This window comes from Roseburia sp. AM16-25 (assembly GCF_003473825.1).
Taxonomy (GTDB): Bacteria; Bacillota; Clostridia; order Lachnospirales; family Lachnospiraceae; genus Pararoseburia; species Pararoseburia lenta.
In genome coordinates this window covers 115344-346029 of the sequence record NZ_QUCW01000002.1, presented here as the reverse complement: position 1 = coordinate 346029, position 230686 = coordinate 115344, and the positions used below count along the sequence as shown (strand labels likewise).

At 47.0% G+C, this 230686-nt stretch carries 228 protein-coding genes, 2 tRNA genes, 3 pseudogenes and 1 riboswitch (2 of these 234 only partly in view); of the genes and pseudogenes, 26 read left to right on the top strand and 207 right to left on the bottom strand.

The genetic code is table 11. The annotated features are described in order from the left end of the window. The 12 genes and pseudogenes from DW183_RS05590 to DW183_RS05535 form a co-directional block, all read right to left on the bottom strand. Positions 1-384: the 5' portion of a histidine phosphatase family protein gene (locus DW183_RS05590; protein ID WP_118280999.1), read on the bottom strand. It extends 258 nt beyond the left edge of the window; 384 of the gene's 642 nt are visible here — the first part of the coding sequence; its start codon is at positions 382-384; its stop codon lies off the left edge, out of view. Continuing rightward, positions 357-773, bottom strand: a complete 417-nt coding sequence (locus tag DW183_RS05585) for a bifunctional adenosylcobinamide kinase/adenosylcobinamide-phosphate guanylyltransferase (RefSeq protein ID WP_118280998.1) — start codon at positions 771-773, stop codon at positions 357-359. Before DW183_RS05585 ends, DW183_RS05590 begins: the two co-directional genes overlap by 28 nt. 12 nt (positions 774-785) lie before the next feature. Further along, the gene (locus DW183_RS05580; RefSeq protein ID WP_118280997.1) at positions 786-1553 is read right to left on the bottom strand and encodes an adenosylcobinamide-GDP ribazoletransferase; all 768 of its coding nucleotides are present in this window, start codon (positions 1551-1553) and stop codon (positions 786-788) included. Then, positions 1541-2101 (bottom strand): bifunctional adenosylcobinamide kinase/adenosylcobinamide-phosphate guanylyltransferase, encoded by a 561-nt coding sequence (locus DW183_RS05575; protein WP_118280996.1) that lies wholly within the window; start codon positions 2099-2101, stop codon positions 1541-1543. The genes DW183_RS05580 and DW183_RS05575 overlap by 13 nt, the downstream gene beginning before the upstream one ends. Then, a complete protein-coding gene (gene cobT, locus DW183_RS05570; RefSeq protein ID WP_118280995.1) occupies positions 2098-3189 on the bottom strand; it encodes a nicotinate-nucleotide--dimethylbenzimidazole phosphoribosyltransferase in 1092 nt (363 codons plus the stop codon). Before cobT ends, DW183_RS05575 begins: the two co-directional genes overlap by 4 nt. A 13-nt stretch (positions 3190-3202) precedes the next feature. Then, positions 3203-4729, bottom strand: a complete 1527-nt coding sequence (locus DW183_RS05565) for a cobyric acid synthase (RefSeq protein WP_118280994.1) — start codon at positions 4727-4729, stop codon at positions 3203-3205. Next, positions 4717-5844, bottom strand: a complete 1128-nt coding sequence (locus tag DW183_RS05560) for an ABC transporter ATP-binding protein (RefSeq protein WP_243069518.1) — start codon at positions 5842-5844, stop codon at positions 4717-4719. Before DW183_RS05560 ends, DW183_RS05565 begins: the two co-directional genes overlap by 13 nt. Positions 5845-5857: 13 nt before the next feature. Then, the gene (locus tag DW183_RS05555; RefSeq protein WP_118280993.1) at positions 5858-6862 is read right to left on the bottom strand and encodes a FecCD family ABC transporter permease; all 1005 of its coding nucleotides are present in this window, start codon (positions 6860-6862) and stop codon (positions 5858-5860) included. Between the two features lie 11 nt (positions 6863-6873). Further along, complete coding sequence (locus DW183_RS05550; RefSeq protein ID WP_118280992.1) at positions 6874-8022, bottom strand: ABC transporter substrate-binding protein; 1149 nt, start codon at positions 8020-8022, stop codon at positions 6874-6876. A gap of 13 nt (positions 8023-8035) precedes the next feature. Continuing rightward, positions 8036-8467, bottom strand: coding sequence for a hypothetical protein (locus tag DW183_RS05545; protein ID WP_118280991.1), 432 nt, complete (start codon positions 8465-8467; stop codon positions 8036-8038). Between the two features lie 444 nt (positions 8468-8911). Next, positions 8912-10078: pseudogene (locus DW183_RS05540) on the bottom strand (sirohydrochlorin cobaltochelatase); the annotation flags it as partial. A gap of 217 nt (positions 10079-10295) precedes the next feature. Continuing rightward, a riboswitch (cobalamin riboswitch) is annotated at positions 10296-10502 on the bottom strand. A 33-nt stretch (positions 10503-10535) separates the two neighbouring features. Then, positions 10536-11582 carry an LCP family protein gene (locus DW183_RS05535; RefSeq protein WP_118280989.1) on the bottom strand — a complete coding sequence of 349 codons (1047 nt, stop codon included), beginning with the start codon at positions 11580-11582 and terminating at the stop codon, positions 10536-10538. A gap of 117 nt (positions 11583-11699) precedes the next feature. On the opposite strand from DW183_RS05535, the gene DW183_RS05530 reads away from it, so the two are divergent. Both DW183_RS05530 and pckA read left to right on the top strand, forming a co-directional pair. Then, on the top strand, positions 11700-12545 hold the full coding sequence (locus DW183_RS05530; protein WP_118280988.1) for a YitT family protein: 846 nt from the start codon (positions 11700-11702) through the stop codon (positions 12543-12545). Positions 12546-12699: 154 nt separating this feature from the next. Continuing rightward, complete coding sequence (gene pckA / locus DW183_RS05525; protein WP_118280987.1) at positions 12700-14304, top strand: phosphoenolpyruvate carboxykinase (ATP); 1605 nt, start codon at positions 12700-12702, stop codon at positions 14302-14304. A gap of 108 nt (positions 14305-14412) precedes the next feature. Here pckA and DW183_RS05520 read toward each other — a convergent pair whose 3' ends face one another. The 17 genes from DW183_RS05520 to DW183_RS05435 all read right to left on the bottom strand — a co-directional run bounded on the left by DW183_RS05520 (position 14413) and on the right by DW183_RS05435 (position 29420). Next, positions 14413-15762: an ABC transporter permease gene (locus tag DW183_RS05520; protein WP_118280986.1), complete on the bottom strand. Its 1350-nt coding sequence runs from the start codon at positions 15760-15762 to the stop codon at positions 14413-14415. Beyond that, positions 15759-16469: an ABC transporter ATP-binding protein gene (locus tag DW183_RS05515; protein ID WP_279220138.1), complete on the bottom strand. Its 711-nt coding sequence runs from the start codon at positions 16467-16469 to the stop codon at positions 15759-15761. Before DW183_RS05515 ends, DW183_RS05520 begins: the two co-directional genes overlap by 4 nt. Positions 16470-16487: 18 nt before the next feature. Further along, on the bottom strand, positions 16488-17852 hold the full coding sequence (locus DW183_RS05510) for an efflux RND transporter periplasmic adaptor subunit (RefSeq protein WP_158573026.1): 1365 nt from the start codon (positions 17850-17852) through the stop codon (positions 16488-16490). Between the two features lie 194 nt (positions 17853-18046). Continuing rightward, positions 18047-18463 (bottom strand): ATP synthase F1 subunit epsilon, encoded by a 417-nt coding sequence (gene atpC / locus DW183_RS05505; RefSeq protein ID WP_118280984.1) that lies wholly within the window; start codon positions 18461-18463, stop codon positions 18047-18049. 29 nt (positions 18464-18492) lie between these two features. Continuing rightward, entirely contained in the window at positions 18493-19881 is a 1389-nt protein-coding gene (atpD, locus tag DW183_RS05500) for a F0F1 ATP synthase subunit beta (RefSeq protein WP_118280983.1), read from the bottom strand. Positions 19882-19911: 30 nt separating this feature from the next. Next, a complete protein-coding gene (atpG, locus tag DW183_RS05495; protein WP_118280982.1) occupies positions 19912-20805 on the bottom strand; it encodes an ATP synthase F1 subunit gamma in 894 nt (297 codons plus the stop codon). A gap of 11 nt (positions 20806-20816) precedes the next feature. After that, a complete protein-coding gene (gene atpA, locus DW183_RS05490) occupies positions 20817-22316 on the bottom strand; it encodes a F0F1 ATP synthase subunit alpha (RefSeq protein WP_118280981.1) in 1500 nt (499 codons plus the stop codon). A 5-nt stretch (positions 22317-22321) separates the two neighbouring features. Then, positions 22322-22840, bottom strand: a complete 519-nt coding sequence (atpH, locus tag DW183_RS05485; protein WP_118280980.1) for an ATP synthase F1 subunit delta — start codon at positions 22838-22840, stop codon at positions 22322-22324. After that, on the bottom strand, positions 22818-23270 hold the full coding sequence (gene atpF, locus DW183_RS05480; protein WP_118280979.1) for a F0F1 ATP synthase subunit B: 453 nt from the start codon (positions 23268-23270) through the stop codon (positions 22818-22820). The genes atpH and atpF overlap by 23 nt, the downstream gene beginning before the upstream one ends. Before the next feature lie 24 nt (positions 23271-23294). Next, positions 23295-23525, bottom strand: a complete 231-nt coding sequence (gene atpE / locus DW183_RS05475; RefSeq protein WP_012743658.1) for an ATP synthase F0 subunit C — start codon at positions 23523-23525, stop codon at positions 23295-23297. Positions 23526-23561: 36 nt separating this feature from the next. Continuing rightward, the gene (locus DW183_RS05470) at positions 23562-24248 is read right to left on the bottom strand and encodes a F0F1 ATP synthase subunit A (protein ID WP_118280978.1); all 687 of its coding nucleotides are present in this window, start codon (positions 24246-24248) and stop codon (positions 23562-23564) included. A 96-nt stretch (positions 24249-24344) separates the two neighbouring features. After that, on the bottom strand, positions 24345-24557 hold the full coding sequence (locus DW183_RS05465; protein WP_118280977.1) for a hypothetical protein: 213 nt from the start codon (positions 24555-24557) through the stop codon (positions 24345-24347). Between the two features lie 99 nt (positions 24558-24656). After that, the gene (locus DW183_RS05460; RefSeq protein ID WP_118280976.1) at positions 24657-25604 is read right to left on the bottom strand and encodes a TIGR01212 family radical SAM protein; all 948 of its coding nucleotides are present in this window, start codon (positions 25602-25604) and stop codon (positions 24657-24659) included. A 1-nt stretch (position 25605) separates the two neighbouring features. Beyond that, positions 25606-27372, bottom strand: coding sequence for an arginine--tRNA ligase (gene argS, locus DW183_RS05455; protein WP_118280975.1), 1767 nt, complete (start codon positions 27370-27372; stop codon positions 25606-25608). Between the two features lie 52 nt (positions 27373-27424). Continuing rightward, the gene (locus DW183_RS05450; protein WP_118280974.1) at positions 27425-27919 is read right to left on the bottom strand and encodes a QueT transporter family protein; all 495 of its coding nucleotides are present in this window, start codon (positions 27917-27919) and stop codon (positions 27425-27427) included. A gap of 71 nt (positions 27920-27990) precedes the next feature. After that, on the bottom strand, positions 27991-28479 hold the full coding sequence (locus tag DW183_RS05445) for a VanZ family protein (RefSeq protein ID WP_118280973.1): 489 nt from the start codon (positions 28477-28479) through the stop codon (positions 27991-27993). Positions 28480-28907: 428 nt separating this feature from the next. Further along, positions 28908-29420 (bottom strand): sugar transferase, encoded by a 513-nt coding sequence (locus DW183_RS05435; protein ID WP_256386591.1) that lies wholly within the window; start codon positions 29418-29420, stop codon positions 28908-28910. Between the two features lie 629 nt (positions 29421-30049). On the opposite strand from DW183_RS05435, the gene DW183_RS05430 reads away from it, so the two are divergent. Continuing rightward, the gene (locus DW183_RS05430; RefSeq protein WP_243069537.1) at positions 30050-30382 is read left to right on the top strand and encodes a helix-turn-helix domain-containing protein; all 333 of its coding nucleotides are present in this window, start codon (positions 30050-30052) and stop codon (positions 30380-30382) included. A 52-nt stretch (positions 30383-30434) separates the two neighbouring features. Here DW183_RS05430 and yajC read toward each other — a convergent pair whose 3' ends face one another. The 11 genes from yajC to mtaB form a co-directional block, all read right to left on the bottom strand. Next, positions 30435-30758 (bottom strand): preprotein translocase subunit YajC, encoded by a 324-nt coding sequence (yajC, locus tag DW183_RS05425; protein WP_118280970.1) that lies wholly within the window; start codon positions 30756-30758, stop codon positions 30435-30437. Between the two features lie 119 nt (positions 30759-30877). Further along, positions 30878-32008: a tRNA guanosine(34) transglycosylase Tgt gene (tgt, locus tag DW183_RS05420; RefSeq protein WP_118280969.1), complete on the bottom strand. Its 1131-nt coding sequence runs from the start codon at positions 32006-32008 to the stop codon at positions 30878-30880. A gap of 29 nt (positions 32009-32037) precedes the next feature. Continuing rightward, entirely contained in the window at positions 32038-33135 is a 1098-nt protein-coding gene (gene aroC / locus DW183_RS05415; protein ID WP_118280968.1) for a chorismate synthase, read from the bottom strand. A gap of 72 nt (positions 33136-33207) precedes the next feature. Continuing rightward, positions 33208-34257, bottom strand: coding sequence for a lactonase family protein (locus tag DW183_RS05410; RefSeq protein ID WP_118280967.1), 1050 nt, complete (start codon positions 34255-34257; stop codon positions 33208-33210). A 5-nt stretch (positions 34258-34262) separates the two neighbouring features. Next, positions 34263-35492 carry a peptidase U32 family protein gene (locus DW183_RS05405; RefSeq protein ID WP_118280966.1) on the bottom strand — a complete coding sequence of 410 codons (1230 nt, stop codon included), beginning with the start codon at positions 35490-35492 and terminating at the stop codon, positions 34263-34265. 42 nt (positions 35493-35534) lie between these two features. Beyond that, positions 35535-36176: an O-methyltransferase gene (locus DW183_RS05400; protein ID WP_118280965.1), complete on the bottom strand. Its 642-nt coding sequence runs from the start codon at positions 36174-36176 to the stop codon at positions 35535-35537. Position 36177: 1 nt separating this feature from the next. Continuing rightward, on the bottom strand, positions 36178-37851 hold the full coding sequence (locus DW183_RS05395; RefSeq protein WP_118280964.1) for a ribonuclease J: 1674 nt from the start codon (positions 37849-37851) through the stop codon (positions 36178-36180). Positions 37852-37878: 27 nt separating this feature from the next. After that, positions 37879-38136 carry a DUF1292 domain-containing protein gene (locus tag DW183_RS05390; RefSeq protein WP_118280963.1) on the bottom strand — a complete coding sequence of 86 codons (258 nt, stop codon included), beginning with the start codon at positions 38134-38136 and terminating at the stop codon, positions 37879-37881. Between the two features lie 16 nt (positions 38137-38152). Further along, a complete protein-coding gene (ruvX, locus tag DW183_RS05385) occupies positions 38153-38578 on the bottom strand; it encodes a Holliday junction resolvase RuvX (protein WP_118280962.1) in 426 nt (141 codons plus the stop codon). An 18-nt stretch (positions 38579-38596) separates the two neighbouring features. Further along, positions 38597-38863, bottom strand: a complete 267-nt coding sequence (locus DW183_RS05380) for an IreB family regulatory phosphoprotein (protein WP_118280961.1) — start codon at positions 38861-38863, stop codon at positions 38597-38599. 100 nt (positions 38864-38963) lie between these two features. Next, complete coding sequence (gene mtaB, locus DW183_RS05375) at positions 38964-40352, bottom strand: tRNA (N(6)-L-threonylcarbamoyladenosine(37)-C(2))-methylthiotransferase MtaB (protein WP_118280960.1); 1389 nt, start codon at positions 40350-40352, stop codon at positions 38964-38966. A gap of 116 nt (positions 40353-40468) precedes the next feature. On the opposite strand from mtaB, the gene DW183_RS05370 reads away from it, so the two are divergent. After that, a complete protein-coding gene (locus DW183_RS05370; protein ID WP_118280959.1) occupies positions 40469-40702 on the top strand; it encodes an HPr family phosphocarrier protein in 234 nt (77 codons plus the stop codon). Between the two features lie 50 nt (positions 40703-40752). Here DW183_RS05370 and thiI read toward each other — a convergent pair whose 3' ends face one another. The 18 genes from thiI to DW183_RS05285 all read right to left on the bottom strand — a co-directional run bounded on the left by thiI (position 40753) and on the right by DW183_RS05285 (position 57660). Continuing rightward, the gene (gene thiI / locus DW183_RS05365) at positions 40753-41934 is read right to left on the bottom strand and encodes a tRNA uracil 4-sulfurtransferase ThiI (protein WP_118280958.1); all 1182 of its coding nucleotides are present in this window, start codon (positions 41932-41934) and stop codon (positions 40753-40755) included. A 13-nt stretch (positions 41935-41947) separates the two neighbouring features. Next, positions 41948-43102: a cysteine desulfurase family protein gene (locus tag DW183_RS05360; protein WP_118280957.1), complete on the bottom strand. Its 1155-nt coding sequence runs from the start codon at positions 43100-43102 to the stop codon at positions 41948-41950. 68 nt (positions 43103-43170) lie between these two features. Further along, a complete protein-coding gene (locus DW183_RS05355) occupies positions 43171-43905 on the bottom strand; it encodes an RsmE family RNA methyltransferase (protein WP_118280956.1) in 735 nt (244 codons plus the stop codon). 29 nt (positions 43906-43934) lie between these two features. Further along, positions 43935-44891, bottom strand: coding sequence for a 50S ribosomal protein L11 methyltransferase (gene prmA, locus DW183_RS05350; RefSeq protein WP_118280955.1), 957 nt, complete (start codon positions 44889-44891; stop codon positions 43935-43937). Positions 44892-45029: 138 nt separating this feature from the next. Beyond that, positions 45030-47072: a methyl-accepting chemotaxis protein gene (locus DW183_RS05345; RefSeq protein ID WP_118280954.1), complete on the bottom strand. Its 2043-nt coding sequence runs from the start codon at positions 47070-47072 to the stop codon at positions 45030-45032. Between the two features lie 190 nt (positions 47073-47262). Further along, positions 47263-48609: a glycoside hydrolase family 1 protein gene (locus tag DW183_RS05340; RefSeq protein WP_118280953.1), complete on the bottom strand. Its 1347-nt coding sequence runs from the start codon at positions 48607-48609 to the stop codon at positions 47263-47265. 166 nt (positions 48610-48775) lie between these two features. Beyond that, positions 48776-49231 carry an alpha-L-rhamnosidase-related protein gene (locus DW183_RS05335; protein ID WP_118280952.1) on the bottom strand — a complete coding sequence of 152 codons (456 nt, stop codon included), beginning with the start codon at positions 49229-49231 and terminating at the stop codon, positions 48776-48778. A gap of 59 nt (positions 49232-49290) precedes the next feature. Beyond that, a complete protein-coding gene (locus DW183_RS05330; protein WP_005927564.1) occupies positions 49291-50799 on the bottom strand; it encodes a recombinase family protein in 1509 nt (502 codons plus the stop codon). A gap of 89 nt (positions 50800-50888) precedes the next feature. Then, a complete protein-coding gene (locus DW183_RS12530; protein WP_167541534.1) occupies positions 50889-51065 on the bottom strand; it encodes a hypothetical protein in 177 nt (58 codons plus the stop codon). 133 nt (positions 51066-51198) lie between these two features. Further along, positions 51199-51402, bottom strand: coding sequence for a hypothetical protein (locus DW183_RS05325; RefSeq protein ID WP_044927990.1), 204 nt, complete (start codon positions 51400-51402; stop codon positions 51199-51201). Between the two features lie 508 nt (positions 51403-51910). After that, positions 51911-52333 carry an RNA polymerase sigma factor gene (locus tag DW183_RS05320; RefSeq protein ID WP_009901667.1) on the bottom strand — a complete coding sequence of 141 codons (423 nt, stop codon included), beginning with the start codon at positions 52331-52333 and terminating at the stop codon, positions 51911-51913. Between the two features lie 439 nt (positions 52334-52772). Beyond that, the gene (locus DW183_RS05315) at positions 52773-53234 is read right to left on the bottom strand and encodes a hypothetical protein (RefSeq protein ID WP_081691996.1); all 462 of its coding nucleotides are present in this window, start codon (positions 53232-53234) and stop codon (positions 52773-52775) included. A gap of 7 nt (positions 53235-53241) precedes the next feature. Continuing rightward, positions 53242-54021, bottom strand: coding sequence for an ABC transporter permease (locus DW183_RS05310; RefSeq protein ID WP_117506374.1), 780 nt, complete (start codon positions 54019-54021; stop codon positions 53242-53244). A 2-nt stretch (positions 54022-54023) separates the two neighbouring features. Continuing rightward, on the bottom strand, positions 54024-54809 hold the full coding sequence (locus DW183_RS05305) for an ABC transporter permease (RefSeq protein ID WP_110441872.1): 786 nt from the start codon (positions 54807-54809) through the stop codon (positions 54024-54026). After that, positions 54802-55728, bottom strand: coding sequence for an ABC transporter ATP-binding protein (locus DW183_RS05300; protein WP_117506375.1), 927 nt, complete (start codon positions 55726-55728; stop codon positions 54802-54804). Before DW183_RS05300 ends, DW183_RS05305 begins: the two co-directional genes overlap by 8 nt. Before the next feature lie 135 nt (positions 55729-55863). Beyond that, entirely contained in the window at positions 55864-56781 is a 918-nt protein-coding gene (locus DW183_RS05295; protein WP_117506376.1) for a sensor histidine kinase, read from the bottom strand. Between the two features lie 5 nt (positions 56782-56786). After that, positions 56787-57479 carry a response regulator transcription factor gene (locus DW183_RS05290; protein ID WP_117506377.1) on the bottom strand — a complete coding sequence of 231 codons (693 nt, stop codon included), beginning with the start codon at positions 57477-57479 and terminating at the stop codon, positions 56787-56789. Further along, the gene (locus DW183_RS05285; RefSeq protein ID WP_025543453.1) at positions 57472-57660 is read right to left on the bottom strand and encodes a helix-turn-helix domain-containing protein; all 189 of its coding nucleotides are present in this window, start codon (positions 57658-57660) and stop codon (positions 57472-57474) included. The genes DW183_RS05290 and DW183_RS05285 overlap by 8 nt, the downstream gene beginning before the upstream one ends. A 153-nt stretch (positions 57661-57813) precedes the next feature. Here DW183_RS05285 and DW183_RS05280 point away from each other — a divergent pair, with 153 nt between their 5' ends. Next, entirely contained in the window at positions 57814-58173 is a 360-nt protein-coding gene (locus DW183_RS05280) for a helix-turn-helix transcriptional regulator (protein ID WP_036626676.1), read from the top strand. Between the two features lie 168 nt (positions 58174-58341). Here the strand turns inward: DW183_RS05280 and DW183_RS05275 are convergent, their stop codons facing one another. From DW183_RS05275 to DW183_RS05165, 22 genes and pseudogenes are all read right to left on the bottom strand, one after another. Beyond that, positions 58342-59757 (bottom strand): relaxase/mobilization nuclease domain-containing protein, encoded by a 1416-nt coding sequence (locus DW183_RS05275; RefSeq protein WP_118280951.1) that lies wholly within the window; start codon positions 59755-59757, stop codon positions 58342-58344. Positions 59758-59836: 79 nt separating this feature from the next. Next, positions 59837-60127 carry a CD1845 family protein gene (locus DW183_RS05270; RefSeq protein WP_118280950.1) on the bottom strand — a complete coding sequence of 97 codons (291 nt, stop codon included), beginning with the start codon at positions 60125-60127 and terminating at the stop codon, positions 59837-59839. 175 nt (positions 60128-60302) lie between these two features. Continuing rightward, positions 60303-60644 (bottom strand): plasmid mobilization protein, encoded by a 342-nt coding sequence (locus DW183_RS05265; protein ID WP_118280949.1) that lies wholly within the window; start codon positions 60642-60644, stop codon positions 60303-60305. After that, positions 60644-60826, bottom strand: coding sequence for a DUF4316 domain-containing protein (locus DW183_RS05260; protein ID WP_003500078.1), 183 nt, complete (start codon positions 60824-60826; stop codon positions 60644-60646). Before DW183_RS05260 ends, DW183_RS05265 begins: the two co-directional genes overlap by 1 nt. Before the next feature lie 12 nt (positions 60827-60838). Beyond that, positions 60839-61462 (bottom strand): hypothetical protein, encoded by a 624-nt coding sequence (locus DW183_RS05255; RefSeq protein ID WP_118280948.1) that lies wholly within the window; start codon positions 61460-61462, stop codon positions 60839-60841. A gap of 99 nt (positions 61463-61561) precedes the next feature. After that, positions 61562-61963, bottom strand: a complete 402-nt coding sequence (locus DW183_RS05250; protein ID WP_118280947.1) for a cysteine-rich VLP protein — start codon at positions 61961-61963, stop codon at positions 61562-61564. Further along, the gene (locus DW183_RS05245; protein WP_003500082.1) at positions 61964-62155 is read right to left on the bottom strand and encodes a hypothetical protein; all 192 of its coding nucleotides are present in this window, start codon (positions 62153-62155) and stop codon (positions 61964-61966) included. Positions 62156-62157: 2 nt separating this feature from the next. Then, on the bottom strand, positions 62158-62805 hold the full coding sequence (locus DW183_RS05240) for a DUF4366 domain-containing protein (RefSeq protein WP_118280946.1): 648 nt from the start codon (positions 62803-62805) through the stop codon (positions 62158-62160). Further along, entirely contained in the window at positions 62792-63058 is a 267-nt protein-coding gene (locus tag DW183_RS05235; RefSeq protein ID WP_005927622.1) for a DUF4315 family protein, read from the bottom strand. The genes DW183_RS05240 and DW183_RS05235 overlap by 14 nt, the downstream gene beginning before the upstream one ends. A gap of 22 nt (positions 63059-63080) precedes the next feature. Beyond that, a complete protein-coding gene (locus tag DW183_RS05230) occupies positions 63081-64748 on the bottom strand; it encodes a C40 family peptidase (protein ID WP_118280945.1) in 1668 nt (555 codons plus the stop codon). A 279-nt stretch (positions 64749-65027) separates the two neighbouring features. Next, positions 65028-67457 carry a VirB4-like conjugal transfer ATPase, CD1110 family gene (locus DW183_RS05220; RefSeq protein ID WP_442857934.1) on the bottom strand — a complete coding sequence of 810 codons (2430 nt, stop codon included), beginning with the start codon at positions 67455-67457 and terminating at the stop codon, positions 65028-65030. Next, a complete protein-coding gene (locus DW183_RS05215) occupies positions 67375-67761 on the bottom strand; it encodes a PrgI family protein (protein ID WP_003500106.1) in 387 nt (128 codons plus the stop codon). Before DW183_RS05215 ends, DW183_RS05220 begins: the two co-directional genes overlap by 83 nt. A gap of 44 nt (positions 67762-67805) precedes the next feature. Then, positions 67806-68459: a DUF7007 domain-containing protein gene (locus DW183_RS05210; protein ID WP_015567065.1), complete on the bottom strand. Its 654-nt coding sequence runs from the start codon at positions 68457-68459 to the stop codon at positions 67806-67808. Positions 68460-68468: 9 nt separating this feature from the next. Further along, positions 68469-69110, bottom strand: a complete 642-nt coding sequence (locus tag DW183_RS05205) for a septation protein SpoVG family protein (RefSeq protein WP_158573025.1) — start codon at positions 69108-69110, stop codon at positions 68469-68471. Between the two features lie 42 nt (positions 69111-69152). After that, a complete protein-coding gene (locus DW183_RS05200; protein WP_117762130.1) occupies positions 69153-70019 on the bottom strand; it encodes a VirB6/TrbL-like conjugal transfer protein, CD1112 family in 867 nt (288 codons plus the stop codon). 40 nt (positions 70020-70059) lie between these two features. Continuing rightward, the gene (locus DW183_RS05195; protein WP_016306504.1) at positions 70060-70275 is read right to left on the bottom strand and encodes a Maff2 family mobile element protein; all 216 of its coding nucleotides are present in this window, start codon (positions 70273-70275) and stop codon (positions 70060-70062) included. 89 nt (positions 70276-70364) lie between these two features. Next, a pseudogene (locus DW183_RS05190) lies at positions 70365-71252 on the bottom strand (VirD4-like conjugal transfer protein, CD1115 family); the annotation flags it as partial. Positions 71253-71338: 86 nt separating this feature from the next. Then, positions 71339-71746 carry a hypothetical protein gene (locus DW183_RS05185; protein WP_432633984.1) on the bottom strand — a complete coding sequence of 136 codons (408 nt, stop codon included), beginning with the start codon at positions 71744-71746 and terminating at the stop codon, positions 71339-71341. 35 nt (positions 71747-71781) lie between these two features. Then, complete coding sequence (locus tag DW183_RS05180) at positions 71782-71955, bottom strand: transposon-encoded TnpW family protein (protein WP_425459037.1); 174 nt, start codon at positions 71953-71955, stop codon at positions 71782-71784. Between the two features lie 64 nt (positions 71956-72019). Then, a complete protein-coding gene (locus DW183_RS05175) occupies positions 72020-72883 on the bottom strand; it encodes an ATP-binding protein (RefSeq protein WP_118280943.1) in 864 nt (287 codons plus the stop codon). Then, positions 72880-73614 carry a phage replisome organizer N-terminal domain-containing protein gene (locus DW183_RS05170; RefSeq protein ID WP_118280942.1) on the bottom strand — a complete coding sequence of 245 codons (735 nt, stop codon included), beginning with the start codon at positions 73612-73614 and terminating at the stop codon, positions 72880-72882. The genes DW183_RS05175 and DW183_RS05170 overlap by 4 nt, the downstream gene beginning before the upstream one ends. 113 nt (positions 73615-73727) lie before the next feature. After that, positions 73728-74126, bottom strand: coding sequence for a cysteine-rich VLP domain-containing protein (locus tag DW183_RS05165; RefSeq protein ID WP_118280941.1), 399 nt, complete (start codon positions 74124-74126; stop codon positions 73728-73730). 126 nt (positions 74127-74252) lie between these two features. On the opposite strand from DW183_RS05165, the gene DW183_RS05160 reads away from it, so the two are divergent. Further along, positions 74253-74531, top strand: coding sequence for a type II toxin-antitoxin system RelB/DinJ family antitoxin (locus DW183_RS05160; protein ID WP_005924829.1), 279 nt, complete (start codon positions 74253-74255; stop codon positions 74529-74531). After that, positions 74528-74818, top strand: a complete 291-nt coding sequence (locus DW183_RS05155) for a type II toxin-antitoxin system YafQ family toxin (RefSeq protein ID WP_002596328.1) — start codon at positions 74528-74530, stop codon at positions 74816-74818. The genes DW183_RS05160 and DW183_RS05155 overlap by 4 nt, the downstream gene beginning before the upstream one ends. Positions 74819-74895: 77 nt before the next feature. Here DW183_RS05155 and mobQ read toward each other — a convergent pair whose 3' ends face one another. The 10 genes from mobQ to DW183_RS05105 form a co-directional block, all read right to left on the bottom strand. Then, positions 74896-76341, bottom strand: coding sequence for a MobQ family relaxase (mobQ, locus tag DW183_RS05150; protein WP_118280940.1), 1446 nt, complete (start codon positions 76339-76341; stop codon positions 74896-74898). A 186-nt stretch (positions 76342-76527) separates the two neighbouring features. Beyond that, positions 76528-76818 carry a DUF3847 domain-containing protein gene (locus DW183_RS05145; RefSeq protein WP_118280939.1) on the bottom strand — a complete coding sequence of 97 codons (291 nt, stop codon included), beginning with the start codon at positions 76816-76818 and terminating at the stop codon, positions 76528-76530. Between the two features lie 28 nt (positions 76819-76846). Further along, the gene (locus DW183_RS05140) at positions 76847-77308 is read right to left on the bottom strand and encodes an RNA polymerase sigma factor (protein ID WP_118281357.1); all 462 of its coding nucleotides are present in this window, start codon (positions 77306-77308) and stop codon (positions 76847-76849) included. Between the two features lie 10 nt (positions 77309-77318). Beyond that, positions 77319-77771: an RNA polymerase subunit sigma-24 gene (locus DW183_RS05135; RefSeq protein ID WP_118280938.1), complete on the bottom strand. Its 453-nt coding sequence runs from the start codon at positions 77769-77771 to the stop codon at positions 77319-77321. A 103-nt stretch (positions 77772-77874) separates the two neighbouring features. Further along, on the bottom strand, positions 77875-78288 hold the full coding sequence (locus DW183_RS05130; protein ID WP_007860240.1) for an RNA polymerase sigma factor: 414 nt from the start codon (positions 78286-78288) through the stop codon (positions 77875-77877). Positions 78289-78753: 465 nt separating this feature from the next. Further along, a complete protein-coding gene (locus tag DW183_RS05125) occupies positions 78754-80562 on the bottom strand; it encodes an ABC transporter permease (protein ID WP_118280937.1) in 1809 nt (602 codons plus the stop codon). Then, the gene (locus tag DW183_RS05120; RefSeq protein WP_118280936.1) at positions 80559-81242 is read right to left on the bottom strand and encodes an ABC transporter ATP-binding protein; all 684 of its coding nucleotides are present in this window, start codon (positions 81240-81242) and stop codon (positions 80559-80561) included. Before DW183_RS05120 ends, DW183_RS05125 begins: the two co-directional genes overlap by 4 nt. A 109-nt stretch (positions 81243-81351) precedes the next feature. Continuing rightward, positions 81352-82389, bottom strand: coding sequence for a sensor histidine kinase (locus DW183_RS05115; RefSeq protein ID WP_118280935.1), 1038 nt, complete (start codon positions 82387-82389; stop codon positions 81352-81354). 8 nt (positions 82390-82397) lie between these two features. Continuing rightward, positions 82398-83084 (bottom strand): response regulator transcription factor, encoded by a 687-nt coding sequence (locus DW183_RS05110; RefSeq protein WP_055168398.1) that lies wholly within the window; start codon positions 83082-83084, stop codon positions 82398-82400. Next, positions 83077-83265 carry a helix-turn-helix domain-containing protein gene (locus DW183_RS05105; protein ID WP_117751390.1) on the bottom strand — a complete coding sequence of 63 codons (189 nt, stop codon included), beginning with the start codon at positions 83263-83265 and terminating at the stop codon, positions 83077-83079. The genes DW183_RS05110 and DW183_RS05105 overlap by 8 nt, the downstream gene beginning before the upstream one ends. Before the next feature lie 144 nt (positions 83266-83409). On the opposite strand from DW183_RS05105, the gene DW183_RS05100 reads away from it, so the two are divergent. Then, entirely contained in the window at positions 83410-83778 is a 369-nt protein-coding gene (locus DW183_RS05100; RefSeq protein ID WP_005933665.1) for a helix-turn-helix transcriptional regulator, read from the top strand. A gap of 27 nt (positions 83779-83805) precedes the next feature. Here DW183_RS05100 and DW183_RS05095 read toward each other — a convergent pair whose 3' ends face one another. The 14 genes and pseudogenes from DW183_RS05095 to DW183_RS05030 form a co-directional block, all read right to left on the bottom strand. Beyond that, complete coding sequence (locus DW183_RS05095) at positions 83806-84105, bottom strand: hypothetical protein (protein WP_118280934.1); 300 nt, start codon at positions 84103-84105, stop codon at positions 83806-83808. A 16-nt stretch (positions 84106-84121) separates the two neighbouring features. Beyond that, a complete protein-coding gene (locus DW183_RS05090) occupies positions 84122-84475 on the bottom strand; it encodes a TnpV protein (RefSeq protein ID WP_118280933.1) in 354 nt (117 codons plus the stop codon). Between the two features lie 26 nt (positions 84476-84501). Next, on the bottom strand, positions 84502-86382 hold the full coding sequence (locus DW183_RS05085; RefSeq protein WP_118280932.1) for a recombinase family protein: 1881 nt from the start codon (positions 86380-86382) through the stop codon (positions 84502-84504). A 90-nt stretch (positions 86383-86472) separates the two neighbouring features. Next, positions 86473-87423 (bottom strand): annotated as a pseudogene (locus DW183_RS05080) (type IV secretory system conjugative DNA transfer family protein); the annotation flags it as partial. After that, on the bottom strand, positions 87420-87890 hold the full coding sequence (locus DW183_RS05075) for a PcfB family protein (protein ID WP_012741698.1): 471 nt from the start codon (positions 87888-87890) through the stop codon (positions 87420-87422). The pseudogene DW183_RS05080 and the gene DW183_RS05075, both read right to left, overlap by 4 nt. Positions 87891-87981: 91 nt before the next feature. Then, the gene (locus DW183_RS05070) at positions 87982-89031 is read right to left on the bottom strand and encodes a hypothetical protein (RefSeq protein ID WP_118280931.1); all 1050 of its coding nucleotides are present in this window, start codon (positions 89029-89031) and stop codon (positions 87982-87984) included. A gap of 14 nt (positions 89032-89045) precedes the next feature. Continuing rightward, positions 89046-89759 (bottom strand): antirestriction protein ArdA, encoded by a 714-nt coding sequence (locus DW183_RS05065; RefSeq protein WP_003500154.1) that lies wholly within the window; start codon positions 89757-89759, stop codon positions 89046-89048. A gap of 4 nt (positions 89760-89763) precedes the next feature. Then, on the bottom strand, positions 89764-90849 hold the full coding sequence (locus DW183_RS05060; protein ID WP_055650122.1) for a DNA cytosine methyltransferase: 1086 nt from the start codon (positions 90847-90849) through the stop codon (positions 89764-89766). Further along, positions 90836-91192, bottom strand: a complete 357-nt coding sequence (locus DW183_RS05055) for a DUF7768 domain-containing protein (protein ID WP_003500157.1) — start codon at positions 91190-91192, stop codon at positions 90836-90838. The genes DW183_RS05060 and DW183_RS05055 overlap by 14 nt, the downstream gene beginning before the upstream one ends. Positions 91193-91501: 309 nt before the next feature. Beyond that, the gene (locus DW183_RS05050; RefSeq protein ID WP_330416303.1) at positions 91502-92875 is read right to left on the bottom strand and encodes a ParB/RepB/Spo0J family partition protein; all 1374 of its coding nucleotides are present in this window, start codon (positions 92873-92875) and stop codon (positions 91502-91504) included. A gap of 51 nt (positions 92876-92926) precedes the next feature. Then, positions 92927-95203, bottom strand: a complete 2277-nt coding sequence (locus tag DW183_RS05045; protein WP_118280929.1) for a family 78 glycoside hydrolase catalytic domain — start codon at positions 95201-95203, stop codon at positions 92927-92929. Between the two features lie 60 nt (positions 95204-95263). Continuing rightward, the gene (locus DW183_RS05040; protein WP_118280928.1) at positions 95264-96733 is read right to left on the bottom strand and encodes an MFS transporter; all 1470 of its coding nucleotides are present in this window, start codon (positions 96731-96733) and stop codon (positions 95264-95266) included. A 106-nt stretch (positions 96734-96839) separates the two neighbouring features. Beyond that, positions 96840-98330, bottom strand: a complete 1491-nt coding sequence (locus tag DW183_RS05035; protein WP_118280927.1) for a family 43 glycosylhydrolase — start codon at positions 98328-98330, stop codon at positions 96840-96842. Continuing rightward, positions 98327-99112: an alpha/beta hydrolase gene (locus DW183_RS05030; RefSeq protein WP_118280926.1), complete on the bottom strand. Its 786-nt coding sequence runs from the start codon at positions 99110-99112 to the stop codon at positions 98327-98329. The genes DW183_RS05035 and DW183_RS05030 overlap by 4 nt, the downstream gene beginning before the upstream one ends. A gap of 476 nt (positions 99113-99588) precedes the next feature. Here DW183_RS05030 and DW183_RS05025 point away from each other — a divergent pair, with 476 nt between their 5' ends. Next, a complete protein-coding gene (locus DW183_RS05025; protein ID WP_118280925.1) occupies positions 99589-100848 on the top strand; it encodes an AraC family transcriptional regulator in 1260 nt (419 codons plus the stop codon). Between the two features lie 71 nt (positions 100849-100919). Here DW183_RS05025 and DW183_RS05020 read toward each other — a convergent pair whose 3' ends face one another. From DW183_RS05020 to gpr, 9 genes are all read right to left on the bottom strand, one after another. Next, the gene (locus DW183_RS05020; RefSeq protein WP_118280924.1) at positions 100920-101459 is read right to left on the bottom strand and encodes a histidine phosphatase family protein; all 540 of its coding nucleotides are present in this window, start codon (positions 101457-101459) and stop codon (positions 100920-100922) included. Positions 101460-101536: 77 nt separating this feature from the next. After that, positions 101537-102706: a molecular chaperone DnaJ gene (gene dnaJ, locus DW183_RS05015; RefSeq protein ID WP_118280923.1), complete on the bottom strand. Its 1170-nt coding sequence runs from the start codon at positions 102704-102706 to the stop codon at positions 101537-101539. Positions 102707-102711: 5 nt separating this feature from the next. Further along, a complete protein-coding gene (gene dnaK, locus DW183_RS05010; protein WP_118280922.1) occupies positions 102712-104604 on the bottom strand; it encodes a molecular chaperone DnaK in 1893 nt (630 codons plus the stop codon). Positions 104605-104674: 70 nt separating this feature from the next. Next, complete coding sequence (gene grpE / locus DW183_RS05005; protein WP_118280921.1) at positions 104675-105325, bottom strand: nucleotide exchange factor GrpE; 651 nt, start codon at positions 105323-105325, stop codon at positions 104675-104677. Positions 105326-105345: 20 nt separating this feature from the next. Next, positions 105346-106374, bottom strand: coding sequence for a heat-inducible transcriptional repressor HrcA (gene hrcA, locus DW183_RS05000; protein WP_118280920.1), 1029 nt, complete (start codon positions 106372-106374; stop codon positions 105346-105348). Positions 106375-106576: 202 nt separating this feature from the next. Further along, positions 106577-107779, bottom strand: a complete 1203-nt coding sequence (gene hemW, locus DW183_RS04995) for a radical SAM family heme chaperone HemW (RefSeq protein WP_118280919.1) — start codon at positions 107777-107779, stop codon at positions 106577-106579. A 5-nt stretch (positions 107780-107784) separates the two neighbouring features. Beyond that, positions 107785-109596, bottom strand: a complete 1812-nt coding sequence (gene lepA, locus DW183_RS04990) for a translation elongation factor 4 (RefSeq protein ID WP_118280918.1) — start codon at positions 109594-109596, stop codon at positions 107785-107787. 75 nt (positions 109597-109671) lie between these two features. Continuing rightward, positions 109672-110784, bottom strand: coding sequence for a stage II sporulation protein P (spoIIP, locus tag DW183_RS04985; RefSeq protein WP_243069515.1), 1113 nt, complete (start codon positions 110782-110784; stop codon positions 109672-109674). Between the two features lie 104 nt (positions 110785-110888). Next, on the bottom strand, positions 110889-111794 hold the full coding sequence (gene gpr / locus DW183_RS04980) for a GPR endopeptidase (RefSeq protein ID WP_118280917.1): 906 nt from the start codon (positions 111792-111794) through the stop codon (positions 110889-110891). A gap of 187 nt (positions 111795-111981) precedes the next feature. Here gpr and rpsT point away from each other — a divergent pair, with 187 nt between their 5' ends. After that, positions 111982-112245 carry a 30S ribosomal protein S20 gene (gene rpsT / locus DW183_RS04975; RefSeq protein ID WP_118280916.1) on the top strand — a complete coding sequence of 88 codons (264 nt, stop codon included), beginning with the start codon at positions 111982-111984 and terminating at the stop codon, positions 112243-112245. A 72-nt stretch (positions 112246-112317) separates the two neighbouring features. Here rpsT and holA read toward each other — a convergent pair whose 3' ends face one another. From holA to DW183_RS04955, 4 genes are all read right to left on the bottom strand, one after another. Next, on the bottom strand, positions 112318-113295 hold the full coding sequence (holA, locus tag DW183_RS04970) for a DNA polymerase III subunit delta (protein ID WP_118280915.1): 978 nt from the start codon (positions 113293-113295) through the stop codon (positions 112318-112320). An 81-nt stretch (positions 113296-113376) separates the two neighbouring features. Beyond that, positions 113377-113553, bottom strand: coding sequence for a 30S ribosomal protein S21 (gene rpsU / locus DW183_RS04965; protein ID WP_118280914.1), 177 nt, complete (start codon positions 113551-113553; stop codon positions 113377-113379). Positions 113554-113704: 151 nt separating this feature from the next. Further along, positions 113705-116389 (bottom strand): alanine--tRNA ligase, encoded by a 2685-nt coding sequence (gene alaS, locus DW183_RS04960; RefSeq protein ID WP_118280913.1) that lies wholly within the window; start codon positions 116387-116389, stop codon positions 113705-113707. Between the two features lie 19 nt (positions 116390-116408). Beyond that, positions 116409-116567, bottom strand: a complete 159-nt coding sequence (locus DW183_RS04955; RefSeq protein WP_118280912.1) for a vanadium nitrogenase — start codon at positions 116565-116567, stop codon at positions 116409-116411. A 205-nt stretch (positions 116568-116772) separates the two neighbouring features. On the opposite strand from DW183_RS04955, the gene DW183_RS04950 reads away from it, so the two are divergent. Then, on the top strand, positions 116773-117240 hold the full coding sequence (locus DW183_RS04950) for a MarR family winged helix-turn-helix transcriptional regulator (protein ID WP_118280911.1): 468 nt from the start codon (positions 116773-116775) through the stop codon (positions 117238-117240). Then, positions 117237-118565, top strand: coding sequence for an MATE family efflux transporter (locus DW183_RS04945; protein WP_118280910.1), 1329 nt, complete (start codon positions 117237-117239; stop codon positions 118563-118565). The genes DW183_RS04950 and DW183_RS04945 overlap by 4 nt, the downstream gene beginning before the upstream one ends. Positions 118566-118581: 16 nt before the next feature. Here the strand turns inward: DW183_RS04945 and rnhA are convergent, their stop codons facing one another. The 8 genes from rnhA to DW183_RS04900 all read right to left on the bottom strand — a co-directional run bounded on the left by rnhA (position 118582) and on the right by DW183_RS04900 (position 127479). Further along, positions 118582-119097, bottom strand: coding sequence for a ribonuclease HI (gene rnhA / locus DW183_RS04940; protein WP_118280909.1), 516 nt, complete (start codon positions 119095-119097; stop codon positions 118582-118584). A gap of 11 nt (positions 119098-119108) precedes the next feature. Continuing rightward, positions 119109-119861 (bottom strand): MBL fold metallo-hydrolase, encoded by a 753-nt coding sequence (locus DW183_RS04935; protein ID WP_118280908.1) that lies wholly within the window; start codon positions 119859-119861, stop codon positions 119109-119111. Between the two features lie 19 nt (positions 119862-119880). Then, a complete protein-coding gene (locus DW183_RS04930) occupies positions 119881-121179 on the bottom strand; it encodes an amidohydrolase family protein (RefSeq protein ID WP_118280907.1) in 1299 nt (432 codons plus the stop codon). Between the two features lie 59 nt (positions 121180-121238). After that, positions 121239-122075 (bottom strand): purine-nucleoside phosphorylase, encoded by an 837-nt coding sequence (locus DW183_RS04925; protein WP_118281355.1) that lies wholly within the window; start codon positions 122073-122075, stop codon positions 121239-121241. 117 nt (positions 122076-122192) lie between these two features. Further along, positions 122193-123302 carry a DUF5692 family protein gene (locus tag DW183_RS04920; protein ID WP_118280906.1) on the bottom strand — a complete coding sequence of 370 codons (1110 nt, stop codon included), beginning with the start codon at positions 123300-123302 and terminating at the stop codon, positions 122193-122195. Positions 123303-123841: 539 nt separating this feature from the next. Then, a complete protein-coding gene (spoIVA, locus tag DW183_RS04910) occupies positions 123842-125320 on the bottom strand; it encodes a stage IV sporulation protein A (protein WP_118280904.1) in 1479 nt (492 codons plus the stop codon). 51 nt (positions 125321-125371) lie between these two features. Then, positions 125372-126475 (bottom strand): GGDEF domain-containing protein, encoded by a 1104-nt coding sequence (locus DW183_RS04905; RefSeq protein WP_158573023.1) that lies wholly within the window; start codon positions 126473-126475, stop codon positions 125372-125374. A 74-nt stretch (positions 126476-126549) separates the two neighbouring features. Further along, the gene (locus DW183_RS04900) at positions 126550-127479 is read right to left on the bottom strand and encodes a diacylglycerol/lipid kinase family protein (RefSeq protein WP_118280902.1); all 930 of its coding nucleotides are present in this window, start codon (positions 127477-127479) and stop codon (positions 126550-126552) included. A 126-nt stretch (positions 127480-127605) separates the two neighbouring features. Between DW183_RS04900 and DW183_RS04895 the strand changes: the two genes are divergently transcribed. Then, positions 127606-128886: a chloride channel protein gene (locus DW183_RS04895; protein WP_118280901.1), complete on the top strand. Its 1281-nt coding sequence runs from the start codon at positions 127606-127608 to the stop codon at positions 128884-128886. 16 nt (positions 128887-128902) lie between these two features. On the opposite strand, the gene DW183_RS04890 is transcribed toward DW183_RS04895, so the two are convergent. The 5 genes from DW183_RS04890 to DW183_RS04870 form a co-directional block, all read right to left on the bottom strand. Next, complete coding sequence (locus DW183_RS04890) at positions 128903-131236, bottom strand: alpha-galactosidase (RefSeq protein WP_118280900.1); 2334 nt, start codon at positions 131234-131236, stop codon at positions 128903-128905. Positions 131237-131336: 100 nt separating this feature from the next. Then, a complete protein-coding gene (locus tag DW183_RS04885) occupies positions 131337-132740 on the bottom strand; it encodes a glycoside-pentoside-hexuronide (GPH):cation symporter (RefSeq protein WP_118280899.1) in 1404 nt (467 codons plus the stop codon). A gap of 30 nt (positions 132741-132770) precedes the next feature. After that, positions 132771-134240 carry a DUF6937 domain-containing protein gene (locus DW183_RS04880; protein WP_118280898.1) on the bottom strand — a complete coding sequence of 490 codons (1470 nt, stop codon included), beginning with the start codon at positions 134238-134240 and terminating at the stop codon, positions 132771-132773. A 1-nt stretch (position 134241) separates the two neighbouring features. Next, the gene (locus tag DW183_RS04875; protein WP_118280897.1) at positions 134242-136686 is read right to left on the bottom strand and encodes a glycoside hydrolase family 2 protein; all 2445 of its coding nucleotides are present in this window, start codon (positions 136684-136686) and stop codon (positions 134242-134244) included. A gap of 16 nt (positions 136687-136702) precedes the next feature. After that, on the bottom strand, positions 136703-137260 hold the full coding sequence (locus DW183_RS04870; protein WP_118280896.1) for a TetR/AcrR family transcriptional regulator: 558 nt from the start codon (positions 137258-137260) through the stop codon (positions 136703-136705). A gap of 434 nt (positions 137261-137694) precedes the next feature. On the opposite strand from DW183_RS04870, the gene DW183_RS12730 reads away from it, so the two are divergent. After that, positions 137695-137817 (top strand): hypothetical protein, encoded by a 123-nt coding sequence (locus DW183_RS12730; RefSeq protein ID WP_256386574.1) that lies wholly within the window; start codon positions 137695-137697, stop codon positions 137815-137817. A 340-nt stretch (positions 137818-138157) separates the two neighbouring features. Here DW183_RS12730 and galT read toward each other — a convergent pair whose 3' ends face one another. Both galT and DW183_RS04860 read right to left on the bottom strand, forming a co-directional pair. Beyond that, positions 138158-139660: a UDP-glucose--hexose-1-phosphate uridylyltransferase gene (galT, locus tag DW183_RS04865; RefSeq protein ID WP_118280895.1), complete on the bottom strand. Its 1503-nt coding sequence runs from the start codon at positions 139658-139660 to the stop codon at positions 138158-138160. Between the two features lie 137 nt (positions 139661-139797). Next, entirely contained in the window at positions 139798-140454 is a 657-nt protein-coding gene (locus DW183_RS04860; RefSeq protein WP_118281354.1) for an HAD family hydrolase, read from the bottom strand. A gap of 145 nt (positions 140455-140599) precedes the next feature. On the opposite strand from DW183_RS04860, the gene DW183_RS04855 reads away from it, so the two are divergent. The 3 genes from DW183_RS04855 to DW183_RS04845 all read left to right on the top strand — a co-directional run bounded on the left by DW183_RS04855 (position 140600) and on the right by DW183_RS04845 (position 143113). Beyond that, positions 140600-141046, top strand: a complete 447-nt coding sequence (locus DW183_RS04855; protein ID WP_118280894.1) for a DUF2383 domain-containing protein — start codon at positions 140600-140602, stop codon at positions 141044-141046. Positions 141047-141133: 87 nt separating this feature from the next. Further along, on the top strand, positions 141134-141715 hold the full coding sequence (locus tag DW183_RS04850) for a xanthine phosphoribosyltransferase (protein WP_118280893.1): 582 nt from the start codon (positions 141134-141136) through the stop codon (positions 141713-141715). Positions 141716-141778: 63 nt separating this feature from the next. Continuing rightward, positions 141779-143113, top strand: coding sequence for a uracil-xanthine permease family protein (locus DW183_RS04845; RefSeq protein ID WP_118280892.1), 1335 nt, complete (start codon positions 141779-141781; stop codon positions 143111-143113). Positions 143114-143153: 40 nt separating this feature from the next. On the opposite strand, the gene DW183_RS04840 is transcribed toward DW183_RS04845, so the two are convergent. Both DW183_RS04840 and DW183_RS04835 read right to left on the bottom strand, forming a co-directional pair. After that, positions 143154-144032: a DegV family protein gene (locus tag DW183_RS04840; protein ID WP_118280891.1), complete on the bottom strand. Its 879-nt coding sequence runs from the start codon at positions 144030-144032 to the stop codon at positions 143154-143156. A 230-nt stretch (positions 144033-144262) separates the two neighbouring features. Then, positions 144263-145678, bottom strand: a complete 1416-nt coding sequence (locus tag DW183_RS04835; RefSeq protein WP_158573022.1) for an MFS transporter — start codon at positions 145676-145678, stop codon at positions 144263-144265. Between the two features lie 216 nt (positions 145679-145894). On the opposite strand from DW183_RS04835, the gene DW183_RS04830 reads away from it, so the two are divergent. Then, positions 145895-147235 (top strand): carboxylesterase family protein, encoded by a 1341-nt coding sequence (locus DW183_RS04830; protein ID WP_118280889.1) that lies wholly within the window; start codon positions 145895-145897, stop codon positions 147233-147235. A gap of 25 nt (positions 147236-147260) precedes the next feature. On the opposite strand, the gene DW183_RS04825 is transcribed toward DW183_RS04830, so the two are convergent. The 4 genes from DW183_RS04825 to DW183_RS04810 form a co-directional block, all read right to left on the bottom strand. Then, complete coding sequence (locus tag DW183_RS04825) at positions 147261-148892, bottom strand: tetratricopeptide repeat-containing diguanylate cyclase (protein ID WP_158573021.1); 1632 nt, start codon at positions 148890-148892, stop codon at positions 147261-147263. A 294-nt stretch (positions 148893-149186) separates the two neighbouring features. After that, positions 149187-151376, bottom strand: a complete 2190-nt coding sequence (locus DW183_RS04820) for an ATP-dependent helicase (protein WP_118280887.1) — start codon at positions 151374-151376, stop codon at positions 149187-149189. A 114-nt stretch (positions 151377-151490) separates the two neighbouring features. Beyond that, positions 151491-151721 (bottom strand): polya polymerase, encoded by a 231-nt coding sequence (locus DW183_RS04815; protein ID WP_118280886.1) that lies wholly within the window; start codon positions 151719-151721, stop codon positions 151491-151493. A gap of 144 nt (positions 151722-151865) precedes the next feature. Next, positions 151866-153023 (bottom strand): PucR family transcriptional regulator, encoded by a 1158-nt coding sequence (locus DW183_RS04810; protein ID WP_118280885.1) that lies wholly within the window; start codon positions 153021-153023, stop codon positions 151866-151868. 207 nt (positions 153024-153230) lie between these two features. On the opposite strand from DW183_RS04810, the gene DW183_RS12425 reads away from it, so the two are divergent. After that, positions 153231-153395: a hypothetical protein gene (locus DW183_RS12425; RefSeq protein WP_158573020.1), complete on the top strand. Its 165-nt coding sequence runs from the start codon at positions 153231-153233 to the stop codon at positions 153393-153395. Between the two features lie 77 nt (positions 153396-153472). Here the strand turns inward: DW183_RS12425 and DW183_RS04800 are convergent, their stop codons facing one another. From DW183_RS04800 to DW183_RS04750, 11 genes are all read right to left on the bottom strand, one after another. Beyond that, positions 153473-154453 (bottom strand): diaminopimelate dehydrogenase, encoded by a 981-nt coding sequence (locus tag DW183_RS04800; RefSeq protein WP_118280883.1) that lies wholly within the window; start codon positions 154451-154453, stop codon positions 153473-153475. Positions 154454-154498: 45 nt separating this feature from the next. Then, positions 154499-155185: a 5'-methylthioadenosine/adenosylhomocysteine nucleosidase gene (locus DW183_RS04795; RefSeq protein ID WP_118280882.1), complete on the bottom strand. Its 687-nt coding sequence runs from the start codon at positions 155183-155185 to the stop codon at positions 154499-154501. Positions 155186-155214: 29 nt separating this feature from the next. Beyond that, positions 155215-155673 carry an S-ribosylhomocysteine lyase gene (locus DW183_RS04790; protein WP_118280881.1) on the bottom strand — a complete coding sequence of 153 codons (459 nt, stop codon included), beginning with the start codon at positions 155671-155673 and terminating at the stop codon, positions 155215-155217. A 155-nt stretch (positions 155674-155828) separates the two neighbouring features. Then, entirely contained in the window at positions 155829-156701 is an 873-nt protein-coding gene (locus DW183_RS04785) for an N-acetylmuramoyl-L-alanine amidase (protein WP_118280880.1), read from the bottom strand. A gap of 11 nt (positions 156702-156712) precedes the next feature. Further along, a complete protein-coding gene (locus tag DW183_RS04780; RefSeq protein ID WP_118280879.1) occupies positions 156713-158077 on the bottom strand; it encodes a PFL family protein in 1365 nt (454 codons plus the stop codon). Between the two features lie 11 nt (positions 158078-158088). After that, on the bottom strand, positions 158089-158373 hold the full coding sequence (locus DW183_RS04775; protein WP_118280878.1) for an ACT domain-containing protein: 285 nt from the start codon (positions 158371-158373) through the stop codon (positions 158089-158091). A 90-nt stretch (positions 158374-158463) separates the two neighbouring features. After that, positions 158464-159261 carry an MBL fold metallo-hydrolase gene (locus DW183_RS04770; protein WP_118280877.1) on the bottom strand — a complete coding sequence of 266 codons (798 nt, stop codon included), beginning with the start codon at positions 159259-159261 and terminating at the stop codon, positions 158464-158466. Position 159262: 1 nt separating this feature from the next. After that, positions 159263-161452 (bottom strand): cell division FtsA domain-containing protein, encoded by a 2190-nt coding sequence (locus DW183_RS04765; protein WP_118280876.1) that lies wholly within the window; start codon positions 161450-161452, stop codon positions 159263-159265. Positions 161453-161477: 25 nt separating this feature from the next. After that, positions 161478-162068, bottom strand: coding sequence for a dephospho-CoA kinase (gene coaE, locus DW183_RS04760; protein ID WP_118280875.1), 591 nt, complete (start codon positions 162066-162068; stop codon positions 161478-161480). Positions 162069-162108: 40 nt separating this feature from the next. Next, positions 162109-164871 carry a DNA polymerase I gene (gene polA / locus DW183_RS04755; RefSeq protein WP_118280874.1) on the bottom strand — a complete coding sequence of 921 codons (2763 nt, stop codon included), beginning with the start codon at positions 164869-164871 and terminating at the stop codon, positions 162109-162111. Next, on the bottom strand, positions 164852-166666 hold the full coding sequence (locus DW183_RS04750) for an aminopeptidase P family protein (RefSeq protein ID WP_118280873.1): 1815 nt from the start codon (positions 166664-166666) through the stop codon (positions 164852-164854). Before DW183_RS04750 ends, polA begins: the two co-directional genes overlap by 20 nt. A gap of 362 nt (positions 166667-167028) precedes the next feature. Here DW183_RS04750 and DW183_RS04745 point away from each other — a divergent pair, with 362 nt between their 5' ends. Next, the gene (locus DW183_RS04745) at positions 167029-167805 is read left to right on the top strand and encodes a YdcF family protein (protein WP_118280872.1); all 777 of its coding nucleotides are present in this window, start codon (positions 167029-167031) and stop codon (positions 167803-167805) included. On the opposite strand, the gene coaBC is transcribed toward DW183_RS04745, so the two are convergent. From coaBC to DW183_RS04580, 33 genes are all read right to left on the bottom strand, one after another. Then, positions 167759-168958, bottom strand: a complete 1200-nt coding sequence (gene coaBC / locus DW183_RS04740; RefSeq protein WP_118280871.1) for a bifunctional phosphopantothenoylcysteine decarboxylase/phosphopantothenate--cysteine ligase CoaBC — start codon at positions 168956-168958, stop codon at positions 167759-167761. The genes DW183_RS04745 and coaBC overlap by 47 nt on opposite strands. Positions 168959-169030: 72 nt before the next feature. Next, positions 169031-169423 (bottom strand): aspartate 1-decarboxylase, encoded by a 393-nt coding sequence (gene panD / locus DW183_RS04735; protein ID WP_118280870.1) that lies wholly within the window; start codon positions 169421-169423, stop codon positions 169031-169033. A gap of 13 nt (positions 169424-169436) precedes the next feature. Next, positions 169437-170282, bottom strand: coding sequence for a pantoate--beta-alanine ligase (gene panC / locus DW183_RS04730; RefSeq protein ID WP_118280869.1), 846 nt, complete (start codon positions 170280-170282; stop codon positions 169437-169439). A 20-nt stretch (positions 170283-170302) separates the two neighbouring features. Continuing rightward, positions 170303-171130, bottom strand: coding sequence for a 3-methyl-2-oxobutanoate hydroxymethyltransferase (gene panB / locus DW183_RS04725; protein ID WP_118280868.1), 828 nt, complete (start codon positions 171128-171130; stop codon positions 170303-170305). Then, positions 171105-172070: a Rossmann-like and DUF2520 domain-containing protein gene (locus DW183_RS04720; RefSeq protein WP_256386572.1), complete on the bottom strand. Its 966-nt coding sequence runs from the start codon at positions 172068-172070 to the stop codon at positions 171105-171107. The genes panB and DW183_RS04720 overlap by 26 nt, the downstream gene beginning before the upstream one ends. A 653-nt stretch (positions 172071-172723) precedes the next feature. Beyond that, positions 172724-173146, bottom strand: a complete 423-nt coding sequence (locus DW183_RS04715; protein WP_118280866.1) for a flavodoxin — start codon at positions 173144-173146, stop codon at positions 172724-172726. 39 nt (positions 173147-173185) lie between these two features. Beyond that, positions 173186-173743 carry a DUF3793 family protein gene (locus DW183_RS04710; protein ID WP_243069514.1) on the bottom strand — a complete coding sequence of 186 codons (558 nt, stop codon included), beginning with the start codon at positions 173741-173743 and terminating at the stop codon, positions 173186-173188. Between the two features lie 228 nt (positions 173744-173971). Next, positions 173972-175411, bottom strand: a complete 1440-nt coding sequence (locus tag DW183_RS04705) for an RsmF rRNA methyltransferase first C-terminal domain-containing protein (protein WP_118280865.1) — start codon at positions 175409-175411, stop codon at positions 173972-173974. Between the two features lie 24 nt (positions 175412-175435). Then, positions 175436-175723 (bottom strand): hypothetical protein, encoded by a 288-nt coding sequence (locus DW183_RS04700; protein WP_118280864.1) that lies wholly within the window; start codon positions 175721-175723, stop codon positions 175436-175438. 11 nt (positions 175724-175734) lie between these two features. After that, entirely contained in the window at positions 175735-175986 is a 252-nt protein-coding gene (locus DW183_RS04695) for a helix-turn-helix domain-containing protein (protein ID WP_118280863.1), read from the bottom strand. A gap of 106 nt (positions 175987-176092) precedes the next feature. Then, the gene (locus tag DW183_RS04690) at positions 176093-176863 is read right to left on the bottom strand and encodes an adaptor protein MecA (protein WP_118280862.1); all 771 of its coding nucleotides are present in this window, start codon (positions 176861-176863) and stop codon (positions 176093-176095) included. Between the two features lie 182 nt (positions 176864-177045). Then, a tRNA-Leu gene (locus tag DW183_RS04685) sits at positions 177046-177129 on the bottom strand. A 93-nt stretch (positions 177130-177222) separates the two neighbouring features. Further along, the gene (locus DW183_RS04680) at positions 177223-178491 is read right to left on the bottom strand and encodes a diaminopimelate decarboxylase (protein WP_118280861.1); all 1269 of its coding nucleotides are present in this window, start codon (positions 178489-178491) and stop codon (positions 177223-177225) included. Between the two features lie 107 nt (positions 178492-178598). Beyond that, positions 178599-179759 carry an aromatic amino acid transport family protein gene (locus DW183_RS04675; protein ID WP_158573019.1) on the bottom strand — a complete coding sequence of 387 codons (1161 nt, stop codon included), beginning with the start codon at positions 179757-179759 and terminating at the stop codon, positions 178599-178601. A gap of 79 nt (positions 179760-179838) precedes the next feature. Beyond that, positions 179839-180900, bottom strand: a complete 1062-nt coding sequence (locus tag DW183_RS04670) for a HAMP domain-containing sensor histidine kinase (protein WP_118280859.1) — start codon at positions 180898-180900, stop codon at positions 179839-179841. Then, a complete protein-coding gene (locus DW183_RS04665; RefSeq protein ID WP_118280858.1) occupies positions 180890-181570 on the bottom strand; it encodes a response regulator transcription factor in 681 nt (226 codons plus the stop codon). Before DW183_RS04665 ends, DW183_RS04670 begins: the two co-directional genes overlap by 11 nt. A 5-nt stretch (positions 181571-181575) precedes the next feature. Then, complete coding sequence (locus DW183_RS04660; protein WP_118280857.1) at positions 181576-182088, bottom strand: hypothetical protein; 513 nt, start codon at positions 182086-182088, stop codon at positions 181576-181578. 65 nt (positions 182089-182153) lie between these two features. Next, complete coding sequence (gene pflA, locus DW183_RS04655) at positions 182154-182918, bottom strand: pyruvate formate-lyase-activating protein (protein WP_118280856.1); 765 nt, start codon at positions 182916-182918, stop codon at positions 182154-182156. Positions 182919-183011: 93 nt separating this feature from the next. Next, positions 183012-185264 carry a formate C-acetyltransferase gene (pflB, locus tag DW183_RS04650; RefSeq protein ID WP_118280855.1) on the bottom strand — a complete coding sequence of 751 codons (2253 nt, stop codon included), beginning with the start codon at positions 185262-185264 and terminating at the stop codon, positions 183012-183014. Positions 185265-185493: 229 nt separating this feature from the next. Beyond that, a complete protein-coding gene (locus DW183_RS04645) occupies positions 185494-185958 on the bottom strand; it encodes a SpoVA/SpoVAEb family sporulation membrane protein (RefSeq protein WP_118280854.1) in 465 nt (154 codons plus the stop codon). Between the two features lie 18 nt (positions 185959-185976). Then, a complete protein-coding gene (locus tag DW183_RS04640; RefSeq protein ID WP_158573018.1) occupies positions 185977-186450 on the bottom strand; it encodes a stage V sporulation protein AB in 474 nt (157 codons plus the stop codon). Next, complete coding sequence (locus DW183_RS04635; protein ID WP_118280852.1) at positions 186440-187072, bottom strand: stage V sporulation protein AA; 633 nt, start codon at positions 187070-187072, stop codon at positions 186440-186442. The genes DW183_RS04640 and DW183_RS04635 overlap by 11 nt, the downstream gene beginning before the upstream one ends. A gap of 161 nt (positions 187073-187233) precedes the next feature. Beyond that, entirely contained in the window at positions 187234-188046 is an 813-nt protein-coding gene (locus DW183_RS04630) for a metal ABC transporter permease (protein ID WP_118280851.1), read from the bottom strand. Further along, positions 188046-188873 carry a metal ABC transporter ATP-binding protein gene (locus DW183_RS04625; protein WP_118280850.1) on the bottom strand — a complete coding sequence of 276 codons (828 nt, stop codon included), beginning with the start codon at positions 188871-188873 and terminating at the stop codon, positions 188046-188048. The genes DW183_RS04630 and DW183_RS04625 overlap by 1 nt, the downstream gene beginning before the upstream one ends. A gap of 12 nt (positions 188874-188885) precedes the next feature. After that, positions 188886-189788, bottom strand: coding sequence for a metal ABC transporter substrate-binding protein (locus DW183_RS04620; protein WP_118280849.1), 903 nt, complete (start codon positions 189786-189788; stop codon positions 188886-188888). Beyond that, complete coding sequence (yihA, locus tag DW183_RS04615) at positions 189772-190371, bottom strand: ribosome biogenesis GTP-binding protein YihA/YsxC (protein WP_118280848.1); 600 nt, start codon at positions 190369-190371, stop codon at positions 189772-189774. The genes DW183_RS04620 and yihA overlap by 17 nt, the downstream gene beginning before the upstream one ends. Then, a complete protein-coding gene (gene clpX / locus DW183_RS04610) occupies positions 190371-191705 on the bottom strand; it encodes an ATP-dependent Clp protease ATP-binding subunit ClpX (RefSeq protein WP_118280847.1) in 1335 nt (444 codons plus the stop codon). Before clpX ends, yihA begins: the two co-directional genes overlap by 1 nt. A 67-nt stretch (positions 191706-191772) precedes the next feature. Continuing rightward, positions 191773-192357 carry an ATP-dependent Clp endopeptidase proteolytic subunit ClpP gene (gene clpP / locus DW183_RS04605; RefSeq protein ID WP_118280846.1) on the bottom strand — a complete coding sequence of 195 codons (585 nt, stop codon included), beginning with the start codon at positions 192355-192357 and terminating at the stop codon, positions 191773-191775. 37 nt (positions 192358-192394) lie between these two features. Beyond that, the gene (tig, locus tag DW183_RS04600) at positions 192395-193801 is read right to left on the bottom strand and encodes a trigger factor (RefSeq protein WP_118280845.1); all 1407 of its coding nucleotides are present in this window, start codon (positions 193799-193801) and stop codon (positions 192395-192397) included. Between the two features lie 209 nt (positions 193802-194010). Beyond that, positions 194011-195381, bottom strand: a complete 1371-nt coding sequence (locus DW183_RS04595) for a radical SAM protein (protein ID WP_118280844.1) — start codon at positions 195379-195381, stop codon at positions 194011-194013. 119 nt (positions 195382-195500) lie between these two features. Then, positions 195501-196067: a TetR/AcrR family transcriptional regulator gene (locus DW183_RS04590; protein ID WP_118280843.1), complete on the bottom strand. Its 567-nt coding sequence runs from the start codon at positions 196065-196067 to the stop codon at positions 195501-195503. 88 nt (positions 196068-196155) lie between these two features. Beyond that, complete coding sequence (locus tag DW183_RS04585) at positions 196156-196368, bottom strand: alpha/beta-type small acid-soluble spore protein (protein WP_118280842.1); 213 nt, start codon at positions 196366-196368, stop codon at positions 196156-196158. A 134-nt stretch (positions 196369-196502) separates the two neighbouring features. Then, entirely contained in the window at positions 196503-197060 is a 558-nt protein-coding gene (locus DW183_RS04580; protein ID WP_118280841.1) for a DJ-1 family glyoxalase III, read from the bottom strand. A gap of 94 nt (positions 197061-197154) precedes the next feature. On the opposite strand from DW183_RS04580, the gene DW183_RS04575 reads away from it, so the two are divergent. Further along, on the top strand, positions 197155-197598 hold the full coding sequence (locus DW183_RS04575) for a CYTH domain-containing protein (RefSeq protein WP_118280840.1): 444 nt from the start codon (positions 197155-197157) through the stop codon (positions 197596-197598). A 1-nt stretch (position 197599) separates the two neighbouring features. On the opposite strand, the gene DW183_RS04570 is transcribed toward DW183_RS04575, so the two are convergent. Both DW183_RS04570 and DW183_RS04565 read right to left on the bottom strand, forming a co-directional pair. Beyond that, positions 197600-198208 carry a DUF1653 domain-containing protein gene (locus DW183_RS04570; RefSeq protein ID WP_118280839.1) on the bottom strand — a complete coding sequence of 203 codons (609 nt, stop codon included), beginning with the start codon at positions 198206-198208 and terminating at the stop codon, positions 197600-197602. Positions 198209-198230: 22 nt separating this feature from the next. Further along, entirely contained in the window at positions 198231-199232 is a 1002-nt protein-coding gene (locus DW183_RS04565; protein WP_158573017.1) for a phosphatidylinositol-specific phospholipase C, read from the bottom strand. Between the two features lie 160 nt (positions 199233-199392). On the opposite strand from DW183_RS04565, the gene DW183_RS04560 reads away from it, so the two are divergent. Next, the gene (locus DW183_RS04560; RefSeq protein WP_118280837.1) at positions 199393-199671 is read left to right on the top strand and encodes a hypothetical protein; all 279 of its coding nucleotides are present in this window, start codon (positions 199393-199395) and stop codon (positions 199669-199671) included. Between the two features lie 32 nt (positions 199672-199703). Here DW183_RS04560 and DW183_RS04555 read toward each other — a convergent pair whose 3' ends face one another. Both DW183_RS04555 and DW183_RS04550 read right to left on the bottom strand, forming a co-directional pair. Beyond that, positions 199704-201155, bottom strand: a complete 1452-nt coding sequence (locus DW183_RS04555; protein WP_118280836.1) for a 4Fe-4S dicluster domain-containing protein — start codon at positions 201153-201155, stop codon at positions 199704-199706. A gap of 145 nt (positions 201156-201300) precedes the next feature. Then, entirely contained in the window at positions 201301-203004 is a 1704-nt protein-coding gene (locus tag DW183_RS04550) for a GGDEF domain-containing protein (RefSeq protein WP_118280835.1), read from the bottom strand. A gap of 147 nt (positions 203005-203151) precedes the next feature. Between DW183_RS04550 and DW183_RS04545 the strand changes: the two genes are divergently transcribed. Both DW183_RS04545 and DW183_RS04540 read left to right on the top strand, forming a co-directional pair. After that, on the top strand, positions 203152-204531 hold the full coding sequence (locus DW183_RS04545) for a DUF4832 domain-containing protein (RefSeq protein ID WP_118280834.1): 1380 nt from the start codon (positions 203152-203154) through the stop codon (positions 204529-204531). Between the two features lie 75 nt (positions 204532-204606). Further along, positions 204607-204690 (top strand) — tRNA-Leu (locus DW183_RS04540). Between the two features lie 38 nt (positions 204691-204728). On the opposite strand, the gene DW183_RS04535 is transcribed toward DW183_RS04540, so the two are convergent. From DW183_RS04535 to DW183_RS04515, 5 genes are all read right to left on the bottom strand, one after another. Further along, positions 204729-207392 carry a putative bifunctional diguanylate cyclase/phosphodiesterase gene (locus DW183_RS04535; RefSeq protein ID WP_243069513.1) on the bottom strand — a complete coding sequence of 888 codons (2664 nt, stop codon included), beginning with the start codon at positions 207390-207392 and terminating at the stop codon, positions 204729-204731. A gap of 3 nt (positions 207393-207395) precedes the next feature. After that, on the bottom strand, positions 207396-208895 hold the full coding sequence (locus DW183_RS04530) for a hypothetical protein (protein ID WP_118280833.1): 1500 nt from the start codon (positions 208893-208895) through the stop codon (positions 207396-207398). A gap of 3 nt (positions 208896-208898) precedes the next feature. Beyond that, complete coding sequence (locus tag DW183_RS04525) at positions 208899-209888, bottom strand: AraC family transcriptional regulator (protein WP_118280832.1); 990 nt, start codon at positions 209886-209888, stop codon at positions 208899-208901. Further along, positions 209866-210321, bottom strand: coding sequence for a hypothetical protein (locus DW183_RS04520; protein ID WP_118280831.1), 456 nt, complete (start codon positions 210319-210321; stop codon positions 209866-209868). The genes DW183_RS04525 and DW183_RS04520 overlap by 23 nt, the downstream gene beginning before the upstream one ends. A gap of 167 nt (positions 210322-210488) precedes the next feature. Beyond that, on the bottom strand, positions 210489-211553 hold the full coding sequence (locus DW183_RS04515) for a branched-chain amino acid aminotransferase (protein WP_118280830.1): 1065 nt from the start codon (positions 211551-211553) through the stop codon (positions 210489-210491). A gap of 232 nt (positions 211554-211785) precedes the next feature. On the opposite strand from DW183_RS04515, the gene DW183_RS04510 reads away from it, so the two are divergent. Beyond that, positions 211786-212295 (top strand): flavin reductase family protein, encoded by a 510-nt coding sequence (locus DW183_RS04510; RefSeq protein ID WP_118280829.1) that lies wholly within the window; start codon positions 211786-211788, stop codon positions 212293-212295. Between the two features lie 54 nt (positions 212296-212349). Here DW183_RS04510 and DW183_RS04505 read toward each other — a convergent pair whose 3' ends face one another. The 14 genes from DW183_RS04505 to hisA all read right to left on the bottom strand — a co-directional run bounded on the left by DW183_RS04505 (position 212350) and on the right by hisA (position 228535). Next, complete coding sequence (locus DW183_RS04505) at positions 212350-213828, bottom strand: methyl-accepting chemotaxis protein (protein ID WP_118280828.1); 1479 nt, start codon at positions 213826-213828, stop codon at positions 212350-212352. Between the two features lie 31 nt (positions 213829-213859). Continuing rightward, complete coding sequence (gene aspS / locus DW183_RS04500; protein WP_118280827.1) at positions 213860-215650, bottom strand: aspartate--tRNA ligase; 1791 nt, start codon at positions 215648-215650, stop codon at positions 213860-213862. A gap of 18 nt (positions 215651-215668) precedes the next feature. Further along, complete coding sequence (gene hisS / locus DW183_RS04495) at positions 215669-216931, bottom strand: histidine--tRNA ligase (protein ID WP_118280826.1); 1263 nt, start codon at positions 216929-216931, stop codon at positions 215669-215671. Positions 216932-217027: 96 nt separating this feature from the next. Continuing rightward, the gene (locus DW183_RS04490) at positions 217028-217543 is read right to left on the bottom strand and encodes a GGDEF domain-containing protein (RefSeq protein ID WP_118280825.1); all 516 of its coding nucleotides are present in this window, start codon (positions 217541-217543) and stop codon (positions 217028-217030) included. Between the two features lie 203 nt (positions 217544-217746). After that, positions 217747-217902: a hypothetical protein gene (locus DW183_RS12420; protein ID WP_158573016.1), complete on the bottom strand. Its 156-nt coding sequence runs from the start codon at positions 217900-217902 to the stop codon at positions 217747-217749. 34 nt (positions 217903-217936) lie between these two features. Beyond that, positions 217937-219388, bottom strand: coding sequence for a coproporphyrinogen dehydrogenase HemZ (gene hemZ, locus DW183_RS04480; protein ID WP_118280823.1), 1452 nt, complete (start codon positions 219386-219388; stop codon positions 217937-217939). A 16-nt stretch (positions 219389-219404) separates the two neighbouring features. Beyond that, a complete protein-coding gene (locus tag DW183_RS04475) occupies positions 219405-220037 on the bottom strand; it encodes an MBL fold metallo-hydrolase (protein WP_118280822.1) in 633 nt (210 codons plus the stop codon). Positions 220038-220051: 14 nt separating this feature from the next. Next, positions 220052-222343 (bottom strand): RelA/SpoT family protein, encoded by a 2292-nt coding sequence (locus tag DW183_RS04470; RefSeq protein WP_442969791.1) that lies wholly within the window; start codon positions 222341-222343, stop codon positions 220052-220054. A gap of 153 nt (positions 222344-222496) precedes the next feature. Further along, positions 222497-223342 carry a GNAT family N-acetyltransferase gene (locus tag DW183_RS04465; protein ID WP_118280820.1) on the bottom strand — a complete coding sequence of 282 codons (846 nt, stop codon included), beginning with the start codon at positions 223340-223342 and terminating at the stop codon, positions 222497-222499. Beyond that, positions 223339-224553, bottom strand: coding sequence for an LL-diaminopimelate aminotransferase (locus DW183_RS04460; protein ID WP_118280819.1), 1215 nt, complete (start codon positions 224551-224553; stop codon positions 223339-223341). Before DW183_RS04460 ends, DW183_RS04465 begins: the two co-directional genes overlap by 4 nt. Before the next feature lie 57 nt (positions 224554-224610). Next, positions 224611-225471 carry a diaminopimelate epimerase gene (gene dapF, locus DW183_RS04455; protein ID WP_118280818.1) on the bottom strand — a complete coding sequence of 287 codons (861 nt, stop codon included), beginning with the start codon at positions 225469-225471 and terminating at the stop codon, positions 224611-224613. A 37-nt stretch (positions 225472-225508) separates the two neighbouring features. Continuing rightward, the gene (locus tag DW183_RS04450; RefSeq protein WP_118280817.1) at positions 225509-226990 is read right to left on the bottom strand and encodes a hypothetical protein; all 1482 of its coding nucleotides are present in this window, start codon (positions 226988-226990) and stop codon (positions 225509-225511) included. Further along, positions 226983-227729, bottom strand: a complete 747-nt coding sequence (locus DW183_RS04445) for an ABC transporter ATP-binding protein (protein ID WP_118280816.1) — start codon at positions 227727-227729, stop codon at positions 226983-226985. The genes DW183_RS04450 and DW183_RS04445 overlap by 8 nt, the downstream gene beginning before the upstream one ends. 26 nt (positions 227730-227755) lie before the next feature. After that, a complete protein-coding gene (gene hisA, locus DW183_RS04440; protein WP_118280815.1) occupies positions 227756-228535 on the bottom strand; it encodes a phosphoribosylformimino-5-aminoimidazole carboxamide ribotide isomerase in 780 nt (259 codons plus the stop codon). 196 nt (positions 228536-228731) lie between these two features. On the opposite strand from hisA, the gene guaB reads away from it, so the two are divergent. Beyond that, positions 228732-230192: an IMP dehydrogenase gene (gene guaB, locus DW183_RS04435; protein ID WP_118280814.1), complete on the top strand. Its 1461-nt coding sequence runs from the start codon at positions 228732-228734 to the stop codon at positions 230190-230192. 87 nt (positions 230193-230279) lie between these two features. Here guaB and DW183_RS04430 read toward each other — a convergent pair whose 3' ends face one another. Beyond that, on the bottom strand, positions 230280-230528 hold the full coding sequence (locus tag DW183_RS04430; protein WP_118280813.1) for a hypothetical protein: 249 nt from the start codon (positions 230526-230528) through the stop codon (positions 230280-230282). Between the two features lie 31 nt (positions 230529-230559). Then, positions 230560-230686 carry the 3' portion of a phosphatase PAP2 family protein gene (locus DW183_RS04425; protein ID WP_158573015.1) on the bottom strand. The gene runs 374 nt beyond the window's last position, so only the last 127 of its 501 coding nucleotides appear in the window; its start codon lies beyond the right edge, outside the window; its stop codon occupies positions 230560-230562.

Here is a 230686-nt window from a genome sequence, read left to right as displayed (position 1 = left end):
TTTTCCAAAATCCTTCATGGACTCGCCCCCCGGTATGCTGATCTTTCCGCGGGTCGCCACCCATAAAATATAAGATGGTCTGTTCTTTAATTCGGCATGGTTCTTTCCCTCAAAGACACCCATATCCATCTCGCGCAGACCGTCAACGAGTTCCGATGCCTGTCCCGGATAGATCAGTTCTGCGGTCTGTCTGGTGCGCTTCATTGGGCTGGCATAGACCTTTTCCACGGATGGATACCGCCCCAGGTTCTCTTTGATACCGGCGATCCCCTCCTCGGAAAGTGGCTGGTCTGTCCTGCCGATATAGCGCTTCTCCTTATTTCCTTCTGTTTTTCCATGACGGATCAATACGATCTCTACTTGATTTGTTGTGGTATCTGACATATGATTCTATCCACCCTTTCTGCTTTACTTGCAATCCCGATCAAAAGATTTCCGACCAGATCCCGATAGACGCGGTCTCCTTTTTGCAATGGCACGATGCCATTTCCCACCTCATCGCTGATGATGACAAGATGCCTGCATGCCCTGCAGATCGCCTCTATCCTATCCTGCATCTCATCCATCGTCATGCCCGCCTGCTGCCAGTTCCTGACACACAGATGAAAATGATCCCATAGGATGATATCCTGCGTCTGATCCCCGACCGGCAGTCTGCCATCCTCTGTAAGATCCTTTTCATCCAGACAGACGGCGTTCGGGTACTTTTTTTTGACATATGCACTTTTTCCCTGCGCCCTGCCACCAATGACAAGTTCCAGCCTTCCTTCCATTGCATTCTCCTTTTACTTTAACACAAGATAGATGCCGACCACAATCACGGACCACAATTCTGCCATACAGACAAAATAGCCCGCCAGATCTCCCGTGATTCCGCCAAACTGGCGACGGCTCATAAGATAATAATATAAAAACATCAATAGACAGGCTGCCGTGACCAAAATGCCATTCATACCGCTATAGATAAAAAGTGCGGTCACGACAAGAAGCATCTGTATCACCAGTCCGATGGATACGACCTTTGCACCGGAGGTATCTGCCTCGGTATAAAGGCTGCCCTCCTTTTTTGCTCCCGGAAAATGGATAACGGAAAGCCCACTGAGACAACGGCTGAGAAAAAAGGCAGCACTGACTGCGACCACAGCCTTTGTCCCCTCAATGACAGAAGCAAATCCAAGGGCAAGCAAGAGATATGATAGCAAGTGGATAACGGCAAAGGCACCGATATGAGGATCTTTTAAAATCTCCAGTTTTTTCTCTTTGCCCTGATAGGAACTTAGAGCATCCTTGGTATCCATAAAGCCATCCATATGAAATCCCCCGGTCACAAAGAGCGGCAAAAAAACAGCCAGCGCCACAGAAAGGATCTTTCCCACTCCCAGATAGCCTACCAGATGATACCAGGCGATCTCCAGTCCCCCGATCACAGCACCGATCCAAGGAAAAAAGAGCAGATGGTAGCGCATATCTTCCGATGCCCATACGAAATGCGGCATGGGTATCTTGGAATACATGGAAAAGGCTACGCCTATGGCTTTTGCTATTTTTCGCATATCTGTCCGCCCTCACTTTCCTCCTGCTGGCTCTTTAATGTGACCGGAATACCGACCACCACTTCTATGACTTCATCTGCCATGGCTGCCAATGCCTGATTGATACCCCCCAGTGCCTTGATATAAGATGCCATGGCATCATCATAGTTTTCTCCATCTTCAAAGATATTATTGCTGACGATCACGCCATCTGCAGTCTGCTCTATCAGACTGCCTATATCCTTTAAAATCTTGTCTACCGTTTCTTTTTCATCCCTTATGCCATCTTCCGTAAACATTTCATTTGCCAGAAGATTGGAGACACATTCCAGCATCCAGGCATCCCCCGCATCCAGAGCAATCTCCCCTAAGTCTATCGGCATTTCTATGGTAAGAAAGCCCTTTTCCCTGCGCATGGTCCGATGCTTTTCTACACGCTTTTTCCCTTCTTCGTCAAAGACGCGCATCGTCGCAATATAATGTTTCTTTTCTGCCTCCATTGCAAGCAGACGCTTTTCGGCATATGCCGACTTACCGCTTCCGCTTCCACCAATGACGAATACGATCATATCTTATCTCCGTATCTATGATAAGTCTCTACCCCTGCATCCGAAAAAGAATTAGTCTCATCATAGACCGCCTTTGCCATGGCAAGCATAGGTAACAGCATCATGGCTCCGGTGCCCTCTCCCAGTGCCATATCCGCATAAATGACCGGTGCCAGGGCAAGTTCTTTTATAAGCGCTATCGTTGCCGGCTCCCGGCTGGCATGGGACGCGATCAAAAAGTCTTTACTTCCGGGCAATAACCTTTCTGCTGCCAGGGCGGCTACCATGCTGATCAAACCATCTAAGATCAGCGGGATCTCATAGATGGCTGCTCCCATACAGGCTCCTGCCATGGCTGCAATGTCAAATCCGCCCACTTTGGCTAAGACTTCTGTAGCAGACGCCTGATAAAGATCACATCTTTCGATGGTCTTCTGAATGACCCGGATCTTTTTTTGTAACTTTACATCATCCAGCCCTGCCCCGCGACCTGTCACCTCCTCTGCCTTTTTCTGTAAAAGGGCGGCTGCGACCGCACTGGAAGTCGTCGTATTGCCGATGCCCATTTCCCCGATACAGACATAGTCAAGATTATCGCACTTGCAGGCATAGACCGCATCCAATCCGCATTGCAGAGCCTGCCGCATCTGCGTCTCATCCATCGCCGGCTCTTTGTAAAAGTCTCTTGTGCCGTGGGCTACTTTTTCATCAATGACATTGCAAAGCGTCTCCCTTGTATTGATCCCAACATCATAGACCCGGATCTGACAACCCGCAAGGCTTGCCATACGACCGACCGCCGTCTGCCCTGCGGCAATATTTTTAGCGCAGGTCGCCGTCACTTCCTGTGGGGACTGGCTGATCCCCTCCGCAACAACGCCGTTATCCGCGCAAAAGACAAGTAAGCGTCCCATGTCAAACCTTGGCTCAAGCGTCTTTTGTATAGCGCCTATCTTTGCAAGCATGGGTTCAAACTGTCCCATGCCATCCAAAGGCTTTGCAATGCCATCCCAATGCTCCATGACCTTATGAAAGATGTCATGATCCCAAGACGTCAATTTATACTCTTTTTCTAAGACCTCATCGATCCTTACCTTTTCTGTCTGCATCTTTTCTTTCTCTCTAAATAGCGGCATCCTGTAACATGGCATAGACGGCATCCATATCCATGCTCTTTCTTATGCCCTCTGCCAGCAGATCATACTGACTCTCCTTAAATGACTGATAATCCGTGTCAGCCTCTGCCTGAAGGGTCAATCCCTTTTTCTCTGCCAAAAGCCTGCACAAATCATATGCCACATCCTTATCATCAAAAATACCATGCACATATGTGCCGTAGACATTGTCTCTCTGCCCGCCGTCTCTTTCCTGGCAGACCACATCATTCTTCTGATCCAGATGGCATAAAGGCTTGATGGCATCGACTGCCATGGTCTCTCCCATATGGATCTCATAGCCATGGATCCGGTGAGAAGAAAATCCCGCCAGCGCGCCTTCCGTGATCTCCATACTGCCGCTGGTCTGTGTGCGGACTTTTTCCGGCTTTAAGACTGTCTCCATCGGAAGCAGTTCCAAGCCCCGCAGTCCTTCTGATCCGTCTGCTTTGATGACATTCTCAATCCCCTCCGGATCAGCGATCCTTTGTCCCAGCATCTGATAACCGCCGCAGATGCCAAAGACCGGTCCGTACTGGGCAAATTTCTTGACCGCACTTTCCATGCCGCTTTCCCGCATCCATGCCAGATCTCCCATGGTATTCTTGGTTCCTGGCAAAATGACCATATCCATCTTCTCAATCTCATACGGATCTCGCACATAATGAACGCTGACGCTTGCGATCTGGTCTAAGGCTGAAAAATCTGTGAAATTGGACAGGCGTGGCAGGCGTACAACCCCGATATTGATCAGATCCATGTCCTTTGGTAAAAGGCTCTCTGCTAGGCTGTCCTCGTCATCCAAGGTCACTGACATATAAGGAACGACACCGACCACCGGCACTTCTGCTTTTTCTTCCAGCATAGTAATGCCCGGCTCCAGAATCGTGACATCCCCGCGAAATTTATTGATGACCAGTCCCTTGACCCGCTTCTTTTCTTTCTCAGTCAAAAGCATCATCGTGCCAAGCAACTGGGCAAAGACACCACCCCGGTCGATATCTCCCACCAAAAGTACCGGAGCATCCACCAGATGTGCCAGTCCCATATTGACGATATCGTTTTCTTTCAAATTGATCTCCGCCGGACTTCCGGCACCCTCGATCACGATAATATCCGCCTTTTCTTCCAAACGTCCAAAGGCTGCCACGATATCCGGCACCAGATTTTTTTTGTAAGAAAAATAGTCTCTCGCTTCCATATTGCCAAGGACTTTTCCCGCCACGATGACTTGTGAGCCATGGTCGTTGGTCGGCTTTAGGAGGATAGGATTCATGTCTACGCTCGGCTCTATGCCTGCTGCCTCCGCCTGCATGACCTGGGCGCGCCCCATCTCCAGTCCCTCCTTGGTAATAAAGGAATTGAGTGCCATATTCTGTGACTTAAAGGGAGCTACCCGGTAGCCATCCTGGGCAAAGACACGACAAAGCCCTGCGACCAGTAAACTTTTTCCCGCATTTGACATGGTTCCCTGCACCATAATTACTTTTGCCATGGTTTTTCTCCCTCTCTGATCCATTTGCCCTGCTCTTTTGCATAGGAAAGCAGCTCCTTATTTGCCTGATTGAGTGGTCCAAAAGCATCCAGCGTACAGATGCAATAGTCGCAGTCATCGATCCATTTGCGCGCCTGCGCCATCTGCCGGATCTCGATCGGATAAAAGGCAGGCGTTGTCACAAGCGCACTTGCCAGTGCCTTTGCCGCCTTATACTCGACATCCCCCTCGGATAAGATGCCTGCCGCAAAGGGGATCTGGTCTCGCTGTAAGGTATAGTAGGCTGCAATCCCACTGCCGCCGCCCCCGATCACAAAGACCTTTGGCTCTCCTTTTGCCTTCTGCAAAAACATACTGCCGGATACGACATCATAAGCCTGAGCGCTGACCCCATATAGGCATGCAATGGTATCTCCGCAAAAGATCTCCTCCGGTCTGCCGATCTTTGCTATTGTCTCTCCATCCACACAGGCAACCAGATCTGAAACTTTTTGTGCCAGATCCAGTTCATGCAAAGACATAACGACCGCCAGGTTTTCTTCTTTTACCATATTTCGTATGGACTGCAGGATCTCTAATTTATAATGCATATCCAGATAAGACGTAGGCTCGTCCAAAATCAATATCTTTGGTTCCTGACAGATCGCCCTGGCAAGCATGACGCGCTGTCTTTGTCCGTCGCTGACCTTGGCAAAAAGCCGGTCTGCCACCTCAAGTGCATGCAGACTTTCCAAAGCTTTCTGGACTTTTTCCTCGTCTTCCTTTCCCAATACCCCAAATCTGCCGGTATAGGGATAGCGTCCGGTTGCGACCACATCACGACAGGTCATCAGTTCCGGCGAGATCCGCTCTGTGGTCACCATGGCCATCTGTTTTGCCAGCGCGGCATCTGTATAGGCATCCATCGTCCCCTCGGCCAGATAGACCTGACCTGCGATCGTCTTTAATTGTCTCGTGATACTTTTTAAAAGGGTCGATTTGCCGGATCCATTGGGTCCGATCAAAGTCAGGATCTGTCCCGGGCGCACCCAAAAGTTTACATCTTTTAAGACACTCTTTCCCTCATAACCGACAACCAGATCACTGGCCCGGATGCCTTGCATTTTTTCTTCCATATATACCTCGTTTCTATGCCCGCGCATCCTCTCTTTTGACCATCATGACGATGACGACCGGCACCAAAAGCACAGCCGTCACCGAACTGATACTGATCTCTGTCGGGGCGAACAGGCTTCTGGCAATGCCATCACAAAAAAGGGTCACGGCCGCTCCTCCCAAAAAACAACCCGGGATCAGATAAAGCGGTCTTGCCGTTTTCATCGCCTGCTTGACCAGATGCGGAACGGCAATCCCCACAAAGGAGATAGGTCCCGCAAAGGCTGTCACACAGCCGGACAAAAGGCTGGATAAAAGAATCAAAAGGATGCGGAGCAGACGAATGTTGACGCCCATGTTTCTGGCGTATGCTTCTCCCATCTGATATGCTCCGATCGGTTTTGCCATAAAAAAGGTGGCTAAGACCGTAAGTGTGACTAAGACGACGATCATGCCTACATCCTTCCAGTCCGTACCGGAAAAACTGCCCATAGACCAGTTATGGAGGTTGACGATATTGGAATCTGACGCGAAAGTCACCATAAAGTCTGTGATAGCGGAACAGATATAGCCGATCATAATACCACACACGACCAAAAGCGACATCTTCTGTACGCGCATGGATAAGAGCAGGACAAAGCCCATGGCAAGCAAGGAGCCGATAAAGGCTGCCGCCACCATGCCAAGGGAGGATATCTGCATGCCTCTTTCCAAACACAGGATCATTGCCACGGCAACCAACATTTTCGCTCCGGAAGAAATACCAAGCACATAAGGACCTGCAATAGGATTTTGGAAAAAGGTCTGGAGCAGGAAGCCGGATACCGCCAAGGCTCCTCCCAAAAAGAGAGCCGCCAGAAGGCGGGGCATGCGAATATCCCACACAATATGATAAAAGGTGCCTTCTCTTGTCTGGCGGAGCAATACCTGCCACATCTGCATGCCATCCACCGACACACTGCCGGAAGTGGCATTCCAGATCACCAGCAAAAACAAGGCTATGATAAGACCTGTCATTGTCACGATAAATCGTTTCATCTGTCTTTTCCTCAGTTCAATTTCTTTAAATAGGTCAGGTCTGCATCCGCATCCCCAAGGACATTATGCATGTCCTCCACAAACTCTGCCATACCGGTCGACTCTTGGAAAAAGTTCTTGCCGGTGCAATAGACATTGCCTTTTTTTACGGCGTCAAACTGCGCAAACAGGCTGTTTTTTGCCAAAAGTTCGTCTATGCTTGTGATCTCTCCTTCGATCGCACTGTTGTAGATCAGAATATCTGCACTCTGTGCGGCATTATAAAAATCTTCCATCTGCATATTCATGGTCGAAAGTGCATTTTCTTCCTCGGGAACCACATCTGCCAAAGCATAATTGCCGCCCGCCATGGTGATCATCTGGGTAATGTAATCTCCGGGCTTTCTGACATTGATGGCTCCACTGGAATTGACCGAGAAAAAGGCGACTGTCTTACCGGTATTTGCCTGATCAAGCAGTGGCGTGATCTGTTCCACCTGGCTGTCAAAATAAGCGTTTGCCTCATCCAGAGCATCAAACAAAAGACCATAGAGTTTGATCCACTCCAACCTTCCCAAAGGATGCGTTTCATAGGACGACCGCTCGACCAGCACCGGAATGCCCAGTTCTTCCAGTTTTTCTTTTACTTCCGGTGTGTGATAGATCATGGTATTTTCGATGGCAAGATTGCAGCCTTCATTTAAGATGCACTCATAATCCGGGGCACTGTACTTGCCGGCATAGATCATATTGCCTGCCTCGATCGCCTCTTTTGCCTCTGTGATATACCAGTCCTTTGCCTTGGAGCCGGACAAGCGGATATAAGATATGCAGTCTAACTGACGGATCAGGTCCATGACCGAGGTCGACACCAGATAGGTCTTATCCAGTGGCTGCTGCAAAGCCACGACATCTTCCGGCAGATTCTTTGGTAGGTCTTTGCCCTCCGGCACCAACAGAAAGCGCTGGTCCTCTCCTATGGTGATCAGGGAATAATCTCCATAATATTCCACCTGATACTGGGTCGCATACGCCAGCGTCATCTGACCTGTTTTCTCTAAACTATCAAAGGCTATCTTGTCCGTAGTATCAGACTGACTCTGCACGCCACATGCGCCCAGAGTCAGCATCATAACCACAGCAAGCAGCAAACTGATCCATCTTTTATATCTCAATCTCATCTTGCAACGGTTCCTATTCTTCAATGTCTATTAACGAAAAATTCAAGGTATATTCAATCTCGTGTGGCTGGCTCATAGCCGTCGTATCACCCACAACAGATAATGGCTGATCCAGATCGTCTACCGGTATCGTAAAGGTCGAACCCTCTCCGTCTGCCGCCTCGTTTAAATACTTTTCTCCACCGACCAGCATATAGTCATAATGACTGCTGCTCCAGATGATCGTTGCGGTGATCTTACCGTTCTTGACCGTGATCTGTGTCGGGGAAACGACCGTTGCCCGTCCAGTGCCGCCTTCTAATGTCACTTCCACATTGTAAGTGCCATCCGCCAGGCTATCGTCTTTTTTTGTGCCACATCCCCATAAGGAAAGCAGTAAAAAGACAGATAAGAGAGAGACTGCCAGTCCTTGTTTTATATGTCCTTGTTTTCTCTGTACTTCCATGATGTCTTACTTCCTTATATCAAGTAATGTCTACTGTGGACTTGCAACGCTGACTTTGTGATCGTACCAGGTACCCTTGGTTCCAAGAAGTGCCAGATCAAATTCCTTGTCCAGATATGGTACCGGAACATCAAATCCATTAACTTCTTCGGTAGATCCGTCGCTATAAGTAACGGTATCACTTGTTGGCTGCAATACGTTCTTGCTGTCTTTTTCGGCATCCGCTGCAAGTCCTTCATAAAGGTTTACAATTTTCTTTGAGGTAAGAGAAATATGAATGGTCATCTTACCGTCTTTTACAGTCAACTCGCCCAGATCATTGTTTGCCTCATTGACATGAAACATACTGCTGTCTGTTGTAAACTTTGCCTGATAAGTACCATCTGCAAGTTTTGTTGTACCTTCTGCGTTTGCTGCAAGGTCTACAATAAGGCCAGTAGATGCAATAGCATCCTTTGTATGGTGTACATAAAGCTTTTGAATTGCTTCGATTTCGCCAAGTCCTGAAATCTGACATTCTACAGAATCAAACGCCTTAGAAGCCTCAAACTGGCTCTTCCAAGAATCATCATCATCCCCTGCCATATCGTTATTTGCATGATCTCCGGCTACCACCATCAGTGGGCGAAGGATAACTTTCTTGTAACCTGCTTCCTTTACAGCCTCGATCACGCTTTCACAAGCGGTCTCTTCCGGCTCGCCCTCTACGGTTCCGATAAATACATTATCATAACCAAGGTCTGCCATCTGAGAAGCCATCTGGGAATAAGAGATCTTTGCTGTATGAGAAGTACCATGTCCCATAAATACAAATGCAACGCCGTCTTCCTTTGCAGCCTCTAAAGAATCATACTCAGCCGTCTTTACAGCCTCTGCTGTGATTGCTTCTGCAACTGCCTTCTTGTCAGCATTGACAGTTGCTGTATCCTCTCCAACCTCACCAAGAAGTGGCTCTGCAACCGTTACGGAATCAAACTTATCCTTGTATTCATTTACTGCTTCTACTAACTCATCATACTCTGCACCATGCATAAGGTGTGTCGGCTGAACAACTAAGTTCTTAACGCCATTGTCTACAGCACGCTCTAATGCCTGATCCATATTGTCGATCTTTTCGCCATCTCTTGCCTGCACATGGTTGATGATGATCTGTGCTGTAAAGGCACGTCTTACTGACCAGCCCGGATTTGCCTCTGCGATCGCCTTTTCTACACCACCGATGTCTGCGACACGGCTATCGTTAAAGGATGTACCAAAACTTACAACGAGGATTTCATTCGCGCCGATGTCATCCTGGTTCAAAGGATCATCCTTAGATGCATCCCCGGTATCTCTTCCAAAATAATCCGGATCTGCATTCTCACCACTGACAAGTTCTTTCTGTGCATCTGTCAAAGCATCCCATGCCTTCTTGGCAGCCTCGCACTGCTCGTCTGTCTTGTCTGTTCTCTCCTGCACATAAATGGCATCGATCAGATCTGCAACCTTATCTGCTGCTTCCTGATCGCTTGTGGTATTGTCTGTCTTTGCGGTATCTTTGTTACCACAGCCAGTCATCATACCAAAGGCCAGCATACATACCATCACGAGTGATACTACTTTTTTCTTCATTGTCTTCCTCCTAATTTTTATCGCTTTTCCATAGGTAGGACGCAGGGCATACAGATCTGAAAAAGCGACACTAAAAGAAAAACTCTGTCCTATTAATAATTAAGAACAGAGTAATCATCAAATATTATGTAAACAAATAAATCCGCACACAAAAAGATATGCAACTTGCTTGCGTTACATAAAACAGTACGACCAATTACTCGTGATCCGGAATGACTCCTGTACCAAACAACTGGCAGGTTTCCTGGCTGAAAGATCATCACACGGCTTTTACCTTCCCAATGCAAGGCATCAGTGGCATAAAACAAAAGCCGCACTCCCTAATCACAGTGACGAGATCGTACAGGAATCACACCTGTTTCCCTTTTAACCCTTTCTCAAGCATAAAGATCCTTGGAAGGGCACCAATTATTTCTCTATGAAATTCGATTTATTCTATCACATTCTACCCTGTATTTCAATCCCAAAGTCGCGATCCGTCTCCGTCGCCTGCCCCATAGCCGGTAAAGTCGATCAGACCATCAGAGATCTTCTTGAGGCTGTCCGGTGCCTGATACTCGCTGTCTTCGTAAAGTTCCTGATGCAGTAGCACGACATTGGACTCTAAACTGCAAGGAACAACTGCATCCCCTATGCTGTCGCCAAAGCGGTCTGTAGTCTTGGAAAATGGGAATCCCTTGGTCTCGCCCAGATCGTAATCCATCATATTCTTAGCAAGATAAAGGAGTTGATCCATGTCTATGCTGGTATCGACATCCGGGAAGACACCCGTGATCAAAGATGCCAGTTGTGTCGGACTGGCGCTCTTTGCCTTGGCAATGATCTGGGTCAAAACAGTACGCTGCCGCTCCGTCCGCCTAAAGTCATCGCCTGCGGTAGAACGGATCCTGCAATATGCTGTCGCCTGCACACCATCTAAATGCTGGCTTCCGGCAGAGACCGGATTGGCGTCCTTTCCCACGATGGCTCCGACTTCTCCGATATAGCCACCGTTCATGGCTTCCGCTTCTGCATCGGTCAGTTCGATATCAATGCCATCCACCGCATCGACCGCGGCTACCAGCGCCATAAAATCGACTGCTACATAATCCGTGATGTTCAGATCCAGATTGCGGTTTAACATGGCAAGAGCACTGTCAATGCCGCCATGATTGAAAGCATAATTACATTTGCGGAAGGTCTCCTCGCCATCAACATCCATCAAGGTATCGCGATATACTGAGACCAGTTCCACCTGCTTGGTATAATTATTGATGTTGCAAAGCATGATCGTATCGCTGTTGCCGCTGTCAAAATTGCCGTTGGAACGGTTGTCCACGCCGAAAAAGGCAATGGTCGTATAGCCGTCTAACATGGCATCCGTTTTTTCATCCTTTCCGCTGTTGCCAAGAAAGAGATAGGCGATCAAAAGAGTGATCGCTGCTAAGAGGGCGATCACAATGATCGCGATCCGCTTTTTGTAGGACATTTTCTTCTTTTTCTTTTTGTTTTTTCTCTCTTCCATCCAAACCTCCCGTATCCTGCAATTTTTTCTATAGTTTATCACATCTACTATGGAAAAAAAATGAAAAAGTGTATAAAATATAAGCGTTACATATAGAAAAGGAGTTCTTGATTTACCATGAAATACAAAATACAAAGCCTTATCATGATCACCCTGAGTACCTTTATCATGGCGGTCGGCGTTTACTTTTTTAAATTCCCGGACAATTTCTGTTTTGGCGGTATCACAGGTTTTGCTACCGTGGTCGCCAAAGTCACGCCCATCAGCGCATCCAATTTTACCTTTATCGCCAATACCATCCTGTTAGTCATCGGCTTTATCTTTTTGGGAAAATCCTTTGCCCTAAAGACGACCTATGCCAGTATGCTCTTATCCGTCTTATTGGTCTTTTTTGAAAAATGGATGCCTCTGACAAAGCCCTTATCCAATGAGCCTATGCTGGATCTGATCTTTGCCATTGCCCTTCCCGCCATCGCATCTGCCCTTCTCTTTAATATCGGCGCTTCCAGCGGTGGAACGGATGTGATCGCCATGCTTTTGAAAAAGTATACCAATATGAAAGACATCGGTATCGCCCTTTTTGCCACAGACCTCATCATGATCCTGGTTGCCTGCTTTGTCTTTGATCTAAAGACCGCCCTTTACTCTTTTGTCGGTCTTGCCGTCAAGTCCTTCATGATCGATGACATCATCACCACGATCAACCTGCGCAAATCCATTACCATCGTCTGTGATGACAAGGAGCCGATCTGTAGTTTCATCACCGCTAAACTCAACCGCAGTGCCACCATCACAGAAGGCGTCGGTGCTTATACCAATGGAAAAAAATATATCATCTTTACTTCCCTCTCCCGCACCCAGGCTGTGGAACTGCGAAATTTCATCCACGATCAGGATCTGCAGGCATTTATGTCTGTTTCCAGCACCAGTGAAGTATTTGGAAAGGGTTTCCATTCTCTTTAAGCATCTGCACGTAAAAATGGATTGTTTTTTACGTGCATTTTTCTTGATTTTGTGAGGGATTATTGTATAATATGATGAGGGTACTTTGAAATGTCTATTTTTTAACAAAGTACATCTACTATTTTCAAATCATACAGAAAAGAGGTTAAAAGAAATGGCAGAAATCAATTTAAGCAAGTATGGTATTTCCGGAACCACAGAAATCGTTCACAACCCTTCTTATGAAGAATTATTCAAAGAAGAGACCAAGCCGGAATTGGAAGGTTACGAAAAGGGTCAGGTCAGCGAACTTGGCGCTGTAAACGTAATGACAGGTGTTTACACCGGACGTTCTCCTAAAGACAAATATATCGTTGTTGATGAGAACTCTAAGGACACTGTATGGTGGACAAGCGATGAGTACAAGAACGACAACCATCCAATGGATGAAAAGACATGGGAAGCTGTTAAAGATATCGCTAAGAAGGAACTTTGCAACAAGAGATTATTTGTTGTAGATGCATTCTGCGGTGCCAACAAGGACACCCGTATGGCTATCCGTTTCATCGTTGAGGTTGCTTGGCAGGCTCACTTTGTTACAAATATGTTCATCAAGCCAACCGCTGAAGAATTAGAAAACTTCGAGCCTGATTTCGTTGTTTACAACGCTTCTAAGGCTAAGGTTACAAACTACGAAGAATTAGGACTCAACTCTGAGACATGTGTAGCCTTCAACATCACAAGCCGTGAGCAGGTTATCATCAACACATGGTACGGCGGAGAAATGAAGAAGGGTATGTTCTCTATGATGAACTACTATCTTCCACTTAAGGGCATGGCTTCTATGCATTGCTCAGCAAACACCGACTTAAATGGTGAAAACACTGCTATCTTCTTCGGTCTTTCCGGAACAGGTAAGACAACACTTTCTACCGATCCTAAGCGTCTTTTGATCGGTGATGATGAGCACGGTTGGGATGACAACGGTGTATTCAACTTTGAAGGCGGATGCTATGCAAAAGTTATCAACCTCGACAAGGAATCTGAGCCGGACATCTACAATGCGATCAAGCGTAACGCTCTTCTTGAGAACGTAACACTGGATGCGGATGGAAAGATCGATTTCGCAGACAAGAGCGTTACAGAGAACACTCGTGTTTCTTATCCGATCAACCACATTGAGAACATTGTACGTCCTATCTCTTCTGCTCCTGCAGCAAAGAATGTTATCTTCCTGTCAGCAGATGCATTTGGCGTACTTCCTCCAGTATCTATCCTGACTCCGGAGCAGACACAGTACTACTTCTTATCAGGATTTACTGCAAAACTTGCCGGTACAGAGCGTGGTATCACAGAGCCTACTCCTACATTCTCAGCTTGCTTCGGACAGGCTTTCTTGGAGTTACACCCAACCAAGTATGCAGAAGAACTTGTTAAGAAGATGGAAAAGAGCGGCGCTAAGGCTTATCTTGTAAATACAGGATGGAACGGCACAGGCAAGAGAATCTCTATCAAGGATACTCGTGGTATCATCGATGCTATCTTAAACGGTGACATCAAGGATGCTCCTACAAAGACAATTCCTTACTTCAACTTTGAAGTACCTACAGAACTTCCGGGTGTTGATCCAGCGATCTTAGATCCTAGAGACACATACGCTGATGCTTCTGAATGGGAAGAAAAGGCAAAAGACCTTGCTACAAGATTTAACAAGAACTTTGCTAAATACGAAGGTAACGATGCTGGTAAGGCACTTGTTTCTGCAGGTCCTCAGTTATAATTTCTTTAACCGATCAAATACAGCAAAAAGGATGTAAGCGAAATGCTTACATCCTTTTTTATATGAGGGACGTTCCTTTTGCCATAAGGAGTGTCCCCACTGTGAAATTTATTCGTATCTGAGTGCATCGATCGGCGACATGTTTGCTGCCCTCTTTGCCGGATAATAGCCAAAGACTACACCGATCAGCATAGAGAATACAACCGATATGATAATGGCTGTGATCGATGGACTGACCGTCACATGCAGCATGCTGCCCAATTCCTGCTCGTAAGAAGATACCAGCATACCTGCCACCTGCGACAAAAGAAATCCGTTTAAAATACCGATCACGATACCAATGACACCGCCCATAAGGCAGATCACGACCGCTTCCGTCATAAACTGTCTGCGGATGCTCTTATTCTTGGCGCCCAGCGCCTTTCGGATACCGATCTCTCTGGTTCTTTCCACCACGCTGACCAGCATGATATTCATAACACCGACACCGCCAACGATAAGGGATATGGCAGCGATAACAGAAATGGCGATCGTCAGTACATTTAAGACCTGATCGATCTGTCCCAGTTCCGATGCCATGTCGTAGCATTGCAGTTCAAAGGTACCATTGGCGCTGAAATACTTCTGGTCGAAATAAGTTGCGATATCCTGTGACAAGGCTGTTGCATCTACACCATCTTTTGCCATGATATTAAAAGATTGCAGATCATTCTCCATACCATTCGCCTGATTTGTCTGGGCTGCATAGGTATAAGGGACTAAAATAGGCGTGACCGTATCCTTTTCCGGTGTCTTGGTATCGATTCCACTGCCCTGCTTTCTGGCATCATAATGATAAACGCCAACAACGTAGAACTTCTGTACCGTACCATCCTCATCGGACTGCACCAAGATCTGTCTGCCGATGGGATTCTGTCCGCCCCAGGCATACTTGACATAGAGATCTGATACAAGAGCAGTTGCTTTTGCCTGTTTATTATCCGCGTCACTGATATCACGTCCGGCAATCAAAGTCAACTTGGAGGATGAAAGATAGCCCGGTGTCACTCCGTTGACGGATACTTTCGCACTGCTCTTATCCCCTGTACTGCTGGCAGCAGAAATCAGCATTTCCTCCACAACCACAGCCTCTACCCTATCAGCAAAGTCCGTCTGAAACTCTGACAATCTTTCATATGTCAACTGCTCATCTTTCGTCATTTCCGGATATTGCCAGGCTTCCCACTCTGCATCCGTTTCAAATTCCGGCGTGATCGCACTGACATATGCATAGATCAGATTCGTACCACCAAGTTCGCGCATCGTTGACGCAATCGTTTTTTGCAAAGAGTTTCCGATCGTTGTAATCGTAATCACGGCACTGATGCCAATAATGATACCCAGCATAGTCAAAAAGGAACGCAGTTTGTTGGATTTCAAACTTTCAAAGGAAAGACGTATACTTTCTGTTATATTCATTCCATCTCACCTCCCAGTTCCTTATCTGCGATAATGCGGCCATCTGAAATCGTAATCATCCGCTCTGTTTCATGTGCCAGTTCCTGACTGTGGGTGATGAGCACGATCGTCTTATCCTGTTCCTCATGCAGACGATGGAAAATATCCATGACCAGATGTCCGGTCTTGGAATCCAGCGCTCCCGTCGGTTCATCTGCTAAAAGTATATGGGGATCATTTGCCATAGCACGTGCGATTGCCACACGCTGGTTCTGTCCACCGGACAATTCATTGGGTTTGTGATCCGCTCTTTCTTCCATACCAACCAGTGCCAAAAGTTCCATCGCACGCTCTCTGCGCTGCTTTGGCGGCATGTTGGCATACATGAGCGGAATCTCTACATTGCGCACCGCGCTCATGCGGGGAATCAGGCAAAAGTTCTGAAAGACAAAGCCGATCTCCTGATTGCGGATATCGCTCAGTTCTTCATCCTGTAACTTGCTGATATCCCGTCCGCCCAGAAAATACTGTCCTTCCGTCGGTCGATCCAAAGCACCGATCATGTTCATCAGGGTGGATTTACCGGAACCGGATTCCCCGACGATCGATACAAATTCGCCCTGAAAGACTTTCAGATCGATCCCATGCAGAATCTCCAACTCATTGGGCTCCCCCTCATAATAACGTTTCACGATGCCTTGCATATCAATGACGTTTGTTCTTTCCATAAATACGCCAGCCCCTTTCTAATTTGATGTAGAGAACGTCGTCACTGCGCCATCATCGGAAATTCCAAGATCTGTCTGTTTCTCCGGGAAATACAGATCATAAGATTCTCCTTCCGATACATCATATGGATAATTGATAATGCTGTCTCCTTCCTTTAGGTCATCGGAAGAAACAGCCGTATAATAATCATTAGAGATACCGGTTGTCACAATCACTTTCTTGATCTTATATTTTCCGTCTTTTCCTTCTTTACCAACGAATACATAAGAATTCCCGTCATCGTCTGTTGCGATAGAATCATAAGGAACCGCCAACTGCTCTCCTTCTTCATTCAGCATGATCTCCACATTGACTGACATTCCAAGTAAAAGTGGTGTTCCAGGCTCCAGCGTGATCGTCGCACTGTAGCCGCCGGAAGATGATGAAGATCCATCGCTTCCTGCATTCTTGGAGGCAAAATTGACGACCTTATCTACTGTACCGCTAAAGACCTGATCGCTGCCGATCGCATCCGAAGTGATAGATGCCTTCTGACCCTGTGCCAGTTTCAAAATGTCTTTTTCCTTGATATTGACATTGACCATCAAAGAACTGTCATCCTCAATCCGCATCAAAGATCCGTTGGTCGGAATACTTCCCTTGGATACATTTAACTGGGTGATGACACCTGACTGTTCTGCCACTACGGTCAGATTGTTCAACTGCTGATATAACTTGGTCAGATCGGAAGATCCGGTGTCTGCTGTTGTGCCAGCCGCGTCCTCCAAAGCCTCCTGTGCAGATGCCACGGCTGACTGTGCGGCATCATATTCACTCTGGGCGCTTTGTAAGTTTGCCTGTGCCTGTGCTAAGGCACTTGCCTTTTCCTCGGCTGACTGGTCTGATGATCCCAAAAGATTCTGGATGGTCTGATAATCATTTTGTGCTACTGCGACCGCTGCTGCCTTTGCATTTGCCTGTGCCTGCGCGGTCTCTACGGCACGCTGTGCTTTTTGCTTCGTGCTGTCACTGGCTTTTTTTGCAGCGGAATTCTGCTTTTCCAAGTCTGCAATCTGCTGGCGGATCTGCTCATCATCAAAGGTGCAGAGCACCTGTCCCTTTTCCACATGATCTCCCAGAGATACGTTGAGTTCCTTGATGGCACTGGAAACCTCTGTCGTAACCTCTGTCACGTTGCTACTCTCCACCGTTCCACTGGTACTTACGGAACTTGACATGTCCTGCTTTTGCAGGGTAAATGCCTGTATGCCACTGTCCACCTGCGTGATCTCACTGGCACTCTGTCTCATACGGTGCACAAGAATCCCGATCACGATGGCAATAATCACGATCACTACAATCGCAATCGTTAGTTTCTTATGCTTTTTGATCTTCTCTAACATAGCCCACTCCTTATGTATGAATCTAATTTTGAAAATGCCCCGCATTTCCTATTCTTGTTTTTCATTATAACGTTTTAGAAGTACAAACGAAATATAGAAATCCTTTATTATTTCTTAAATTTTCTTAAGAAATGGGCAAACCAAAAGGGACGCTCCTTGTGTCAAAAGGAACGTCCCTCAAATCATCTGCTATGCTATTTGCCGGCGGTCGCTTTCAGACGAGCCATGGCTCTTGCCAAAGATGCGCGTGAGTGATAATACTCATGGATGCTCTGCTTCTGACGAAGCTGCTCCTCAGCTCTTTCCTTGGCTTCTCTGGCTCTTGCCACGTCGATCTCCTCCGGTCTTTCTGCTGTCTCCACCAAAAGGGTCACACGGTTGTTGACGATCTCAACAAAGCCCATGCCGACAACTGCATATTCCCAGTTCTCACTGCCCTCCGGCTGAAAACGCATCTCGCCATCATCGATCGCGATGACCATGTCCTCATGATGGGCTAAGATTTCCTTTTGTCCATCATATTCCGGCACGATCAAAGAGCGGCATCTGCCCGAATAAAAAACACGGTTTGCAGATATGATCTTTAAATAAAATGTATTACTTGCAGCCATAACATTTCACCTTTCTGCCAGCAGAAAAACTACTGCATTGTCTTTGCTTTTTCAATGACATCCTCGATCGTACCGACATTGAAGAATGCATTCTCCGGATACTCATCCATCTCGCCATCAATGATCGCCTTAAAGCCACGAACGGTCTCTTTCAAAGGCACATAAACACCCTTGACACCGGTAAAGTTCTCTGCTACATGGAATGGCTGAGATAAGAACTTCTGGATCTTTCTGGCACGGAATACCGTAAGTTTATCCTCGTCTGCCAGTTCTTCCATACCAAGGATCGCAATGATATCCTGCAATTCCTTGTACTTCTGTAAGATCTCCTGTACCTTTCTTGCTACCTCATAATGCTCCTCACCGACAATATCCGGCTCCAGAATACGAGAGGTAGATTCCAATGGATCTACGGCAGGATAAATACCTTGCTCTACGATCTTTCTGGAAAGTACGGTCGTTGCATCCAAGTGTGCGAATGTAGTTGCAGGTGCCGGGTCTGTCAAGTCATCTGCCGGTACATAGACCGCCTGCACGGATGTAACGGAACCATTCTTGGTAGATGCGATTCTTTCCTGTAATTCACCCATTTCTGTAGCCAATGTCGGCTGATAACCTACGGCTGACGGCATACGTCCTAAGAGGGCGGATACCTCAGATCCAGCCTGTGTGAAACGGAAGATATTATCAATGAACAAAAGCACATTCTGATGCTTTTCATCACGGAAATACTCTGCCATGGTAAGTCCTGTCTCTGCAACTCTCATACGTGCTCCAGGTGGTTCGTTCATCTGTCCGAACACTAGGGCTGTCTTTTCCAGAACACCAGATTCCTTCATTTCTGTCCAAAGATCGTTACCTTCACGGGAACGCTCTCCAACACCGGTAAAGATAGAATATCCGCCATGCTCGGTTGCGATATTGCTGATCAACTCCTGGATCAGTACCGTCTTACCTACACCGGCGCCACCGAACAGACCGATCTTACCACCCTTTGCATAAGGAGCAAGCAGGTCAATGACCTTGATACCGGTCTCTAAGATCTCCTCTGCCGGGTTCTGTTCTTCAAATGTTGGCGGCTCTCTGTGGATCTCCCATTTTTCGCCACCATCTAACTGCTCGCCACCGTCGATCGTCTCGCCCAAGACATTGAACAAACGTCCCAAGGTCTGCTCGCCAACCGGTGTCTTAATGCCACTGCCTGTAGCAATAACCTCCATATCACGGGAAAGTCCCTCGCTGGATGCTAGCATAATACAGCGGACAGTTTTATTGCCAATATGCTGTGCGACTTCCATCACACACTTCTTGTCACCATTTTGTACTTCAAGTGCGTCTCTGATTGCCGGCAGATCTTCATCCTGAAATTCTACATCGACAACAGGTCCCATCACCTGAACGATTTTTCCTGTCTTCATCAAAAAGCCTCCTTAATCTTAGCTTTTCCCTTATTTTTTACGTTTTCGCTTCTGTGACTTTGCACCAGCGATCACTTCTGTAATTTCTTGTGTAATTGCAGCCTGTCTTGCTCTGTTGTAAAGGATATCCAATTCATGCAGCATATCCTTTGCACTCTTAGATGCTGCTTCCATCGCCATCATACGGGCATTCTGCTCGCAGGAATAGGACTCTACCAGCGCACCATATACGAAGCCAACGACATAGTCAGGAACAATACGATCCATCACTGCCTCAGCAGAAGGACGAAGTGCCAGTTCCTCATGCGGGATATCGATCGGCAACTTCATATTAAAGTCCGTCTTTTTCAGCGGTAAAAGCTGCAGGATCTGGGTTTCTTCCTGCACTGCATTGACCATGGTCGTGTATATGATATAGACCTCATCCAACTTTTCTTCCTGGTACATCTCGATGATCTCTTCGGCAATATTTCTCGCACGGTTCAGCGTTGGATTTTGCACGGTATAATGGAACTGCTTTTCAATTTCAATCCCACGCTGTTCAAAATAATGACGTCCCAGTTCTCCCAGTACGAAAAGTTCGTGGTTTGGATGCGAAAGCAAATGCTCCTCTGCCAGTTTCAAGACATTGTGATTATAGGAACCTGCCAAACCCTTATCCGCCGTGATAACGATATAACCGACCTTTCTTTCTTCCATCGGCTTATCTTCGTTGGACTTAAAGTAGATATCCTCCATGTCCGGAAGATGTCGCAGGATTCGGCTCATTTCCGACTGCAACGTAAAGAAATAGGGTTCCGTATCTGCCAGCATCTTCTTTGCCTTCTTCAACTTGGAAGAAGATATCATATACATGGCATTTGTGATTTTTAATGTATCATTGATACTTTTGATACGATCCTGTATCTCCTTCGTATTTGCCATAACAACACCTACTATCCTACAAATTCTTTTGCTGCATCAAGCATCTTCTCTACCAGTTCCTCATTGATGGCTTTGCTTGTCTCGATCTCCTCGCCAATCTCAGGATGCTTTAAGTCCATAAAGGAAAGAACATCCTTCTGATACTGCTTTACCTGCTTTGTCTCTACGGTATCAAAGAAACCGTGGTTAGCAAGACATAAGGTCATGACCTGCTCATGCAAAGAAAGCGGCTGGCAAAGTGGCTGTTTCAAAAGTTCCATCAAAGCCTTACCATGGGTAAGTTGTGCCTTGGTCGCATCATCCAGATCAGATGCGAACTGGGTAAATACTTCCATTTCACGATACTGTGCCAGATCGATACGGATACTTCCGGATGCCTTCTTCATAGCCTTGGTCTGTGCAGCACCACCAACACGGGATACGGAAAGACCTACATTGACAGCCGGTCTCATACCGGAGTTGAAAAGGTTACTCTCCAAAAAGATCTGTCCATCAGTGATGGAAATAACGTTGGTAGGAATGTATGCAGATACATCGCCTGCCTGTGTCTCGATGATCGGAAGTGCTGTGATAGAACCTCCGCCAAGTTCCTCTGACAAACGACTGCTTCGCTCCAAAAGTCTGGAATGTAAGTAGAATACATCACCCGGATATGCCTCACGTCCCGGAGAACGCTCCAAAAGTAAGGACAAGGCACGGTAAGCCACCGCATGCTTGGAAAGATCATCATATACGATCAGAACATCTTTGCCCTGATGCATGAAATATTCTGCTAATGCTGTTCCGGCATAAGGTGCTACATACTGCAAAGATGCCGGATCACTTGCGGTAGATGAAAGTACGATGGAATAATCCATAGCACCATGTTTTGTCAATGTAGATACGATCTTTGCTACGGTAGATGCTTTCTGACCGATAGCAACATAAATACAGATGACATCTTTCCCCTTCTGGTTGATGATCGTATCGGTTGCGATAGATGTCTTACCGGTCTGACGGTCTCCGATGATAAGTTCACGCTGTCCACGACCGATCGGGAACATGGAATCAATGGAAAGAATACCTGTTTCCATTGGTGTATCAACGGACTTTCTGTCTACGATTCCCGGTGCATCTTCCTCCATCGGACGATAGCCATCTGCCTTGATCTCGCCGTTTCCGTCGATCGGCTCACCCAAAGCATTGACGATTCTTCCGATAAAGGCATCGCCTACAGGAATACCTGCTTTTTTCTTGGTTCTAACAACCTTTGTTCCTTCTTTGATTCCGGTATCTCTGCCAAATAAGATAACGCCGATCTCATTTGCACGGATATCCTGAACCATTCCTTTGACTCCATTATCAAAGATTACGATCTCGCCATACATTGCATGATCAATGCCGTAGATCGTTGCGATCCCGTCGCCTACCCAGATGACTTGACCTGTTTCCTTGCTCTCGTCATCCCAGTTGGCATTTTCGATCTCTTCCTGAATAATGGAGATAATATCTGTTGCACTTATTGCACCCACAGGGGTCACCTCCCGGTTAATTTTCTTTCTAGTTGACGGAGTCTGCCCTCGTAACTTCTGTCAAATTCCTCATGGAAGCCGCGGATCAGATAACCGCCCAAAAGCGACTCATCGACACTCTCCGTCATTTCTATTTTATAATCTGGATACTTCTCTTGTAACAGTTGTTCTGCCTCATAGCGTGTCGCCTCATCCGGCTGGTCTGCAAAAATAATCTGCACCCGCATGATGTGATTCTGCTCATCCCAATACTGGTAATAAGCATCAAAGATCTGACGCATCATATCACAGTTTCCCAGATGGCTCATCATTTTCAGGAAATTGACCATGATCTGCGGGATCTCTTCCAGCGCACATACACGTTCGATGATCTCCTGCTTTTTCTTTTCGTCAATGGTCGGATTTTCCAGAACCTCTAATAGTTCCGGTGTCAAAAAGATGAGTGCATCCGTTTTTTCTACAACCGCACGCTCTACAGACAACTGGTACAAAACTTTTGCATTATTTACTGCTGCCTGCGTCATGAGCATCACCTGTCTTTACAATTTTTCTTGCTGCAATGAGCGCTAACTTCGCAATGTCTGCTTCCGCTGCCTTCGTTGCCTTTTCCTGCTCATTTGCAATATCACTTTTTGCTTTTTCAAGCATGGCATCTGCCTCAACTCTGGTCTTTTCCAAAGTTCTCTCGTGCTCCTTTTGTGCACGGTCTCTTGCCTCCAGAATAATCTGGTCTGCTTCTGTCTTTGCACTCTCCAACTTATCCTGATATTCAGCCTTCAATGCCTTGGCATCTTCCTGCTCTTTTTTCGCATCTGCGAACTGGCTCTTGACCATTTCATCTCTGGCATTGATCACATTCATGACCGGCTGATATAAAAACTTTTTAAAGATAGCATAAAGGACTAACAGATTGACTACCGTCCACAGGATGTTCCATGGATCTATACTCAGCATAACTGTGCCTTCCTTTCGTCTTTATTATTTCAGGAAAAGAATGATCAAAAGTGCGATAACGAAACCGTAAATAGCGGTTGCCTCGGCAAGGGCACATCCTAAAAGAAGTGACTTAGAGATCTTGCTTTCTGCTTCCGGCTGTCTTGCGATCGCATCTACTGCGGAAGATGTTGCCTTACCAATACCAAGACCTGCTCCAATACCTGTTAATACTGCAATACCTGCTCCAATGGCTACTAATAATGTTGATGACATAATGTTTTCTCCTTTTTCTTTCCAATTTTATTTTGTTTATTCGGTTGCTTCCTTTATGAACAACCCGGTCAGGAATACAAATACATACGCTTGTATCAGACCATCAAAAATATCAAAGTAGCAGCTAAACACTGCCGGTACCACTGCCGGTACGACCATCTTTAAGAGTTCCATGATAACAAAGGAACCTAAGACGTTACCAAACAGTCGCATACATAGGGACAATGGCTTGATAAAAAGTTCTAGGATATTGATCGGTAAGACGACCGGCATAGGTTCGGCAAAACTTTTCAGCCAACCTTTCGTACCCTTGGCACGAACGCTGGAAGCCTGGATCAATACGATACTCATCAGTGCCAATGCCGCGGTGACATTCATATCCTTCGTTGGTGGCTTGAATCCCAGAAGTCCTATCAGATTCGCCACACCAATGTAGATGGCTACAGCAGAGAGATACGGAATATATGCTTTTCCCTTCTCTCCTACGGTCTCATCAAAGAAGTCATGTAAGAACTTTACACCAGTCTCCACTACGATCTGCCTGCGTCCGGGGTGTTCTACACTTAAGTTTCTGCCCAAGAGAAAGAACACGATCGCCAGTGCCGCCATGATGATCCATGTAACGACTACAGACTCATAAATGGGGATTCCACCAAAGAGAGGAATGGTAAAGACAGTCTCACAATTCAACTCTTCCATCAGACCATTTACCAGAGCATCCATCTGTATACCTCCTTTCTTAATTTGTAATAATTTTCTTATTTACGATACGATTTTAGTCTTGCAAAAATTTAATGTCAATCATTGATTTTTCGGGCTTTAAAGGACTTTTTCCTGCTTATTTTTCATGTATCTTTCCCCTGTCATTTGGATTTTTCCGTTCTCTTTTTGTGCAAATTGCACATTGTTTTTTTCTTGAAACAAGAGGTGGTCTGGGAAAAAATTTTTTTCGTCAAAAAATTGACAAAAATTTCTCATTTTTTCCACATATTTACTTATATTTTGGCATATACAAAGGTCTGTCTGTGTCATAAAATTTATACACATCCCACCATGTGTCTAAAGTCAGGGACGTTCCTTTTGCCACAAGGAGCGTCCCCTTTGGTCTTTTTTACTGACAGGTAGCCAGATCTAGCGGCTGGCGATTTCACGCTGCAAGGCGTTCCATACGCGCTTCTTGTCCGCACTCCATAAAGGTGCAAGCAGGGTCTTCTTATCCCCATCGCCTGTCATGCGGTGGATAACCATATCTTTTGGCAAAAGACTGATACAATCTGCCACTAAACCAACATACTCTTCCATGCTAAAGACCGGGCATCTTCCTGCCTCATATTCTTTTTCCAGATCTGTCCCCTTTAATATATGAAGTAACTGTAACTTGATCCCATCAGCGCCAGACACTCCCACATAAGAGACCGTCTCCTTCATCATATCTGTGGTCTCGCCCGGCAGTCCTAAGATCACATGCACGATAACTTCCAATCCTCTCTTTTTTAGTCGGCCGACCGCCGCATCATATACAGAAAGCGGATAGCCGCGCCGGATGTATTCCGCCGTCGCCGGGTGGATGGTCTGCAGTCCCAGTTCTACCCATACCGGCTTTTTCGCATTAAGTTCTTCTAACAGATCCAGCACCGCATCATCCAGACAATCCGGCCGGGTAGCCACCGATAGGGCAAGTACATCTTCCGGCTCTATGGCTGCCTCAAAGATCGGGCGCAAATAAGAAACAGGCGCATACGTGCCTGTATACGCCTGAAAATAGGCAATGTACTTGCCTGCTTTATTCTTTTTTTCCACTCTCGCTTTGCCTGCGATCAACTGCTTTTGCACCGCCTGACGTAAGGCACTTTGGTCTGCCTCTGTCAGTATCTCTCCCCGTCTGGTCTTTTGCAGGATCTTTTGCATGTCCAGATGCTCTGCAAAATCGCCACTCCCGGATGCCGAGCAAAAGATACAGCCTCTGGTATCCAAAAGTCCGTCACGGTTGGGGCAGGAACAGCCTGCATCCAAAGAGATCTTGTATGCCTTTGTGCCAAAGGTATGGCGCAGGTACTCATTCAGTGAATAATATTTCATCTTACATTCTTTCCGGTGCAGAAAATCCCAGCAGATCAATACAGATTTCAAGGACTTCCTTGGTCAGTTCCAACAAGCGGATGTAGCCTGCCTGCTTTTTCTCATCTTCCTCCGTCATGATCTTGGTCTCATGGTAGAAGTGATTAAATGCATTGGCAAGATCATAAATGTATGCGCAGATCCTGTGTGGTGCATTTTCTTCGTATGCGCCACGCATAGCACTGTTGAACTTGGCAAGTTCCAGCATCAAAGACTTCTCACTCTCGGATGCTGCGGTCAGGATCTTTGCATCTGCAACCTTTTTGCCACTCTCCTCATACTTGTGCAAAATAGACTTCATACGAACGATCGTGTAAAGGATGTATGGACCTGTGTTACCCTCGAAAGAAGTAAAGCGGTCAATATCGAAAATATAATCCTTAGACGCCTGGTTGGAAAGATCTCCATACTTGATCGCAGAAAGTGCAACGATCTGGGCTGTCTTTCTCGCCTCGTCCTCTTCCATGGTCTTGTTATCCATGATCTTTTCGTACATCTTTTCATTGATCCCAGAAACCAGAGTCTCCAGACGCATAACGCCGCCTTCTCTTGTCTTGAAAGGCTTGCCGTCCTTGCCGTTCATGGTACCAAAACCGATGAACTTGAGTTCTGTCGTATCCGGTACGATACCGGTCTTTCTTGCACAGCGGAATACCTGGACAAAGTGTAACTCCTGACGCTTGTCTGCCAGATAGATCACACTCGCCGGATGATAATCTTCCATACGCCAGATCAACGTAGCAAGATCCGTTGTATCATAAAGGGATGCCCCGTCTGATTTTAAGATCATGCAAGGCGGGATTTCCTTGGTATCGGTGTCTTCCTTAACATCAACAACCAGTGCCCCATCACTGACATAGGCGTAACCATCTTTTTTCATCTTCTCTACCATGTCAGGAATGTATGGCTGTGCATCGGATTCCCCTTTCCACAACTCAAAGGACACATTCAGGTTCTCATAATTCTTTTTCAGATCACTGACTGACACATCTAAAATATGTTTTAAAAGTGCCTGATAGCCGCGATTTCCCTGCTGTAATTCAAAGGTAGCCGTCATGGCTTCCTCTTTGTAAGCAGCATCTTCTTTTGACTTTGCACTGGCGGTCGGATAGATTTCTTCCAACTCGCTGATCGTAAATGGAGGTTCGCTCGGATACTCTCCTGTATAATCTGGATCAAAATAGCAAAGATCCGGCTGGCGCAGACGAAGTTCTGTGATGATAAGTCCCATCTGTAAGCCCCAGTCTCCTAAATGCACATCGCCGATCATATTATCACCCATGAACTTGCCGATGCGCTTCACGCTCTCACCGATCACGGCAGAACGAAGATGTCCGACATGCAGTGGCTTTGCCACATTTGGTCCGCCGTAATCAACGATCACGGTCTTTGGCTCTGCAACCTTATCTACACCTTTTCTGTCATCTTCTGCCATGGCATTGACATAGTCTGTCACATAGCCAGGGGCAAGGATAAGATTCAAAAATCCCGGTGGGCAGGCGATGACACTTTCAAACATCGGGTTATCCTGTAGTTTCTCACTGACCTCTGTAGCGATCGCGATCGGCGCCTTCTTGTATTCCTTGGCTGCCGCCATAGCACCATTACACTGGTATTCACACAGATCCGGTCTGTTTGATAAAGATACTCTGCCATATTTTTCATCGTAGCCACACGCCACGAAAGCATCTGTAATTTCTTTTCGGATCAAATCCAAGATTTCTTTCATATTCTTATCCCTTCCTACTAATTATAAATCCATGTACGAGACAGGTGTCGGATTACTCTTCTGTCTTAAAGATCTTGAAGCGATGTTTCCATAAGGCTTTCTTTAGGATCATGCCCAGAACACAGATAGAAAGCACTTCACCGATGCCGACTGTCAGCATCAGATACCATACCGCATCCTCTAAGCCGTACACATTGCGGAGTACGAGCGGTACAATGATGGTATTAGCGATCACCGGCGGCAAGGTAAAGGCAAACTTGGTCTTTCTTAAAAGATAAGTGCCAATCGCACCGATCAAGGTTGCCAGACTGCCAAATATCACGTCGAGTGCCATGCATCCGGTCAAGATGTTGCTGAGCAAACATCCAACAAAAAGTCCCGGAATCGCTGCCGGCGTAAAGATCGGTAAGATAGTCAGAGCCTCTGAGATCCTTACCTGGATCGCACCGTTTGCGAGTCCAAAGGCACTGATAAAATAAGTCAGTACCACATAAATAGCCGCAATCATTGCGGCCTGGGTCAATCGTAACGCACTTGTTTTTTTCATATGTAATTCTCCTTAGTTTTGTTTTGCGTGTGGATGGTTTCGAACACACGTTGTAAATCCTTATGATTTTATCATAATTTGCGGAGTTTGGAAAGATGATAAATGGTACAAAGTAACAAACATCCCAGCAGACATCCCGCACTATCTAACATGACATCCGTCACTTGCCCGCTCCGTCCCGGGACAAATAGTTGATGGATCTCATCGGTTGCCGCATAGCCTGTCCCAAGGAGCCAGCCCCAAAGTCCATAATGTCTTTTTTCAAAGGATGACAAAGTGGCTGTAAGTAAAATACCAAGAATGGCATACTCCGTCGCATGGGCCATTTTTCGCACCGGGAACTCGATGCTCTCGGCATACTTTGTCCGGTCAATTTCTGACATGGAAGAAAAATCCGGTACTAAGACACTTCCTACCGTCATGCCGACGCGCAGACTTGTCTTGGTCGATTCCGTCGCCGGCTGTGCCGAGAAGGAAAAAATCAGGAGCATCCAGAGGATGGAAAGGATAAGGTATGCAGTTGGTTTATATTTGTGGGATTTTCGTGGGTTGGTATTCATGGTTTGCTTGTGATCTCTTTCGATTATTTTCTATAATTTCAACAGATTCATTATCAATTTTACCATCACATCTTTCTCTTCGGCTTTTGATTCAGCAATCATCAATGTAATTGCTACTAACATTCCATCACTAAGTCTCATTCAATTCTCCATTCACGTCACCATCTGTAAATAGTACAATTTCATTCTTCATCTTTTAGTCCCTCTTACATAATTAAATGTACTTTTTTATCCTTTGATATAATTCATACATCCTATCTATAACCATGAACTCTGACCAGACCATCCACGATATGTGCTACTTCAGGGAACGTGCTATAATCGAGGAAAAATATCGGAATGATCTGATCAAGAAACAAGAATAGCCGTACCATCTGCTACTAGGCATTTGGTATGGCTGTTCTATTTCGTGAGTTCTCTATCAATATTCATATATTTGCATTTATTATCAACCACACATCATCGCTTCCCCGCAACACCACCGGAACCGTCATCAAAATTATCTTGAGATCCAGCATCAGGGAATGATTTTCAATATACATGAGATCCCATTTTAATTTATCTAAAAATTCTGTATGATAATCTCCATGCACCTGCGCATAGCCTGTGAGCCCGGCTGGCACTGTCGCGCGGAAGGTGTACTCCGGCACATCTTCTACAATCTCTGCAATGATCTCCGGTCGTTCCGGACGCGGTCCCACAAAACTCATATCTCCCCTGAAGATATTGATCAGTTGCGGCAATTCATCAATCTTAAATTTACGCAAGACATATCCTACGCGCGTCATGCGTTCATCCTTTTTGCCGGCAATCTGTGGTCCGGATTTTTCCTCCGCTCCCATGATCATGCTGCGAAACTTAATGATCTCAAAATTTCGCATATCTTTCGTACAGCGTGTCTGCCTGTAAAAGACATCTCCCCCATCAGATCCACTACCAATACGATGGCAAAATACAGCACCATATACAGGGGCGGCACAATAGACGTACGGATCAGTTGTATCCCCAATAGGACTGCCACTATGCTCTGTAATGCAATGAGAAAAATATCAATTTTATATATGACTCTTTTCTTTGCTTCCTGCTTCATTTCCTCTTACCTGTTGAATAACTTTCTATACATAACAAATGACGTGTCACAGTTTCCTACGCACGCCACAACTCCAAGATCTATAAAACAAGGGTTGAGCACTCAGTACCCCCCCCCCAGAAATTTTTAAGTTTAGTTTTAATTTTTCTGCTTTTTCATAATCTTTGCTAATACACTTCATAGTTCTCGTTTCACACTATAGTTGTATTTTTTCAATCATACATAACTGGCAATATTATCCATTATTCATTAAGGTTTCTTATAATATACGCCTGTTCGGATATTCATTATACCCTTTATCATCCTTTTGTCTACATTTATTTCGCTATTAGCGATTTAGTATTTCTCTTAGTTTGTTCCTATTTAGAGGTCTACAAAATATGATTAAGATAATTTCTGGAAACGTATGAAATCATTAGTGTTTCCGAAAGTGGGGAACCGAGTAAATTTTATGTAAAGGGGGAATGACCTGTGAATTACATGACATCTGCCACAGAAATCGGACAGCGTATTCGATCCTGTAGAAAGTCCATTGGACTGACACAGGCCGAGATTGCAGAAAAGATGGATCTCTCCATCAATTATGTTTCCGATTTGGAAAACGGAAAGAAGAATATGTCAATACTGACGATGGCAAGTCTTTGCAAATGCTTTGACAAGTCCGCAGATTATTTTTTGTATGGCACGGAAGACAAAAATGCCGGCATAGATATGGAAAAAGTAATCGAATTCGTCTCGACACTTTCCAATCAGCAGTTAGATCATTTACAGACCTATGTAAATTCATTGATCCAATTGAAAAGTGAGGCATAAAAAAGAGGTCAGGATGTTTTTCATCCTGACCTCTTTATACTTTACAAATGTCTTATTTAGATTCTTTTTCTACAGCATCTTCCGGCTTTTCTACTGCTGAGATAGCAGCCTTCTGCATTGGGATACGACAGTTCTTGTTGCTGCCGAACTCAACGATCACAGTATCCTCTGCGATGTCGATGACAACACCATAAAAACCACTTGTGGTAAGAACGGTATCTCCTACAGCAAGGGATGACATCATAGCATTTTTCTGCTTGGTCTCCTTCTGCTGCGGACGGATCATAAAGAAATACATAAATGCAAATAAGATTACGATCCAGATGATTGGCATCAAAGCATTACCGCCTGCTGATGAACTCATTAAAATATTCATGATAAAAATTCCTCCTAATCATGAGACTTTATGCCTCAACTCTATTTATTGTACTAAATCCCTATACATTTCGCAAGGTTTTGTCCATAATTTCCCATCAGTTTATAAAACTTTAATATTTATTCTCCGGCTTCCATGCCCTCTAATTTGCGCTTCTTGTAACCGGCGAAATCTCCGGCATCCAAAGCATCCCTGATCTCTTCCATCATGTGATTGTAGAAATACAGGTTATGCAGCACGCAAAGGCGCATGCCCAGCATTTCTTTTGCTTTCAACAGATGACGGATATAGGCACGGGAGTAGGTACGGCATGCCGGACAGCCACAGCCTTCTTCGATCGGTCGCATGTCCTTTTCATACTTTTGATTAAAGAGGTTTAATTTTCCATGATCGGTATAGACATGACCATGTCTTCCGTTTCTGCTAGGGTAAACACAGTCAAAGAAATCAATGCCTCGCTCTACCCCCTCTAGGATATTCGCCGGAGTTCCGACTCCCATCAGATATGTCGGCTTATCCTGCGGCAGATATGGAACGGTCTCCTCTAAGATATGATACATCTCCTCGTGGCTCTCGCCTACAGCAAGTCCACCAACGGCATAACCATCCAAGTCCATCTCAGCGATACGTTTGGCATGCTCAATACGGATATCCTCATAAATCGCCCCCTGATTGATACCAAAAAGCAACTGGTTCTTATTGATGGTATCTTCCAGACCATTCAGCCTTGCCATCTCTGTCTTGCATCTGGCAAGCCAGCGCGTGGTACGATTAACAGAGTCGGTCACATACTTACGGTCTGCCTTACTGCTTGGGCACTCGTCAAATGCCATTGCAATCGTTGATCCTAAATTGGACTGGATCTGCATACTTTCTTCCGGTCCCATAAAGATCTTATGCCCGTCAATATGTGACTGGAAGTAAACACCTTCTTCCTTGATCTTGCGCAGCCCTCTGAGGGAGAACACCTGAAATCCGCCGGAATCGGTAAGGATCGGACGATCCCATACCATAAACTTATGCAGACCGCCCAGTTCCTTGATTGTCTTATCGCCCGTTCTCACATGCAAATGATAGGTATTGGACAGTTGCACCTGTGTACCGATATCATGCAGATCATCGGTGGATACAGCCCCTTTGATCGCAGCCACCGTTCCTACATTCATAAAAGCCGGTGTCTGAATCGTTCCATGTACGGTCTCCATGACCGCTCTTTTTGCTCTTCCTTCTGTTTTTAAAACTTTGTACATTTTCCTGTTCTTTCTATATATAATAACAATTATTTTTTCTGATAAAAATCAACGATACGATCCATGCGCGCACTCATATTTGAAAAAAGTGCATCGACAAGTGTGATCGCTGCCATACTCTCCACAACCACCACTGCCCGGGGTACGATGACAGGATCATGTCTGCCATGAATCTCAATTGTCTGCTCCTCGCCATGCACATTCACGGTCTTTTGTGGCTGGCTGATCGATGGTGTCGGTTTGACTGCCACACGAAAGATAATCTCATCGCCATCGCTCATGCCACCGAGCACGCCGCCTGCATGATTGGTCTCCTTTTTAACAGTCCCATCCTGCATACAAAAAGCATCGTTATTGACAGATCCATTGTTTGCTGCAACCGCAAAACCATCTCCGATCTCAAAGCCTTTTACCGCTCCGATGGATAGCATTGCCTTCGCCAAAGAGGCATCTAACTTATCAAAAACAGGCTCACCAACGCCTGCCGGCATCCCCTTGACCCGACACTCAATCACACCGCCTGCTGAATCCTGTCTACTGATGCAATCCTCCAGATAAGCCTGCGCTTTCTTTGCAGCCTCAGCATCCGGCATGGCAAGTGGATTTTTCCTGATCTCATCTGCATCAAAAGAAGCGATAGCAACCGGTCCGATTGCCTTTGTATATGCGCACATCTCAACGCCAAGTTCCTCTAAAATCTGTATGGCGATCGCCCCTGCCGCGACCCTGCCAATCGTCTCTCTGCCGCTGGATCTGCCGCCGCCGCGATAATCTCGGATTCCATATTTTTCATAAAAAGTGTAATCCGCATGCCCCGGTCTGAAGATCTCCGCAATATTGGAATAATCCTTGGAATGTTGGTCTGCATTCCTTACCATCATAGAGATCGGCGTTCCTGTTGTCTTTCCCTCAAAAACACCGGATAAGATCTCAATGGCATCTGCTTCCTTTCGCGCCGTCGTAAACTTGGACTGTCCCGGTTTTCTTCTGTCCATAAATTCCTGTATTCTGTTTGTATCCAGCCTCAGTCCTGCCGGAACGCCATCCACGACAACGCCAAGTGCCGCGCCATGGGATTCCCCCCAGGTGCTGATGCGAAATGCTTCACCAAAACTTGATCCAGCCATACGCTTTTATCTCCTATCAATGCCAGATTATCCCATGAAAAGCGAACTCTCCACAGGATAACCAGACGAAAACTATACTAATTTGTGTACCACTATACTATTCGGCTTATCTACCTTAACGGGTGGATTTTTCATCAAAGCACATTTCTTTTCATGATCTACGGTAAAGGTACGGATCTCATTGGAATCATGGTTCAAAGAGACCAGTGTCTTATTGTCAGGCAAAATAGTGATGCACTTCGGATAATCCCCGCTGATCTTGGTCGTTTCCTCAATGGAAATCAGACCATCCTCACCTACGGCAAGGCAGACCACCTCGTTGGCTCCGTCCAAAGATACATACAGATACTTACCATCCGGTGCAAACTCAAGCGCAGAACCGGATGCCAGTGAATCCTCTTTTTCCAGAACGGAGGTCCTCTTGATCTTTTCAAATACCGGTTTGCCTTCACGCAAGTCATAGGTATATATATCAACCATATTAGTTGTCTCTTCCAATACATAGGCAAACTTGCCATCCTTGGAAAAACGGATACGACGCGGTGCACTATTGAATGGGAAACGCAAAATATCATATAAATGCAGTTTGCCCTCTTCATAATCAACCTCATAGATCTTGATCTGGTTGAGTCCCCAATCTACTGCACAAAGATACTTCTCATCCGGTGTCAATTTGGTGCAGGACACTCTCGGATCCATACGCTTTTCTACTGAACTTTTACCGACGCCCTGATGAAAGACACCATCTGCGATACCGGCAATGCTTCCATCCTCATTCAGGCGCATCATGGTCACCTTGCCATCATGAAATCCCGCCAAAAACAGATAGCGGTCATTGGAATCGATTTCTACATAGCAGGCACGCATGCCACCGATCCATGCCTGATTGATCTTGGTCAGATCCCCATTTTCATCAATAGAAAAGGAAGCAACACCCTCATCCTCAATGGAATACAGATATTTGCCGCTGTGTGCAACGGCAATATTGGATGGATTACTGATCGGTGCGACACTGCGCTCTGTCAGTTTTCCCTTTTCCATGTCAATGTCATACACATGAATACCAATACTATTCTCATGCGTATAAGTTCCTACATATGCTACATACTTCTCCTGTGCCATAATCCTTAGTCCTCCTCTTTTCTCCTTAAGATGTCAAACTGATCTAACGGCTGTCCTAAGTCAATCCATAATTTTTGTTTTGGATGCGGTGCGCTCGGCATATCTTCCCCATCCTCATTTACAATACGTCTTACGACTACTTCTATATTATCGCCATTTGGCTTCATAATTTCAATAGTCTCTCCTACAGAAAACTTGTTGCGCTGCTCGATCGCATACAAGCCCTCGGCATTACATTCCCCAACAATGCCAAGATAAGTATATTCCTTAATGTAGGTGTTGCTATCATAGATCTGTGCCTCCTCAGAAGGCTTTCCAAAGAAAAATCCTGTGGTAAACTGGCGGTAAGTACAATTTGAGATCTGCTCCTGATACCATGGCATATTGGCATGGTATTTTTCCTCGGATTCCAGATAATCGTCGATCGCCTTGCGATAGGTTCTCGCAACCGTCGCCACATAAAGGGCTGTCTTCATACGACCTTCGATCTTAAAACTGTCAATCCCCGCATCAATCAGTTCCGGGATATGCTCGATCATGCAAAGATCTTTGGAATTAAAGATATAAGTTCCTCTCTCATTCTCATAGACCGGCAGATACTCGCCCGGCCGCTGTTCCTCTACCACCGCGTATTTCCAGCGGCAAGGATGGGTACAGGCACCACGGTTGGCATCTCGTCCGGTAAAATAATTGCTGAGCAGGCATCTGCCGGAATAGGAAATGCACATAGCCCCATGGATAAAAGTCTCGATCTCCAGATCATCCGGGATATTCTGACGAATTTCCTTGATCTCCTTCAAAGATAACTCCCTCGCTGATACCACACGGGTCGCGCCAAGTCCATGCCAGAATTTGTAAGTGCCATAATTGGTGTTATTGGCCTGGGTACTGATGTGGACATCGATCTCCGGACAGACCTCGCGCGCGATCGTAAAGACCGCCGGATCCGCAATGATGAGTGCATCCGGTTTTAATTCCTTTAATTCTTCAAAGTAGCGGCGCACGCCGGGCAGATCTCCGTTATGTGCCAGGATGTTGGCTGTCACATAAACCTTAACCCCATGCGCATGAGCAAAAGCGATGCCCTCTGCCATGTCTTCTTTTGAAAAATTCTTGGCTTTGGCGCGCAGCCCGTAGACCTCGCCACCGATATATACCGCGTCCGCTCCAAAGATCACGGCTACTTTTAATACTTCCAGACTGCTGGCTGGCACCAGCAACTCAATGTTTCTCATGTATGACTCCAATTTTAAAATTCTATTCTATCCCACTCGTTCTTATTTCATGGTACAGACGGCAAGTCCGTCACCGACCGGCAGGATACTGCATACCAGATCCTCGTCATGCGTCAGGCTGTAAAGATATTCCCGCATCCGCTTATGGATGGTGCGGTTGCGCCGTTCGATCGCATAGTGGGACTCGATCAGATCTCCGTCCTGCAAAACATTGTCCGTCACCAGAACACTGCCGGAATGCATCAGCCTCTTGATCTCCGGCAAAAAAATGGGATACTGTCCCTTGGCTGCATCCATAAAGATAAAATCATAGGAACCTGTCAGGGTCGGCAGAACCTCCTGCGCATCCCCCTCGATCAGATGGATACACTCCTCTTTTTTTGCCCGCGCAAAATTCGCCCGCGCGATCGGTATCCGCGGCGGATAATTCTCGATCGTCGTGATCTGGCAATCGGCGGGATCATATGCCTCCATCAAAAGCGCAGAAAACCCGACTGCCGTACCGACTTCTAGGATCTGCTCAGGACGCAGGGTCTGCATTAAGAACTTCATAAAAGTCTGCGTATCTTTGCGGATGATAGGCACATAGGTTTCCAATGCCTCTTTTTCTATTGCAGCAATATAATCAATCTCCTGACCTTCTAAGGATCTTAGATAGGTCAGGAAACGTTCATCTACTATCATCTTACACTTCCATAATGATCGGCATGATCATCGGACGTCTCTGTGTCTCTTTCCATACGAAATCTCCCAGAGAATCCTTGATCTCGCTCTTGATCTTTGTCCAGTCTGTCACGTTCTTATCCTGCAGGCGATCCATGGTCTCATTCAATACGGCTCTTGCGCTGTCCATGAGATCTTCTGCGCCACGCACATAGACAAATCCACGGGACACGATATCCGGTCCTGCCAGGACACGTCCGCTGCCGGACTCTAAGGTAAGCACTACGATAATGATACCATCCTCTGCTAAATGCTGGCGGTCACGCAATACGATATTGCCGACATCACCAACGCCGAGTCCATCGACCATGATCGCACCTGTGTGCACATGACCTGCCACCTTTGCACTGTTTTCATCCAGTTCCAGAACATCGCCGGAAGATAAGATAAAGATATTGTCCTTATCCATGCCAAGATTTTCTGCGATCTTTGCCTGTGCGATCAGATGCTTGTACTCTCCGTGTACCGGGATCGCATACTTCGGATGTACCAGAGAATAGATCAGTTTGATCTCTTCTTCGCAGGCATGTCCGGAAACATGCACATCCTGGAAGATCACGTTGGCTCCCTTTTTGCAGAGTTCATTGATGACATTGGTTACCGCCTTTTCATTTCCCGGGATCGGATGGGAACTGAAAATGATGGTATCGTTTGGCTTGATGGATACCTTGCGGTGGGTGCCATTTGCCATACGCGACAAAGCTGCCATAGACTCGCCCTGGCTGCCGGTCGTGATCAGTACCGTCTTTTCATCCGGGTAATTCTTTAACATCTCAATATCGACCAAAGTGTTGTCCGGCACCTTCAGATAACCGAGTTCTGATGCCGTGGCAATGATATTGACCATACTGCGTCCTTCCACAACTACCTTTCGGTCAAACTTGTGGGCAATATTGATGATCTGCTGCACACGGTCTACATTGGACGCAAACGTCGCGATGATGATGCGGGAATTTGTGTGTTCCGCAAAAAGCGCCTCAATCGTCTTTCCTACAGTACGCTCTGACTGGGTAAAGCCCTTGCGCTCTGCATTGGTACTATCACACATGAGTGCCAGAACTCCCTTTTTGCCAAGTTCTCCGAAACGCTGCAAGTCGATCGCATCACCATAAACCGGTGTGTAATCCACTTTAAAGTCACCGGTGTGTACCACAATGCCTGCCGGTGAGTAGATAGCAAGTGCCGCTGCATCCTGGATACTATGGTTGGTACGGATAAACTCTACACGGAAATCTCCCAGATTGATATGCTGTCCGTACTTTACGACCTTGCGTTTTACTTTTGTCAAAAGATTGTGCTCTTTTAACTTGTTCTCGATCAGACCATTGGTCAGTTTGGTTGCGTAGATCGGCACATTGAGTTCCTTCATAACATAAGGAATAGCACCGATATGATCCTCGTGACCATGGGTGATAAAGAAACCTTTGACCTTGTCCTCGTTCTCTTTCAGGTAAGAAATGTCAGGGATAACCAAGTCGATTCCCAGCATGTCATCCTCTGGGAATGCAAGTCCGCAATCCACGACAATAATGCTTTCGCCATATTCGAAAGCAGTGATGTTCATTCCAATCTGTTCCAGTCCGCCCAATGGAATGATCTTTAATTTCCCTGTATTCTGTTGTTGTTTTTTGTTCAAAATATACCTCCTGTTGTTTTGTTTTCTTTACATCTCAAAGTCAGTATCTTCCACTAACTCTTGAAAAATCTTTACGACCGCTTCAAACTCCACATCGTCCTCTACCACTTCATAAGTGGAGTCTGTGTCATCTGCTGCAACTTCTTTTAAAATAAAAGCGTCTGTATCTCCCTGACTGTCCTCGGTCACCAGTAAATACTTTTGCTGATTTAAAGTCGTCTCCTCTAACACATAAACAGTAATCTCCTCTGCTGTATCCGGGGCAACTAATGTAATGCTTTCCATATGATCTTCCTTCCACTTATACCTGTAGCGAGTCCAAATAGCCCTGCAAGATCACCATGGCTGCGATCTCGTCTACATATTCTTTCCGATGTTCTCTGCGGATGCCTGTCTCCATCATCGTCTTGTCCGCGGTGACGGTCGACAATCTTTCGTCCCATAGGATAACCTCAAGGTGTGTGCGGTTCTCCAGCATCTCCTTGAAAGCGAGCGTCTCTTCACAACGCTTTCCCTCTGTGCCATTCATATTCTTGGGGTATCCCAACACGATCTTATCTGCCTGATAAGATGCAATTAGCTCATCAATCCTTGCCAAGGTCTTACGAAGTTTACTCGGTTTTTCCCTTCGAATGATCTCAAGACCCTGGGCAGTCAAAAGTAAAGGGTCACTGATAGCGACCCCTACCGTTTTTGTTCCATAATCTAATCCAAGTACTCTACTCAATCTAACGCCTACCGCTTCCTAATGTTCCCATGCTTTTCCTGCGATGTACTCCTTGAGAAGCTCCTCTACGAGTTCGTCGCGTTCTACCTTCATAATGAGACTACGCGCATTCTTATGACTGGTGATGAAAGTCGGATCGCCGGACATGATATAACCTACGATCTGGTTGACCGGATTGTATCCCTTTTCATCCAATGCTTCATAGACAATACGAAGGATCTCCTTAACGGAAGTCGGTGTCTCCTTTTCAACTCTGAAATACTGTGTGTTACTTAAATTCTGCATAATAAATCCGCACCTATCTGCTCTTTTGTTATCAAGCTAATTAACTACATTTTAGTATATTGTAACAAATTTGTAAAGAACTCTGCGTCTTTCCCTTGTATTATTCCCGCAAAAGATAAATATTCTCCGCGATCTGCTCGCCTAAAATACCTTTTTTGATCTGGTTGGAAAGATCCTCATTTGTCGGATAAGCCACGCGGATGTATTCTCTCGTATATCCTGTATAATAGGATCTGCCATCCCACTCCCATGGGGTCTCGAACAGGACTTCTACCTCCCGCCCCACATAGGACTGGCGGTAAGCATGTGACATGACATCTTCCAAGGTCAGCAGGATGTCACTGCGCCTGGCCTTGATCTTCTCATCCACCTGATCCGGCATGACTGCCGCCTTTGTGCCTTTGCGTTTGGAATATTTGAAAATATGCATTTCATAAAAGCCAATATGGTCTACATATTCTTTTGTGGTCTCAAATTCTTCTTCTGTCTCGCCCGGAAATCCCACGATCACATCGGTCGTGATCGCCGGCGCATCAAAATACTTGCGAAGCATGGCACATCCTGCCTCATACTCTGCCGCCGTATATTTGCGGTTCATGCGCTTTAAGGTCGCATCGCATCCACTCTGTAAAGAAAGATGAAAATGCGGGCAGATCTTGTCCACCTTTGCCAGGCGGGACGCAAATGCTTCCGTGATGATCTGCGGCTCCAAAGAGCCCAAACGGATGCGATCAATGCCCTGCACTTTTGCAACCGCTTCAATCAATTCCAATAAGTGATTGTGCTCAAATCCACTGTTATAATTTTCTGTCAGACCATAGGAACTCAGATGGATCCCGGTCAGAACCACTTCGCGGTAGCCGCTTTTTGCAAGCCCTTCCACTTCCTTTACCACGTCCTCGATCGCGCGGCTACGCACACGTCCTCTGGCATAAGGGATGATGCAATAAGAACAGAACTGATTGCAGCCATCCTGCACCTTGATGAAGGCTCTGGTATGTTCGGCAGTCTTATTGACCAGAAAATACTCATAATCCTGCCCATCCTGATTGATGTCCACGCAGTCGACGACCTTTTCTTCCACTGCTACGGTATCTGCCGATTTCTCGGCGCCCTCTGCAAGACTGGTTGGATTTTTGGCTTCAAATTCTGCGATGCGCTCCACCAGATGATTTTTCTGGTTGTTGCCGATGACGATATCCACTGCCAGATCTGCCAAGACTTCTTCTGTGCTTGTCTGCACATAGCAGCCTGCCGCCACGACAATAGCGTGGGGATTTTTCTTTTTTGCCCTGTGGATCATCTGGCGCGACTTGCGGTCTGCCATATTCGTTACCGAACAGGTATTGATCACATACACATCTGCCACATCTGTAAAGGCTACGATCTCATATCCGGCATGCTCCAATAACTCCTGCATCGCGTCCGTCTCATATGCATTTACCTTGCACCCCAAATTGTGAAGCGCGGCTCTTTTTCTTGTTGTCATTGTCCTTTTCCCTGCTAAGATCACCCGTTCCTTTTGTGCATGTTTTTCATTGACTTTTCCCATGCAATGAATTACGATAATCGTATAAAATCAATACATTGAAGGAGGCATATGACATGCAAAAAGTTGTGATTTCTTTAAATTCAATTGATAAAGTTAAATCTTTCGTAAATACGATCAGCCAGTATGATTTCGATTTCGACCTCATCTCCGGCAGATACGTGATCGATGCCAAGTCTATCATGGGTATCTTCAGTTTAGACCTCTCTAAGCCGATCGATCTTACCATCCATACCGATGAAGACACGACAGAAGTTATGGCAGCACTTGAGCCATACATCATCAAATAATTCATTTGACTACTTTTAAAAGCATCCTGCATATAGCAGGATGCTTTTTTCTATGCTTCTACATGGATCGTCTCGACGGTACTGATCGCCTGATCCATCAGATCGTCGATCACATCCGCCAGTTTCTCCTCTGACTTTTTGATCACATTCACATTCGGCTTTGTCACCGGATGCTTTGCCACAAAGATCGTACAGCAATCTTCATACGGCAGGATGGATGTCTCATAAGTACCGATCTTCTCGGACACCTCTACGATCTCCTGCTTGTCAAATCCGATCAGCGGACGATATACCGGCATGGTACACACTTCGTTGGTCGCCATCAAAGACTGCATGGTCTGGGATGCCACCTGTCCGATACTCTCGCCTGTGATCAACCCTAAACAGCCATCTTCTTTTGCAAAATGTTCTGCGATCTTCATCATGTATCTGCGCATAATGATCGTCAATTCCTCATGCGGGCATTTTTCATAGATAGCCAACTGGATATCTGTGAAGTTGACCACATGCAGATCGATTGGACCCGTATAGGCTGAAATCTCCTTTGCCAGATCAACGACCTTTTGCTTTGCACGCTCGGAAGTGTAAGGCGGTGCATGGAAATAAGTCGCATCAATGGCAACACCACGTTTGGAGATCATATAGCCTGCAACCGGACTGTCGATACCACCGGATAAAAGGAGCATTGCCTTTCCGCCTGTGCCGACCGGCATACCGCCCGGTCCCGGGATCTCCTCGGAATAAAAACTGATCTGCTCACGGATTTCCACATAAAGCATCACATTCGGATCGTGCACATCCACGCTCATATCCGGGAACGCATCCAGAATCTTTTCGCCCAAGGCTGCATTGAGTTCCATGGAATCCATCGGATAATTCTTTCTGGCACGACGTGCCTTTACCTTAAAGGTCATGTGCTTATCCGGGTAGATCTGATCCATATAGGAAACAACCTGTTCTGCCAATTTATCAAAGCCCTCGTCCTCGACCATGACAGCCGGACAGATGCCTGTGATACCAAACACATGGCTGAGTGCTTCTATGGTCTCCTCATAATCATAGTCACCTTCGGTTTCCACAAACACACGTCCCTGCTGCTTGTGCACATGAAAAGTGCCATCCACACTGCGCAGAGCATAACAGATCTGGCGCACCAGTGCATCCTCAAAAAGATGGCGGTTCTTGCCCTTGATACCGATCTCTGCATATTTGATCAAAAATGCCTTATACATAATTTTCTCCTTTTTAACTTCTTCTGTATTTTGCCAGCATTGGAACCAGTTCTGCCATAGCCTCCAACGCATAATCAATTTCTTCCTTTGTCGTGTGTACGGAAAAACTGAACCGTACCGTAGACTCCAACAACTCGCGTTTCAATCCGATCGACTGCAAAGTCCTGCTGACCGCCGGCTTGTTGGAAGAACATGCGCTTCCGGCAGAGACATAGATCTCTCTGTCCTCAAGGGCATGCAGGAGCACTTCACTGCGCACACCGGATACGCTGACACTGACGATATGCGGTGCGTTACTGTGATCCTTGTGACCATTGACACTGACGCCGTCAATCTTTTCTACTTCTGCGATAAAATAATCACGCAGACGATACATTTGCATGATCTTGGCATCAAAATTCTGATAGATCTCCATGGCTGCCTGCCCCAGACCTGCGATTGCCGGTACATTTTCCGTACCGGAACGGAGTCCTCTCTCCTGACCACCGCCAAGGATCAATGGATGCACCTTGACCTTATCTCTTACAAATAAAAATCCGCTGCCCTTTGGTCCGTGGATCTTGTGCCCACTGACGGATAAAAGATCGATTCCCATGCGCTTCGGATAAATGCGGAATTTGCCATAAGACTGGATGGCATCCACATGAAAGAGACAGTTTGGATTGGTCTGCTTGATCAGACGCGCCGCTTCCTCCACCGGCTGTACGGCTCCGATCTCATTATTTACATGCATGATGGATACCAGAATGGTATCGCTACACATGGCATCTTTTAGATCCTGTAAGGAAATACAGCCATAAGCATCCACCGGCAGATAAGTAACGGCAAATCCCTGCTCTTCCAAATAGGCAAAAGGATTTGCCACCGAAGGATGTTCGATCGCCGTCGTGATCACATGCATGCCGGATCTTTTATTGGCAAGCGCACTTCCCACGATCGCCAGATTATTACTCTCGCTCCCCCCGGAGGTAAAATAAATTTCTTTTTCATTTACCTTGAGTGTCTGCGCGATCCGTTTTCTTGCTTCTTTTACATAGTTTTCGGCTTCCATACCGCGGTTATGCAGAGAGGATGGATTGCCGTAATCCACCCGGAGCAGGCGCATCATCAGATCTGCTGCTTCCTGTGAGCACTGCGTGGTCGCTGAGTTGTCTAAATATGCTTCCATCTTTTTTCCTATTCTATCATTCTATTACTCTTAGTTTATTCATATACCTGCCAGAATCCACAGGCATTTTATTGCATTTCTGTCGCAAGCATGACCATGGACATGGTCGTGATCGCCGCTGTGTCGGTGCGCAGGATTCTGCTTCCCAAAGAGACGACCTGCATGCAATCTTTTACTGCATCGATCTCTTCTTGTGCAAATCCACCTTCCGGTCCGATCATGATGCTGATCGTCTTTGCATCCCGGATCTTTGTCAGAGCATCTTTTGTCGCCTCCATGCCCTTAGCACATTCATAAGGCACCAGACATAGATCACACTCTTTTGCGTAAGCCATGGCATCACGGTAAGTCATGAAATCATGTACGACCGGGATGCGGCTGCGTTTGGACTGCTTTGCCGCAGATTCTGCGATCGCCTGATAACGTTTGAGGCGCGCAGCCTTTTTCTTGGCATCCAGTTTTACCACACAATATTTCATCTCCACCGGGATGATCTCATAAACACCAAGTTCCACCGCCTTTTCGATCACCGTTTCCATGCGGTCACCCTTTGGCACTGCCTGAAAAAGATAAATACGTTTTTCTAATTCGGTAGATGCCACTTCTTCCAAGACCCGAAGCGTGACCTGTCCTTTGTCCGCCGACTCTATCTGACACAGATAATTGTCGCCCTCATGCGTGCTGACACGAAGCTGCTCTCCCTGGCGCATACGGAGCACCTGTAGCAAATGTCTGGCATCCTCGCCCTCTACCATAAATGTATCATCGATCTTGACCGACTGATCCACAAAAATCTGTTGCATCCTAACTCCTTATTCTCATAACATCGGCTCTATTTACAAGCCGTGATGTTGCGCCATTCTCCCTGCGCATTGCTTTCTACCACCTGTAGTCCTGCCGCAATCAGCGCATCCGCTACTTCCTGCTCCTTGAAATCAATAATACCGGAAGTGATCAGTTTTGCCCCCGGCTTCATGCTTGCTGCCAGTGCCGGAGCCATCGGGATAATGATGTCTGCCAAAATATTGGCTACCACGACATCATACTTTTCCTTTCCCACCTTATCCTGCAATGCCTCATCATCAATGAGATTTCCTACATAAAAATCGCCCAGAGACTTGTCTAAGTGATTGACTGCAAAATTATCATAAGAGGATGCAATGCAATCCTCATCAATATCTGTGCCTACCACATGCTGTGCGCCGAGTTTTAATGCCACGATAGAAAGGATACCACTGCCACATCCTACATCAAGGACTTGATTGCCTTCTTGCAGGTATTTTTGTAACTGGCGAATCACCAGTTGGGTACTCTCGTGCTTTCCCGTACCAAAGGATACGCCCGGATCGATCTCCACAAGTGTCATATCCGATTTGTCCTCCGGCATGTCTTCCCAGGTAGGTTTAATAAAAATATTGCCGATGGAAAAAGAAGAAAAATAGGCTTTCCAGTTGTCACGCCAATCCGCCTCGTCTGAGATTTCAGTCGTGATCGTACCCTCGCCGATCTGGGCATACGTTGACATATCGTCCAAAGCCTGTCTTACTTTTTCCAAGATCTCGGATGCGTCTGCCTCATCTTCTTCCAGATAAAAACTAATGCGTGAAGATCCATCGTCCTCCGGCAGATCCGGTTGCAATTCTTCAAATACACCGCCCTGTCTGTCCGCATCCGGAACCGGGATAAGGTTGTCGATCTCTACACTGGTAATGCCCAGTTCCGATAGCATGGCACAGACCAATTCCTCTGCATCCGTTCTTGTATTTATCGTGTATTTATTCCACCGCATATCTATTCTCCATTTTCTATAACATATAGCCTTGCTAAACTAATGTATTGTACCATGGATTGCCCGTTTTGACAATGCGTGAATACGCGCAAAAAATGCGGTCACCACACCGGGCAACCGCATTTTACTAAAGTTCTTTTATTCTGCTCTACCATGATCCTTAAGATCAAATCTCTTAACCAGTTCCTCCAATGTAGCCGCCTGTGCTGCCAACTCCTGAGAAGTTGCTGATGTCTCCTCGGCAGATGCGGAATTGTCCTCAACGCCCTTGGAAATATCTTCAATGCCGACACGGATCTGCTCCATGCTCTGGTTCTGTGCTTCGTTGTTCTCTGCACTCTTACCGATCATGCCATTGACTTCTTCGACGGCATCCAGTACATCCTGCATAGACTGCACAACATTCTGTGCCAGACTGGAACCACGATCAATCTGCTGCAAGGAGATCTCGATCAGATCCCTGGTATTATTTGCAGCCTTAGAACTGTCATCCGCAAGAGATCCGATCTCAGATGCAACGACTGCAAAACCCTTGCCTGCCTCTCCGGCTCTGGCAGCCTCAATAGAAGCATTGAGTGCCAAAAGGTTGGTCTGGTCTGCAATATCTTCGATCGTCTTGATGATGCTGACAACCTCATTGGATGTCTCCGTGATCTTGTTCATTGCCTCCATCATCTGATTCATCTGTTCTCTGCTATCCTGCATCATATGGGTAACACGGGATGTCTCTGTTGCAGACTTCTGCGCATCCTCGGTATTTTCCTCTACCTGCTGTGATACGGATTCGGTTGTTGCAACAAGTTCCTGCACAGATGCAGCCTGCGTCATAGCACCCTCTGCGATATTCTGTGCAGCCTTGGAAAGTTCATCCGCACCGATAGATACCTGCGTAGAACTGTCAATGATATCTTCGATCATCTGCTCAAAGGATCCTGAGATATGAAGCAGGGCGGTCTTAACCTTTGCAAACTCTCCTGCATAATCATACTTCAAGGTAAACTTCAACTTACCATCTGCCAGTCGATCCAATACCGAAGAAATCTCATCGATGTAATTGATATATTCTTTCAGACGATCTACTGTCTTTTGAATAGAATCTGCAAGTTCCCCGATCTCATTTTCAGATGCGATATCAAGAGTCACATCCAGATTGCCTTCTGCCAGTTCCTGTGCCACATCATTCAAAGCAACGATCGGCTTAGTCAACTGGGTTGCCAGATGACGGATCGTGATGATGATAACGACAATACCTGCAATGACAAGCAACAATACAATGATGATACAACGGATCAGACTTGCAAAATATTCACTTGCCGGTAAGCAGGAAATGGTCAGATAATCGGTCGAACCAATTCTTCCGACATAACCGTATTTGCTCTTTCCATCTGCGGAATAATGTACGGAAGTATCTTTACCTCCCTCAACTGTCTGGATCAAGGTCTTGTCTACATTCAACTCGCTCAAACTCTTCTGCTGGTTGTCCGTGTTCGGATGATAGATCACATTGCCTTCAGAAGTAACCAGAATAACAAATCCATTGTTTCCGATCTTGTATGCCGGTAAAAGTTCATCGATATGATCCAGTGCCACATCCACACCTGCAACACCGATGATATTTTGTCCGCTCTGGTCATATACCGGAGTAGCCGCACTCAGGATCACATTGCCTGTGCTGGCATCTACATATGCATCCGTAAGGATGGTCTTTTCTTCTTCTACTGCCTTATACCATGCACGCTCTGTGATCTCAAAATCACTGCCACTGGTATAGCCGTCTGACTGTGTCAGAACATTGGCATCAATATCGCCGACCCAGACTGCCTGAATGTTGTCACTGTCTGCTGCCGCGGTCTTTTTCATAGTATTGAATACGGTTGCATAACGCTCTGACTCTGTAATATTGGCTCCCGGTCCGGTCTCCTCCAATAAAGTCTGCACATCTGTGTTCAGTGCCATCTGTTCTGCGACCGTCGTGTATTCCTCAAAGAATATCTCCAACTGGTATGCTGCTGCTTTGGATTGCATCTCCAGGTCGTTCTTCTGGGCACTCAGACTGATGTTGCCCACCATAAAGGTAACCACTGCCGCAACGATAACAAATACGATGACTACCTTTGACAAGATACTGACCTGTATCTCCTCCGCGATTCCTCTTTTCCTCTGTTGTTTTTTCTTTTTCATAGGACTCCGTTCCTCCTTTACTTTTTCCATCATAGCACTTTTTCGACATATCACACAAGATTTTTCTGAAAATTATGCATAATTTCTGATTTTCTTTGCCTTTTCGGCAAAATTGTCCTCACCATTTTACACAGGTCGAAAAAAGTCCCCTTGCAGAAATCTGCAAGAGGATTTTTCCTAATGGTATTATTTATTTTGTTGCCATACTTCCAAGAAGATAAAGACTTTCTTTTGCGGTACGCTTCATATTGCTGCGGTCTACTGCGATCAGACCGAACTGCATAGAGAAACCTTTCTGCCACTCAAAGTTATCCATGAGTGACCAGTGCATATAGCCCTTGAGTGGAATACCGTCTGCGATACACTCCTGAAGACCTGCCGTTGCTGTTTTGATATATTCCTGACGTCTGCTGTCGTCAGCGGTTGCAATACCATTTTCTGTGACAATGATGTCTCCCTTGAAATCTTTTGCAACGGCACGCACTACATTGGCGATCGCCTGTGGATAGAACTCATATCCCATCTGGGTCAATTCCACGCCGTCCGGTGTATATTTGTTGCCCTCAGCATCAAAGCACTGTCTGGTGTAAGACTGTGCGCCAAAGAAATCATCATCTGCAATATATGGAAGATAATGACGGAATTCTTCATCCCATTCTTTTGCTGCTGCATCTTCGCCGCCTGCTTCCGGCTGCATATCATGCAAAGATAAAGTGATACCGACCTTGATGTCCGGATATAATTCCTTGATGACCTTCTTGGCTGCCTGATGCGCCTTCATGACCAGAATATCCCCTTGTGGTGTGCACATGGAAACAAAATTATGGATGCCTCTTGGATCCTGCAAGCCAAATGCCTTTGCACATTCCATCATGCCCATCATCATGGTATTCATGCCCTGTCCAAGGTTGAGTCCAACCTGCACATCGCCTTCCTTTGGTGCATCCTGCTTTGGAGCCTCAGCCATTTTCTTCATGGCATCTGCATTTGATGCATCTTTTGCTCCGCCGCCCATGCTGCCCATGTACTTTTTCATGATGGCAGCCAACTGTAAGCGCATGTTTGCCTCGTTGATGGTGCAAATATAGTTAAGTTCGCTTCCCAGACGTTCTACGACATATTTTACATAATTCGCAAAGAGATCAACGACTTCTTCATTTTCCCAGCCGCCCATGGAAATGAGCCATGCCGGAGAAGTAAAGTGATGCATGGTCACGATCGGCTCGATGCCGTTTTCCTTGCAGCAGGCGATGACCTTGCGATAATGCTCGATCTCCTTGTCATCAAACTCGCCTTTCTTTGGCTCGATCCTTGCCCACTCGATGGAAAAACGATATGCCGTCAGCCCTGCTTCTGCCATCATCCTGATGTCTTCTTCATAGCGGTTGTAATGATCGACTGCATCGCCGGATGGCTCGACGAACTGTGAATGTTCTACATTCTCCTGTACCCAGTAATCACTGTGAATATTGTTACCTTCTACCTGGTGTGCTGCGGTAGAAGCACCTACCATAAATCCCTGTGGAAATTTACTCATTTTTTGTATCCTCCTTGTCTGGTAGGGACGTTCCTTTTGCCACATGGAGTGTCCCTTTTGGCTCTTTTATTCTGTTTACAGTATAACGTAAAAGAGCGAATTCCCACGATAGGAAATTCGCTTTTTTGTTATTTTTTTAGATTGATTTTAAGTTTTTTTCCATAAATCACAGATCATATTCCCCAGCAGGAAGCGTCTGCGCCTTGCAGCCTGGCAGGCTCACCTCCGCCGTTGTATTGGGTGGAACAAGAATGTGATAGGCATACGTTCCATCCGCGTACTTTTTCCAAGAGCATCCCACCTTACCGTAGACGCTGTCATAAGTCATACCGGCATGGCTGAAATGTCCGCCCGGCACAGGTGCGATCTTAAAACGATTCTCTCCTGCCATCTTGATACCACACATCTCATCAAATACCCATTCACAGACAGCCCCCTTAGAATAATGATTCAAAGACGCAATACCGCCGCCTTTTCCGTTATCTGAATTTGGACCCTCCCAGTCTTCCCAGATGGTCGTTGCACCTGCCTTTGGCATACAAAGCCATCCTGGTTTTTCCTCGTTTTCTAACAGCCGGTAGGCATACTCCGGATCAATTTTTTCAAGAACATATAAAAACATCGGTGTACAAGGGGTACAAACGAGATAAAATAGAAATGAGGGGCGATAGAGCGGAAATATCAGATTTTCCACTCTATCTGAACACGGTCGCTGGTGGCCTTGATTGTAGAGATCAAACCATCGGCGGCTTTTCTTTTGTCGTCAAAATCTATGCTGTCCCAGTTGTCGAGATAATAGGATAACTTCTTTATCTGCTGGGGAGATATGGTTTCAACGCTCAATTCAGCGATTGCCTTTGAAATGGTCTGGCGTCGGGTGTCCAGTTCTTCAATTTTTTTGTTAGCGTAGGCAAGCAAGGTCGCATTGGCTCCGGTTAGCGTATCCAGCAGCTTTTCAATTTCTGCCTCCACCTGTGCCAGCTCCACTTGATAGGCGGTCAGTTTCGGATTGACTTTTTCCTCTCTGCCGTGGAGTATCTGAAAGTCTTTGAACTTTTCCTGCATGGCCGAGAAAATGAATTGCTCAAATTCTTCTTTGCGGATTTTCCCACAGCCCGGACAGCCTTTGTTTTCCGTCCGTTTGGTACAGCGGAAATATCCGGTGCTATTTGGTACATGGGTGGCTTTCAGAGCATACCCACAATGCCCGCATTTGATTTTTCCAGCCAGCCAAGTGTTCTTCGGTTTCCGTCCCTGCTGGAAGGTGGTATTTGCCATAAGTTTTTTCCGGCATTTCAGCCATGTGTCAGAGGAAATGAGTGCTTCATGGGGAGCGATAACAAGTATCTGGTCTTTTAAGCACCTGTCCTTGTCCTCCTTCACATCCCGCCCCTGATAGAGATAGCAGCCGTTTGTTCCGGCAAAGTCAGAAGCGTCATTGACAATCGCTGCACCCTGACTCTTGAAAAATTCGTACAGCTCCAAATCGGCCTGTGCGTAAACGGGGTTTCTTAAAAGCTGGGAAAGAAATGTACGGAACATGGATTTGCCATAAATTTTTATGTCATGTTCCTCGAAGTATCGGGTAATATCTCCGAAGGAGGTTTCCGGTTCAGCGTACATTTCAAACATCAGCCGAACATGGTCGGCGGCTACGGGGTCGGCAACCATTTTCTTTGTGCGGATACCCTCTACCACAGTAGGCTCTAACTGATAACCGTATGGTGCCTGTCCGCTCATGTGAAAGCCTTTCAGGCACCGTGAATAGTAGGCGTCTGTGACACGCTTCTGAATTGTCTCACGTTCAAGCTGGGCGAATACAATGCAGATATTCAGCATGGCCCGGCCCATCGGGGTCGAAGTATCAAACTTTTCTGTGGATGATACAAACTCCACATCATACTCTTGAAACAGCTCCATCATCGTTGCAAAGTCCAGAATAGAGCGGCTTATACGGTCCAGCTTGTACACGATGACCCGCCGGACCTTTCCTTTGCGGATCTCGCCCAGCAGCTTTTGAAACTCCGGTCTGTCCGTATTCTTACCGGAATAACCTTTGTCCTTAAATACCCGGCAGCTCCCGCCTTTCAATTCATACTTGCAAAAGTCGATCTGACTTTCAATGCTGATACTGTCCTTGCGGTCTACTGACTGTCTTGCGTAAATACAATCTTCTCTGATAAATTCCATATTGGGCTCCTTTCCTTGCTGGAATGGAGCTACCAACCTTACAACTATATTATACCATCAGCAGCCCCGGACAACAATGTTGCGAATGATTAGGGAAACCTGTCCCCATATTTGCTGAACACCTCAAAAAGGCAGCGCTCAATTTCTTTTTTGCGCTGTTCTTTCTCCTTCGGTGGAAGCACCGGCGTGAGGCTTTCCAGCACAATGATCTTCCCTTGAAATGCGACAGACTTTGTTTCTCGTTCATAAGTGACAGCTTGCGTCATTGAAAACCTCCTTTGCGAAAGTGCGTGTATATGCCAGCCTTTCCCGCTTGTCCTGTGGGGAAATGTCAAAAGACGGCACCCAGCAGGTGCCGCCCTTTGAGCTTTCTCCACTTCGGGTCGATGTGACCCGAGGTCAGTAAGGACTGGAATGGTACTTTTCTTTGGCGTCCTCCACGCTGTTGAGGTCAAATACTTCATAAAGCTGTCCCACAACACGGCGAATATCCTTCTTTGAAAATCCGCAGTCCTCCATTGCCATAATGACATAACCACGGCAGGCGTCATTGCTCCATTCGTCCGGTTCCAAGCCGGGGATCATTCCAAACGCATTTCCCATAAAGTGCTCCTTTTTTTGAAAAGATGGGGAGCCACGCCGGATTGGTTGGCCTATCATCAGACAGCATTGCCGGGGGCTCCCCATAGGTTTTCACTTCATTTCAGACACACCGGACGGACATAGGCTTCATGCCCCATAGTATTTCAACTCTCCCCATTCTGATGGCAAGGCGTTCTCATTGCCTGCGACGGCTCACGGCTTGCAAGGCCGCTTCAACGCTCGGACTGTGACTAAACGCAAGTATCCGGGTTCTGCGCCTGTTCCGGTGGAGCCAGCCTTGCCCCACCTATGGCATGGACCTGTTCGCTCGCTCAGTTTTACAAAGACTGTATTCTCTGAAATCCGAGGTCATGGCGGGTCTGTCACACAGCGCGTTCCCCTTCGTATCCGGGTGTCTTTTTATTCGATTTTCAATCTGCATGAGGCTTGTCTGAACCTCGAGCCATTGTGACCCGAAGTGTTTTGCCTCTCATAAGCCATTTCATTTTCCGGCCTAAATCGGTACGCCTTACAAAGAATTTTTCAAAATTTTTTCTAAGCGCCGCAGACCTCGCTCGATTGCGACACGAACCACTTTTTCATGGACGCCCTCTGCCCGGGCAATGTCCTGTTTGGTCATGCCGAGAATGAAATGAGCGTAAATCCGTTTTGCCTGTTTGTCCGGCAGACTGGCAATCGCCGCATGAAGCTCCTGCATGGTCACTTTCCGCTCATACAGTTCATGGGGAGATAAGGCAACAAAGACAGCTTCATGCTCCAGCCCGTCATCCCGATCAAGGGAATAGTAGGCTTTGTGGCGGTATGTACGCAGCCGGTAGGCAGCCTCTTTACGATCAAACTCTTTGAACATTTCTGCAACTTCTTCCGATACTTCCATGAAGCAATCCGATGTATAGAACGGGTAATAGTCCCGCAAATTGATAATAGCCATATTGACCTCCGTTTCGGTTGTTGGTTGACGAGTGACCGAAACGAAGGCGGCGGGGAGCGGCACCGGGGAATGGCTTCGGGCCAACATGACCCGAAGCCGCCCCATAAGAACGCAAAAGCGCCCGGGCGGCATGAAGCCACACGGACGCATGAAATTACACATTCATTTATGTATCGTCTGATTTCACATTCATAACCAGACTGTCCCGGAGGGGGAGTTACGCTTTTTTTAACTGGTGCAGATCATGGATACTGCGAAAAAGAGAAAAGGACACGGCGAAATAACCTCCAATCGGCTACCGTGTCCCTGCAAGTCGTCATTGGTTTGTGTAAACGCAAAGAAACGGCGGCTCTGAAATCAAAGCCGCCGTTTCAAATGGGCGTGTCAAATTGTCTGCTCTACGACGGCTTTTTTTCTTTTGCCGTCGTCCGGCAGAGTATTATTCAATATCTAATTCAATGTTTCCAGTGAAATTCTCACATTCAATGCCGATATAATTTCCACCATCAGGAAGTGTAATTGTGTCACTATAAGTTCCGGTTGTTTCAATCAAAGTTACTGCTTCATCAGATCCAGAAATCCAAAATACTTTTGCAGTACCTTCCGTAATCTCCAAGGTGCAATCAATGGACAGCTCTTTACCGGCTTCTCTCTTTATGGAAGTTCCTCCGAACAAATACTCTGTACCTGAAAAGTTCGCATAATCAGCCGTATAAGTACCTGTATAATCATCAATTCCTTTTTCTTTTTCCCCTTGCAGTGACGCTTTCCCTGTCAGTTCTATGGAACCCGCAGACTGAACAATGTTATTGTAATGATTGAGAATTTCATCTTTTGAACAGCCAGCAAGCATAAAACTTCCCACAAGGACGAATGTTAATGCTAAAACTATTTTCTTCATAAAATCATCACCAGCCTTTCTTTGGTGCTACCTTTTTGGCCTTTTTCTTTGTTTGGGTTGCTTCTCGCTCTTTCATGCACAAAATCAAGATGGCAGAAATAACGACAGCAAGCACAAGACTGCAAGAACAGGTTCCGATATTCCAGTTGACTGCGGTATCATAGCTACGGTAGCCTACCATTCCAAGACTTGCGGTAATCGGATAAAGGTTTGCTAATGTCATATTTCCTGCGGCAAACATCCCTCCATATCCATAGACAAAAGCAATGATTACACCGACTAAAAAGCTGCCTGCCCTCCGACAAGTAAGAGCGATAATCGGCAGAACCGCAAGATATAAAAAGAAATTAACCGCAGTAATCTGCAAGGCTGCTTTTAGAGCTAAGGAAATCTCAAAGCCGGGAAATCCCACAATCATTTCTGCTATGATTGTAAACAGACTGCATATCAGCCCGAAAATAATAGACAATACGCCGCACACAATCAATTTTCCGGTCAACAGTTTCTTAAAAGAGATCGGCACAGTCAGAATATTTTTCAATGTGTCATCCGTCTGCTCACGAGAAATCATATATCCAGCAATTAGGCTGATACACATCGGAAAAATCATGGACATATTGTTTTTGATGACCTGTTCTGTAAGATAGGCAAAATCCCAAACGGAACCATCATTCGCCATAGAGGTAAACAAGGTCAGCAGGACGGATAGCAGCATGAGTGCAACGCCCGCCCAAAGGATATGATACCTTTTCAATTTATAAAATTCTGTTTTTACAATGCGAACCATGTTTATTCCCCCCTCTGCTTATATAATCTGTCAATCAGTAAGAACGAAACGAATGCCATGATCCCAAGAATGAATACAACTTGAAATGTTGAGGGAATTAGCCCTGTCATTTGCTCCAAGTCCATTTTTATTCCATGAGCCGCCATATCTCCCGCACTCCAAAATGTAGTCAGTGGCGTGGGCAGAAGCCATAACATAGTTTTAGGCAGTGTGTCAAACAATGCCGTAGCACTCATGTTCAGAACGCTGTAAAAGACACACAGCAAAATGGAAAAAACATAGGTCTTACTGAAAAAGACAACAAGGACAATCAACGGGAGTGTTCCTGCCGTAATGAAGATCCCCGTTTCAACCGCTAAAAACAATTTATAGCCTATTCCATAAACTTCCAATGTTCCAAATCCGCAAAGAATTGTTGCAATGGTAGAAGCCACACAAAAAACAATTCCAAAGAGAAACAGGACAATAATTTTTGCAAGCACCATTTGCGTGCTGGTTACGGGAATTGTACGCAGATTTTTGAATGTATCGTTGTCGCGTTCCATAAAAAACAGAATAGCGGCAATCACTCCGATAATGCAGGGCAGTAAAAACTGGATACCATATCCCAACACCATGTTAAATAGTCCATCGAAAGCATCTGCCCGATCCGTATATCGCTCCATCATAGAGGGCGTTGTCATCAGATAAGTCAGCGGGATTGGAAACAGGAACGCAGCCAGGATAATCAGCGGAATAAATTTCTTCCGTTTCAATTTCAAAAATTCGCATTTGATTAGTTTAAGCAATTCCTTCGCCCCCTGTCACACGCTTGAAGTAATCTTCAAGACTTTCTTCACAGGTATGTGCTTCTGATACCTCCAATCCGTTTTCTACAAAAGCAGTTACAATTTTCCCCACAGGCAACTCCATATTGTGTAGACGCAGATTGTGGTCGTCTTGTATGGAAAAATGGGTTTCGTGGAAATTGCGTTCCAAAATTCTTGCCGCCTGTGCAGTATCAGAGAGCGTAAACCGGATATGTTTACTGCTTTTTTGCTCCAGCTCAGCAAGGCTTTCTTCTTCCAGCAATGCACCGTGGTCAATAATTCCAATATCGTCAGCCAACAAGGAAATCTCCGAAAGAATGTGACTGGAAATCAAAATGGTTTTTCCTCTTGCGTCGCAAAGCTCCCGAATAAAGGATCGTACTTCTGCAATACCGATGGGATCGAGACCGTTGATCGGCTCATCCAAAATCAAAAGCTCCGGATCGTGCATGACTGCAAGGGCAATCGCCAACCGCTGCTTCATGCCAAGAGAGTATTGCGAAAACAGCTTTTTATCCTTGTAAGGTAGCCCGACTAAATCCAGAGCGTCTTTGATGGCATGATTGTTTGGTACTCCACGCAGGGTAGCAAAGATACGCAGGTTCTCCGTACCGGTCAGATTGGGATAAAAACCAGGGGACTCAATCAAACTGCCAATGCGGGGCAGCAACTTCTTTTCATTTCCTTGCAAAGACTTTCCCCAGATTTTGACCTCACCGGAAGTAGGCTTCGTTAAACCCAACAGCATTTTCATAGTTGTGGTTTTTCCGGCTCCGTTTCTACCCAACAGACCATAAATTCTCCCACGCTTGACATGGATATTTAAGTCAGCCACACTCTTTTGTGAGCCGTATTGCTTTGTCAGATTTTTTGTTTCAATAATATAATTTGAATCCATATTCAAAACCTCCTGTTCTGTAAGGTATTCTATCACGCCAATCTTGCATTAACCTTGCCGCAACCTTGCATTAACCTTGCAATTTGAAATTCGGCTAAAATGACAAGAGTTCCCGCCGTAAGGACGGGAACCCGCTTAAATCTCCAAAGGAAAACGCAACACAAATTCAGTTCCCTTTCCCGGAAAACTTTCAACTGTTATGCTTCCACCCATCTTTTCTACAAGCTGATGGACAATAGAAAGACCAAGTCCGCTGCCTTTTTCAGAGCGTCCTTTATCACACTTATAAAGCCGTTCAAATATGTGTTTCAAATCTTCTTTCTCAATTCCCACTCCATTATCCGCCAGCAACAGCTCCATGCTGTTTTCCTTCTTCGATAGGGAGATTTTAATTTTGTCCGCATGGCTATGAGCGATTACATTTTGAATAAGGTTATTGATGATCCTCATATAGCTATCCATATCCAATCTTACCCGGACAGGCTGTTCAGGAATATCAATGTCATAATCAACCTGTTTATCCTCAAAAATCGGTATCCAGTCGATCAGAATATTTCTTGTCAGCTCTGCGGTCTCAACGCTCTGGATCTCCAAAGCAAACTCGTTGGAATTTAACTTGAACCAGTCAAAGAGTACATCAATGTATTCTTTCAGATCATGGGCTTTCCGTCGGGCGGTTTCAATATAATCATCCCGGTCTTTTCCTGTGACCAGTCCTTTGTGTGTAGCGTCAAGATACCCAAGCAGAGTAGTAAGGGGCGTTCGCACGTCATGGGAAAGGCTTGTCATAAGCTGGCGGTTGGTTTCTTCTGTCTGCCGTACAGTTGAAAGTCTGCTTTCATAGGCCACAACGATCTCATTGATTTCATAGGCAAGAGGTGCTGTCAGTTCATTTGTTGCGGATAGAATACGCCGGTTGCCATTTCCGTTTTTCACATCAACCAGCGCATCGGTCATTTCTGCTATTTGTTTTTTTACGCGCCGAACGAGAACGATGGAGGTCAGCACAGCCAAAACAGCAATCACAATGGACAAGAAAACGATGATTTCCATGCTGGCTACACCTCCTTATTAAACCGGTAGCCAATCCCTTTGACCGTTTGTATATATTTGGGGCTTGAAGGATTGACTTCTAATTTTTTACGAAGCCGACTGATAATCGCCATAATGTTACTGTCATCATAGAAATATTCTTCGCCCCAAACTTCCTCATAAATCTGCTGTTTGGTTAAAATTTTTCCTTGATGCTTTGCACAGTACAGGAGCAGATCAAATTCCTTTGGTGGAAGTTCAAAAGTGCCATTTTCCGTCGTAACAGAACGATTTTCAAGGTCAATTTGCAATCCATCAAAATCCAGTTTTTGCACAGCTCCGGCTTGATGATTAAAACGGGTGTAGCGGCGAATAAGGGACGCAATACGGGCAATCAGTTCGTCCATGTCAAACGGTTTTGTCAGATAATCGTCCGCCCCGGCCCGTAAGCCCCGTACTTTAGAAATGCTGTCATTTTTAGATGTGAACATCAAAATCGGTAAGCTGTACTCCTTGCGAATTTCTTCCAGCGTTTCAAAGCCATCCATACCAGGCATCATCACATCCAGCACCACAAGCTGATACTCCTGCTCTTTTAATTTCTGCAAGCCCTCTTTTCCGGTATTACAAAAATCGGCTGCTATATTTTCCGTTTGTACGCTGCGCTTAATTAAGGCACACAGTTCTCTGTCATCATCTATAATCAGGATTTTATTCATGGTGCAACTCCTTCCCTTGTTTTGTCCTTCCGTCAATCGGCTTTTCTGCGTTCTTTGGGATCAGCCAAACACCAGCCATTTTTACAGCACCGGGGATACGCCCTCCGGCACAATAATAATTTACCCTACGAGGTGTCACGCCCCACTTCTCGGCGGCCTCTTTCAATGTCATATAGTCCATTTCGCACCTCCACAGAGTACATTATAGTTCTTTATCTCGAACAATACAAGTTGGAGGCTGCATATTGATGAAATGAAATACTACCTTGTGTAAAATCTCATTACATTCTCATAACCCGACCCGAAATGTACAATGATATAGGGTGATATGAGAATGAACCAAGATGAAAGAAGGTTTGACTTTCACGGCCTCGGGGCAGCTCTCAAAAGAGCCAGAGAAGAAAAGGGCTGGACACAAGCCTACGTTGCGGAATTAGTAGACCGTGACTCCCGTACCATTATGAATATTGAGAACAAAGGTCAGTATCCCAGCTTCGACCTTTTTGTTAAACTCATTACCATGTTTGACGTTTCAGTTGACCAGTTTATTCATGCGGACGGAGGGGCAAGGTCAAGTTCTTGCAGAAAGCACATTGATGTGCTCCTAAATTCTATGAATGAAAAAGAGCTTGTTGTAATAGAAGCCACAGCCGAGGGCATTAAGAAAGCCAGAGAAACGGAGGTTCCAGAATAAGGGCCTCTGTTTTTTGCGCCATTTTAGGGGCTGTCGCTAAGTGGCAAGCAATGCCTCTGTGGCCACAAGTGGCACAAAGGCGGCTTGTTGGGGCTCGCCCCAAACCCGTATCTTCGGGCCAACATGGCCCGAAGTGTCAGCGTCGCTTTGCTCCTTATTTTCATAACCTTAACGCTCCTTTTCCTGCTTTCTTCCCGGCTCGGTGTAGCCCATCAGAGTGTCAATGTTCGCCTTGATTGTGACGATCTCCTGCATATCCCGTCGTGCCTTCTGGTATTCTCCATAGAGCTGTTTTTTCTTTGCTGTGAGCTTACGGCCTTCTTCCTTCAGCACGTCCATTTTGGGGAGCTTTGCCCCTCTCAGCAGAGAGCGCATTTCCGCTTGTGCAGCCCGGTACAGTTCAAGGTCGGCCTCATGCTCCGCAAGGAATTTCCTGCTGTACTTCGTCGCCTTATACTGCTCAAAGACTGGGCGGGTTTTGGCATACTGAATCGTTGCGGCCTTTAGCCCGGCATTGGTTTTCATGGCCTGTTCTGTCTGCTTGATCTGCTCGGAAATGGCATGGAAACGGTCTGCCGCCTCGGTGGCCTTCTGCGCCAACTGCTCATAATCGGTCAGGCCATTGTCCTGTATATAAGCAAGGGCAGCAGCCATCTGCTTAATGTTAAATACCTTCGCCCAGCGTTCATATCCCGGCCCCTTACCGGCAGCCAGCTTCGCTTGAATATCCACCGCCAGACTGATTTTCCGTTCCGAGTGCCCGGGGCGTTTTTCTTTGCCCTCAATGGCGGCCAGAACATCTTGCAAGTCGTAGCCGTCCCCCAGCGTGGAGGCACGCAGACGGGTGAAGCGTTCCTGCCCTTGCCCGGTCAACCGGAAACTGATACCGCCGCCCCGAACCTTCTTGACTTCATATCCGGCCCGTTTCATCAGAACAAGAAATTCATCCAGATCGGCGGGGCGTTCGGCCAGTGCGGTATCAATGGCAAGGCGCAGTCGGTCCTGATAGGAAAGCGGCCCTTTCCGGTCTTTCTGCCACTCCCCATAGTTCCGATACTTGCCCTTGCTCCGGGGCTTCGGGTTCTCCACGATGGACAGCCCGTTTTCAAGGCACAGCTTGTCAGAGAGCCGCCGAAGGGCGAAGCTGGAGCCCCAAAAGTTTCGGAATTTCCGGGTGCAGTCAAGGGTGGTGGAGTTGTAATAAATGTGACAATGGATGTGCTGCTTATCGGTGTGCGTGGTAACGATAAAAGCGTGCCGCCCCTTTGTCCAGCGCATAGCCAGCTCATAGCCGATACGGTTCGCCTCTTTCGGTGTGATCTCCCCCGGATAGAAGGACTGTCGTATCTGATAGCACAGCACATCATTGGCCTTTTTCTGTTCCCGGCCTGTCATGGCGGCATAGCTGGCCTTTGCCAAAAGGAACTCGTCCGCCACAGTGACCGGATCACATTCATAAGCGGAGATGTGCTTTCCGCTTTCTGTTTTTTCCGGGTTCTTGCCATAGTCCAGACAATCCCGGATAGCCTCAGCAATCGTTTCGCCTTCGCCCGCATGGCGCTGCAACAAAGTTGTGGTAGCCAAAAATCATTCCTCCTTTCCATGAGAAAGGGGCGGCCCATTCAGACCGCCCCGACTTCGGGCCAGTATGGCCCGAGGCTGCTTAACTTGCCAGAAACCGGTACAGAGTGGATTTGCCTCCGTCCAGCGCCCAAAGAAGGGAGCCCGCCGCCGCTTGCAGTCCATACGGCGAAAGAAGGAAGGCAAGAAACAGAAATACAATCCCGCCTATGGGCGTCGGCGTGAAAAAGAGAGCGACACCCAGCACCGTCAGGATCACAGAGGCAATCGTCAGCAGGACGGCACAAATATCAAATAGGAACACCAGCAGAGCCGCCAGAAGGGACAACGCTAAAGCAAAGGGAGCAACCAATATTTTCAGCAGTATCTTCATCTTCAAAACCTCCTTTATCTATCCTTCCTACCTCTATTTTATCATGCTTGCCCGGGGACATAAATGTTGCGAAAGATTAGTAAATCCTGTCCCAAACTTTTGGGTCATACTGGCCCGAAGTGGTAAAAAAAGAGCAGGGCGGCAAGCCCCGCAACGGAAGCCTGCCGCCCTCGTCTTACTTTGCCACCAGCTCGGAAAGCTCCCGCAGCACCTTTGACACCTCGCCCCACAGCTTTTCATAGTCCCGCTTCAATCCGTCGATTTCCTCCGGGTACACGCCGTAGGTATGCGCGTGTACGGCGACCTGATTGAGATTGTTGGAACAGCGTCTTTGCAGAGAGATCAATTCTTTTATGGGCGCAAGGTCAACGTGCAGGATATACCCGTTCAGAGCCATTTTCCGTATATAAGCCCCGGCGTTGGAAATGCCCGCCTCAGCCATCCGTTCATGGATGGCTGCCAGCTCGTCCGGCGTTACCATGACGTGCAGATGGACATTCCGCTTGCGGTTCTCCATCAGCGTTCCAGCTCCCGGCCTTTCCGGCGCTCTTTGGGCTCCTTTACCTTATCAAGCGGTTTTGCGTCCAGCTCCGGGGGCGTGGGTGGGATAGGCGTGTTGTTGGGTACGCCGTCGATCATGTTGCAGTTCTGCTCTGTGGAGAGCTCGGCGGTTTTCAGATAGTTGTCTTTTTCGTGCATGGCGATCCTCCTTTATCGTTCCTCATGGTTTTTATGGCTCCGCCTCTGGCCGGGCTCCTTCGGGGGTTCCTGCCCTCTGGTTCCGTCTTTGAGCCGGGCAGTAATGGATGGGCGCACCCGGTCAGGATTGCCCGGTGCTGGTTTCAGCTCATAATCCTCCATCTGCTTTTCGGTCAGCGGCTTTGCGTAGGTCAGTTCGCCCCATGCCATCAGCCTGCCGTCTGCCACAGGACGCCGCCTGTCATCATCGTAGTTGACGATGGAAAGAGGCTGGTTATCCGGCGGCTTCGGGTAAGTTCCTATGTCCACGGGCCGCTGGGTGGAATAATAGCGGTAAACGCCCTCCGGTCCCAGCTCGGTATGCTTGACCGCCGCATGGTAAAACTGCTGATAGTCGTCCACCCGGCGGTCAAAGTCCCTCTGCGCCCACGCCTGACTGGTTCCATAGCGGCCCCAGTAGTAATCCCGATGGCCGTTTTCCCCCTCGGTAAACTGCCAGGTCGCAAAGGGGCTCGGCGCTCCCGGATTATGCCCCAGCGCAAAGCCGTGTCCGGTTTCAAAGGTGGCAGCTTTCAAAATCACATATCCTTGTACTGTCTCCAAGAGATTCCTCCTTTCTGTGCCTCGGGCCAACATGACCCGAAGTGCTGGATGTTACGAAATAAGAGGGCAGACCGGGGAGGAATGTAATAAGATATTCCCACCCCGGAAACACCCTCAAAAAAGCCCGGAATGTCAAGCCTTTGGAGGCGGCAAATCGTAACAGCCGCCCGGCCTTTTCTCCCGCATTTTCCTCATGCGATCCCGGCTTTTCCGGCGGTTTCCTTCGGCCTTGCAGGCGTCGGAACAGTAAGCTTGACGCCCCTCGGGCAGAAATGCCTTTCCGCAGACCGCACAGGCCCGCAGCTCCGGGGAGATGCCTTCCGTTGTCAGCAACGCTTGAAGCTCCGGGTTAAGGGGCAGGACAGCCTCACGGAAGTAACGGCAGTACGCCCCTGTCCAGCACTTGTGCAGCATATAACAGGCACAGTCCAGAGGAAGGCACAGGCCGCTTTCCCTGTCATAGTTGGCACACATCCCCGTGACCAGAGAACGGATTTTCTTCTTCTCGTCACGGGTCAGCTCCCGGGCGTCCATTTAAGACTTCGGGCCACGATGGCCCGAAGGGCGGGGCTCCACGATCAGCGCCCGGAACTTCTTCCGGCACTGTTTTTTCTTTCCTTTGCACTCCTTGTAATAACGACATCCCTTACAAGGGTCGTCATTGTCCCAGCCGGGGTGCGGTACTTCCTTCATCATTCGTTCAAAAGGGCTGCTTGTAAAATTCATTCTCATTCCTCCGTATCTTCCTCCCACGGCGGGGTATCTTCGTCCTCGGGTTCCTCTGCGATCTCCTCCAGCTCCCCGTCCTCATATTCGCAGTAATCATCTTCCAAATCCGGGGCCTCATGCTTCGGCTTGTAAATCTTGAAATAGTAACCAATCCCACCGCCGGCCAGCACCACCGCACCGATCAGGAGCAGAGAGAGAAGTGGGCTGTCCTTTTTCTCCGGCTCGGGTTCCGGTACTTCCTCCACCGGTTCGGTGGGCTTTGGCTCTGGCTCCGGGGTCACTTCTTTGGGCGGTTCCTTACCCTGTTCGGCAAGAGGCAGAAGGTCGTCTGTGGTAACGGTATTGAGGAAATAGACGTTCTCGCTGGTTTTCTGTTTGTCGATCACCAGATAAAACACGCTCTCATCTGCTGTGGTAATGGTGTAAAACTCTTTACCGTCCTCGTCGGTGGCGTTGTCCACCACGGTTCCCGTCCCGTCCGGGGTAAAGGGGTTCTGTGTTTCCGGCTCCGCTTCGGTTTCCGCCGGGGCGGGAGCTGTCTCCGGCTGCGGCTCGCTGCTCTGGGCGTAGGCCGGGACCGTAAAGATCAGGCAACACAAAAGGCTGGCAGCCATCGCCGCCAGCCTGCGGTATTTAATTTTCTTCATGGGCTGTGTCCTCCTTTTCGGGTGCCTCCGGCTTCGGGTCAGTATGGCCCGAAGCGGTAAGGCTGTTTTTGGGGTCATTCAGAAATGCCATCAGCTGGGCGGGCGTCAGTTTAAGGGAGCGCACCGCCTGCACGATCTGGCTGTTTTCTTCCTCCTGTTTCTGCTTTTCCAGCTCCCGGATTTTGGCCTGCCACTCGGCAGCCTTCTCCCGGGCTTTTTCCAGTTCCTTATCGAGCTTGTCGATTTTGTTCATGCAAGGACTCCTTTCCTCTGGCTCACAAACGCCCGAAGGCATAGAAATGTGTCTGCCAGTAGCTTGAATTGATGTTTGCGTATTGGATGGGCGAACCACAATGGAGCATCATCCCGTCGCCCACATAAATCCCCACATGGGATACAGGGCCGGGGCTGTCATAGGTTCCCGTGAAAAAGATAATGTCGCCGGGCTTTGCCTCGGAGGGGGAAATGATAGCACACTGATTATAAATGCCCTGCGCCGTGGTACGGGGCAGGTTGTGGACGCCGCTGGCCGTGTACACCCAACAGACGAAACCCGAACAGTCAAAGGAGGTGGACGGGCTGGAGCCGCCCCACACATAGGGCCAGCCGATGTACTTTGTGGCTTCTTTCATGAGCGCCGCAAAAGCCGGGTCATCCAGCGCCTCGCCGGGTATCTCATAGCTGGGGCCGGTATCTTCGCCGCCGTTGTAAATCCCTTCCCACAGATAGGGTTTGTTGCCTTTGAGCTGCTGCATAACGGTGTAGATTTCCCGCTGCTGTTCGTTAAGCCTCGGCAGGATCACGGCGGGCAGCGTCTTGTTTGTGAGGGTCACATTGAGAATGTAATACTCATAGGGGACTTCCTCGGTGGTGGTTTCCCCGGTCTCCGGGTCGGTGCTGGTTTCGGTGCGGTAGCGTATCTCAACTTCCTCCGTCAAGGTCAGTTCATACTGTGCCTCGAAAATCTCCCGCAGCTCGTCCTGCACCTGTTCACGGAAATACACATGGTACTTTGCCGAGAGATAGGACGCCAGCTCATAGGGGTTATGGCCGATCTCGTCCACGGAATAGCGGTACTCGTCATAGCCGGGATGGGTGCTTTCGATGTTCGCTACCGTCTGCGCCAGCTCGTTTTCCAGCGCTGTGTAGTCCTCGTCCACCCCCAGCAGGTCCGTATCCTCCGAGGCGTAGGAGGTGCCGGATAACGCATTGGCGAGGCCGCTGCCAAGCGTGGGGAAGATGGAACTTACCGCCGACACAAGAAAACAGAGCAGCAACAGCAGGAGCAGGACCAGCACCGCCACGGGATGACGGGTCACAAACTGCGCCGCCCGACGGGTCGCAGTTCCCGAAGCGGCAGCGGTTTTCTTTGCGGCCTTTGCGCCCTGTTTTGCAGCCGCCTTTGCTTCTTTGGAATACCGGCGTTTCAGTTTCCATTTCTGCTGCACACGGGAAAGCGGATTGCTGGCAAGTTCCGGGTGCTCGGAGGCCATCTTCTGAAAATCCACATTGGCCCGGGCTTTTATGTCCTTCCGTTCCCACTTTGCCACCTTCCGGGCCGGGTGTTCCTGCCAGCGGCGTTTGGCATAGCGGGTCAGTTTCCGGGTTCCGGCCTCTGCGGCCAGCTCGGATTTATGGGTTCCTTCCACACCCACATTTTCATGCTCGACCTCGTGTATCTTGTTGTGGACATAGAACCATGCTTCTGTACGGGCTCCCCGGACTGCCTTTTTTGCAAGCCCCGGCGGCTTCTTCGCTGCCCGTTTTGCCTCGGTCTTGTCCAGTTTCTCCCGGGCCTTTCCCAGCTTTCCCCCGGCGTGTTCCGCTTTTGCCTGTGCTTTCTGGTACTTGTCCTTTTTGCTCCCGGCCTTCTCGGCGGAGCCCTCCGGCTCCTGTGCCTTGCCGGTATCCTGCGGCCCGCCCGCTTCATCTTCCTGCCTCATGCGGTCAGAGGGACGGCTTTTCCGGCTGTCCTCTTGAAACTTGCCGCTTTTGGACTTCGGGCCATCGTGGCCCGAAGGACTGTCCTGCCCGGTATCCTCGTCCTCAAACCGCAGGCGTCGGGATGGTGCGGGGGAAGGCCCTTCCCGTTCAGCCGGTCCGGGGCGATTGCTCCCGGTATCCTCCGTCGGCCCCGGCCTTTGAAAATTCTGTTTGTCCGGTTTCTTTCCGATGATGTATCCCTCCTTTCCAAACCTCGGGCCATCATGGCCCGAAGTGTGTTATGCCCGGTTCATTTCCTGTTTTTTGTCCTCCGGGCGGGTGGTCATAATGGCGTACAGCTCTGTGTTCTGCGGGAAGCGGTCAACAAACGGGATGGTGGTGTTCCCGAAGAACAGCAGCCCTTCGCCGGAATTGGTATGGGTCACATAGGAAAGCTGATGGGGGCTGATCCCAAGCTGTTTGGCTAAAATCTGCCGGTCGCCCTGTGCCTGCGAGAGAAGCACAAGGAAGTCCGAGTTTTCAAAGATGTTCTCGATCTCCGGGCTTGCCAGAAAATCCTTCACGTTCTGCGTTAAAGCACTGGGAACGCACCCTTTTTTTCGCAGCATTTTCCAGATCGCCACACAGTAGCTTGCCGTCAGCCGGTCACGGAGCAGCACATGGAACTCGTCGAAGTAGCACCATGTAGCGATACCACGCAGGAAATTCATAGACACCTGCGAGTTTACCAAGTCCTGCATAATGAGCATGGCAATCGTCCGAAGCCCGGCCCCCAGCTTTTTCAAGTCAAGGCACACAAGGCGGCGGTTCAGGTCCACATTGGTTTCATGGTTGAACACGTTAAGGGAACCCGACACATAGATTTCAAGGGCAGTTGCCAGCCGTACCGCCTCGCCCTCCGGCTGGCAACAGAGCAGGTCATACAGGGTTTGGAGGGTCGGCATTTTGCTTGTTTCTGGGTCCTGCAAGTGTTCCCGGTACATCTGGCGCACACAGCGGTCAATGACGGTACGCTCCACCGGCTGCAAGCCGTCCTTGCCGCCGACGATCAGCTCCATCAGCGACAGGATAAAGTCGGCTTTCAGCGCCATCGGATTTTCCTCGTCGAAGCTCAAATCAATGTCCATCGGATTGATGTGGTGGGGGCTGTCCGGGGCGATCTCGATGACCTGACCGCCCAGCCGCTTGATAAGGGACGAATATTCGCCCATCGGGTCAACCACAATGATCCGGTCACGGGTGGCAAGGAACACGTTCACAAGCTCTCGCTTTGCGGCAAAGGATTTGCCGGAGCCCGGCACGCCGAGGAACAGGCCGTTGGGGTTTTTGAGCTTTTTCCGGTTTGCCATGATGACGTTATGGGAAAGTGCGTTGAGCCCGTAATAGACGGCTTCGCCATCCATGCGGAGCTCCTGCGTCATAAAGGGAACGAAAATGGCCGTGGAGCTGGTCGTCATGCCGCGCTTGATCTCAATGCCGTTATGGCCCAGCGGAAGGCTGGAAAGAAAACCGTCCTCCTGCTGGAAGTCCAGCCGCTTCAAGGTGCAGTTGTATTTCTGGACGATACCGGACACCGTGAACAGGTCATTGTCCAGCTCCCGGCGGGTCGGGGCCATGTTTACCACAAGGAAGGTCAGCAGGAACATTCTTTCATTCCGGCTCTGTAAATCTTCCAGAAGGGTCTTTGCGTCGTTGCTGTACGTTACAAGGTCGGGCGGAAGTATGTCCATGTCGTACCCTGACCGGGCTGCCTTCTTTTGTTCCTCCACCTTCATCTTGTCAATGTCGGAGACTTTGGCCTTGATAGATTTTACGGCGGCGGCCTGATCGACGGTCTGGATATGGAGAGTGATGGTCATTTCCGCATCCATTTCCAAAAGCTCCGCCAGCAGCTTGTCCGAGAGCTCCGAGGCCAAAATCTGCAAGTAGGAGGCGGCACCCCAAGTCGTCCCCACCCGGAACAGACGGCTGAAACGGAAGTCGAAGCTGTCCGGGGCGATAAAGTCTTTGGTGGAAAGCCCGGTTTTGGGGATCATATCCCATGAAAACCGGAAGGGGGAGCCGCTGCCGGGGTGGAGCTGCCCGTGAAGAAGCTCCAGCCGTTCCAGCCCCGAAAGGGAGCGGCACTTGACGCCCAGCTTTTTGAAGTTCCCGCAAATGTCCGCCTCTACACGTTCCAGCCTTGCCCTGGCGGTGGGAAGGTCGTCCACATTCACGCCGAAGGTCAGGAGCTTTGTGCGGACAATGCCGTTGTTGCTTTTGGCGATCTGGTTTTCCAGCATTTCCACATACTCACACCGGACGCTGTTGTAATCGTCATCCTGCATGGGGATGTTCACGCTGTACCGGCTGCCCGGGCGGCTTCGGTGGTTGAGGAAGGAAAGCTGGAACGGAAGGCTGCTGTCAAAGTAGTTGAGGCAGGCGCTCCACCCGTCAAAGATGGCCGCCTGATCTTCGGACTGTGCGAGCTGGTAGTTGATGTCCTCGTATTCAATGGTTTTGGTGTAATAGCGGTCCGCTACCCGGCACACCCCGTCCCGGTACATTTCCCGGTAAGGGAGGGTCTGCTGGGCGGTGGTGGGAATATTCTTTCCTTTCGTGAACAGGCCGGTAAGGCCCTGTTTTTCAGGCTTTCTGCCTGCGGGCTTTCCGGCCCTTCTGCTGTTTCGCAATCGGCTGCGCCTCCTTTCTGGCGCTAAGCAGCGCATAGAAGTTTTCGGTTTTGTAAGGCCGCACACGGGGATAGAGGAACCGGGTGCGGATGATGTTTTTCAGCACTTTTTCCAGCGGCAGACCGTCTCGTTCATACATAGCCAGAAAGAAGAACGGGAGCATGAGGCCGATCATCAGGAACATGGCGGCACTGTTCCCGATACTGCCACGGGAAAACAGGTAAGCCGGGAGGCCCACCGCCGCCGCGCTGGAAAAACAAACAAGCTGGCGCTTCGTCAGATTGAAGGCCAGCTTTGTCTTGATTTTGGAAAGGTCTTTTGGTACTGGTACATAGGCCATTTTGGTACACCTCCTTTATTGCTTCGGGCCAGCATGACCCGAGGTTATCTTGCGGCCTCTTTGGCCGGGGCTGTGCTGCGGGCAGCTTCGGCGGCCTCTCGTCCGCTCTGCCTTGCCCGCCAGTATTCGGGGTGATACTGCCGGATGGACTGATTGAGTTTTTCTTCAAACTGTCCTTTGTCCTTAATGCGGTCAGGGATTTTCCACAGTTTTTTGTCCAGCAGCTCCCGGAGCACCACACTTTCCTGTGCGTCCTCCTCATAGCAGATATAGCCCTTGTCCTTGAAGCCGCATTTTTTGGCCGCTGGGGAGAGAACGGCGGCTACCTCGTTTGCCACCATCGTTCCGCCGTGGCTGGCGGTAGATACCAGAAACACCCCCGGACAGAGGGTTTCACAATTCTGCACCTCGCCCCACGGGGAGCTTTTCGGCGCATGGAACATTCCGCCCGTCCGGCTCCGGTCTGCCTGCATGAGTGCTGCCTTTTCTAAGATGGCTTTCAGTTCCGGGGAAAAATAGGCATATTCCCGAAGGACACGGGCGGCCTCCCCGCCGCAGGCGTTCATCAACAGGGTATAGGCGTCGCTGTCCGCTTTGGTACAGCGGCCCAGCAGTTTTCCGTCGTAATAGCAGGCCGCGTCATAGCCGGTCCGTTTGCGTGGCATGGTTCCCGCCTCCTTTCTGCTTCGTGCCAGCATGGCCCGAGGTCAACGCTCTGCACTGCGGCTGGGCTTTTCCTTCGGAGGCCGCTCTGCCTTTGCCTGTTCGGCAGCCGCTTTTCCGGCTTTGAGTTGGTCGCTGATGGACGCACGCCCCACAGAGCCGCGCTCCGCCATCTGTTCCAACTTTGCCTCATAGGCTTGCAGAACAGCAGTATTGAGCTGTTCCCGGAACTCCTTTGTGACAGGGTAGGCCATATCCCGATAGCCGCCTTTGCCGTCCGGCTGGCTGGGCATCCCAAGAAAGAGGCCCTTGCTGCCCTGTACGATTTTCAGATTTTCCACCACAAAGCAGTCATTGAATTTCACGCTGGCAAAGCCCATGAGATTTTTCACAGGTTCGATGACCCGCACGCTTACATCCAGCTTTATAGGGGCGGCTGGTGTTCCGCCCGCAGTTTTTTCCTGCATGGATTTCTCCTTTCCGGCGGGAACAAGGTTCCCGTCCTTGTAGTCATAGCCTTCCGCCCGGAGTGCCGCCAGCGTGTCCGCCGATACGCACCCGGACAGTTTCAGATCGGTTTCCACCATAAAGCGCATGGTGTCTGCTTTAGAAAATTCTTCGGGGAGCTTTCCGTAGAAAGCCGGGTGCGGCTGTCCGTCCGCACCCTGTTTGTAACGCCGGGGCATACCGCCTCCTTTCCGCTTCGGGTCAGCATGGCCCGAAGTCTCTTAATGGCAGCCGAAGATGGATTTTGCAAGGCTGCCCGTTTTGAACAGGGTAAAACACAGCAGCACCGTATATCCCACGCATCCCCAGATCGCCCCGATGGGGTCGCCGTCGGCGGCGATACTCTGGATCAGCACCGCATAGATGGCAACACAGACTAAGATCAACAGACCTTGAAAGCCCACCGCAAAGAGGGAGCGGAAATAGTTCTGCCCCATGTGTCCGGTTTCCCTGTTGGGGACGGTGGCAAACGGGATAGGCGCTAAACTTGTGAGTAAATAAATTTCAATCATACGGCCATATACGATGACGAAGATCACGATGTTTAAGGCAATCATGGTAAGCTGGATCAGGAAGGATTGTAGCCAGAGTCCGAACAGAGGGCCTAACTCCATCGCTTCAAGCTCTGTCCGCAAACTGTCCAGCACATCCGGCGTGATCTCTGTCCCGTTCTGGATAATGCCCGCTGACTGCTGGATCACATGCTGGCTCACATCAAAGACCGCCAGCACGATATTGAAGGTGTTCGTCAGGATCATCACAGCCACAAAGGTTTTGAACACCCACTTAAAAAACATCCATGTGTCAACTTCATGGAGGTTGTTGCGTTCTATGAGCATCTGTATCAGCTCATAAGTCATTACAAAAGTGAGGATGACTCCGGCGATTGGCAGGATGGCAGTTTCAGAGATCTGTCGTATCATGGAAAAGACCCCGGCGTTCCAGTCCGCCGGGGTCGTGCCTACCTGTGTGGCGATCTCGCCAACGCTCTGATTGACGTTATCGAAAAGGCCGTCCAGATTTCCCATGATACCATCGACGAGCAGACCTTTCAGCCATTCAACGATTGCGTCGATGATAAAGTCCATACATCAGCTCCTTTTCTGGAAAAGGGACAACGGGTGACACTTAGCTGAACAGGCCGGACAGCAGAGGGATAAGCTGAAGGCCGATCAGAACGACACCGCCGCCCGCCATCAGCTGCTTAATGCCCTGGCTTTTTGCCGCAGGGTTGTCCGACCCGTAACCTTCCAGAAGGTTGATGACACCCCACACCGCCAGTCCGGCACCAAGAGCCATGACCAGAATTTTAAGAATGTCGATTGCCTGATTGAAAAATTCCATATACGTTCCTCCATTTTGTTTGTTTGATGGTTTTGGGTACAAAAAAAGCCGCCCACATCGGCGGCGCTTCGGGTCATCATGGCCCGAAGTTACACGAACTCGTCGCTGTCCAGATCATCGAAGTTCAACAGGTCAGCTTCTTCGTCTGTGTCGGAGCCGTCCACTTCGTACACCGTGTATTCGTCCTCCGGCTTTAGTCTCAATGGCCGGTGGCGGAACAGGCTTTCCAAGCGGAAGGCGTTTTTCTTTTTATCAAATTCGGCTGTGTACTTGTAATTCGGGTGCTTTTTCAAGTCATACTTCGGGGACAGGAAGGGCGGGAGTCCCCGAAGCTGCAAGATACATTTATCCCCGGGCATGGTGGTGATCTCGCTGGTGGTCATCAGCTCCCGGCCAAGCCGCTGCATATTCTGGCTGTAACTTTCAGACTGTCCACGGCTTCGGCCCTCGGTCTGCATAGAGATGGTGGCCTTGCCCAGCCAGTTTTCCGAAATATCCTTTAGGGTGGAAGCCTCCCGGCCTCCGAGGAATACGATACTGTCCATGTTGCCCATGATGGTTTCGGAATGGTCTTTGTACAATGCCTTGCACTGGCTCATTGCCTGATAAAAAAGCGTCAGGCTGATCTCACGGGAGCGGATGACGGCCACGATCTTTTCCAGCCCCGGCACCTGTCCGGTGTTGGCTGCCTCGTCCCACAGCACCCGCACATGGTAGGGCAGACGCCCGCCATAGGTGTTATCAGCCCGTTCACACAGAAGGTTGAACATCTGCGAAAAAGCGAGGGCAACCAAAAAGTTGTAGGTGGTGTCCGTGTCGCTGATAAGAAAGAACAGCGCTGATTTTTCATCCCCCAGCTTATCCAGCTCCAGTTCGTCATAAGACATGATCTCCCGAAGTTGGGGAATATCAAAGGGAGCCAGTCTTGCACCGCAGGAAATCAAAATGCTTTTGGCTGTCTTGCCAGAGACAAATTGTCAAGGACTTTTTCATCAAATTCACAAAAAATCCACAAAAAAGGTGCCAGAAGCACCGTATGGCTCCTGACACCTCGTTTGATAGATTACATTTTTCCGTTCAGCAGGTCTTTGCAGAGATACGCATAGTCTGGCAGCTGGTTGATATATGGCTCCCAGCGCCGCTTGATTTCGGCCAATTCCAGCGGATCGGCTGCTTCCAGTGCATGATCGTTGCCTGTCATATATAAAACATCCGTAGCAACATCATCCAAACACCTGCCGCAGAGATCGGCGGCTGATTCGATTCTGATACCGGTATCCACATAGACTGGATTGACGCCAATCGTCAGCCAGACATAGCCTACCTTGTCCGACCAGAGCAGTTCAAAATCAGGGCTTTGCCGCAGATGTTCCGCAAAGACCTCCTTTACTCGCTCAATTTCATGTTTTTCTTTTTCTGTGTAAAGCATTTTCGTATCCTCCTTGACAAAAATTTTGGTGCGTACCATCATCAGTTTAGCACAAGGCGGCTTCGTTTATCAGTCTGTCACATCTGCTGAATTTCATTTTTGAGCATACGCTTGATTTTATCGCTCATGGTTTCTGTGCTGGTATTGCTGAAATGGACATGAACCTTGTAGGTTGTCTTGCCGATTTTCTTTACCATCGCTGGCGTGTTTTTCGGCGCTCTGGACGCAGTAGCGGCGTCTGCCACCTGCATAGTACGGGGTTCTCTGTTCATGGCGCTCCTTTCTCCGAACGGGTCTGTGCCGCCCGGTAAAAAATCAGTCTTGCTTACTGTTTACAATGTCTTTTGCTGTCTGTCGGGTAGCACCGGCATTTTCTTCCCGGAAATTCTTCCCGTCAAAAAGAATCGGCGCACACCGTTCCAAAATACGGTCATAGATACGGGCGTGGGCCAGATCAGGCGGGTTTTTCAGCTCGGACAGTTTCAAGTTTGTTGTGATAATCATGGGCCTGCGGCTGCGGTAGCGGCTGTCGATGACGAAAAACATCTGCTCCATAGCATATTCGGTACTGCGCTCTACTCCCAGATCGTCAATGATAAGTAGGTCATACTCATTAAAGCTGGCGATAAAGTCGGCCCTATCCTCGGAGAACATCCCTGTCAGGCGGTTCAGGATGGTGGGAAAGTTCGTCATCAGCACAGGCACATCCCGGTCAAGCAGGGCGTTGGCGATGCAACCGGCGAAAAAAGACTTGCCGGTTCCCACATCCCCGAACAACAGCAGGCCGGTGTTGTTTTTATATGCCTCCTTCCAGTTCTCCACATAGGCGCGGGCCTTGTCCATCAATGGGTTTTGGCCGTTGTCGTTGGCAAAGGTGTAGTCATAGAGATAGCGGTCTTGCAAGCCCTGTGCCTTTCGGCGTTTGATACGCTCCATGCGGCGCTGCCGTTCTTCAGCAGCCTTGCGCTGTTCCTCGGCCTCCTGCTGGCACTGGCAGATGCAGCGGGGCATGAAGTAGCCTGGTTTTCCAAAGCATGGCACAACGGTCTGCCTCTGGCCGCCGCACTTCTTACAGTGAATGAGGCCGTCTGCCGGGTCTATGTACTCGTCCCCGGCCAGTTCCACACCGGCGGCTGCCTTGTCGATCAGCGCCCGGATTTCTGCGGTAATCTCAATCATACGGTTTCATCTTCCTCTACGCTGTAATCCCGGTTGCGGGTGGGCGGGGCTGCTTTCTTCGCGTCCTCACCGGCCCAGCGCCGGATGGTGGCGGCATGGCTCTGATACCGCTTGCCGGTAGAAGCCATGTACTCGGACAGTTTTTCGATGTACTGTTCCCATACAGCAGGAAAGCTGGCCTGCAAGTTTGCCATTTCCTCGTCCGTCAGGAAAACATTCTGGTAACGGCCATAGGCGCGGGCGGAGCGTCCCTTCTCTATCTCTCTCTTTATCTCTATCTCTTTCTCTAACTCTATCTCTATCTCTGGTGGACGAATGTCGGACAAATGTCCGCCGTTTGTCCGGGGCGCAGAAAGAGCCTTATTTTGGAGCCTCGCAGCCCGCTTTCGCTCAGCCTCGGTAGAGGACTGGCCGATTAAAAGTTCGATGTTGCTCATGTAGAATGTGCCGCTGTCCAGCACCTCCACAAGACCCAGCTTCAAAAAGATTTGCAAGGCTCTCTCCACAGTGCCGATCTGTTGGCGGGTAATGGTGGCGATCATCTGCGCCGTGTAAGGAATGTCCTCGTCAAGCTGGAGCCGTCCGCCATGTTTCAGCGATTTCAGATACAGCTTGAGCAGAATGTTGGAATACAGCACACCATCCTGCATACTTTCCAGCAGCACGATGGAATCATCGTCAAAATAGTTTTCTTTGAGTTTCAGGTAATAATATTTTCGGTTGTCTGACATAGGGTTCCTCCTTGGGGTTTCTCTTGGGATTCTGTACGCATTTTAAGGCCGTTTTATGGGTCGGAGGATAAATCTATCAGCCTGCCTTTGACACCCTCGAAAAAATCCTTGATTTACAAGGGTTTTTCAGCCCCTAAAGCGTGACATTTCTCCCGTTGTTTCCGCTTGCGCTTTGCGGCATTGATCCGCTTCATGCGTGCGGCACATTCCGGGCAGTATTTGGCCCGGTTGGAACCGGGGGTAAACAGCGCCCTACATACGGCGCACCTCTTCGCATTCATCCGGTGGAACAGCGCCGTTTCCAGTTCCTTATCCTGCGGCAATACCGCCGCCCGAAACCACCTGCACAACAGGGAGTAGGAAATAGACTGGACACAGACACATTCCTCCCCATCGTCCAGGGCGATACAGTTTCCGTCGATGTAGTTACAACACTCATGCACCAGCCTCCGCACTCTGCGGTACTGGCGGTAATCCATGACGGGGATAGGTTCAGACTTATTGTTCTTCATAAATGATTTCTTTCATAAAGTTGGTAACCTCCTTAAATGAATTTATTGTTAAATATTCGTGCAAAGTATTGTTTTCTTCGTGCAAATGGCATATACTATAATTGCCAGCAGAAAGGGGTTGATCGTATGGCTGGAAATACCACAAACATCAGTATCCGCATGGACGCAGATTTGAAAGCGCAGGCGGACGCACTGTTTACTGAGCTTGGCATGAACCTGACTACGGCGTTTAACATCTTTGTGCGCCAGTCGCTTCGTGAAGGCGGCATTCCCTTTGAAGTAAGGCTGGAACAGCCGAACAAAGAAACGGTTGCTGCCATGCTGGAAGCGGAAAGGATTGCAAAAGACCCGTCTGTAAAGGGCTACAATGACCTTGACGAGTTATTTGCTGACCTGAAAAGATGAAAGAAACCAAATATACCGTCAAGTACACGACCAGTTTCAAAAAAGACTACAAACGAGCCATCAAGCGTGGCTTGAAGATCGAACTGCTGGAGCAGGTCGTAGCATTGCTGGCAATGGGCGAACCGCTACCGGATAAGAACCGTGACCATGACCTGTCCGGCGATTGGGCAGGCCATCGAGAATGTCATATTCTCCCGGACTGGCTGCTTGTCTACCGCATAGAGGATGATGTTCTGGTGCTGACGCTGGCCCGCACCGGCACACACAGCGACTTGTTCGGCAAATAAACAGTCTGCCGCCGTATGGGGAAACCTGTACGGCGGTTTTTCTGTGTGCAAAAGTATGTCGTGAAACGCGGTAGCCCTTACCGCTCCGACTCCCGGTCGTGAGACTTGTCCCGTTCCTGTCTGGACAGCTGCTCGGCGGTTTTGCGGAGCCGTTCCACTGCTTTCAAATCCTCCCGCATGGATTTCATGGCAAGCGTGTCCGTCTGCTTTCCAGCGGCCAGCTGGTCGATCTCCCGCTGCCATGCCTTCGGGGTGATCCCCTCGCCGCTGTCTTTCAATTCTTTCAGATACCGGGCCGCTGCGTCATACAGAATCAGTTCCCGGCTGTGGCGCTGTTCAAACTGTTCCCGTTTTTCCGGCTTTACTTTGACAAGCTGCTTGTGGATGGACTTGTACTGGTTGTACTGTTCCCACATCTCCCCGCGTTCGGTAAGAATGGCGATCCGGCGCTCAGCCTTGACGATCTTTCCCCGCAGGTCATAGTAACATCTGTTCATATCAGCGATTTTTTCATGAAGCTGCTGCATAGACTGGATGCCGTTTGCCTGCAAAAAGCTGAATAGTGCAGCGCTTTCCTGCAAAGCCCGGATTTTGCCGGTGCGGGTGCGGGGAGCGTTCAACTGCTGCTGGGCCTCCCACAAGGCGGTCAAGCTGCTTTGCTGTGTTTGTGGTTTTTCCGCTTCGGCTTTCGACCAGCGATAAAGCCGAGTAATGCGGGCTTTGATTTCTTTCAGCAGCTTGTTGTCGGCGGCGATCTGCCGGTTTACTTCGCCCTTGTCGGTGCGGATACCGCGCTTTTCCATTTGGCTGGCGGCTGGCCCCAGGTGGACAGAGGGGATTTTATCAATGCCCTGTCGCTTGTAGCTGCGGTGGTCTACCAGGGCAGGCTGACCGGCTGCCTCCAATGCCCGGTTGGTGCAGGCCGCCCATGCCGCCCGCCAAATCTCCACATTCCCTTTGTCGTTCCAGTCGGTGGTGTCCTCCCGGTGGTTCTTCCAGCCGCCTTTCCCGTCCGGGATACGCTGGCCGTTTTCGTCCAGGTCGTATGCCTTGCGGCACTTTGCGCCCCACTGTCCATTTTCTTTCAAAGGCCGGAGCGTCAGCATGATATGGACATGAGGGTTGCCGGTTCCCTTGTCATGGATAGCAAAGTCGGCGCACATTCCTTTGTCTACAAAGTTGTCCTTCACATAGGACCGGACAAGGGCAAGCTGCTGTTCTATGGACAGTTCGCGGGGCAGAGCCGCCTCGATCTCGCGGGCAAGCTGGCTGTCCCTGGCTTTCTCGATCTGCTCCACGCTGTTCCAGAGGGTGGAGCGGTCTGCAAACTCTGGCGGGGCGTGGGCAGGCAGCATGATCTCCGCATGGACAATGCCGCCTTTCCGGGTGTAGTCGTGGGTCATTCCATCCCATTCATTTGTCAGCTTGGTTCCGCTGCGGTAAGCAGCTGCGGCAACAGCAGAACGGCCCGCGCTGCGCTTGATGATACTGACGGGGATATGACAGAAATCTATGGGGAACACCTCCTTTCAGTGAGGGGATAACAGGCTCTGTGGAGCCGGACAAACGCAAAGCGGGTGTCTGGCTGCGCAGAGCGCACAAGGGGTTTGGGGAGCGTAGCGCCCCATCGCGGACGAAGTACGCAACAGCCCCGGCAGGGCGCACGACACCGGCAACGGTGTATAAGTGCGCCCTTGTAAACAAGGGACTTATGGCGTGTCCCCGGATTTTGGCAGGTTTGCAGTCAATTCCGCAGCCCCCGGAAGATGGGACAGGGCAATCAGAAATGTTTTGACCTCCGCGCCGGAAAGGTCGGGAGCCAGCGGGAAAATCCCCTCCAAAATGGCTCCGCGCTCAATCAGGCGGCGGGTGCGAACCCTGCGTTCTTCGTTCCGCTGCTTGTTCTCCAAAATCTTTTTTCGGTTTTCAAGCTGCCGAATCTCCTTCAGGATTTTCTCCCGTTCTTCTTTTTGGGGGTGGGCTGTAATTTTTTCGTTCATGTCAGGCACCTCTTTTCTTCGGAAATACTCATAGATTGACCGTCCATTTCTGTCGAGCAAAGTACCGGCGCAGCCTCCGCAGTGCGGCATGGATGGATTTTCCCGCCTGTGATGGTGTGATACCCTCCATTGCGGCAATATCTTTCACTTTCATACCCAGCATATAGCGGGCGTGGACACGGCGGGCCTGCATAGGCGGCAGGGAGGAAATGGCTTCGTACAATCGCCGTATCAGTTCTTCGTATTCGGCTAATTCTTCTTTTTCTATCAGGTAGTCCTCCGGCGATGGCTGCGCCCAGCCGATGGCGGCATTTTCAATTCCATCGTTACAATCGAGGGAGTAAAACGCCTTATACCGGAACATCTTGCGCTCTCTGGAAGCCTCGGCCCTCTTATCCAGAAGAAACGCTTCGACGATCTCATCGGACACCTCCAAAAAAATGTCCTCTTTGCAAAATGGATAATATTGTTTGAGATTGATGGTCTGCATAGGCACGCCCTCACTCTGTTTGGAAAAGGCCATCATAGCAACGGCGCATATTCCGCAGCCCCCGACGGATGGAAACGCTGACCTTGCTGCTGTGGACGCCCTCTATCCGAGAGATTTCCGGCTGCTTGATACCAGCAATGTAGTAGGCGTGAACACGGCGGGCCTGTGTCGGAGTGGCATGAGCCAGAGCCACCAGCAGAGCTGCAATCAGGTATAGGCGGGTGGTCATTTCTTCTCGTTCCAGCAAAATATCTTCCGGCGATCTGCTGTGTTCCAGTGCGTAATTTTCCAGCCAGCTGTATGCGTCCAGAGAGTAGTAGGCGCTGTGGTAGACTTTCCGACGCTCATAGTTCTCCATCTCCCGCTTGGCCTGATACATCGCTGCCCATACCTCGTCCGTAACATCCACAAACTCGTCATGCCGGTAGTGGGGATACATCCACCGCAGATTGATTGTTTTCATAGGCTTACCTCCTGAAAATTGGAGAGGCGGGCAGCTCGTCCGCTGTCCGCCCCTCGCTGAGATAAGGGAAATGATCCCTTTCACTTGGTAGCCAGAAAACAGGTCATTCGTTAAGCCTGTTCTCAAAGAAATTTATAAATTTTTTTCTGACCGCCTCCACACTTTGATACACAGCCACTTTGGAGCAGCCGCACAGCACACCGATCTCTGCAAGGCTCAGCCCGTCAAGCGCATAGAGCAGGAACCGGCGGCGCTGGGCCTCGGTACAGGTGTCCAGAACAGCCATCAGCTCATGCAGCGTTTCCATGCGGCAAAGGTATTCCTCCGGCGTTTCGCCGTAGACCCCTACACCCTCGGTGGTAATGATGTACTCGTCAAACTCCCGGCCATCCCAATGCCGCCGCTGTTCATGGAACAGGTTCTCCGTTTTGTGATCGGCCCGGTCAAGAAATTCATAGACTTCCAGCGTGACCTCCACAGCCACAGCTTGTCCGTTATAATTGATGGTAACTTCCATCTGCCTTTCCTCCATTCAGATTTTTTGGGTAAATCTGAATGAGGCGGCGGGGCGCGGCTCCGGGGATAAAATTCGGGCCATGCTGACCCGATGTTCCGGCTCCATAGGGACAAAAAAGTGCCCGGACGGCATAAAGCCATACGAGCGTAATGGAGTATATTTTGCTGTTTAGTTACATGGTATAGTGCATACTTCTGACCGCATTGCTCCGCTGCTGGGAACAGGCTTTTTTTAGCTGGTGCAGGTCATGGGTACTATGAAAAGAGGCAAAAATAGACACGGCGGCAATCCTCCTTATATGCCGCCGTGGATTTACACGGTGTTAGGTCGTCGTTATTTTAAGGTAGACGAAAAGAAACGGCGGCTCTGAAAATCAAAGCCGCCGCTTCATAGGCGCGTGAAAATGTGTCTGCTTTACGACGGCTTTTTTTCTTTTGCCGTCGTGCGGCAGATTAACATATGAAACTATAATTCATTGATGGTTGCAGTTATCGACATATTACGAATCCGTTTTGCCGGAGTATACACAGCCGCGATTGCCGCAATCGAGACAAACAAAAGAATGACGCCCAAAGAGGTAATTGGAAACTGCCATAACGCAGATGGAAAATGTCCTGCAATAAGGAAATCATACAGCAGCTTGCTAAGCGGCAAGCCAATAGCACAGCCAACAACGCACCCCAAAACAGCATAAGTGAATGCTTCGCAAGCAATCATTTTTGTCATTTGCCGTTCATCCATTCCTACTGCACGCATAGCCCCGTATTGCTTCATTCTGGTAGACACACTCATGGAAATACTGTTGATGATATTCATTACCGTTACCAGTGCAATAATTGCCAAAAACGCATAAACACAGAAAACAAAAGCCATATAAGTTCCCGTCGTACGCTCGTCGCGTTTATCCCGAAAACTATATGTTTTATCTACGGAATTTTGGATTGCCTGAACATTTTCATCCGTAACATTCCCCGCTGTCTGTATCAGCACAAGAGAATAATCATCATTCCCTGTTAAACGGATAAATGTTTCTCCGGAGGTAATCAATGTGAGTTTTCCGTTTGTCAATCCATCCTCGCTAAAGGGGTCATTTTTTAACAATCCAGCTATGGTAAGGGTTTCATCCCCAATTTGAACAGTGTCGCCGATTTTCCATGTACTGTCCTGATCGGATGTTGCCAAAACAAAGAGACTGTCTCCATAAACTTTGGACAAATCACTCCCCCTTTTCAAAGCACCATCTTTTTTCAGACATTGCAAATCAAAATCATCATAAGAAATCAGGTCGATTGTACCGGAAAATCCGGTATCGCCATCTAATCTGGCAGGAACATCAAACGCACTACGCCGCCCGTAAACCTCTCTCACTCCATCCATTTCACGGATGGATGCAAGCAGTTCCCGAGGAATCGCATTACCGTCAGCACTTGCAATATCAATATCTGATGTGGCAGCTGACTGAGGTATCAAATAATCCACGAAATCGATCATAACGGAAAAGCTCAAAAATAAGATGATGCTAAGTGCAAAAGAACCTGTCATCAGGAATAAATTTTTCTTCCCGGAGACCGCATGGCCGATACCGAGAAGGGCTTCAATCTTTCCGAATCCTGTATACTGGGAATGACGCATTGTTTTTCCGTGGTCTGCATTTCCAGACACCGCTGTGATAGGAGATACCTTCGCGGCATGTTTCGCCGGAGCATTTGCGGCGATCAGTACAGTAATCAGTCCAACAAAGATACCGCAGGCAATGCCAAAAATACTGATACCAAAGAGGGGAATATCAGAAAATTCTTCTCTGACTACAAAGCGCAGTACCGCACACAGCCCCCATGTTGTAACAACCCCTAAAATAAGACCGATGGGTACAGCCGTTTTGCACCAGTTCAATGCCTCCAGACGAACAAACCGAATAATCTGCTGCTTACTCATACCAATGCAACGCATCATTCCAAAAAATTTGGTTCTCTGGGCAACGCTGCTGTTCATACTGCTGGAAATCATCAAAACGCCTGCAACCAAAATCAACAGGAACAGAACAACCGCGACAGAAAGAAGGGTTTGTCCCATTGAACTGCCGAGTAAGTCTCCAATAGAGAAACTTCCATGCTTACCAACCAATCGAGCCTGTTCCATCCGAAAACCCATTTCTGCCATACTGAATACTGCTGTTACCATAAACACAGCAAATACAATGCAAAGCAGCGTCATACGATTTTGTCGGCGGTGAACTTTAGCGGAGATGGGAATGAGACTAAGATAGCTTTTCATTCACGGCACCTCCCAAAATCAGTCAAAGTGCCATCCGATACCTGTAATACCCGGTCTGCCGTTTGCGCAATACTGCGGTTGTGGGTAATCATAATGATGGTCTGCTCGTATTTTTTCGATGTTTCTTTGAGCAATGCTATGACCTCACTGCTGTTTTGTGAGTCCAAATTTCCTGTTGGCTCGTCTGCCAGAATCAGAGAAGGACGGGTAATCAATGCGCGGCCAATCGCCACTCTCTGCTGTTGACCGCCGGAAAGCTGACTGGGTAAATGATTACGACGATCTTTCAAATTCAAAACCGTCAGCAGTTCCTCCAAATATCTCTTATCCGGCTTTTGATAATCCAGCAACAGCGGAAAAATAATATTTTGTTCCACCGTCAACTCCGGGATAAGGTTAAACGCCTGAAAGATAAAGCCGATATTCCTGCGTCGAAATACCGTCAGTTTTCGGTCATTCATGGAAAAAATGTCCTTGCCATCAATCAACACCTTGCCCGAAGTTGGCACATCCAAAGCACCAACCATATTCAGCAGTGTGCTTTTGCCCGAACCAGATTCTCCGACGATTGCCACATATTCTCCCTTAGGAACAGAAAAGCTAACATTCCTAAGCGCTTTTACAGCAGTTTCACCGCTGCCATAGGTCTTACAAATATTCTTGACCTCTAATAAATTCATAGTGCAAACACCTCTTTCTTATGTTCTTGCGATGTAGACAGGTAAGCTTCATTTCCTGTCTACGATTGAAAGAATAGCACTGAAATATTACTGTAACCCTACAATCATCCTACAATTTTGTAGGAATCAGAAAATTTATCGTGAAACTTGTCCCTCTGCCCAATTCACTGTCTACCTCGATTGCTCCTCCATGTGCTTCAATGACTGCTTTCGCAAGCGGAAGGCCGAGACCAATACCCTGTGTATCTTTTGAAAAACGGCTGCGATAAAAACGCTTGAAAATATGGTGTATATCTTCCGGGTGGATACCACATCCATTGTCCTTTACCACAATTTGAATACCTGATGGCAACGCCCTCCATGTAATGCCAATGACATCACCATTTTCCGTATGGTCAAACGCATTTTTCACAATATTGTCGATTGCCTCAGACAACCAATCACGATCACAGAAAAGAGAAAGATGATCTGAGCCAGACAGAATGATTTTCTTCTTTTCCTGTCTGGCTCTATATGCAAAATGCAGTTCAATATCCCGCATCATATCCGCCACATTCTCTGTGGTTTTTTCCAGCACGATGGCACCGGCATCCAGTTTTGTAATCTTGAGCAAGTTTTGCACCAGCGTTTCAATGCGGTCAAGTTCCTGTTCGGATAAATCAGCAAATTCCTTTACCGCACTCAATTCCATATCCCCGTCTTGAAGCAGACCATTATAAATATTCAAAGCAGCCAGCGGTGTTTTCAGTTGGTGGGAAATATCAGAGATTGTATTTTTCAAAAATTCCTTTTCCCGGAGTTCGTTATCTGCGTGAGCATTTAAGACAGCGGCCATAGAATTGACAGTATGAAACAACCGATATAGCTCGCCTTCCTCATCACATTCAATACGGGCATTGTGATCGCCGTCAAGATACGCTTGAAGCTGTGATACCGCCTGTTCCATGACTTGATTTTGCTTTTTGAAATAAGAACAACCCACCGCCAATATCGCTCCTCCTGCCAATACGAAAACAAGCAATAGGAACAAAGAAAACCGCTGATAGCACAACCATAAGAACCCTTGTGTCAACAGAAGGGAGGCCACCCAAATAACGGATACTGCAAGAAACAATTTTTTGATTTCTTTGTTTGCAAATATTTTCATAGGCCACCTCACCCAATCACATTCCATTTGTATCCCATTCCCCGAACTGTCAGGAGCATTTGCGGTTCACTCGGATTATCCTCGATCTTTATACGCAGCCGCCTCATATATACGGTAAGGGTACTGCTGTCAATATAATTCCCATCGCAATCCCATAGCTTATCTAAAATCTGTTCTTTGGTAAGTACCATGTTCGGGTTTCTCATAAATAGACACAGCAACTTATATTCTGCGGCAGTCAAATCCAATAGCTTTCCATTCTTAAACGCCTGCCCTTGCAGCAAAAGCACTTTCATTCCGTTGGATTCCAGTTGTGTATCTGCGGAGCTGAAATCTTTTGCCCGACGAAGCAGTGCATTTACTCTGGATACTAACACTCCCAGCTTAAACGGTTTTGTAATATAATCATCTCCACCAATGTCCAAACCCATGATAATGTTCATTTCTTCATCTGCCGCCGTCAAAAAAATGATGGGGACTTTGGAAACTTGCCGCACCTTTTTGCAAAATTCAAATCCGGTGCCATCCGGCAGGGATACATCAAGCACCAGCAAATCATATTTTCCATCCATCCACAAACTATCTGCTTCTTTGAGGGTTCTGGCAACAACTAATTCAAATCCTTGTTTTTTGAACGCAAAAGAAAGCCCGTTAATCAGGCTCAAATCATCTTCAAGAAGTAATATATTACTCATGCTTTTGCTCCTTTCCTTGTTTTGTCCGGCCATCAAGCGGCTTCTCCGCAGTTTTAGGGAGCAGCCAAACACCGGCCATTTTCACAGCGCCGGGGATACGCCCACCAGCACAATAATAATTTACCCTACGAGGTGTCACGCCCCACTTCTCGGCGGCCTCTTTTAATGTCATATAGTCCATTTCGCACCTCCACAGAGTACATTATAGTTCTCCTTCTCGAACAATGCAAGAAACGGAATGTGAATTATAAACTTCAACCAACCTGCATATAGCAACATTCCACGGGCAAAGTATGAATTATACAATGTAACTGGGTGATGTTATATGGCGAAAGTTGAAGATTGTCCCGGTTTTGAAACCTTCGGCGCAGATGTCAAAGCCGCACGAGAGGCAAAGCGTCTGGCACGAAAAACATTGGCAGAAATGGTTGGGATTGAATGGCGGTATCTTGCCAACATTGAGAATCAAGGTGCGATTCCGAGCCTGCCTGTGATGATCCAGTTGATTAAGGTCTGCGGACTTCCCGTGGAACGGTATTTTAACCCGGAGATCATGCGAGAAGAAAGCGAACAGCGGCAACGGGTCAGCCACAAGCTGAAGCTTTGCCCTGAAGAATACCTGCCGATTATCGAAGGTGCCATAGACGGGGCGCTCAAAATGGAACAGACTGCGAAGCAGAAGGAGGACGCATAATCGCGGCCTCCTTCTGGCGTTTCTATATCAAGTTTCCCGGCACTTTTCCCAAAGTTCCCGGCACCTCTGCTGGATTTCTGCGGTTTCTGTCACAGTCAGGTCACGGTCATTTCCGGTAATCTTATCTTCCAGAAAGTTAGCGTATGTACCCAACAAAGCGTTCCGTAAATCCTCCGGGGTTTTCTGTATTTCGGCGCTGTACCAGTCATTCCGGTGGGGTTCCCATGCCATCAATGTATAACCGTGGCTGGTCTGAACCACCTCATACAGAGGATCATCATCCAGATATGCCTGAAACACTTTCAAAACCTTTTCAAAGGTCAGCACTTCCCGCACCTCCCATTCAGCTGCAAATCAGTTCCCTGATTAAAATTTCCTCAATCTGTGCCGTTAATGTGTTCATCAGCCCCACCCAACGCATAGGATCACAGGCTTTCAGTTCCTCAGTGACACCCGCAGCCTCCATCATGTGAGGCAACATGGTGTCCACGCGCTCCTGCGCTGTCCGATCAATCTCTAACAGGTGCGGATACAGTTTCTCGCTCATCAGCAGTTGGTTGTAGAGAATAGGACGGTGTTCCTTCAGGTAGGACTTTCGCATCCTGCCGTACTTGCCGATAGAAGTTTCCGGCTGCACAGAAAGTTTTAGGTTGGGTATATCATAATCTCCGCAACGAATGTAAGTCAACTTACTCATATTCATTCTCCTTTGCTCCATGATGATTAGACTGCTGCGCTGGTTGCTATGCTACCTTTGTGCGGTTCTTCTTTCGGCAGCTGCCCGACAGTAGAAAAAATACCTTTTTTCATATCCTCAGCCCGGATCAGGGCTTTCTTAGCGTCCATTTCCACTTTTTTCTTCGCCTTGATTTTGTCCTCATACCGTTTCTGTGCGCCGCTGGCTTTCCGCTTCAAATAATTCTGATGAAGTCTGTCCTTGCGTTCTTCTTTTTTTCGCAGTTCTTCCTGTTCCTCCGGGGTTAAAGGAACCGGCTGTAAAGATGGTGGGATATAGCGTCCTAAAAAATTGAAGTAGATTTCAATTTCCTGCGTGGTGTCCTGACTGCCTTTTCGGGCGCGTTCGTGGACAAGGATTTTCTCTACAAACTCGTTGAGCATGGTGTTTGTCAGAGTGTCAAAATTCTCGTACTTATCAATCAGGGCTATAAATTTCTCCGCTGATTTCTGGCTCTGTTCGTAGCCGGTAACAGCCTTTTCCAGCTCCACAATTTCGATCTCAAGTGCGTCCTGCTCTTTGGCATACTGTGCATCAAGCGCCCTATATCGTGCATCCGGCAGTTTGCCGAGGGCGTTGTCCTCATAGATTTTGCAAATCAGTTTTTCCAGTTCTCCGGCTCTCTTTTGAGCAGCGGCCAGACGCCTGCGCTTTTTCGTTATATCGGCATTCTGTTGGGCAACCTGCGTTTCCTGAACGGTGTGAATAAATTCCGTCCGGTCATTTCTGGAATATTCAGCGATAGCCCGGAGCGTGTCGGAAACCAATGTCAGAACAGCACTCTCATTGATACGGTGTTGTGTAGGGCATAGTGTCCCACACGGAACTTTGGTATAATTGGAACAGGTATATTGAGAAATCCGCTTGCCATTGTTGGTGCGGTGGACATACATCTTGCCGCCACAATCGGCACAATAGAGCAAGCCTGTGAGGGGAGCCGCTTCGCCCCAGCCGTTTGGATAACGCCGTACATTGCTGCGGATTTTCTGCACCAAATCAAAGGTCTGCTGGTCGATAATGGCTTCATGGGTATTCTCAAAGATCGTCCACTCGTCCTCAGAAACATAGTGGCTTTTCTTGTCCTTAAAGTGCTTGCGGGTCTTGAAATTGATGGTGTGTCCCAAATACTCTCGTTTTTTCAAAATGTTCACGATGGTAGATGCTCCCCATCCATACGGGTCTTTGACCGGCTTTGAACGGTTCACACCCTCATTGAAGCGGGCAAGGTGTACGACAGGAATTTCAATCCGGTCTGTGGATAGTTTACAAGCAATCTGATAAGGCCCATATCCCTCCAGCGTGAGAGAGAAGATACGGCGTACCACTTCGGCGGCTTCCTCATCTATCAGCCAATGTTCCCGCTTTTCATCCCACAAGTAGCCGTAAATCACGGTGCCTGTCAGGTGCTTGCCGCTCATGCCTTTTGACTTAAACACAGAGCGGATTTTCCGGCTGGTATCACGGGCGTAAAATTCATTCATGATGTTGCGGAACGGGGTAAAATCGTCATCGCCTTTCAGACTGTCCACACCGTCGTTGATGGCAATCAGACGAACGCCTCGCTGCCGCAAAACCTCCATAACTTGACCGACCTTCAGATAGTCGCGTCCTAACCGGCTCATGTCCTTGATGACGATTGCCTCTACACGCCCTGCCTCCACTTCCTCCATCATCGCCAAAAATCCGGGGCGGTCAAAACGGGTGCCTGAGATACCATCATCGGTAAAGTGCGTAGGGTTGGGCAGCCCATTCCGGCGGGCAAAATCCTCTAACATCTGTTTTTGGTTGGATATGGAGTTGCTCTCGCCCTGTAACTCATCGTCCCGGCTCAGGCGCTCGTACAGTGGGGTGATTTTTTCGCTTCTCATAGCTGTACCTCCTGAAACAAAAATGCTCTAAGTGATTGCTTTACTAACCATGACAAAATCATGATTAAGAAGTCACTTAGAGCATATATCACCGCTGGCGAGCTTGTATTTCTTATACTGCCTCACGGCGAAGTGCTGGGGGCTGCGGCGTTCCAGCCCGTCAAACATATAGTCCACCGCGTTTTTGAAGGTTTCGTCATCCTCCCGGACTTCCATGCTGTTTATCATTTCCACCAGCGTATTCATGTTGCGTTCTTCCTCCGGCCCCTCAAAGACGATGTAGGACACAAGGGCGCAGTACAAGAGGGTTTCTGCTTTTGTCCAGAACTCGTCGCCCTCCTTGCCGTCGCCTTTGGTGTTGGCAATCAGGGCGGTAACAAATTTCAAAACATCGCTTTCTGTCTTGATATAGGCCAGCGGATTGTAGTGCATGGATTTTGAAAAGTCGATACTGTTGAACACCCGCACCCTGTATTTCTCCCGTTGCAGAAACTGCCCGCACTGGTCGAGAGTGCCGCCCTTCGGGTCTACCACCACATACGAGGAATGGGCTTGAAGGATCTGCGGAGTCAGCCAGAACCTTGTCTTGCCCGAACCTGACGAGCCGATGACGCAGGCGTTTAGGTTCCGGGCATTGGCGGGTATCTTCGGACGGGTGTTCATGGTAAGGAACTCCGTCCCGGTCAGAATGACATTGTTCTGAAATTTAGGGTCAACAAATGGCTTTATATCTTCCTTTGTTCCAAAGCGGGCGGTGCCGTACTCCGCATCCCGCCGGAATTTTTTCGCCTGCCTGATCTTTGACTGTATCAGCAGATACATCCCAGCCGCACCGGCAAGGCCCACCAGCAGGTCAATACCTCCCAGCCCCGGCCAGTAGGTTTCAAAGGCTTTGGGGAAGGTATCAAGCATCCCCATGAGCTTTGTCCCGAAGTCTGTGCCGGGGGCGATCCGGTAGGCCGTCCCGATTTTGGAGAAGAACCAGAACACAAAGAGGTACGGCAGGTTTGGGAGCACATATTTTCTGATCTTGTCACTCAACGTCCGTCCTTCACCGCCTCTCTGGTCCGCTGCTTTTCCTTTGCCTGCGTCCTGATTTGCTCCGTGAATTTCCGAAGCTGACCGAGGATGGAAGCCTTGTCCTGCTCTTTGTTCAGCACCTTTGCGCTGTACTTCTGGAAGGCCGCCGTGATAGCGTCCGCCTGATTGGCTTTGAAAAACAGCAGGTAATGACCGGGGCTCACTTTATGGAAAGCGTAGTCCACATGGAACTCCTTCGCGATCCGGTCAAAATCCTTTGGAGCTCCCACATAGGGCATGGCACTTTTGCCGCCATAGTGGTTCATCAGCTTTTTCACGCTCTGGCGTCCCTGCGGGGTCAGCGCCTTCCGGTGGTGCTTTTGCAGCGCCCGAACCACCTTGCCAAGAGCGGCAGCCAGCACTTTTCCTGTGAGCTTCGTTGTCCTGATCGAAAGGGCAACCGTTTTTTGGTTTACTTCTTCCTGCATAAAACCTCCTTTCCGTCGGGGTTCCCGCTATCCGGGAGGCCCCCGTACAATCTCGGGGAACAGAAAACCTCGGGCCAATGTGGCCCGAGGCTTACCGCTCGGCATCTCTGCCGGACGGAGCTTTCTTTTCCGGCTCCGTCTGGACTTTTTCGTCCTGTTCCCGCATGGTCTGCAAGATAGAGGGCTTCTTTTGAAGTTGGGAGGGCTTTTCGCCGGACAGCGGCTTGATACATTCCAGACGGTCAGCCGCCCGGATGGCGTTGTCCGTGAGCTGCCTCTGCCATGCGCCCACGCTGGGAGCCCAACGAAAGCCGCTGCTTTTCAGCTCGGCCCGGGTGTCCGCGTCAGGCTTTCCGTCAAAGAACACCTGCAAGCGGTTGTCCTCCCGGTTCATTTCCACACGACCCCCATCGAACTCCCAGCCGGAAAATTCCTGCTGTGCCTGTTTGGAAAGCTGTTCGATACGGGCCTTTACCCGGCGGATCTCCGCATTGTTGTTGGTTAGCTGGTAACTTTCAAAGGGCCTCGGGTCGCTTCGCCAACTTGACGCCATGCTTGCTTTCAGCTTTTCGATTTGGTCCGGCGACAGCAGCGCACAGCCGTCCAGCTTGCCATGCTTGCGGTAATAGGCGTTGACCTCCTTCATAATGAGCTGGGAGCGTTCCAGCCCGTCCAGCTTCTTCTGGAGCTTTTCAATCGCTGCCGGGTCATCGGCGCTGATCCCGCCCATGCCGGTGCTGCGTATCTTATCCAGCAGCCCTTGAATATGCCGCCATTCCTCCATGTTGCTGTCCCGGGCCCGGTTCTGCTTTTCCTTCTTTCCCACCGGGAAATTGGAAGGCCCGGCGATCAGCACAGAGGGAACCCTTGCGTCAATGGCAAAGCCTTGGTTCATGTTTTCGGCCAGCTTGCGGGCGTAGGTGTCTAACAGATGGTCGATCTTCTCATGGTACATGGGGTCCACCCGGGATTTCTGCTTTTCCGCTACGGCGGCGGCCTTGTCCACCATTGCCCGGTATTCCGCCGTTGCGCTCCCTTCCTTGTAGTCGGAAAAGCTGTTCATTTCTTTTGCCCGGCGGGCGGCTCCTTCATTGATAGGGTAATAGTTGATGGTATGCACCTCCTTTATGCTTCGGGCCATGCTGGCCCGAAGTCTTACCGTTCTTCATGGGAAGGCCCCGCCTTGTCCTTTTTCGGAGCGGGTGGGGCTTCTTGAAACCGTTTGAGTGTAGCGAGAATGGAGTGGACAGGCTCGGCCTTTTCAGGATAGGCAAATATCCGGTGTTCCGGCGGAATGTCCTGCGGCCCGTGGTAATACTCCTTGAAGCCCTCCGGGACTGCCGACACATACCCACCGGGAGCGAATACGCCGCCCTCGTTGATACGCACATCCCGCCCGTATGCCTCATAATCGAAGTAGTTCTGAATGTGCTCCGGTATGTCGATAGTCCCAAGCTCGTCGGCGTAAAGACGGCCCAGCCCTTCATCATCGGAAATATCCGGGTAAAAGCGGTAAAGGTCAAGGTTCTGCGTCAGGTTTATCAAATCCTTCACGCTCCTTGTGTGGTTTCCCAAGACAAGAGCGGCTTCAAAGGTTTCCAGTCCGCCCTTATCCCGTACTTCCAGCAGGGCGTGGCCCAGCTCGTTCAGCTCGTCGATGTTCTCACATTCGTAGAGATAATCGTAGAGCCCCAGCACATCACTGTCAAAGCTGGTAAAGAACACTTCGCTGTACCGTTTCCCGTCTATCCCGATTTTGGCAAGGGCGGCCTGCAACTCCTGTGTCGTCATGGGGAAATGTACCGTTGTCCCTACCTCAATCCCCATTAAGGGGTATAGGGCTGTATTGGTTATATAGGCTTCAAACATGGGCTCATTCCTCCTTTCCGGCCCGGTCAGCCAGCACCTCATAAATTCCGGCCATAATGTAATCGGCGCAAGGGAGGGCAATCGCGTTTCCCAGTGCCTTGTAGCGTTGCAGAGGCCGGATCTCCACGCCGTCCGCCCCGTACTTTGTCCAGCCCTCTGGCAGCCCCATCAGCCGTTCGCTTTCCGTTTCCGTCAGAAAACGGATACAGCCGCCCTTCGGGTCGCCCTCATACCAGAAGGCAAAGGGCGTTACATCACTGGCTAAAAGAGTGGGAAAAGGGTCAGTTGGTAATCCGAAGCTGTTTCGGAAGGCCGTTTCTTCCTGCCTTTTTGCCGCTCCCCGCATACGGAAGCACTGAAAGGGGTGGATGACTGGTATCTGCCGCCCTGTTTCAAAAGAAGCTGTTCGATCTCCTTCGGCGGCGGCCCACCCGCCCTCTCCGCAAGGCGGAGGAAGTGGGAGCATTGGACGGGGCTTAAATAGTATGTCTGCGGCACGTCTGCCTCCAAAATCCGCCACGACGAAAATCCGCTGCCTTCGTGCCAGCCTTCGGGAGCCTGCCCAATACTGGGCGTCCATGAGTCGCCAGCACACATCAGGCGTTCCCCCTCGCACCATTCCGGCGTTTCCCCATCTTCCCGAAGGAGGCATTGGAACTTCGGTGTCCGAGAAGGCGGATAAGACGGCTCTAAAGTCCATCCGGTCATTTGTAGAAAACGCTCCCATGACGTTTTCCCAAACAGCGATAGCTGGATATAGGTTATCAGTAGCATCCCTCATTTCCTGTATGATACGAAACGCCTGATAGAACAGGCTTGATTTTGCCCCGGCAAGGCCGGAGCGGTTGCCGATCAGAGAAAGGTTCTGACAGGGGGAACCGAAGGTAATTACATGAACCGGCGGGATTTTCCCGCCGTCCACCTTCGTAATATCCCCCAAATGCACCATGTCGGGAAAGTGCCTTTTGGTTATAGAGATGGGCGCTTTTTCAATCTCACTGGCCCATACCGGACGGATACCGCACCGGGAAGCAGCCAGAGGGAACACGCCAATCCCGTCGAAAAGGCTTCCCAGCTTAATGTCCGGCATGGCCCGGGGTGCCGTGTCCCTTCACGGCAAGCACCCCTTCCAGTGTGGTCGCCGCAATGCCCAGCCGCCCGGCAACCGCAATATCATTTTTTACATCCTCGTCCACAGCGCTGCCGCAGACAATCAGGGTGTGGGAGCGCCGCAGCATATCCCGGCGCATATCAATCCCAGCCTTGTGTTCCTCGGGAACGCTGTCATTCAAAAACAGCGGCAGATACAAGAGCGGGCAGATCGGGGAAAAGCCCGCCTCATAAGCAAGACGGCAGTAGTGGGCCGCCAGCTCCATATCAACATCCGGCTCGCCGCTCCATGCGGCGGTCAGGTATGCTAAAGGTCGTTTCATTGGTTGAGCCTCCATTTCTGTTTTGGTTTAGGGAAAAGCAAGAGTTCGCCCAACCCCTCCGCCCCTTCCCCCGGGAAGGGGAACGGCTCTGGAGAATTTATATCCCCGTCGCTTGACCGGGAAAAAGCATAACCGGGAGAAATCCGTCAAGGGTGCCTCTGGCACCGCCTGCGGCGGCGCTGCCCTTGACTGATTTTCCCGGCTATGCTACGGAATAACTGGCGACGGGGAATCATTTATATCTCCAGAGCTTCGGGGCGCGGGGCAGAGCCCCGCAATCCTCGGGCCATGCTGACCCGAAGTTTGGGCTTACTTTTCCTGTTCGGTTTTCTTCTCCGGCTTTTCATGTTCCTTCTGCTGACCCTTCCAGTCGTCCAGCAGCTTGATGATCTGGTCCTTCATTTCCCTCGGCGTAGTTTCCTTGCCGAAATACTTGCTCAGTTCCGCACCTGTCAAAATCACTTTGTCTACCTCCTTTTTGTCCTCCATCATAATGCCGTCGATCACATCCCCGTTGAGCAGCTTCTTTTCGTCCAGCTCACGCATACGCTTTGCCTGCGCCTGTGAAGGCGAGGACTGCTGGCTGTCAATGGCGACGGCGATATAGTTCTGGTTCTTCTTGCCGATATAGGAAAGCTCCACCGCCGTAGTAAAGCCCAGCTTTTTTTCATCCATCAGCTTCATTAGGTCGGGAACCAACTCATTGAGACGGATATACCGCTGCACCTGCTTGACCGCCATCTTATTGCGCTCGGCCACAATCTCGTTGGAGCGTTTGCCTGCGTCCTTCGGGTCAATCTGGCCCGAAGTGCGGGAGCCCTGGTGCTTGATAGCCTCAAGCTGCATTTTCAAGGCTTTGGCCCGCTCACTGGGGAGGATTTCTTCACGCTGGTTCAGATTATCCTCGACCATCTGGGTGATGGCTTCATCGTCTGTCAGGTTTCGGACGATACAGGGCATATCCGCATACCCGGCAAGCTCGCTGGCTTTCTGGCGGCGGTGGCCGGACACGATCTCATAGCCGCCATCCTCACGGGGACGGACGATAGCGGGCTGGGTCACGCCCTTGTCCTTGACGCTGGACACCATAGCCCGCATTTCTTCATCGTCCCGGACTTCAAAGGGATGGTTTTTGAAGGCGTGGAGCTCGTTCAGCTTGATATAGACGATCTGCTCCTTGCCCCGGCGTGGTGCATCCTGCGGCTTTTCGGATTCCTTCGGAGCGGGAGCGGCCTGTACCGTTGGAGCCGTTTTTTTCTCCGGTTCCTTTTTGACCACCTTTTCCGGTTTCTGTGCAGGAGCTTTGGGCTTCGGGGTTGCGGCCTTGTCCTTATCTGCTTTCGGGGGACGGCCCCGGCGCTTCGGCTGTTCCGGCTCTTTGGGTTTTTCCTCCGCTTTCTTCGGAGCCTCCGGCTGCTTTTCCGGTTTCTCCACTTTTGCCGGGTCAGGCTTTTCCACGCTGGGAGCTGCCGCCCGTCCCTCGACCTTTTTTTCCTTCATAATTTCAGCGAAGTTATAGACGGAAACCTGCGGGTTCTTTACCTCCGGTTCCGTCTTTTTTTCCGGCTCCGGAGAAACGGAAACCTTCTCCGGCTCTTTTGGGGGAGCGGGAGGCGTTTCCTTGCCCGGCCCGCTATCCGTTACCGGCTGTTCCGGCGTTTTTGTGGTTTTATCATCTGCCATAAGCATTTACCTCCTGTTTTTTGGCATGAAAAAAGAGGCTCAACTTTTCAGTCAAGCCCCCGTGGGAAGTTCCTCCTTTCTCCGCCATGATACAAAAATACCGCCCGTAGTCTCGTTTGGGCGGTACTTTGTGTAAGATTGGCAGTCCATTATTAAGTTTTTTATTATGTTCCCTTTGTACACCGTTGCAACAAACGGTGTAGACAAAAAGCCCGTACCAACGCGCCAATGATAATGCTCTAAAGCCTGTATCAGACGTTTTTTTGCATAAACAGTATCCTTCTCATCCAGCAATCCAAAATAGAGGGGTCTTACCAGTCTCGCCTGACGATCCGTATCCAAAGAATACTTTGGCAGGTGTACAAGTTTTTGATAAGTATGTTTGGCGCCGTCACGATATTCCTCATAAAGCGGAATATCCTCTGTTTTTCCCAGATAGGATGCGATCTCTGCCATCAGCCCCATGACGTAGGATAAATATGCCGTTGCCTCCTCCGGACGCGAAGTGGCGAAATCCTTCCAGGTCATCGTCTTGACATCGTTTGGTTCTGCCCACTCCCCATAATGCTGTCCGTAATTGTAGAGATATTTTTTGTCTTTTTCGGACAGACCTGTGTGCTCTGAAATAAAAGGTTCTGTCTTTCCCGTGCGACCGATCATGTACTTTGCATAACGCTTCATATTATCATAGTAATCGCTGATCATGCGATCATCCCCAAACATCTTCCATAGACGATAAGGAATCAGAATACCGGCATCCGACCAACCGACAGATCCATTCATCACACGCATATAAAAATCCGTGCCTCCTTCCGGTGCAATCTGTGGAAAATTGCCGGATTTGTCCTGCCAGTCGCAAAGATCATTTTCGTATTTCAAGGCAAACGGCGCATAGTTTACCATGTAGGAAGCCGTATTGACAAAAATCTGCGCGTCTCCGGACCAGCCATGACGTTCTCTGGTCGGACAATCTGTCGGCAGATCGGCAGAATTATTCTTGAGCGACCAGAGGGTATTTTTGACAAACTGATTTAAAAGCGCATTGGAAGAATCAAAGGTAAAGGTCGTCTCAAAATCGGAATAGACAGCGATTGCCTTAAAATTTGTCGGATCGATCGGACAATCTGCCTCAACTTCTATGTACTGATAACCAAAAATGGCAAAGGTCGTCTTATATTCGTTTCTTCCTTCCTTGCAGAAATATTCCACCTGCTGCAAAGGCGTCTTAAACTCTCCTCTCGCACACTGGATATTCTTCTGGATAAATTCGCCGTCTTTCATCAGTTCCCCAAAACGAAGAAAAATCCGTTGACCGGCCTTGGCATTTTTCACCGTAAAGGCAAGAATTCCAGCGATATTCTGTCCAAAATCCAGCACCTTTTTCCCGGATGGGGTCACGATCAGTTTGGGATTCATCAGCCGCTCCTGCTCGATCAATGGAAAATTGTTGGAAGCCGTCGGCCATATCTTGTGCGATGTCACTTTTGCTTTTTTCCAGACAGCCTTGGCAAAATCTTCCCTTCCGGCATCGTAGATCTCGCCGTCCTTATTGTCTGCAAAACGGATTGGTCCATCCTGCGTCCAGGAAAAAGTGTCGTCTGTTGCAATGACCGCCACTTCTCCATCCTCATAGGTAATTTCTATCTGCGCCAGAAGTTTCGTTTCACTTCCATAATAATTCCGCATACCCCAGGCACCAACAGATCCACGATACCAGCCGTCTGCCAGCATGAAGAAAAGTTCGTTATCTCCTTCTTTCAGTAAATCGGTCACATCCACTGTCTGATACTGAATCCTTTTTCTATAGTCGGTAATGCCCGGTGCAAGGATAAAATCCCCTATCTTTTTTCCATTGATACGCCCCTCATATAGACCACAGGCACTCATATAGGCGCGGGCTTTTTTGATCTTATGACCGTCTTTTACCACAAAACTTCTTTTGAAACAATCCACCGGATAGCGTTCTTTTTTCTTTGGAACATAATCTCCGGTAATCCACTCTGCGCTCCAATCATTTTTTTCTAAGAGTCCCAATTCAAAATGTGCTGTATCTGATGTCTCCGCTTCGTCTTTTTCATCCCAGATTGTGACCTTCCAAAAAACCTCCGAACGGCTTTTTAAATTTGCTCCTCCCCAGGGAATCAGGTGCATTTGCTGGCTTTCAACTTTCCCGGAGTCCCACATCATATCCCCATCCTCATCCCTCGCCAGAATCTGATAGGCACTTTGCTTTGATCCCTCGGAAAAATTCCAACTAAGACGAGGGCACGCATAATCGATACCGATCGGATTTCTCATGTATTCTACTTTTAAGTTTACTGCCTTCATAGACCTTCTCTGCCTCTCTATTTCCTCGTATCCGGTTTTTCTAATTTTTAACAATTTCTATCATTCTGACTTTTTTGCTTCTCTGCGGGCAGCAATCTCATCCTGTTTTTCCTTTAATCCCTTTTCTACGTTGATAAACATAAGCAGTACAAATACAATGACGGAAGTGATCACTTCCAGACCTACAAAGCAAAAAGTAATCATACTTTTCACTGCATCCGGTTGCTGTGCTGCTACTGTCACACCATCTACAAGAGAAGGTGCGATATAACCTGTCTTTGATAAGAGAATGTTGAAAACACCAGTACAGATACCACCGACAGCTACTGTGATAATGGAATAAATCGACATAGCAGCGCCATCAACTCGGAATCCGTTTTTCCACTCCAAGTGATCGTATGTATCAGCCATCAAAGCCATAAAGACGTAAGCGCAAGGCAGCCCACCAATATTTTTAATAAACTGTCCGACCAAGACAATGACCATATTGGTCGGTGCCATCCAGCAAATGGCACTACCCAGACCATAAAGAACAAATCCGGCTGCGGTAAGATTTCTTTTTCCAAATTTCTTAGCCAAAGGCCATACCGCAAAGATACCGATTCCCATCGGAATACCGCCGATCACGGATACCATAGTCTGCGTGATACCATCGTTATAAGTACCAAGGACATAATTGCAATAGTAGACCAATGCAATATTCTTAAGCATAGAACCAATGGTATAGACAAAGAAATAAAGCAAGAGGCAGAACATATAGCGATCTGTCAAAACAGCCTTCATTTGTTGCTTAAAGGTAATGTCGTTTTCTTCTGTGACATCTGCATTTTCTTCCGTGACGCGTTCCTTCGTATGATAATACTCCAGTAAGGTCAGCGGCAAAGCCAGAATCGAAAGGATAGCCGCCATGGCAATCCATTTTTCCTTTACCACGCCCAGTTGCGGCAGTACCAGCATTGGGAAAATCAAAGCGACGATGATGCCCGAAATCATGATGGTTGCAATGTTATTAAACACCGCCAAAACACCCCTCTGCTCCGAATTTCTGGTGGAAAGCGGAACCATCAGATTATGACTCATGTTATAAATGGTAAATGCTAACGAATAAAACAAATTGTATGAGAGCATAACCCAGATAACTTCCAATGTTTCATTGAACTCTGGTACTGTAAAAAGTAAAATACCGGTAATCGGAAGTAATACTGCCGCCAACAAAAGATAGGGTCTTGCCTTTCCCTGCTTTGTCTTGGTATGGTCAATGATATAGCCCATAATAACATTGGTAATGGCATCAATGACTTTCGAGATGATTGGAAATGCCATCAAAAATAAACCGCCCCATACGGTCGTCAGATTCAATACATCCGTATAATAAACATTCAGATAGGATGCTAAAACTGCATTCAGCAACAATGCTCCTGCAGGACCAATTAAATATCCTACCCATTTTTCTTTCTTTTCCATGTCCGGTGATTTGATCCGGCTGTTGAATGCTTTCGCATCCAAAAATTTTGCTCTGATTTCTTTCATTTGTCCCTCTCCTTTTACCCTTCAGAATCCTTTATAGATTCTGCTTTTATAATTCTTGTAATAATGTTTTGCTTATTGTAACTTTTCCCTTCATTTTCCAAAATACTTATCTGGAGAAAGAAAAATCGAGAATGTCACACATAGTATCACCTTTTGTCTTCAGATACAGGGCATGCGTCCCCTTTTCTGTAATCTCAACGGATGCCTTGCACCATTCTACGGATGGTGCAAGCGTCAATTCTCCGAGCGTTTTTGTCTCATCACATACGCTAACACTTCCCTGTCCACGATAAGTTACCGTCAAGGTCACTTTTCCATCGAAAGCAAAGTATTTATATCCCATCACAGCATCATCACATAAATCTGCCACAAAACGTTCATCATCCCGACAAGTCACAAATGGCATACGTCCATTATTTCCCATAACCGGTATATGTCCTTTTTTCCAAATCTTGGCATTGTAGAGATTACAACAGATTGCTGCCGGGTAAGTGCCTTCTGCCGCCAGCGCGCCGTCATTCAACCCTGCGGAGGTCATCTCCACCTGTGGAATACTGCCGTCCGCAAGAATCTCCACTTTTTCCGCACAGCCCTGTCTGCTGTAACAGGTCTTATTGGTATGTCTGTGATAGAAAATATACCACTGCCCCTTAACACATACCAGACTACCATGATCATTGCTTGTCATAGCAAGCCTTTCTGATAATTTTCTTCCTTCAAAGCCAACATCACCGTTAGAGATAATAACACCCCGATAGGTAAAATCACGGTCCGGATATTTACTTGTAGCATAACAGAGTTCATGATTGACCTGAGAAGAATAAATGTAATAATAGGTATCACCTATTTTTCGCATAGATGATGCCTCAAAAAAGGCATGGTCTTCCCACTGTGTTCCCTTTGCATCAAACTGTCCCGGTGCAAGACGTTTGGGCTCGGATATAACGGTGAGCATATCATCTGCAAGTTCAACGACATTTCCTCCCTGAATACCCTGTGGTTCTCTTGCCATCTGCTCCTTAGACTTTTCAAACAATTTTCCTGCCACAAAATGCTTGCAGGTAAAATTCAAAAAGCCATACATACTTTTCGGCATACTTTGTGATCCCGTTCCGATTGCCCAGCCGTAATAGAGATAAATCCTGCCATCGTCATTCAAAAGTCCGGGGTCAAAGGTAATACACCTGTCAAAAGTCGAGCCGTCTGCATTTCTCACCTCTCCATAATACTCGTATTTTCCTGCCGGTGTATCGCAGACTGCCACATGGATTGGTCCCGTAAAGTGTCCGCCACTCATGGCATAATAGAGGTAATATCGTCCATCCTTTCCCTCTACAACATCCGGCGCATACATATACTTATCTTTCTCATTTCTTCCCGGATCCTGATCGGCGCGATAAATGATACCCTCACTACGCCAGTCAGATAAATCATCCACCGGTGCGGAAAAACATTCATAATCAAGCACACAGAATTCCGTACCGTTTTCTGCATCATGGGAGCCATAAATATAAAGGCGGTCGCCAAAAACATGCGGTTCTCCATCCGGAATATAGGTATCCAATGGTAAATACGGGTTATAGGCTTGTTTTTTCATCTCATATTCTCCTTCCAAAATGTTACTGCATGTTCGATCCAATTTTCTGCTGCTGTTCCTGTCGCTGGTCCTACGCCATGATCTACCCCTGGAAAGATCTCACATTGATGTGCAATATGATTTCTCTCCAGCGCCTGTTCCATCATCTTTGTATTCTCTGGTGAAACTGTACCATCTGCATCACCACACCAAATATACGTCGGTGGATAAGCAGCATCAACATTGGTCTGCACACTATATTTTCTTGCTGTTTTCTCGTCTGCTTTTTTTCCAATATGATTCTGTCTTGTTCCCTGATGCGTCAGATCTTTTTCCAAAGTGATGACTGGATATGAAAGCACAATTGCTCCCGGTTTGGGAAGTTGATATCTGGCATATCCCATAACTGTTGTTCCAAAACTACCCGCCAGATGACCACCTGCTGACGCTCCCCAGACAGAATAATCTGTCATATCCACATGATACTCGTCCGCTTTTGCACTGATTTCCCTGACAGCCCTCGCCAGATCATCCTGCGGATTTGGATATATGGCTTTTTTTCGCACTCGATAGTATACGATAAATACAGATATATCCATGGCATTGAGTTTGCGTGCAATCGGCGTCCCTTCAATAAAAGAACAAACTAATGTATATCCCCCACCCGGGCAAAGGATTGCACACTTATGTGTCTTTCCATCCTTAAGAACAAATCTGTCATCTATTTTGTACTGATTCCTCCGGTAGATATCCTTAAGCGGCTGTTTCTTATCTAAATCTACCAGTTGCTTATTATTTCCCATAATTTCACTCCTTTGCTGGCATGTCTGTTTCTAATTCCATCACAAAGCATCCTACCATTGGATGCCCCGTATTTTTCACTGTCGTCTGACTACTGCCAGAATAAAGCCAAATTCTTCCGTCATTATCTACCAATATTGATGGATCAAATTTTTGTATATTATCCCTTCATATTTCCATTCAGATAATTCCTCTAATGGCGCAGACCATACAACATAATCGTTTTGGCAGTAATCCGTACCGCCTGCACGATCATGGCTTCCATATACATATATCCAATCACCAAAAACATGTGGTTCTCCATCCGGAATATACTCTCACCCAAGTAGATATGGATTAAATATTTCTCTATTCATTCTGGTCTCCTTTACTACACACTTTTAACTATCTTATAATATAATTGATTTTTTTTGTTATTTCTTGTAAGATTGTTTTAATCATTGTAATTTTATATCATCATATTGGTTAGGAGAAAATCATGCGCCAGATAGACTACGATTTTATTGCCAGCAATATCTCCTCTCTATCGTCTGTTGCTGTCAGAGTATATAAAGAAAATAAACTCATACATTACTATGATCCTTCTCATTTTCCCAAAGACCCTGCCAGCCCCTACCTCGATACCCTGCTTGCGATTGATGGCAATGTAAACTATTTCATCTCTCCCTACGAACATTTTTATGGTATTGTAAAACATCAGGAGTATACGCTCATCTTAGGGCCGACTTTCCAGATTACACCGTCAAAAAAACAAATCCGCGAATTCATGTTTTCCCTTGATCTCCGAATGAATTACATGGAACAATACCAGCAACTTATGCAAAGCATTACTCCACTACCTGTAGAAATGCTACTTCATGAACTTTGTCTGATATACTACTACATCAGTGATGTTAAACTCAATTTAGCAAATATAAAAATCTACGATAGTAATGCCAAAATTTCCAGCCAGAACCAAGCGTATACATTAACAGATAATAGCGATGCCTCTATCCCCCATTCCTCATTTAACGATGCATTTAATGACATAACATGGGCTCACAACCATATTGGCGACTACATGGATGATACGGTATCCTATGCTCATACAACACACGATTTTGAATGCGCTATGCTTGCCTGTGTAAAGGAAGGAGATATAGAAAATCTGCAAACCCTCATCGCACATACCGATCCAGGTCGCGCCGGAAAAATTGCACCAACCTATTTACGCCAGGTCAAAAATATCTTTATCACCTCCGCAACCCTGCTTTCACGCGCTGCGATTGACGGCGGGCTCCCGGTTGAGGAAGCCCTGACACTCAGCGATAAATATATCCAACACGCAGAGAATTACGATAACCCGGAACAGGTCATGAATCTGCAATATCATATGGTAATTGATTATACAAGTCTGGTTCGGGATATTAAAAAAGGAAAACGCTATGATAAATTCATGCGATCTGTCACATCCTACATCCGAGAGCATCTGACCGAAGATTTCTCCGTTGATCAGATGGCTCAGGATCTTTTCTTAAGTCGCAGTTATCTGTCAACCAAATTCAAAAAAGAAACCGGTATGACCTTGTCACAGTATATTCAAGAACAAAAAATCGAAAAAGCGAAGTCTCTGTTAAAAACGACTGATCGCTCTATTTTAGAGATAGCAACCTATTTAGGCTTTTCCTCCCAGGGGTATTTTCAGAATGTATTTAAGAAATTGACCGGTATGACGCCGAAAGAATACCGAAATCAATAGAAGATGCCGCTCTGCACCTGTCGGTATGCCAAAAGGGACGCTCCTTGTGGCAAAAGGAACGTCCCTACAAACTACAACTCGTATTTTCTAATTTCACAATTTTGTGGTCTTGGTCTCCACTTGATTCCATTTCTACGGTTTTCAAGAACTCCACAAAGAGCCCGGATAATGCCACCGTGACAGACCACAAGCACGTTTTCATAGTCCTCTTTTTTGAGATCTTCGATAAAAGAACGACTTCTTTTCACCATAGATGAAACAGGCTCCACCGTCTTAGGTGCCGGTATGATTTCCGGAAGCATCCAGTATAAGGTCATAAATGGTCCTAATTTTTTATAACTCTTTTTTTCGTATTTTCCAAAGTTTACCTCGATGATACGCGGATCCACGATCAATTCCTCTTCGGATACACCTCCGATGATCATGGCTGTTTTCTTTGCTCGCTTCAATGGGCTGCAGTAAACAGCGTCGAACTTCATATCACCAATCTTTTTCCGTGCTTCCTCTGCCTGCGCAATTCCTGTTTCGTTCAGTGGTTCGTCATAAACGCCCTGCATCAACTGCTTTTTGTTGAGATCTGTCTGCCCATGTCTTGTAATCCAAACTTTCATGTATGTTATCCTCTTTCTCTTATACGCAAAAATGCGATGGGATATATTTCTATACCAAGCCATCGCTTCTTCGCATTTTATAAATCGTCTACGGCATCCTTAAGTTTGCCCATAAATCCTTTTTTCTTCTTTTCTTCCTTAACCGCTGTTCCTCCGGCTTTCAAGGTCTTTCCTGTCTCATCATCAAACTTACGCAAAGTTTCTTTTGCTTCATGACTAAGAGAAGTCGGAACCTGTACCACTAAAGTAACATAATGGTCACCACGCATATTCTTATTACGCAAAGACGGAATACCTTTTCCACGCAAGCGGATCCTGGTATCGGTCTGTGTGCCGGGCTTCACTTCATATACGACCTTTCCGTCCAAGGTATCGATCATGACTTCACCGCCCAGTGCTGCCTGTGCAAATGAGATCGGAGCAGAAGAATAAATATCGTATTCGCTTCTCTGGAAGATCGCATGCGGGGCCACACGAACCTCAACCAAAAGGTCTCCTCTAGGTCCTCCGTTGATGCCCGGCTCTCCCTTTTCACGGATACGAACACTCTGACCGTTATCAATACCAGCAGGAATAGATACAGAAATTCTCTTTTTACGGGAAATGTATCCGGTACCATGGCAATCACTACATTTTTCTTTGATGATCTGCCCTGTTCCCTGACATTCCGGACAAGACGTTACATTCTGTACGGTTCCAAAGAATGATTGCTGTGTAACTACGATCTTTCCCTTACCGCCACACTTCGGACAGGTATCCTTTGTGGTTCCAGGCTTTGCACCGGATCCATGACAAGTTGCACACTCATCTTTTAATACCAGTTCGATCTCTTTTTCACAACCAAATGCTGCCTCTTCAAACTTGATATTGACTCTTGCACGGACATTCTGCCCTTTCATCGGTCCATTGTTGGTACGTCTGTTGCCGCCACCGCCAAAGAAATCACCGAAGATATCTCCAAAGATATCTCCAAAATCCATGCCTGAGAAATCAAATCCGCCGCCACCGGCACCGCCGTCAAAAGCAGCATGACCAAACTGATCATATTGTCTTCTCTTATCCGGATCACTCAAAACAGCATAGGCTTCAGAGGCTTCTTTGAACTTTACCTCTGCTTCTTTATCACCCGGATTCATATCCGGGTGATATTTCTTTGCCAACTGTCTGTATGCTTTTTTGATCGTTGCGTCATCGGCATTTTTATCTACGCCAAGGACTTCATAATAATCTCGCTTCTGTTCTGCCATGTTTTTTATACTTCCTTGAAGTCTGCATCTACGACATCATCATCTGCCGCATTGTAAGTGGTGTTTGCTCCCATATCAGGGCCTGCACCGGCACCCATGTCAGGACCTGCACCCTGTGCGCCTGCTGCCTGAGCCTGCTGTTCATACATCTTGGTGAATACCTTCTGTGCACTCTCCTGCAATTTCTCCTGTGCAGCCTTTAATTCTGCTACGGTTGCATCATCCATAGCCTCTGCTTCCGGATGTGCCTCGAGGATTGTCTTGATCGCTGCGATATCAGCCTCAACTGCTGACTTATCTGCCGCATCGATCTTGTCGCCAACTTCTTCCAAAGCCTTCTCTGTCTGGAATACAAATGCATCAGCATCGTTTCTGGTGTCGATGGCTTCCTTACGCTTCTTATCCTGTGCTTCAAACTCAGCAGCTTCCTTAACAGCCTTCTCAATGTCTTCATCAGACATGTTAGATCCTGCTGTAATGGTGATGTGCTGTTCCTTACCTGTACCAAGATCCTTAGCGGATACATTTACGATACCATTGGCATCGATATCGAAAGTAACCTCGATCTGTGGAACACCACGACGTGCTGGAGGAATACCATCCAGGCGGAACTGTCCTAAGGACTTGTTGTCTCTAGCAAACTGTCTCTCACCCTGTACTACGTTGATATCAACGGCTGTCTGGTTATCAGCAGCAGTAGAGAAGATCTGGCTCTTCTTGGTAGGGATCGTTGTATTTCTCTCGATCAACTTGGTTGCAATACCACCCATAGTCTCGATAGAAAGAGAAAGTGGTGTAACATCCAAAAGCAAGATCTCACCGGCACCGGCATCACCTGCTAACTTACCGCCCTGGATAGAAGCACCGATGGCTACACATTCATCCGGGTTCAAAGACTTGCTTGGCTCATGTCCTGTAAGTGCCTTTACCTTATCCTGTACGGCTGGGATACGGGTTGATCCACCAACAAGGAGAACCTTTGAAAGTTCACTTGCTGTAAGACCTGCATCCTTTAATGCGTTCTGTACCGGAATGGCTGTTCTTTCTACAAGGTCATGTGTTAATTCATCGAATTTAGCACGTGTTAAGTTCATATCAAAATGCTTTGGTCCTTCTGCTGTTGCAGTGATGAAAGGCAAGTTGATGTTTGTTGTTGTTGCAGCGGAAAGTTCTTTCTTAGCCTTCTCTGCTGCTTCTTTTAATCTCTGGAGAGCCATCTTGTCAGTAGAAAGGTCAACGCCTTCTGCCTTCTTGAACTCATCCAGCATCCAATCTGTGATCTTCTGGTCGAAGTCATCGCCACCAAGACGGTTATCACCACTTGTTGCAAGAACTTCGATAACGCCATCACCGATCTCAATGATAGATACATCAAATGTACCACCACCTAAATCATAAACCATGATCTTCTGCTCATTTTCATTGTCAAGACCATAAGCAAGTGCTGCTGCTGTAGGCTCGTTGATGATACGCTTTACATCAAGACCAGCGATCTTTCCGGCATCCTTTGTTGCCTGACGCTGCGCATCATTGAAATATGCAGGAACTGTGATAACTGCTTCTGTGACAGGCTCACCCAGATAGTTCTCTGCATCGCTCTTTAACTTCTGTAAGATCATTGCTGAGATCTGCTGTGGAGAATACTTCTTACCATCGATGGTACGACCATTGTCTGTACCCATATCTCTCTTAATAGAAGAAATTGTCTTTTCTGCATTTGTAACTGCCTGACGCTTTGCAGGCTCACCGATCAATCTCTCTCCTGTCTTTGTAAATGCTACAACAGACGGTGTTGTTCTTGCACCTTCCTGGTTGGCGATAACGGTTGGCTTACCACCTTCCATAACTGCTACACAAGAGTTTGTTGTACCTAAATCAATACCAATAATTTTTCCCATGATTTTTTCCTCCTATTTATCATCACATTGTTATTGTCTTTATTTTAAATTAGCATTGCTACCAATTTGACTAGTTTGCAACCTTGACCATGCTATGACGAAGCACTGTATCGTGATACATATAGCCCTTTTGGAACTCTTCTACGATCTCGCTCTCGCCGGCTTCTTCATCCTCCACATGCATCACTGCGTTGTGAAAATTCGGATCAAATTCATTGCCGAGCGCCTCGATCGGACTCACGCCTGCTTCCTCCAAGGAAGTCATCAGTTGCTTGTAGATCATCTGCATCCCTTGTGCAAATGGATCTTCGCTCTCTTCCATGCCCTTAAGACCTCTTTCAAAGTTGTCAACGACCGGAAGGATCTTTTCCAAGATGCTCTTTGCTCCCACTTCATACATCTGTGATTTTTCTTTCTCAGAACGTTTGCGGAAGTTCTCGAACTCGGCCATCTGGCGTCTGACCTTGTCGGTCAGTTCTTCGATCTGTGCATCCTTTTTGTCTTTCTTTTCTTTCTTTTTGAAAAAGCCTCCATTTCCTTTTTCTTCCTCAGCTTCTTCTGCGGATTCTTCTTTTTCCTCCGCCTCCTCTTTGGTATCAGCGGCTTCTCCTGCCTCTGTACTTTCTGTATCTTTTTCTTCGGAAGTCTCTGTCTCGACTGTCTCGACTGTCTCGTCTACTTTGACTTCTTCCCTATCTTCCTGCTTCTTTTCCTCTGCCACTTTTACATCTCCTTCCTATGTCATTCCCTTTTCATGATCTTGTCAAGCTGCGACTTAAGATTTTTCAGGTTATCCATGACATTTTCGTAATCCATACGCTTTGGTCCGATAATTCCTATCGTGCCCTTCACGCCCTCACCTAATTCATAGGTGGCTGTCACGACGCTGCAATCTTTCATTGTCTGGATCGGTGACTCATTTCCTATATATACCTGAATGCCGGTTTCTTCATCTCCCTGTGTCTCAGAGATCAGATCTGCCAGCGCCTGCTTTTCTTCAAAAGCACTGATCAACTCACTTGCTCTCTGGGAATCGGAAAGTTCCGGATATTTGAAAATATTCGTTGCTCCACTCGTGTAAATCTCCAGATCGTCGTCTTCGTGAATCGTCTCAGCCACGGTATTTAAGACTTGTGCAATGATCTCTTCGTGAATACCCGCCTGCTCTTTTAACTTGGTGATAAGTCCTAAGTTGATCTCATCGACGGTAAGCCCGTTCAAGTTGGTGTTCAAGAGCATGTTGAGTTTCAACATAGTCTCATTGCTCAGAGGTTCCTCAACCGGAATGATCTTGTTCTTTACGATGTTGCCTTCCATAACGACCACCGATAAGATCTGGTGTTCATCTACGGCAGATAACTGTACGAACTTGAGACGGTTGCGCTGGACACTCGGTGCAGATATCATCGTGGCGTACTGCGTATTGTTGGCAAGTACCTTGACGACCTGTTTTAAGAGTTGTTCCATCTTCTCCGTCTTTTCGATCATCAGATCCTTCATCTCGGTCACTTCCCGATCCTTGACTTCCATCAAGTGATCTACATAGAAGCGGTAACCCTTATCGGAAGGAATACGTCCTGAAGAAGTATGCGGCTGTACGATGTAGCCCAGTTCCTCAAGATCCGACATCTCATTACGAATCGTAGCAGAACTCAGATTCAGATCTGACATCTTGGAAATGGTACGGGAACCAACCGGCTCTCCGGTTTCCAGATAGTTCTGTATGATGGCGTTTAAAATTTTCTCTTTTCTCTCACCTAATTCGTCCATCGGATACCTCATCTGATTTCCTTGTTTCTAAGATTGTTAGCACTCATTAACTTAGAGTGCTAATATCTTTAAACCTAATGTATCACTGCCCTTTTGCTTTGTCAACACTTCTCACAATTTTTTTTATTTATTTTTGTGAATTTTTTGTGGCACAGGGACGCTCCTTTTGCCACATGGACTGTCCCCTTTGGCGCAGATGATCTTACAGGAGGAACTGTGCCAGGGCATAATTGCTCAGATCCATTCCCTTGTCGGTCAAAAAGATCCGCCCCTCTGCCACTTCTAGCAAAGCCTCCTGCCGCAAATGTTTGATGGTCTCGCCATAGACGGACTCTATCGAGCAGGAAAAGCACTTGGCAAAATCCTCTCTGGTAACTCCTGCATTCATGCGCAGTCCCAAAAACATAAATTCTTCCATGGCATCTTTTTTAGAAAGACTCGTTACTTCCTGCCATAAAGGCGACGTCAGATTTTCTGTTTCTTCTATATTATTAGAATACAATTTGTCCGCACACAGATCCATATACTGATAGATGTCCCGCACATTTGCCATACGACGGTCGCTTACCATGGAGGCTGCGCCAATGCCAAGTCCCAGATAGTCGCCCCGCCGCCAATAAACGGTATTGTGATAGCAGGCATAACCTTCCCTGGCATAGTTGGATATCTCATATTGCTGATAGCCGTGTGCGATCAAAACGCTTTGTGCCATCTTGGACAGGCGGTATTCCTCGTCCTCGTCCGGCAAAAATTCTGTTTTCATCCCAGCATGCTGCTTGACCGCATCAAATTTATAGCGATCATAAAAAGGGGTTCCTTCTTCCACGATCAAAGAGTAGGCAGAGACATGTTCCGGTCGCAGGGCAATGACCTGCTCTAAAGTATGCATCAATTTTTCCGGGGTCTGTCTCGGCAATCCTGTCATAATATCCACGTTCAGATTGTAAAATCCGCTTTTGCGTGCCATATCAAAAGTCCGCAAAAACTGTTCGTAACTATGGATCCGTCCCAAGAGACGCAGTTCGTCATCATTAGCCGATTGCAGACCGATGCTTAAACGATTGATCCCCATCTTACGGTATGCGCTAAATTTTTCCATCGTTACCGTTCCCGGATTACATTCCATGGAAATCTCAGCATCCTGGCCGATAGTAAAATTTTTATGTAGGGCATCCATGATCTTTCCCATATCCGATGCATCCAGCCAGGATGGGGTACCGCCACCAATATATATAGAAGAAACAGCAACTGATCGCAGTTGCTGTCCCATGTAAGCGATTTCTTTACAGAGGCTTTCGGCATATCTTTTTTGTATGTCATTATCATAGGCTCCTGATAAAAAATCGCAGTAATCACATTTTTTTACACAGAATGGAATGTGTAGATAAAGACTGACCTCTTTCATATTTACTAATCCTCGTCCAATTTTAACACGCTCATAAACGCCTCCTGTGGGATCTCTACATTGCCCACCTGGCGCATACGCTTCTTTCCTTCCTTCTGTTTTTCAAGCAATTTCTTCTTTCTGGAAATATCACCGCCATAACACTTGGCAAGCACATCTTTTCGCATAGCCTTGACCGTCTCTCTGGCAATGACCTTACTGCCGACCGCTGCCTGGATCGGGATCTCGAACAGATGACGCGGGATCTCTTCTTTTAATTTTTCACACATCTTGCGCCCACGTTCGTATGCCGTTCCACTGAATACGATAAAGGAAAGGGCATCCACTTCTTCCTTATTGATGAGGATATCCAGTTTGACCAGATCAGACTTGACATAGCCCTTCATTTCATAGTCAAAAGATGCATAGCCGCGGGATCTGGATTTTAAGGCATCAAAGAAATCATAGATGATCTCATTCAAAGGCAGGGTGTACTTGAGCAGGGCACGCGTTTCTTCCATATACTCCATACTGATGTAAGTTCCGCGCCTCTCCTGACACAGATCCATAATGGCTCCGATATACTCGCTCGTCACCATGATCTCCGCCTCTACGACAGGTTCTTCCATGTATTCGATCTCTGACGGATCCGGCAGATTGGATGGATTGGTCAACTCGATCATGGTGCCATCCGTCTTATACACACGATAAACAACGCCCGGTGCCGTTGTCACCAGATCCAGATTATACTCTCTTTCCAGTCTCTCCTGGATGATCTCCAGATGCAAAAGTCCAAGGAAACCACAACGGAAACCAAAACCAAGGGCTACCGATGTCTCCGGTTCAAATTGTAAAGATGCATCATTTAACTGCAATTTTTCCAATGCGTCTCTTAGATCCGGGTACTTGGCTCCATCCGCCGGATACAGACCACAGTAGACCATAGGATTGACCTTTTTATAGCCCGGCAAAGGTTCCTTGCACGGATGCTTCTTGTGTGTGATCGTATCGCCCACGCGGGTATCTTTGACGTTCTTGATGCTGGCTGTCATATAACCGACCATGCCAGCAGAAAGTTCATCACAAGGGATAAATTGTCCGGCTCCAAAATAACCGACTTCTACAACATCCGCTGTCGCGCCTGTTGCCATCATCAGCACCTGATCTCCGGGACGAAGCGTTCCCTCCTTGATACGGCAGAAAACGATCACGCCCTTGTATGCATCATACAAAGAGTCAAAGATCAATGCCTGCAGCGGTGCCTTTGGATCACCGGTCGGTGCCGGCAATTTGCTAACGATCTGCTCTAAGACTTCCTCTACATTCAGACCGGTCTTGGCAGAGATCAGCGGTGCATCCTGCGCCTCTAAGCCGATCACATCCTCGATCTCGTCTTTGACACGCTGCGGCTCCGCACTTGGCAGATCGATCTTGTTGATGACCGGAAGGACATCCAGATCGTGATCCAATGCCAGATAGACATTTGCCAACGTCTGTGCCTCGATTCCCTGTGCCGCATCCACCACCAGAATAGCGCCGTCACATGCCGCCAGACTACGCGATACCTCATAGTTGAAATCCACGTGTCCCGGTGTGTCGATCAAGTTGAAAATATATTCTTCCCCGTCTTTTGCCTTGTAGATGATACGCACCGCCTGAGACTTGATCGTGATACCACGCTCACGCTCCAGATCCATATTATCCAAGACCTGTGCCTGCATCTCACGATCGGTAAGCAGGCCCGTCATCTCAATGATACGGTCTGCCAGTGTTGACTTGCCGTGATCGATATGGGCTACAATACAAAAGTTACGAATTTTGCTCTGATCTATTGCCATGAAAATTTATCCTCCGCATTTCCTATCGAAAATTTGCTCATTTGGTAAGATTATACCATAGGAATACGCGTCTTCTCAAGTGTGCGATTGTCCCAATAGTACATAGGCAAGGATATTGGCGAGCGGATCCATGGCATTATAGACCTCCTCAAAGGTGTTGGTCTGCGCCCCCACCTCGATCAGCATGGACTTGGGGCACATATGCATATTATAACGATAGCCCTTCAAAAAGACCGGTCTGGTAAAGCCCGGATACAGTTCTGCCGCCGCGATCTGCATTTGCAGAGAAGTTGCCAGATTATCCTGCAGATTCGGATTTTGCAGATAATCGATCGGACCGGTCGATGTCGTTCTGCTCAGCCCATTGAAGAACATGATCTTTGCCGTCTGCTTGCCACCTATATCCGTCACCAGATGGACATCATCCCCCACACCATCTCTATGTAGATCGATCACAACCTGTATGGTCGGATTGTCCGCCAAGACCTGCCTGATCTCCGGTTCCGCGTTGGAATAGGCATAATCGCGCCCATCCACGTCATATTTGCCCCGATGATGCAAGACAGGAATCCCATAGGTATCCTGCAAAAGGCTTGTCAGGCGATCCCCCAGCCCCATGACCGTCATCCCTTCCGATCCATCCGAGTCCACAAATCCTTCTTGTGAATGTGTATGATAGATCAAAATGACCGGTCCTCCCACATTTGTATCAATGGTCAGGTCTTTTGCTAAAAGTTGCCCCGGATTCAGTTCCGAGGAATCGATCGTCGTTGTGCGGTCAATCCGATAAAAGTTTTTGACCAGATAATCAAAGTCCAGCAGTTTATCCCGATTAACCTCTGCCTGCTTTGTCCAAACCGGTGTCGCTGTAGCAGCCACATTTTCTGCCCCGGCCGCAGCGATCGGATCCTGTGTCTCCTCCTCATCCCCATTTGCCTTTTGCGCATCTGCACTGATTTCTATGTCGGCATTTTTTGTATCTTCTTGCTTTCCGGAATTTTCTATGGCAGCCAGCAGAGTCAGTTCATCTTTTGACTCATCTTCCCCATAGACATATGCCATGACCGGTGTTGCCAATTCCATCTGCTGTAAGAGCAGGTCTGACAAAGATGCCTCTGTCGTTTGAAAGCAGAACACCGGCACACATAATTTTAATAATTGATAATACAAAGACCACTTGGCACTCACAAATCTCTCCTTTTCCCCACGCACCAATATATGCGTTTTTTTTCGAGATATGCCTGCCTATGCCAAAGGGGACGCTCCTTATGGCAAAAGGAACGTCCCTGTGGCTAGACTCTTGGGACAAAAGTCATGTTGAGTCCTTCCGATATCGTAAAACTCAGGCGGTTGACCGCCTCGTCAATGTCTTTGGATGTCACATACATGGTATTTAACTTGGGCGAGATCAGGCTACGCACAGAGGCTTCCATCTCCTCCGGTTCTGATTTGTTTTCCTCCATGAGCCCCATACAAAAATCCGCAATGATGGTCGCTGCATCAACGACTGTCGGAATGCCGATCGCGACCACAGGGATGCCCAGATGCTCCTCGGTAATGGCATTACGGTAATTGCCAACACCGGATCCCGGAATGATGCCTGTATCTGTGATCTGGATCGTCCGGTTGAGCCTTTTGATGCTGCGCGCGGCAAGCGCATCCACTGCAATGACCAGATCCGGCTTGGTTTCGGCAACAATTCCACGCAGGATCTCCACGGTCTCCATGCCTGTCTGCGCCATGACCCCCGGCACAATGCCACTGATACTGCAGCACTGATCCAGTTCCACCAGATATTTTCCGAACTCCTCCAACAAATGTCTGGTGATAAACAGATGATCGATCACTTTCGGACCCAGGGCATCCGGCGTGACCTCCCGGTTTCCCAAACCAATGACTAAGATCTTGGCATTTCTATAATCTTTTGGCAAAAAGGTCTTCAACTGCTCGGAAAAGATTTCCGAGATTTCCCGATGGTAGCCGCTGTCTTCTTCCATCATCTGATCCGCTTCGATACTGACATAAGTCCCCCGCGGCTTTCCCAGTGTCTTTGCCGCCTTTTGGGTATCAATGCATACTTTTGTGATGACCACATCCTCGCCTCTCTTTTTCTTCTCCACCCGGATACCGGATACTTCCTTCCCATCCGGTCGTTTTTCCGATGTTTCCACCGCAAGGTCTGTTCGAATCTGAAACATCCCGCATCATGCCCTCGTTTCTTCAAATCTTTTCCTTATTGTTTGCACTTTTTTATGAAATATGTATTGACAGACAATGCTTACTGCTATAAAATAATCTAGTATGTTTGTAACAGACTGTCCGTGTCCGGCTTTGTTACAACAGAGTTACTATTATTTTTATATCAAGACATTGGAGGTGTACAGATTGGCTAACATTAAATCTGCTAAGAAGAGAGTATTAGTTACAGAGATCAAGACTGCTAGAAATAAAGCAATCAAGTCTAAGGTTAAGACTTGTATCAAAAAGGTAGAAGCAGCCGTTGCTAACAAGGATAAGGAAGCTGCTAATGAAGCACTCATCGTTGCTATTTCTGAGATCAACAAGGCAACAAGCAAGGGTCTCTACCACAAGAACAATGCAGCAAGAAAGGTATCTCGTCTTACCAAGGCTGTTAATTCTATTGCTTAATTTTTTTGAACATAAACAAAAAGAAACACCAGTACCGTCATACTGGTGTTTTTCTTTACGCATTTTTCCGGTTCAACCCGCCCATTTGATCATCAGCATCTCGACTGCCAACTGGTCGTTGATCCGTCCTGTCTTTGCTCTCTCATCCAGATCTGCCGCATCTTCCAATAAAGCCCGGATCTGTTCCATGGTAAAATTCCTTGCAAGTCCCAGATTCTTTCGCACAATAAAATCACGGATGCCCATCTTGCCTGCGATCGTCTGTACATTCATCCCCTGCGATGCCATATCCTTCATGACGTACATCTGGTCAAACTGTCGGATGATCAGCGCCAGAATACGGATCGGCGGTTCCTTTGTCGCCAGCATATCATGATATAGATCCAATACCTTTGGCAGATTCTTGGATGCCACAAAAGAGATCATGTCAAAGACCTTGGTGTGCACCTGTTTGGTACAGATCGCCTCCACATCTTCCAAAGTGATTCCATCCTTATCATATACATAAGAAAGCAGTTTTTCCATTTCCATATCCATGTGATCCATGGAATCATTGCTGCGCTCAAAAAACTCATTCCAAGCATCCCGCGTCATCGTCTTTCCCGCCGCCTTGACACGCGCCATCATCCAGGAAGTCAGCATCCTCTCATCCGGCATGGAAAAATCCACCGCACTGCCTGCCTTTGCGATCGCTTTGTAAGCCTTGGAACGTTTATCCACGTCACTCTCCACAAAGACCATGCAGGTCGTCTCCGGGATATTGGAAAAATAGTCTGCCAAAGTCTCCTGTGAAGACTTAAAGAAACCGGAATCCTCAACCAGTACCACTCGTCTGTCTGCAAAAAAAGGCATAGTATCCGCAAAACTGATGATCTCCTCTATGGATGAATCCTTGCCCTCATACTTGGCAAAGTTCATGGTATCGCCCTGCCCCATGAGGGCTTTGGTTAATTTGTCCCGATATTGCTTCTTAAGATAATCCTCATCTCCATATAAAAGATAGGCTGCTTTAAATTGTCCTGTTTTGATATCTTCATCGATTGTTTTCATGATTATTATTATACCCGATAACGCTCGAAAAAAAAAGAGATGTGACTTGCATCACATCTCTTACTAAACGCAATTTCAATTTTAGTTGTATTTACGTTTTCTAGCAGCTTCAGACTTCTTCTTACGCTTTACGCTTGGCTTTTCATAGTGCTCTCTCTTGCGGATCTCCTGCTGGATACCTGCCTTAGCACAATTGCGCTTAAATCTACGTAATGCGCTATCTAAAGATTCGTTCTCTTTAACTGTTACACTTGACATAGTCTTACACCTAACCTCCCTCCAGTTGGGTATTGTGCATATTCAACTGTTTGGGTAAATATCTTTGCACAGTAAAATATTATAGCATAAAATAGCGACACGTCAACAGTTTTCTTCAGAAACTGTCAATTTCTTCAACAGCAGATCAGCCTTAAGCCAACTGCCCTGCAAGTGCATCTGCTACTGCTGCGATAGCATCCGGAATGCCTGCCGGATTCTTACCGCCTGCCTGTGCCATATTTGGACGACCGCCGCCGCCACCGCCTACAAGACCTGCGATCGACTTGATCAGGTTTCCTGCATGAGCACCGGCTTTCATGGCACCGTCGGTTGCCATAGCAACGAGATTGACCTTGCCGTCCTTTGCAGATGCAAGTACAATCACGCCCTCGCCCAGTTTATTCTTAAGATCATCGCCCAGATCACGCAGACCATTCATATCTACACCGTCAACAGATGTTGCTAAAAGTTTCACACCAGATACTTCTACCACGGAATCCATAACATCACCAAGAGCACTCTGTGCTGCCTTTGCCTTTAAGGATTCGTTTTCGCTCTGGAGTTCCTTGACCTCAGCCATAAGTTTTTCCAGACGCTCTACCAGATTTGCAGGAGTCGCCTTTACGGTCTTGGCAGCCTTTTGCATCTCTGCTTCCATATTTGCATAGTAAGCAAGTACATTATCTCCGGTCAGTGCCTCGATACGTCTGACACCGGCAGCAACGCCATTTTCAGAAAGAATCTTGAATGCCATGATATCTCCGGTATTGGCAACATGAGTACCACCGCAGAATTCCTTGGAGAAATCGCCCATGGAAACCACACGGACCTTTTCGCCGTACTTTTCGCCAAAGAGTGCCATAGCACCGGTCTTTTTGGCTTCTTCCTGTGTCATGATCTCTGTTACGACCGGCAGATGCTCTGCGATCTTGGCATTTACCATATCCTCGACCTGTTGTAATTCCTCCGCTGTCATAGCAGAGAAATGCGTAAAGTCAAATCTGGTGCGCTCACCGTCCTGGAAAGAACCGGACTGTGCTACATGGTTGCCCAATACCTCCTGCAAAGCCTTCTGCAATAAGTGTGTTGCAGAATGGTTGCGGCAGATATTCATACGATTGGTCTTGTCCACAGACAGGGTCACTTCCTGTCCGACCTCGATCATGCCCTGTTCCATATGTCCGACATGACCATACTTGCCTCCAACAAGTTTTACGGTGTCATCTACGATGAACTTGCCGCCATCTGTATAGATCACGCCCTTGTCACCTTGCTGACCACCCATGGTAGCGTAAAATGGTGTCACATCACATACGATGGTTCCATTCTCGCCCTCAGCGATGCGGTCTGCAAGTTCAGATACCACCTTGCCCTCGGCATCTTCTTTTGCCGTAGCCAGTACTGTCACCTTACCGATATCCTCCAACTTGTCGTATCCGGTAAATTCGGATGTGATGGAAAGGTCTACATTTTCAAATACAGATGCGTCTGCGCCCATATAGTTGGTTGCTTTACGAGCGGCTCTTGCCTTCTGACGCTGTTCTTCCATACAGGCCTGAAATCCTGCTTCATCATAAGAGAATCCCTTTTCTTCCAGGATCTCCTGTGTCAGATCTACCGGGAATCCATAAGTGTCATACAACTTGAAAGTATTCTCGCCGGAAAGTTCCTTGGATCCCGCTGCGACCATGTCCTGCTCCATCTGTGCTAAGATGGCAAGACCCTGATCGATCGTTTTATTGAACTTTTCTTCTTCTTCGGTCAGTACCTTGAAGATGAACTCTTTTCTTTCTTCTAATTCCGGATAACCGTCCTTACATTCCTCAATAACCGTATTGGAAAGATTTGCAAGGAAAGAATCCTTGATGCCAAGCATTCTGCCGTGACGTGCTGCACGACGGATCAGACGACGGAGCACATAGCCGCGTCCCTCATTGGATGGCATAACACCGTCAGATACCAAAAATGTTGAGGAACGGATGTGGTCTGTGATCAGACGGATGGAAACATCATCCAAGGCATCTACCTGATATTTCTTGCCGCAGAGTTCGCAGATGCGGTCACGGATAGCCTTCATGGTATCAATATCAAATACGGAATCTACATCCTGCATAACAACTGCCAGACGCTCCAGTCCCATACCGGTATCAATATTCTTCTGCTCTAACTCGCTGTAGCCACCCTTGCCATCGCCGTAGAACTGTGTAAATACGTTGTTCCATACTTCCATGAAACGGTCACATTCACAGCCGACCTTACAATCCGGTTTGCCACAGCCGTATTTTTCTCCACGATCATAATAGATTTCAGAACACGGTCCGCAAGGTCCTGCACCATGCTCCCAGAAGTTATCACATTCTCCGGTCTCCGGGTCACGATAAAAACGAGTGATCTTTTCTGCAGGTACACCGATCTTTTTGTTCCAGATTTCAAATGCCTCGTCATCCTCTCCATAGATAGATGGGTAGAGACGGTCCGGCTCCATGCCGAGAACTTCTGTCAAGAACTCCCATGACCATGTGATCGCTTCTTCCTTAAAGTAATCCCCAAAAGAGAAATTACCAAGCATCTCAAAAAATGTCAGATGGCGTGCTGTCTTACCAACATTTTCAATATCTCCTGTTCTTACACACTTCTGACATGTTGTCACACGACGTCTTGGTGGGATCTCCTGTCCTGTAAAATATGGCTTAAGTGGTGCCATACCGGCATTGATCAGTAATAAACTATTGTCATTGTGTGGTACTAGGGAAAAACTCTTCATGGCAAGATGTCCCTTGCTCTCGAAGAACTCCAAGTACATTCTTCTTAATTCGTTTACTCCATACTTCTTCAACGTATCTTCCTCCGAAACTCTATTCTTGAGCAGTTGTATCTTCTGCTACTGTATTTTGCTGCGCATTCTTCGCATTTTTTCTCTTGGCTAACTTAACGCCAAGCATCGCTCCACATACAGCGATGGCTACCAATATAACGAATAATATCAGATAAGACAAAAAACTGCTTACGATCATATCTTATGCCTCCTTATGACATGGTATTTGTAACATTACTATTATATAGAAATCATATCTTCATTTCAAGATGCTCTATCCATTATTTTACTTCTGCCAACTTGGTCTTTGCCATTTTTTCTATCGCATCAAAAGTCCTTGACATAAGTACGAAATCGGACTATACTCTTTCAAGTACGAAATCAGACTTAAGGAGTGATCTACGATGCAAAATTCATCTATAACCATGAATACTGCTCTCAAAGAATACAATCGCATCTTTCGGGAGATCAATTTAATTTATCAGGAAACTGCGCAAAGCCTTGGACTTTCCCACAGTGCCTTTGATATCTATTATGCCATCTGCCAGTTGGGCGACGGCTGCCGTCAAAAAGATATTGCAGACCATACCTTCCTTTCCAAACAGACCATCAACTCCACCATTCATCAGATGGAAAAAGACGGACTGATTACCCTGCGTCCGGGCAAGGGACGTAGTAGAAACATCTATCTCACCCCACTCGGTCAGGACATCATTTATGCAAAAATACGTCCTGTCATCGACTGTGAGAACCGCTCCTTCGATACCATGACACCCGCGGACGCAGAAGTCCTGCTCCAATCAAGTAACACCTATATTTCGCATCTGCGCGCCGCTTTTTCAGATCTATTAGGAAAGGACACGAAACAATGAAGATTCAACTTTCAGAACATTTTACTTATAGCAAATTACTCCGCTTTACATTTCCATCCATCATCATGATGATCTTTACCTCTATCTATAGTGTCATTGATGGATTATTTGTATCAAACTTTGCCGGCAAGACCGCCCTTGCCGCCATCAATATCATCTATCCTTTTATCATGGCTGTCGGGGCACTCGGCTTCATGATGGGAACCGGCGGCAGCGCTCTCGTCGGCAGACTGCTTGGTGAGGGAGAAAAAGAAAAAGCCAACAAGACCTTCTCCCTCATTGTATATACGACAGCCATAGCAGGCATTCTCCTGTCCGCTCTGGCTTTTCTTCTGGTTCCAACAGTATCCAGACTCTTTGGAGCCTCCGGACAGTTACTGGATTACTGCATTTTATATGGAAGAATCTGCTTTCTCTCCATGCCCTGCTTTATGTTGCAGAATGTTTTCCAGTGTTTCTTTATTACTGCTGAAAAGCCGCGACTCGGACTAGACGTCGTCCTGTCTGCCGGCATCACCAACATGGTTTTAGACTTTTTGTTTGTCGCTGTTTTCGGACTTGGTTTAAAAGGTGCTGCGATCGCAACCGTCTGCGGCGAGATTATTGGCGGACTGGTTCCTATCCTGTATTTTGCTGGAAGAAATCACAGTCTTCTACGCTTGGGACGGACTTCTTTTGATGCCGGATCCATTCTCAAGACCTGCACCAATGGTTCCTCCGAACTTATGACAGAACTCTCCTCCTCTGTCGTTACTGTACTCTACAATACGCAGTTGATGAAGATTGCCGGAGAAAATGGTGTTGCTGCTTATAGTACGATCATGTATGTCAACTTCATCTTTGTAGCCATATTTTTAGGATACTCCCTCGGCAGTGCGCCGATCATCAGTTTCCATTATGGTGCCGGTAATCACGACGAACTCAAAAATATGCGCAAAAAAAGCCTGCGTCTCATCGCAGTCTGGGGCATTGGCATGACCATTATTTCCCATATCTTCGCCCTGCCTTTTGCCCGCTTCTTCGTAGGTTACGACTCCGAACTTTTAGCCATGACTATACACGGATTCCGCATCTATGCCTTTGTATATCTGCTTAACGGCTTTAACATATTCGGATCTTCCTTCTTCACAGCGCTGAACAACGGCATGGTCTCTGCTACTATATCCTTTCTGCGCACGCTTGTATTTGAAGTCATCTGCATTCTGCTTTTGCCGGTCTTCTTTGGCATCGACGGTATCTGGTCTGCCGTATTAGTCGCCGAAGCACTTGCTTTGTGTGTGACCAGTTTCTTTCTTATCACAAAAAGATCCCGCTATCACTACTGATAGCAGGATCTTTTCTTTAAAATGGCAGAGCCATCTGTTTTTCATCTGCAGCAATGAGTGGCACATCATCTAATAAATATGCTTCCGGCTGGTCTGCCGCACTGGTTGCGAGTTGATCGCACCGCTCATTCTCCGGATGTCCGTCATGGCCTTTGACCCAGACAAATTGCACCTGATGTGGTGCTTTTGCCTCTAAAAGAGTTTTCCAAAGATCGACATTTTTGACCGGCTTCTTATCTGATTTCACCCAGTTCTTTTTCAGCCAATTGTCGACCCAATGCTGGTTAAAGGCATCCACAACATACTTGGAATCAGAATAAATGGTCACCTGACAAGGCTTGTTGAGTGCCTGCAAAGCACGGATAACGCCCAGAAGTTCCATTCGGTTATTGGTTGTCTTCTTGTAGCCACAGGACAATTCCTTTTCATGCAGATTTCCCGCACTGTCTCTCACCTGTAAGATCGCACCATAGCCTCCCGGTCCATCAGGATTGCCTCTTGCTGCGCCGTCTGTAAAAATTGTAACATGCATTTTCTTTTCTCCTAATTCAAGTCAAATATGATATTCTCCCGGTCAATATCCACAACCTTTTGTGAAAGTCCTACCAGTTCCGGTCTGCGCTTGAAGCGGTCGATCAGGTCATACTGCTTCCACATATGCATCGGGAATACCAGATCCACATCCATATTTTTAAGGAAATATTCCATGCCCAGATAATAGGCATCCCCCAGACGCGGATCCAAAACCACAAATGCCAGATCAATGTGACGGTTCTTGATGCGGTTCAGCTCACGCTTGTAGGCATCCCCGTAAGTCTTGGTGTAAAGTTCGCCTTCCATACCGGAATTCCACCAGTGCAGATCGCCTGCATGATAAATACTAAGCCCTTCTGCCTGCACCAGATATGCCACGCCTGCATCCGTCGAGCGCAGCGTCTCTACCACCAGATCGCCGATCTCATACTTCTCGATAACCGATACAAAATGGATCTGCTTTTTGATCTCCGGGTCAAGTCCATTGCGTAAAAGATATGCTCGTCCCAAGCGGATATCCTTGGAAAAAATATAACTGATCTGCGGATATTTTTCCCGCCAGCGCAAGACCTCCAGAGAAAAATGATCCTTGTGGCTGTGGCTGGCAAAGACATAAATATGCTTATTCGCATCCAGTTCCGGCATCTTTCCCTCAAAGTGCACTGTCTCTACGGCTTCCTTGGGGAAATAGTCAAAGACCAGAATGCTCTTATCCAGTTCCACTACAAAACACGAGTGCCAAACATAAGTAACCCGTAACATAATCTGTCCTCTTTCTTCTTTATTTCATACGCCCGATAACGGCATTCGCCTTGGCGTAGATCTCTTTTGGATCAAAACCGATCTCAAACTGTCCGTTTTCATAAAGAATCCGTCCGTTTACCATAGTCATGATCACATTCTGCTTGCTGCCACTGTAAACGATATTCTTTGCAATATCATTTTCCGGCTGCATATTAGGCTGCATCAGATCGATCATGATAATGTCCGCCTTCTTGCCCACGGCAAGACTATCGCAATCCGCCAGTCCCATACACTGCGCGCCTGCCGCCGTTGCCATATAAAGTACCTCTTCTGCCGGGACACAAGCCGCATCCTGCTCCTTTACCTTGGCAAGTGCTGTTGTAAGGAACATTTCCCGGAACATATCCAGACAATTATTGCTTGCCGGACCATCTGTTCCGATGGCAAGCGCGATCCCCTCATCCAGATAACGCTTGATCGGTGCAATGCCGCTGGCAAGTTTTAGGTTGGATGCCGGATTGGTCACCGCGGTCAGCTGCCGCTTCTTAAAGATCTCAAAATCGCCATCCTCCATATGGATGCAATGATAGCCGCCACCGCCGTAAGTATACATACCCAGGGCATCCGTCAGACCGGTCGGTGTCATGCCCCATCTTTCCTTACATTCTTTTACCTCAAGTGCCGTCTCGGCATTGTGTAAAAAGACAGGAGATTTGACCTTATTGGCAAGTGCCGCCAGTCCCTCCATACGGTCTCTTGAAGTCGTATATTCCGCATGAAAACCAAGGATAAAGGAAGCCAGTTCTCCCATCTCATTTACGCGGTAATAGTCTTCTTCCAGTTCTTCCAGACTGCCGGAAAAGTTATTAAAGCCCGAGGTCTGCACCGTCCGGAAACCGCAATCGATCGAAGCCTTGGCATTTGACTCCGGGAAAAAATACATATCAAAATTCGCGGTGATTCCGCTCGTCAGATATTCCATGATACCCAAAATATCCAGCCAGTAAATATCATCTGCCGTCAGTTGTCCCTCCCTTGGAAAAACTGCCTCATTTAACCAGCGCTGTAAGGGCAGGTCGTCTGCATAAGAGCGCAGGAAGGTCATTGCCGTATGCGTATGCGCATCCTTAAATCCCGGCATCAAAAGATTGCCTTTGGCATCGATCTCACGATCCCAGATCACGATCTCGTCCCCTGAAAAGACATGCGACAGATCCTTGCCATCCCCAATATAGCAAATCTGATTGCCCTTGACCCACAATTCCCCTTCTTTGATCTCAAAGCCATGTCCCTGCCCCGGCAAGAGCATCTTTGCATTGTAAAAACGTATATTCATTCCCCTAAATATCCTTTCTCCTATTTTATCGGATCCTTAAATCCCCACCGGATCCGTCCTTATTTACCCGCTTCATGCATATGACCGATGGCACCGGTCACAAGTGCAGAAAAATCACGCTCAACCATCTTACCGGCTTCGATCACTTCTTCCTCTGTCAGAGGGTGTGGTGAAATCCCTGCCGCCAGATTGGAAATGCAGGAGATCCCAGCGATCTTCATGCCCATATGATTGGCAGCGATGGCTTCGCAAGCTGTACTCATACCTACAGCATCTGCCCCCAAAACGCGACACATACCGATCTCCTGCGGCGACTCATAATTTGGTCCCGGCAACTGGATATAAGTACCCTCCCGCAAAGGAATATCCAACTGACAGGCAGACTTGCGGATGATCTGCTGCAAGTCTTCATCATAGATATGGCTCATATCCGGGAAGCGATTTCCCAATTCTGCGATATTGGCACCGCGCAGTGGCGATGGCACAAAGGTCGCGATCTGCCCGGTGATCATCATCAGATCTCCCGCAGAAAATCCCTGTCTGATACCGCCTGCTGCATTGGTCAAAAATAAGATTTCTGCCCCCATCATCTTCATCAGACGGATCGGCAGCACCACATCCGTCATATCATAGCCCTCGTAATAATGCACACGTCCCTGCATGGCAACGATCGGCACCCCCTCAACATAGCCAAAGACAAACTGTCCGACATGTCCCGGTGCTGTCGATACCGGAAATCCCGCAATATCCCCATAAGGGATCCGCTCGACCACTTCCATTTTGCTGGCATAATTACCTAGCCCAGAGCCAAGTACCAATGCTATTTCCGGGGTAAACGGAATACGCGCACGGATACTTTCATAGCAGGCACATAGTTTTTCATATACTGGATTCATCCCTTCTCCTCCGCTTTCCATCTTCTTCAAATTTACTTCTAAGTCTAACATAAAAAAAGAAGCCGGGCAATACTGCCCGACCTCTCGTCATACTTATCGTATCTTATACAAAGTAAATTACTTTGCTGCTCTTGCCATAGCCTGCTCGTAATCTCTTGTACCAACCCAGATATCGTTCTTGTATGGGTTCTTCTTCTGCTCGATAGATCTCTTGATGATAACAGAGATGCAGATTACGTTTGCTACAAGTGCAAGGATTGAGACAACACCCTGTGCTGTTGGGTTTGCTGTGATTCCCATGTCAGCGATAACTTCGTTAGAAGTATTTACGCCACTGTTGTAAACAGCGATTGCCTTGTCATAAAGATCAAGTGCTGAGTAACCCTTTGCTGCTGCTCCACCGTAAACAGATGGAAGAACTGAGAAAGTCTTGCTCAACTGGAATAATGGGAATACCTGAGCGAACATACACCAGATTGCAAGTGTGTTAGCACGGTTCTGGATCCAACCACCCTTGTTCCAAAGTGCGTTAGCAAATGTAGGAGCAAGAAGAAGTGCAACACCACAATACCATGTATGTGTAGGTAAGTTAGCATATGTATACTGGAAGTTCCAAATATCGTATGCAACAATGAACCATACAGTCATATCAGGCCACAACATATCTTCTGTGTTCTTGTCCTTTGATGAGTAGATTCCCCACCAGCCTGTCATACAGAAGATGTTGATGAGACCAGCGATAGCGTTGAGTACGTTCCACCATCCACCATAAAGGAATACACCTTCGTTGGATGCCCACCAAGCACCTGAAAGGTCGCCTGTGATTGCGAAAGCATGTACTGCTGACTCAAGGTCAGAAACAACTGCGATCATGATGTTGGCTGCTACGATCAACCATGGGAATGGCTTGAACCAATCTTTGGCACCAATGCCCCACTTGTACTTGATCATCATGAAGCCGACACATCCGATATCTGCTGCATAGAGTTTGAAGTAATGGAACCATCCATCCATGTACTCCATAGTTGTATTGGATGCACCGCCAAATGCGCCTAAATGCATACCAATAAAGTAAACTGTCAGAATGATTGGAATGATAACGAAAATTAAAATTCCGCCGGCCTTTGTACGACGACCGATCTCATTCATGATAATGAGTCCTGCAAACACAAGTACCCAGCCTAAAAGCTGTGTAGCAGATGTGCTGCCGTAAATCTGAAACAACATAATTACATTCCTCCCTTACTTGTATTTATACGTTGTTCTATCTTGAGGACTTATCCCTCATTTCGTTATGATTTTAACACTTAGTTTATATAATTTCAAACTTTTTTAATAAATATAAACAATCTTCCTCATTCGTTTAGAATTGTGTAATAATTTGTCGAATTTTGTACGACACGCGGAGTTTAATGTCTAATTTTTGCACACATAAGCGATGGGTGCGTATCGCAATTTCAGCCACATTTTACGATCATGCACCCCTTTTCCAAAAAATCCTGCTTTCTCCAATGTCACATCTGCACTTTGAGGCAGTACCAATGTCTTTACACGACCGGCATCCGAAAATGCATCCTTTCCAATCAGCGATCCACTCTGCACATAATATCTTTGCCGTACTTGCCGGTGTCATGAACGCGGATCATCAGATCCATCTTGTCATCCTCCTGCGCAATCTTTTGCACAAGAGAACGCATTTTTCATTTGTATTCCGTATCATAAAGTATATATTAAATCCGTATTACCACAAAAATTGGAATTTGTACCTATATAATAATGCAAATCAATCCACCATTGTTGTCATTGACGATCTTTTGCATGGTATCCTGCAACTTCAACTGACATTCATCATCCATGGCGGCGATCTTACTGCGCATACCGTCCTCCATCAGTTCACCAACCGACTTACCAAAGATATTGGTCTCAAAGACACCTTCCTTGGTCTTTTGTCCCTCCTTGATATAGTCGATCAGATCCTGCGCCTGCTGTTCACTGCCGACGATCGGCGCGATCTCTGTCTCAATGTTGGCACGGATCATATGAATGGACGGCGATAAGGCTTTCATCTTGACCCCAAACTTATTACCATGGCGGATCAGCACCGGTTCTTCCATGGTGATATCAGACAGTTCCGGCGATACCACCCCGTAGCCCTTTTGCTCCACGGACTGCATGGCATCTGCCACCTTTTCATAGGATCTGCGCAGGTTTGACAGATTGCCGATGTAGGATAAGAGTTGATATTCGCCTGTGATCGGCATGCCCGCTAACTGCGAGATATTTTCATAGTAGAAAGACTCCTCCAGACTGATGGAAATGGAGATCCGTCCGGTTGCCAGATCCACACCCGTCAATGTTGTCTTTTCTATGTAGTCCTCCGGCTGGGAAAAATCAATGGCAAAAATATCCCGCACTTTTGTCGTATCGGCTAAGATCCTCTTTGCATAAGAAGCAATGCTCTGCTTGATCTCATGATCTGCCGGCAGCATTTCCACCCATTTTGGAATGGAAAAAGAGATGCCACTGACCGGAAATTCATATAAGACACGCGACAAAAGTTCTTCAAAATCTTTTTTGACCATCTGCTGACAATTCATAGGAAGCACACTGCACCGGTATTCCGCTTCCAGATCTTCTGCCAGTTTTTTGGTCTCCTCGCTGTGGGGATGCCCGGAATTGATGATCATAACATAGGGCTTTCCGATGGCACGCAGTTTTTCCACCGTGCGTCTTTCTGCCTCCACAAATGCCTCGCGATCCAACTCTCCAAAGGTGCCGTCACAGGTGATGACCACCCCGATCGTTGCATGATCCGAAATGACCTTTTCTGTCCCGATCGTAGCCGCTTTTTCAAAAGGGATCTCGCGGGTTGACCATGGCGTTTTTACCATACGCTCCTTATCGCCCTCCATGGCCCCCTTGGCTCCCTGGATCAAAAATCCCACACAATCGATCAGGCGGATCTTGCAGGTCAGGTCATGCTCCAGTTCGATCTCTACCTGCTCTTTTGGCACAAACTTAGGCTCCGTCGTCATGATGGTACGCCCCTGTGCTGATTGTGGCAATTCATCCACCGTGCGTCGCAGGGCATTTTCCTCTTTGATATTCGGAAGCACCATCTGCTCCATGAACTGTTTGATAAAGGTAGACTTACCGGTACGCACCGGTCCTACAACTCCTATGTATATCTCTCCGTTTGTCCTGCTCTGTATATCGTTATATAAAGAAAACCTTGTTTCTCCCATAAGAAAAAGCCCCTCCCATATTTACTCTAATATATGGGATGAGGCTTATATTTATGAATCAATCTTGTAATTATTCTTGCCGCTGCGCTTGACATCATAAAGCGCACGGTCTGCTCTGGCGAGAAGTTGGTCGTAAGACTCCATGGTATCGTCCGTCGCACGGCGGATAGCGATACCCACACTACAGGAAAACGGCTGTCTGCCATCCGGTGCACGCATGGCTCTGGTCTGCTCCATGACACGCTCCACGCTCATCAAGGCATCCGTAATATCTTTCTTCTTGAAAAACAAGAAAAACTCATCGCCGCCAAAACGTCCGGCGATATCATCTGTCCCGATCGAATGGCGCAGGATCTTGCCAAAACTGCGTAAGACCTCATCCCCTGCCTGATGTCCGTAAGTATCATTGACCATTTTAAAATTGTCAAAATCCAAAATCAGCATAACACAATCCGACTGCGGATGAGAACGCATAAACTCCTTGCAAAGGAACTCTGTACTTGCCTTGTTGTAGGTCGAGGTCAGGCGATCCATCATACCCATACGGCGGATCCGCTGCTTTGCCTCATTCTCGCTGGCGCGATAAGAATACAAGATCTTTGCCACATAGCCTGCAAGAATAATACCAAAAATACAACTAAAGAGATCAACCGAAAAGACCTCGATCGACTTGGTCAAAAAGGACGCCAGCACATAGACTGCCATCTCTAAAAGTACCAGTCCCAGCGCCTGATAAAAGGTATAGGTAAATGCCACGACAAATGCTACTGCCATCGGCATATAGTAGACTGCCGGCTGGTTCATCTCGATCGGCACGATACTCATGATCCCGGCAAAGGTCATCACATACAACTGAAAGACCTTGCAGACGATCGAAACTTCCTTATAGGATCTCGTCTTTTTCCGATAACGGATGATAATGATCGGCAGTACAACAAGATGTACGGCTACGGCTCTGGCATAAACGCCTGTAACCTGCCATTCTGAAAATACGGTCATTGATGCCAGAAGATATCCGACAACGACCACGAAATAAATAATATTCAGTGCAAACAGGGTCTTTTGGTTGTTCTTGACAACACTGGATCTGTTTTCCTCAATGTAATCAATGCTCTCCTGCTGCACACGATCCTTGATCTTATATAGTAATTCCATCAACTTTCCCCCATTGATGTCATTTCCCCTTATTTTTATATCATACATCTAAAGGTGTCTTTTGTCATGTAAAACTAATCTAAATGTGGCATGTGAAGTGCTCCGGGCAGACAGCGGAAAGTCACATCTGTCTGGTCACCGCAGTCCTCACCGTCCGCATGCACCACCATAGGCTTGTCAAAAACGACATGCAACTCCTCCGCTTCTACGATCTCAAAGCCGCGGATATTTTCATGCTTGCCTGCGATCAGAAATGGAAAGGCACACAGACAAAGAAATCTTGGTATGCCATAGACCAGACAGGCAGATAACTTACCGTCATGCGCATCCGCAGAAGGTGCCATGGGAACACCGCCTCCCTCGCAAGGGAAGTTCATGGCTGCCGTAAAAATGATATTCTTCATATGAAACTCTCTGCCGTCCGTCAGTTCTACCTTACCGGATACAAAAGGCGCACGGAAAAGTTCTGCTACGGTAAGCAGTCCATAGGTCAGTTTACCCAGATGAAAACGGTTCAAAAAGACCTTGAGCCTTGAGGTCAGTGCTTCCCTGCAGACCGCGGCATCAATGCCTGCGCCTGCACTGATGGCAAAGCGTCTCGTCTGTCCGCCACAGCAGACCTGCCCCAGATCATAGGCATCCTCTGTCTCCGATGCCAGAATCTGTCTTAAGATCACTTCCGGTTCTGCCGTAATATGTAAGCCTCTGGCAAAATCATTGGCAGAGCCAAGCGGCAGATAGCCAAAACTGACCTTTGAAAGATCGCGGATACCGTTTAAGACCTCATTGATCGTGCCGTCCCCTCCGGCAACCACCAGAAAATGATATGCATCATCTGCGGTCAGATCTTCGGCGATCTTTGTCGCATGACCGACATATTCTGTAATGTGGACCCGGTAGGAAACCCCATCTTTGGTTAAGATCTCCTCTAAAGACTCCCAGATCTCCTTTGCCTTTCCTGTCCTGGAATGTAAATTGACAATAAAATCGTATGTTTTATCCATTTGTATTCCTCTTATATCTTCTCATTTGAATTATAGTGCCAGACGTGATAACATACATATGCATCTTCGCATCCGCAAGTTGCTTTGTTACTATCATTTTACTATAAATAAGTTAGGAATAAAACTATGTTTAATAAATCACTTTTCTTTCAAAAATCCGAGCACAATGTCAGACGTTTCAACTCTACTTTGCGTTGGCTCTTAGTCTCTGTGCTCATTGGGATCGTTGTCGGTCTGATCAGCGGATCCTTCGGCTATCTCTTACAGGCAGTGACGGCTTTTCGTCTCAGCCATGCCTATCTCTTGTTCGGACTGCCTTTCGGTGCCATGGCGATCGTTGCCATGTACCATCTGATCCTGCACGAAAAAGATCCCGGAACCAACCTTGTCATCTCTGCGATCCATTCCGATGACCGTATTCCCCTTCGCATGGCTCCCCTCATCTATATCAGCACCATTTTGACCCATTTGGTCGGTGGTTCTGCCGGACGAGAGGGTGCTGCCCTGCAGCTGGGTGGCAGTATCGGAAATGCCTTTGGTGAATATCTGGGATTTCGTGAAAAAGAAGACCGCAACATTATGATCATGTGCGGCATGAGTGCTGCCTTTTCTGCTCTTTTCGGAACACCGATCGCAGCCGCTGTCTTTTCCATGGAAGTCGTCAGCGTCGGAATCATGCATTATGCAGCCCTGCTTCCTTGCGCGATCTCCTCGCTCATTGCGCGCGCCATTGCCCTGTATGTCTTTGGCATTGCATCGCCGTCCTATGAAATCTTGGAACTGCCAGCCTTTGACTTAAATACCGGACTTATCATTTCCGGTTTTTCCATCCTTTGCGGATTGCTGAGTATCTTTTTCTGTGTCTCTTTGCATAAGACCAGCGCCCTCTATCAGAAATTGTTTGCCAATCCTTACCTGCGTGCCTTTGTCGGTGGCTGTGCGGTATTGGCACTGTCCTTTGCCGTTGGCGGCATTGACAACCAGACCTATAACGGCACCGGTACATCCATGATCACCTTTTGTATGGCGGGAGACATTTCCTCCCTCGCCTTTTTGCTAAAGATCCTCTTTACAGCATTGACCCTTGGATGCGGTTACAAGGGCGGCGAGATCGTACCGACCTTTTTCATCGGAGCTTCCTTTGGATCTATGTTTGGCAACCTGATCGGCTTTTCTCCATCTTTGTGTGCGGCTGTCGGTATGGGCGCACTCTTCTGCGGTGTGACCAACAGTCCGATCACATCCCTGCTCATATGCTTTGAGTTGTTTGGATTTGAAGGGACACCTTTCTTCCTGCTTGCCATCGGCTTTAGTTATACCGTATCCGGTTACTACAGCCTTTACAGCAGCCAGAAGATCGTCTACTCCAAGTACAAATCCAACTTCATCGACAAGAGTGCCAAGTAGACAAGGGCAGACGCGTTTACTCCTCTGTCATGAAGTAGAGTCTTGACGCATAGTCCGGGAAGTGACGGACTTCATCACTGTAGCCGGTTCCCACAAAGGACTGCTTCAGTTTCACACCATCGTACATGATGGAATCTCCACTGCACAGATAGTCTTCTGTCTCTCCATCCATCTTGACAAACTTAGCAAGCACATTGTGTACCAGTGAATCCGGTTTTACATGGATCGGCGCTGCCGTATTGACCAGATCGCCAAATTCCTTGATATTATACTTGCGCGGCAGCCCGACAAAATGATAGGTCTTTGCCGGATCTAATCCTCTTGCCTGATATTTCTTGAACATGGTATTTGGCTGCACTTCTCTTTGCATGATCATACCGATAGCCGTCTTTTTATCCTGGGATACCACATTCCACTGGTAATGATTTCCGCTTTCTACCCGGTAAAAATCGCCAAACTGCCATACCTTTCTGTATTCCTTATAAAGTGCGATCTGCGCCTTGATGCTCTCCAGATCTTCTTTTGACATATCACACAGATTGCACTCGTAGCCCAGTACCCCAAAGGATGCCACTGCAAAACGGGATTCCAGCGGGGTCACACGCAGGGTCTGATGGTTCGGACATGCCGATACATGGGCAGATACACAGGACATCGGATAGCCATAGGAATAGCCATTCTGGATGTTCAGACGGCATACGGCATCCGTATTGTCACTCGCCCAGATCTGCGGGAAATAGCAGAGCATCCCCAGATCAAAACGGTTGCCGCCTGCTGCACAACCCTCAAACAGGACCTCCGGGAATGCCTGTGTCAGTTCTTTTGCCAGACGATAGACGCCCTGAATATAGCGATGTGCTACTTCCTGCTGTCTGTCCTTCGGCAGATACTGCGAATAATAATCTGAGATAATACGGTTCATATCCCATTTTACATAAGCGATATTTGCAGAACCGATCACCTGCTTCATCTGCTCGATCATATGATCTACCACTGCCGGATTGGCAAAATCAAGTACACGCTGATTACGTCCTTCGGAATGGTCCTTTCCCGGGATCTCCATGCTCCACTCCGGGTGTGCACGGTAAAGGTCGCTATCCGTGTTGACCATTTCCGGCTCGATCCAGATACCGAAAGCCAGTCCCAGATCATTTACCTTTTTGCAAAGTCCTGCCACACCATTTGGCAGTTTCTTGGTATTTGGTGTCCAATCACCCAGGGCACGTGTATCGTTGTTACGCTCGCCGAACCAGCCGTCATCCATGACAAAGAGTTCCACGCCAACGTCTTTTCCCATCTTGGCCAGACGAAGCAAACTGGACTCTGAAATATCAAAATAAGAAGCCTCCCAACTGTTGAGCAGTACCGGACGTTCCTTGTGCTGCCAACTTCCTCTTACCACATGCTCTCTGACAAAAGGATGCATATGCGCGCTCACGCCGGAAAATCCCTCGTGTGAAAATGTCATGACCGCCTCAGGTGACTCAAAAGACTCTCCCGGTGCCAGCAAAAAGGCAAAGTTGGTCGGATTGATACCGGTAACGATACGGGTCTTTTCAAAACTGTTGACCTCGACAGCCTCATAGTGGTTTCCACTGTAAACCAGGTTAAATCCATAGCAATCGCCCATGGTCTCTGACGTATCCGGCTCGCTTACCATGATAAAGGGATTGCAGCGGTTAGAAGAAGATCCCGTATAGGACGCATTGACGAACTTACCGATATTGACGGTCGTATCATAGCGGTTCATCTCCTTTGTCCAGCCGCCATGGAAAGAGGTGACGACATAACCGGACCGGTTGAGGTCTAACTGCATACTCATAAGACGCGTCAGGCGTACCGGCTTATCTGATTTATTGATGAACTTGGCGGAACGCGTGATGACATCTTCCTTTGGAAATACGCTATAGACCAGTTCCAGCAAAAAGCCCTCGTTCTTATCGCGCAGATGCACCACGAGTTGTTCCGCTTCTTTGGAAACGTCATAGGTACTCGGCAGGGTCTCAAGTGCTGCTTTTCCCTTCTTTTCTGCCGCATCTACAAAGACAAAATCCGTTGTAGAACTGCCATTGTCGCAGATCACCTCAACAAAAGGTTCGCGGATATCGCCCTTGCCGTAGCCGGAAACTTCCAGGCACATATCTTCCAGTGTAAAATTCAAGTGTTCCTGATCGTAGGCGATGGTATTTCCCGGAGCAAAGGCATGCTTTTCTACAAGGCTGCTGCCATCCCCCAAGGAAATCTTTCTGCCATAATACAAATGTTCTAACTGTCCTGTCTCCATCACACGAAAGGCATAGGTCGTATGCAGGGTGTGCAGGGCATAAAAACCATCCCGAATTTCTATCATAGTTCTCCTACCTCCTAATCCTTTTAGTCCAAAACGACTCTCCTATCATTATAATAGGAAAGCCGCTCGGATTGCAAAAATTTAATTATTTTTTTTCGTTTTATGCCTGCTTTTTCGCCTCTAATTCCTGGGTGATCTCTTCCAGTTTCTCATCGGTCAACTTGTAATTCTTCTTATATACGATATAACCGATGATCAGAACAACGATCGGAAGCAGAGTCATACAGCCACGGAGTCCTACTCTCTGACCGCTGGCAAGTTGTGTCAGTGTACCGGTTTCATTCTTCTTGATGTTAAATACGGCAAGAACGATAGATGCTACCAATGCTGACAGACCGGATGCTAATTTTACAACGAATGTCTGCATAGAAAAGATAACGGATTCATCTCTACGATCATTCTTTAACTCACCGTAATCCACTGTGTTTGCAAGGAAGATCGTGATAATGACATTCAACATACCGATGGCAGCCATGATAAGGAATGCCGGGATCAGTAACAGATATACGTTGCTGGATCCGCTTGCAGAAATTCCAAGGATGATCACGTAACCTGCAAGTGCCATAGCAAAACTCAGTGTAAAGATCTTCATTGTGTTCATGAACTTACGGAACAATGGGAAGAGGATCATCATTGCCAGGATCTGGAATGCTCCACCACAGGTATTGAACAATGTATAGTTTGCTTCCCAGTTTGCCGGGCTGAAATCATACTTAAAGAAGTAGATCAAAAGATTCTGGGTAATGTAAAGTGCCGTGTTGATCATAACGATCGCAACAACGACGGTCATTGCCTGATCGTTCTGGATCAGAGCCTTGAACATATCTTTAACAGATGCGGACTGCATTTCTACAGAGGACTTTTCCTTGATCGTCACACAGGTAATCGTGATGAATACAACAAACAGGACTGCAACGATAAGTGCCATGTACTTGTAACCTACCTGCTCATAATTTGCATCTGTACCAAAAGCATGACCAAGGGCAGATACTGCCATAACCGTCACGATAGAGATCAATGCGGAACCAACACCGGCGCAAGATCTTGCGAGTGCTGATAAACCTTCACGTTCCTTTCCTGCTTCGGTGAAAGCCGGGATCATAGACCAGTAAGGAATATCCATCATGGTGTATGTCATTCCCCATAAGATATATGTAACGGCTGCATATGCTACGAGTCCACCACCATTCAATGCAGGCGGTGCTGCAAACATCAGATATAGCATGATGGCATTGGTAAGGGTTCCGATCATCAGCCACGGACGGAATTTGCCCCATTTTGTTTTGGTCTTTGCAACGATAACGCCCATGATCGGATCGTTAAAGGCATCAAACACACGAGCCACCAGCAAAATGATACCCATGGCAATGGCACTTACGCCCATGATATCCTGATAGTAATAAAGGATATAAGCCGCGGACAGCATATAGACCATGTCTTTTCCAACGGCACCGATACCGTAAGCAAATTTCTCTTTGCCATTCAAGTTCTTCTTTTCTTCCATTTTAGAAAACCTCCTTAAAAACCCCTTTGATTATTTATTCTTCTCTTTTAAGCCCATAGCGATCTCTACTACTTTATATGCACCGTCATAAAGACCAACGGACTTGTTCAACCTGATACTGTTGCACATTTCTCCCAGCAGTTTGTCATCCTTCATAAAGATGTCGATCATCTGCAAAGTATGTGGGATATCGCGACATTCGAGTGTTCCGTCACCCATCTCTGCAGAATGGATAGCTCCCCACATTTCATGCTTTCCGACACGCTTGATAAAAAGTTTTGGCACCGGATAAAAAGCAAGTTCACTTGGCTTTGTCACAAGCACATCCGCACTGCGCATCAAAAGGTTGGTGCAATATACGGCTTCAAAAATGTTTTCATGATAGAAAGCATGGATGCCTGTCACCTCACCGGTCAGTGCCTCTTCTGCAAACTTTGTTGTTGCCTCAAACTCATTAAAGTGCTCGGTTGCCACGCCTGCCATTTCCGGGATATCCTTGGAAAGATCATCCCAGACATTCTTGTAATCTCCGACATTGACATAAAGGGCTGCCTTGTTGTCCTTGATCATCGGAAGCAGATATTTGATAATGGCTGCAAAGATCTCTTTCTGTGCGCCTGCACCACCGATGGTAAGAAGGAAACGCATTGGTGCTCCCTTTGCCTTTCTTGCCATTCTCGCATCGCAATCTGCCTCGATATTCGATACCAGTTCATGATCGATATAATGTCCGGTGTAGACCAGATCTTCATTTGGCATCTCCTTGCAGACCTCATCGCCGTTCATGCCGTTACAGATAAGGTAGCCCATGTAAGCATTTTTACACTGGATGGTATGTACACTTCCCTCTGCGAAATGCAGTGCCATTGGCCAGTTGTCCGGAATGGCATTGACAACGTTTTTCATGCCTGCATGAATGGCTGCCTGTGCCGGCCATACGTGTGTACCGATCACCGGGATATCCTTTGGCACATTGCGGTAAACCGGAGCCATCAGTTCTGCATTCTTCTGATCGGATGCATTGTACTTCAACTGACGGAAGGTCTCATAGTTGGTCGGCTCCCAGACCAGTTTGTTAAAGAGTGCATTTTTTGAAAGACGTGATCCCAAAGAATAGAGATCGTTCTGTGCACTGATCACCTTGGTACAGGTGGTCTGTGGATAGCCGTTGAGATCCATCCAGTACGGGGTATATCCCATAGCTTTTGCAGCGGATGCCATTGCCATAGAAATACGGTAATGGCCGAATCCCATACGGATATTCCCAACAATGATACCCTTTTCATGATCAAATTCTTCAGGGCTGTCCCCCTCTTTTAAAAGGATGTCATAGACACCAAGTGAATCGCCGATATGCTCATTCTTCTGAATGTAGATTGGGTAATCTACATTGGAGTCATCTCCAAACTTCTTGATAAACTTTTTCTTAGATTTGACAGCGCTCTTGTAAACCTTGTCGCTCATGACATTGCCAAAGATTACTTTTGATTTTTCTTCCATATTAATTATCCTCCCTTGTGCTTTGCACTTCTAATTTGATCGTGACCGGATCCAAGCCTGCACACGCTATCGTGACAGATGCTTCTCCCGGCTCCCCCATGGATTTTATATAAAGCCCTGTGGCTCCTCCGCGAAGTGGCACTGCATTTGGACCGATCAGTTCGACCGGACCGCTTATTGTGACAGAAAGTGATTCCTGCATATAATAAAGTTGATTGCCATATTCATCGACGGCTCGCACGCGCGCCTCTATGACATCATAGGTAATATCTTCCACCAGTGTCGTTGCCGACAGGCTAACCGCCAAAGATGCTTTTTTCATCGGTGTCTTGATCAGGGAACGGACAACCTTGCCATCCTTGATCGCATCAAAGCGATACTGCTTGGATTCGCCTCCCCAATCGCCTACATATTTATTGTAAAGACCTACCGCATCGTTTGGGTTCATATGGTAGATACAAATCAACTGAAAAGCATTCCAGACAAGTTTTGGTGTGATCTGCATACCATGCATTGCCACATGGTTCATACAATCCTTGACGATCTTTGCCTGTCTCTTGGAATAGCCTTCTTCTTTTGCAATGGCATCCCCCACATAATCATTGATCAGGATCGGTCCATGTTTTAAATTCTGATACTTAGAATCACTCTGTTTGTATTCCTTGATCAGGATGTTGTTCTTATACATCCGTACACTGTCTGCATTGGAGATCAGATAGGTATCGCCCCGGTTACAAGCCGGATGCTCGCCGATATCCATTGTCGATGACAGTTCCAAGACCGGATTCCTGTCTTCTTGGCTTGCATAAACAGCAGCTGCCGGTTTTGGATTTCGGAACATATCCAAAACGCCGTGATAACAAATGCGGTCTCCGCTGCCAAAGTCCTTGTGGGTGTTGTAGTCAAACATGCACCAGCCAAAGGAACCTGCGATATCTTCCTGTCCTGCAACAGCATCGAGGACATTTGCATGGCGGATCATATGCTCGCGTCTGTGTTCTTCCCAATCAAACATCTTGGTCGGATACATGTGTCCGTTGTACTCTGTGATCAGATAAGGCTTTTCTGCATCGGAAGTGACCTTTTCCTTTGGTTCACAACCGGCATTGGCACCACTGTGGACAAAATCGTTGTAGGTGTAAACGTCTTCCAGAAGATGACTCTTTTTCATAGCACGGACACCGCCGGTCTGTCTCGTATCATCCAAGGCATGTGCCGTGGCATTGGTTCTCTCGTAAAAAGCATCATTGTCCTGCGACTCGTTGATGCGCACGCCCCAAAGGATAATGGACGGATGATTGCGATACTGCACGATCATATCTTTGATATTTTCCACTGCCTGATCCTGCCAAGCCTGACCACCGATATGCTGCCAGCCCGGCATTTCCGTAAAGACTAAAAGTCCCAGTCTGTCGCAGGCATCCATAAAGTAGTGCGACTGCGGATAGTGTGATGTACGCACGGCATTGACGGCAAGTTCTTCCTTTAAAATCTTGGCATCCAGACGCTGCATGGACTCCGGCATAGCATATCCGACATAGGCATAAGACTGGTGGCGGTTGAGACCACGGATCCTGACCTTTCTGCCATTTAGGTAAAAGCCGTCTTTTTGAAACAGGGCTTCCCGAAATCCGACCGTCACCCTCTTTTCATCCACGACCTGTCCCTGGTAGAGCAACTGGGTGGTCACCTCATAGACCTTTGGGCTTTCAATGTCCCAGAGCATGACATCCGCAACTGGTGTGCTAAAGGATGTCGTTGCGATCGGGGCTTCCAAAACGACCTGATCATCCACGATCTGACGGATACCGACCTGACCGGCACTGATCGCTTCCTGTGCTTTGACCGAGTAAGTAACTTCCGATGCCAAGATACCGGATACCTGCATCTGTGCGATTGCCTTGGCATCCATACCCTTGGTCGTTACAGTCTCTGCAAACTTTGGTTTTAAGAAAATATCTTCTATATAAATAGAATTCTTTACTTCCAGATAAACATCACGATAAATACCGCCATAGGTCATATAGTCGATCACAAATCCAAACGGCGGCTGATCCAATGTCTCATTGGAGTCTACCCGCACCGTCAAAAGATTGTCGGCACCATAATTCAAGGCTTCTGATATATCGATCGTAAAGGCGGTGTAGCCACAATGGTGTTCTGCCATCTTTTTGCCATTGACATAAACCTCTGCCTCATGTCCTACCGCCTCAAAAGTCAAAAGCAGGCGTTTGCCCTGCCAGCCTTCCGGTGCGTATAAGATCTTTTGATAGCAGGATACCATCTGATAGGTATGCTCATCAAAATAATGATAAGGTGTTTCCTTACAGGTGTGTGGCAGAGAAACGGTCTGTGCCAGGGAAACATCCATGGTATCGACGATCATGTCTTCTGTAAATTCTTCGGTAAAAAACCAATCCCTCATCAAATAGATGCGATCTTTCATATTTGCCATCCTCTTTCTATCTGTGTACCACAATTCCATCAACCATAATGGTCACAAGTTCTTCTAATGCCTGCATGTAGTCGATTTCCTCGCGTTCAAGTTCGTCTCCCATAATGAAGCGCTCTACCGCAGACTCAAATACCAACTGGAAAACCCGGAAATCGACCGAACGGATCAAGCCTTCCTCTACGCCTTGTTCCAATAGGCGGTTGGTCATCTCCCATCCGCTCTCCAAACGCTGTCTGACGCGTTCATAGACTTCCGGGTGCTTATCCCGCAAAACATAAAACTGGGTGAAATCAAAATCCGTATAATTCTCCGGCATCACACCTAAGATCTTGCGAATCTTCTGTAAGAGGGATAAGTGCTTATCCTCCATGACCAAAGCTTCGCTTTCCTTAATATAATCAAAGACGTAATCGACCATTGCTATCAAAAGTTCGTTCTTGTCTCGAAAAACGGTATAGATCGTTTTCTTGCTCATGCCGAGTTCCGATGCCAACTCGTCCATGGTAAATTTGACCCCCTGCTTTTCTACAATATGTAAAGCGCCTTCTATAATACGTTTCTCCATCCCGCGTCCTCCCTTTTCCTCTTTAGGAAACCAGAAAACTAAAATCAGTTTCTTCGTTTCCTATATTGTAACACCGGTCTGCTCCTGCCGCAACATAGCATATATTACAAATTTAACGCCCCTTTTTTGGCAATTATTTCAAAGAATAAATTTTTATGCAAAATGTACGAATTCCTCGTTTTCTTTTTCACAGCCTTTCCGGTTTTCGTATCTATTATTGTGTTTATGCACAATTTATGTGCTACTATATTGTGCATTTTTACCACAGTGATTTTTCCCCCACTTGTTATCTTGCTTGTAAACGCTCCTATTTTTATGCATATTACACAATTTTAACATAAAGTTTTTGTTGACATTACCTATAGGCGGTGCTATAGTAAGGTCATCAAAGGAAAGCACCTTTGAAAAAGAAAAAACGAAAGGAGAGAAAAGATATGTATAACGAATTTGATGCATTCGGTGAATTGTTCAGCCAGTACAACACATACGCTAACAAAACAAGCGCAAATGGTCAGAAGCCAGTTTCACTCTTAAAATTTGCTTTAGGACAGTTCTAAGAGATACGAAAAGTTACAGTATGATTTGATTCAATTTTAAAAGCATGATTTGAAAGGAGATATGAATTATGGAATTCTCAAATAGTCTTGGATATGTAGTTTACAATTACAATAAGTATGTAGAGGCACAGGAAAAGAACGGCGAAGATGCAGTATCATTCTTCAAGTATGCTTTTGGTAATATGTAATTTACCAAAAGCACCTACTTTAGAAAACAATCGGCGCAAGCCGTTCATCTGATAAACCTAAGAAGACCCGGCAGATCGCCAGGTCTATTTTTGTGCGTAAAAAGTGCGTGAGGGACGTTCCTTTTGCCACAAGGAGTGTCCCTCACTCTATCCTAAAGAACAGCAATAAATCTACGGAATTCTTCCAGTCCTTTTTCATCACATTTGAAGACACCGGCATCTTCCAGAACCTGACAGAAGACCTTGCCAACTTCCTGTTCCAAAATGCCATCAACATTGGTCGCATCAATATTAATGCCCTGCTTCTCATATGCGGCAGTAAATTCATCTACCCAGTCTGCATGCTTTTTCAAGGTCTCATCTGCACGGATATCCTTACCATTTACAATCGCATCCGCAAGGGCTTCCATCTCCCCTTTCAGACGGGAAGGAAGTACAGCAAGACCCATGACTTCGATCAGACCGATATTTTCCTTTTTGATATGGTGCAACTTGGCATGAGGATGATAAACCCCAAGCGGATGTTCCTCTGTCGTAATGTTATTGCGCAGAGCCAGATCCAGTTCAAACATATCACCGCGTTTTCTGGCGATCGGTGTGATCGTATTATGTAACTCTCCGTCAGTCTCGGCAAAAATGAAAGCATCTTCGTCAGTATAAGTTCTCCAGCATCCCAAGATATGATCTGCCAGATCAATGATACGCTTTTCATCCTTGCAGGAAAGCCGGATCACGGAAAGCGGCCATTTCACAATGCCTGCCTTGACATCTTCAAAACCTTTTACCATAAATTCTTCAATGATCGGTGCCTTTTCCATAGCAAAGGTATAGTGACCGCCCTGGAAATGGTCATGGCTGAGAATGGATCCGCCAACGATCGGCAGGTCTGCATTGGAGCCCAAGAAGTAATGTGGAAATGTCTTTACAAAATCAAACAATTTCACAAAAGTCGCACGCTCGATCTTCATCGGTGTATGCTGACCGTTGAAAACGATGCAGTGCTCATTGTAATACACGTATGGAGAATACTGGAATCCCCATCTGCTGCCGTTCATAGTCAGCGGGATGATACGGTGGTTCTCTCTGGCAGGATGATTGGCGCGTCCTGCATATCCCTCATTTTCTATGCAAAGCAGGCACTTGGGATAAGCAGACTGCTTGGCATTCTTAGCTGCCGCGATCGCCTTTGGATCCTTTTCCGGCTTGGAAAGATTGATGGTGATATCCAGAGTGCCGTACTTGGTATCCACGGTCCACTTCTTATCTTTCTTTACACGGTAACGACGGATATAATCACTGTCCTGACTGAGTTTAAAGAAATAGTCGGTGGCTGCCTGTGGTGACTTTTTGTATTCTTCGGCAAATTTTGCCTGCACAGTCGCCGGACGTGGCATCAGACAATTCATCAGACGTGTATCAAAAAGGTCGCGGTAAACAACGCTATCCTCGATCAGTCCCTTTTCTACTGCCGCATCCAGAAGATCTTTTAAGACATCCTCCAATACAATGTCAGACAGATCACAATCCGGATCCGTGTACTCATCCTCCCTCATGACATCCAAAAGCAGGTTGGTCGTGTAAATGCGCTCGCACTCCGGGGTCAATCCTGTGTTGATGCCGTATTGTACCAACTTTTTAATACTTTCTTGTAACATATTTATTCCTCCTCCTTTTTATTGCTTAGATAACAATGTATTTTGACGTGTATTGGGTAAATTAGATTACTTTATGATTGCCAACAAGAAACTAAATCCTAAAATTTCGTTTCCATATGCTTAACTATACTTAAATCCTACGAATTTTGCAAGAGCAGATTCTGAAGTTCTGCGACGGAATCCACGATATAGGTGGCACCTGCATCTGCAAGTTCTGCCCGGTCTCCATAGCCAAAGGTCACCCCAATGCTGTCCAGTCCATTGGCGATCGCTCCGTCAACATCATGATGTCTGTCTCCGACCATGACGATATTTTCCTTTGCCACACCCGGGATCTGCTCCATCGCATAGGCGATCACTTCGCTCTTTGCCGTCCTGGTCTCATCCATCGTTGCCCCCGCAACATAGGTAAAATACGGACGTATCCCATAATGGGATATGATCTGCTCACTAAAGAACTCCGGCTTGCTTGTCGCAACCAGTAACTGCTTTCCTGCACTTTTTAAGGTAAGCAGAAGTTCCGGTATGCCGTCGATCAGTTTGTTTTCAAACAAGCCCTTGGTACTGTAATACTCTCTATAATAGGAAACAGCCTGAACTGCCTGCACCTCATCTAATCCATAATATTTCTGAAAAGACTCGATCAATGGTGGTCCCACGAAGCACAAAAGGTCATTTTTGTCTTCTACATGTATTCCAAATTTTTCCAAGGCATGCGCCGCCGAATTGACAATCCCCGGTGCCGACTCTGTCAGCGTGCCGTCCAGATCAAAAAGCACTGTTGTATATTGCATCTTATTCCCTTTCATTTCTATATTTGCGCGCATCCTGTCCCAACTTGCGCGAACTATCATGTATAATTTTCCATCATTGGTAACAAATTAACCATATGTAGTCTTAGTATAACACAAATCACAGATTTTTTTGGAGGATAATCAAATGGATCAAGAAAATATTTCACAGGATAGCATCGAACTCTTACATGAATGTGACAAAGGCATACAGATGGGGCTTTCTGCCATGCATCAGGTGGCAGATAAGATCAGTGACGACCGGTTTCGCTCCGTCTTAGAAAAAAGCAGAAATACGCATGAGAACCTGAAGGATAAAATACAGTCCCTCTTGCAAAAATACGGGCAGGAAAGCGACGCGCCGAATCCCCTCCTCTCCGGCATGTCCTACCTTTCCACCAATCTCAAGATTGCACTGGATGCCGAGGACACCACCATCGCCGACCTGCTCACAGACGGTTGTGACATGGGCATCAAGTCCCTGCGTAAATATTTGAACGAATATGAACGCGCCGGGGACGAGATCAAAGATCTTTGCCGCAAGATCATTTCTGCCGAGGAAGAACTGCGCAATCAGTTGAAGGCATTTTTGTAAAATGATTGTTTTTTCCTCTTTTTTTTGATAGTCTGTTTTTAGCAAAAAAATTGTAAAATGTTCATAACAGGAGGAACAAAAGATATCATGAACTTTTTAGAAGAACGAATCGTGAAAGACGGAATTGTAAAAGAAGGCAATGTCCTAAAGGTTGACAGTTTTTTGAATCACCAGATGGACATTGCCCTCTTTGATGAAATGGGTGCTGAATTCAAGAAACGCTTTGCCGACGCAAATATCAATAAGATCGTGACCATCGAGGCATCCGGTATCGGTATCGCCTGTATTGTTGCAAGACATTTTAACGTACCGGTCGTATTTGCGAAAAAATCCAAGAGCATCAACATCGACGGCGACGTCTATAAGGCAGAGGTCGAATCTTTCACACATAAATGTAAGAACAACGTCATTGTTTCCCGCAAGTTTTTGGGGTCGGATGACCATGTGCTGATCATCGACGACTTTTTGGCAAATGGCTGTGCCCTGCAGGGACTCATCTCCATTGTCAACGAAGCCGGCGGAACCGTAGAAGGCATCGGTATCGCTGTTGAAAAGGGCTTCCAGAACGGCGGACGCATCATTCGCAATCTCGGTTTCCATCTGGAATCCCTCGCCATCGTGGAGAGCATGGACGCTACAAGCGGAGAGATCGTCTTTCGTCAGCAGTAGGATAAGCAAACAAATACACTAAGAGAAAGGACTTGTATGGAATTGTTCCATATATAATAAGAAATGACATCTACAAAAGAAACCCCGTCTATTGAAAATTTATACCATCTTGATGGCAAGATTTCCGTAAAGCAGGCAGTACCATTTGGTCTGCAACACATTCTTGCCATGTTTGTATCCAATATCGCACCGATCTTTATCGTTGCCGGAGCCAGCGGACTTTCTTCCCAGGATACCGCCATGCTCATCCAGTCAGCTATGCTGATCGCCGGTATTGGTACACTGATCCAGTTGTTCCCGATCTTCCACAAGGTTGGATCCGGTCTTCCGATCGTCATGGGGATCAGTTTTACCTTTGTTTCTGTCTTTACCTATCTGGGCGTCGCCTATGGCTATAATGCCATTGTCGGAGCCGTCATTGTCGGTGGTATCATCGAAGGTATTCTCGGACTGCTGGCAAAATACTGGATCAAACTGATCACACCGATCGTATCTTCGACCGTCGTGACCGCTATCGGCTTTTCCCTGCTTTCTGTCGGAGCATCTTCTTTCGGCGGTGGCAGTGGCAGCGAAACATTCGGTTCCGCTACAAACTGGATCTTAGGAAGCATCACACTTTTATGTTGTATCCTATTTAATATTTTTGCGAAATCTTATTTCAAACAGTTATCTGTTTTGTTCGGACTTGTGGTTGGTTATCTGATTGCCATTGCTATGGGCGCAGTTGATTTTTCTTCTCTGCAGAACACAGCGATCATTGCTTTCCCGTCACTCATGCCATTCAAGCCGGAGTTTAATATCAACGCCATTATTTCAACGACCCTGATCTTTTTGGTGTCCGCTACCGAGACGATCGGCGATACCTCCGCACTTGCCGCTTCCGGTCTGAACCGCGAAGCCACTTTAAAAGAGACCTCCGGCTCCATCGCCTGCGACGGTTTCATCAGTGCACTCTCCGGTCTTTTCGGCTGTATGCCAATCACATCTTTCAGCCAGAACGTTGGTCTGGTCGCTATGACAAAAGTTGTCAACCGCTTTGCCATTGCTACCGGTGCTGTGATCATGATCCTTGCCGGTATCTTCCCGATCTTTGGTTCTGTGCTTGCCACACTGCCAGATGCCGTACTTGGCGGTTGTACCCTGATGATGTTTGGTAACATTGTCATCAGCGGTCTGCAAATGATGGGCAAAGCCGGTTTTACACAGCGAAATATCACGATCGCCGCACTCTCACTCAGTGTCGGCATCGGCTTTACACAGGTACCGGAAATCTTTGCTATTTTCCCGCAGATCATCCAGACCGTGTTTGCAGAAAACTGCGTTGCCGTCGTATTTATCGTTTCCATCATTTTAAATCTTGTTTTGCCAAAGAATATGGAAGCCCCTACCGAGGCGTAAAAATTATGTATAAAAAGAATGTGCTTTGGCACATTCTTTTTTATTGCGGTGCGAAAAATGCCAGCGCGATCGCTCCCGGTCCTGCATGGGTACCGATCGCCGCCCCGACGGAAACGATCGGCAATTCCTCTTTTGTGTGTGCCTTTTCCCAAAGCATACGACTATCCTCGATATACTTGCAGATCAACTTATCCGAAAGCCCGGTATATCCTAAATAAAAAGGACGTGAAAAATCAATTCCTCCCGCCTGCTTGGTCCGCTGCATCAGCAGGTTCTTTCCATTCTTTGATCCGTGCGCTTTTCCAAGTACAAGGATTTCTCCTGCACCTACTCCCACAACCGGCTTGATCGATAATGCATTACCAAGTGCAGCAGATGCTGCCGAGATCCGTCCACCCTTTTTCAGGTATTCCAGCGTATCCAATAATGCGATCAGTTGGATCTGTTTCTTTTCCTCCTCCAAAATCCCTACGATCTCATCTATTCCATAATCAGCCTCGACCAGTTCTACCGCACGCATGACAAGGCATTTTTGTCCCACCGTGACGTTTTCACTGTCTACGACATAGACCTGACCTTCAAATTCCTCTGCCGCGATACAGGCGCTCTGGTAAGTACCGGATAACTTGGAGGAAAGCGTGATAACAAGGATCTGCTTGTCGCTCATCTGTCCCTCTCCTGCCGATGCATCAGCATCCAGTTCCTGCCGATAAGCCTCCATAAATTCATAAGGACTGATCTGGCTGGTCTTTGGCAAAACATCAGTCTCGATCAGTTTTTCATAAAAGGTCTCGTGTAAAAGATCAACGCCATCACGGTAATGTTCTTCTCCGAAAGAAACATGTAAGGGAAGGACCCGCACCTTGTCACATTCTTCCTGTAAAATATCCGATCCGGAATCTGTAATTATCTTAATCATGGTATTTATACCTCACTTTTGATATTTTGTGTATTACTCGTGCTAGTATAACCAAAGGAGATGAGGCTGTCAAGTCGATGGCATAAATATGGCGGTAAGGAAAGCGAGGAAGGGGGGGGAGGTGATAGGGGCAGACCGGCTAATACCTCCCCCTTCCTCGCTTTCCCTTCTACACTCAAAAAGTCCCGAGTGAGATACCTCACTCGGGACTGCCCCTCAAAAAAGATTTATTAATTTTCCTGCTCTCTGCGCTTTGCAAGTTCTGCGTAGACATCAACCAGTTTTTCTTTTGAAAGTTTATAGCCAAATGTCAGTAATAAGAACATAACCAAAAGCACGATCGCCGGAACCAGTGTTGCCATATCATATAATTTTGCAACAACTTCTGCTGACTGCTTGCTTGCATCTACATTGTAGCCGATCACTGCAAGTAAGATCGGTACACCAACACCTGCTAAGGTCTGACCTAACTTTCTGGTGAAAGAATACAATGCATAAGATGTACCTTCTTCACGTCTGCCGGAAAGAAGTTCATGGTAATCGATAACATCCATAACCAATGCCCATACTTCCAGTGTCAGGAATGTCTGTCCTGCGCCTGAGAAGAATAAGAGGATCATAAAGACATATGGGTTGTTTACCATCGGTGTAAACTTGAGGAAATACATGATAAAGTTTACAACAGCGGCAAAAGCAAGACCAAATGCACAGATCTCCTTTTTACCAAACTTGCGGACTAACTTACCAATGATCGGTAAGAACAATGCCATCGGTACATAAGTACAAACGGTCACAAAACTGTAAAGTCCCGGCTTCTCATAGAAGTTCAGGAAGAGGTAGTTGTAAGTCGTCTGTGTGTACATCTGGAATGCGATCAAAAGCATGGATACCAGACATAGAAAAATGAACGGCGGGTTCTTAAAAAGATCCCCAACGGTACGGAATACATGCATACCTTCCTGCTTCTGCTTTGGCGGAACTGTGATACGTTCCTTTACATTTCTAAAATGCAGGCTGTAAATACCAATAGATACCACTGCGATACAAAGTACGGCAAATCCTAACTTGGTCGGATCTAAGACCTTTGTTTCGGTACCATCTGCACCGATCACAGTAGAATATACCAAAAGCGGCAGTAAGATCATGGATGGGATATTACCAAATCCTGCACCTACGGAACGCCATACAGAAAGAGACGAACGCTCCATCGGATCATCGGTCATAACGGATGCCAAAGATCCGTAAGGGATGTTGACACCTGTGTACATCATACCATATAAGATGTAAGTCACATATGCGTAGATCAGATACTGGTTGGTCGTCAGTCCGGGAATCTTGACAAACATCAGTACCGCTGCTACTGCCAGTGGGATGGATGCCCACATAACATAAGGACGGAAGCGCCCCCACTTTGTCGGCTTTCTGGAATCGATAAAGCCCCCCCAGAGCGGATCATTGATTGCATCCCAAATTCTTGCCACAAACATCAGAATGGTAATCTGTGCCAACGGAATATGTAGGCAATCCGTATAAAACATTGTTAAAAAAGATGAAATCAGAGAAAAAGTCAAAACCCCGCCAAAGTCACCGCAGGCATATGCCATTTTCTCCTTGGTCGTCAGACCATGTGTTTTTTGTTCCCCCATTATAACTCTCCTTTTTTGTAATAATATAATGTCGCGAGTTGTATTATTTAACTCATTTAATTTATTATATTTTACTACGTTTCTTTCCATATGGCAAGTTACTTTGTGCAATTTTTTAACATTTTTTAATTCTTTTAAAAAATCCTGTCCACACTGGGCTTTTCGTGCTAGAATACAGACAGATCCAAATTTAGGAGTATAAATAAGGAGACGATTATGGAGAACTTTATCACAACCCAGACCAAATGCGGTCAGATCCGTGGCATCCACTGCGACGGCTACGATAAATACCTTGGTATCCGCTACGCAAGCGCCGAGCGTTTTGCCTATGCCGAGCCGGTAGAACACTGGGACGACGTTTACGATGCCACCCATTACGGCAATGTATGTCCGCAGAACCGCACTTTTTACGAACATTTAGAAATCCCGGAACGGCTTTTCTATCACAATGAATTCCGTCAGGGGCAGACCTTCCACTATGACGAGGATTGCCTGAACCTCAACATCTTTTCCCCTGCCGGCGACGGACCTTTCCCGGTACTGGTCTTTATCCACGGAGGCGGCTTTGATTCCGGTGCCAATTATGACAGTGCGATCGACGGTGCTGCCTATGCCAGACGCGGCATTGTTTTTGTATCGATCCACTACCGTGTCAGCATCTTTGGTTATCTGACACATTCAGACATCCGGGAAAAATACGGACGTGACGGCAACTTTGGACTCGACGATCAGTTCACCGCCCTGCAATGGATCAAGGCAAACATCGCTGATTACAAGGGCAATGCCAACAACATCACTGTCATGGGACAGAGTGCCGGTGCTATTTCCATCCAGTACTTAAGCCTCAGTCCAAAATGCCAGGGACTTTACCAGCGTGCCATCATGTTATCCGGTGGCGGCATGTTCCCGAAATTTGCCCTGCCACGCCCATCGGAAAACACCCATGAATACTGGGAAGATCTGATGGCGACCGCCGGTGTTTCAACCTTAGATGAACTAAAGGTCTTAGATACCAAGACCATCTTTACCACGATCGAGGAACTGAAATCCCGTCGCAAGGACAACACCTACAACACCATGCCGGTCGTGGACGGCTATCTGATCAGCGCACCTGTGGATACTCTGATCGATCACCCTCTGCCGATCGACTACATGCTGGGCTACACCAATAATGATATGTATGCCATCATCATGGGACATATCTCCCACAAATATGCCAAGACAAATCACGCCTATCTTTACTACTTTGACATTGATGCTCCCGGCAATGACCATAATGGTGCTTTCCATTCCAGCGACCTTCGTTATGTCTTTGGAACCCTGAACGCATCCCACCGACCTTACGACGCCGAGGATACCAAGGTCTCTGAGGCAATGATCTCCTATATCGTTGCTTTTGCCAAAACAGGCGATCCAAATACAGACCATCTTCCAACCTGGAAGCCTGCCGGTCGTCATGCACTGCATATCAAAAAACCGGCAAGTGCTATTGCCATGGGTCCGACCAACTGGTTAAAATTATTGCATAATACATTAACAAAAGGCGATCCCAAATAAGGGACCGCCTTCTTTTTGTCAGAAACTACTCTGTTATCCAACGTCCTACTTTATAATTATTCTTGCCGTCTTTTTTGACCTGATACAGGAGTTTGTCCGCCGTTGCCAGATAATCCCACAAACGGTTCTTTGTCTCCGGCACGCAGTGACAACATCCTTGCGATAAGGTGATATAATCTACGCCCACAGGGCTTGTGCCCGGCAGTGCGATACGCTCCATATTGCTTTTGAGATGTGCCATCATCTGACAGATCTCCTCGTCTGTCTTGCCGGTATAGACAAGGACAAATTCATCCCCGCCGTAACGTGCGGCAAATACATCCTCATTTTCCTGCACCAGACTGCTGAGAGCATCTGCCACATGCACCAAATAATGATCGCCATCGATATGTCCGTAAGTATCATTGACCGATTTGAAGAAATCAATATCCAAGATCTCAACGCCAAAAGTCGTACCATTGCGGATCGCCTTTGCCAACGCATCTTCTGCATAACTGTGCCAATAAGCACGGTTGGGCAGTCCAGTCAAGGCATCATGGTTGGACTTGATCATGAGTTTTTCATTCTGCTCTGTGATCTCCTTTTGCATATGCATGATGCGCTTGTGCTCATTGTGCGCACTCTCCGCCTGCACGACGGCTTCCAGATTGTAGATGCCACGCTCCCAGTAACTTTCCAGAAAACGCTTGGTATATTCCAGATAGCCGACCTGGTCCTTTAGGATAGCGGCACAACGGATACGTTTTTCCATAAACATACTATAGATAAAGAAAGACGCATTGTCCTGCTCGCACTTTTTGATGAAATAATTGAGGATCCTTGTCACTTCATCGTACTGTTCCAGATCTATATATACCTGAATATAGGCGCGGATATCATCCAGATAATCCGTGTAATTATCACTCTGGTGGAAATCCTTTTGCGCCATGCCAAGATGAAACTCTGCCTTGCTCCGCTCATCACGCGCCAGATAGAGAGTCGCCAAAAAGGTGTGTACGCCAAACTGGACATAAGGAATATCCGGGTTCTTGTAAATATTGTCTATGATGCGCTCACCGCATTCAGTCGCCTCATCGATCTTGCCGATGTTCAAAAGGCAGTAGCCCTTATTACAAAGCATGCAGTTCATATTATTAAAGGTCGTTTCCTTGGTCTCCGCTTCCCCGCTCTTTATGATGTACTCCTCAGCCTCTGCATAATAGAACATGGCTCTCTCGTAGATATTGTTGTAGCGGAAAAGATCTGCCAGATTGGATGCTGCCATCCCATGGATCTGCGCGAAACGATATTCCTTGCTGTAATCAATGCTGGATAAATAATAATCGACCGCCTTGGTAAAATTTCCCATGACAAAATTGCATACACCAAGTACATTGTATGTCCGTGCCACCAACTCATACTCTTGCGTTGCCAACTGGTATTTGATGCCCTCATGCCCACAACTGATCGCGTTGACACAGTCATTGTCCGAGGCATAATACTCCATCATGTAAAAATACGCAAGCGCGAAGAGATAATCAGACTGTTCTCTCGCCGCATACTCAAACAACTTTTCGCAATATCTGCGAAACTGCCGATACAAAGGGGTAAAGATCATTGGAAATCTCTCTTTTACCTCTGCAACGCATGCCTCGATTTCCGGTTCAAACCTTTCCATGATACCGTTTGTTTCCTTCCTCATCTTATGTAAAAAATAGTACGAAAACAGCAGGAACACCCAAAGATCGCCTATGATCTCACATATTCCTGCTGCTCCTAATCCATTTCCCCCCGAATTAGTCATCTATAACTATGATAACACTATTTTCACATTTTTCAAGGATTTCTCTACTCTATTGGATCGTAATCATTTTGCCGATAAATATGCGGTTGCAGAGAAGATCCAGGCAGAACTTTTTGCAAATTTTACCGAATTTATGGAAGAAAAAGTGCCTGCGACCTTCCTGATATACTATAGTTCGTCCTCCTCCACGACCAGATTGCCGTTCAAAAAGCCCCCGGGGTAAGCAAAGGTCTTGTTGATGCCATCAAAAGACACACGGATCTTTCCTGATTTTTCCAAAAGGGCTCCTACCTCGCCCCTGCCGTATTTGCTATGGAGCACGATGTCGCCCGGATGCACGGTAGGGATGATGCCCTGCTTGGAATAGGACTCTCTGCTGGACGCAAAACGCGCCAGTGCCTTTTGTCCATCTGCCTGTAGACTTGTTTTCTTTGGATTGGGTCTTTTGGCTATATGTTCTGCCTCCGCCTCACTTCCACGCAGATCCGGCAGAAACTGCTCTAAAAAAGTCGATTTGGTCTTTGCATGAAAGAGGATCAGATTTTCTTTTGCCCGCGTGACCCCCACATAAAAGAGCCTTCTTTCTTCCTCATACGCCGCAATCTCCTCTTTGTCAGCACTGCGGTAAGATGTCAGGACTGTCTCCGGGAAGATCCCATCCGCCACATCCAGAAGATAGACAGTGTCATATTCCAAGCCCTTGCTGGAGTGTATCGTGGATAAGACCAGTTTTGCCTCTTTATCATCTTCCTTATTGCGCAGGATCTCTGCCAATGCATCCAGCCGTTCTACCAATGCCAAAGGTGATCTTTCTCCCTGTGCTAGCATCTGTAAGATCTCCGTCTTGGTATTTTTTAATCTGGAACGCTCGACATAGTCCAGATATCCCATGGGATTTAGGATACGGAACAGTGCCTTATCTGCGGGCTCCCGCATCATATTTGCCATATGGGTGCGCATAGCTTTGACTTTTCCTGCCGTCCAATCGCCCTCGCCATAATAAGAAAGTGCCGCATCAAAGACACTGATCTCCTCTCTTTTTGCCTGGGCGCAGATGGCTTCCGCATCCGCCTTTTTGATAAAGAACTGTAATTTATAGTAAATCTGCAAAAAGAGTTCCGTATTGGTCGTATCTGTGGCAAAGAGGATGATATTTCTGATATCATTTACAATGCGGTGAGAGAAAAAAGAGATCTCAGCATTCTTGATGCGGTAAGGGATCTCCTGCTTTTCCAAAAGATCGATCAGAGGCAGTGCGCTCTCATTATCGCGATAAAGTACCGCCGTCGTTTTTTGATCCTCCGCATCCTTTTCCATCAGGTTCCGTGCCACTTTGAGCAGATATCCATACTGCCCTTTTCTGCGGGCTATGTCGATCGTACGGATCGTGCCTGCCTCCTGATGCCAAGGACGCATATGTTTTTCGTGACGCAGTGAATTCTGCCGGATAAAGGCATCCGCCGCCGCGACAATACCGGCATCCGACCGGTAATTGGTCTCCATCAAAAGGACACGCGCCCCCGGATAGCGGTCTTCAAAGGAAAGCAGTGCCTCCGGATAGGCGGCACGAAATCCATAGATACTCTGATCTTCATCCCCTACCATAAAGAGATGATGCTCCCTGCCTGCCAGAAATTCTATGATGGCATGCTGGATCTTGGAGGTATCCTGGGCTTCATCCACCATGATATAAGAATAAAGATCCCAGAAGGCATCCAAGAGTGCCGGGGCACTGCGAAACATGGTGTAGGCATAGACCAACTGGTCGTCAAAATCCATGAGACTGCGTGCGCGCATTTCCCGCCGGTATGCCTCATAGATCTTGGCAAGATCATAGTCGCACTCTGCATTCAGACGGGCAATTTCTTCCTTAGACAGCATGCGGTTCTTGATATAGGTGATGCGGGTTGCCAGGTCTGACAAGTCATTCTCACTTGGAAAATCGTGTTCGATCCGCTGATAGATCCCTGCAAGGATCCGCGCCTTTTCTCCCTCATCACTCAGCAGTTCAAATGCCTGCTTCCCTACCATACGGCTATACATGGCAATCGCCTTTGCACAAATGCCATTGATGGTACGAAATTCCACGCGCATGGATAAATCCTCACCAAACATCTTTTTACAGCGTCTTTGCATGTCGCTCTTGGCGGCAACGTTGTAGGTAACGACCAATATTTCTTCCGGTGCGATCCCCTTGCAGTAGACCATATAACCGATGCGGGTCACAAGGACTGTCGTCTTGCCCGATCCCGGAACCGCCAGGAGCAGGGTCGGTTCTTCTATGGCTTGCACCGCCGCCAGTTGCTGGTCATTTAACATAATATGAAATTCTTTGATAAATTCGTCTAGTGTAAGCATATTTTTGAATTATAGCATACTTCTCACTAAATGAAAAAGCATGCATTTGCACATAAAAATACCGCCCGGGGAGTTTCATTCTGCCCCGGGCGATATCTAATGCACTGTGTCTGATTATGCCTCTACAAAGTCAGCCAAAATCTTTGCGTCCTCCTCAGAGCATTCAATGCTACTTCTCAAGAGAATCTCAGGCTTTGCAACCATTGCCACACATACATACTGAGATAATGTAGATTTTAAGTTCAACTTATCCCCCTCACCTGTATGAAGAATGACTTCACCGGCACACTCCTTTGTCTTTTTGATCAACTGCACAATATCAGCGCCATCTTTTAAATCATGCATCTTTTTTCCTCCTCTGCATTTCGTTTTCTATATCATAACGCAGGCAAATAAAATACGAGTACACATTTTCTACATTTCGTATAAAAATTCATCTTTTTTCTGATAAATCTTCGTTTTCTGTCTTTGAAATCACGAAAGAAAGTGTCAATGATTTTTTCTCACGATCAGGCATGCCAGATAATAAGCCATGCGCTCCTCACCCAACTCCAGATCAGCCTGCAGCAATTCCTTGATCTTGCTCATACGGTAAACGATGGTATTTTTGTGAATGAACATCTCATCCGCGACCGCTTTCACACTACCATTATTTTTCAGATAACAAAAGAGTGTCTCCACAAGATCTGCATGATGTCCTGCATCATAGTCCAAAAGAGGCTGTAATGTCTGACTCCCCATCTGCTGCATGAGTAGTTCATCCGTTACCGAATACAGGATCCGCTCGACGCCCAGTTTGTCAAATTGTAAAAAGGTCTGTTTTCTTTGCATGGCTGATCTTAGGGCATATTCCGCTCTGTCGAAGGAAATATGCACATTTGCCACATCCAAAACGGCAGATCCTTCCCCACAATAAATCGTTTTATCCGGCATACGGTGTCTCGTCCGCATGAGAAAGCCCTGTATGATGTCTTCTTTCTGCGTTTCGCTAACTTCGTTCATGATGACGGCAAAATAGCCGTTGTAGTAAAAGAAATGTGCATTATGTGATACATTTTCCATATAAATCTGCAAACGGTAGCCAATTCTCTTGCGATCCAGCGTATCCATGCTGTCCAAGCCCTCCGTTGTAATGAGCACGACTTGAAATTTCCCGTCTACATCAAAGGATGCCGATAATCTTTCACGATATTCTTCGATGCGCTGTGGACTCTCGATGGATTTGATAAAGGCAGACGAAATCTGTTCATCTGTCTCCGTCTGCAAAAAGATCCGCACCGTCAGATCCTTGATCATCTCGGACATCTCGATCACCCAGGGAACCTGTAGCAAAGGCAGATCATGGGCATTGCAGTAGGCGCGCACACTTGCCGGTATTTCCTTTACATAATATCCGGTATTTACCACAAGTCCTGCTGCATGATGCCTGTCCAAGATCTCCACGAGGGAAAGCAGATCTTGCTCCGTGCGAAAGCCCGCCCCCATGGTAACCGCCAATTCCTTGCCTTTAAAATTCTCCATAATGGTCGTATCTTCTACCATCAAGAGCCAGGAGATCGAATTTGCCCAGCCATTTTGCCCTGCCACCAATTCCATTTTATACTTGTCTCTGGCAATGATCAGCATATCTTCCACTGTAAATCCCATTTGTGTTCTCCCAAAGATCGTCTCTTTTGTCCTGCGTTTTCCTACTTCTTGCTATAGTATAGCACCTTTTTGTGCTATCGTCACAAAATTCTTGCTTTTTTTCAAGATTTCAACCCATGGTCTTCTCTATTTATTGTGCTACAATATAGATGTAAACAGAAAAGAGGTTCAACAAAAGTTGAAGGAAGATCGATGGAGGTGTTTGGTATGCTTACTGTAGGTTACATTGATAGTTTGTCAGAACTTGGATTTCGTACTCCTACTCCTGAGTGGGTAAAAACTGAGCGCTATGATTATTGCGATCAGTTGATAGCAAAAAAGGAGAATTTTGTGCAGATGCTATCGGCGTTCTTTTCTAAATTATTTCGCTAATTTCACATCTTTTTAATATTTTTTCCTTTAATAAAAACGCCTGACGGATAAACCGTCAGGCGTTTTGCATTGTCTTCTTATAACATATGTGCACGTAATTCTTCTGCAGAAAGTGGGCTCAGATATGCCGGAGCAATATCAAATACGGTCTTACATCCGCTTACCCCTTCTTCTGACAAACGATAGATGGCTCTGGAAAATGCCAGGATAACAGAAGATGTAAATTCCGGATTGGAATCCAATTTCAAACTATATTCGATTACATGCTTGTGCTCTTTTTCAAGCCCTGTCACACCTGTGCGGAAGACAAATCCACCGTGTGGGATGCCTGCATGATCTCTTGCAAATTCCTCCTCCGTGATAAAATGTACCGTGGTATCATAATCTGCAAAATAGTTTGGCATCGTCTTGATCTCTTCTTCGATTTTTGCAAGATCTGCCCCTTCTTCCGGTACGACAAAACATTCTCTGGTATGTTTCTCGCGCGTGGAGAGTTCCGGATTCTTGCCTGCACGAACCGCCTCTAAAGCGCTCTCTACCGGGATCGTGTACTGTTTGCCGTTTTTTACACCTGCAACACGACGGATCGCATCAGAGTGTCCCTGGCTAACGCCCTTGCCCCAGAAAGTATAGTCCTGACCTTCCGGTAAGACGCTGGCACCATATAAGCGCATCAAAGAGAACATGCCTGGATCCCAGCCACAAGAGATCAATGCCACATGTCCATTTTCTTTTGCCACTTTATCAACTGCTGCAAAATGCTCCGGGATTTTTGCGTGTGTATCAAAACTGTCGATCACATTAAAATACTTTGCATATTCCGGTGTCTGTTTTGGCAGGTCTGTTGCGGAACCACCACAGAGCACCAGTACATCGATCTGGTCTTTTAAATCTTCGATCTCGTCTACAGAATATACTTTTACTCCCTCCGTTGCGGGTGTGATGGACTTTGGATCTCGTCTTGTAATGATACAGGTCAACTCCATGTCATCATTCTGACGGATCGCACTTTCTACACCACGTCCCAGATTACCATAACCTAAAATTCCTACTTTCATGCTGTTACCTCCGTATTCTATTTCTATCTATGCTATCTTTTTGCCTTAGGCAAGTTCTGCGATCACATCAAGGATCACTTCAATGCCAACCTGTGCTGCCTTTTCTGCAAAAGTAGCATAGTCCATTTCTGCGCCTTTTCCATCTGAAATACTGCGCAAAATAGCAAATGGCACTTGATTGACATAACATACTTGTCCGATACTTCCGCCTTCCATCTCTCCTGCAATGGCACCAAACTGCTCGTGCAGATGGTTCTTGGTGCTTTCCTTTGATAAGAAAAGATCACCGGTTGCTATTGTGCCGACTTTATGATTGATGCCCTTGGCTGCCACACATTTTTCAATAACAGAATAAATCTTTTCGTCTGCCGACAGATATACTTCATTTAAACCGGATAAAAGTCCAACCGGATCTCCAAGTGCTGATGTGTTCATGTCATGCTGCACAACCCGGCTTGCAATGGCAACATCCATAACACCCAGTTCATCACACAAAGTTCCTGCTACACCAATGTTGATCACACAGTCCACATGATAAGTCAGGATCATTGCCTCTGCACAGATGGCTGCAAATACTTTTCCAACGCCGCAGACCGCCGCGATCACTTCTTTTCCACCGATCGTACCCTTAGTAAAAGTAACACCACTGACAACTTCGTCTGACACATCTTCCATATGTGCTTTTAAATTGTCAACTTCGATCTGCATTGCTCCGATAATACCAATTTTCATATTGCCTTTACTCCATTTCTCTTGTTTTCCTATTGTGGATAGGTAAATTCCATATTTGTCTGCTTTTTCAGAACTTCCAGATAAGTCCTGCACTCTTCCTTGGCTGCTGCAAGGTCAAGATTGCGGTAATTTCCACATTCTACAGCCGATGCGCCAAAGACCGGTCCTTCATGGTCAAGGATCTCCTGCAAGACCTTTTTGGTGATCTCAAAGACCTGCTTATCGTCCGCATTACGGATCAGCAGATAAAAGCCGGTCTGACATCCCATAGGTCCAAAATAGACCACATCATCCGCGATCTCGGAATTCCGAATGTATGTGGCAAACATATGTTCCACAGAATGCATGGTCAGATCTGACATATAATTGCCCATATTTGGTCGTCTGGTCCGCATATCGTATGTGGTAATGTCGCCATCGACGCGGGAAATATAAAATCCCGGCATCAAAATATCATGATTTATAGTAAAACTCTTGATTCTTTCCATTTTTCCATCCTTTCTACTACATTTTATCCGTGAATGATTATAACACGATTTGTATAGATATCCTACTTTTTTTGTATATTTTTTCACAAAGACAGTTAGCAATAAAAAAGCAGGGATAGATCTTTAAAGATCCATCCCTGCTTCTCCTATTCTTATCATAAACCAAAATACGCGTCTATCCCGTCTGCGATTCCCTGCACCATGCGTGCCTGATAGGCTGGATCTTCCATGTTGACATCATCTGTCGGATTTGTCATGTAGCCCATTTCCAGTATCGTAACCGGAACTGTACTCCAGTTGATGCCCGTCATGGTATCACTGGTGCTGACACCTTGATTGCGCATGCCGGTTGCTCCACAATAAGAATCCAAGATGCACTTGCTCAAATTCCAACTGCTGTCTGCCAGATATGCGATATAAGGGTTGGCAGAGGACGGTGCCAGTGCCATCGCCCCACTCACAGATGCATTATCCACCCCATTGGCATGGATGCGAACTGCAATCTCACCACCTACATTTGTTGCGTACTGCGCACGCTCCATATTGCTGATATTGACATCATGGGATGTGCGTGTCATATAGACCGTATAGCCCCGGTTTTCCAGTTCCGCCTGCAACTGCTGGGAGATAACAAGAGTCAACTGATACTCATAGACACCTGTGGTCGTACCATGTGTACCGCCTGTCACACGCGCCTTCATCGTGGATGAGCCCGGTCCATTTGGCTCTGTGGAAGAATCACCTCTGCCCTGGTGTCCCGGATCGATCACAACCACATGGGAATTGGCGGCAGGTTCTTCGGTCGTCATGTCAGATGCCATATCGTCCTGTTTTTGCTCCTTATCGGTATCCGTTTGGTCTGATGTTGTCTTATCCTCTTCTGTTACAGAATCATCTGCCTGTTCGGAGGTATCCTCTTCCGGCAATATCCCCTTATACTTTTTATAGGCAAAGCCAGCCAGCAGTATCGCACATACAATGGCAAGCAATATAACTAACGGGATCCATCGTTTTTTCTTTATCATCATTTTCACATATTCTAGTTTTTAAAACTATGTACCGGTGCCGGAATGCGTCCTTTGCGGTTTACAAAGGCATCACATCCATACGAATTGACCGGCATAATCGGTGCATATCCCAAAAGTCCACCAAACTCTACGGTCTCGCCTACGCCCTTGCCAATAACCGGGATCAGACGAACAGCGGTCGTCTTCTGGTTGATCATGCCGATCGCCATCTCATCTGCGATGATACCAGAGATCGTCGTTGCCTTGGTATCGCCCGGAATGGCGATCATATCAAGTCCTACGGAGCAGACACAGGTCATTGCTTCCAACTTCTCTAATGTAAGCGCACCTGCGGTAACTGCATCGATCATACCCTGATCTTCGCTAACCGGAATAAAGGCACCACTCAAACCACCAACGTATGAAGATGCCATGATACCACCCTTCTTGACCTGATCATTTAAAAGAGCAAGCGCTGCTGTTGTTCCCGGTGCTCCTGCATACTCCAGACCGATCTCCTCTAAAATCCCTGCTACACTGTCACCGATCGCCGGTGTCGGTGCTAAGGACAGGTCGATAATACCAAACGGAATACCCAGACGCTTGGATGCCTCCTGTGCGACCAACTGTCCTACACGCGTCACCTTAAAAGCTGTCTTTTTGATGGTCTCACAAAGGACTTCAAAACTCTCGCCACGCACAGCTTCCAAGGCTGTCTTTACAACGCCCGGTCCACTGACACCGACATTGATGATAGCATCTGCCTCGGTCACACCATGGAAAGCCCCTGCCATAAATGGATTGTCATCCGGTGCATTACAAAATACCACCAGTTTGGCACAACCAAGAGAATCCTGTTCCTTGGTATATTGTGCGGTTTCTTTTACCATCTGTCCCATCAGACGGACAGCATCCATATTGATACCGGTCTTAGTAGATCCCACATTCACGGAACTACACACGAAATCTGTGCATGCCAATGCCTGTGGAATAGAACGGATCATATTTTCCTCTGCAGGCGTCATCCCCTTGGATACCAGTGCGGAATAGCCACCGATAAAGTTCACGCCCACGGTCTTTGCCGCGCGATCCAAGGTCTTTGCGATCGTCACATAATCTTCCGGGCTCTTACATGCTGCGGAACCAACCAGTGCGATCGGGGTAACGGAAATACGCTTGTTTACGATCGGAATGCAATAATCGTTCTCGATCTCCTTACCGACTTTGACCAGATCCTTTGCTACGGTCGTGATCTTATTGTAGATGTTGGTATTTAACTGATCCAGATCCGAATCCATACAATCTAAAAGGCTGATACCAATGGTAATCGTACGCACATCCAGATTTTCCTGTTCTACCATTTTGTTTGTCTCGTTGACTTCACCAAAATTAATCATGATACTCTCCTTTAGATTCTATGCATTTTTTCAAAAATCTCTTCACGCTGACATTTTACATCAACGCCAATCTTTTCTCCCAATTCACGCAGATCTGCCTGGCACTCTGCAAAAGGTTTTTGACATGCAGCAAAATCCACGATCATCATCATATTAAAATAATCCTGTACGATGGTCTGTGAAATATCCAGTACGTTGATGCCATTCTCTGCCAAGTATGTGCAGATTCCTGCAATAATGCCTACGGTATCTTTGCCTACTACTGTGATAATTGTTTTCTGTGTGTTTTTCTCCATGTCAATTCTCCTTTTATTTTTGATCTATGATTATAGTTGTATAAACTATAACACCAATTTCAGTTTCTGCCAAATAAAATCTGTCTTTATCTAAAGCCGGATCAGACTGGATGGTCTGTCCCTCTTTGCCACCTCGATAGGGAAATCATTGCCCCGGTACGGATTATCCCCTAAGGAAATCTCTAAGCGGACAGTCTCATATGCCAGTTCATCATAATTATTTTCTTTGGACAGATGTCCCAATAAAATATGCTGCATGCCATCGTGAAGGATCTGTCCCAATAACTGTCCGCTGGTCTCATTGGACAGATGTCCCCGCTCACCCAGGATGCGCTGCTTTAAAGGATAGGGATAAGCCCCCACCTGCAACATATGGATATCATGATTTGCCTCAAGCAGCAGGGCATCCAAGCCCTCCATATGTGAGACAATATCAGCATCATAATAGCCCAGATCTGTCACAACGCCCACACGATGTCTGCCATCTGAGACAAGATAGGCGACCGGATCTGCTGCATCGTGTGAGATCGACATGGGATAGATCTCCAGATTTCCAATGAAAAAGGTCTTGCCCGCCTCGATCACATGAAATAAAGACGGATCGATCTTTCCAACCGATGATGATTGCAGGATGGCATCTGCCGTCCCCTTTGTCGCATAGATCGGCAGTCCGTATTTGCGCGCGACCACGCCCAAGCCCTGTATATGGTCACTATGTTCATGTGTGATCAGCACCCCATCCATATCCGATGTGGTGTAATCATATGTATTCATTCCCTCCTCAATACGCTTGCCGCTGATCCCGGCATCTATCATCACGTGGCACTGATCGCTTCCCAGACAGATGCAGTTGCCACTGCTGCCACTGGCTACACTAAAAAAATCCATCTTATGACTCTTTCCAATAAACTAAGATATCATCCCCCTCATGAAGTTCGTCTGAATATCCGCACGGCGCGCCATTGATCGTCGTTACGATCGGTCTGCCGCCACCCGCGTGCACATCAAAATCGATCACATTGAAGATGTCTACAAAAATATAACTGCTCTTGCCACTCAAATATACCGGTTCATGGTTGACTGTTACATGCAGCCCGGCTTCTTCAGGTGCTTTTTCCTCTGCGGCGGTTTCCTTTGCCGAACTATCTCCGCCGGATGCACCTGCGCCCGCCTGCTTTGCCTCGTCAGGGGCTTCTGCCTGCGTGCCGCCATCTGCCTGTGCCTCAGAACCAAAGCCGTATTTGCTGGCATGTTTTAACTGATCTAAGATATTGCTCGCCTGGCTTCCTGTCTCCTTTGCCTGTACCGGCGCTGCACCAAAAGCAAGTACCGTCCAGTCGATCGAGAAATTCTCATAGATCAAAGACTCCAGCGTAGCCGGTCGGTTGTTGACCAGGATCTCACGATCCGGGTCGACCTCCACATCCATAAACTCTGCCAACTGACCTACGGTATAAAAACTACGGGTCTCGATCACATCACCCTCCTGAATCTCATAAGAGCCCGGCTCTAATGAACCATTGACCTCCATGAACTTCGGACACATCACATGTTTGCCACAGACTTCAAATGCCATGGTATTGCCGGCATACTCGTCCAATTCCTCGATCGTGCAGACTGCTTCCTCTCCTGCCGTTGACGGCTCTATGGTAATAAAACAGTTAAACTCAAGCGGCGTATTCATACCGACAGTCACATCATTCATCTTGACCACAGCAGACTCGCCCTCGCCGCCACGCACCATACGAGGCGTTCCATTGACCGTAAAATGGATTTCACGGCCACGGCGCGGGAATAGTTCCTCTGTCGTAAATCCTGCCTGCATAGCGGCATCTACGACTGTCAAATGACCATTGTCATATAACTTCATCATTTCTCCGTTGAAATGGATCATGATAAAGTTGTTTTTCTGCTCATAATAGTTGAGGCAGATACCGATCGGTGTCACAAGCAGCGGATCCTTTTTGATGCCTTCCTGCTCAAAAATGATATTCTTCATGACTTCCTCGCCACGGAGGGCAACACGCTCCGGTACGATATCCAGTTTCTTGGCAAGGGACTCTGTATAGCCGTGAATCTTGCCACCACCACCAACGATAAATGCCGCACTAACAGACTTATCGCCATTCAGTTCGCGGATCTTGTTTGCTACTTCTGTCGTCATTTTCTCACGCACGACCTCAGTCAGTTTCCATACTTCCTCTGCAGATACAGTATGGGAGATCCCCATGATGTCCTCATAGGTCACTTCGTCTAAAGTACTGGAATCCAACTTAATCTGCTCTGCGGTAGCAAAGTCGACCAGATATGCCTGTACGATCACTTCCGTCAACTCATCACCCGCAAACGGGATCATGCCATAGGCGATGATGCTTCCGTCTCTGGTGATACAGATATCGGAAGTACCGGCGCCCACATCCACCAGTGCGATATTTAACATCCTAAAATTCTCTGGGATTGCCACATTGATAGCAGCAATAGGCTCGAGGGTCAGGTTTGCCACCTGTAGTCCTGCACGCTCTACCGCAGAATACAATCCATCTACAACATCTTCCGGCAGGAAAGTCACAATGATGATCTCGTCGATCTTGTTTGCCTTATGCCCTTCCAGACTGGAGAACAATTCATCATTCAGATAATATTTCATGACAGAATAACCGACACAATAGAATTTGTATCTGTTATCGCCCTCAGCAAGCAGTTCCTGCTGCGCCTGATCGATCCCCATCAGATCCAAGGTATGTAAGTCTTCGCCCGTAACAACCGTTTCTTCCGGATATTCGTAGGTCACCTGTGTTGTCACCGTACGCAGGACACGACCAGCCGCCGCGATACATACCTGTGTCAGGCTTGTCCCGATCGCTTCTTCCAAGACCTCCTTGACCTCACGGATGGTATCTCCCACGCGCCCGATGTCATGGATCTGTCCGTCCAACATGGATCTTGTCTGGTGTTCCCTCACACACTGGGCGATCACATGAAAGCCGTCGTCCGCCTGATAGCCCACCGTTCCGACGACATTTCGCGTTCCGATATCCAGTCCAAAAATGATATCTTCCAATGGATTCTTTTCATTCATAAATCTGCTCTCCTCTATCACTTTCCTATCCTAAGATCTGCCGTACCTGTGCCTGCGTCCCTTCCATACTTCCACTGCTGTCGATCACATGGGCACATGCCTGCCGAAAGGCTTTCTCCGGCATCTGGCTGGCGAAGATCTGATCTATCTTTTCGTCCGTGTAACCTCTGTCACGTTTCAGACGCATCCTCCGCTCGTCCTCTGAAGCATAGATATACCACAATTCATCACAGACTTCCTCGTAATGATCCTCTAAAAGAAGCGCTGCCTCGAAGAAAAAATAGTCCAACCTGCCTTGATTTCTCGCCTCTTTGACCTGTGCCAATACACATTCCTTGACCGCAGGATGGACAATGGCATTGACCTGTGCGCGCACCTCTTCTTTTGAAAAAAGCAGGCGCGCCATGCTCTCTTTTTCTATCCGTCCGGCTCCATCAAAGACCTGATAAGGACTTAGCAGGTCTACCAGCGCACCGTAGCAGATGCTCCCTGGCTCCATCAATGACTTTGCCAGATCATCTGCTAAAGCAATATGACATTTGTAATTTTCCTTCAAATACGCCAGTACCGTCGACTTTCCGGCACCGACACCTCCGGTGATCCCTATAAACTTCATAATCTACTCCATTGTATCATTTTCTACAGGCAAAACAAAGTTATTTTGCATCATACCATGTATAGCCGGTATGCATATCGATCGTCAACGGCACTGCCAGTTTTGCAGCACCTTCCATCTCTTCCTGCAGGATCTTTTTTACCACCGGCAACTCTTCCTCTTTTGCCTCGATCAAAAGTTCATCATGCACCTGCAAAAGAAGTCTGGATGCCAAGCCTTCTTTTTGTAAACGGTCATGCACATGCACCATGGCGATCTTGATGATATCCGCCGCAGTTCCCTGGATTGGAGAGTTCATCGCGATACGTTCACCAAACTGGCGCTGCATAAAATTGCTGGATGAAAGTTCCGGAATCGGCCGGATACGCCCATACATGGTCTTGACCTCTCCTGCTTCCTTGCCCTCTGCTACCAGCCCATCCAAAAATTCTTTCATGCGCGGATAAGCCAGAAAATAATCATCGATATACTTGCCAGCCTCTTTCTTGCTGATACCGAGATCCCGGCTCAATCCAAAGGCACTGATCCCATAGACGATACCAAAGTTGACCGCCTTGGCATTGCGTCTTTGTAATTCTGTGACATCCTCAAAGGCTGTGTGGAATACCAGTGACGCTGTAGACCTGTGGATATCCTGTCCCTGCAAAAAGGCATGGATCAGGTTCTGATCCCCTGACATATGGGATAAGACACGCAGTTCGATCTGGGAATAATCTGCATCCACAAAGACAAAACCATCCTTTGGATGAAAGACCTTGCGGATCAACTTGCCTAGTTCCATGCGGATCGGTATATTCTGTAAATTTGGCTCCGTACTGCTGATACGGCCGGTTGCCGTAACGGTCTGCTGGAAGGAAGAATGGATCCGTCCGTCCGGCGCAATACAATTTGAAAGTCCTTCTGCATAAGTCGATTTCAGTTTTGCCAGTTGGCGGTATTCTAAAATGTCTGCCACGATCGGATAGTCCGGTGCCAGATTTTCTAAGACATCTGCCGCCGTAGAATAGCCGGTCTTTGTCTTCTTGCCACCCGGCATCCCCATCTTTTCAAAAAGGATAAGTCCCAACTGCTTTGGCGAATTGATGTTGAACTCTTCTCCGGCTTCGTCATAGATCTTTTGCTCTAATTCCACCAGACGTCCCATCAGGCGTCCGCCATATTCTTCCAAGGCTTTAGCATCAATCGCAATGCCTTCCAGTTCCATATCTGCCAGTGTAAAGATCAGCGGCAGTTCGACATCCCGATACAGATCATCCATCTGCTTTTCTTTCAGGCTTTCCCACTGCATACCAGCCACACGGCTGCAGATATATGCCTCATAGCAGGCATAGGAGCAAAATTCCTTTGGCATTTCTTCCAATGCCTGCGCCAGACTTCTCTTGCCAAAGGTCTCCCCATAGCCCGGCACACTGATACCCAGATATTCGCTCGCCAGATCTTCTGCTACATAGGTATTCTTGAGCGGCTGCAACAGATACTCTGCCACTGCCACATCATAGACATTCTCATAATGTAAAAACCGCTCCTGCAAATGCGGTGTACAGATCTTTATGGCTTCCTTGACATTCATACATGCCAGACGCTTTCCCTGTGCTATCAGATGCTCTAAGACCTGCGTTATGCAGGAAATATCATCCATCGGTGCCCACAGACTCTTTTCTCCATCTGAAAGTGCTATACCGTAAATCTCGTATTCCTGACAGGCATCTTCCGATATTTTCTGACTTGTAAAGAGGGATAACTGCCCATCGCCGTCCTTGGCAAGTGACGCATCCTCCCACTCCTTGGCACTGCGCTGTCTCCATGCCAGATACAGACCAATATAAGATGCCTGCCCCTTCGCCAATTCCTCTGCAAAAGCAGTCAGGCTCTGTGTATCCTCTGCCTGTGAGAAGGCATCTTCCGCTACATTCCTTGGTGCCTGGATCTGAAATCTGCCTAAAAGATTCTTGAACTCCCATTCCTTGCACAGCGCATATGCCTCCGGGGTAAAGATATCCGTAAGTCTTGCCGCTTGCAAATCATAGGTGATGTCCGCGTGCACCTCAATGGTCGCCAATTCCTTTGACATGACCGCCTGATCGTAAAACTCCACGATATTCTTGGCGGCACGCGGCGGGCGTAACTGATCTGCTGCCTCATGTGCTGCCTCGATCGAATGATACTGGGAAATGATGGCTGTTGCCGTCTTTTCACCGATCCCCGGTACGCCAGGGATGTTATCCGCAGTATCTCCCATCAAAGCCTTGACATCGATAAACTCCGTCGGTGTCACCAGATAACGCTCTGCCACATCGGCTGCATAATAATTCTCAATCTCCGTACCCGTCTTTTTGGTCTTTGGAATACTGATCTTGGTATGGTCTGTTGCCAGTTGCAGAAGATCCCTATCGCCGGAGACGATCGTGACTTCCATGCCCTGATCTTCAGCAAGGCGCGCCATAGTACCCAGAAGGTCGTCCGCTTCCAGTCCCTCTTTGGAGATCACCGTGATCCCCATTGCGGTAAGCATCTGCTTCATCATAGGAACCTGTTGACGCAGTTCATCTGCCATAGGCTTTCTCGTGCCCTTGTATTCTGCAAACATCTTGTGACGAAAAGTCGGTGCATGCTCATCAAAGGCTACGGTCAGATAGGACGGCTTTTCCGTGTCCATGATCTTGAACATGATATTTAAAAATCCATAGACCGCATTGGTATGCTGTCCTGCTGCATTGGTCAGATCCGGCAGTCCAAAAAAAGCACGGTTTAAAATGCTGTGTCCATCTATGAGTAATAACTTATTAGATTGCTCTTGTTTCATACTGTAGCCATTCCTTTTCCTTGTCATCTAAATATGGACTCAGGGTATCATAGACCTGTCTGTGATAAGTATTGAGCCAGTCTCTCTCTTTGTCTGTCATCATGTCCGGCAGTACTGCATCCAGATCGATCGGGGCAAAGGTCAGGTTCTGGAACTGATAATACTGACCATACTCTGTCTTTTCTGCCTCGACACAAAGAAGTTCGTTCTCGATGCGGATACCATAACCGCCTTCTTCATAGAAGCCCGGCTCATCCGTTGTGATCATGCCCGGGATCAACTCCTGGGATGGGAACATATCAGTCGTGCGCCAACGGAATGCATTTGGTCCTTCATGCACATTTAAGATATGGCCTACGCCATGTCCGGTTCCACAACGGTAATCTAAGCCCAAATCCCAGAGCGGTCCTCTGGCGATCGCATCCAGATTGGTCCCAGATACGCCCTTTGGAAATTTTGCATGTGCCAGACGCAGGTGTCCCTTTAATACCAGCGTATACACCTTTTTGATCTCATCGGAAATCGGTCCTAAGACGATGGTTCTGGTAATATCAGTCGTACCCCCCAGATAATGTCCGCCGGAATCCACAAGCAGCATGCCTTCCGGTGCAAGTGTTGCATGATCTTCCGGTGTTGCTGAATAATGCATCATGGCAGCATTGGCACCATATGCACTGATGGTATCGAAACTCAGATCCAAAAATCCCGGCTGTTCCTCTCTGCGCTCCTGCAGATAATCAGACGCACTGATCTCTGTCATTGGTTCGCTGCCGACATTGGTCTTGAGATAATGAATAAACTTAGTCACGGCAAGACCATCATAAATATGGGCCTCGATCGTGTTTGCAACCTCTGTCTCATTCTTGATGGCACGCATCAGTTCTGATGGATCATGTCCCTCAAGGATCTGATCCTGACTGACAAGGCTCATAAGTTTGGCATTGATAGTTCCCGGATTTAAGAGAACCTTTCCTCCTGCTTCCTGCACGCGCTGAGGCAACTCATCATAAACTGCATCATACGGACGCAGTGTAAAACCACATTCTGCCAGATAATCTCTGACTTCCTCCGGCCACTTCTCATAGAAGGCATACAGGATAGCATCCTGTCCCGTCAAAAAGAGGAAAGACAAAAATACAGGTACATGCGAAATATCACCGCCACGCAAGTTGGTGATCCATGCAATATCATAAAGGCTGCCGACCAGATGGCTGTCTGCTCCCTTTTTCTTTAATTCTGCACGGATACGCGCCAATTTATCCTGGGTAGACTCCCCTGCATACTGCTGACGTAAAACAAAGACCGGCTCCTGTGGAAGGGCAGGACGATTCTCCCAGATCTCGGCGATCAGATTCTCATCCATGGCGATCTTGCCGGACTTTTTCTCAGCGATCCCACGCAACTCCTTGGCTTCTCCCGCTGCCATGCAGGCACCGTCAAAACCGATCGTAGCGCCCTCTTTCAGATGCTCCTCTACAAACTCCATGACGGTCGGCACTTCCGGCTCTCCTATACGGTATAAGGTCACATCACTGCCTGCCACCTGTGCAGCCGCCTGCACAAAATAACGTCCGTCTGTCCATACACCGGCTTCCTCTAAAGTGATCACCGCCGTACCAGCAGATCCTGTGAAACCTGTGATATAAGCACGACACTTATAGTGTTCTCCGACATACTCGGAAATATGATCATCGGAAGTCGGAACGACATAGACCATGATCCCCTTTTCCTGCATCAGGCGGCGCAGAGCACGCAGTCTTTCATTGATGACCTGTGGATCGATTTTTTTGCTCATAATACATACATCTCCTTTTCTATTGCACTAGGCAAACATGACACTTCTGCCATGTTCCACTCATAAAATCTAACTGATGTATTATACCACAACTAAGCCGCCTCTTCCATAAATTCGTAGTAATCCGCCTCACTTGCAAATAAAATGTATTCCCCATCTACATATCCCATAAATCCGCTTCCTACTGTGTATCCTTTCATTGTGCTGCCTCCTCTTTTCGATCAACCTGTCTTTTTTGTTGACCTTAGGGTAGCACATAGCATGTACCATTATTGTCTCATTGCATATAGTATTTTATTTTCCAAAGTTCCGTTTAAAATCCAAATATGATATGATGCTTGCAGAAAAGGAGATCACGACATATGCATGTTTTATTGTTTTTTATAGGAATCCTATTTTGTATCTGGTTTCTCATGCCCTTTTTTACCAAAAGAATCTTAAATCCCGGCAATGTGACCGGACTTATCTTTTCCGTCCTGCTGATGATTTACGGAATTTTTCCAAGGCAGATCCGGCAGGGCATGACCGCGGCGCTCGCGCAGCCCGGATTTTCTCGCCTGCTCTGCGCCCTTTTTCTCGCCCTGCTTGCTCTTACCTGCCTTCTGTTTCTTATCAATGCCTGCCGCATCTTATCCGCCATAAAGGCGCATCCCCGGCAGGCATGCACGCTCATTGTTTTAGGCTGCAAGGTCTACGGCACCAAGGCAAGCCTTATGCTAGAAGAACGCATGGATGCCGCCATCGCCTATCTGCGTGCCAATCCGGACAGCAAATGCATTGTTTCCGGCGGCAAGGGGGAGGATGAAGGCATTTCCGAGGCTGCCTGTATGCAGCAATATCTGATCTGTCATGGCATCCCCAAAAGCCGTATTTTTATGGAGGACCGGTCACGGACCACGCAGGAAAATCTCTTGTTTTCCTCCGCCATCATAAAAAAACAAGGGCTCGATCCACATCTCGCCCTTGTCTCAAATGAATTTCATCTTTACCGCAGTCTCTGCATTGCCAAAAAACTCGGCTTTTCTGCCTACGGGATCCCTGCCAAGACTGCCTGGTGGCTCTTTCCCACCTACTTTACAAGAGAGATCCTTGCTATCGTAAATGAAGACCTCGGGCTGCTTCGTCCAAAATCTCCATAGCCAGCGCTTCCTTGCTCATCAGGGGCAGGGATCGCATGCCCTCTCCTGTGATCAAAGTTGCTACATTTGTATCACCGCCGAATCCGGCACCGCTCTGGCGGATGCTGTTGGCAACGATCATATCGACCTTCTTTTTCTCCCGTTTGGCTTTTGCATTTTCCAGCAAATGCTCCGTCTCCATGGCAAAACCGCAGATAAACTGATCTTCGCGCTTTTTTTCGCCTAATGCCGCTAAAATATCCTTTGTACGGACAAGCGGGATCACAGCGTCGCCTTCTGCTTTTTTGATCTTTTCCTGACTGACCTCAGCCGGTGCATAATCTGCCACAGCCGCAGATTTGATGATGATATCCGCATCATCCGCCTCTGCCATCACGGCTTCATACATCTCCTGTGCACTTTCCACCGTGACCGTCTTTACAAACATAGGCGGTTCCAATGCTACCGGACCGCTGACCAATGTCACGTCCGCCCCGCGCAGCATAGCCATTTTGGCGATGGCATAGCCCATTCTGCCGGTCGAATGATTGGAGATAAAACGCACCGGATCAATGGCTTCTCTGGTCGGTCCCGCTGTCACCAAAAGATGCTTTCCGGCAAGGTCTTTTTCGTATGCGACCTCACGCAGGATATACTGCAAGAGCACTTCCGGTTCCGGCATCTTTCCGGCACCGGAGTCGCCACAGGCAAGGTGGCCACTGGCCGGCTCGATCACCTGCATGCCATATTTTTTCAGGGTCTTTAAGTTATCCTGTACGATCTGATTTTCAAACATACCGGTGTTCATCGCCGGGGAAATGATCTTTGGGCATTTGCATGCCAGGATCGTTGTTGTCAGCATATCATCTGCGATACCATGTGCCATTTTGGCGATGACATTGGCAGATGCCGGTGCCACAAGAAACAGATCTGCTTTTTTGGCGATCGCAATATGCTCCACCGAAAAAGAAAAATTGCGGTCAAAGGTATCTACCAGACATTTATTTCCTGTCAGCGTTTCAAACGTGATCGGATTGATAAAATTTGTTGCATTCTTTGTCATGATGACTTCCACATCCGCATGCTGTTTTTTCAGCATACTTGCCAGATTTGCGATCTTATAGGCTGCAATGCTTCCCGTCACGCCAAGCACAATACACTTTCCCTCTAACATATCCATTTCCTACCTAATCAAATATTTTTCTTTACTATACCGCATCTGTCCGAGAAAGAAAAGCCCCGCCCGTTACAGATTATCGGACAAAAGCCCATGTTTTTCATAGCGGGAGGTCCGCTGGATCCGGTTTGCATCATCCACAAAAACAACATGCGGCTTGTGGTCTTTTGCCTCCTCCGGGCTCATGGATGCATAAGACATGATGATGACATGATCGCCGACCATGACCTGTCTGGCTGCTGCACCATTGAGACAGATCATGCCACTGCCCGCCTCTCCTGCAATCGTGTAGGTTTCAAAACGGTTTCCGTTCTCCACATCGACGATCTGCACATACTCGTATTCCATAATGCCTGCCGCTTCCAAAAGTTCGGTATCGACCGTAATGCTCCCCACATAATTCAATTCTGCCTGGGTCACGGTAGCACGATGGATCTTTCCTTTTAACATTGTGATTTCCATTTTTTTGCCTTTCTTATGCCTCAACAATAAAATTATCGATCAGTCTAGTCTTTCCGATATAGACCGCAATGGCAACCAGTGTCTCTCCTGCGATCTGATCGATCGGTGTGATCGTAGCAAAATCAACGACATCGACATAATCGATCTTTGCCAAAGGTTCGGTTTCGATCTTGTCTGCGATTGCCTTTTTGATGGTAGCCGCGTCCTTTTCGCCCTCCGCAATCATCTGTTTTCCAAGCGCAAGACTCTTTGATAAGATCAGGGCTGCCTGTCTTTCTTCTTCATTTAAATAGGTATTTCTGGAACTCTTTGCCAGCCCATCCTGCTCGCGGATGATCGGGCAGCCGTGAATGGTGATATCCACGCTCAGATCCTTGACCATGCGCTTGATGACTGCCAACTGCTGTGCATCCTTTTGTCCGAAATATGCATTGTCCGGGCAGACAATGTGAAAGAGTTTTAAAACAACGGTCTGCACACCGCGGAAGTGGATCGGGCGGCTCTTGCCACAGAGTTCGGTGGTCAGTCCGTTCATATCCACATAAGAGCAGAAACCTTCCGGATACATTTCTTCCGGTTCCGGGTGAAAGATCAGATCGACGCCAACCTCTTTGCAAAGAGCCGCATCCTTTTTCAAATCTCTCGGATAAGACTCCAGATCCTCTGTCGGTCCAAACTGCATCGGATTGACAAAAATGCTGACAACGACCTTATCGTTTTCCTTGCGGGCTTCTTCCATCAGACTTTTGTGTCCCTCATGCAGATATCCCATGGTCGGTACAAAACCAATCGTCAATCCCTCTTTTTTCCATTCTTTTACCTGTTTTCTGACATCCGCTATGGTATAACAAATTTCCATTTTTTCTTTCTCCCTTGTGTTTAATATAATTTTTCTATAATACTATCATCGATCTTGTAAGTATGTTCTGCTGCCGGGAATTCTCCTGCCTTGACCTCGGCATCATAAGCCTTGAAAGCCTCTGTCATGATCTGTCCTACATTTGCAAAATGTTTGACAAACTTTGGCTTAAAGTCCGTAAACATGCCCAGCATATCCTGATAGACCAGCACCTGTCCGTCGCAGTCTGCGCCTGCACCAATGCCGATCGTCGGGATGGAGATCTCCTCTGTCACACGCTTTGCCAATGCTGCCGGAACACACTCTAAGACAACAGCAAATGCTCCTGCACGCTCTACGGCTCTGGCATCATCCAGAAGTTTTTGCGCTGCCGCCTCGCCCTTTCCCTGTACCTTAAAGCCACCGAAAGCATTGATGGATTGCGGGGTCAGACCAATATGTCCGCAGACCGGAATGGAGGCATTTACGATGGAACGGATGGTCTCTTCCATCTCTACACCGCCCTCCAGTTTGACGGCATGCGCACGTCCTTCTTTCATGAGGCGTCCTGCGTTTACAACAGCATCGTAAACACTTGCCTGATAGGACATAAATGGCATGTCACAAATCAAAAGTGTATCTTTGATACCGCGGCTGACCGCTGCACAGTGGTGAATCATATCTTCCATGGTCACTGAGATCGTGTCAGGATAGCCCAAAACTACATTTCCCAGAGAATCCCCCACTAAGATGGAATTGATGCCTGCGCCATCGACCAACTTTGCTGTAGAATAATCATAGGCAGTGAGCATGGTGAGTTTTTCGCCCTTTGCCTTTGCTTCCTTAAATGTTACGACCGTATTCTTCATTGTTTTGTCTCCTTCTCTTTTCATCCGCCAACAGACATTCCATGTCTGTATAATCCCTGTGCGGATTTTTCTTTTTTGCGAGCCTGATCTGCTCCCTTGCCAAAGCCATATACGTCTCTTTCCCCTGCGCAGGAATGACCTGCAAGTGCTTTTCTACCGTGACAAGATCTCCGCGCTCTATGGGTCCTGTCAAAGCCTGCACACAGCCGGACACTATGACATTTTCCACATTACCCCGCACCAGTGCCGCTGATGCCCGACGCGCATTTTCTGTGTCAAAGCCGCAGGCTTCCAGCATCTCATAACCGCTCGCCAGAAGTGCCACGACCTGATTGCTCAGTGTTGCTGCCGCCGCATGATACAATGCCTTTTGCTCCGGCGCGATCCTCTGCACGGGGTTTCCCATTTTTTGCAATAAAGGCTCCATGACTGCAAGTGCCTGCGCATGACCTTCTAAGGTAAAAAATGCATTCTGTAATTGTTTGTAGGATGTATATTTGTCGCTGAACGCTAACATTGGATGAATCGACAGACCATAAGCCCTCGTCTTTTCGATTCCCTGAAATTGATCGGATGATAATGAGCCACTAAAATGACAAATGATTTTTCCTTGAATAGACAGATGCCGAATGCAATCCCATACGTTTGCTATCTCACCATCAGAAGTGGTAAGAAAAAGGGTATCGCTTGCTGCTACCAGGTCTTCGATCCTATCGAAGCTGTCCGTACCTGTAAATTGTGCCGCATCAAGTGCGCGCTCCCGGTGCCGGTCATAAAATCCCGTCACCCTGATCCCGTGATCCTGCATGTACTTTCCCATGGAATAGCCTACACGACCGGAACCAATAATTCCTATCTTCATGTCATCACCTTCCTTTAAAACGAACCCGTCGTTTTGATGTTTCTCGCTTTGGTGCCACCGGCTACCTTTGTTTCTCACATCACTTGTGATAACACACTATCATCTGATGCAGTTTCATACCATGAATACCGCTCAAAGGAAAATGTAGCATACTGGGTATAAAAAAACAAGAACCATGTTAAACATTTCACATAGTTCTTGTTTTTCTTTTCATACATTATAATTTACGATACATCTTTCATGGAATGCAATCCGATCAATAAGGTCGATATATTGGGCAAAAGTGCGGATGTGGTCGGTTGCAAGATACCAAGGACAATTTTGCCCATCCTTTACCTGCGCTCATAATCATATACCTCTCTTTCTTATTTTCCTGCCATATAATGCTCTTTATATGGCACATTGCATTTTTATTTATGAACTATCCTAGCACTTATTTTTTGCCTATCAACGTCAAAAAAGTGGGTTTTTGTACCTTCTCTCATACAATCCCATCATTTCACAAAAATGCCACAAACCAGCGTGGTTACTGGGCTCTAACGTTTGTTAGCCCACGCTATTTATGGTTAGTCATAACGCAATAATCCTCCCGGCCACACTCCGGAAGGATTATTTACACATAAGTATTAAGAAAAGGGAGTCTTCCATTACCTATGGAAGAACTATATATAAATGAATAGCGGGAACTATCCATTTATGACAAATTAAATCTGCCTATTTCAGGCATCTGGCTATGCCAATGCTGCACCGAGTGCCTCGCACTGCATCAGTCCTTCATCATCTGGGGTGTTATTGCAGATCACACTGTCACAGGCAAGACTTGCACCTGCGCCCTTGCAGTCATTTTCCCAGTTTTCCATCCATTCGCCTGTGCCCCAGCCATAGGAGCCAAACAAAGCGATCTTTTTGCCGCCGAGTGCTGCACTTACTTCATCAAACATCGGCTGGAATTCACTTTCTTCCAAAACCTCTGCTCCCATTGCAGGGCAGCCAAAGGCGATGGCATCATAATCAACTACTTTGCTTGCCGAAAAATCGTTGCAATAGATCAATTCTGCGTCTGCGCCTTTATCCTGCGCACCCTTTACAACTGCTTTTGCCATTTCCTCTGTATTGCCAGAGCCACTCCAATATACGACTGCTACTTTGCTCATCTCATATCCTCCATTCTGATCTCGTGCCAAGTCTGCCCTTTACGCTGAAACTGTCAGTTTATTGATGCTGCGCCCCTGCATCCACAATTCCATGTAGATCCGGGTGCATTTTTTGTAGCGGGCAAATGTCTCCAAGGCATCTTCTTCATTCTGATATACTTTCCAACAGCCACTGCACTTACAATTACATCCCTGATTTTCGATAAACCCGATCACGTCAGCCAAGGGATAATCCAGGAAAATACCAATCTCATGTGGGAAACCATCACTGGCTGCAATCCGCTTTTGCAAATGTTCCAATGCCTTCTCCACGCACAGATCAACATATCCATATTGTTCTAAGAAACAGGAAACGCCCGGTTTTTGTAAATCCTTTTGTAATTGTGCCATACGATACACATAGACCAATGCCCAATTCGGTTTCTGCTGTAAAACCGTGACTGCAATTCCCTTGGGATGCATCTGCTTGTTCCAGTAGGCGATACATTCCGCGAAGTCCTCCTGCCTCTCAAAGGAACAGGAAAATAAATTTGCCGTCTTGATCGATGCCAGTGTCGGAGAACAGTGGCAAATCAGATATTGTTCCATCTCTTTCATGTGCTTAGTATGTGCTCCATTTCGTCGGATTATGCAGTTAGTTGTCTCTAACTCATATGCCATAAAAAAAGCAGTCCGCACGAGAGGAGAAAAAGTTGGCATACGATTTCAAATGGATTCTGTGCGATATCCTGCTATTTTTTTATTTTCATAGTTAGTTCTTACTAACTACTGATAGTATAGCCTTACCAAGGTGTTTCGTCAAGTACTTTTTTATATTTTTTTAAATTATTTATATGTAATCCTCAACCCTTTCGGATAATGATTTTTCATGGTCGTTCCGGTCAGTTTGCCCCAACCGAGCGCATAACCATCCACCGTGATCAGATGCCATCCCGGCTCGCCGTCTGCCGTAAAAGTCTCTCCCCGCAGATAAGCATAGACCGTCTCGTCCTTTGACGAAAGATCCGTCACGTGCCGAACATCTTCCTTATATAAAGTAAGTGCCCATGCATGTGATGGTTCAAAGCGGTTTTTCTTTAATGTTCCCAAATGCAGTCCCGGGCGCAAAACTTTCAATCCTTTTAAAGCCGGCATATCCTTTGGCACAAGATATAACTGCTCGCCAAAAGTAAGATACTGTCCCTGCGCAAGTGTCTCCATCCAGTCCTTTGCCAAACAATCCTTTGCAAATTTCTGCAATTCTTTCTGTTCTTTGTATGTAGCCGTCTTTTCCAATTTATAGTCTATGAGCGGACACGCTCCGTCCTTCTCCATCACTGCCACGAAATGTCCTTCTCCATGTAAAAGATGTGGCCAAAGACGGATCGAACGCTCCAGATGCTCTGCAACCGGAAGTACTTCCTCGGGATCCGGTGCAAACGCACTCTCGCGGATAGCAAAATCCTCGTACCAGTCTGCCCGTCCCGGGCTCATGCCTTTATACTTTGGCACCTCCACCAGATGCATGTCGCTGTGTATCGCTAAAAAGCGGCTGATACTGCCCTCGTTTTCATCCGGTGCAAAGGTACAGGTCGAATAGACCATCCGCCCACCCGGCAGCAACATAGCGTATGCTTCCTCCAGGATCTCGTCCTGCCGCGCTGCGCAGGTCCTCACATTTTCCAAAGACCACTCATCTACCGCCATCTCCTGCTTGCGGAACATACCCTCACCGGAGCAAGGCGCATCCACCATGATCCGATGAAAAAACATACCAAAATGTCTGCGCAGGTCTGCCGGAGCCGCATTGGTGACAAGGGCATTTCTCACACCCATGCGTTCCACATTCTCGGATAAGATCCTAACTCTTGCCGGATGGATCTCATTGGTCACGAGCAGTCCTTCCCCTCGCATCTGTGCCGCGATCTGCGTTGTCTTACCGCCGGGCGCTGCACAAAGATCCAGCACTCGCTCACCCGGTCTGGCTTGCAGATAAGCCGCCGGTGCCATAGCACTCGGCTCCTGCATATAATAGACACCCGCCTCATGATAAGCATGCTTGCCCGGTGCAGCCTCCGCACCATAATAAAATCCATGCTCTGCCCACGGGATCTTTTCCAGAGAAAACGCATCCTCTGCTAATGCCAGAAAATCCTCCTGTTTTCCCTTTCCTATATTAAAGCGCAAGCCCTGGTATTTATCCTCATCATAACTTTTCAAAAAAGCTTCATACTCTGCCTGCCCTAACATTCTCCTCATTCTCTCACAAAATGCAAGTGGTAACATAATCTGCTCCTATCCCAACAAGCCCTATATCACATTTAAAAGCAAACGATTGCGATCCATACGATCCAACTGCGAAATACTGCGTCTCGCCCTGCCGTACAGATTGCGGTTGATCGAAAAGACACAGATCTGATCCGCACCTCGATATTCCTCGCGTTTGTAAAAAGGGATCCGCTTCCAGTTCTTGGTAAAAGGAATCGCATCCTGCAATAAAATATCTGTCGTGTGATTGCTCACGCGTCGGTTCGTTGTGCTGCATAAAACAACATCCTTGTCTACATGCTTATCCAATTTTGGTGCTCTCTGTCTCATGTAAATATCCTCTACTCATCCTCTATTGTGATCGTAACCTGCTTCCCCATGCTGGCAGCCACCCGTACCATAAAATCCAAAGAAGGATTGTATCTGCCGCTCTCCATCCGGGAAATATTGGATTTCTTCGTGCCGACACGATCTGCCAAGACCTGCTGCGTCAAATGCTGACTCTGTCGGATCGCACGGATCTGTCTGGCAAAATCTGCTCGAATATCCTGATTCATCTGTGGCACTATGCCATCTTCGTATCTCTTTTTCATTTCATCACCAGCCTCCTTTATATTATCATATATGATAACAGTCTGTCAATAAAAAAGATAGAGAAAACGGCGGTATTTTCGCCATTTCTCCACCTCTTATCATGCATTATAAACGAGCCAATGTCTCGACCGCATTTTCCTTGCAAAGTATGTTTCCATGCTCAGCGATCACGGCTCCACCATGATCATCCGTCAGGATCTCCTTGCCATACTCTGACACCACCAGGATCACACCTGCCACCTGATGTTCTTCCTCTGAAAACTGAAAACGCAGATAATATGTATCTTTATATTTGTATGCAACACTGGAAAGCCCCTTTTGTGACTGTAAATGATGACAGGCACTAATACAATCATCTAAATTAGAAAAAGCGACCCAGATCGGTGTATTTAAGACCGTCCTCTCCTTTTTCGCCTCTTGTGGTGCCTGCTCCTGCGGGCTGGTCTCTGTTGTTTTTTCTTCCTCTGCTGTCAGCCCGGCTTCCTCTGTCTCCACACCTTCGAGCGCATCTGCTTCTTTTTGCAGTTTTTCCTTTTTCGCATCTAACTTTCGTTTGGCTTCTTCCATGATCTCCTTGAAATCCTGCAGACGTTTGCCGAACTCTGTCAGCGTCTCCTCGGTGCTACCGTGATCTTCGCCACTAATGACAAGCGAAACATCACCTTCCGGCATAACCGCCATCTGAACACTAAAACAGCGTCCCATATCCTCATCAAGGTTCAGTTCATATTTAGCCTCTGCAAGAATCTCACGCAGGAACGCCTCTGTCTTGTCTCGATGATCTAGGAAATCTTCAATCTGGATGCCCTTTTTGCTCATCTCTTCCTGCGAAATTATGCAATGGATCTTGTGTTCATCAATCTTGCGAAACTGCATATGCTCACCTACTTTCCTGTCTCTTCAAATAACAATATAATAATTGATATGTATAAAAAATGCAATATATAACACTCTTGTCTTCGGATCATAGAGTTTACCGCAAAAATTCCACTGAAATTCCAGCCCCTTATAGAAAAAAAGCCCCGAACCCATTTGGATTCGAGGTTTCTATAATACAATGCCGGCGGTGGGACTTGAACCCACACGAAGTTGCCCCCGCAAGATTTTGAGTCTTGTGCGTCTGCCAATTCCGCCACACCGGCTCGTTGATACTATGGCTATGCGCCATCAACGAATAATAGTTTATATCAACATGATAAGATTGTCAATCTCTTTTTTCATCTTTTTCAGTCTTTTTAAACAAGTCCCTTGATGATATCGAAGCAGTCAAAAGTTGCGAAATAATCCTTCGGTGTCTCTGCACGACGAATCAACTGGTAAGAACCATCCTCCTTCAAAAGCACCTCAGCAGACTTTAACTTACCATTGTAATTATATCCCATCGCGAAGCCATGTGCTCCCGTGTCATGGATATAGAGATAATCCCCCATCTCCACCTGTGGCAGCATACGATCAATGGCAAACTTGTCGTTGTTCTCGCAAAGAGAACCTGTCACATCATACTTGTGGTCACATGGTGCATCTTCCTTGCCCAGAACTGTGATGTGGTGATATGCGCCATACATTGCCGGACGCATCAGATTGACCGCACAGGCATCCACGCCGATGTACTCCTTATAGGTATGCTTCTCATGAATTGCCTTTGTTACCAGCGCTCCATACGGTCCCATCATGAAACGTCCCATCTCTGTGTAGATGGCGACATCTGTAAGACCAGCCGGTACTAAGACTTCATCATAGACACGATGTACGCCCTCACCGATCACGCGGATATCATTCGGTATCTGATCCGGTCTATAGGCAATCCCCACGCCACCGGAAAGATTGATAAAGGAAATCTCAATACCGGTCTTTTCTTTCAACTCGACTACAAGTTCAAACAAAGTCTTTGCCAAAGCCGGGTAATAATCATTCGTCACGGTATTGCTTACCAAAAAGGCATGCAGGCCAAAACGCTTTGCACCTTTATCACGCAGGATCTGGTATCCCTCGAAAAGCTGCTCTTTAGTCATGCCATACTTGGCATCCCCCGGATTATCCATGATCCCATTAGAAATCTCATAGACACCGCCCGGATTGTAACGCAAACTGATCGTCTCCGGAATGTGTCCGATCGTATCCTCTAAATACTGAATATGGGTAAAATCATCCAGATTGATGGTCGCACCAATCTCATCGGCATAGACAAACTCCTCTGCCGGTGTATCATTGGAAGAAAACATGATCTCTTCCCCGGAAAATCCCAATTCTTTGCTGAGCATGAGTTCTGTCAGGGAAGAACAGTCTGTCCCACATCCATACTCCTGCAAGATCTTGATCAGAAAAGGATTCGGATTGGCTTTCACTGCAAAATATTCACGAAATCCCGGATTCCATGCAAAAGCCTCTTTTACTGCCTGCGCATTGGCACGAATTCCCTTTTCATCATACAAATGAAACGGGGTCGGAATACTTTTCACGATCTCTTCTACTTTTTCTTTTGTTACAAAAGGTGTTTTAGCCATGTCGATCTCCTTCATCTATTCTGTATAAATATGCATTTTGGGTCCGAGAAAATAATAGCATGAATTCCGGGCAGTGTCAAAATTATTTACAAATCTGATGTCGAATTTTAGTACACTTTTGCCAATGCACCAATGGTCGCAAAGAGCGTACTGACCACAACAAGGATCTGAAATGGTAAAGTGCCCCAAACACCGCAGATCGGCGCATTCTTTTCCCTTCTTCTGGAACGGTTGTAGGAAATGATGATACCCACGCCTGTCAATACCTGTACCACACTTGCCAAACGGGTAAAGCCTACAAAACTGGATACGCCCACCAGTGCGATCAAAAGACACGGCACACTGGATACCAGCCATGAGACCTTGACATTCCACTTGGTCTGCTCATGCACGATGTCACGCAGATTTAAGGTATTTGCCCAGAAAGACGTAGACAAAGCCAAAAGGGAGAAGATATAACCGATGATGCTGACCCAGCCGCCCAGATGTGCGGACAGATCCACCAATGCTCCGTTTTCCGAAATATCCGATCCAGCCCCCAGCAATGTCATAAAGGTGATCAAAAGGATCAAGCCCGTATTGATCCCTGTTCCTGCCGCGATGGCTCCACGGATCCGTTTGATATCGCCCTGCAATCCCTTTACCACCTGTGGCACCGACATCACGGCTGACAGGGAGAAGGAGATCATACTGTAAAGTGCGACCAGATTGGTCGTCGCAATAAACTTGGTCGGCAGTGGGCTGATCTCGGAAACCAGCGTTGCCACGAACAAAATGCCGATAACCGCCACCATGGAACCGACGGAGATCTTTTCACAGATACCGACCAGTTTCATGCCAAAGTAGATCACACTGGCAGCCAGTATGTAATAAAGGATCATGCCTGCCCAGTTAGGCAGACCGAACCATGCATGAAATACGGCTGCTGCTCCTGCAATAAAACCACTGACATTGAGGACAACGGACAATCCCAAAAGTCCGAATGCCACCCATGTAGCAAATTTCTTGAAACGTCCAACAAACAGTTCGTTTTCAAAACATTTGATAAACTGCGCGCCCCCATTATTATAGGAAAGTTCTGCGATCATATAATGCATGATCAGATTGATCAGATATGCCACTGCAACAATCCAGAGCATATCCTTCCAGTCATTTCTGGACGCCAAAAAAGGAACCGACAAAATGCCGGATCCCACGCCATGTCCGACGATAATACTGGTCGCCTCAAAAAAGGTCAGTCTCGCCTCTGTCTTAATTTCTTTTGTCATAATACCCCACCTCTCATTTTGTACCTTTCTTTGTACATTATAGTAAAAAGAATACCATCCGGCAGGGGTATTTACAACCTTAAAGTTCGACCGTAAATGTGCTCCCTTTTCCCGGCTCACTCTCCACTGAAATCTTGGCATCCAAAAGTTCCACAACACGTTTTACCATGGCAAGTCCCAGTCCATTTCCCTTGGAAGTATGCGAAGTATCTCCCTGATAAAACTTATCAAAAATACGGCAGACAACCTCCTCGCTCATGCCACAACCATTATCCTTCACAGAAACCAGGGCACCATTTTCTCCATATTTTTTCATTGAAATATCGATCGTGCCGCCTTCTTGTGTATATTTGATGGCATTGCTTAACAGGTTGTTCCACACGATAGATAAGAGGCTCTCATCGCTTACAATATAAACTCCCTCGTCCAGATCAATATTGACCTCTAATTCTTTCTCATCAAAAGGTTCATCGAAAGCGATAATGCACTCTGCCAGTTGTTCATCCAGACAGAAACGTTCCTTCTCAACGATGGCCTGACTCTCCATCTTATTCAAGCGCAAAATATTCTGGACAAGACCGGACAGACGCTCCGATGACTCCACGATCGTATGAATGTACTCCTTTTTTTCTTGCTCCGTCAAATGTTGACTCTCTAACATCTGGGCATAATTCTGTATGATGGCGATCGGTGTCTTGATCTCATGCGATACATTCGCGATAAAATCACTCTTTAAAGTCTCATTGGCGGCAAGTTCTGTCACCATGGTATTAAAATCTTCGATCAGGACTTCCATCTCATCCCGTTTGCCATCTCCACGCTGTGGCAGAATACGAACCGTAAAATCTCCGCCAGCCACACGCCTGGCTGCACCGCGCAACTCCTGTATAGGCTTTGAAAAGGTCATACGATAGTTGATCTTGGTGCAAAGCATAGAAACTGCGGCCAAGAATATGGTATTTAAGATCAATGCCACATAAATGCCCCAATTTCCCAGCGTGGAAAGGGCATGGTTCTGATACAGACCAATGCCGGCGAAAACACATACTGTCTGCACCACAAAGACCATGAAAAACTCTCTCCAGATCGGACGCTTGGCATCAATGCGCAGATCTTTCGGTTCCTCGTAACTAATCTTCACTATGTATCACCGCCTTATAGCCTAGTCCGCGCACCGTCAGGATCTCCACTTCCTTAACAGCAGAGATCTTGTCACGGAGTTTTGTAATGGAAACGTCTACCGTTCTCGGATTACTCTCACTGTCAAAGCCCCAGAACTCATCCATCAACTGCATACGGGTAAAGGTCTTTTTGGGATAGGAAAGCATTTTAAAGAGAATCTGGAATTCCTTTACCGTAAGCGGAAGTTCCTCTCCCTCGTAATAAGCCATAGTCTCTTCTTCCTTTAGAACCAGATTGCCCGCCTGCAACTGCTTCTCGGTCGCAATATCCGCTCTGCGAAGCAAGGCTTCCACGCGCATCACAAGTTCCACCAGATCGATCGGTTTTACCATATAATCATCAATACCGATATCATATCCTTTTTTCTTGGAGGCAATATCATCTTTTGCTGTCATGAAAAGGATGGGCATCTTGTCATCAAAAGACCGCACTTCTCTGGCAAACTCATAGCCATCCATCTGCGGCATCATAATGTCAGAAACAATCATATCAACTTTGGTCTTCTCCATGATATCAAAGGCCTGAATTGGATTTTCCGCACGCTTTACCTCAAATCCTTCCTCACCTAATTTTTTGCTCACGATAAAATTTAATTTTGTATCATCTTCTACAACAAGTATGGTAATCATGTATCTTATCCTCCTTCGTTTCCGAGAATCCGGTCAGCCTTTTCACAGGCTTCATATATTTTGTCATACAAAGCGTTTTCCTCTGCCGCATAATCGTCTTTGTGCCGATCCGATTCCCAGTTGTAAACAACCATCGCCATGGCACAGACAATAAACCCTATGATTTCAAAAATGGTAAACAGTATCATGTGTCGGTAGGATATCGCGATGACCGATGCGATCAGCCAGCCGGCACCAATCAATCCAGTCATAATTGCGAACATCACCGGTGTCAGACTCTTTTTCTGCTCATATTCCTCAATCGCCATAAGCGCATCCTCCATCTTGCGTTGCTCTGCCATCAGCCGGTTACGCTCACGCACATTGCGCGATCTGCGCATATGGATGCACTCATCTTTTCCTCTTGTATTTCCCATTACTTCCCAACCAAAGGCTTCGTAGGACTCCCTGCATAGACCCGCAAGGCTTTTTAAGATGGTCACATTAACATATTCGTATTTTGTAAAATCTTTTTCCATGCGTTTCCCTCTTCTCTCCCCATATCTGCCATACTAGTATAGTTTTGTTAATAATACATTAAAGACTAGGCTATGCCAAGCAATTTCTTGGCGCGTTCTAGCTGCTCCTTTGTCGGTGGTTCGACATCTTCCAGACCGTAAGACAGTCCCAGTTCCTTCCATTTGAATACGCCAAGTGTATGATATGGCAATATTTCCACGCGGTCTACCGTTTTTAAGGAAGCCACAAAATCCCGTAATGCCAAAAGATCCTCTTCCTGATCCGTCACACCCGGCACAAGGACATGACGGATCCACATTACCTTCCCATGGTCAGATAAATATCTTGCCATCTCTAAAATATTAGCGTTATCCTGTCCGGTCAATTCTCTGTGTCTTTTTGCATCCATCTCCTTGATGTCCAGCATGACAAGGTCGGTCACTTCCATCAATTTCTCAAACTTTGAAAAGAAGGGTTCTTCTGTCGTAAAAGGATTCCCGGATGTATCAAGGCAGGTGTGGATACCCTCTTTTTTTGCCAGTGTAAATAATTCCAGTAGAAAATCAATCTGTAAAAGGGCTTCCCCACCACTAACCGTAATGCCACCATTCTTTTTCCAATATGCTTTGTAGCGTTTTGCCTTTTCGAGCACATCTTTCGCCCGCTGCCAGTTTTCCCCCTCTTTGGGCGCATCCATACTGCCACAGGCTTTTGCCCAGGTATCCGGATTGTGGCAATATTTGCACCGCATCTGACAGCCTTTCAAAAAGACGATATAGCGCACGCCCGGACCGTCTGCCGAGCCAAAACTTTCCACGGAATGAATGTTTCCCAAAATTTCTTTTTCCATATTTTCACCTTTTTCTAAGAAAGCCGCGAGATATGAGATCCCGCGGCCTGCTTCTACCTAGACTTTACTTTTATCCTTTTCAAAGGATGAATGTTACATATGATCGTGGCAAGTTCTTGCGATCACATCCATCTGCTGTTCCTTGGTCAGGTCGATAAACTTGACTGCATAACCGGATACACGGATGGTAAAGTTTGCGTACTCTTCCTTCTCCGGATGTTCCATCGCATCGATCAGTTTTTCCTTGCCAAAGACATTGACATTCAGATGATGTGCTCCCTGATCGAAGTAGCCGTCCATAACCTGTACCAGATTATCCACACGCTCCTCCTCGGCATTGCCAAGTGCTCCCGGATTGATGGTCTGGGTATTGGAAATACCGTCCAGCGCCCACTCATATGGGAGTTTGGTCAGAGAGTTCAAAGATGCCAGCAGACCGTTCTGCTCTGCTCCGTAACTTGGATTTGCTCCCGGAGAAAGCGGCTCGCCCGCCTTACGTCCATCCGGCATAGATCCGGTTGCCTTACCATAGACCACATTGGACGTGATGGTAAGAATGGATGTGGTCGGGATACTTCTGCGGTAGGTATGATGTCTCTTGATCTTATCCATAAAGGTTTTTAAGAGCCATACACCGATCTCATCGGCTCTGTCATCATCATTACCGTATCTTGGGAAATCGCCCTCGATCTCGTAATCTTTTGCAAGACCATTTTCATCACGAATGACCTTGACCTTAGCATACTTGATCGCGGACAAAGAATCAATCACATGTGAAAATCCTGCAATACCGGTTGCAAAAGTACGTTCCAAATTGGTATCCATGAGTGCCAGTTCGGCTGACTCATAGTAATATTTATCATGCATGTACTGGATCAGGTTCAGTGTATTGACATAGAGATCTGCCAGCCATTCCATCATGTCGTCATAGCGTTCCATGACCTCATCATAATCCAGATACTCTGATGTGATCGGACGATACTTTGGTCCGACCTGATCGCCGGTCTTTTCATCCACACCGCCATTGATGGCATAAAGCAGACATTTTGCAAGGTTGGCTCTGGCTCCAAAGAACTGCATTTCCTTACCGGTACGTGTTGCAGAAACACAGCAGCAGATGGCATAATCATCGCCCCATTCCGGCTTCATGGCATCGTCATTTTCATACTGGACAGAACTTGTCGCAATGGAGATCTTGGATGCGTATTTCTTGAAGTTCTCCGGCAGTCTGGAAGAATACAATACTGTCAGGTTTGGCTCCGGTGCCGGTCCCATGTTCTCTAAGGTATGCAGGAAACGATAGTCTGTCTTTGTCACCATAGATCTGCCGTCTACACCCGTTCCTGCCACGTCCAGTGTTGCCCATACCGGATCCCCGGAGAACAACTGGTTGTAAGATGGGATTCTGGCAAACTTGACCATACGCAGTTTCATGGTAAAGTGATCGACCAGTTCCTGTACTTCTTCTTCTGTGATGATGCCCTTATCCAGATCTCTCTGGAAATAAATATCAAGGAAGGTAGAGACACGTCCTACAGACATGGCTGCACCATTCTGGGTCTTGATGGCTGCCAGATAACCAAAGTAAAGCCACTGGATCGCCTCTTTTGCATCCTTTGCCGGTCTGGAAATGTCATAGCCGTAAATGGCTGCCATCTCTTTCATGCCTTCCAGTGCACGGATCTGCTCCGCGATCTCCTCGCGCAGACGGATGACTTCGCCCTTCATGCTGCCACTGCCGCATTTTGCCTTGTCTTCCTTTTTCTCCTCGATCAAAAAGTCGATACCGTAAAGCGCCACTCTACGATAATCGCCGACGATACGTCCGCGTCCATAAGTATCCGGCAGACCGGTCATGATCTTATTGTGGCGGGCCTTTAACATTTCCGGTGTATATGCGTCAAACACAGCAGTATTATGTGTCTTGTGATACTTGGTAAAGATTTCCTTTAACAAAGGATCTACTTCATAACCATAAGTCTCGCATGCCTGCACCGCCATCTTGATACCGCCATATGGCATAAAAGCACGTTTGAGTGGTTTATCTGTCTGAAGACCAACGACCTTTTCCAGATCCTTGAGGTCTTCATCAATGTATCCCGGACCATAAGCGGTCAGACCTGAAACCACCTTGGTCTCCATATCAAGCACGCCGCCCTTGGCACGTTCTTCTTTTTGCAATTTCTGAAGTGCATCCCATAAACGGTTGGTCGACTCTGTCGGACCTGTCAAAAAGTCCTCATTGCCTTCGTACGGTGTGTAGTTATCCTGGATGAACTGGCGGACATTGATCTCTTCCTTCCAAAGTCGTCCATCAAATCCGTCCCATTCCTTCATTTCTACCATTGTGTTTGCCTCCTATTCTAGTAAACAATTCGTTCCTTATAACTTGAGTTAGGCTTTTCTAACTCTCGTTAATTTTATAACAAGATTTTGAAAAAAGTGCAAGTTTTTATTTAGATACAATCTTTGCACATGTTTTTCATCTTGGCGCGTTTTTCATTATACAGGAAGTGCAGCACAATATCTAGTGGTTTTTATAAATTTATAACTACAATTTATGGTATTTTTTCAATCACATACCAAGTGACGTCATAAACCAGTAGATCAAACCAAGGATCCAGGACGAAAAAATCCCATACAGGATCACCGGTCCGGCGATCTGAAAGATCCTGGCACCGACACCAAAGACATGTCCTTCAACCTTAAAACCATGGGCGGTAGCCGCTACACTGTTGGCAAAGCCCGTGATGGGAACCAATGCTCCCGCACCGCCAAAACTGGCAATGACCGGGTAAATCCCCGTGCCTGTCAAAAGGGCACTTAGGAATACAAGGGTCAGACTGCAATAACTTGCCGCCGTCTGATCGTCCAAGCCATATTTTTTTCCTATGTTGATAATGCACTGCCCCAAAAGGCAGATCAGTCCGCCGACCAAAAAAGCTTTTGCCATGCGCAGCCAAAGATTTGCCTTTGGCGTCACACTCTCCACATAGTCATTATAAGTCTCATTGATCTGCTCTTTTTCTTCCTGTTTCATTCTCTTATCACCTCATTTTTATGAACTTACATATGAAAAAATAAAATACCAGAGGCTGCCTGCCAGCTTTCCCAGAGCAATGGCAAGGATGGCAAAAGACAGCCCTATTTGCAGTTTTACCCTGCGAAAGAGTATGGGAAACATATTTAAGATCTCTGCCAGCGCCATTGCCTGACAGCCTACATAAATACCGGCACAGATGCCGATCAAAACCAATGCCAGCAGTCCCAGCCCTTTTGCAAAAACTCTCCCGGCTATCCCCTGGCAAAAGGAGAAAAGCACAGGGCTCGGTTCAAAAACCGATAAAAGGCAACCGCTCAGGCTTCCTAAGATGATGACATTCTCCCAATGCATGGTATCTTTCGCCAGTTGCAGCCTTGCGATCATACGCGAGACAAACCCCAAGGTCGTGAGCAGGGCAATCACACCGGCTGCCGTTGCGCCTCCAAAGATCAGCCCTGCGACAATGATGACCGTCCTTTTAAGAAACATCCAGATTTTCTCCTCTCCTTGCCCCATTTTCTATGATCGCAGTATCTACATCCTTCTCATACTTGCGCATTTCCACCTGGATCGGTGTCGGATCATGAGTCAATTTCTTCTTGCCAAAATGGTTATAAAAGAATAAGATTCCCACCGCAAGTCCGATCGAATATGCAATCTCCAGCGGACTGACCGCAGGCTTTTTGCTTCCCATGACCTGCAAATAAAAACGGTCAAAGAGTTCCGTGATACTGATATCGTTGTGAAATGCCATGATGGCAAAGGCTGCTCCGACAAAGAGCAGTACGCAAAGGAATCCCGTCTTTGCCACTTGCATAAAGGTCTCCGGCTCCTTGCTCCGATACTCCATGATGACATCGGTTTCGCCCAGACTCACCACAGTCAGTTTAGGATAAAGGCTGTGGATCTCCTCGACCACCTTGGTAATGGATACAGGCATATTGCCCGGATGTTTGAAATGGTAAACGGCATGTGCCTTTACCCTCGCTAATATATCACTGTTACTGCACTCTATCCCGCCCAGATCCTTGATGTAAAAATCCGCTTCATAGCGCAGGGCAGACCGGTCTAATTTGATATAGAGGGTCTCGTTGTTTCCATCATATCCCATCTTGCCATCATTCCTTTCCTTTTCTAACTATTGTTTCCAGTTTTTCCGGCTCTATGCATTTTTTACAAAAGAAAAAGACCTGTCAGACTGACAGGTCTAAAGCCATTTGGGACACTCCTTGTGGCAAAAGGAACGTCTCTTACTTATTCCTTACTTATTCCTTACTTATTCTTTCCATAAAAATAGGTTGCAAAATAGATCACAGATGCCACGATCACGATCATAGGTCCGGTCGCCACATTGGTAAAATAAGAAATGACCAATCCCACGATTCCGGAAAAGAGACTAAAGATCACGGCATAGAGGTGATATTCCTGCATGTTTTCCGATATATTCCGGCTGGATGCCGCTGGCAGGATCAAAAGGGCATTGATGAGCAAAATACCGATCCACTTGATCGACAATGTCACAATGAGCGCAATGATAATAGCAAAGATATCCTCCACCAGACGCACGGAAATATTGCGGCTCTTCGCCAAGGATGCATGGATGCTGATAGCATTCAACTTGTTGATGGCAAAGCACCAGAATACCAGAGTCACCGCAAAGATCAGGATCAGATAGATGATCTCCCGCGTAGAAATGCTCAGGATATCTCCCACCAAAATAGCGGAATACTTGCTAAAATTGCCCCCCTTAGATAGGATTGCCAGACCGATCGCCGTACTGCAACTGGCAAAAACAGAAATGATGGTATCGGTCGCCGCCAGATTTTTACGGTTGATCTGATTGAGCAGAAAGGCAAATACAATGGCAAACAGCACCATGGACAGATTGGTGTCACTGATACCGCAGACCACGCCGATCGCAATACCGGTCAGGGCAGAATGTCCCAGTGCATCCGAAAAATACGCCATCTTTTTATGGACGATCATAGTGCCCAAGATACCTAAAAGCGGTGTAATGATCAGGATGGCAAGAAAGGCACGACGCATAAAATCATATTGGAATAACTCTGTAAAATAACCTGTCATTATGCTTCCTCCTTCTTTCCTTTATAGCCAGCCTCATAAGGGGCTTCTTTCGCTTCCACCTTGCGCACATGTCCTACATTGTTGCCATAGGCATAGGTCGCATCACCAAAGACGCGATGAAATGCCTGGCTTTCATAGACTTCCTTGGGATTGCCGTCTGCCGTGACGGTCTTATCGATCAGTACGACCTTATCGGCATACTTTGCCACATAGTCCAGATCATGTGAGATAATGATGATCGCCATATCGTAATTTTTGCGCAGGTAATCCATCTTTTCATAGAAAAGATCCATACCGTTTTTGTCAATACCGGACACCGGCTCGTCCAAAAGCAAAAGATTTGGCTCGTCCATGACCGCAAGCGATAGTAAGACACGCTGCAATTCTCCACCGGAAAGTTTGCCGATCGGCTGGTCGATCAGATGGTCTGCCTCAAACTCTGCCAAGGCTTCCTTGATCTCCTGATATAACTTTTTGTTCTTCAAAAAGACCGGATAATCATAGCGGAAACTCGTGATCAGATCATATACATTCATGGGCGTATTTGGCTCTAAATTCAGTGACTGCGGCACATACCCGATCTTCATTTTTTTCATTTTTCCATTTTCGGTATCGGAAAAAGTAATACTTCCCGTATGGGGAATGTCCCCTAAGATCGCCTTGAGCAGGGTAGACTTTCCCGCACCATTTCGTCCGATGAGCGCCGTCAGGCTGCCACAGTGGATATGCAAATTGATGTGTTCCAACACGACCTGATCGCCAAAGGACACGCCGATATCTTTCATCTTGATACAGTGAAAACCACATGGTTTTTTGATCTTATGCATAAATACTATCTCCTATCTCGCAGCAAAAGCCATCTGTATGGCATCCAAATTTTCCTGCATGTGCTCTATATAACTGTCCTTATCATAGTCTCCCCTGACCAGGGTCTCTACATAGACGGTATTGGCTGCGGTCTCTGCCTCCACCATATCGCCCATCTCCTTGCCATAGACATCATCCGCAAGAACGACCCGGATACGGTCTCCTGCAATGGCAGACATGACATCCGATACCTCGCCCGCACTGATCTGACGTTCCTCGTCCAGATCCAGGACATAGGATACTTCCAGCCCCAGATCCCTTGCCAGATATTCATAGGCTTCCTGAAAAAGGACCACAGACCGTCCCTTGGTATATTGTGTCATTTCTTCTTCCTGCTTTTCCAGCGCCTGTAATTTTTTCTGGTATGCCTTGGCATTTTTTGCATATGCCTTGCTATGGTCTGCGTCCGCTGCCGCCAGCCCCTCTGCAATATTGTCTACCTGCTTTTCATGCAGGGCAACGCTCATCCATGCGTGGGCATTGTCCTCGATCAGATCCAGTCCCTGACTCGCATTGATGATGGTCAGATTCGGACATGCCTTTGCCACATCGGTAAGAAAGTTTTCGATACCGCCACCATTAACGATAAAAACATCCGCCGTCTGCAAAAGTTTCATGTCTTCCGGTGTCAGTTGGTAATCATGCAGGCAGCCGGTCTGCGGCTCGCTCAGATTTTCCAAATGTATGCCTTCCACGCCATCACAGACATTTAAGGCTGCGATATACATAGGGTAAAAGGATGTGACCACGGTCAGATCCTCTGCCTTAGCATTTTTTTCCTGTTTCTGATAAATAAAAAAAGTACAGCCAAATGCCACCACAAAAATGGCGGCAAGCAGCGTACTCACAAATAATCCTTTATGCCTCTTCTTCATTCTCAATCACCTGATCCATAAAATCCCAGATTATATCTCTTCCCTGTTTTGTCTCCGCAGAAAATGGAACGATAATGGTCTCTTTATCCGCGCCCAATCCCTGACGGATGATCTTGATCTGTTTATCAATCTGGCTTCGTTTGATCTTGTCCAACTTGGTTGCAATGACGATCGGATCATATCCTACATATGCCATCCACTCAAACATCTGCTTGTCATTGGCAGACGGTGCATGCCGGATATCGACCAGAAGAAAGACCGCACGCAGTTTTTCTGAAGTGTTCAGATAGCGCTCGATCATCTGCCCCCATGCCTCCCGTTCTTTTTCGGAAGCCTTGGCATAGCCATAACCCGGCAGATCTACCAGATAGATTTCTTTATTGATATTGTAAAAATTGATCGTCTGTGTCTTGCCCGGCTGTGCCGATGTCCGCGCCAATGACTTACGCATCATCAGCGCATTGATCAGTGACGATTTGCCGACATTGGATTTGCCCGCAAATGCCACTTCCGGCAGTTTATTGTCCGGAAGCATACTCGTCACGCCACAGACCGTCTCCAGTTCCACATTCTTAATGACCATTATGCACTCTTCTCCTGCTCTTCTCCGATGGCTGTAATGCTTCCGCTTTTGTCCTCCAAGAGGAGATTTTCATCCACCATCTCTTTGGTAACATGCACGCTTGTGATCGTCTTATCGGATGGTACTTCGTACATGGAATCCATCATGACGTTCTCCAAGATCGCACGCAATCCTCTCGCACCTGTCTTACGCTCGATGGACTTTCTGGCAACCTCAACCAGGGCATCATGATCGAAAGCCAAGTCCACATCATCCATCTTAAAAAGTGCCTGATACTGCTTGACCAGACTGTTCTTCGGCTCGGTCAGGACACGCACCATATCTTCCTCTGTCAGTTCCTGTAAGGAAACATTGATCGGCACACGTCCGATAAACTCAGGGATCAAACCAAACTTGATGAAATCCTGCGGCAATACCTGCTTTAAGAGCGTAGAAAGGTCATCCTGATTGCGCTCCTTGGTCTCTGACTGGAAACCAATGACATTGCTGTCCAATCGCTCAGAAATGATCTTGTCCAGACCTTCAAAAGCCCCACCACAGATAAAGAGGATATTCTTGGTGTCGATGGAGATCAACTCCTGCTGCGGATGCTTGCGTCCACCCTTTGGCGGCACGCTGGCAACCGTACCCTCGATCAACTTGAGGAGTGCCTGCTGCACACCTTCACCGGAGACATCTCTGGTAATGGAAACATTTTCGGATTTCTTGGTGATCTTATCGATCTCATCAATATAGACAATGCCCATCTCGGCTGCCTGGATATCAAAATCTGCTGCCTGGATCAACTTGAGCAGGATGTTCTCTACATCTTCACCTACATAACCTGCCTCTGTCAGTGTCGTAGCATCTGCGATGGCAAACGGTACGCCAAGGACACGGGCAAGTGTCTGTGCCAACAATGTCTTTCCGCTACCGGTCGGTCCCAACATGAGGACATTGCTCTTTTGCAATTCCACATCAATGTCCTGTCCGGATGTGATACGCTTGTAATGATTATACACTGCGACGGAAAGTACCTTTTTTGCCTCATCCTGACCGATGACATAATCATCCAGAAAGGCTTTGAGTTCCTGTGGAGTCAAAAGATTGATCTCAAATTCCTCATTTGCCTTTCTTTTAGCGTCTGAATGTTTTCCTTCCTGCTCCGGCTCATCATACTCCGGCATCAGTCCCTTTTCCATTAAATCTTCTTCTATGATCTCTGTACAGATGTCTACACATTCATCGCAGATAAACGCCCCATTGGGTCCTGCGATCAACTTGTGTACCTGATTTTGTGTTTTGCCACAAAAGGAACATCTGACCATCTTATCGTCATTCATTCTTCCTGCCATTTTACTTCTCTCATTTCCTTATGATATGCACATTGAGGGTATCCCATATGGGGTACCCTCTTATGCATTACTCTTTCTTTGTGATGATTCCATCGATCAAGCCATAATCTAGGGCTTCATCTGCGCTCATCCAATGATCTCTTTCTGTGTCTGCTGCCACAACTTCGTATGGCTTTCCTGTGTTGTCTGCTAACATCTGATTCAACTTTTTCTTTGTCTTTAAGATGTTCTCTGCAGCGATCTGGATCTCTGTTGCCTGACCCTTGGCACCACCGGATGGCTGGTGAATCATGACTTCCGCATTTGGAAGTGCAAAACGTTTGCCCTTGGCACCACCGGCTAAGAGGAATGCTCCCATACTTGCCGCCATACCAATACAAATCGTTGATACATCACACTTGATATACTGCATGGTGTCATAGATGGCCATGCCCGCAGTCACCATTCCGCCCGGGGAATTGATGTAAAGATGGATGTCCTTGCTCGGGTCTTCTGACTCCAAGAACAATAACTGTGCAACTACAAGACTTGCAGTTGTCTCGTTTACTTCCTCCCCAAGAAAGATAATTCTATCTTTCAGCAATCTGGAATAGATATCGTAGGAACGTTCTCCCCTACTATTCTGCTCAATGACATAAGGTATTGTTGCCATATTATGAACCTCTCTTTCCTGACCTTATTACGTCTGATTACTCAGCGTCTTTTGTCTCATCAGCCTTCTTAGTTGTCTTCTTCGCTGTTGTCTTTTTTGCGGTAGTCTTCTTTGCCGGCTCTTTCTCTTCGTCAGCGGCTGCCTTCTTTGTGGTTCTCTTTGCTCTTTCCTTGACATTCTCCATGATGAAGTCTGCTGCCTTCTGGATAGCGATATCCTTCTTCATAGATTCTCTCTCAGCATCCTGGATGTATTCCTTAACCTTATCAACTTCCATGCCGTATGCTGCTGCCATCTTTTCGATCTCAGCATCTACATCAGCATCGGTAACTTCAAGATTTTCGTCCTTAGCGATCTGCTCTAATACGAGTGAAGACTGGATTCTCTTAACAGCATCCGGGCGAACCTGCTCCTTGAACTTATCCATGGTCATGCCGGTAAACTGCATATACTGCTCCATAGAAAGTCCCTGCTGCATCATGTTATTTGCAAAATCATTGATCATGCTGTTAACCTGATTGTCGATCATTGCTTCTGGAATGTCCATCTTAGCATCATCGATGATCTTTTCGATTGCTTCATCTTCCTTTGTACGATGTGCATCTGCTTCCTTGCGCTCTGTCAGTTTCTTCTTGACATCTTCCTTGTACTCAGCAAGAGTATCGAACTCAGATACATCCTGTGCGAACTCATCATCAAGTTCCGGTAGTTCCTTAGCCTTTACTTCATGGATCTTAACCTTGAATACTGCTGGCTTGCCGGCAAGTTCCTCTGCCTGATACTGCTCTGGGAATGTAACATTTACTTCTACGTCGTCTCCGGCAACCTTGCCTACTAACTGATCTTCAAAGGTATCAATGAACGAATGAGATCCGATCTCTAAGTCGTAGTTCTCGCCCTTTCCGCCTTCAAATGCTACATCATCTACAAATCCTTCAAAATCGATCACTGCGGTATCGCCATTCTCGATCGGACGCTCTACAGAAACAGTTCTTGCGTTGTTGTTTCTCTGTGTCTCGACCTCTGCGTCTACTTCTTCATCAGAAACGCTTGTGTCGATCTTGGTAACGGTAACACCCTTATACTTGCCAAGTGTAACTTCCGGCTTAACAGCAACTTCTGCTGTATAGATAAATGGCTTGCCCTTCTCTAACTGTACGACATCGATAGATGGCTGTGAAACGATCTCAAGACCGCTCTCGTCATATGCCTCAGGATATGTCTCCTGTAAAAGGATGTTGGCTGCATCTTCGTAGAATACTTCTACGCCATACATCTTCTCAACCATGGCTCTCGGAACCTTGCCCTTACGGAATCCCGGCATAGAGATGCTCTTCTTCTGCTTGTTGTATGCAGCGTCAAGTGCCTTCTCTAAACGCTCAGCCTCAATCTCAACTGTGAGTTTTGCCATATTCTTCTCTAATGTTTCAACCTGTACACTCATTTAATTCATTTCCTCCTTAAAATTGTAACTCATGTACTAATCACCTATAATAGAACCTCTATTATAAAAAGGACATTCAGCCCTTGTGCAGTCATTGGGATATTATATCACACCATATTTTAAATAGCAATAAGGAAAACCAATGAAAAATAGGGGCTTTTCAAGGCATCCAGACCTTGAAAAACCCCATTTATTTTTCCTGTCAAAAATTATGCTTGTGTTTGATTTGCCGGGTTGCGGGAACTGTCTTTCCACAGCCGTTCTGCGGTCGGTGTCCAGTTCTTTGCGTAGTCCTCACATTTAGCACATAGATGCTCTACCGTCTCCGGTGACTGCAAGTCTGTGGAACGTGCCCCTGTGGCTTCTACCATCTTTTGCAGAGCCTCCGGGTTTTCCAACATCGGACATGGGCGCAGATGGTTGTCGTTGAACGGCTGACCATCATGATATGCCATAAAGATCGGTGACTGTAATACCTCAAGCAGGGTATTGTGGCGGATATTGGTATTGGAATAATGGATAAATACACAAGGATCACAATCTCCGTTGGCATTGATATGTAGATAGCGTCTGCCTCCGGCGATACAGCCGCCCACATATTCTCCATCGTTCTGGAAGTCCATGGCAAAGAGTGGTTTTGTCACACGCACCTCCCGGATCTTGTGGTACATATATTCTCTCTGCTCCGGTGTCGGCAGAAGTTCCGGTGCTGCATCATTTCCGACCGGCATATAGTGGAAATACCATGCAAAGTAAGCCCCCCAGTCGATCATCTGGTCAAAAAATGCATCACTGGCAATGGAATCTAAGTTCTGGCTGGTATAGCAGCAACTGATACCAAACGGAAGTTTTCTTTCTTTCAAATATCCCATCGCGCGGACAGCCTTTTCATAAGTACCGTTTCCACGTCTGCCATCCGTTGCCTCCTCAAATCCCTCAACAGAGATCGCAGGCACCAGATTTTTGACATCCAGCATCTGATCTGCAAACTCTTCATCGATCAGAGTACCGTTGGTAAAGGTCAGGAACTGACAATCATGGTGTTTTCTGCAAAGTGCGATCAGATCTTTCTTGCGCACAAGCGGTTCGCCACCGGTATAGATATAAAAATATACGCCCAGTTCCTTGCCCTGCATGATGATGGAATCGATCTCATCAAATGTCAGGTTCAGTTTGTTGCCATACTCTGCCGCCCAACAACCGGTACATTTTAAGTTGCAGGCAGAAGTCGGATCCAAAAGGATCGCCCACGGGATATTGCAGTTATATTTCCTGCGCATTTCCTCCTGGGTCTGCCAGCCGATAAAGTTGGCATTGAGGAAGAAATTCTCAAACATGGCTTTGACGACCTCGGTATCAGTATCCTTTAATACACGCATCATCAACTGATTCATGTTATTGTCCGGATCGTCGATGACCCGACGAAATGCCTCTCTTTGCTTTCCCATCATATTCGGATCATCGCCTGCAAACTGATCGACGATGTCGAGTAATTTGACAAGATTCTTTTCCGGATCTTTTTCAATATATCCGAATGCTTTTTTCAGTCCAAATTGAACTAATTTACTTGATCTGTTCATATGAAACACCAGCCATTTCCTTAAATTTTTTATTACTATAACGCTGGTCGTTCCCTCATAAAACAGACAAAATGCCCAGATGTCTAAAATTTTGACACCACGGCACATTTGTAGTAATTTTATACATTTTTGTCCTGGAAGGTGACCAGGGTACTCTGTAAACTACCCTCCATAAAATGGACATAATCACTCAGGCGCACCGTTTCTTCATCCGGCATGCCCTCATCCAGCCAATCCAAAAAGAAATTGACGATCATGCGCGTATAGACATGTTCGATGAATTCGGCCTTGCCCTCCGCCAAAGTCTCTGCCTCCTCATAGGTCAGGATCAGTTTGTGGATGGCGGGCAGCATCTGCCGGTAAATAAACTGCTCATAATAAAGACGGTTCTGCGAATCGTAGGCATGTAAGACCTGCTGTCCACGAAAACGGAAAAAGACGAACAACTGCTGCAACTGCTCTTTCCAGTCTGTATCCGTCTTGTCATAACGCTCTAAGAATTTCTTTAACTCATTATCCAGCGTCCACTCCATCAGATCATAAATATCTGCGAAATGATAGTAAAATGTCTGCCGGTTGATACCGCATTTTTCTGCCAGATCCTTAACCGTGATATGGTCGATCGTGTGCTCCTGTAACAATTCCATAAAAGTATCTGCAATGGCAGCCTTTGTAAACTCTTTCATGTATGTATCCCTCACATTTTTTTATAAAGGAAAAGAAAAAAGCGGCCCCGGGATAGTCCCGAGGCTGCTCTCTAAGGTCTGGGCAAACTTATTTGCTCATTTCCTGCTCCTGCTTCATGATCATCTTCTTGACCATTTCACCACCGATAGAACCTGCCTGCTTTGATGTCAACTCACCGTTGTAACCATCCTTAAGTGGCACGCCAATCTCGCTGGCAACCTCCTGCTTAAAACGATTCATGGCATCCTTTGCTTCAGGAACTGCCATTCTGTTAGAATTTGAGTTTGAAGATCCGCTCATGTTCATTACCTCCAGATTTATTTTAAGACAAATCTTCTGACACCGGATCTTGTCTGATGTCTTCTGTAGAAGATTTATCTAATGCTAGTATGAACATAATACGGGAAAATATAGTTGGAAATTATTAGTATCTCTTATGCACCATAACTGTAGATAAACTTTTCGCCAAGAGCAACTGCCGTCTCATGGTCTGAAAAATATTCTACGATGGCTAGTGCAAATTCGATCGCTGTTCCCATGCCGCGGCTGGTGATGATATTGCCATCCCGCACAACAGCATCTGTCTTGTAATTGCAGCCCGGCATCTTTTCTGCAAAGCCCGGATATGAAGTTGCATCCCTGCCCTCCAAAAGTCCGATCTGTCCCAAGACGCTCGGTGCAGCGCAGATCGCTGCGATCAGTTTTCCTTCTGCATCAAATAATTTAAGGGCATCTGTCACCGCCGGACTTGCTGCCAGATTCGGTGTGCCCGGGATCCCGCCTGGCAAAACGATCCCATCATAATCTGCCCAGTTCAACTCTGAGATCAGCTTATCTGCACAAAAGGCAATATTGTGTGATCCTGTCACATAAGGATCACCGGAAATGGATACGGTATCAATATCCATTCCCCCACGGCGCAATACGTCTACCACGGTAAGTCCTTCGATCTCTTCACAGCCGTCTGCCATACAAATTGCTACTTTACTCATATCTTTTCCTCATTTCTTTCTTTTGTTTTCTTCCTTCTTTCCATGGGCTCCCGCCTGCGCTATAATATAAGAAAAAGCGCCAAAGGAGAATCGCATGGAAATCGAACGTAAATTTTTGATCAAAGATCTGCCAAAGGATCTGACCTCTTATCCCTGCAGTCAGATCGAACAGGCTTATTTAAATGAAAATCCTGTACTTCGCATCCGCAGGAAGGATGATGATTATATCCTTACCTACAAGTCCAAAGGGATGATGGCAAGGGAGGAAAGTGAATTCCCGCTTACCAAGGAAGCCTATGAACATCTGCGCACCAAAGCCGATGGTAAGATTATCAGCAAGACCCGGTATTTTATCCCGCTTGCGCCTCACACCATCGAACTTGATGTCTTTCATGGCGATATGGAACCGCTCATCATGGCGGAGGTGGAATTTGCCTCCATCGAGGAAGCCAATGTCTTCCTGCCACCGGACTGGTTCGGTCAGGATGTCACCATGGATCGCCGTTATCATAATGTAAATATGGCTCTCTACCAATAGTTTATCTGGCGCGGTTCAATTCATACCGCGCCTTTGTTCTAAGGCAGGCTTCCAGTTGCAGGATGCGGTCTTCCAGCCGCCCATCCTCAATGATCTCATCTATGGATGCCGCCATCTGATTGATCAGATGATCGTCCAGTTCCTCCTCCATCTCGGTCACGATATCATATTTTCTGCCATAGGTATCTGCATCTAAAAAATCCAGAAAATGCGGGTTGACACCCTGTAATTCTGCGTCAACTTCCGGCTCTTTTGCCACAGGTCTTTCCGGCTGTCCTGCCGCTTTTTTCGCAAGCACTTTCTGATCCTGTGTCATGGCTTTTGTACTGTCGCCCGCGGATGCCATATCTTCCGGCTGGCAGATGGTCTCTGCCGGGGATGCTATATAGGCAAAACGATATTCCTGCTCTACCTCCGGGTACTTTTCATGGTCTACCGGACTAATGAACATATCGTATGGTCGAACATAAGTCTGGTAATCTCCATACAAAGCCTGATAAACGACATATAATTCTCTGGTCTCCGAATGTCTTGCCACGGCAAGAATCTGATATGTCTTATTTTTAAAATGCCGGTAGATCTCTCCCGGCATGGGTCTGCCCTGCGGCATAAACTTCACCCTCTATCCTATCTTATTTTACAAAGGTATTGGTCTCATAAATGCATTTTGCCAAATCCTTTGTCGCAAAATCTACCACTACAATACCATAAGATGTCCCTGCCTGCCAGTCATAGGATAAGAGATAATCGTTGATGGTCGTGGCATATTTCTTTGGATGCCCTACCTTACCGCTGCCACTGGTCGAGGTAAAGTTAATGGAAAAGGTATCATCCGCCGCCTGACAATTTTCCAGATCATCCACAATGGCATCCAGTTTGTCGGACGTGTCATAATTATAGCGGTCCTGCACCCACAAAGAGGCACTGTCACTAATGGCAGAGAGTGCATATGGCACATCCACGATCTCCCGGGCTCCCTGGTCTTCCCAGTAAAAATGCAGTCCGCTCTTTTGCTGACCAAGTCCCATGGCATCCTCAAAACGTGTTGCCAAAACGATCTTGCCCCGCACCTGCTCCAGAGTCGGAATCTCGTTGGCAAGATACCACATTTGTGGGTTCTGATCGATCTGTTCATACAAAAGTTTTTGTACCTGTGCCACATCATCCTTGCTGTTTTCCGCCTTCATACAAAGAATGACCGTCTCGGACGGATGTTCCTGCAAAAAGGCATAGACATCCGATAAGACATTGGACAGTTTGAGTGCTTTTGCAAAAAGTCCGCCGCCCTCTTTGCACTTTGCAAAATTGTGCTTCAAGATCAGTGTCTGCTCATCTTCCTTGCCGTCTAAGACCAGACGCATGTCAAAATAGCGGTAGCCATCGACCAACTGCTGTGCGATGCTGGTGTCCTGACATTGAAAGATATAGCGCATGCCTACATACTGTGTCGCGCTGTCATGCGTGCCCGGAATGGAGATCGAACTCAGCATCGTTTCCCCATCAATGTCTGCCATCCAATCCTCTGCATGATCTTCTGCCGCCTGCACGCTTGATCCATCCATACCGGCAAATACCGATAGCGACAAGACCAGTGCCAGAGCCACTGCTCCCCATTTTCTGAAAAATCCCCTCATATAAAAACCTCCTGTTATAAGCACTTCCCCCAGTGCCATTATGATAAGAATATAGTATAGCATAATCCACCGGAAAAAAAGCAAATTTTTTACTTCTTTTTCTTACTATATATTATAATAGAAAACAGAAAAGAAAATAATACAAAGAAAGGATTTTTTCATGATTGATCGTCATTCTTTATTAGCACTCAATTTTTATAAAAAGTCCCCCTTTACCGGGAGCGACGGCAATATGCGCTACCGCGTGGAAAAAATAGAGTTCCCCATCCCGGATACGGAGGATGAAAAAGAAGTCAAACTGCAAGCCACCATCTGGCCGGGACCTTTCGCCTTTGCTAAGACGGACGAAGAAAAAATGACACGCCAGACAGCAGACTTTTCCGAAGAAGGTCTCTGTGCTCTTGTCGACTGGCTAAACGAAAAACAACCGGAGTTTTGATGCTCCGGTTGTCTTTATGTATTCGTTTTCTTTTATCTCTTTGCATGCATGGAAAATGCATCCATATCGTAATGATCCAGATTTTCATGGATACCACGCTCATCCGCTTCGGAAAGAATCGTCTCACGGTTCTTTTTGAAAGAAGCCTGTGGACGGAAAGCACTCGGTCCGCCGACACAACCGCCCTCACAGATCATACCCTCGATAAAGTCTTCCGGCAATCTGCCGACCTTCATCAAAAGCAATGCCTTCTTACACTCTGCGGCACCATTACACTTGTTGACGGTCGCTGCGATCTCATCATCGCTTTCTTTCAAACTCTGCAAAACTGCCTCGGTAACACCACCGGAATTTGCAAAACGCTTGCCGTAGATGGATGACTCCTGATAAGAGTTGTCGTCCTCCTCCAGTTCTACGTTTCTCGCATGCATGATGGCACGGATCTCACTGTAGGTCAGTGCATAGTCTGCATTGCCCTCAATGGCATGATCCTTGACCTCGGATTTCTTGGAGATACAAGGTCCGATAAATACGGTAACCGCATCCGGTTCTTTTGCCTTTAACATACGGGATACGGCACACATAGGTGAAATGGTCGTTGATACATTTTCGATCAGTTCCGGGTAATGCTTCTTTACCATGTTGACAAATGCAGGGCAGCAGGAAGTGGTCATCTTCTTGCCATTCTTGTATGCTTCTGCCCATTCCTCTGCTTCGTAGGCTGCTGTCATATCACCGCCAAGTCCTACTTCCACAAGATCGGTAAAGCCGACTGCCTTCATGGCTTTCTTCCAACTGTTCATGGTGATATGCTCACCGAACTGTCCCTCGGTCGCCGGTGCAACCAATGCATATACCGGATGTTCTGACTTGATCGCCTTGATGACATCCACGATAAAGGTCTTGGAACCAATGGCACCAAACGGACATCTGTGAATACACAGTCCACAGCGGATACACTTTTCTTCGTTGATCACGGAAATGCCGTTCTCGTCATAACTGATGGCATCGACCGGACAGGAGAACTTACACGGACGCTTTAAGGCTGCGATCGCATGGTAAGGACAAGCCTGGGCACATTTACCACATTCCTTACACTTGGAAGCGTCAATATGGGAACGATGGCGTCCCATCTCGATCGCGCCAAAGTTACATGCGTTGATACATGCCTTTCCGATACAGTTCTGGCAGTTGTCGGTTACAACATAACTGGAGATCGGGCAATCTTCACATGCAGAACTGATGACCTGAACGATATTGCCGTCGTCATGCATGCCCGGTGCCTTTCCCTCTGCCAGGCGGACTCTCTGGCGGATAATTTCTCTTTCTTTATAGATACAGCAACGGAACTGCGGTGTTGGTCCCGGAATCAAAGACTGCGCAATGCCGTCCCTCTTCTCTTCCAATTCATCTGCAAATGCTAATTTGGCTACTTCATAAAGTACATCATGTTTGATCTTAATTACATTTTCGTCAGCATACATTTGGTATGGTTCCTCCCTTTTTTCAATACTTGTGTGGTTGGTCTGTTACTTTTGTCAAAAAAATAACAATCTTATATTGGTAATATAACACGGCTCAGGGAAACTGTCTATAAATCCACCTCATGTACTCGAAAAAGACCAACAACTAACGCAGTCTCTGATTGATCTTTTGCTTGGTCTTCATATCATACATACGCCGGTCTGCCAGCATATATACTTTTTGCACGGATTCCTTTGGACACTCGCTGCTTTTTGCCACGCCATATGCTGCCTCAATATTAAAGGTCAGTTCGCTGGATCTCCGCTTCTCCAGACGCACCATTTTATTTAAGCACTGGTCGATCAGTGGAAACTGTTCCTTGCGGACTAAGACTAAGAACTCGTCGCCGCCCATGCGGAATACCTCACCCATACCGGAAAAGGCATCCTGTAAGATGGCTGCAAATTCCTGCAAGAGTAGATCTCCCTGGACATGTCCCAGAGAATCATTGATGGTCTTTAAACCGTTGAGATCCATGTTGATCAGGGCATACTCCGCATCTCCTGCATCTAGTTCGTCAAAGCGCTCATTGCACTTGGTACGGTTGTAAGTACCACAGAGTTCATCGTGATATGCACGGTCAGCCAGCCACTCCTGCTCTGCCTCATGTACCAGAATGCCATAGATGTAGAAGATATAACTTACGACCAGCATAACGATAAAGAGCAGGGTTCCCACCGGAATGATACTGATGGTCAGAAGTTCATTGTCCTGCATGACATATTTTTGCAGATTAAAACGAACCAGATCGATTGCCACACTCACGCACAGGATCACTACACCGATATGTAAGGCTCTTTCCGAACGGTCACGTTTTTTTTCTTTATCATATCCGGTCAGCGCCACCAGGAATAGGGAAATGCCGCCAAAGAGGTGGAAGTATCCCAAGAGTCTCGGATAATGCTCGATATTCAAAAAGTGCAAAATAGTCGAAACTACAAAGAACAGTCCCATCAGCATAGCCGATGCATATGCCAGTTGCTGTTTCCAGACCGCCACATGCTTTCGCATTTCCGCGATCATTAAGATAAAACTGATCGGTGCCAGATACAGGGTCAGGTACTCCACCGTCGTGTTGGAAGCCAGATCGATCTTGAAGATCTCAAACACCTTCATATTGCACATGGACCAGATGCCCATCAAAAAACTAAAGATCCCGATATACAAAAGACGCACATACAACTTGCTGTAGCAGACAGCGACCGCACTGACAATGGTCATGACTGCTCCCAATAAGATCAAAAAGATCCCCACAAAGGTACTGAGCAGATGCTGTCTTGCAAACTCCCGATAGACCTCACTGGTCGCTGTCACCGTCGGATTGGTGATATTGGTAAAAGCGTCCGGCTCACGCACGTTTAAGGTAATGACAAAGTCTTTACCGGAAACATTGTTCGGCAGGTCTATAAAATGATAGCCGCTGCCTACCACCCAGTTCTTCTCGGCATACTCCTGTCCATAATGATAGATCTGTCTGCCGTCGATCTCCACATCGATCGTGGACAGATAACACAGAAATGTCATGGTCTGGTGCAGAGTCATATCCTTAGGGAAACTTCCCATCAGGACAATCTCATCCCCCACCTGTAAATGTGAGAACTTGTATGCCGCCAGTGTGTCCTCCTGCGCTAACGCTTGTCCGTTTACACTGACCTGCCAGCCCTCTGCCAGTTCCAAGATCTCCGATGATGTCGAGTTCTGGCATAGCATCCATGCAAAAAATAAAACCCAGATCAAAGTCGCCGCAGCTGACAAGAGTGCCACTATGAGTTTGAAAGTTTTCTTTTTTTCTTCCAGTCTTGTCCCCATGATACTGCCCCCTACTATTATCCTCTTAAAAGCATTGTATCATATCCCTCCCCTGCGCTCCAACAAATACGACAATTTTTAGGCAATTTTTTATATTTCTTTCTATAAATATGATATACTCCTTGTATCAAAGCAAAGGAGCATCTCATGGCAGGAAAAATAAAGAAAAAGCACCGCGGTCTGCGCTTTTTGTGTGGTCTGATCTTATTTTTAATAGCGCTCAGTGTCATCGGCACTGTTTTTTTATTGCGCCGCAATGTCACTGCCACTTTTACTCCGGTGGACTATGCCGAGAGTAACGAAACTCTGGCAAATCCTTATACCGGCTGGTATCACACCTATGAGTATGAGATCTCCGACGAGACATCTTTTGACCCATCCACCGTGGACTATGCGTTGGTTCTGGATAATTCCACACGCCTCTGTCTTGTCCGCATCAACCTCAAAAATTATGCCGCCGGTGCCATATCCGATCATGGACTGGCTGACATCCGCGCCATTTTGAGCACCTGGTCGGCGACCGACAAGCAGATGATCCTGCGTTTCTGCTATGATACGACCGGCGACAATTCTATCAGCGAGCCTTCCGACCTGACCACCGTCTATCGCCATATGGAACAGGTGACCGACATCATCAATGACTATGCCGCACACATCTACCAGTTGCAGGGGATATTTGTCGGTGCGCAGGGTGAGACACTCTCATCGCCAAGTCTGACGGATGCCACCCTTGCCGACCTGACAGACTACTATGCTTCCCTAACCGACAAATCGCTCTATCTGGGCTTGCACGATGCCGGGCAATATTTGCAGGCGATCGGACAGACCAGTGTACCACCGACCCTTTTTACTTCCGACAAGACCCTTTTCTACCGTCTGGGACTTTTTAGCGATAGCCTGACGTCTGCCCTATCAAATGCAGAGGCAGAAGCCACATCTGCGATCGCGTCCTTTGCCCCATGCGGCGGCTCTGTCGCGGCAGACCCTTCGCTGGCAGACACAGCCACCGCCATCCAGATGCTTCAGGCACGCCATATTTCCTATCTGAACGCCGAGCAGACGGAAAGCACGCTGACATCCTGGAAAAGCCAGACCTACACTTCTTCCGATGCCTACAATGGTCTTACCCTGTATGATTATATGACGACCCATCTGGGTTACCGCTATGTCCTGCGGGATGCCGCCCTATCTTTTAACACCTGGAAAAACGAAAGCGGAAGTCTCACGCTTTCCATAGAAAATGTCGGTTTTTCCGTTTCTTACATGCCATATGATGTATGCCTGCTCATGCGCAATCAGGACACGGAAGAAATGATCACCCTTCCACTGGATACGGATAATCGCAGTTGGAATCCGCAGGAAACGACCACCTTAAAGCAGTCCCTTGCCCTGCGGGATTATGACAAAGGTACTTACAGCCTTTATCTTTTGGTACAGAATCCTGCTAGCGGAGAGGTCATCAAACTGGGAAATACCATGCCTCTGACCTCCAACGGCTACATGATCGGAAGCCTTGTGATCGAATAAATCAGATTTTACAGTAAAAAGTTTACAATTTATCCTTGACTTCATGTGTAAAAACAGATAGAATACTACTTGCGCGCAGGAGTGGCGGAATTGGCAGACGCGCAGGCTTCAGGTGCCTGTGGTAGCAATATCGTGTGGGTTCAAGTCCCATCTCCTGCATCAAAAAAGGAATCCTTTTCGGATTCCTTTTTTCATTATCAATATAAATATTTCTGTTCAAAATCATCTACACTAAGCGGCTTGTCAAACAGATAGCCCTGTATCAGATCCACATTCATATCCTTTAAGGCATCACACTGATTCTTGTCCTCGACACCTTCAACGCAGACATGCATATGCAAAGCATCAGCCAGTTGGGAAACAGATTTGACAAAAGCCTCCGAAAAGACATCCTCTCCCACATCCTCAACAAAGCACTTGTCGATCTTGATCACATCGATCGGCATACTACGGATGTGATTCAGCGAAGAATAACCTGTTCCGAAATCGTCTAACGCAACGCGCACACCCAGTTTCTTAATCTCTCCTAAGACCTCCTGCATGCGTTTCATATCATTGATAGCAAGCCCTTCCGTCACCTCAAGTGTCAGATTAGAAGGCTGAACTTCTGTCTCTGTCAGTGCATTTTTTATCGTATCAATAATGTCATTCTGTAACAGTTGAATGACGGAAAGATTGACATTTACCTTATACTCCGGATGTCCGAAATCATTCCAGTATTTGCAGCGCTTGCAGGCTTCGATCAGGACATGATAGCCGATCTCATTGATCAGTCCCAGATACTCTGCCAAAGCGATAAATTCCGATGGCATCACAAAGCCGAGTTTCGGTGAATTCCAACGCACCAGAGCCTCCGCCCCACAGCACGGACGCTCCGGCTTGCTAATGTCAATGAGAGGCTGGTAGTAGACTTCAAACTCTTTGCAGCCCTGTTCTACCGCCTCACGCATGCATTTTTCCATATCCAGACGTTCCACAGAACTGGTGCACTGGTTGTTGTTGTAATACTCGACACGGTTCTTTCCCTGACTTTTTGCCCAGTGCAGGGCAATATCCGCTCTCTGTAAAAGTAAGGACAGATCGATCCCATCCTTCGGGATACGCACAACGCCCATACTCATGGTGCAGTAATACTCTGTCCCCTGTAAGAGCCATGGTCTTGAAAACAGATTCTGTATATTTCGGATCATCGCATCCCTCTGTTCGATATGACGGGTTGTCACGATCACTGCAAACTCGTCGCCGCCCAAACGATAGCAGTGACCTGCCACACCATCCATATGTCCCAGAGCATCTGCCACATTCTGTAAGAGCAGGTCACCCACATGATGCCCCAGCCCGTCATTGATATGGTTAAAGTCATCCAGATCGATATAAAGGATGGCACTCTCTCCACCACTGCGCACGGTCGCATGGATCTCTTTTGTCAGATCCTCCTCAAAACGCATACGGTTGTAAAGGCCTGTCAGATAATCTTCATTTGCCTGATGCTCAATACGTTCCTGATAGCGTTTGGTCTTGGAAATATCATAGATCGTTGCCAGACGCACCTCTTTGCCGTCCACCCAGCCGATCTTTGAAAACGTGATCTCCAGCCACTTGTCACTGCCTGCCACCCGATACTCATGAATGCCTTCCATGCCATCCGGGGAAATGGTCAGCACTTTCTCCAGTTCGATTCGGTCTTGCTCTGTCATGCTCATTTCCTTAAAGGCATCATTGGCATATAGGATCTGTCCGGTCTTTAAGTCATTGACGCTGATGCCGCAGCCGGCATTTTCTAAGATCGCATCCAGTGCCGCATAGGAACTTGCCAATGAATTTTTTGTGATCCGTTTAACTAAGATCGTCTGCGTAATGCGCTTGACGTCATTTAAAAAGCGCAGGTCTTCTACGCTCCATTTACGGTCTTCCTCCATCATGGTAAAGCACAGATACATACTGCATTTGCCATTGACATTCAAAGGCAGAAATACGCCACAGCGGATCTCATACCTGGTAAAATAGTCTAAAAATGGCTTTGGCATAATCGTCTCTGACGAGATCGTGTACGGGCGTCCTGTCATAAAAGGTACTTCTGCCAGCGGCAGGCTGCCGTAAGTCCGCATATGCTCATGTTCCGGCTTATCTGCCCATTCACAGATCATCTCTACATGTTCTTCGTCCACCTGCAATTTCAAAAGACTGCCATTGGACAGATGCATATAAGTTCCCACGCGCTCCAATATATCTTCCATGATCTGTGCAAAAGTGACATCCGATTCCATCATCTTTAAGATCTCGGTCAGCACCTCTGTCTTTTGCAAAAGATACTCCATGTGCTTTTCGTTTGCTTCTAACTGGGCGATCTCCTCTGCCTGCGCAGCCAGATGGATCTTGCTGGAAAAATAATTTTTTGTCAGCACATCCAAAAGTGCCACCGCCGCATCAAAGGCTTTTGTCGTTGTTTTACGCATGATCTGCGGCACCTGATCCTCCGGTCTGATGCATTCCGCGTCGATAGCAACCAGTACCCACGCACCGTCAAATCTGCCATCCTCGTCACGGATGGCGATTCCACGCAACTGCACACATGGCATACTGGATTCGACCGCGATCACATCTTCTCCCCCTACATCCGAAAAACTGGCGATCAGATTTCGCTGCGTTGCCACCGGAAACACGCGGTCAATAAAGTTCTGCTCTTCCTTTGTACCAGAAAAAGATGTCAGCCGGCGCATGTTTCTGCTGACGCATACGCAATAGACACCCTGTGTCTGACAAAACTGATCCTGCATTGCCTGCATCTGTTCCTGATCCAGACAATTCATGACATCTTTCTTTTGTAAGTCTTGTTCCTGTCCCTCATGATCTGTATACATACCCTACCCTCTTTTTTTCAAAATGTAGATCTGCTCACGTCCACGCATAGGAATCTGGCGTACCAGTTGAAACTCCTCATGCAGACGTAATTGTTTTTTCAAGATCCCTTCCTCGGTTGAAAGGGCAAATACCATCGCCTGATCTGCCGTGATCTCACCGGTCTTGTCAAAAAATCTACGATAAAATTGATCGACTTCTTCCCGCTCCTTATGCTCCATGCGTGGGAATTCTGTGATCACCTCCTCCATCAGATACGATGAAGTAAAATCAAAATAATCTCGATTGATAAAATAAATGTTCTTTTTTGCCTTCTCGGCATCCTGTCTGCCATAAAAAATGGCTTCTCCAAAACTGTCAATGCCATAGACATCACGCGTTCTTCCCGCCTGCATACGTTCGATCAAAAGTGTGCCAAGACCGCAGAAAGGGTCGATCACATGTGCTTCTTCTTTTAAATATGGACGGACCAACTCCACCATCTCTGCCGCCACGACTGGCGCCATAGAGGTCGGCAAGGCATGCTCTCGATAAATAAAACGTCTGTCCGCCTGTCCTAAGACTCTGGCATAGACCACATAAGTCCCATCTTTCTTTTGCCTCGGCAAAAGTTCGATGACCGCATCTTTTGGGCGGTTAGCAAGTCTTCCCTGACTGCCTTCCTCTATAGCATAGGCAAGTCGCTTGGTCGTCTTGCTGTCAGCGTCCATCTGCATCCGCAGGGCAAACGGGTATTTTTTCTTTTTGCCATAGACCTCCTCCAAAAGGGGAAGAAGTTCGGAAAGTACGATCGCCTGCGCCAGATTTTCTTCTGCCGCAAGGGTCTGACCGCGAAATCGAATGACAAAGAGCATTTCCCGATAGATGCGGATCTGGCTCAATTTATCCAGGGAGTCTGTGAGCAGGCGTACCCCACGCCCTACCATCCTCGCATCCGCATAGCCCAGATCCTGCACCTGTGCCAGGAGTGCCTCCCTCATATAAGGATCCGTTGTAAGGATCAGAGCGTGTTTCTTGTGGATACCCTGATACCGGTAGTTTTCCTTCTCCTGGTATGCCTCCAGCAAAAGATCCATCTGCTCCAGCAAAAGACGCATATGTTTTTTGTCTTCTTCCCAAATCTCTTCTGCGCCCAGCCGCTTTCTCTCTGCCTGCAGGCTTTCCAAGATCTCTCCACAGTCGTAAGCCGAAAGTCCCTTGATATAAGAAGCCAGAACAAACTTGGTATCTTCCCTTTCATAAGCCGCCCAGAGTGCCTGTGTGACCTGACCTGCCATTTCCAGTGCCTGTACCCGGTCAGAAAGATCTCCCAGCAAAAGGGCTGCATTCTTTCTGGTCTTAGCATCCGCATGGGAAAGCAAGTCCCCTAAGCGTCCGATAAAGGCTGCATCTACATAGGTCTCTGCCGCCTTTTTATCCTCCTTGATCTGACTGCGCAGATTGCTCAAAATGGATCTTACCTCTTCTGTTTGTGTGATCTCTGTCAATAATTCTTTGATTTCCATGCTCTATCCTAAATTCTTTTCTTCTTTATCTGTCCGCTTTGCGGTCCGGTATTTGCGCGGCGAAATACCATAGGTCTTTTGAAACAACCGATGAAAATAAGAAACATTTTCATAGCCTACCGCCACCGCGATATCCGCCACGGTCAGCCCGGATGTTTCCAGCAGATATGCCGCCTGACGCATACGCTTTTGCTGCACCAACTCGGTATAAGTCGCACCGGTAAAGGAATGAATGGCGCGGCTCAGCCAATACACATCATAATGGAGCATCTGCGCCAGTTCGGATAATTCACCATCCTTGTAATGCTCCTCGATATAACGATATACCGACATCAAGAGTTCCTGATTTTTATTGTCTTTACCAACACTGACCAAGTCGGTATAATTCATCAGTTGCAGTAGCAGCAAGCCCATGGTCGCCTGGTTGATGCTCCGCTTGTTGGGCTGTTTGTTATGTATGGTCCAGATCAGATTCTCCATGAGATTCTGGATGGGCAGCACCCCTGATACCTGAAAGTGCAGATAGGAGACATCCGCATCCTTACTCTTTAAACATTCCAGAACAAACTTACGGATCAGGTTGTCCTCCTCGCCCATCATAGAGAGGGCATAGTCAAAAAAAGCCGGTAAGATGATAAAGTTGACAGCAATATCATCCTCGCCTGCCGGATAGATCTCCTGCGTGGCGTTCTGGTTTAAAAAAAGCATTTCACCGGTCTTTAACTCGATCCGATCACCATTGACGATATGCGTGGTCTGTCCGGAACACATATAGATGAGTTCCACATAATTGTGTGTGTGCGCCGGAAAATGCACAAAGCGGGTATGGGTACGGATCTCTATGGTCTTACCACTCTCGATCAGCCGCTTGTAATCGACCATATGGGTCTCCGGCTCCATATAGATTCCGCGATCCACATCGACCTGTCCCTTAAGATAGCCCTGTTCTTCATCGCTGATCTGTCTTAATTCATTCAGCAGTTCCTGATTCATCTGACTCCTCTAATCTGCGCCAATCTTCTTCCCGCATCTTGTCCTTCATCCGATGTTCCTTTAAATATCTTCGCACAAAGCATAAGAGGACAATACTGATGGTAGATATCAGATCATCCAGCGGTGTTGTCGTCGTGACAACGATCATATGACGTGCCACTAAAAAGATGATCGTCTCCAAGACATTATCTGCGGTCGGCCTGCATAACATTTTCAAAAATTCAACACCGATCACGACCAGAAATACCTGTTCTAAAAACTCCAGCATTGCCCCAGCCGTTGAACGGTTCTCCCACAATTCACCCACATGTGGGATCAGCGCGATCAGCGCGATCACGACCGCAATAAAAACAAATATCGCTGCGATCAACTCTAAAATGTGACACAATTCCGTCACCCATTTTTTGACATAACCATAAACCTTATCAAACATAAATACTCCTCTTTCATCTTAAATCCTAGTTATCCAATTAAATATTATCGTATTATCCTTACCCACGTCAAGCCCATTATATGCAGGCTTCCTCCAGCGACCCAAAAATAAAAAAGCCCGATCAGATCCTGTCTGATCGAGCCCTTCATTTATCCTATTCTGCGATCTTATTCTACAACCTGTGTCCATCCGTAAGGATCTTCGATCTTGCCCCACTGGATGCCGGTCAAAGTATCGTATAATTTCTGTGTTAATTCGCCTGTCTTGGCATCGTTGATGACAACAACATCATCCTTGTAACGAAGTTCTCCAACCGGTGAGATAACAGCTGCTGTACCGGTACCAAATACTTCTTCCAAAGTACCGTCATGCCCTGCCTTCATCAGATCGTCTACAGAAAGACGTGTCTCGTTGACCTTGTATCCCCAATCACGAAGCAAATGGATCATGGAATCTCTGGTAACACCCGGAAGTACGGTTCCCTCGATCGGTGCAGTGTAGATCTCGCCGGCGATCTTGAACATGATATTCATAGTACCAACTTCTTCTACATATTTACGATGCTCACCATCAAGCCAGAGTACCTGTGCATAGCCCATCTTCTCAGCCTTAACCTGTCCTAAGATAGATCCTGCATAGTTACCGCCACACTTGGTAAATCCGGTACCACCCTTTACGGCACGAACCAATTCATCCTCAACCAGAATCTTAACCGGATCAAGTCCTGTTGCATAGTATGCTCCAACCGGGCAACAAATGATCATAAACTTGTAAGAAGATGCCATATGCACACCAAGCGCTGCTTCTGTAGCAAACATAAACGGACGGATGTAAAGAGAAGTATCCGGCTCAGATGGAACCCAATCTGCTTCCTGCTTTACCAGTGCTCTGACTGCTTCTACAAACATGTCCTCTGGGAATGCCGGCATACAAAGTCTTGCGTTGGAATTGATCATACGTCTTGCGTTCATTTCCGGACGGAACAACTGGATCTTGCCCTCAGCGGTACGATATGCCTTCAAGCCTTCAAATGTCTCCTGTGCATAGTGCAGTGTCACACATGCCGGATCCAATTCGATCGGTCCCTGTGGTACGATTCTAGCATCGTGCCATCCCTGATCCTTGTCCCAGTCCATGATAAACATATAGTCTGTCATGTACTTACCAAATCCAAGATGTTTCTGATCTGGCTTTTCCTTTAACTGCTTACGTTCTTCAAATCTAATTTCCATGATTTCTTCCTCCATATATTGCATAATCGCAGATGAAATCCTGCAAAATTTCTCTGTTTTTCTTATTATCTTCCTCTTTACAAGGCTTGTCAAGAATACAGTCTATAATTATCCTGCATTTTTCTTAGGCTTTTTTGTATATTTTTTCATTCCCCACAGGTAATGGTTCTTGAAAGCCTTTTTCAAAAATAATATAATGGTAAAAATAAGAAAGATACGAAGGGAGTACATTATGCATACATTTCAACCATATCCTATGAATATGTTAGAATTTAATCCTTTTCAAAAGATCGGTAGCGAATGGGCAGCCGTGACCGCAGAGGCAGACGGCAAAGCCAATGCCATGACTGTTAGTTGGGGCGGTGTCGGTGTCATGTGGGGAAAAAACGTAGCCACCATCTATATCCGTGATTCCCGTTACACAAAGGAACTGATCGATGCAAGCGATACATTTTCTATCAATTTCTTTGAAGATGATCATATGCACAGCACACTGAATTACCTGGGCAAGGTTTCTGGTCACAATGAGGATAAGATCGCCGGAGCACGTCTGCATATCAACCACATGACAGGCACTCCGTTTTTAGACGAAGCCAAATTTGTCATCCTCTGTAAAAAATTATCTGCGACCCGCATAACAGCCGATCAGTTCATTGATCCGACCATCGCAGACAAGTGGTATGCGGATGGCGATATGCACACCATGTATATCGGCGAGATCATAGATGTCTTAGTCCGCTAATATATGCTCATACCCAAAAGCCCGGATGCTGTTTGCACCCGGGCTTTTTATGTATTACTGTTCGTTTGAGATCGTATCCTGTAATTTTTCTACTTTTCCATGCAATCTGCCAATCGTATCGGAGAAATCCTGAATGGTGTCGTAAATCATGACAGCACCATCTACACCGTTTCCGGATAGTTCAGAAACACGATTGGTATTTTCAGAAACACTCACTACACTGTCAACGATCTTGGCTGTGTTATTGGACACCTCATTGACACCATCAATGATACCATCCACCATAGTCTTTAACTTACCGACATTATCCTTGGTCTGTTCAAAACTGCTGTTGACATCCGCAATCTTGGTATTCTGTAACTGAATCCCCTCTACGCAGTGATTCATCTTTTCTACAGATTGATTTGCCACAGAGATCAACTGGTTCATAATCTGTGTAATCTCTTCCGTAGAGTTCTTGGTCTGCTCTGCCAACGTACGGATCTCATCGGCTACTACGGCAAATCCCTTGCCTGCCTCGCCTGCTCTGGCTGCCTCGATCGACGCATTGAGGGCTAAGAGGTTGGTCTGGCTGGAAATGGAAAGAATAGCATCCGTGATGCTGGAAACGCCCTGGATCTGTGCTACCAGATCGGTAATGATCTGATTGGTCGCTTCGATATCTCCCGATACTGCCTGTGCCTGCGTGCGCATATCCTCTGAAAGGACAGCACCTTCGCTGACTTTTTCATACACTTCTTCCGCATTCTGCTGGACACGTTCTGCACTTGCCTGTGTCTCTTGTACGATAGCGTAAATATTTTGTGTCAGTTCGGACTGATGGTTCATCTCCTGACTATTGACAGAAGATGCTGAGGAAATATCACTAAGTGCACCCTTATTTTCATTTGCCTGCTCTGTGATGTCATGCATGCCATCCGTGATCACATGGAAATTATCCAGAATGTCCTGTGAGATCTGTCCCACCTGATTTGCCACCTCGATGGCTTCATTGGTCTGCTTCTGGATCTGATCCATATTATCCTTGGTTGCATTGTAGATACGAAGTACCGTGTACATACTAAAGAAGCCAAACAGCATAGTAGAGATCAACTCTATGGTTGCATCTTCCCCTGTCATCTGTCCCTGTACAGATCGATATCCAATACTTACCAGATTGATGATGACTGTTGCAGTAGTACCGCAAGACACCAGACGGACATTCTGATACACAATCAAAGCATACACCGTTATAAATACAATCGGATATATTTTGGCTGCTGATGTGAATGTCACAACAATATAAGGAATCAGATACATGACTGACATCTTGATATGCGTATTTTCTTCGCTTCCCTTACACAATCCCCAGAAAGATGCCAATATAAAACATACCAGCATAACTACCATGCCCGGCGCAGACATGGTGTGCGTGATCAGCATGATCAGCAGCCAGCCAAGGAAAGACATACCGTAGATCATCACCCCTAATTTATTTGATCTGGCGGTCTGTTCCGGTGTAAGTGCAATTGCTTTCTTTGGTTTCTTTGCCATAATTTATACCCCTACCCTTTCTAGTACCTGATTATTCTTCTGTGTTTTCTAACGCAAGTCCCAACTCATCTAACTGTGCCTGATCAACCGGTGTCGGAGCCTCTGTCATCAGACAGGATGCATCCTTGACCTTCGGGAAAGCAATCACATCACGGATAGAATCCGCATGCATCATCAACATGATCATACGATCCAATCCAAATGCCAGTCCTGCATGTGGCGGTACACCATAAGAGAAGGCATCCAGTAAGAATCCAAATCTCTCATGTGCTTCTTCATTGGTAAAGCCAAGTGCATTGAACATTTTTTCCTGCACATCGCTCTGATAGATACGGATACTACCACCACCAAGTTCACAACCGTTTAATACGATATCATATGCCTTTGCACGGACAGCACCCGGATCACTGGTAAGTTTGTCCAGATCTTCCTCATAAGGCATGGTAAACGGATGATGCATGGCAACAAAACGGTTCTGATCATCTGACCACTCAAACTGTGGAAAATCCACAACCCAAAGGAAAGCAAATTCATTTGGATCATAGAGATTAAACTCTTTTCCTAACTGTAAACGCAAGGAACCTAAAACTTCCCATACGATCTTATTGCGGTCTGCTGCAAACAAAAGCAGATCTCCCGGCTGGCCATCCATAGCAGATACCAAAGCGGCAAGTTCTTCTTCTGTCATAAACTTGGCAAAGGATGACTTGTAAGTGCCATCTTCGTTGATAGAAAGATATGCCAGACCCTTGGCACCACAACCCTTAGCATGATCTACTAACTTGTCAATCTTTTTGCGGGACATTGCTGCCTGACCTTTGACATTGATACCACGGACACTTCCGCCATTTTCCAAAGCACCGGTAAATACGCCAAAACCGCATCCGGCAACAACCTCTGATACATCTACCAGTTCCATGCCAAAACGGACATCCGGCTTGTCAGATCCAAAACGATCCATAGCCTCCTGCCAAGTCATGCGCTTGAGCGGAAGTGGTACTTCTACGTCAAGTGTCTCCTTGAATACGCGGGCGATCAGACGCTCATTAACATCTAAGACGTCTTCCATATCTACAAAAGACATCTCCATATCCACCTGGGTAAATTCCGGCTGACGGTCTGCACGCAGGTCTTCATCACGGAAGCACTTTGCAATCTGGAAATAACGATCATACCCAGAGCACATCAACAACTGCTTAAATAACTGTGGTGACTGTGGCAATGCATAAAAACTGCCCGGATGCACACGAGACGGTACCAGGTAATCTCTGGCTCCTTCCGGTGTGGATTTCTGTAAGATCGGTGTCTCGATCTCTAAAAATCCTTCATCCTGTAAGAAAGAACGGATCACGCCCATAACACGGCTCCGCATCATCAGATTCTTTTGCAGATCCGGGCGACGCAGATCCAGATAACGATATTTCAAACGTAATTCTTCCTTGGTCTGGATACCGGCTTCGATCGGGAATGGCGGTGTCTGTGCCTCAGAAAGCACGCGGAGCTGCGTTGCGAACACCTCGATATCTCCTGTTTTTAAGTTCTCATTGACGGCTGCGGAACGCTTCTGTACCTTGCCGACGATAGCAACCACATACTCGCTACGCAAAGTTCCTGCCTTGGAAAATCCTTCGCTTCCGATCACAGGCTCATCAAAGACTACCTGCATCATACCACTGCGGTCTCTTAAATCAACGAAGATCAGACTTCCTAAATTTCTTCTTTTCTGCACCCATCCCATCAGCGTAACTTCCTCGCCGATCATAGTGTTATTTACTTCTGTACAACGGTGACTTCTGTGAAGCCCCTGCATAGACTCTGCCATGTTTTTTATCCTCCTGCCTTAGTCTCTATTGAAAAATTCTACGAATTCTTCGTAGCCTTCTTTTTGTAATTGTTCTTTTTGGAACTTTTTGTTCTTGTTCATACGAACGACCTGTACCTGTTGTCCGTTTTCTCTGGCTTCTTTTGCCTGCTTTAAGACCTCCGTCAGTTTCTCTGCCGGATACTTCTTTTCTACCAGATAAGCCACTTTCTTTGGACGCTCCGGAATCTCAAATCCCTGCTCCATCAAAAGTAAGATGATACGCTCAAATCCAATGGAAAATCCGCAAGCCGGTACATTCTGTCCTGTAAACTTGCCGATCATTTCATCGTAACGACCACCGCCGCCACAAGATCCGCCAAATTCCGGGATTGCGATCTCAAAGATGGTTCCCGTATAATAACTCATACCACGCACAAGAGTCGGATCAAATACCAAAGCAAAATCCGCAGCCTTAGCCGCCTCAACCGTCTGGGCGATCTCACGCAGATTTCCGGAGATTTCTTCATCTAAATATCCACCCAGGGTCTCCTGTAAAAATCCTACGCCCTCAGCCACGTTTTTCTTGTCTGCCAATGCATAAAAAAGTCCAAGATACTTATCGACGCTTTCCTTTGCATAACCATTTTCCAGAAGTTCTGCCAAAACGCCCTCGATGCCGATCTTGTCCATCTTATCCAGTGTGATAAAAATACTGTCGTAATCTTTTTCTTCAAAACCACTGTAGGCAGCCATAGCCTTTAAGATACGACGTTCATTGATACGGATCTCAAAGCCGGAAAATCCAAGACGCCCCAGTGTCGTGGTCGTAGCAAGGATCAATTCGATCTCTGCCATATTGGACGGCTCGCCTAAAATATCAATATCGCACTGGGTAAACTGGCGATATCTGCCTCTCTGTGGGCGGTCTGCACGCCATACATTACCGATCTGCAATGCCTTAAAAGGACTTGGCAGATCATTGGCATTATTAGAATAGAATCTGCAAAGTGGCACAGTAAGATCATAACGCATACCAAAGTCCACCACATCGTTTTCTTCCTTTGCAGTGTCCAAATGCAATTTTTCGCCTCTTTTTAACACCTTAAAAATCAGTTTTTCATTTTCGCCGCCCTGCTTGTTGCTCAGGTTTGCGATATTCTCCATACAAGGTGTCTCGATCGGTGTAAATCCAAACTCACGATAGGTCGTCTTGATCACATTGGTCACGTAATCACGGATTTCCATCTCTCTTGGCAAAATATCTTTCATACCATTGACCGGTTTCTTACTTAAAGCCATTTCATTTCCTCCAGTATTTACATTTTCATTTCATTATAATCCGTATTCTTTTAAGAAGCAACTTGATCGTTTTACAAATTGCAGAAGGACGCAAAATCACACCACACAGTCTCTTCCTTTTTGCTTGGCCTGATATAACTTGTCATCTGCGCGACTGAACAAGGCTGTAATCTCCATATCCGCTACATAACGCTCTATACCGCAACTGAAAGTAAAGTCTTCTCCACACTTTTGTCTGCCAAAGGCCTTGTAATCCTGACGCATCTTTTCCAGTAGATCGCGCACCTGCTCCTCCGTCATTTGCGGTAGAACCAGAAGGAACTCTTCCCCGCCAAAACGTACCGAAATACCATCGTCCGGCAGGTAACGGTTCATAATATCCGCAAATCCAATCAGCACTTCATCTCCAAAAAGGTGACCGTATTTATCGTTGATCTTTTTGAAGAAATCAAGATCCATAAGTGCTGTATAAAAATCCGCATGCGCTGCTCCCATGATCTTTTCCATGTAATGGTTGAGATATCTGCGGTTGTAAAGTCCCGTCAAGGCATCATGATCTGCCGCAGACCGCACAGAGAATCGACGGAACCGTCCATCCGTATATGATGACATTACCTAAAAATCCAAGCGTATTTCCAATGCATCCGGCTGCTCCAAGAATATGAAATTGCTGTAGCCCGACATTCTCTGAGGCTTCAAATCTTTTCTCATCTTTTTTGTTTCTCATTTCTATGATCTTCGCTCCATACATGGTAGTCTTACATTTTTCTTCAGCACAAAGTCTCCCTTTTATTATACGCAAAATACAATCTCGTTCAAGGCAATTCTTGATTATTTTCCACGGCATGTAAGACACTGCAATGGTCTCGATTTTCTTTACCATTGCGCATTTCAAAGACTTCGCCCAATGCCGGAAGATCCTTCTGGCATTGGGCGATGAAAACCGCCAGCACATTTTCATAAGTGGGCACAATGATCTGCTTCAGAGCCTGTGAAAAAAGACATTCATCTTTCTGAAAAAAGTTCCCGCTTTCTCTCAATCATCTCATCAATTCTTTCAATATAGAGTCCAACATCCTTGACATTCTCACACCTTGTCACTGTCAGTCCATGGTCACTCACACATTTGCAGGCTGCTCCTGCCCCAAGCGCCACGATCGACTGCTTCTCCTCCATGATGAGTATATTGTAAAGTCCAGCCTTGCCTTCCTTGGCAAAGCCAATGTTTTCCAGATTTCCGGTCATATTCTTCTGGCGGTAGAGATAATAAGGTTCCATGCCCAGTGCCTGCGCCGTCCGGTGTGCAAGCGCCATATGCTTCTCAGAATTTTCCATGTGAAGGTCCTGATATTTATCCCATTCCAGATTCAGCCTTGCAGACCTCTTGATCGCCAGTGAATGTACGGTCAGATTGTCCGGATCCAGTTCCTTTATCACAGACATGGTATGTTCCACATCCTCCATATGTTCTCCCGGCAATCCCACGATCAGATCCATATTGATGGTCGCAAATCCCACCTCTCTTGCCAAATGAAAACTGTCTATCACCTGCTCGACCGTATGGTGTCTTCCGATCAGATCCAAGGTCTTTTGGTTCATGGTCTGCGGATTGATGGAAATACGACCGATTCCGTGTCGATGCAGGGCTTCCAATTTATCCCGGGTGATACTGTCAGGTCTTCCCGCTTCCACAGTAAACTCTAAAAGATCAGATAAATCCAGGCTTTCTTCGATCTTGGTCAGAAGCCGATCTAACTGGTCGGCACTAAGACTTGTCGGTGTGCCGCCACCAATATAGATGGTATCTAAGACCTTGTCTTTACAATGCTCTGCGACAAAATCAATCTCTTTAAAAAGAGCCTCTAAATACGCATCCACACGCTTTTTCCAGATTCCGATCGGATAGGAGGTAAAGGAACAGTAAAGACAGGTACTCGGGCAAAATGGGATCCCAATATAAAGACTGTATCCATTTTCATAATCCACCGGTGCTAACAATCTATGCTCTTTCTTGGCAATTTCCGTGCATAGCGTCTCCTTTTCCTCGGAGATCAGATAGGTATCTTTCATATAAGTACGAATTGCCGTCTCATCGGCCCCCTCTTCCAGCATCCGCAGTGGGATCTTCGTCGGTCGGATTCCTGTCAGCGTTCCCCACGGCAGTTCGCGTCCTGAAATCTCCTGCAATATTTCATATAGTAAGCGCTTCAGTCTGTTTTTGGTATCTTTTCTATCCTGATAACAAACGTCGCATCTTCTCGTCGTTTCAGCATCCTTTATCTTCCATGTGATGGTGATCTGCTCCATGGCATAGGTCACGACAAAAGAAAACGATACCTTCTCCTGATCTGCCTTTGGATTCGTATCCACAAGAATTTCTTCCTGTGGATAGAAGGCTTTGATCAAAGAGTAGATATCGTATTCAAAATTTGCTTCATTTAATTTTACTGTAATCATTTATCTCTTCACTTTCTTAGAGAAATGGATTGTACATCCGCTCCTGTTCAATGCTGGTTTCCACATCATGCCCCGGATAGACAATGGTATTCTCAGGAAGCGTCATGAGTTTGTTTCGCACAGATTCTACAAGAAGCCTCGCACTTCCGCCCGGAAAATCCGTGCGTCCGATGGAACCGCAAAAAAGAGAATCCCCGGAAAAGACAATATCCTCTCTCGGAAAATAGTAACAACATCCGCCCGGTGTATGTCCCGGCGTAAACAGAACCCGGATATGGAATCCTGCAAGGTCGATCTCCTGCTCGTCCTTTAAAAAGATATCTGCATGATAAGTCACGGCACCGCCAGCCATAGGTCCTGACAAATTGATGCGGCTATCGGCCAAAGTCTCTGCCTCCTTTTCATGGGCATAGACCAAAAGGCCGTACTTTTCTGCCAAACTTGCTGCCGCCCCGGCATGGTCAAAATGTCCATGGGTTAAGAGAATGGCCACCGGCTTTGCCTGCATCTTTGTCAATGCAGATACAATACGGTCAGCCTCCGCGCCCGGATCCACAATAATCGTCTCTTTTGTCTTTTGGTTCATCACAAGATAACAATTGGTCTGCACCGGTCCTACCACCAGATGCACAATCTGTCTGTCACTCATATGCTTTCTCCCATCTAGCCTGTCGTCCTTTCCACATCGATCACAGAGTCGATCTGCTTTAACTTTTCGATCAGACTACGCAATTCGTTCTTGCTCTTGGTTCCAAAATTGACCACGATCGTCGCAATGCCCTGCTTACTGGTCTTAGAAAAGATAGACTTGATATCTATATCACGCTCTGTAAATACTTTGGAAACATCTACCAAAAGCCCGGTTCTATTGTTGCCGTAAATATGGATCTCTGTCTGATAAACTTCACCGGAACGCTGTTCAATGGCATCCGGCTGCCACTCTGCTTCGATCAGGCGTTCTCTTTCACTATCCGGCAGATTGAGCACATTGATGCAATCCGTACGGTGGATGGAAACGCCTCGTCCACGCGTCACGAATCCAACGATCTCATCCCCCGGCACCGGTGTGCAGCACTTAGAGAAACGGACAGAAACATCATAAAGCCCCTTGACGGTAATACCGCTCTTGGACTTGTGTTCCTTTTGTTTTTCCTTTGCCGCAGGTGTGTTGTCCTCCGGCTGGTTATTCTCTGCCAAGATATCCTCATCCGTGATCAAAATCGGATGATCCTTCTTGTATGCTTCATACATACGGTTGACAAGCTGTCCCTCTTTCAAGCCGCCATGCCCTACGGCTGCAAGACAGTCATCCCAGCAATGGAAACCATACTTGCGGATGATCTTTTCCTGATATTCCGGTCGGTTGATATCGGAATAATTGATCCCCTTTGCCTTGGCAGAAGCCATCATGAGTTCCTTGCCCTTGATGATATTTTCTTCCTTAAACTCATTGCGGAACCACTGATTGATCTTGTTCTTTGCCTGTGTACTCTTGACAACATTTAGCCAATCCCGGCTCGGTCCTCTAGAATTCTGGGAAGTCAGCACCTCGATACGGTCTCCATTCTGGATCACATAATCGATCGGCACCAACTTGCCATTGACTTTGGCGCCCACCATCCTGTTACCGACCGCTGAATGGATGCTGTAGGCAAAGTCGATCGGTGTGGAGCCGTTCGGCAGATTCTTGACATCACCGGATGGCGTAAAGCAAAATACCATATCCGAAAAGAGGTTGAGATCACTTTTCAGCAGGCTCATGAACTCCTTGTTGTCCGACATGTCTCTCTGCCACTCCAAGATCTGGCGCAGCCAACTCAACTTTTCTTCTTCTTTGTTGATCGTGGCACCCTCGCCACTCTCCTTATATTTCCAATGCGCAGCAATACCATATTCGGAAGTCCTGTGCATATCATAGGTACGGATCTGTATTTCAAACGGTGTACCTGTCGGTCCGATCAGAGTCGTGTGCAATGACTGGTACATATTTGGCTTTGGCATAGCAATATAATCCTTGAAACGCCCCGGGATCGGCGTATACATCTCATGGATGACACCAAGTGCCGCATAACAATCCTTGACCGTCTCAACGATAATACGGATGGCAAAAAGATCATAGATCTGATCGATCGTCTTGTGCTGGTTGACCATCTTGCGGTAAATGCTAAAGAAATGCTTGGCACGTCCCTCGATGTCAGCCTCGATACCAGCCCCCTTCATGTGCTGTGACACCTCGGCAACCAGACCGTCAATATAAGCCTCCCGCTCCTGCTTGCGCAGTGCCACCTTTTCCACCAGATCATAGTAGGCTTCCGGCTCCAGATATTTGAGCGACAGGTCGTCCAGTTCGATCTTGATCTTGGAAATACCAAGACGCTGTGCCAAAGGCGCATAGATTTCCATGGTCTCTCTCGCCTTTTCCTTCTGCTTCTCCGGTGTCATATATTTAAGGGTACGCATATTGTGCAAACGATCCGCCAGTTTGATCAAAATAACACGGATATCCTTTGCCATGGCAAGAAACATCTTGCGGAGATTTTCTGCCTGCACTTCTACCTTGTCCGCATCATAGGACAACTGTCCCAGCTTGGTAACACCATCTACCAAAAGCGCTACTTCATCGGAAAACTCTGCTGAGATCTCCTCGATCGTCATAACGGTATCTTCTACCACATCATGCAAAAGTCCGGCAACGATCGTCTCCTTATCCATTTCCAGATCTGCCAAGATGATGGCAACGCAAAGCGGATGGATGATATAAGGCTCGCCCGACTTACGGCACTGCCCCTCATGCGCTGTATAGGCAATGTGATATGCCTTTTCGATCATGGTAATGTCCGTGTTCGGGTGATACTTACGGATGCGCTCGATCAGTTCACGATGCAGTTCTTCCGGCTCAACAAAATCCGCAGTGGCGATAATGCCCTTGCGTTCCCGGTCGATACTCTGTTCCATCTGTTCTAGTTGTTCTACAGTGAAATCTGCCATTCGTCATCTCCCCTTTCTGTTTCTGATACTCTCCACGAGCAAAACCAAAAAGTAGCACAAATTTTACCTTTGATTATAGTTAAAATTCTCCAAAAAAGCAACAAATCTCGCGGGATTCCTTTACAAATTATAAGAATAGATCCATTCGTCCGGCATTTGTTTTCCCTGAAATCCCATTTTTCCCAAAAATTGCCGCGATGCCAAGTTTCTTTCGTCCACATGGCTGATGATCCGCTCCATGCCGAGTTCGTCTTTTGCATAGGAAAGGATCGCCTGACAGACTTCCGTGGCATAGCCTTTTCGCCAGTGCTCCGGTGTGATCAGATAGCCCAGTTCTGCCTCCCCTTCCCGACAAGGTTCCCGGTACTCCAGGCCTGCACGCCCGATGAGTTTGCCGGAGTCTTTTTCAAAAACCAGCCACATACCAAATCCATAAAAACCATAAATACGCTCGATATAAGTCTCCTCATACAGCCTTTCCTGCTCATACTCATACAAAGGTTCAATAAAATCGGTCACATGCGGCTTGGCATATAAGGCAAAAAGGTCGTCCAGATCATCCATGCAGAATTCGCGTAGACGGCATCTTTTCGTCTCTAAGATCTGCCAGGGGATCCCGTGATACCTTTCAAAGACCCGGACAAAATCCTGATAGGTCACCTGTTCCAGGCTGAGCACCACATAGTTTGCCTGCATCATTTCATCTTCCTCTGCCTGAAATCCAAGCACAGCGATCCCCAACCCCTGCATCTGCTTTGCCATATCCGGCGAAGTCGTCAGGCAGATGGTCGCCGCCATATCCGAAAGATCAAAGAGTCCTGCCGCATTCTCCGGTTCCAAAAAGACCACCTTTTGAAAAAATGGCGTATTTTCCTGCAAATACGCCATTTGTCTTTCATAATTCTGTGGTGTGAATTTTTCTTTTTCTATATAGACCACAAGATTTTTTAAAGTTAATGTATTCATAGATTTTTGATACGTTCCAGTGCGCGCACAGAGTTTTCATAACTGCCAAAGGCTGTCAGTCTAAAGTAACCTTCTCCGCTTGGTCCAAATCCGCTTCCCGGTGTTCCTACCACATTTGCCTTCTCCAGTAAGAAGTCAAAGAAATCCCACGAGGTCATATTCTCCGGTGTCTTTAACCAGATATAAGGTGCATTGATGCCGCCATAGACTTCGTAACCGGCATCCTTGAGTCCGGTGTAGATGGTCTTGGCATTGTTCATGTAATAGCCGACCTGTTCTTTGATCTGTGCCTGTCCGGCATCAGAATATACAGCCTCGCCTGCACGCTGGATGATGTAAGGTGCGCCGTTGAACTTGGTTCCATGACGTCTTGCCCACATGCCGTTCAAAGAAACGCCGTCACATACCAGATCCTTTGGTACGACCGTAAAGCCAAGACGAACGCCGGTAAATCCTGCATTCTTTGAAAAACTGCGGATCTCGATCGCACAGGTCTTTGCTCCCTGACATTCATAGATGGTATGTGCCACATTGCTCTCGGAAATATATGCTTCATAAGCAGCATCGTAAATGATAATAGCGCCAATACGGTTTGCATAATCAACCCATTCCTGCAACTGATCCTTGGTCAGGGTTGTTCCTGTCGGATTGTTTGGCAGACACAGGTAAATGATATCCGGGTTCTCCTTTGGAAATTCCGGTACGAAATTATTTTCTGCCGTACATGGCATATAGATCACGTTGCTCCACATCTGTGTATTTGCATCGTATACACCTGTTCTTCCTGCCATAACGTTAGAATCAACATAAACCGGGTAAACAGGATCACAGACAGCGATACGGTTGTCCACAGAAAAAATCTCCTGAATATTACCGGAATCACTCTTGGCTCCATCGGATACAAAAATCTCATCCGCAGAGATATCGCATCCTCTTGCCTGATAATCATGTGCCACGATGGCATCCCGCAGGAAAGCATAACCTAAATCCGGTGCATAGCCGTGGAAGGTCTTGGCATCTCCCATCTCATCCACTGCCTTATGCATGGCCTCGATCATAGCCGGCGCGATCGGCTGGGTCACATCCCCGATACCCAGACGGATGATGTCTGCCTCCGGATGTGCCTCTGTAAAGGCATTGACTTTCTTTGCAATATTGCTGAACAAATAACTTCCTGGTAATTTTTGATAATTCGTATTGATCTTGTACATCTTCATTCTCCTTTTATGTCCATTCACAAGTTACTTTTGCTGTCAAGTTCTATACTCCTATAAATCGATTTCCCCGGAAAAAACCTCGGTTGCCGGACCTGTCATAAAGACATGGTTGGTCTTTTCGTCATAGACGACCTCCAGATGTCCGCCCAGAAGTTCGATATCTACACTCCGTCCTGTGAACCCGTTAAGATAGGACGCAACTGCCACAGCACAGGCTCCTGTACCGCAGGCAAGCGTTTCGCCGGAACCGCGTTCCCACACGCGCATACGCAAATGATCCTTGTCGATCACATTGATAAATTCGGTGTTGACCCGCTCCGGGAAAAGTTCATGTTTTTCAAAGACCGTTCCCACTGCCTCCAGCGGAAAATCTCTGACATCCTCCCCGATAAAGGTGATGCAGTGCGGATTTCCCATAGATACGCAGGTAATATCATAAGACCTGCCCTTGATCTCTAATGGCTCCGCCACGATCGCTTCCCTTCGATCGTCCGCCAAGCCAAGGACAGATGCTTTGACGGGAACCTGCGCCGGAATGAGTTCCGGCTCTCCCATATCGACACGCACCTTACTGACCTTGCCATCTTCTACCGTCAGTTTCAATGTCTTGATGCCGGAAAGGGTGTTGACCGTGATCGTCGTCTTGTCTGTCAGACCATGGTCATAGACATATTTTGCAACACAGCGAATGCCGTTTCCACACATTTTCCCACGGGAGCCATCTGCATTATACATATCCATTTCAAAGTCTGCCACATCAGACGCTTTTATCAGAATCAGCCCATCCGAACCAATGCCAAAATGACGGTCACTCACTCGAATGGCGGTTTCTGAAATATTGGGAATGACTTCCTTTGTGCAATCTACATACACATAGTCATTGCCACATCCATGCATTTTTGTAAATTTCATATGACGTTCCTTTCTCTTCTTTTTCTAACAGACCTGCTCAAAGACCGATTCCAAGCCCCACCGCAAGAAGAAGCGGTATTGCCACACCGGGCAGCCATCCCAAGAAAAAGGATGTGCTCTGCCGTAAGATCTGATTCTCCGATAGCATAGAATAATCTGCAAATTTTTTATCTATCTTAGCACCATAAAAGGCTGTTAGCAAACAGTAAGCAAGGCTGCATAGGAGAAAACTAAGACTTTCTAATATGCCAAAAGAAAACGCTATTCCCAGGAAAATACAAGATACGACCGCAACCGGAATGGTGATAAAAAGGTTTCTCTTGACCAGCAGTCCCTCCATATCTTTCTCCTCCATAGGCATAGATTCCATGATCCAATGCCGCTTTCCCTCCATGGAAAATCCGCAGTAACTACTGCTTCCCATACCGAGCAGTGCCAACAGTAGACAAAGGATCACAAGGTCAACACGCCCTCTGTCACAGTCAGCATATAAAAATTGCCTGATCTCCTGCGCCCTCAACAGGCAAAACGCACTCGACATAAGCGCATACATGGGGCCGATCAACGTACTTACCATATAAGACCGCGAATGGATCCACTGACTCCATAGTCTTTCTTCCAAAGCCCGATGCTTGGTTTTTGCCTCCTGTGTGCCATAAGAAAACGTTTTATATACTTTTGGCGCGCGCAGTGCCAGCACGATTTCCTGATAGGCGACCAGCATAAATAAAAAGAAGAATAAAAACCAGACGGAGGAGGCTACCAAAAACAGGAAGAAAAAGGCTCCGTTATTTTCCACAACACCATTTTGATACATCCTGCCAAAGGAGTAGTTGGCACAGATTGCCCGGATGATCTCAGACTGATCTTTATGCATCGACACCGCATTGGATACATTTCCTATGGAATTTCCCACCAGAAGTCCCATGACAAAAAGCACTGCCAGCATGATCATCGAATGCAGTAAGTTGCTGTTTTTGACGGAACAAAGGATAAGTGCCAGGAAAATACCCGCCAGAGATGCGATCCCGGTGATCGGCAGACAGGTAAAACATAGCCCCACGATCCAACGTCCCAAAAAGCCCCCATCTACAGAAACTGCCATCAGATATGCCTGTAAAAAAGGAATATTGCTCAAAAGAACCAGTATGGTACATACTACATACAATCGTAAAAAGATCAAAAACACATGCCAAAAGGTACTGATGGGCAAGGATAAAAGAAATAGGGCATTATCATCACCGGCTAAGAGTTCGTTGATCTTGATCATAGTAAAGATCAGCGTGAGAAGGCTTCCCAGCAGATAGCCTAAGACCGGCAAGGCTCCTGCAAGCCCGCCCTTTGACAAAGTCTGTCCCAGATAATAGCAGACACCATACAGAACAAATGCCAAAAGCAGTGGCACCAGACTTCGCAAAAAGAAAGCGATTTTTGCTTTGCCGCTTTTTGCATAACGGAATTCGCTAAAACGAAAGATCCCATCCAACTGTAATTTCACCAAAAGTGCCAAACTACGCATGGCTTTCCACCTGCGCTTTCGCGAGTTCTAACTGTTCCAAAAAGACCTCCTCCAAGGAAGCCTCCCTAGTCAGTTCCTCTACACTTCCACTCACAACGATATGCCCATGATCGATCATGGCGACCTTGTCACACAACTTTTCTGCCACTTCCAACACATGGGTCGAAAAGAAGATAGCACTTCCCTGTGCACACAAGGCGCGCATCTCTTGCTTTAATACCGCAGATGCCTTGGGATCCAAGCCCACAAAAGGTTCATCTAAGACCAATAACCTGGGCTGGTGTACAAAGGCACTGATCAGGGCTACCTTTTGCTTCATACCATGGGAATAGGAAGATATCAGATCTCCCAAGGCTTCCTTGATTTCAAAGGCATCCGCGATCTTCTCGATACGTTCTGTCCGCACATCCGTCGGCACTTCATAAATATCTGCGATAAAGTTGATATAAGAAATCCCAGTCATATATTCATACAGATCGGGATTATCCGGGATATATGCCATCTTTTTCTGGCATTCTTTCTTGGCTTCCCAAAGTGTTTTCCCATCAATATAGATTTCTCCATTATGGGAGGATAAGATGCCAACAATCGACTTGATCGTTGTAGATTTGCCGGCGCCATTGTGCCCGATAAAGCCAAAGATCTCTCCTTCCTCTACCTCAAGTGACACATGATCCACTGCCGGCTTTTGTCCATCATAAGATTTTGTAAAATCTTTTAGTTGCAATACTGTCGCCATTTGCTTCCCCTCAGCACTCCTCTTTTCTATACATCCTGCACATATTTTAGTACGGTCTCATAATTGAGATTGCCGCCAAAAAGATCCAGTGCCGAACCGATCGTGATATTGATCCTGCCGTCACCGATCTCCTTGATGTGTGTAATGTCCTGATAATCAGAAATACCTCCCGCATAAGTGATCGGGATCTTGCCCCAGTCTCCCAAAAGACGAACCAGATCTTCCTCGATCCCCTGGCACTTGCCCTCGACATCCGCCGCATGGATCAAAAACTCATCACAATAGGAAGAAAGCCGATCCAGTAACTCTGTCGTGATCTTTTCCTTGGTAAAATGCTGCCAACGATCTGTCACAATGAAATAATCGTCATCTGCCCTGCGTGCAGAAAGATCTAAGACGATATGTTCCTTGCCAACCGCCTCCACCAATCTGCCTAAATTCTGGTAATTGACCTTGCCATCAGAAAAGACATAGGACGTCACGATCACATGACTGGCTCCTTCCGCCAAAAAATATGCCGCATTGTCCGCTGTAATGCCTCCACCGATCTGCATGCCTCCCGGGTAAGTATGGAGTGCCAAGAGTGCCTGTTGTCTGGTTGCCTCATAGTAGGGACTGTCCGACTTGTTCAGCATGATCACATGCCCGCCTTTCAATCCATCCTTTGCGTAAAAGTCTGCAAAAAAATCAGCATCCCGCTTAGATACAAAATTCTCATTTGCCTGATCGCCCTCATCCTGCAAAGAAGCTCCAACGATCTGTTTCACCTTGCCATTGTGTATGTCGATACACGGTCGGTATTCCATAATAATATGTAGTTTCCTTTCTTAAAAAATCATTTGGATTGAGCATAGCACACTTTGTACGAAAAAGAAACCTTTTGTTCTACTTGCCTATCCTCTGCTATTTTGTTAAAATATCATATTAAAGTAGGGCTTGGTTGTCTTGCCGAACCTGCTAAAATATGAAATACGAGTGAAAAGAAAGAGAGGAAAACACACAATGGGTACAATTATTGGCGAAGGCATTACTTTTGACGATGTATTATTAGTCCCTCAGTATTCTGAGGTTACCCCTAATATGATTGATCTGACTACCAATCTGACCAAAAAAATCAAGTTAAACATTCCTATGATGAGTGCAGCAATGGATACGGTTACCGAATCCAAGATGGCGATTGCCATGGCTCGTCAGGGTGGTATCGGTATCATTCACAAGAACATGTCAATCGAAGCACAGGCTGAAGAAGTAGATAAGGTAAAGCGTTCTGAGAACGGCGTTATCACAGATCCATTTTATCTTTCACCGGAACATACCTTAAAAGATGCTGACGAACTGATGGCTAAGTTCCGTATTTCCGGTGTACCGATCACCGAGGGAACCAAGTTAGTCGGTATCATCACCAACCGTGATCTCAAGTTTGAAACTGATTTTTCTAAAAAGATTAAAGAATCTATGACTTCTAAGGAAGACGGTCTGATTACTGCCAAAGTCGGTATTACCTTAGATGAAGCAAAAGCAATTCTTGCAAAGGCACGCAAAGAGAAGTTACCAATCGTGGATGATGACTTCAATCTCCGTGGTCTGATTACAATCAAGGATATTGAAAAGCAGATTAAGTACCCATTGTCTGCAAAGGATGACCAGGGTCGCCTGCTCTGTGGTGCCGGTGTTGGTATCACTGGAAACATGATGGAACGTGTTGAGGCTCTTGTAAATGCCCATGTTGATGTTATCGTTATGGATTCTGCTCATGGTCATTCTAAGAACATCATTGAGGCTGTTAAGAAAGTTAAGGCTGCTTATCCGGATCTTCAGGTTATCGCAGGTAACATCGCTACCGGTGATGCTGCAAGAGCATTGATCGAAGCCGGTGCCGACGCTGTCAAGGTTGGTATCGGACCTGGATCTATCTGTACGACCCGTATTGTTGCCGGAATTGGTGTTCCACAGATCACTGCGATCATGGACTGCTATGCCGTTGCCAAAGAATATGGTATCCCGGTTATCGCTGATGGTGGTATCAAGTATTCCGGGGATATCACAAAGGCACTTGCTGCCGGTGGTAACGTATGTATGATGGGTAGCATGTTTGCAGGTTGTGACGAGGCTCCTGGTACTTTCGAGTTATTCCAGGGAAGAAAATACAAGGTTTACCGTGGTATGGGTTCCATCGCTGCTATGGAAAACGGAAGTAAAGACCGTTACTTCCAGGAAGGTGCTAAGAAGTTAGTACCGGAAGGTGTGGAAGGACGTGTTGCTTACAAGGGATCTTTGGAAGACATGATCTTCCAGCTCGTTGGTGGTATCCGTTCTGGTATGGGTTACAATGGATGTCCTACCATCCCGGAACTTCAGGAAAGAGCAAAATTTGTCAAGATTTCTGCTGCTTCCTTAAAGGAAAGCCATCCGCATGACATTCACATCACAAAAGAAGCACCAAACTACAGTGTGGACGAATAATTTTCACTTCAAATAGTAAGAAAAAGAACAGCCATGTCCTATATGTGACATGACTGTTCTTATATTTTATGCAATTTTTACCTTTTCCTACTCGTCACGAAAATGACCTGCTATGATATCAAAGATACACCAGATACCTCCGCCTGCCGTAGATGCAAGAAATATCTTGATAATGCAGATCAATAGGGATTTCTTTGTCAATGTTCCTGCCATAAATCCAACATAAAGGAAACGCACCGGACGGATGAACAACCAGTAACCGCCTACATAAATGGCAAGAATTGTTCCCAGCAAGCCCAAAAGCACTGCTGTCACTTTTCGTATGTTTTTCTTCATATTTTACTCTCCCATATATGGCTTGCGTCATCTAAAAGATCACATAAAAACCTAAAAATCCGATCAAAATTCCGAAAAATGCTCCCGCGATCACATCATGAATATAATGCACACCACCGATCACACGTATCAGGGCAAGAAATACACCCGCCACAAAG

Excerpts from the sequence above, each read along its gene's own strand:
- DW183_RS04775 (WP_118280878.1), bottom strand. The coding sequence starts at position 158,373 with ATGGAGAAAAACACACAGAAAACAATTATCACAGTAGTAGGCAAAGAT.
- DW183_RS04950 (WP_118280911.1), top strand. The coding sequence starts at position 116,773 with ATGCAAAATTCATCTATAACCATGAATACTGCTCTCAAAGAATACAAT.
- DW183_RS05155 (WP_002596328.1), top strand. The coding sequence starts at position 74,528 with ATGAAAGAAACCAAATATACCGTCAAGTACACGACCAGTTTCAAAAAA.
- pflA (WP_118280856.1), bottom strand. The coding sequence starts at position 182,918 with ATGGAAAAAGAAATTTTGGGAAACATTCATTCCGTGGAAAGTTTTGGC.
- clpP (WP_118280846.1), bottom strand. The coding sequence starts at position 192,357 with ATGGCAACAATACCTTATGTCATTGAGCAGAATAGTAGGGGAGAACGT.
- DW183_RS05055 (WP_003500157.1), bottom strand. The coding sequence starts at position 91,192 with ATGAAACGACCTTTAGCATACCTGACCGCCGCATGGAGCGGCGAGCCG.
- DW183_RS05245 (WP_003500082.1), bottom strand. The coding sequence starts at position 62,155 with ATGAATTTTACAAGCAGCCCTTTTGAACGAATGATGAAGGAAGTACCG.
- DW183_RS05135 (WP_118280938.1), bottom strand. The coding sequence starts at position 77,771 with ATGAAAACAATCAATCTGCGGTGGATGTATCCCCACTACCGGCATGAC.
- DW183_RS04545 (WP_118280834.1), top strand. The coding sequence starts at position 203,152 with ATGGCAGGAAAAATAAAGAAAAAGCACCGCGGTCTGCGCTTTTTGTGT.
- DW183_RS04520 (WP_118280831.1), bottom strand. The coding sequence starts at position 210,321 with ATGTTTGATAAGGTTTATGGTTATGTCAAAAAATGGGTGACGGAATTG.
- DW183_RS05510 (WP_158573026.1), bottom strand. The coding sequence starts at position 17,852 with ATGTTAGAGAAGATCAAAAAGCATAAGAAACTAACGATTGCGATTGTA.
- atpC (WP_118280984.1), bottom strand. The coding sequence starts at position 18,463 with ATGGCTGCAAGTAATACATTTTATTTAAAGATCATATCTGCAAACCGT.
- DW183_RS05270 (WP_118280950.1), bottom strand. The coding sequence starts at position 60,127 with ATGAAGATACTGCTGAAAATATTGGTTGCTCCCTTTGCTTTAGCGTTG.
- DW183_RS05185 (WP_432633984.1), bottom strand. The coding sequence starts at position 71,746 with ATGATGGTACGCACCAAAATTTTTGTCAAGGAGGATACGAAAATGCTT.
- DW183_RS05110 (WP_055168398.1), bottom strand. The coding sequence starts at position 83,084 with ATGAGTAATATATTACTTCTTGAAGATGATTTGAGCCTGATTAACGGG.
- thiI (WP_118280958.1), bottom strand. The coding sequence starts at position 41,934 with ATGTATAAGGCATTTTTGATCAAATATGCAGAGATCGGTATCAAGGGC.
- DW183_RS04515 (WP_118280830.1), bottom strand. The coding sequence starts at position 211,553 with ATGGAAATTAGATTTGAAGAACGTAAGCAGTTAAAGGAAAAGCCAGAT.
- DW183_RS05285 (WP_025543453.1), bottom strand. The coding sequence starts at position 57,660 with ATGGACTATATGACATTGAAAGAGGCCGCCGAGAAGTGGGGCGTGACA.
- DW183_RS04870 (WP_118280896.1), bottom strand. The coding sequence starts at position 137,260 with ATGGAGAAACGTATTATAGAAGGCGCTTTACATATTGTAGAAAAGCAG.
- DW183_RS05050 (WP_330416303.1), bottom strand. The coding sequence starts at position 92,875 with ATGGCAGATGATAAAACCACAAAAACGCCGGAACAGCCGGTAACGGAT.
- DW183_RS04700 (WP_118280864.1), bottom strand. The coding sequence starts at position 175,723 with ATGAGACAGAGAGCACCAAAATTGGATAAGCATGTAGACAAGGATGTT.
- DW183_RS05340 (WP_118280953.1), bottom strand. The coding sequence starts at position 48,609 with ATGAGTAAATTTCCACAGGGATTTATGGTAGGTGCTTCTACCGCAGCA.
- DW183_RS05535 (WP_118280989.1), bottom strand. The coding sequence starts at position 11,582 with ATGGAAGAGAGAAAAAACAAAAAGAAAAAGAAGAAAATGTCCTACAAA.
- DW183_RS05195 (WP_016306504.1), bottom strand. The coding sequence starts at position 70,275 with ATGGAATTTTTCAATCAGGCAATCGACATTCTTAAAATTCTGGTCATG.
- DW183_RS05200 (WP_117762130.1), bottom strand. The coding sequence starts at position 70,019 with ATGGACTTTATCATCGACGCAATCGTTGAATGGCTGAAAGGTCTGCTC.
- DW183_RS04715 (WP_118280866.1), bottom strand. The coding sequence starts at position 173,146 with ATGAGCAAAGTAGCAGTCGTATATTGGAGTGGCTCTGGCAATACAGAG.
- DW183_RS04880 (WP_118280898.1), bottom strand. The coding sequence starts at position 134,240 with ATGGAAGAAAAATCAAAAGTAATCTTTGGCAATGTCATGAGCGACAAG.
- DW183_RS05330 (WP_005927564.1), bottom strand. The coding sequence starts at position 50,799 with ATGGAATTTATCAGAGAAGATTGTATTTACGCAAGACAGTCAGTAGAC.
- DW183_RS05180 (WP_425459037.1), bottom strand. The coding sequence starts at position 71,955 with ATGCAGGTGGCAGACGCCGCTACTGCGTCCAGAGCGCCGAAAAACACG.
- DW183_RS05160 (WP_005924829.1), top strand. The coding sequence starts at position 74,253 with ATGGCTGGAAATACCACAAACATCAGTATCCGCATGGACGCAGATTTG.
- DW183_RS04590 (WP_118280843.1), bottom strand. The coding sequence starts at position 196,067 with ATGAAAGAGTTTACAAAGGCTGCCATTGCAGATACTTTTATGGAATTG.
- DW183_RS04785 (WP_118280880.1), bottom strand. The coding sequence starts at position 156,701 with ATGATGATAAAGAAAAAACGATGGATCCCGTTAGTTATATTGCTTGCC.
- DW183_RS04450 (WP_118280817.1), bottom strand. The coding sequence starts at position 226,990 with ATGCGTAGTTTGGCACTTTTGGTGAAATTACAGTTGGATGGGATCTTT.
- DW183_RS04900 (WP_118280902.1), bottom strand. The coding sequence starts at position 127,479 with ATGGATAAAACATACGATTTTATTGTCAATTTACATTCCAGGACAGGA.
- DW183_RS12530 (WP_167541534.1), bottom strand. The coding sequence starts at position 51,065 with ATGACGCAAGCTGTCACTTATGAACGAGAAACAAAGTCTGTCGCATTT.
- DW183_RS05215 (WP_003500106.1), bottom strand. The coding sequence starts at position 67,761 with ATGGCCTATGTACCAGTACCAAAAGACCTTTCCAAAATCAAGACAAAG.
- DW183_RS05210 (WP_015567065.1), bottom strand. The coding sequence starts at position 68,459 with ATGCTGGCACGAAGCAGAAAGGAGGCGGGAACCATGCCACGCAAACGG.
- DW183_RS05235 (WP_005927622.1), bottom strand. The coding sequence starts at position 63,058 with ATGAACAAAATCGACAAGCTCGATAAGGAACTGGAAAAAGCCCGGGAG.
- DW183_RS05175 (WP_118280943.1), bottom strand. The coding sequence starts at position 72,883 with ATGATTGAGATTACCGCAGAAATCCGGGCGCTGATCGACAAGGCAGCC.
- DW183_RS04585 (WP_118280842.1), bottom strand. The coding sequence starts at position 196,368 with ATGAGCGGATCTTCAAACTCAAATTCTAACAGAATGGCAGTTCCTGAA.
- DW183_RS05030 (WP_118280926.1), bottom strand. The coding sequence starts at position 99,112 with ATGGGAAATAATAAGCAACTGGTAGATTTAGATAAGAAACAGCCGCTT.
- dapF (WP_118280818.1), bottom strand. The coding sequence starts at position 225,471 with ATGAAATTTACAAAAATGCATGGATGTGGCAATGACTATGTGTATGTA.
- DW183_RS05360 (WP_118280957.1), bottom strand. The coding sequence starts at position 43,102 with ATGGAAGCATATTTAGACAACTCAGCGACCACGCAGTGCTCACAGGAA.
- galT (WP_118280895.1), bottom strand. The coding sequence starts at position 139,660 with ATGTTACAAGAAAGTATTAAAAAGTTGGTACAATACGGCATCAACACA.
- DW183_RS05290 (WP_117506377.1), bottom strand. The coding sequence starts at position 57,479 with ATGAATAAAATCCTGATTATAGATGATGACAGAGAACTGTGTGCCTTA.
- DW183_RS04575 (WP_118280840.1), top strand. The coding sequence starts at position 197,155 with ATGGAAATCGAACGTAAATTTTTGATCAAAGATCTGCCAAAGGATCTG.
- DW183_RS05470 (WP_118280978.1), bottom strand. The coding sequence starts at position 24,248 with ATGGATGCTCTGGTAAATGGTCTGATGGAAGAGTTGAATTGTGAGACT.
- DW183_RS05400 (WP_118280965.1), bottom strand. The coding sequence starts at position 36,176 with ATGATAGTAGATGAACGTTTCCTGACCTATCTAAGATCCTTAGAAGGT.
- DW183_RS05530 (WP_118280988.1), top strand. The coding sequence starts at position 11,700 with ATGAAATACAAAATACAAAGCCTTATCATGATCACCCTGAGTACCTTT.
- tgt (WP_118280969.1), bottom strand. The coding sequence starts at position 32,008 with ATGTACAAAGTTTTAAAAACAGAAGGAAGAGCAAAAAGAGCGGTCATG.
- DW183_RS05555 (WP_118280993.1), bottom strand. The coding sequence starts at position 6,862 with ATGAAACGATTTATCGTGACAATGACAGGTCTTATCATAGCCTTGTTT.
- rnhA (WP_118280909.1), bottom strand. The coding sequence starts at position 119,097 with ATGCATGTTACAATTTTTACAGACGGCGCAGCAAGAGGCAATCCTGAT.
- DW183_RS04855 (WP_118280894.1), top strand. The coding sequence starts at position 140,600 with ATGGATCAAGAAAATATTTCACAGGATAGCATCGAACTCTTACATGAA.
- DW183_RS05280 (WP_036626676.1), top strand. The coding sequence starts at position 57,814 with ATGAACCAAGATGAAAGAAGGTTTGACTTTCACGGCCTCGGGGCAGCT.
- dnaJ (WP_118280923.1), bottom strand. The coding sequence starts at position 102,706 with ATGGCAGAACAGAAGCGAGATTATTATGAAGTCCTTGGCGTAGATAAA.
- DW183_RS05045 (WP_118280929.1), bottom strand. The coding sequence starts at position 95,203 with ATGAAGGCAGTAAACTTAAAAGTAGAATACATGAGAAATCCGATCGGT.
- DW183_RS04750 (WP_118280873.1), bottom strand. The coding sequence starts at position 166,666 with ATGAGCAAAAAAATCGATCCACAGGTCATCAATGAAAGACTGCGTGCT.
- DW183_RS05550 (WP_118280992.1), bottom strand. The coding sequence starts at position 8,022 with ATGAGATTGAGATATAAAAGATGGATCAGTTTGCTGCTTGCTGTGGTT.
- DW183_RS04565 (WP_158573017.1), bottom strand. The coding sequence starts at position 199,232 with ATGAGGGGATTTTTCAGAAAATGGGGAGCAGTGGCTCTGGCACTGGTC.
- holA (WP_118280915.1), bottom strand. The coding sequence starts at position 113,295 with ATGAAAACAATCGATGAAGATATCAAAACAGGACAATTTAAAGCAGCC.
- DW183_RS12425 (WP_158573020.1), top strand. The coding sequence starts at position 153,231 with ATGCTTACTGTAGGTTACATTGATAGTTTGTCAGAACTTGGATTTCGT.
- atpG (WP_118280982.1), bottom strand. The coding sequence starts at position 20,805 with ATGGCAAATACGAAGGAGATACAGGATCGTATCAAAAGTATCAATGAT.
- DW183_RS05060 (WP_055650122.1), bottom strand. The coding sequence starts at position 90,849 with ATGCCGGACATTAAGCTGGGAAGCCTTTTCGACGGGATTGGCGTGTTC.
- DW183_RS05310 (WP_117506374.1), bottom strand. The coding sequence starts at position 54,021 with ATGGTTCGCATTGTAAAAACAGAATTTTATAAATTGAAAAGGTATCAT.
- atpE (WP_012743658.1), bottom strand. The coding sequence starts at position 23,525 with ATGTCATCAACATTATTAGTAGCCATTGGAGCAGGTATTGCAGTATTA.
- pflB (WP_118280855.1), bottom strand. The coding sequence starts at position 185,264 with ATGGTAGAAATGAAGGAATGGGACGGATTTGATGGACGACTTTGGAAG.
- yihA (WP_118280848.1), bottom strand. The coding sequence starts at position 190,371 with ATGGTCATTAAGAATGTGGAACTGGAGACGGTCTGTGGCGTGACGAGT.
- DW183_RS05295 (WP_117506376.1), bottom strand. The coding sequence starts at position 56,781 with ATGGAAATCATCGTTTTCTTGTCCATTGTGATTGCTGTTTTGGCTGTG.
- DW183_RS04780 (WP_118280879.1), bottom strand. The coding sequence starts at position 158,077 with ATGATTAATTTTGGTGAAGTCAACGAGACAAACAAAATGGTAGAACAG.
- DW183_RS04825 (WP_158573021.1), bottom strand. The coding sequence starts at position 148,892 with ATGGAAAGGTTTGAACCGGAAATCGAGGCATGCGTTGCAGAGGTAAAA.
- cobT (WP_118280995.1), bottom strand. The coding sequence starts at position 3,189 with ATGCAGACAGAAAAGGTAAGGATCGATGAGGTCTTAGAAAAAGAGTAT.
- DW183_RS04835 (WP_158573022.1), bottom strand. The coding sequence starts at position 145,678 with ATGGGGGAACAAAAAACACATGGTCTGACGACCAAGGAGAAAATGGCA.
- DW183_RS05465 (WP_118280977.1), bottom strand. The coding sequence starts at position 24,557 with ATGACACAGACAGACCTTTGTATATGCCAAAATATAAGTAAATATGTG.
- DW183_RS04770 (WP_118280877.1), bottom strand. The coding sequence starts at position 159,261 with ATGGATTTTTTTAGTGTAGCCAGTGGCAGCAGTGGCAACTGCATCTGT.
- DW183_RS05125 (WP_118280937.1), bottom strand. The coding sequence starts at position 80,562 with ATGAAAAGCTATCTTAGTCTCATTCCCATCTCCGCTAAAGTTCACCGC.
- DW183_RS04745 (WP_118280872.1), top strand. The coding sequence starts at position 167,029 with ATGCATGTTTTATTGTTTTTTATAGGAATCCTATTTTGTATCTGGTTT.
- DW183_RS04905 (WP_158573023.1), bottom strand. The coding sequence starts at position 126,475 with ATGGAATTACTATATAAGATCAAGGATCGTGTGCAGCAGGAGAGCATT.
- DW183_RS05370 (WP_118280959.1), top strand. The coding sequence starts at position 40,469 with ATGCAAAAAGTTGTGATTTCTTTAAATTCAATTGATAAAGTTAAATCT.
- DW183_RS05085 (WP_118280932.1), bottom strand. The coding sequence starts at position 86,382 with ATGAGAAGCGAAAAAATCACCCCACTGTACGAGCGCCTGAGCCGGGAC.
- DW183_RS04570 (WP_118280839.1), bottom strand. The coding sequence starts at position 198,208 with ATGCCGCAGGGCAGACCCATGCCGGGAGAGATCTACCGGCATTTTAAA.
- DW183_RS04430 (WP_118280813.1), bottom strand. The coding sequence starts at position 230,528 with ATGAAGAAAAACATACGAAAAGTGACAGCAGTGCTTTTGGGCTTGCTG.
- DW183_RS05120 (WP_118280936.1), bottom strand. The coding sequence starts at position 81,242 with ATGAATTTATTAGAGGTCAAGAATATTTGTAAGACCTATGGCAGCGGT.
- DW183_RS05430 (WP_243069537.1), top strand. The coding sequence starts at position 30,050 with ATGACATCTGCCACAGAAATCGGACAGCGTATTCGATCCTGTAGAAAG.
- polA (WP_118280874.1), bottom strand. The coding sequence starts at position 164,871 with ATGAAACAAGAGCAATCTAATAAGTTATTACTCATAGATGGACACAGC.
- DW183_RS05405 (WP_118280966.1), bottom strand. The coding sequence starts at position 35,492 with ATGAGAAACATTGAGTTGCTGGTGCCAGCCAGCAGTCTGGAAGTATTA.
- DW183_RS04510 (WP_118280829.1), top strand. The coding sequence starts at position 211,786 with ATGCATACATTTCAACCATATCCTATGAATATGTTAGAATTTAATCCT.
- spoIVA (WP_118280904.1), bottom strand. The coding sequence starts at position 125,320 with ATGGGAGAAACAAGGTTTTCTTTATATAACGATATACAGAGCAGGACA.
- DW183_RS04885 (WP_118280899.1), bottom strand. The coding sequence starts at position 132,740 with ATGGAAGAAAAGAAGAACTTGAATGGCAAAGAGAAATTTGCTTACGGT.
- DW183_RS04840 (WP_118280891.1), bottom strand. The coding sequence starts at position 144,032 with ATGATTAAGATAATTACAGATTCCGGATCGGATATTTTACAGGAAGAA.
- DW183_RS04560 (WP_118280837.1), top strand. The coding sequence starts at position 199,393 with ATGATTGATCGTCATTCTTTATTAGCACTCAATTTTTATAAAAAGTCC.
- DW183_RS04810 (WP_118280885.1), bottom strand. The coding sequence starts at position 153,023 with ATGGGATTTACAGTGGAAGATATGCTGATCATTGCCAGAGACAAGTAT.
- hemW (WP_118280919.1), bottom strand. The coding sequence starts at position 107,779 with ATGAAAGAGGTCAGTCTTTATCTACACATTCCATTCTGTGTAAAAAAA.
- DW183_RS05315 (WP_081691996.1), bottom strand. The coding sequence starts at position 53,234 with ATGAAGAAAATAGTTTTAGCATTAACATTCGTCCTTGTGGGAAGTTTT.
- rpsU (WP_118280914.1), bottom strand. The coding sequence starts at position 113,553 with ATGTCAAGTGTAACAGTTAAAGAGAACGAATCTTTAGATAGCGCATTA.
- DW183_RS04830 (WP_118280889.1), top strand. The coding sequence starts at position 145,895 with ATGGAGAACTTTATCACAACCCAGACCAAATGCGGTCAGATCCGTGGC.
- aspS (WP_118280827.1), bottom strand. The coding sequence starts at position 215,650 with ATGGCAGAGTCTATGCAGGGGCTTCACAGAAGTCACCGTTGTACAGAA.
- DW183_RS05565 (WP_118280994.1), bottom strand. The coding sequence starts at position 4,729 with ATGGCAAAAGTAATTATGGTGCAGGGAACCATGTCAAATGCGGGAAAA.
- panD (WP_118280870.1), bottom strand. The coding sequence starts at position 169,423 with ATGGAAATCACAATGTTAAAAGGAAAGATCCATCGTGCTACCGTGACC.
- DW183_RS05515 (WP_279220138.1), bottom strand. The coding sequence starts at position 16,469 with ATGGAAAGAACAAACGTCATTGATATGCAAGGCATCGTGAAACGTTAT.
- DW183_RS05105 (WP_117751390.1), bottom strand. The coding sequence starts at position 83,265 with ATGGACTATATGACATTAAAAGAGGCCGCCGAGAAGTGGGGCGTGACA.
- DW183_RS04930 (WP_118280907.1), bottom strand. The coding sequence starts at position 121,179 with ATGAATATACGTTTTTACAATGCAAAGATGCTCTTGCCGGGGCAGGGA.
- DW183_RS04680 (WP_118280861.1), bottom strand. The coding sequence starts at position 178,491 with ATGGCTAAAACACCTTTTGTAACAAAAGAAAAAGTAGAAGAGATCGTG.
- DW183_RS05545 (WP_118280991.1), bottom strand. The coding sequence starts at position 8,467 with ATGGAAGTACAGAGAAAACAAGGACATATAAAACAAGGACTGGCAGTC.
- DW183_RS05140 (WP_118281357.1), bottom strand. The coding sequence starts at position 77,308 with ATGCAGACCATCAATCTCAAACAATATTATCCATTTTGCAAAGAGGAC.
- DW183_RS05410 (WP_118280967.1), bottom strand. The coding sequence starts at position 34,257 with ATGGCACAGGAGAAGTATGTAGCATATGTAGGAACTTATACGCATGAG.
- DW183_RS04640 (WP_158573018.1), bottom strand. The coding sequence starts at position 186,450 with ATGTTTCTTAAAAGGACGGTCATCATTGTCGCAGGGCTGATCTTTGGA.
- atpH (WP_118280980.1), bottom strand. The coding sequence starts at position 22,840 with ATGACGCAGGCAGCAGTAAATAATGCAAAAGTTTTGTACCAGTTGTCT.
- DW183_RS04535 (WP_243069513.1), bottom strand. The coding sequence starts at position 207,392 with ATGTATACAGATCATGAGGGACAGGAACAAGACTTACAAAAGAAAGAT.
- DW183_RS05075 (WP_012741698.1), bottom strand. The coding sequence starts at position 87,890 with ATGCAGGAAGAAGTAAACCAAAAAACGGTTGCCCTTTCGATCAGGACA.
- hemZ (WP_118280823.1), bottom strand. The coding sequence starts at position 219,388 with ATGATTACAGTAAAATTAAATGAAGCAAATTTTGAATACGATATCTAC.
- clpX (WP_118280847.1), bottom strand. The coding sequence starts at position 191,705 with ATGGCAGGAAGAATGAATGACGATAAGATGGTCAGATGTTCCTTTTGT.
- tig (WP_118280845.1), bottom strand. The coding sequence starts at position 193,801 with ATGAGTGTACAGGTTGAAACATTAGAGAAGAATATGGCAAAACTCACA.
- DW183_RS05355 (WP_118280956.1), bottom strand. The coding sequence starts at position 43,905 with ATGCAACAGATTTTTGTGGATCAGTCGGTCAAGATCGATGATACATTT.
- DW183_RS04660 (WP_118280857.1), bottom strand. The coding sequence starts at position 182,088 with ATGGAAAAAGATTTTACAAAATACGAATATGTTAATGTGACCATCTTA.
- lepA (WP_118280918.1), bottom strand. The coding sequence starts at position 109,596 with ATGGCAATAGATCAGAGCAAAATTCGTAACTTTTGTATTGTAGCCCAT.
- DW183_RS04635 (WP_118280852.1), bottom strand. The coding sequence starts at position 187,072 with ATGGGATATGATGGAAACAACGAGACCCTCTATATCAAATTAGACCGG.
- DW183_RS05255 (WP_118280948.1), bottom strand. The coding sequence starts at position 61,462 with ATGTTGGCCCGAGGCACAGAAAGGAGGAATCTCTTGGAGACAGTACAA.
- hrcA (WP_118280920.1), bottom strand. The coding sequence starts at position 106,374 with ATGGACGAATTAGGTGAGAGAAAAGAGAAAATTTTAAACGCCATCATA.
- DW183_RS04630 (WP_118280851.1), bottom strand. The coding sequence starts at position 188,046 with ATGACAGGTTATTTTACAGAGTTATTCCAATATGATTTTATGCGTCGT.
- DW183_RS04860 (WP_118281354.1), bottom strand. The coding sequence starts at position 140,454 with ATGCAATATACAACAGTGCTTTTTGATCTGGACGGCACGCTGACAGAG.
- DW183_RS04875 (WP_118280897.1), bottom strand. The coding sequence starts at position 136,686 with ATGAAAGATCGCATCTATTTGATGAGGGATTGGTTTTTTACCGAAGAA.
- DW183_RS05300 (WP_117506375.1), bottom strand. The coding sequence starts at position 55,728 with ATGGATTCAAATTATATTATTGAAACAAAAAATCTGACAAAGCAATAC.
- coaE (WP_118280875.1), bottom strand. The coding sequence starts at position 162,068 with ATGAAGTTTATAGGGATCACCGGAGGTGTCGGTGCCGGAAAGTCGACG.
- DW183_RS04890 (WP_118280900.1), bottom strand. The coding sequence starts at position 131,236 with ATGATAGAAATTCGGGATGGTTTTTATGCCCTGCACACCCTGCATACG.
- DW183_RS05320 (WP_009901667.1), bottom strand. The coding sequence starts at position 52,333 with ATGGCTATTATCAATTTGCGGGACTATTACCCGTTCTATACATCGGAT.
- DW183_RS04710 (WP_243069514.1), bottom strand. The coding sequence starts at position 173,743 with ATGAAAGAGATGGAACAATATCTGATTTGCCACTGTTCTCCGACACTG.
- DW183_RS05575 (WP_118280996.1), bottom strand. The coding sequence starts at position 2,101 with ATGATCGTATTCGTCATTGGTGGAAGCGGAAGCGGTAAGTCGGCATAT.
- hisS (WP_118280826.1), bottom strand. The coding sequence starts at position 216,931 with ATGGCTTTAAGTAAGAAACCGGTCAATGGTATGAAAGATATTTTGCCA.
- DW183_RS05265 (WP_118280949.1), bottom strand. The coding sequence starts at position 60,644 with ATGGAGAACCGCAAGCGGAATGTCCATCTGCACGTCATGGTAACGCCG.
- DW183_RS04695 (WP_118280863.1), bottom strand. The coding sequence starts at position 175,986 with ATGAAAAAGAGATACGAAGATGGCATAGTGCCACAGATGAATCAGGAT.
- DW183_RS12730 (WP_256386574.1), top strand. The coding sequence starts at position 137,695 with ATGTATAACGAATTTGATGCATTCGGTGAATTGTTCAGCCAGTACAAC.
- yajC (WP_118280970.1), bottom strand. The coding sequence starts at position 30,758 with ATGAATATTTTAATGAGTTCATCAGCAGGCGGTAATGCTTTGATGCCA.
- gpr (WP_118280917.1), bottom strand. The coding sequence starts at position 111,794 with ATGTTTCAGATTCGAACAGACCTTGCGGTGGAAACATCGGAAAAACGA.
- DW183_RS05325 (WP_044927990.1), bottom strand. The coding sequence starts at position 51,402 with ATGGGAAATGCGTTTGGAATGATCCCCGGCTTGGAACCGGACGAATGG.
- DW183_RS04505 (WP_118280828.1), bottom strand. The coding sequence starts at position 213,828 with ATGGCAAAGAAACCAAAGAAAGCAATTGCACTTACACCGGAACAGACC.
- atpD (WP_118280983.1), bottom strand. The coding sequence starts at position 19,881 with ATGAAGACAGGAAAAATCGTTCAGGTGATGGGACCTGTTGTCGATGTA.
- DW183_RS05585 (WP_118280998.1), bottom strand. The coding sequence starts at position 773 with ATGGAAGGAAGGCTGGAACTTGTCATTGGTGGCAGGGCGCAGGGAAAA.
- DW183_RS04845 (WP_118280892.1), top strand. The coding sequence starts at position 141,779 with ATGACATCTACAAAAGAAACCCCGTCTATTGAAAATTTATACCATCTT.
- DW183_RS04920 (WP_118280906.1), bottom strand. The coding sequence starts at position 123,302 with ATGTTGTTTCAGATTTACGGCAGCACATCTGCTACACAGCTTTTAGGC.
- DW183_RS04895 (WP_118280901.1), top strand. The coding sequence starts at position 127,606 with ATGTTTAATAAATCACTTTTCTTTCAAAAATCCGAGCACAATGTCAGA.
- DW183_RS04580 (WP_118280841.1), bottom strand. The coding sequence starts at position 197,060 with ATGAGTAAAGTAGCAATTTGTATGGCAGACGGCTGTGAAGAGATCGAA.
- DW183_RS05020 (WP_118280924.1), bottom strand. The coding sequence starts at position 101,459 with ATGAAAGTTTGGATTACAAGACATGGGCAGACAGATCTCAACAAAAAG.
- DW183_RS05580 (WP_118280997.1), bottom strand. The coding sequence starts at position 1,553 with ATGCGAAAAATAGCAAAAGCCATAGGCGTAGCCTTTTCCATGTATTCC.
- DW183_RS05070 (WP_118280931.1), bottom strand. The coding sequence starts at position 89,031 with ATGGCCCGAAGCATAAAGGAGGTGCATACCATCAACTATTACCCTATC.
- DW183_RS04665 (WP_118280858.1), bottom strand. The coding sequence starts at position 181,570 with ATGATTACCATACTTGTTGTAGAAGATGATACAAAATTAAATTTTATC.
- DW183_RS04795 (WP_118280882.1), bottom strand. The coding sequence starts at position 155,185 with ATGAAAATTGGTATTATCGGAGCAATGCAGATCGAAGTTGACAATTTA.
- DW183_RS04935 (WP_118280908.1), bottom strand. The coding sequence starts at position 119,861 with ATGTTACGGGTTACTTATGTTTGGCACTCGTGTTTTGTAGTGGAACTG.
- DW183_RS04550 (WP_118280835.1), bottom strand. The coding sequence starts at position 203,004 with ATGGGGACAAGACTGGAAGAAAAAAAGAAAACTTTCAAACTCATAGTG.
- DW183_RS05220 (WP_442857934.1), bottom strand. The coding sequence starts at position 67,457 with ATGCGCTGCTTAGCGCCAGAAAGGAGGCGCAGCCGATTGCGAAACAGC.
- DW183_RS04595 (WP_118280844.1), bottom strand. The coding sequence starts at position 195,381 with ATGAACAGATCAAGTAAATTAGTTCAATTTGGACTGAAAAAAGCATTC.
- DW183_RS05170 (WP_118280942.1), bottom strand. The coding sequence starts at position 73,614 with ATGTCAGACAACCGAAAATATTATTACCTGAAACTCAAAGAAAACTAT.
- DW183_RS04800 (WP_118280883.1), bottom strand. The coding sequence starts at position 154,453 with ATGAAAGTAGGAATTTTAGGTTATGGTAATCTGGGACGTGGTGTAGAA.
- DW183_RS04705 (WP_118280865.1), bottom strand. The coding sequence starts at position 175,411 with ATGTTACCACTTGCATTTTGTGAGAGAATGAGGAGAATGTTAGGGCAG.
- argS (WP_118280975.1), bottom strand. The coding sequence starts at position 27,372 with ATGAAAGAAATCTTGGATTTGATCCGAAAAGAAATTACAGATGCTTTC.
- DW183_RS05025 (WP_118280925.1), top strand. The coding sequence starts at position 99,589 with ATGCGCCAGATAGACTACGATTTTATTGCCAGCAATATCTCCTCTCTA.
- DW183_RS05335 (WP_118280952.1), bottom strand. The coding sequence starts at position 49,231 with ATGTTTTTATATGTTCTTGAAAAAATTGATCCGGAGTATGCCTACCGG.
- DW183_RS05145 (WP_118280939.1), bottom strand. The coding sequence starts at position 76,818 with ATGAACGAAAAAATTACAGCCCACCCCCAAAAAGAAGAACGGGAGAAA.
- DW183_RS04475 (WP_118280822.1), bottom strand. The coding sequence starts at position 220,037 with ATGAGTGACAGACAGATTGTGCATCTGGTGGTAGGACCGGTGCAGACC.
- panB (WP_118280868.1), bottom strand. The coding sequence starts at position 171,130 with ATGAAGAATACGGTCGTAACATTTAAGGAAGCAAAGGCAAAGGGCGAA.
- DW183_RS05100 (WP_005933665.1), top strand. The coding sequence starts at position 83,410 with ATGGCGAAAGTTGAAGATTGTCCCGGTTTTGAAACCTTCGGCGCAGAT.
- pckA (WP_118280987.1), top strand. The coding sequence starts at position 12,700 with ATGGCAGAAATCAATTTAAGCAAGTATGGTATTTCCGGAACCACAGAA.
- DW183_RS04490 (WP_118280825.1), bottom strand. The coding sequence starts at position 217,543 with ATGTCATCATATACGGATGGACGGTTCCGTCGATTCTCTGTGCGGTCT.
- guaB (WP_118280814.1), top strand. The coding sequence starts at position 228,732 with ATGGGTACAATTATTGGCGAAGGCATTACTTTTGACGATGTATTATTA.
- DW183_RS04620 (WP_118280849.1), bottom strand. The coding sequence starts at position 189,788 with ATGAAGAAGAGGCATAAAGGATTATTTGTGAGTACGCTGCTTGCCGCC.
- coaBC (WP_118280871.1), bottom strand. The coding sequence starts at position 168,958 with ATGTTAGAGGGAAAGTGTATTGTGCTTGGCGTGACGGGAAGCATTGCA.
- aroC (WP_118280968.1), bottom strand. The coding sequence starts at position 33,135 with ATGGCTGGATCAAGTTTTGGTGAAGCATTTCGCATCAGCACCTGGGGG.
- DW183_RS04625 (WP_118280850.1), bottom strand. The coding sequence starts at position 188,873 with ATGCATAAGATCAAAAAACCATGTGGTTTTCACTGTATCAAGATGAAA.
- panC (WP_118280869.1), bottom strand. The coding sequence starts at position 170,282 with ATGGAAATTTGTTATACCATAGCGGATGTCAGAAAACAGGTAAAAGAA.
- DW183_RS05130 (WP_007860240.1), bottom strand. The coding sequence starts at position 78,288 with ATGGAAGTTACCATCAATTATAACGGACAAGCTGTGGCTGTGGAGGTC.
- DW183_RS05445 (WP_118280973.1), bottom strand. The coding sequence starts at position 28,479 with ATGAATACCAACCCACGAAAATCCCACAAATATAAACCAACTGCATAC.
- mtaB (WP_118280960.1), bottom strand. The coding sequence starts at position 40,352 with ATGACAACAAGAAAAAGAGCCGCGCTTCACAATTTGGGGTGCAAGGTA.
- DW183_RS05240 (WP_118280946.1), bottom strand. The coding sequence starts at position 62,805 with ATGAAGAAAATTAAATACCGCAGGCTGGCGGCGATGGCTGCCAGCCTT.
- DW183_RS04465 (WP_118280820.1), bottom strand. The coding sequence starts at position 223,342 with ATGAATACATTAACTTTAAAAAATCTTGTGGTCTATATAGAAAAAGAA.
- DW183_RS05260 (WP_003500078.1), bottom strand. The coding sequence starts at position 60,826 with ATGCACGAAAAAGACAACTATCTGAAAACCGCCGAGCTCTCCACAGAG.
- DW183_RS05040 (WP_118280928.1), bottom strand. The coding sequence starts at position 96,733 with ATGAAAGAAATCAGAGCAAAATTTTTGGATGCGAAAGCATTCAACAGC.
- DW183_RS05390 (WP_118280963.1), bottom strand. The coding sequence starts at position 38,136 with ATGGAAAGCATTACATTAGTTGCCCCGGATACAGCAGAGGAGATTACT.
- DW183_RS05450 (WP_118280974.1), bottom strand. The coding sequence starts at position 27,919 with ATGAAAAAAACAAGTGCGTTACGATTGACCCAGGCCGCAATGATTGCG.
- DW183_RS04675 (WP_158573019.1), bottom strand. The coding sequence starts at position 179,759 with ATGACAAAAGAAATTAAGACAGAGGCGAGACTGACCTTTTTTGAGGCG.
- DW183_RS04445 (WP_118280816.1), bottom strand. The coding sequence starts at position 227,729 with ATGGCGACAGTATTGCAACTAAAAGATTTTACAAAATCTTATGATGGA.
- dnaK (WP_118280922.1), bottom strand. The coding sequence starts at position 104,604 with ATGGGAAAAATTATTGGTATTGATTTAGGTACAACAAACTCTTGTGTA.
- DW183_RS04790 (WP_118280881.1), bottom strand. The coding sequence starts at position 155,673 with ATGGAAAGAATCAAGAGTTTTACTATAAATCATGATATTTTGATGCCG.
- DW183_RS04820 (WP_118280887.1), bottom strand. The coding sequence starts at position 151,376 with ATGCTTACACTAGACGAATTTATCAAAGAATTTCATATTATGTTAAAT.
- DW183_RS05560 (WP_243069518.1), bottom strand. The coding sequence starts at position 5,844 with ATGGAAGAAAAAATGCAAGGCATCCGGGCCAGTGATCTGGTTGTCGGT.
- prmA (WP_118280955.1), bottom strand. The coding sequence starts at position 44,891 with ATGCGGTGGAATAAATACACGATAAATACAAGAACGGATGCAGAGGAA.
- DW183_RS04530 (WP_118280833.1), bottom strand. The coding sequence starts at position 208,895 with ATGGAAATCAAAGAATTATTGACAGAGATCACACAAACAGAAGAGGTA.
- DW183_RS05205 (WP_158573025.1), bottom strand. The coding sequence starts at position 69,110 with ATGCCCCGGCGTTACAAACAGGGTGCGGACGGACAGCCGCACCCGGCT.
- DW183_RS04850 (WP_118280893.1), top strand. The coding sequence starts at position 141,134 with ATGAACTTTTTAGAAGAACGAATCGTGAAAGACGGAATTGTAAAAGAA.
- DW183_RS05065 (WP_003500154.1), bottom strand. The coding sequence starts at position 89,759 with ATGTTTGAAGCCTATATAACCAATACAGCCCTATACCCCTTAATGGGG.
- DW183_RS04645 (WP_118280854.1), bottom strand. The coding sequence starts at position 185,958 with ATGAAACAGGAAGAAAAAGAGCAGATCAATGAGACTTATAATGACTAT.
- DW183_RS05035 (WP_118280927.1), bottom strand. The coding sequence starts at position 98,330 with ATGAAAAAACAAGCCTATAACCCGTATTTACCATTGGATACCTATATT.
- atpF (WP_118280979.1), bottom strand. The coding sequence starts at position 23,270 with ATGCTGAGTATAGATCCATGGAACATCCTGTGGACGGTAGTCAATCTG.
- DW183_RS04945 (WP_118280910.1), top strand. The coding sequence starts at position 117,237 with ATGAAGATTCAACTTTCAGAACATTTTACTTATAGCAAATTACTCCGC.
- DW183_RS05345 (WP_118280954.1), bottom strand. The coding sequence starts at position 47,072 with ATGAAAAAGAAAAAACAACAGAGGAAAAGAGGAATCGCGGAGGAGATA.
- DW183_RS05230 (WP_118280945.1), bottom strand. The coding sequence starts at position 64,748 with ATGAGGCAGGAAGATGAAGCGGGCGGGCCGCAGGATACCGGCAAGGCA.
- DW183_RS05115 (WP_118280935.1), bottom strand. The coding sequence starts at position 82,389 with ATGAAAATATTTGCAAACAAAGAAATCAAAAAATTGTTTCTTGCAGTA.
- DW183_RS04460 (WP_118280819.1), bottom strand. The coding sequence starts at position 224,553 with ATGTACAAGATCAATACGAATTATCAAAAATTACCAGGAAGTTATTTG.
- DW183_RS05460 (WP_118280976.1), bottom strand. The coding sequence starts at position 25,604 with ATGAAATATTATTCACTGAATGAGTACCTGCGCCATACCTTTGGCACA.
- DW183_RS05520 (WP_118280986.1), bottom strand. The coding sequence starts at position 15,762 with ATGAATATAACAGAAAGTATACGTCTTTCCTTTGAAAGTTTGAAATCC.
- DW183_RS04925 (WP_118281355.1), bottom strand. The coding sequence starts at position 122,075 with ATGAATCCAGTATATGAAAAACTATGTGCCTGCTATGAAAGTATCCGT.
- DW183_RS04470 (WP_442969791.1), bottom strand. The coding sequence starts at position 222,343 with ATGGAACAGAGTATCGACCGGGAACGCAAGGGCATTATCGCCACTGCG.
- DW183_RS04525 (WP_118280832.1), bottom strand. The coding sequence starts at position 209,888 with ATGAATCAGGAACTGCTGAATGAATTAAGACAGATCAGCGATGAAGAA.
- DW183_RS04690 (WP_118280862.1), bottom strand. The coding sequence starts at position 176,863 with ATGCAGTTTCGCAAGATTGATGAACACAAGATCCATTGCATAATTTCG.
- DW183_RS05250 (WP_118280947.1), bottom strand. The coding sequence starts at position 61,963 with ATGGACGCCCGGGAGCTGACCCGTGACGAGAAGAAGAAAATCCGTTCT.
- DW183_RS04815 (WP_118280886.1), bottom strand. The coding sequence starts at position 151,721 with ATGCATGATTTAAAAGATGGCGCTGATATTGTGCAGTTGATCAAAAAG.
- DW183_RS05380 (WP_118280961.1), bottom strand. The coding sequence starts at position 38,863 with ATGCAGAATTTAAGTAACACACAGTATTTCAGAGTTGAAAAGGAGACA.
- DW183_RS05165 (WP_118280941.1), bottom strand. The coding sequence starts at position 74,126 with ATGAAGAACAATAAGTCTGAACCTATCCCCGTCATGGATTACCGCCAG.
- hisA (WP_118280815.1), bottom strand. The coding sequence starts at position 228,535 with ATGGAATACCGACCGTGTATCGACATACACAATGGCAAGGTGAAACAG.
- DW183_RS05090 (WP_118280933.1), bottom strand. The coding sequence starts at position 84,475 with ATGAGTAAGTTGACTTACATTCGTTGCGGAGATTATGATATACCCAAC.
- DW183_RS04555 (WP_118280836.1), bottom strand. The coding sequence starts at position 201,155 with ATGTATGCTGACGAAAATGTAATTAAGATCAAACATGATGTACTTTAT.
- DW183_RS04955 (WP_118280912.1), bottom strand. The coding sequence starts at position 116,567 with ATGATCGTAAGCAGTTTTTTGTCTTATCTGATATTATTCGTTATATTG.
- DW183_RS04765 (WP_118280876.1), bottom strand. The coding sequence starts at position 161,452 with ATGAATGAAAAGAATCCATTGGAAGATATCATTTTTGGACTGGATATC.